218 protein-coding genes, 14 tRNA genes and 1 riboswitch (1 of these 233 running past the window's edge) are annotated in these 230,686 nt (G+C 34.1%); of the genes, 104 read left to right on the plus strand and 128 right to left on the minus strand.

The features are described from left to right. Positions 1-22: 22 nt before the first annotated feature. Genes tssR through tssO (AC3WRL_RS19185) form a run of 4 tightly spaced genes read right to left on the minus strand, consistent with a single transcriptional unit; the run spans position 23 to position 4,478 of the window. Positions 23-2,422, minus strand: a complete 2,400-nt coding sequence (gene tssR / locus AC3WRL_RS19170) for a type VI secretion system protein TssR domain-containing protein (protein ID WP_214829096.1) — start codon at positions 2,420-2,422, stop codon at positions 23-25. A gap of 45 nt (positions 2,423-2,467) precedes the next feature. Then, complete coding sequence (locus tag AC3WRL_RS19175) at positions 2,468-3,379, minus strand: PKD domain-containing protein (RefSeq protein WP_214829094.1); 912 nt, start codon at positions 3,377-3,379, stop codon at positions 2,468-2,470. Positions 3,380-3,420: 41 nt separating this feature from the next. Beyond that, positions 3,421-3,942: a type VI secretion system TssO gene (gene tssO / locus AC3WRL_RS19180; RefSeq protein WP_214829092.1), complete on the minus strand. Its 522-nt coding sequence runs from the start codon at positions 3,940-3,942 to the stop codon at positions 3,421-3,423. A 5-nt stretch (positions 3,943-3,947) separates the two neighbouring features. After that, on the minus strand, positions 3,948-4,478 hold the full coding sequence (tssO, locus tag AC3WRL_RS19185) for a type VI secretion system TssO (RefSeq protein ID WP_214829090.1): 531 nt from the start codon (positions 4,476-4,478) through the stop codon (positions 3,948-3,950). A gap of 210 nt (positions 4,479-4,688) precedes the next feature. Between tssO (AC3WRL_RS19185) and AC3WRL_RS19190 the strand changes: the two genes are divergently transcribed. From AC3WRL_RS19190 to AC3WRL_RS19225, 8 genes are all read left to right on the plus strand, one after another. Further along, entirely contained in the window at positions 4,689-5,336 is a 648-nt protein-coding gene (locus AC3WRL_RS19190; protein ID WP_390882591.1) for a LuxR C-terminal-related transcriptional regulator, read from the plus strand. Between the two features lie 138 nt (positions 5,337-5,474). Beyond that, a complete protein-coding gene (locus AC3WRL_RS19195) occupies positions 5,475-5,765 on the plus strand; it encodes an HU family DNA-binding protein (protein ID WP_002984212.1) in 291 nt (96 codons plus the stop codon). Positions 5,766-6,130: 365 nt separating this feature from the next. After that, on the plus strand, positions 6,131-7,690 hold the full coding sequence (locus AC3WRL_RS19200; protein WP_214829086.1) for an Rne/Rng family ribonuclease: 1,560 nt from the start codon (positions 6,131-6,133) through the stop codon (positions 7,688-7,690). A gap of 73 nt (positions 7,691-7,763) precedes the next feature. Further along, the gene (locus tag AC3WRL_RS19205) at positions 7,764-8,231 is read left to right on the plus strand and encodes an OsmC family protein (protein ID WP_492331053.1); all 468 of its coding nucleotides are present in this window, start codon (positions 7,764-7,766) and stop codon (positions 8,229-8,231) included. Between the two features lie 121 nt (positions 8,232-8,352). Further along, positions 8,353-8,982: an NUDIX hydrolase gene (locus AC3WRL_RS19210; RefSeq protein WP_214829083.1), complete on the plus strand. Its 630-nt coding sequence runs from the start codon at positions 8,353-8,355 to the stop codon at positions 8,980-8,982. 27 nt (positions 8,983-9,009) lie between these two features. After that, the gene (locus AC3WRL_RS19215) at positions 9,010-9,816 is read left to right on the plus strand and encodes a lysophospholipid acyltransferase family protein (protein ID WP_089029229.1); all 807 of its coding nucleotides are present in this window, start codon (positions 9,010-9,012) and stop codon (positions 9,814-9,816) included. Positions 9,817-9,833: 17 nt separating this feature from the next. Further along, positions 9,834-10,271 carry a hypothetical protein gene (locus AC3WRL_RS19220; RefSeq protein ID WP_492331054.1) on the plus strand — a complete coding sequence of 146 codons (438 nt, stop codon included), beginning with the start codon at positions 9,834-9,836 and terminating at the stop codon, positions 10,269-10,271. A 6-nt stretch (positions 10,272-10,277) separates the two neighbouring features. Continuing rightward, on the plus strand, positions 10,278-11,615 hold the full coding sequence (locus tag AC3WRL_RS19225; RefSeq protein ID WP_261513019.1) for a UDP-N-acetylmuramate--L-alanine ligase: 1,338 nt from the start codon (positions 10,278-10,280) through the stop codon (positions 11,613-11,615). 114 nt (positions 11,616-11,729) lie between these two features. Here AC3WRL_RS19225 and AC3WRL_RS19230 read toward each other — a convergent pair whose 3' ends face one another. From AC3WRL_RS19230 to AC3WRL_RS19240, 3 genes are all read right to left on the minus strand, one after another. Next, positions 11,730-12,095, minus strand: coding sequence for a lipocalin family protein (locus tag AC3WRL_RS19230; RefSeq protein ID WP_492331055.1), 366 nt, complete (start codon positions 12,093-12,095; stop codon positions 11,730-11,732). 43 nt (positions 12,096-12,138) lie between these two features. Further along, complete coding sequence (locus AC3WRL_RS19235) at positions 12,139-13,200, minus strand: NAD(P)H-dependent flavin oxidoreductase (protein WP_261513021.1); 1,062 nt, start codon at positions 13,198-13,200, stop codon at positions 12,139-12,141. 192 nt (positions 13,201-13,392) lie between these two features. Continuing rightward, positions 13,393-14,268: an aldo/keto reductase gene (locus AC3WRL_RS19240; protein WP_261513022.1), complete on the minus strand. Its 876-nt coding sequence runs from the start codon at positions 14,266-14,268 to the stop codon at positions 13,393-13,395. Positions 14,269-14,393: 125 nt separating this feature from the next. Here AC3WRL_RS19240 and AC3WRL_RS19245 point away from each other — a divergent pair, with 125 nt between their 5' ends. Beyond that, positions 14,394-14,828, plus strand: a complete 435-nt coding sequence (locus tag AC3WRL_RS19245) for a GNAT family N-acetyltransferase (RefSeq protein ID WP_261513023.1) — start codon at positions 14,394-14,396, stop codon at positions 14,826-14,828. Continuing rightward, positions 14,829-15,305 (plus strand): GNAT family N-acetyltransferase, encoded by a 477-nt coding sequence (locus tag AC3WRL_RS19250; RefSeq protein ID WP_214829059.1) that lies wholly within the window; start codon positions 14,829-14,831, stop codon positions 15,303-15,305. Here the strand turns inward: AC3WRL_RS19250 and AC3WRL_RS19255 are convergent. Next, a complete protein-coding gene (locus tag AC3WRL_RS19255) occupies positions 15,282-16,178 on the minus strand; it encodes a LysR family transcriptional regulator (RefSeq protein ID WP_492331056.1) in 897 nt (298 codons plus the stop codon). The genes AC3WRL_RS19250 and AC3WRL_RS19255 overlap by 24 nt on opposite strands. A 119-nt stretch (positions 16,179-16,297) precedes the next feature. Here AC3WRL_RS19255 and AC3WRL_RS19260 point away from each other — a divergent pair, with 119 nt between their 5' ends. Continuing rightward, complete coding sequence (locus AC3WRL_RS19260; protein ID WP_261513024.1) at positions 16,298-16,882, plus strand: Crp/Fnr family transcriptional regulator; 585 nt, start codon at positions 16,298-16,300, stop codon at positions 16,880-16,882. Positions 16,883-16,897: 15 nt separating this feature from the next. Here AC3WRL_RS19260 and AC3WRL_RS19265 read toward each other — a convergent pair whose 3' ends face one another. Then, on the minus strand, positions 16,898-17,644 hold the full coding sequence (locus tag AC3WRL_RS19265; protein WP_261513025.1) for a metallophosphoesterase family protein: 747 nt from the start codon (positions 17,642-17,644) through the stop codon (positions 16,898-16,900). Positions 17,645-17,836: 192 nt separating this feature from the next. On the opposite strand from AC3WRL_RS19265, the gene AC3WRL_RS19270 reads away from it, so the two are divergent. The 8 genes from AC3WRL_RS19270 (at position 17,837) to AC3WRL_RS19305 (ending at position 23,554) form a co-directional block, all read left to right on the plus strand. Then, the gene (locus tag AC3WRL_RS19270) at positions 17,837-18,451 is read left to right on the plus strand and encodes an NAD(P)H-dependent oxidoreductase (protein ID WP_261513026.1); all 615 of its coding nucleotides are present in this window, start codon (positions 17,837-17,839) and stop codon (positions 18,449-18,451) included. Continuing rightward, positions 18,451-19,335 (plus strand): NAD-dependent epimerase/dehydratase family protein, encoded by an 885-nt coding sequence (locus tag AC3WRL_RS19275; RefSeq protein WP_492331057.1) that lies wholly within the window; start codon positions 18,451-18,453, stop codon positions 19,333-19,335. Before AC3WRL_RS19270 ends, AC3WRL_RS19275 begins: the two co-directional genes overlap by 1 nt. A gap of 10 nt (positions 19,336-19,345) precedes the next feature. Further along, positions 19,346-19,633: a putative quinol monooxygenase gene (locus AC3WRL_RS19280; RefSeq protein WP_261513028.1), complete on the plus strand. Its 288-nt coding sequence runs from the start codon at positions 19,346-19,348 to the stop codon at positions 19,631-19,633. A gap of 80 nt (positions 19,634-19,713) precedes the next feature. Continuing rightward, positions 19,714-20,388 carry a type 1 glutamine amidotransferase domain-containing protein gene (locus tag AC3WRL_RS19285; protein WP_492331058.1) on the plus strand — a complete coding sequence of 225 codons (675 nt, stop codon included), beginning with the start codon at positions 19,714-19,716 and terminating at the stop codon, positions 20,386-20,388. A gap of 24 nt (positions 20,389-20,412) precedes the next feature. Continuing rightward, complete coding sequence (locus tag AC3WRL_RS19290) at positions 20,413-21,396, plus strand: aldo/keto reductase (protein WP_261513032.1); 984 nt, start codon at positions 20,413-20,415, stop codon at positions 21,394-21,396. Between the two features lie 84 nt (positions 21,397-21,480). After that, the gene (locus tag AC3WRL_RS19295) at positions 21,481-22,452 is read left to right on the plus strand and encodes a cyclase family protein (protein WP_214829041.1); all 972 of its coding nucleotides are present in this window, start codon (positions 21,481-21,483) and stop codon (positions 22,450-22,452) included. A gap of 57 nt (positions 22,453-22,509) precedes the next feature. Then, positions 22,510-23,034, plus strand: a complete 525-nt coding sequence (locus AC3WRL_RS19300; protein ID WP_492331059.1) for a PPC domain-containing DNA-binding protein — start codon at positions 22,510-22,512, stop codon at positions 23,032-23,034. A 28-nt stretch (positions 23,035-23,062) separates the two neighbouring features. Further along, positions 23,063-23,554, plus strand: a complete 492-nt coding sequence (locus AC3WRL_RS19305) for a VOC family protein (protein ID WP_214829037.1) — start codon at positions 23,063-23,065, stop codon at positions 23,552-23,554. 78 nt (positions 23,555-23,632) lie between these two features. On the opposite strand, the gene AC3WRL_RS19310 is transcribed toward AC3WRL_RS19305, so the two are convergent. The 5 genes from AC3WRL_RS19310 to AC3WRL_RS19330 form a co-directional block, all read right to left on the minus strand. After that, a complete protein-coding gene (locus AC3WRL_RS19310; RefSeq protein ID WP_261513033.1) occupies positions 23,633-25,177 on the minus strand; it encodes a RagB/SusD family nutrient uptake outer membrane protein in 1,545 nt (514 codons plus the stop codon). Positions 25,178-25,187: 10 nt separating this feature from the next. Continuing rightward, the gene (locus AC3WRL_RS19315) at positions 25,188-28,088 is read right to left on the minus strand and encodes a SusC/RagA family TonB-linked outer membrane protein (protein ID WP_492331060.1); all 2,901 of its coding nucleotides are present in this window, start codon (positions 28,086-28,088) and stop codon (positions 25,188-25,190) included. A gap of 397 nt (positions 28,089-28,485) precedes the next feature. Further along, positions 28,486-28,929, minus strand: coding sequence for a carboxymuconolactone decarboxylase family protein (locus tag AC3WRL_RS19320; protein WP_214829025.1), 444 nt, complete (start codon positions 28,927-28,929; stop codon positions 28,486-28,488). A 4-nt stretch (positions 28,930-28,933) separates the two neighbouring features. Continuing rightward, positions 28,934-29,365 (minus strand): DoxX family membrane protein, encoded by a 432-nt coding sequence (locus tag AC3WRL_RS19325; RefSeq protein WP_261513035.1) that lies wholly within the window; start codon positions 29,363-29,365, stop codon positions 28,934-28,936. A gap of 63 nt (positions 29,366-29,428) precedes the next feature. Beyond that, a complete protein-coding gene (locus AC3WRL_RS19330; RefSeq protein WP_214829021.1) occupies positions 29,429-30,001 on the minus strand; it encodes a Crp/Fnr family transcriptional regulator in 573 nt (190 codons plus the stop codon). Between the two features lie 66 nt (positions 30,002-30,067). On the opposite strand from AC3WRL_RS19330, the gene AC3WRL_RS19335 reads away from it, so the two are divergent. Further along, positions 30,068-30,433 carry a DUF1304 domain-containing protein gene (locus AC3WRL_RS19335; protein ID WP_214829019.1) on the plus strand — a complete coding sequence of 122 codons (366 nt, stop codon included), beginning with the start codon at positions 30,068-30,070 and terminating at the stop codon, positions 30,431-30,433. Positions 30,434-30,592: 159 nt separating this feature from the next. Here AC3WRL_RS19335 and AC3WRL_RS19340 read toward each other — a convergent pair whose 3' ends face one another. Beyond that, positions 30,593-30,973, minus strand: a complete 381-nt coding sequence (locus AC3WRL_RS19340) for a winged helix-turn-helix transcriptional regulator (protein WP_214829017.1) — start codon at positions 30,971-30,973, stop codon at positions 30,593-30,595. 92 nt (positions 30,974-31,065) lie between these two features. On the opposite strand from AC3WRL_RS19340, the gene AC3WRL_RS19345 reads away from it, so the two are divergent. Both AC3WRL_RS19345 and AC3WRL_RS19350 read left to right on the plus strand, forming a co-directional pair. After that, a complete protein-coding gene (locus AC3WRL_RS19345) occupies positions 31,066-32,055 on the plus strand; it encodes an NADP-dependent oxidoreductase (protein WP_261513036.1) in 990 nt (329 codons plus the stop codon). Between the two features lie 4 nt (positions 32,056-32,059). Then, entirely contained in the window at positions 32,060-32,530 is a 471-nt protein-coding gene (locus tag AC3WRL_RS19350; protein ID WP_214829013.1) for a cupin domain-containing protein, read from the plus strand. 150 nt (positions 32,531-32,680) lie between these two features. Here AC3WRL_RS19350 and AC3WRL_RS19355 read toward each other — a convergent pair whose 3' ends face one another. Both AC3WRL_RS19355 and AC3WRL_RS19360 read right to left on the minus strand, forming a co-directional pair. Next, positions 32,681-33,088: a thioredoxin fold domain-containing protein gene (locus AC3WRL_RS19355; protein ID WP_251040540.1), complete on the minus strand. Its 408-nt coding sequence runs from the start codon at positions 33,086-33,088 to the stop codon at positions 32,681-32,683. 56 nt (positions 33,089-33,144) lie between these two features. Next, complete coding sequence (locus AC3WRL_RS19360) at positions 33,145-35,214, minus strand: TonB-dependent receptor plug domain-containing protein (RefSeq protein WP_492331061.1); 2,070 nt, start codon at positions 35,212-35,214, stop codon at positions 33,145-33,147. Between the two features lie 117 nt (positions 35,215-35,331). On the opposite strand from AC3WRL_RS19360, the gene AC3WRL_RS19365 reads away from it, so the two are divergent. The 7 genes from AC3WRL_RS19365 to AC3WRL_RS19395 all read left to right on the plus strand — a co-directional run bounded on the left by AC3WRL_RS19365 (position 35,332) and on the right by AC3WRL_RS19395 (position 42,997). Further along, complete coding sequence (locus AC3WRL_RS19365) at positions 35,332-36,483, plus strand: homogentisate 1,2-dioxygenase (RefSeq protein WP_214829228.1); 1,152 nt, start codon at positions 35,332-35,334, stop codon at positions 36,481-36,483. Positions 36,484-36,548: 65 nt separating this feature from the next. Continuing rightward, a complete protein-coding gene (locus AC3WRL_RS19370) occupies positions 36,549-37,823 on the plus strand; it encodes an acetyl-CoA hydrolase/transferase family protein (RefSeq protein ID WP_261513041.1) in 1,275 nt (424 codons plus the stop codon). 108 nt (positions 37,824-37,931) lie between these two features. Next, positions 37,932-38,711: a hypothetical protein gene (locus AC3WRL_RS19375; protein WP_214829008.1), complete on the plus strand. Its 780-nt coding sequence runs from the start codon at positions 37,932-37,934 to the stop codon at positions 38,709-38,711. 230 nt (positions 38,712-38,941) lie between these two features. Then, positions 38,942-40,072, plus strand: a complete 1,131-nt coding sequence (gene hppD, locus AC3WRL_RS19380) for a 4-hydroxyphenylpyruvate dioxygenase (protein WP_214829006.1) — start codon at positions 38,942-38,944, stop codon at positions 40,070-40,072. A gap of 71 nt (positions 40,073-40,143) precedes the next feature. Beyond that, the gene (locus tag AC3WRL_RS19385) at positions 40,144-40,599 is read left to right on the plus strand and encodes a hypothetical protein (RefSeq protein ID WP_214829004.1); all 456 of its coding nucleotides are present in this window, start codon (positions 40,144-40,146) and stop codon (positions 40,597-40,599) included. A 224-nt stretch (positions 40,600-40,823) separates the two neighbouring features. Further along, positions 40,824-42,071, plus strand: a complete 1,248-nt coding sequence (fahA, locus tag AC3WRL_RS19390) for a fumarylacetoacetase (protein ID WP_492331062.1) — start codon at positions 40,824-40,826, stop codon at positions 42,069-42,071. Positions 42,072-42,175: 104 nt separating this feature from the next. Then, complete coding sequence (locus AC3WRL_RS19395; RefSeq protein WP_214829000.1) at positions 42,176-42,997, plus strand: flavin reductase family protein; 822 nt, start codon at positions 42,176-42,178, stop codon at positions 42,995-42,997. A 69-nt stretch (positions 42,998-43,066) separates the two neighbouring features. On the opposite strand, the gene AC3WRL_RS19400 is transcribed toward AC3WRL_RS19395, so the two are convergent. From AC3WRL_RS19400 to AC3WRL_RS19415, 4 genes are all read right to left on the minus strand, one after another. Beyond that, positions 43,067-43,882, minus strand: coding sequence for an arylamine N-acetyltransferase family protein (locus tag AC3WRL_RS19400; RefSeq protein WP_261513044.1), 816 nt, complete (start codon positions 43,880-43,882; stop codon positions 43,067-43,069). Between the two features lie 24 nt (positions 43,883-43,906). Next, positions 43,907-44,566 (minus strand): hypothetical protein, encoded by a 660-nt coding sequence (locus AC3WRL_RS19405; protein ID WP_492331063.1) that lies wholly within the window; start codon positions 44,564-44,566, stop codon positions 43,907-43,909. Positions 44,567-44,633: 67 nt separating this feature from the next. Further along, positions 44,634-45,530, minus strand: a complete 897-nt coding sequence (locus AC3WRL_RS19410) for a helix-turn-helix domain-containing protein (RefSeq protein WP_492331064.1) — start codon at positions 45,528-45,530, stop codon at positions 44,634-44,636. A 27-nt stretch (positions 45,531-45,557) separates the two neighbouring features. Beyond that, positions 45,558-46,397: an alpha/beta hydrolase family protein gene (locus tag AC3WRL_RS19415; RefSeq protein WP_261513047.1), complete on the minus strand. Its 840-nt coding sequence runs from the start codon at positions 46,395-46,397 to the stop codon at positions 45,558-45,560. Between the two features lie 153 nt (positions 46,398-46,550). Between AC3WRL_RS19415 and AC3WRL_RS19420 the strand changes: the two genes are divergently transcribed. The 9 genes from AC3WRL_RS19420 (at position 46,551) to hxpB (ending at position 54,586) form a co-directional block, all read left to right on the plus strand. Continuing rightward, positions 46,551-47,324 (plus strand): HipA family kinase, encoded by a 774-nt coding sequence (locus AC3WRL_RS19420; protein ID WP_261513049.1) that lies wholly within the window; start codon positions 46,551-46,553, stop codon positions 47,322-47,324. Continuing rightward, positions 47,311-47,694, plus strand: coding sequence for a DUF3037 domain-containing protein (locus AC3WRL_RS19425; RefSeq protein WP_214828991.1), 384 nt, complete (start codon positions 47,311-47,313; stop codon positions 47,692-47,694). Before AC3WRL_RS19420 ends, AC3WRL_RS19425 begins: the two co-directional genes overlap by 14 nt. Before the next feature lie 23 nt (positions 47,695-47,717). After that, positions 47,718-48,737: an alpha/beta hydrolase fold domain-containing protein gene (locus tag AC3WRL_RS19430; RefSeq protein WP_492331065.1), complete on the plus strand. Its 1,020-nt coding sequence runs from the start codon at positions 47,718-47,720 to the stop codon at positions 48,735-48,737. 262 nt (positions 48,738-48,999) lie between these two features. Beyond that, entirely contained in the window at positions 49,000-50,841 is a 1,842-nt protein-coding gene (locus AC3WRL_RS19435; protein ID WP_261513052.1) for a carbon starvation CstA family protein, read from the plus strand. A gap of 49 nt (positions 50,842-50,890) precedes the next feature. Continuing rightward, a riboswitch (TPP riboswitch) is annotated at positions 50,891-50,984 on the plus strand. 61 nt (positions 50,985-51,045) lie between these two features. After that, complete coding sequence (gene thiM / locus AC3WRL_RS19440; RefSeq protein ID WP_492331066.1) at positions 51,046-51,843, plus strand: hydroxyethylthiazole kinase; 798 nt, start codon at positions 51,046-51,048, stop codon at positions 51,841-51,843. Next, a complete protein-coding gene (gene thiE / locus AC3WRL_RS19445; RefSeq protein ID WP_492331067.1) occupies positions 51,840-52,475 on the plus strand; it encodes a thiamine phosphate synthase in 636 nt (211 codons plus the stop codon). The genes thiM and thiE overlap by 4 nt, the downstream gene beginning before the upstream one ends. Continuing rightward, positions 52,472-53,305 (plus strand): bifunctional hydroxymethylpyrimidine kinase/phosphomethylpyrimidine kinase, encoded by an 834-nt coding sequence (gene thiD / locus AC3WRL_RS19450; protein ID WP_492331068.1) that lies wholly within the window; start codon positions 52,472-52,474, stop codon positions 53,303-53,305. Before thiE ends, thiD begins: the two co-directional genes overlap by 4 nt. Next, complete coding sequence (gene tenA / locus AC3WRL_RS19455; protein ID WP_492331069.1) at positions 53,292-53,942, plus strand: thiaminase II; 651 nt, start codon at positions 53,292-53,294, stop codon at positions 53,940-53,942. The genes thiD and tenA overlap by 14 nt, the downstream gene beginning before the upstream one ends. Continuing rightward, the gene (gene hxpB, locus AC3WRL_RS19460) at positions 53,933-54,586 is read left to right on the plus strand and encodes a hexitol phosphatase HxpB (protein ID WP_492331070.1); all 654 of its coding nucleotides are present in this window, start codon (positions 53,933-53,935) and stop codon (positions 54,584-54,586) included. The genes tenA and hxpB overlap by 10 nt, the downstream gene beginning before the upstream one ends. A 13-nt stretch (positions 54,587-54,599) precedes the next feature. Here hxpB and AC3WRL_RS19465 read toward each other — a convergent pair whose 3' ends face one another. Further along, positions 54,600-57,329 carry a TonB-dependent receptor plug domain-containing protein gene (locus tag AC3WRL_RS19465; RefSeq protein ID WP_492331071.1) on the minus strand — a complete coding sequence of 910 codons (2,730 nt, stop codon included), beginning with the start codon at positions 57,327-57,329 and terminating at the stop codon, positions 54,600-54,602. A 123-nt stretch (positions 57,330-57,452) separates the two neighbouring features. Beyond that, a complete protein-coding gene (locus tag AC3WRL_RS19470) occupies positions 57,453-59,783 on the minus strand; it encodes an ATP-dependent helicase (RefSeq protein WP_214828958.1) in 2,331 nt (776 codons plus the stop codon). 258 nt (positions 59,784-60,041) lie between these two features. Between AC3WRL_RS19470 and AC3WRL_RS19475 the strand changes: the two genes are divergently transcribed. The 5 genes from AC3WRL_RS19475 to secG all read left to right on the plus strand — a co-directional run bounded on the left by AC3WRL_RS19475 (position 60,042) and on the right by secG (position 64,444). After that, the gene (locus AC3WRL_RS19475; RefSeq protein ID WP_214828956.1) at positions 60,042-60,203 is read left to right on the plus strand and encodes a bacteriocin-like protein; all 162 of its coding nucleotides are present in this window, start codon (positions 60,042-60,044) and stop codon (positions 60,201-60,203) included. Between the two features lie 54 nt (positions 60,204-60,257). Then, complete coding sequence (locus AC3WRL_RS19480; RefSeq protein WP_449243640.1) at positions 60,258-60,407, plus strand: bacteriocin-like protein; 150 nt, start codon at positions 60,258-60,260, stop codon at positions 60,405-60,407. Positions 60,408-60,572: 165 nt separating this feature from the next. Then, the gene (locus tag AC3WRL_RS19485) at positions 60,573-61,886 is read left to right on the plus strand and encodes a M16 family metallopeptidase (RefSeq protein ID WP_214828955.1); all 1,314 of its coding nucleotides are present in this window, start codon (positions 60,573-60,575) and stop codon (positions 61,884-61,886) included. Positions 61,887-61,937: 51 nt separating this feature from the next. Beyond that, positions 61,938-63,971: a M16 family metallopeptidase gene (locus tag AC3WRL_RS19490; RefSeq protein WP_492331072.1), complete on the plus strand. Its 2,034-nt coding sequence runs from the start codon at positions 61,938-61,940 to the stop codon at positions 63,969-63,971. Positions 63,972-64,093: 122 nt separating this feature from the next. Further along, the gene (gene secG / locus AC3WRL_RS19495; RefSeq protein WP_214828951.1) at positions 64,094-64,444 is read left to right on the plus strand and encodes a preprotein translocase subunit SecG; all 351 of its coding nucleotides are present in this window, start codon (positions 64,094-64,096) and stop codon (positions 64,442-64,444) included. A 50-nt stretch (positions 64,445-64,494) separates the two neighbouring features. Here secG and AC3WRL_RS19500 read toward each other — a convergent pair whose 3' ends face one another. Both AC3WRL_RS19500 and recR read right to left on the minus strand, forming a co-directional pair. Further along, the gene (locus tag AC3WRL_RS19500; RefSeq protein WP_261513060.1) at positions 64,495-65,334 is read right to left on the minus strand and encodes a glycosyltransferase family 2 protein; all 840 of its coding nucleotides are present in this window, start codon (positions 65,332-65,334) and stop codon (positions 64,495-64,497) included. A 1-nt stretch (position 65,335) separates the two neighbouring features. Continuing rightward, positions 65,336-65,947 (minus strand): recombination mediator RecR, encoded by a 612-nt coding sequence (recR, locus tag AC3WRL_RS19505; protein ID WP_214828947.1) that lies wholly within the window; start codon positions 65,945-65,947, stop codon positions 65,336-65,338. Positions 65,948-66,058: 111 nt separating this feature from the next. On the opposite strand from recR, the gene AC3WRL_RS19510 reads away from it, so the two are divergent. The 3 genes from AC3WRL_RS19510 (at position 66,059) to AC3WRL_RS19520 (ending at position 68,804) form a co-directional block, all read left to right on the plus strand. Beyond that, on the plus strand, positions 66,059-66,664 hold the full coding sequence (locus AC3WRL_RS19510; RefSeq protein WP_261513061.1) for an LURP-one-related/scramblase family protein: 606 nt from the start codon (positions 66,059-66,061) through the stop codon (positions 66,662-66,664). A 19-nt stretch (positions 66,665-66,683) separates the two neighbouring features. Further along, positions 66,684-67,172: a hypothetical protein gene (locus AC3WRL_RS19515; RefSeq protein ID WP_492331073.1), complete on the plus strand. Its 489-nt coding sequence runs from the start codon at positions 66,684-66,686 to the stop codon at positions 67,170-67,172. 186 nt (positions 67,173-67,358) lie between these two features. Then, positions 67,359-68,804, plus strand: coding sequence for an aminoacyl-histidine dipeptidase (locus tag AC3WRL_RS19520; protein WP_492331074.1), 1,446 nt, complete (start codon positions 67,359-67,361; stop codon positions 68,802-68,804). 184 nt (positions 68,805-68,988) lie between these two features. Here the strand turns inward: AC3WRL_RS19520 and AC3WRL_RS19525 are convergent, their stop codons facing one another. Both AC3WRL_RS19525 and AC3WRL_RS19530 read right to left on the minus strand, forming a co-directional pair. Beyond that, on the minus strand, positions 68,989-69,318 hold the full coding sequence (locus tag AC3WRL_RS19525) for a 2Fe-2S iron-sulfur cluster-binding family protein (protein ID WP_089029176.1): 330 nt from the start codon (positions 69,316-69,318) through the stop codon (positions 68,989-68,991). Positions 69,319-69,330: 12 nt separating this feature from the next. Continuing rightward, the gene (locus AC3WRL_RS19530) at positions 69,331-70,386 is read right to left on the minus strand and encodes an NAD(P)/FAD-dependent oxidoreductase (protein ID WP_214828939.1); all 1,056 of its coding nucleotides are present in this window, start codon (positions 70,384-70,386) and stop codon (positions 69,331-69,333) included. A gap of 150 nt (positions 70,387-70,536) precedes the next feature. On the opposite strand from AC3WRL_RS19530, the gene AC3WRL_RS19535 reads away from it, so the two are divergent. Continuing rightward, entirely contained in the window at positions 70,537-71,307 is a 771-nt protein-coding gene (locus tag AC3WRL_RS19535) for a DUF3108 domain-containing protein (protein ID WP_214828937.1), read from the plus strand. 86 nt (positions 71,308-71,393) lie between these two features. On the opposite strand, the gene pheS is transcribed toward AC3WRL_RS19535, so the two are convergent. Both pheS and AC3WRL_RS19545 read right to left on the minus strand, forming a co-directional pair. Continuing rightward, on the minus strand, positions 71,394-72,404 hold the full coding sequence (gene pheS, locus AC3WRL_RS19540; protein ID WP_214828936.1) for a phenylalanine--tRNA ligase subunit alpha: 1,011 nt from the start codon (positions 72,402-72,404) through the stop codon (positions 71,394-71,396). Positions 72,405-72,535: 131 nt separating this feature from the next. Next, positions 72,536-73,195: a YceI family protein gene (locus AC3WRL_RS19545; protein ID WP_214828934.1), complete on the minus strand. Its 660-nt coding sequence runs from the start codon at positions 73,193-73,195 to the stop codon at positions 72,536-72,538. Between the two features lie 75 nt (positions 73,196-73,270). Between AC3WRL_RS19545 and AC3WRL_RS19550 the strand changes: the two genes are divergently transcribed. After that, positions 73,271-74,206: a sulfate/molybdate ABC transporter ATP-binding protein gene (locus tag AC3WRL_RS19550; protein ID WP_492331075.1), complete on the plus strand. Its 936-nt coding sequence runs from the start codon at positions 73,271-73,273 to the stop codon at positions 74,204-74,206. Positions 74,207-74,545: 339 nt separating this feature from the next. Here the strand turns inward: AC3WRL_RS19550 and AC3WRL_RS19555 are convergent, their stop codons facing one another. After that, on the minus strand, positions 74,546-74,890 hold the full coding sequence (locus AC3WRL_RS19555) for a zinc ribbon domain-containing protein YjdM (RefSeq protein WP_214828930.1): 345 nt from the start codon (positions 74,888-74,890) through the stop codon (positions 74,546-74,548). A gap of 253 nt (positions 74,891-75,143) precedes the next feature. Between AC3WRL_RS19555 and AC3WRL_RS19560 the strand changes: the two genes are divergently transcribed. The 18 genes from AC3WRL_RS19560 (at position 75,144) to AC3WRL_RS19645 (ending at position 92,627) form a co-directional block, all read left to right on the plus strand. Next, positions 75,144-76,349: an RsmB/NOP family class I SAM-dependent RNA methyltransferase gene (locus AC3WRL_RS19560; protein WP_214829224.1), complete on the plus strand. Its 1,206-nt coding sequence runs from the start codon at positions 75,144-75,146 to the stop codon at positions 76,347-76,349. Positions 76,350-76,584: 235 nt separating this feature from the next. Then, on the plus strand, positions 76,585-78,249 hold the full coding sequence (locus tag AC3WRL_RS19565; RefSeq protein WP_492331076.1) for a GLPGLI family protein: 1,665 nt from the start codon (positions 76,585-76,587) through the stop codon (positions 78,247-78,249). A 319-nt stretch (positions 78,250-78,568) separates the two neighbouring features. Next, positions 78,569-80,239 (plus strand): asparagine synthase B, encoded by a 1,671-nt coding sequence (gene asnB, locus AC3WRL_RS19570; protein WP_214828926.1) that lies wholly within the window; start codon positions 78,569-78,571, stop codon positions 80,237-80,239. A gap of 231 nt (positions 80,240-80,470) precedes the next feature. Then, on the plus strand, positions 80,471-81,280 hold the full coding sequence (locus tag AC3WRL_RS19575; RefSeq protein ID WP_214828924.1) for a hypothetical protein: 810 nt from the start codon (positions 80,471-80,473) through the stop codon (positions 81,278-81,280). 223 nt (positions 81,281-81,503) lie between these two features. Then, on the plus strand, positions 81,504-82,904 hold the full coding sequence (locus AC3WRL_RS19580) for an MFS transporter (RefSeq protein WP_492331077.1): 1,401 nt from the start codon (positions 81,504-81,506) through the stop codon (positions 82,902-82,904). A gap of 120 nt (positions 82,905-83,024) precedes the next feature. Continuing rightward, a complete protein-coding gene (locus tag AC3WRL_RS19585; RefSeq protein WP_214829218.1) occupies positions 83,025-83,900 on the plus strand; it encodes a pirin family protein in 876 nt (291 codons plus the stop codon). A 131-nt stretch (positions 83,901-84,031) separates the two neighbouring features. Then, positions 84,032-84,349, plus strand: coding sequence for a GNAT family N-acetyltransferase (locus AC3WRL_RS19590; protein ID WP_492331078.1), 318 nt, complete (start codon positions 84,032-84,034; stop codon positions 84,347-84,349). Positions 84,350-84,405: 56 nt separating this feature from the next. Further along, the gene (locus AC3WRL_RS19595; RefSeq protein WP_492331079.1) at positions 84,406-85,305 is read left to right on the plus strand and encodes a pirin family protein; all 900 of its coding nucleotides are present in this window, start codon (positions 84,406-84,408) and stop codon (positions 85,303-85,305) included. Positions 85,306-85,337: 32 nt separating this feature from the next. Further along, positions 85,338-85,871 carry an NADPH-dependent FMN reductase gene (locus tag AC3WRL_RS19600; RefSeq protein ID WP_261513073.1) on the plus strand — a complete coding sequence of 178 codons (534 nt, stop codon included), beginning with the start codon at positions 85,338-85,340 and terminating at the stop codon, positions 85,869-85,871. Continuing rightward, positions 85,871-86,449: a TMEM175 family protein gene (locus AC3WRL_RS19605; protein ID WP_214828907.1), complete on the plus strand. Its 579-nt coding sequence runs from the start codon at positions 85,871-85,873 to the stop codon at positions 86,447-86,449. Before AC3WRL_RS19600 ends, AC3WRL_RS19605 begins: the two co-directional genes overlap by 1 nt. Then, positions 86,449-86,667 (plus strand): (4Fe-4S)-binding protein, encoded by a 219-nt coding sequence (locus AC3WRL_RS19610; protein WP_214828905.1) that lies wholly within the window; start codon positions 86,449-86,451, stop codon positions 86,665-86,667. Before AC3WRL_RS19605 ends, AC3WRL_RS19610 begins: the two co-directional genes overlap by 1 nt. Then, positions 86,667-87,065, plus strand: a complete 399-nt coding sequence (locus AC3WRL_RS19615; protein WP_492331080.1) for an OsmC family protein — start codon at positions 86,667-86,669, stop codon at positions 87,063-87,065. The genes AC3WRL_RS19610 and AC3WRL_RS19615 overlap by 1 nt, the downstream gene beginning before the upstream one ends. Before the next feature lies 1 nt (position 87,066). Continuing rightward, positions 87,067-87,351 (plus strand): GNAT family N-acetyltransferase, encoded by a 285-nt coding sequence (locus AC3WRL_RS19620; protein ID WP_214828901.1) that lies wholly within the window; start codon positions 87,067-87,069, stop codon positions 87,349-87,351. A 110-nt stretch (positions 87,352-87,461) separates the two neighbouring features. Then, positions 87,462-88,991, plus strand: coding sequence for a sodium:solute symporter (locus AC3WRL_RS19625; protein WP_214828899.1), 1,530 nt, complete (start codon positions 87,462-87,464; stop codon positions 88,989-88,991). 1 nt (position 88,992) lies between these two features. Beyond that, positions 88,993-89,514 (plus strand): hypothetical protein, encoded by a 522-nt coding sequence (locus AC3WRL_RS19630; protein ID WP_492331081.1) that lies wholly within the window; start codon positions 88,993-88,995, stop codon positions 89,512-89,514. Positions 89,515-89,618: 104 nt separating this feature from the next. Continuing rightward, positions 89,619-90,473 carry a transketolase gene (locus AC3WRL_RS19635; protein ID WP_353050475.1) on the plus strand — a complete coding sequence of 285 codons (855 nt, stop codon included), beginning with the start codon at positions 89,619-89,621 and terminating at the stop codon, positions 90,471-90,473. A 32-nt stretch (positions 90,474-90,505) separates the two neighbouring features. After that, positions 90,506-91,669 carry a hypothetical protein gene (locus tag AC3WRL_RS19640; RefSeq protein WP_492331082.1) on the plus strand — a complete coding sequence of 388 codons (1,164 nt, stop codon included), beginning with the start codon at positions 90,506-90,508 and terminating at the stop codon, positions 91,667-91,669. A 10-nt stretch (positions 91,670-91,679) separates the two neighbouring features. Continuing rightward, positions 91,680-92,627: a transketolase family protein gene (locus AC3WRL_RS19645; protein ID WP_214828891.1), complete on the plus strand. Its 948-nt coding sequence runs from the start codon at positions 91,680-91,682 to the stop codon at positions 92,625-92,627. Between the two features lie 53 nt (positions 92,628-92,680). Here the strand turns inward: AC3WRL_RS19645 and AC3WRL_RS19650 are convergent, their stop codons facing one another. From AC3WRL_RS19650 to AC3WRL_RS19670, 5 genes are all read right to left on the minus strand, one after another. Further along, a complete protein-coding gene (locus AC3WRL_RS19650; RefSeq protein WP_261513077.1) occupies positions 92,681-93,097 on the minus strand; it encodes a nuclear transport factor 2 family protein in 417 nt (138 codons plus the stop codon). A gap of 2 nt (positions 93,098-93,099) precedes the next feature. Then, positions 93,100-93,624 (minus strand): TetR/AcrR family transcriptional regulator, encoded by a 525-nt coding sequence (locus AC3WRL_RS19655; protein ID WP_492331083.1) that lies wholly within the window; start codon positions 93,622-93,624, stop codon positions 93,100-93,102. 165 nt (positions 93,625-93,789) lie between these two features. Continuing rightward, complete coding sequence (locus AC3WRL_RS19660) at positions 93,790-94,167, minus strand: hypothetical protein (protein WP_214828879.1); 378 nt, start codon at positions 94,165-94,167, stop codon at positions 93,790-93,792. Between the two features lie 68 nt (positions 94,168-94,235). Then, positions 94,236-94,706, minus strand: coding sequence for an Lrp/AsnC family transcriptional regulator (locus tag AC3WRL_RS19665; protein ID WP_214828877.1), 471 nt, complete (start codon positions 94,704-94,706; stop codon positions 94,236-94,238). A 134-nt stretch (positions 94,707-94,840) separates the two neighbouring features. Beyond that, a complete protein-coding gene (locus AC3WRL_RS19670; RefSeq protein WP_492331084.1) occupies positions 94,841-99,643 on the minus strand; it encodes a translocation/assembly module TamB domain-containing protein in 4,803 nt (1,600 codons plus the stop codon). A 4-nt stretch (positions 99,644-99,647) separates the two neighbouring features. On the opposite strand from AC3WRL_RS19670, the gene tsaD reads away from it, so the two are divergent. Together tsaD and AC3WRL_RS19680 are read left to right on the plus strand one after the other, a co-directional pair. After that, positions 99,648-100,664 (plus strand): tRNA (adenosine(37)-N6)-threonylcarbamoyltransferase complex transferase subunit TsaD, encoded by a 1,017-nt coding sequence (gene tsaD / locus AC3WRL_RS19675; RefSeq protein ID WP_492331085.1) that lies wholly within the window; start codon positions 99,648-99,650, stop codon positions 100,662-100,664. Between the two features lie 270 nt (positions 100,665-100,934). Beyond that, positions 100,935-101,645: an RsmE family RNA methyltransferase gene (locus AC3WRL_RS19680; RefSeq protein ID WP_492331086.1), complete on the plus strand. Its 711-nt coding sequence runs from the start codon at positions 100,935-100,937 to the stop codon at positions 101,643-101,645. A gap of 10 nt (positions 101,646-101,655) precedes the next feature. Here the strand turns inward: AC3WRL_RS19680 and AC3WRL_RS19685 are convergent, their stop codons facing one another. After that, entirely contained in the window at positions 101,656-102,318 is a 663-nt protein-coding gene (locus tag AC3WRL_RS19685) for a TrmH family RNA methyltransferase (RefSeq protein ID WP_492331087.1), read from the minus strand. Positions 102,319-102,481: 163 nt separating this feature from the next. Between AC3WRL_RS19685 and AC3WRL_RS19690 the strand changes: the two genes are divergently transcribed. Then, positions 102,482-103,498, plus strand: coding sequence for an asparaginase (locus AC3WRL_RS19690; RefSeq protein WP_492331088.1), 1,017 nt, complete (start codon positions 102,482-102,484; stop codon positions 103,496-103,498). A gap of 55 nt (positions 103,499-103,553) precedes the next feature. Further along, positions 103,554-103,640 (plus strand) — tRNA-Ser (locus AC3WRL_RS19695). A 193-nt stretch (positions 103,641-103,833) separates the two neighbouring features. On the opposite strand, the gene AC3WRL_RS19700 is transcribed toward AC3WRL_RS19695, so the two are convergent. Continuing rightward, positions 103,834-104,166: a hypothetical protein gene (locus AC3WRL_RS19700; RefSeq protein WP_261513083.1), complete on the minus strand. Its 333-nt coding sequence runs from the start codon at positions 104,164-104,166 to the stop codon at positions 103,834-103,836. Between the two features lie 349 nt (positions 104,167-104,515). Then, complete coding sequence (locus AC3WRL_RS19705) at positions 104,516-105,247, minus strand: hypothetical protein (protein WP_214828858.1); 732 nt, start codon at positions 105,245-105,247, stop codon at positions 104,516-104,518. A 293-nt stretch (positions 105,248-105,540) separates the two neighbouring features. Here AC3WRL_RS19705 and AC3WRL_RS19710 point away from each other — a divergent pair, with 293 nt between their 5' ends. Further along, complete coding sequence (locus AC3WRL_RS19710; protein WP_492331089.1) at positions 105,541-106,734, plus strand: glycoside hydrolase family 88 protein; 1,194 nt, start codon at positions 105,541-105,543, stop codon at positions 106,732-106,734. Between the two features lie 11 nt (positions 106,735-106,745). Next, positions 106,746-107,852 (plus strand): DUF4861 family protein, encoded by a 1,107-nt coding sequence (locus AC3WRL_RS19715; RefSeq protein WP_492331090.1) that lies wholly within the window; start codon positions 106,746-106,748, stop codon positions 107,850-107,852. A 108-nt stretch (positions 107,853-107,960) separates the two neighbouring features. On the opposite strand, the gene AC3WRL_RS19720 is transcribed toward AC3WRL_RS19715, so the two are convergent. From AC3WRL_RS19720 to AC3WRL_RS19730, 3 genes are all read right to left on the minus strand, one after another. Then, on the minus strand, positions 107,961-108,662 hold the full coding sequence (locus tag AC3WRL_RS19720; protein WP_261513087.1) for a hypothetical protein: 702 nt from the start codon (positions 108,660-108,662) through the stop codon (positions 107,961-107,963). 108 nt (positions 108,663-108,770) lie between these two features. Next, complete coding sequence (locus tag AC3WRL_RS19725; RefSeq protein ID WP_492331091.1) at positions 108,771-110,303, minus strand: M20/M25/M40 family metallo-hydrolase; 1,533 nt, start codon at positions 110,301-110,303, stop codon at positions 108,771-108,773. Between the two features lie 107 nt (positions 110,304-110,410). Then, a complete protein-coding gene (locus AC3WRL_RS19730) occupies positions 110,411-112,057 on the minus strand; it encodes a helix-turn-helix domain-containing protein (RefSeq protein WP_214828843.1) in 1,647 nt (548 codons plus the stop codon). 367 nt (positions 112,058-112,424) lie between these two features. Between AC3WRL_RS19730 and AC3WRL_RS19735 the strand changes: the two genes are divergently transcribed. Then, positions 112,425-112,649, plus strand: a complete 225-nt coding sequence (locus tag AC3WRL_RS19735) for a hypothetical protein (RefSeq protein ID WP_261513090.1) — start codon at positions 112,425-112,427, stop codon at positions 112,647-112,649. A 218-nt stretch (positions 112,650-112,867) separates the two neighbouring features. On the opposite strand, the gene AC3WRL_RS19740 is transcribed toward AC3WRL_RS19735, so the two are convergent. From AC3WRL_RS19740 to AC3WRL_RS19755, 4 genes are all read right to left on the minus strand, one after another. Further along, a complete protein-coding gene (locus AC3WRL_RS19740) occupies positions 112,868-114,325 on the minus strand; it encodes a TolC family protein (RefSeq protein ID WP_492331092.1) in 1,458 nt (485 codons plus the stop codon). Then, positions 114,297-117,488 carry an efflux RND transporter permease subunit gene (locus AC3WRL_RS19745; RefSeq protein ID WP_261513091.1) on the minus strand — a complete coding sequence of 1,064 codons (3,192 nt, stop codon included), beginning with the start codon at positions 117,486-117,488 and terminating at the stop codon, positions 114,297-114,299. The genes AC3WRL_RS19740 and AC3WRL_RS19745 overlap by 29 nt, the downstream gene beginning before the upstream one ends. A gap of 22 nt (positions 117,489-117,510) precedes the next feature. After that, on the minus strand, positions 117,511-118,593 hold the full coding sequence (locus tag AC3WRL_RS19750; protein ID WP_214828835.1) for an efflux RND transporter periplasmic adaptor subunit: 1,083 nt from the start codon (positions 118,591-118,593) through the stop codon (positions 117,511-117,513). Between the two features lie 141 nt (positions 118,594-118,734). After that, positions 118,735-119,124 (minus strand): hypothetical protein, encoded by a 390-nt coding sequence (locus tag AC3WRL_RS19755; RefSeq protein ID WP_492331093.1) that lies wholly within the window; start codon positions 119,122-119,124, stop codon positions 118,735-118,737. Positions 119,125-119,488: 364 nt separating this feature from the next. Between AC3WRL_RS19755 and AC3WRL_RS19760 the strand changes: the two genes are divergently transcribed. Both AC3WRL_RS19760 and AC3WRL_RS19765 read left to right on the plus strand, forming a co-directional pair. Further along, a complete protein-coding gene (locus AC3WRL_RS19760; RefSeq protein ID WP_214828831.1) occupies positions 119,489-119,881 on the plus strand; it encodes a hypothetical protein in 393 nt (130 codons plus the stop codon). A gap of 40 nt (positions 119,882-119,921) precedes the next feature. Continuing rightward, the gene (locus AC3WRL_RS19765; protein WP_492331094.1) at positions 119,922-120,356 is read left to right on the plus strand and encodes an META domain-containing protein; all 435 of its coding nucleotides are present in this window, start codon (positions 119,922-119,924) and stop codon (positions 120,354-120,356) included. A 54-nt stretch (positions 120,357-120,410) separates the two neighbouring features. On the opposite strand, the gene AC3WRL_RS19770 is transcribed toward AC3WRL_RS19765, so the two are convergent. From AC3WRL_RS19770 to AC3WRL_RS19810, 9 genes are all read right to left on the minus strand, one after another. After that, on the minus strand, positions 120,411-120,665 hold the full coding sequence (locus AC3WRL_RS19770; protein WP_214828827.1) for a SemiSWEET transporter: 255 nt from the start codon (positions 120,663-120,665) through the stop codon (positions 120,411-120,413). A gap of 79 nt (positions 120,666-120,744) precedes the next feature. After that, positions 120,745-121,779, minus strand: a complete 1,035-nt coding sequence (locus AC3WRL_RS19775; RefSeq protein ID WP_492331095.1) for an NAD(P)/FAD-dependent oxidoreductase — start codon at positions 121,777-121,779, stop codon at positions 120,745-120,747. A gap of 54 nt (positions 121,780-121,833) precedes the next feature. After that, positions 121,834-122,772 (minus strand): type IX secretion system ring subunit PorN/GldN, encoded by a 939-nt coding sequence (gene porN / locus AC3WRL_RS19780; protein WP_214828818.1) that lies wholly within the window; start codon positions 122,770-122,772, stop codon positions 121,834-121,836. Positions 122,773-122,795: 23 nt separating this feature from the next. Further along, positions 122,796-124,388, minus strand: coding sequence for a type IX secretion system motor protein PorM/GldM (porM, locus tag AC3WRL_RS19785; RefSeq protein ID WP_214828816.1), 1,593 nt, complete (start codon positions 124,386-124,388; stop codon positions 122,796-122,798). Between the two features lie 50 nt (positions 124,389-124,438). Next, complete coding sequence (gene porL, locus AC3WRL_RS19790) at positions 124,439-125,134, minus strand: type IX secretion system motor protein PorL/GldL (protein WP_214828814.1); 696 nt, start codon at positions 125,132-125,134, stop codon at positions 124,439-124,441. Positions 125,135-125,196: 62 nt separating this feature from the next. After that, positions 125,197-126,615 (minus strand): T9SS ring complex lipoprotein PorK/GldK, encoded by a 1,419-nt coding sequence (porK, locus tag AC3WRL_RS19795; protein WP_214828812.1) that lies wholly within the window; start codon positions 126,613-126,615, stop codon positions 125,197-125,199. Positions 126,616-126,722: 107 nt separating this feature from the next. Beyond that, positions 126,723-128,576, minus strand: coding sequence for a glutamine--fructose-6-phosphate transaminase (isomerizing) (gene glmS, locus AC3WRL_RS19800; RefSeq protein WP_214828810.1), 1,854 nt, complete (start codon positions 128,574-128,576; stop codon positions 126,723-126,725). Positions 128,577-128,602: 26 nt separating this feature from the next. Further along, positions 128,603-130,159, minus strand: coding sequence for a DUF4270 family protein (locus tag AC3WRL_RS19805; RefSeq protein ID WP_214828808.1), 1,557 nt, complete (start codon positions 130,157-130,159; stop codon positions 128,603-128,605). 11 nt (positions 130,160-130,170) lie between these two features. Beyond that, complete coding sequence (locus tag AC3WRL_RS19810) at positions 130,171-130,941, minus strand: glycogen/starch synthase (RefSeq protein ID WP_214828806.1); 771 nt, start codon at positions 130,939-130,941, stop codon at positions 130,171-130,173. Between the two features lie 171 nt (positions 130,942-131,112). On the opposite strand from AC3WRL_RS19810, the gene panC reads away from it, so the two are divergent. Next, positions 131,113-131,961, plus strand: a complete 849-nt coding sequence (gene panC / locus AC3WRL_RS19815; protein WP_214828804.1) for a pantoate--beta-alanine ligase — start codon at positions 131,113-131,115, stop codon at positions 131,959-131,961. Positions 131,962-132,058: 97 nt separating this feature from the next. On the opposite strand, the gene AC3WRL_RS19820 is transcribed toward panC, so the two are convergent. The 3 genes from AC3WRL_RS19820 to AC3WRL_RS19830 form a co-directional block, all read right to left on the minus strand. Continuing rightward, a tRNA-Lys gene (locus AC3WRL_RS19820) sits at positions 132,059-132,131 on the minus strand. 67 nt (positions 132,132-132,198) lie between these two features. Then, a tRNA-Leu gene (locus tag AC3WRL_RS19825) sits at positions 132,199-132,281 on the minus strand. A 35-nt stretch (positions 132,282-132,316) separates the two neighbouring features. Next, positions 132,317-132,389 (minus strand) — tRNA-Lys (locus tag AC3WRL_RS19830). A gap of 116 nt (positions 132,390-132,505) precedes the next feature. Here AC3WRL_RS19830 and AC3WRL_RS19835 point away from each other — a divergent pair. Next, positions 132,506-133,021, plus strand: coding sequence for a shikimate kinase (locus AC3WRL_RS19835; protein WP_214828795.1), 516 nt, complete (start codon positions 132,506-132,508; stop codon positions 133,019-133,021). On the opposite strand, the gene AC3WRL_RS19840 is transcribed toward AC3WRL_RS19835, so the two are convergent. Then, on the minus strand, positions 133,016-133,459 hold the full coding sequence (locus AC3WRL_RS19840) for an RNA-binding S4 domain-containing protein (RefSeq protein WP_214828792.1): 444 nt from the start codon (positions 133,457-133,459) through the stop codon (positions 133,016-133,018). The genes AC3WRL_RS19835 and AC3WRL_RS19840 overlap by 6 nt on opposite strands. Positions 133,460-133,513: 54 nt before the next feature. Here AC3WRL_RS19840 and AC3WRL_RS19845 point away from each other — a divergent pair, with 54 nt between their 5' ends. Continuing rightward, a complete protein-coding gene (locus AC3WRL_RS19845; protein ID WP_214828789.1) occupies positions 133,514-134,263 on the plus strand; it encodes a hypothetical protein in 750 nt (249 codons plus the stop codon). A gap of 70 nt (positions 134,264-134,333) precedes the next feature. On the opposite strand, the gene AC3WRL_RS19850 is transcribed toward AC3WRL_RS19845, so the two are convergent. The 5 genes from AC3WRL_RS19850 to AC3WRL_RS19870 all read right to left on the minus strand — a co-directional run bounded on the left by AC3WRL_RS19850 (position 134,334) and on the right by AC3WRL_RS19870 (position 141,027). Continuing rightward, a complete protein-coding gene (locus tag AC3WRL_RS19850) occupies positions 134,334-135,851 on the minus strand; it encodes an FMN-binding glutamate synthase family protein (RefSeq protein WP_214828786.1) in 1,518 nt (505 codons plus the stop codon). A 53-nt stretch (positions 135,852-135,904) separates the two neighbouring features. Next, a complete protein-coding gene (mtaB, locus tag AC3WRL_RS19855) occupies positions 135,905-137,251 on the minus strand; it encodes a tRNA (N(6)-L-threonylcarbamoyladenosine(37)-C(2))-methylthiotransferase MtaB (protein ID WP_214828769.1) in 1,347 nt (448 codons plus the stop codon). Positions 137,252-137,317: 66 nt separating this feature from the next. Next, positions 137,318-137,908 (minus strand): DUF1572 family protein, encoded by a 591-nt coding sequence (locus tag AC3WRL_RS19860; protein WP_492331096.1) that lies wholly within the window; start codon positions 137,906-137,908, stop codon positions 137,318-137,320. A 70-nt stretch (positions 137,909-137,978) separates the two neighbouring features. Further along, a complete protein-coding gene (locus AC3WRL_RS19865) occupies positions 137,979-140,066 on the minus strand; it encodes an FIDD domain-containing protein (protein WP_492331097.1) in 2,088 nt (695 codons plus the stop codon). A 163-nt stretch (positions 140,067-140,229) separates the two neighbouring features. Beyond that, positions 140,230-141,027: a hypothetical protein gene (locus tag AC3WRL_RS19870; RefSeq protein WP_214828760.1), complete on the minus strand. Its 798-nt coding sequence runs from the start codon at positions 141,025-141,027 to the stop codon at positions 140,230-140,232. Positions 141,028-141,227: 200 nt separating this feature from the next. Between AC3WRL_RS19870 and glgP the strand changes: the two genes are divergently transcribed. Beyond that, the gene (gene glgP / locus AC3WRL_RS19875) at positions 141,228-142,889 is read left to right on the plus strand and encodes an alpha-glucan family phosphorylase (protein WP_492331098.1); all 1,662 of its coding nucleotides are present in this window, start codon (positions 141,228-141,230) and stop codon (positions 142,887-142,889) included. A gap of 87 nt (positions 142,890-142,976) precedes the next feature. On the opposite strand, the gene AC3WRL_RS19880 is transcribed toward glgP, so the two are convergent. Continuing rightward, positions 142,977-143,162 (minus strand): DUF6496 domain-containing protein, encoded by a 186-nt coding sequence (locus tag AC3WRL_RS19880; RefSeq protein ID WP_200244190.1) that lies wholly within the window; start codon positions 143,160-143,162, stop codon positions 142,977-142,979. An 11-nt stretch (positions 143,163-143,173) separates the two neighbouring features. After that, positions 143,174-143,647 (minus strand): hypothetical protein, encoded by a 474-nt coding sequence (locus tag AC3WRL_RS19885; protein ID WP_214828755.1) that lies wholly within the window; start codon positions 143,645-143,647, stop codon positions 143,174-143,176. A 119-nt stretch (positions 143,648-143,766) separates the two neighbouring features. On the opposite strand from AC3WRL_RS19885, the gene AC3WRL_RS19890 reads away from it, so the two are divergent. The 6 genes from AC3WRL_RS19890 to recG all read left to right on the plus strand — a co-directional run bounded on the left by AC3WRL_RS19890 (position 143,767) and on the right by recG (position 153,985). Next, the gene (locus AC3WRL_RS19890) at positions 143,767-145,896 is read left to right on the plus strand and encodes a S9 family peptidase (RefSeq protein WP_261509726.1); all 2,130 of its coding nucleotides are present in this window, start codon (positions 143,767-143,769) and stop codon (positions 145,894-145,896) included. Between the two features lie 144 nt (positions 145,897-146,040). After that, positions 146,041-147,696: a peptide MFS transporter gene (locus AC3WRL_RS19895; RefSeq protein ID WP_492331099.1), complete on the plus strand. Its 1,656-nt coding sequence runs from the start codon at positions 146,041-146,043 to the stop codon at positions 147,694-147,696. Between the two features lie 132 nt (positions 147,697-147,828). Further along, positions 147,829-149,580: a peptide MFS transporter gene (locus AC3WRL_RS19900; RefSeq protein ID WP_214828746.1), complete on the plus strand. Its 1,752-nt coding sequence runs from the start codon at positions 147,829-147,831 to the stop codon at positions 149,578-149,580. 109 nt (positions 149,581-149,689) lie between these two features. After that, the gene (locus AC3WRL_RS19905; RefSeq protein ID WP_214828743.1) at positions 149,690-151,162 is read left to right on the plus strand and encodes a peptide MFS transporter; all 1,473 of its coding nucleotides are present in this window, start codon (positions 149,690-149,692) and stop codon (positions 151,160-151,162) included. A gap of 44 nt (positions 151,163-151,206) precedes the next feature. Further along, entirely contained in the window at positions 151,207-151,740 is a 534-nt protein-coding gene (locus AC3WRL_RS19910) for a thioredoxin family protein (protein WP_214828740.1), read from the plus strand. Positions 151,741-151,900: 160 nt separating this feature from the next. Next, the gene (gene recG, locus AC3WRL_RS19915; RefSeq protein WP_492331100.1) at positions 151,901-153,985 is read left to right on the plus strand and encodes an ATP-dependent DNA helicase RecG; all 2,085 of its coding nucleotides are present in this window, start codon (positions 151,901-151,903) and stop codon (positions 153,983-153,985) included. A 599-nt stretch (positions 153,986-154,584) separates the two neighbouring features. Here the strand turns inward: recG and AC3WRL_RS19920 are convergent. From AC3WRL_RS19920 to dapA, 4 genes are all read right to left on the minus strand, one after another. Then, the gene (locus tag AC3WRL_RS19920; RefSeq protein WP_492331101.1) at positions 154,585-155,031 is read right to left on the minus strand and encodes a response regulator; all 447 of its coding nucleotides are present in this window, start codon (positions 155,029-155,031) and stop codon (positions 154,585-154,587) included. Beyond that, a complete protein-coding gene (locus tag AC3WRL_RS19925; RefSeq protein WP_214828731.1) occupies positions 155,024-155,605 on the minus strand; it encodes a helix-turn-helix domain-containing protein in 582 nt (193 codons plus the stop codon). Before AC3WRL_RS19925 ends, AC3WRL_RS19920 begins: the two co-directional genes overlap by 8 nt. Before the next feature lie 294 nt (positions 155,606-155,899). Next, positions 155,900-156,403, minus strand: coding sequence for a GNAT family N-acetyltransferase (locus AC3WRL_RS19930; RefSeq protein ID WP_492331102.1), 504 nt, complete (start codon positions 156,401-156,403; stop codon positions 155,900-155,902). Between the two features lie 118 nt (positions 156,404-156,521). Next, positions 156,522-157,394: a 4-hydroxy-tetrahydrodipicolinate synthase gene (gene dapA, locus AC3WRL_RS19935; RefSeq protein ID WP_492331103.1), complete on the minus strand. Its 873-nt coding sequence runs from the start codon at positions 157,392-157,394 to the stop codon at positions 156,522-156,524. A 107-nt stretch (positions 157,395-157,501) separates the two neighbouring features. Here dapA and AC3WRL_RS19940 point away from each other — a divergent pair, with 107 nt between their 5' ends. The 4 genes from AC3WRL_RS19940 to recO are packed head-to-tail and all read left to right on the plus strand — an operon-like array spanning position 157,502 to position 162,162. Further along, positions 157,502-158,257: a 5'-nucleotidase C-terminal domain-containing protein gene (locus AC3WRL_RS19940; protein WP_492331104.1), complete on the plus strand. Its 756-nt coding sequence runs from the start codon at positions 157,502-157,504 to the stop codon at positions 158,255-158,257. Then, on the plus strand, positions 158,257-159,207 hold the full coding sequence (locus tag AC3WRL_RS19945) for a bifunctional metallophosphatase/5'-nucleotidase (RefSeq protein ID WP_214828719.1): 951 nt from the start codon (positions 158,257-158,259) through the stop codon (positions 159,205-159,207). Before AC3WRL_RS19940 ends, AC3WRL_RS19945 begins: the two co-directional genes overlap by 1 nt. A 1-nt stretch (position 159,208) precedes the next feature. Beyond that, a complete protein-coding gene (gene porZ, locus AC3WRL_RS19950; protein WP_492331105.1) occupies positions 159,209-161,476 on the plus strand; it encodes a type IX secretion system anionic LPS delivery protein PorZ in 2,268 nt (755 codons plus the stop codon). Beyond that, positions 161,476-162,162, plus strand: a complete 687-nt coding sequence (gene recO / locus AC3WRL_RS19955) for a DNA repair protein RecO (protein ID WP_492331106.1) — start codon at positions 161,476-161,478, stop codon at positions 162,160-162,162. The genes porZ and recO overlap by 1 nt, the downstream gene beginning before the upstream one ends. Positions 162,163-162,194: 32 nt before the next feature. On the opposite strand, the gene AC3WRL_RS19960 is transcribed toward recO, so the two are convergent. From AC3WRL_RS19960 to AC3WRL_RS19975, 4 genes are all read right to left on the minus strand, one after another. Continuing rightward, positions 162,195-164,852 carry an MGH1-like glycoside hydrolase domain-containing protein gene (locus tag AC3WRL_RS19960; protein WP_492331107.1) on the minus strand — a complete coding sequence of 886 codons (2,658 nt, stop codon included), beginning with the start codon at positions 164,850-164,852 and terminating at the stop codon, positions 162,195-162,197. A gap of 107 nt (positions 164,853-164,959) precedes the next feature. After that, a complete protein-coding gene (locus AC3WRL_RS19965; RefSeq protein WP_261509735.1) occupies positions 164,960-165,769 on the minus strand; it encodes a glucose 1-dehydrogenase in 810 nt (269 codons plus the stop codon). A gap of 72 nt (positions 165,770-165,841) precedes the next feature. Further along, positions 165,842-166,315, minus strand: a complete 474-nt coding sequence (locus AC3WRL_RS19970; RefSeq protein ID WP_261509736.1) for a GNAT family N-acetyltransferase — start codon at positions 166,313-166,315, stop codon at positions 165,842-165,844. A 3-nt stretch (positions 166,316-166,318) separates the two neighbouring features. After that, positions 166,319-166,936, minus strand: coding sequence for a DUF1684 domain-containing protein (locus AC3WRL_RS19975; protein WP_214828699.1), 618 nt, complete (start codon positions 166,934-166,936; stop codon positions 166,319-166,321). 139 nt (positions 166,937-167,075) lie between these two features. Here AC3WRL_RS19975 and AC3WRL_RS19980 point away from each other — a divergent pair, with 139 nt between their 5' ends. After that, positions 167,076-168,656: a GMC family oxidoreductase N-terminal domain-containing protein gene (locus AC3WRL_RS19980; protein WP_261509738.1), complete on the plus strand. Its 1,581-nt coding sequence runs from the start codon at positions 167,076-167,078 to the stop codon at positions 168,654-168,656. Here the strand turns inward: AC3WRL_RS19980 and AC3WRL_RS19985 are convergent. The 6 genes from AC3WRL_RS19985 to AC3WRL_RS20010 all read right to left on the minus strand — a co-directional run bounded on the left by AC3WRL_RS19985 (position 168,653) and on the right by AC3WRL_RS20010 (position 175,260). Continuing rightward, positions 168,653-169,519 carry an AadS family aminoglycoside 6-adenylyltransferase gene (locus AC3WRL_RS19985; protein ID WP_261509739.1) on the minus strand — a complete coding sequence of 289 codons (867 nt, stop codon included), beginning with the start codon at positions 169,517-169,519 and terminating at the stop codon, positions 168,653-168,655. The two genes, AC3WRL_RS19980 and AC3WRL_RS19985, sit on opposite strands and share 4 nt — an antisense overlap. Further along, positions 169,519-169,920: a hypothetical protein gene (locus tag AC3WRL_RS19990; protein ID WP_214828691.1), complete on the minus strand. Its 402-nt coding sequence runs from the start codon at positions 169,918-169,920 to the stop codon at positions 169,519-169,521. Before AC3WRL_RS19990 ends, AC3WRL_RS19985 begins: the two co-directional genes overlap by 1 nt. Before the next feature lie 243 nt (positions 169,921-170,163). Beyond that, positions 170,164-171,669: a malate dehydrogenase (quinone) gene (mqo, locus tag AC3WRL_RS19995; RefSeq protein WP_492331108.1), complete on the minus strand. Its 1,506-nt coding sequence runs from the start codon at positions 171,667-171,669 to the stop codon at positions 170,164-170,166. A 182-nt stretch (positions 171,670-171,851) separates the two neighbouring features. Beyond that, complete coding sequence (locus AC3WRL_RS20000; protein ID WP_492331109.1) at positions 171,852-172,940, minus strand: NAD(P)-binding domain-containing protein; 1,089 nt, start codon at positions 172,938-172,940, stop codon at positions 171,852-171,854. 10 nt (positions 172,941-172,950) lie between these two features. Beyond that, positions 172,951-173,973 (minus strand): LLM class flavin-dependent oxidoreductase, encoded by a 1,023-nt coding sequence (locus tag AC3WRL_RS20005; protein ID WP_214828682.1) that lies wholly within the window; start codon positions 173,971-173,973, stop codon positions 172,951-172,953. 246 nt (positions 173,974-174,219) lie between these two features. Beyond that, positions 174,220-175,260 (minus strand): NAD(P)H-dependent glycerol-3-phosphate dehydrogenase, encoded by a 1,041-nt coding sequence (locus AC3WRL_RS20010; protein WP_214828679.1) that lies wholly within the window; start codon positions 175,258-175,260, stop codon positions 174,220-174,222. A 224-nt stretch (positions 175,261-175,484) separates the two neighbouring features. On the opposite strand from AC3WRL_RS20010, the gene AC3WRL_RS20015 reads away from it, so the two are divergent. Continuing rightward, positions 175,485-176,525 carry a M23 family metallopeptidase gene (locus tag AC3WRL_RS20015; RefSeq protein WP_261509746.1) on the plus strand — a complete coding sequence of 347 codons (1,041 nt, stop codon included), beginning with the start codon at positions 175,485-175,487 and terminating at the stop codon, positions 176,523-176,525. Positions 176,526-176,581: 56 nt separating this feature from the next. Here the strand turns inward: AC3WRL_RS20015 and AC3WRL_RS20020 are convergent, their stop codons facing one another. From AC3WRL_RS20020 to bamJ, 5 genes are all read right to left on the minus strand, one after another. Then, positions 176,582-177,760, minus strand: coding sequence for a MoaF-related domain-containing protein (locus tag AC3WRL_RS20020; RefSeq protein WP_492331110.1), 1,179 nt, complete (start codon positions 177,758-177,760; stop codon positions 176,582-176,584). 13 nt (positions 177,761-177,773) lie between these two features. Beyond that, positions 177,774-178,427, minus strand: a complete 654-nt coding sequence (locus tag AC3WRL_RS20025; protein ID WP_492331111.1) for an NAD(P)-dependent oxidoreductase — start codon at positions 178,425-178,427, stop codon at positions 177,774-177,776. Positions 178,428-178,485: 58 nt separating this feature from the next. Beyond that, positions 178,486-178,896: an Rrf2 family transcriptional regulator gene (locus AC3WRL_RS20030; RefSeq protein ID WP_214828671.1), complete on the minus strand. Its 411-nt coding sequence runs from the start codon at positions 178,894-178,896 to the stop codon at positions 178,486-178,488. Between the two features lie 67 nt (positions 178,897-178,963). Further along, on the minus strand, positions 178,964-179,914 hold the full coding sequence (locus AC3WRL_RS20035; protein WP_214828668.1) for a hypothetical protein: 951 nt from the start codon (positions 179,912-179,914) through the stop codon (positions 178,964-178,966). Between the two features lie 186 nt (positions 179,915-180,100). After that, the gene (bamJ, locus tag AC3WRL_RS20040) at positions 180,101-180,535 is read right to left on the minus strand and encodes a BamJ family beta-barrel-assembly machinery protein (protein WP_492331112.1); all 435 of its coding nucleotides are present in this window, start codon (positions 180,533-180,535) and stop codon (positions 180,101-180,103) included. 132 nt (positions 180,536-180,667) lie between these two features. Here bamJ and AC3WRL_RS20045 point away from each other — a divergent pair, with 132 nt between their 5' ends. Further along, positions 180,668-181,663: a catalase family protein gene (locus tag AC3WRL_RS20045; RefSeq protein WP_261509751.1), complete on the plus strand. Its 996-nt coding sequence runs from the start codon at positions 180,668-180,670 to the stop codon at positions 181,661-181,663. A 65-nt stretch (positions 181,664-181,728) separates the two neighbouring features. On the opposite strand, the gene AC3WRL_RS20050 is transcribed toward AC3WRL_RS20045, so the two are convergent. From AC3WRL_RS20050 to AC3WRL_RS20085, 8 genes are all read right to left on the minus strand, one after another. Beyond that, positions 181,729-182,766, minus strand: coding sequence for a TerC/Alx family metal homeostasis membrane protein (locus AC3WRL_RS20050; protein WP_214828659.1), 1,038 nt, complete (start codon positions 182,764-182,766; stop codon positions 181,729-181,731). Between the two features lie 178 nt (positions 182,767-182,944). Then, complete coding sequence (locus AC3WRL_RS20055) at positions 182,945-183,556, minus strand: TerD family protein (protein WP_214828644.1); 612 nt, start codon at positions 183,554-183,556, stop codon at positions 182,945-182,947. A gap of 69 nt (positions 183,557-183,625) precedes the next feature. Next, positions 183,626-184,546, minus strand: a complete 921-nt coding sequence (locus AC3WRL_RS20060) for a hypothetical protein (protein WP_261509752.1) — start codon at positions 184,544-184,546, stop codon at positions 183,626-183,628. 39 nt (positions 184,547-184,585) lie between these two features. Then, complete coding sequence (locus AC3WRL_RS20065; RefSeq protein ID WP_492331113.1) at positions 184,586-185,746, minus strand: toxic anion resistance protein; 1,161 nt, start codon at positions 185,744-185,746, stop codon at positions 184,586-184,588. A gap of 6 nt (positions 185,747-185,752) precedes the next feature. Continuing rightward, entirely contained in the window at positions 185,753-186,307 is a 555-nt protein-coding gene (locus tag AC3WRL_RS20070; protein WP_214828635.1) for a TerD family protein, read from the minus strand. Then, complete coding sequence (locus AC3WRL_RS20075) at positions 186,297-187,121, minus strand: phosphoribosyltransferase family protein (RefSeq protein WP_492331114.1); 825 nt, start codon at positions 187,119-187,121, stop codon at positions 186,297-186,299. Before AC3WRL_RS20075 ends, AC3WRL_RS20070 begins: the two co-directional genes overlap by 11 nt. 1 nt (position 187,122) lies before the next feature. Continuing rightward, a complete protein-coding gene (locus tag AC3WRL_RS20080; RefSeq protein WP_214828629.1) occupies positions 187,123-187,797 on the minus strand; it encodes an HAD family hydrolase in 675 nt (224 codons plus the stop codon). Positions 187,798-188,116: 319 nt separating this feature from the next. Then, complete coding sequence (locus AC3WRL_RS20085; RefSeq protein WP_261509756.1) at positions 188,117-189,655, minus strand: SulP family inorganic anion transporter; 1,539 nt, start codon at positions 189,653-189,655, stop codon at positions 188,117-188,119. Between the two features lie 662 nt (positions 189,656-190,317). On the opposite strand from AC3WRL_RS20085, the gene AC3WRL_RS20090 reads away from it, so the two are divergent. The 3 genes from AC3WRL_RS20090 to AC3WRL_RS20100 all read left to right on the plus strand — a co-directional run bounded on the left by AC3WRL_RS20090 (position 190,318) and on the right by AC3WRL_RS20100 (position 191,701). Then, positions 190,318-190,746 (plus strand): helix-turn-helix domain-containing protein, encoded by a 429-nt coding sequence (locus AC3WRL_RS20090; RefSeq protein WP_214828623.1) that lies wholly within the window; start codon positions 190,318-190,320, stop codon positions 190,744-190,746. A 39-nt stretch (positions 190,747-190,785) separates the two neighbouring features. Continuing rightward, entirely contained in the window at positions 190,786-191,079 is a 294-nt protein-coding gene (locus tag AC3WRL_RS20095; RefSeq protein WP_251040536.1) for a helix-turn-helix domain-containing protein, read from the plus strand. Positions 191,080-191,245: 166 nt separating this feature from the next. Next, positions 191,246-191,701, plus strand: coding sequence for a VOC family protein (locus tag AC3WRL_RS20100; RefSeq protein WP_214828618.1), 456 nt, complete (start codon positions 191,246-191,248; stop codon positions 191,699-191,701). Positions 191,702-191,748: 47 nt separating this feature from the next. Here the strand turns inward: AC3WRL_RS20100 and AC3WRL_RS20105 are convergent, their stop codons facing one another. The 21 genes from AC3WRL_RS20105 to AC3WRL_RS20205 form a co-directional block, all read right to left on the minus strand. Further along, positions 191,749-192,846 (minus strand): slipin family protein, encoded by a 1,098-nt coding sequence (locus AC3WRL_RS20105; RefSeq protein WP_492331115.1) that lies wholly within the window; start codon positions 192,844-192,846, stop codon positions 191,749-191,751. 1,000 nt (positions 192,847-193,846) lie between these two features. Continuing rightward, the gene (locus tag AC3WRL_RS20110; protein ID WP_492331116.1) at positions 193,847-194,398 is read right to left on the minus strand and encodes a 3'-5' exonuclease; all 552 of its coding nucleotides are present in this window, start codon (positions 194,396-194,398) and stop codon (positions 193,847-193,849) included. Positions 194,399-194,422: 24 nt separating this feature from the next. Beyond that, the gene (locus AC3WRL_RS20115) at positions 194,423-194,974 is read right to left on the minus strand and encodes a 3'-5' exonuclease (protein WP_492331117.1); all 552 of its coding nucleotides are present in this window, start codon (positions 194,972-194,974) and stop codon (positions 194,423-194,425) included. Between the two features lie 181 nt (positions 194,975-195,155). Then, positions 195,156-195,539, minus strand: coding sequence for a cyclic-phosphate processing receiver domain-containing protein (locus AC3WRL_RS20120; protein ID WP_492331118.1), 384 nt, complete (start codon positions 195,537-195,539; stop codon positions 195,156-195,158). 24 nt (positions 195,540-195,563) lie between these two features. Next, positions 195,564-196,049 carry a ribonuclease H-like YkuK family protein gene (locus AC3WRL_RS20125; RefSeq protein ID WP_492331119.1) on the minus strand — a complete coding sequence of 162 codons (486 nt, stop codon included), beginning with the start codon at positions 196,047-196,049 and terminating at the stop codon, positions 195,564-195,566. 62 nt (positions 196,050-196,111) lie between these two features. Next, positions 196,112-196,183, minus strand: a tRNA-Gln gene (locus AC3WRL_RS20130). A gap of 39 nt (positions 196,184-196,222) precedes the next feature. After that, positions 196,223-196,295 (minus strand) — tRNA-Phe (locus tag AC3WRL_RS20135). 85 nt (positions 196,296-196,380) lie between these two features. Further along, positions 196,381-196,454 (minus strand) — tRNA-Leu (locus tag AC3WRL_RS20140). Between the two features lie 197 nt (positions 196,455-196,651). Then, positions 196,652-196,723: transfer RNA gene (locus AC3WRL_RS20145), tRNA-Glu, on the minus strand. Positions 196,724-196,811: 88 nt separating this feature from the next. Beyond that, positions 196,812-196,895 (minus strand) — tRNA-Tyr (locus AC3WRL_RS20150). A 181-nt stretch (positions 196,896-197,076) separates the two neighbouring features. Next, positions 197,077-197,158 (minus strand) — tRNA-Cys (locus tag AC3WRL_RS20155). An 88-nt stretch (positions 197,159-197,246) separates the two neighbouring features. Beyond that, positions 197,247-197,318, minus strand: a tRNA-Pro gene (locus AC3WRL_RS20160). Between the two features lie 68 nt (positions 197,319-197,386). Then, positions 197,387-197,458: transfer RNA gene (locus tag AC3WRL_RS20165), tRNA-Asp, on the minus strand. Between the two features lie 96 nt (positions 197,459-197,554). After that, positions 197,555-197,628, minus strand: a tRNA-Lys gene (locus AC3WRL_RS20170). A gap of 640 nt (positions 197,629-198,268) precedes the next feature. After that, positions 198,269-198,397: a penicillin-binding protein gene (locus tag AC3WRL_RS20175; RefSeq protein ID WP_261509767.1), complete on the minus strand. Its 129-nt coding sequence runs from the start codon at positions 198,395-198,397 to the stop codon at positions 198,269-198,271. A gap of 185 nt (positions 198,398-198,582) precedes the next feature. Continuing rightward, positions 198,583-199,602 (minus strand): tetratricopeptide repeat protein, encoded by a 1,020-nt coding sequence (locus tag AC3WRL_RS20180; RefSeq protein ID WP_492331120.1) that lies wholly within the window; start codon positions 199,600-199,602, stop codon positions 198,583-198,585. After that, positions 199,595-201,259 (minus strand): APC family permease, encoded by a 1,665-nt coding sequence (locus tag AC3WRL_RS20185; RefSeq protein ID WP_492331121.1) that lies wholly within the window; start codon positions 201,257-201,259, stop codon positions 199,595-199,597. The genes AC3WRL_RS20180 and AC3WRL_RS20185 overlap by 8 nt, the downstream gene beginning before the upstream one ends. Further along, positions 201,249-203,633, minus strand: a complete 2,385-nt coding sequence (locus AC3WRL_RS20190) for a hypothetical protein (RefSeq protein WP_492331122.1) — start codon at positions 203,631-203,633, stop codon at positions 201,249-201,251. Before AC3WRL_RS20190 ends, AC3WRL_RS20185 begins: the two co-directional genes overlap by 11 nt. Beyond that, positions 203,624-204,367: a hypothetical protein gene (locus AC3WRL_RS20195; protein WP_261509771.1), complete on the minus strand. Its 744-nt coding sequence runs from the start codon at positions 204,365-204,367 to the stop codon at positions 203,624-203,626. The genes AC3WRL_RS20190 and AC3WRL_RS20195 overlap by 10 nt, the downstream gene beginning before the upstream one ends. Next, positions 204,340-205,473 (minus strand): AAA family ATPase, encoded by a 1,134-nt coding sequence (locus AC3WRL_RS20200; RefSeq protein ID WP_214828588.1) that lies wholly within the window; start codon positions 205,471-205,473, stop codon positions 204,340-204,342. Before AC3WRL_RS20200 ends, AC3WRL_RS20195 begins: the two co-directional genes overlap by 28 nt. After that, on the minus strand, positions 205,470-206,099 hold the full coding sequence (locus AC3WRL_RS20205) for a hypothetical protein (RefSeq protein ID WP_261509773.1): 630 nt from the start codon (positions 206,097-206,099) through the stop codon (positions 205,470-205,472). Before AC3WRL_RS20205 ends, AC3WRL_RS20200 begins: the two co-directional genes overlap by 4 nt. A 367-nt stretch (positions 206,100-206,466) precedes the next feature. Here AC3WRL_RS20205 and deoD point away from each other — a divergent pair, with 367 nt between their 5' ends. Next, entirely contained in the window at positions 206,467-207,177 is a 711-nt protein-coding gene (deoD, locus tag AC3WRL_RS20210; RefSeq protein WP_214828571.1) for a purine-nucleoside phosphorylase, read from the plus strand. A 67-nt stretch (positions 207,178-207,244) separates the two neighbouring features. On the opposite strand, the gene AC3WRL_RS20215 is transcribed toward deoD, so the two are convergent. From AC3WRL_RS20215 to AC3WRL_RS20240, 6 genes are all read right to left on the minus strand, one after another. Beyond that, positions 207,245-208,033 carry a TatD family hydrolase gene (locus AC3WRL_RS20215; protein WP_214828568.1) on the minus strand — a complete coding sequence of 263 codons (789 nt, stop codon included), beginning with the start codon at positions 208,031-208,033 and terminating at the stop codon, positions 207,245-207,247. After that, the gene (locus tag AC3WRL_RS20220; protein WP_492331123.1) at positions 208,030-208,350 is read right to left on the minus strand and encodes a hypothetical protein; all 321 of its coding nucleotides are present in this window, start codon (positions 208,348-208,350) and stop codon (positions 208,030-208,032) included. The genes AC3WRL_RS20215 and AC3WRL_RS20220 overlap by 4 nt, the downstream gene beginning before the upstream one ends. Before the next feature lie 60 nt (positions 208,351-208,410). Then, complete coding sequence (locus AC3WRL_RS20225; RefSeq protein ID WP_492331124.1) at positions 208,411-209,052, minus strand: tRNase toxin domain-containing protein; 642 nt, start codon at positions 209,050-209,052, stop codon at positions 208,411-208,413. Between the two features lie 148 nt (positions 209,053-209,200). Beyond that, entirely contained in the window at positions 209,201-209,623 is a 423-nt protein-coding gene (locus AC3WRL_RS20230) for an ester cyclase (RefSeq protein WP_214828548.1), read from the minus strand. Between the two features lie 49 nt (positions 209,624-209,672). Further along, a complete protein-coding gene (locus AC3WRL_RS20235) occupies positions 209,673-210,323 on the minus strand; it encodes an HD domain-containing protein (protein ID WP_214828545.1) in 651 nt (216 codons plus the stop codon). Positions 210,324-210,391: 68 nt separating this feature from the next. Next, positions 210,392-211,246: a helix-turn-helix domain-containing protein gene (locus AC3WRL_RS20240; RefSeq protein ID WP_261509779.1), complete on the minus strand. Its 855-nt coding sequence runs from the start codon at positions 211,244-211,246 to the stop codon at positions 210,392-210,394. 220 nt (positions 211,247-211,466) lie between these two features. On the opposite strand from AC3WRL_RS20240, the gene AC3WRL_RS20245 reads away from it, so the two are divergent. Further along, positions 211,467-211,916, plus strand: coding sequence for a DUF4822 domain-containing protein (locus AC3WRL_RS20245; RefSeq protein WP_492331125.1), 450 nt, complete (start codon positions 211,467-211,469; stop codon positions 211,914-211,916). Positions 211,917-212,105: 189 nt separating this feature from the next. After that, positions 212,106-214,265 (plus strand): outer membrane beta-barrel family protein, encoded by a 2,160-nt coding sequence (locus AC3WRL_RS20250; protein WP_261509781.1) that lies wholly within the window; start codon positions 212,106-212,108, stop codon positions 214,263-214,265. A 94-nt stretch (positions 214,266-214,359) separates the two neighbouring features. On the opposite strand, the gene AC3WRL_RS20255 is transcribed toward AC3WRL_RS20250, so the two are convergent. From AC3WRL_RS20255 to AC3WRL_RS20285, 7 genes are all read right to left on the minus strand, one after another. Next, entirely contained in the window at positions 214,360-216,564 is a 2,205-nt protein-coding gene (locus tag AC3WRL_RS20255; RefSeq protein ID WP_492331126.1) for a prolyl oligopeptidase family serine peptidase, read from the minus strand. Positions 216,565-216,731: 167 nt separating this feature from the next. Next, a complete protein-coding gene (gene map, locus AC3WRL_RS20260) occupies positions 216,732-217,496 on the minus strand; it encodes a type I methionyl aminopeptidase (protein ID WP_261509783.1) in 765 nt (254 codons plus the stop codon). Positions 217,497-217,603: 107 nt separating this feature from the next. Next, positions 217,604-218,449, minus strand: coding sequence for a thiopeptide-type bacteriocin biosynthesis protein (locus tag AC3WRL_RS20265; RefSeq protein ID WP_492331127.1), 846 nt, complete (start codon positions 218,447-218,449; stop codon positions 217,604-217,606). A 3-nt stretch (positions 218,450-218,452) separates the two neighbouring features. Continuing rightward, complete coding sequence (locus AC3WRL_RS20270) at positions 218,453-220,594, minus strand: lantibiotic dehydratase family protein (RefSeq protein WP_492331128.1); 2,142 nt, start codon at positions 220,592-220,594, stop codon at positions 218,453-218,455. Between the two features lie 76 nt (positions 220,595-220,670). Next, on the minus strand, positions 220,671-222,926 hold the full coding sequence (locus tag AC3WRL_RS20275; protein ID WP_492331129.1) for a CocE/NonD family hydrolase: 2,256 nt from the start codon (positions 222,924-222,926) through the stop codon (positions 220,671-220,673). A gap of 20 nt (positions 222,927-222,946) precedes the next feature. Continuing rightward, the gene (locus AC3WRL_RS20280; RefSeq protein ID WP_261509787.1) at positions 222,947-223,135 is read right to left on the minus strand and encodes a hypothetical protein; all 189 of its coding nucleotides are present in this window, start codon (positions 223,133-223,135) and stop codon (positions 222,947-222,949) included. Between the two features lie 125 nt (positions 223,136-223,260). Next, positions 223,261-224,997 carry a helix-turn-helix domain-containing protein gene (locus AC3WRL_RS20285; protein WP_492331130.1) on the minus strand — a complete coding sequence of 579 codons (1,737 nt, stop codon included), beginning with the start codon at positions 224,995-224,997 and terminating at the stop codon, positions 223,261-223,263. A 334-nt stretch (positions 224,998-225,331) separates the two neighbouring features. Here AC3WRL_RS20285 and AC3WRL_RS20290 point away from each other — a divergent pair, with 334 nt between their 5' ends. The 4 genes from AC3WRL_RS20290 to AC3WRL_RS20305 all read left to right on the plus strand — a co-directional run bounded on the left by AC3WRL_RS20290 (position 225,332) and on the right by AC3WRL_RS20305 (position 228,477). Continuing rightward, a complete protein-coding gene (locus AC3WRL_RS20290) occupies positions 225,332-225,601 on the plus strand; it encodes a hypothetical protein (RefSeq protein ID WP_261509789.1) in 270 nt (89 codons plus the stop codon). 73 nt (positions 225,602-225,674) lie between these two features. Next, a complete protein-coding gene (locus AC3WRL_RS20295) occupies positions 225,675-226,517 on the plus strand; it encodes a GLPGLI family protein (RefSeq protein ID WP_261509791.1) in 843 nt (280 codons plus the stop codon). 741 nt (positions 226,518-227,258) lie between these two features. Continuing rightward, positions 227,259-227,504 carry a hypothetical protein gene (locus tag AC3WRL_RS20300; protein ID WP_261509793.1) on the plus strand — a complete coding sequence of 82 codons (246 nt, stop codon included), beginning with the start codon at positions 227,259-227,261 and terminating at the stop codon, positions 227,502-227,504. Between the two features lie 142 nt (positions 227,505-227,646). Continuing rightward, on the plus strand, positions 227,647-228,477 hold the full coding sequence (locus tag AC3WRL_RS20305; protein ID WP_261509795.1) for a GLPGLI family protein: 831 nt from the start codon (positions 227,647-227,649) through the stop codon (positions 228,475-228,477). A gap of 570 nt (positions 228,478-229,047) precedes the next feature. Here AC3WRL_RS20305 and AC3WRL_RS20310 read toward each other — a convergent pair. Continuing rightward, positions 229,048-229,121: transfer RNA gene (locus tag AC3WRL_RS20310), tRNA-Ile, on the minus strand. A gap of 65 nt (positions 229,122-229,186) precedes the next feature. Next, the gene (gene mce, locus AC3WRL_RS20315; RefSeq protein ID WP_492331131.1) at positions 229,187-229,582 is read right to left on the minus strand and encodes a methylmalonyl-CoA epimerase; all 396 of its coding nucleotides are present in this window, start codon (positions 229,580-229,582) and stop codon (positions 229,187-229,189) included. A 91-nt stretch (positions 229,583-229,673) separates the two neighbouring features. On the opposite strand from mce, the gene rbfA reads away from it, so the two are divergent. Together rbfA and AC3WRL_RS20325 are read left to right on the plus strand one after the other, a co-directional pair. Further along, complete coding sequence (gene rbfA, locus AC3WRL_RS20320) at positions 229,674-230,033, plus strand: 30S ribosome-binding factor RbfA (RefSeq protein WP_214828523.1); 360 nt, start codon at positions 229,674-229,676, stop codon at positions 230,031-230,033. Between the two features lie 3 nt (positions 230,034-230,036). Next, a protein-coding gene (locus AC3WRL_RS20325; RefSeq protein ID WP_492331132.1) for an ABC transporter permease crosses the window boundary here: on the plus strand, positions 230,037-230,686 show its 5' portion. The gene runs 556 nt beyond the window's last position; 650 of the gene's 1,206 nt are visible here — the first part of the coding sequence; its start codon is at positions 230,037-230,039; its stop codon lies beyond the right edge, outside the window.

The raw sequence follows: 230,686 nt of genomic DNA on the forward strand, positions 1-230,686 counted from the left end.
CCCTTTTACCTATCGTGAGTGATTAATGTTTAGTATATTCCGGTTCTTCCACAGGAAGCATCGTCGGCATGAAATATTCGTTCAGCCAATAGAATGTTTGTCCATTTTGCTGAATCTTAACCGCCGGATTATTTCTATGCGTCAGTAATCTTTCTGACAAATTTTTATAATTCAGAAAATATTTTCTTACCGTCTCATTTAAAACAATCTTAGACTTTTTCCATCCTTTAAGTTTGTATTTAGACATTAACTCTTCATCTGAGTTATCAAAACCTGTAGTCAATCCCACAGCATAAGACATTGGCTGTTCATACAGATCACCTTTATCTAAAAATCTCGTCGTTGGATTATACTTTTTAAGAAGTCGAACATATTCTTTAACTGCTTTAGACTGATTAAAATCTAATCTTTCAGCACCTGTTTTCTCATAAACTTCTTTATAAAAAGACTTAAGATTATCATATTCCGTTTCAGAAATCAAAATACCTTTTTCAAGGCCAGGCTGATAATCTTTTAACTCTTTGGGAATATAACCTTTCACTAAGAACGGACTTCCATAATTGATCAACTGTGCAGCAATTCCTGCAGGAACAGGATTCGTAAGTCCCGTGTATAAGTATTTATATTTTGCATCTACATCTGTTTTTCCAGCTCCTACTGAAGAATGGAAGTATTCATTCAGAGAGTGGTCGATTGTTGAATTGTCAAGCGTTACCTGAGAAATTAAACTGTCAACAGATTTTTTCAAATATCCAGGAGCTGCAATATCACCCTTTTTAGGGAAAATTACAAACCCTTGTGACATACTTTGCTTTGGATAATCCAGAGAGAAGAAACCTTCGTCTCCTTCAATAAGACTAAAGTTATTTTTGGTTAAAACATCACTCTGGTTAATGATCTTTTGTTTTTTAAGTTCAGCAATATTTTTTGCAGTATTCGCAACAATATTTTCTCCGAGCAATACAAAATCATTATAGGTATCAGAAGATCTGGCACTTGTCTGGAACATAATCAACCTTGCCTGCGCTTGCGTAAGAGAGTTAATCACACCAAACATATTTCCACTCTGATTAGCAGATGTACCAACTGTAATTACAAGGTTGGTCTCATCAGGAACTGAAGAAAGAAGATCTCCCGCCGCTATTAAACCTTCACTAACTGGTTGATATCCACTATTAGTCGGACAATTCATTTCATTAGACTTTTGATCTATGAATGTTGTTATTTTACTGTAATCCTGACTTAGATTAGATACAGCTACATTATCACCACATGTATTGTTTTTATATAGAACAACACCATATTTTACTGCATTGAAATAAGAAGGTTTTTCAAATCTCAGCTGTAAATCCTGTAATAAAGACTTCACAATAGGTGCATACGGAGTATTTGGTCCGCTGATATCTAATACAAATACAATATTTATTCGTTTATTTCTCTCGGTAATCTCTCGGTAACGATCAAAATAGATAGGCTCACCAAGTACATTGAAAACATAATTTTTACTGTAATCTAAAATATTAGTGAAATATTTAGTCTTCGAATCTGGAGTCGGAGTATCTTTTAATGCAAGTTTAACAGGGTAAATATTTTCAAGCGGTGTTCTTTTATTAACATCTGTTAAAAGAACTGCTGTTCTGTTTATTCCATCACTCCCACCAGGAGCGCCTTCGTGTAATCCTAAAGCAGTCTCTTTAACTTCTGTTGTATTTTTCATTTTTACCGCAGAACGCTCACCCCACGCTGAAATCACGTTTGAACTTACCCAGCCGTATAAACTTGTGCTGATACTGTCAATATCAATATTTGGCCTTTTTCCGACCAAAAATCTCTTATTATTCTCTGCTTGTTTATAGACATATACGATCTGTCCATTAGGAATTTTCACATTAGCATTTTCAATTAAACTAGGAGAATTGAAAACCATAATGGAATCATTTTTATAGTATCTTTCAGCACTTCTGATTACATCACTATTACTAGGAACTACTGCCACCCTTACCGGATAACCCGTTTTCTCATCTTTTAGTGAGCTGTTCCAAAGCAGAAGTTCGGATTCGGGAATCCAACCGTAGGTTTTAATAGATTTTGATGAGATTTTTTTCATTAAAGCATCAGGAACATATTCCGCTACTTTTACCATTCCATCTCTATGTTTTAGAACCATTAGAGGCTCTAAGAATTTAACTTCTTTATATGATTTTTCATCATTCTTATCAAGATACGCCGTATTTCTTGATCGATCTGAAATGGCAATCCAAGGAGCTGACTTTTTCGGATAGCCATTAATTACTGAGGCATTATCAATTTGCCCGTATTGTGCCGGTTCAGGAGTTTTTTTTGATGGTAATTTTACTTGACAACTTATAAGTAAAACTGAAACTCCAATATAATATGCTGCTAGAGGAAATTTATTTCTCATCCTAATTTTCTTTTATGATTTGGTGTTCCCAATAAAGGGTTATAATTATTTACTTTGGTTGATATCAACTTTGGTTACGCAGTTCTGTGTATCATCAAAATTAACTTTTACAGTTTGAATAATGGTATTCTTGTCAAACTGAAGTCCCGCACAGTACATGTAGAAGTTGTTCGCTTTACTATCATTTACTTTCACTACTGTATTTTCGTTATTACAAAGATATTTCTGAAGTAAATAATTATAGTGTGAATTGAAGTTGCTTCCATTTGCAATTTGCTGCAAATGTCTTTTAAAGTCATCATCGATCTTGGCATAAGCATCTTCTACACTTACTTCTCCATCTTCTAACTCATCGTAATAAGGAAGAATTTTGATATGGTGAATAACAGGTTCCAGACTTTGATTAGTGTACAATGTAACGATATAATCACCCGGTTGTTTATAAGAATAAATTGCCAGTTTATCTCTGGAATCAGTATTTTGAGTCTCACCAAATTTCCAGCTAAACTCCTTTGCATCTGAAATTGCTCTAAACTGCACATTCTCATGCTGCATTGCCTGAGATGGAGCTTCTATTGTTGTTTTAACCATCGCCGTATCTTTTGCTTTCTGAATTGCTCTCGCAGAAACTAATACGGGAAAGGATTTGGAGTATTTATTATCAATAATAAGCGTTACCGGATAATATCCCGGTTTGCTGTAAAAATGGAAACCACTGCTTTTTTCTGAAGTTTGACCATCTCCAAAGTTCCATTTTTTACTTTTGGCAAATTGTGTCGTATCCTCAAATACCAGTGTGTCTCCTACGCTTAAAGTAGATGGATAAACACTTCCTACAATATCATCTGCAGAATGAATGATTTTTTTCTGCAGCCATAATGCAACAAGAGCCGCAATTAGCAATGTCGCGACAACACCGATAATAATGTTCTTTTTGTTCTTTTCAAAATAATTCATAGTTATAATTGTGATGTGATTTGTGAATAATAATTTTTGATTTACTGGCTTCTTGCTTTTAATGCATTTTCCCGTTGAAATACCCGATCTTTTTTGTCTTTAAGACCGATCATGCATTCCTGATATTTTTTTTCAAAGAGTTTAATATCCTCAGATGTAGTGGAAATAATCTTTTTGTCATCAAAGTACATTTTGTAAAACAGAGAAATCTGGGAATAGGATTCTTTCCTGATATCAATAAAATCATTGCCAAAAACGTTATCAATATCCAGAATTCCCGTCTGGATATCGTTTTCAACAAATGGTTCAGTGGTTTCATCCTTAAGTCGGGTTATTTTAACGAATGTACTATCCAGTAATTTTAAGGTAACCTTTTGCTGTTGATCAAACTTTGCTTTTTGTTCAAGCTTTTGAATTGAAATAATATCGTCTTCCGAAAAAGGTGATTTAAACCTCTTCAAAAAGATGATTCCAAGAAATATAAGTGCCGCTAAAAGCATTAAAATCAAATAGAAAAATTGATACTGCTTTTCTTTTTTGGATAATGTAATCTGTCCTTGCATAACTATTATCTTTTTCTTCTACTTCCAGTGAACTTTCTGGTAGGATCTTCTTTCAGTATATTTTCCACATGCCCTACCTTACCTGTACAGCTGTTCAGGTCTCTTATGGCAATCCTTTTATGATTGGAAACATCTACAATGTGGTTTTTCAAAGCAAGCATACTACCTATTTGCTTCATTAGAATAGCATACTGTTTAAAGTTGTCAATGCTATCTTTTTTCATGATGTTTTTAACATCATTTATGTTATCAATAATATTTCTTCTTAGAAGAATATCATTTTCGGCTCTGTTAAGCATACCCATTCTACTGTAGATCGTATCCACCTGAACTCTGAGTATATCACTACGACCCAATAATTCGTTGTAGGCTTCGGCATCTCGACTCACGCCCTCTGTTTGTTCATCGTAACTCTTAAAAAAGAAAAATACGCTGGTGAATGAAACAGCGGCTAGGACAACAAAAGATAGAGCAAATTTCCAAATGCCTACTCTGACGTCCGACTTATTTAATTTTTTCTCTCTATTTGAAGACATAAATTGTGATTTGTTTTGGGTCTGTGAAAGTATAAAAAAAAAAATTCCTGCACAATATCTAACTTTTCCGTGATATACCCACCAATTTCTCATTTAAATTAAGATTAATTTTAACTTTCATAAGTTTTTCTTAATTTAGGCCTCTAAATTTAATTATCATAGGCCAAATCGATATTAAATATTAAAGTGAATAAAATTTTATCTAATACCGTGAGATTTTCAATAGCTGACAGTGATTTTTATTTTAAAAAAATACTTGTCAAAACACTTTTGGAAAATCCGTTTTACATGCTTCTTAATGATTGTAATAACGGGCACGAACTTGTAAACAGAATCTACAGAAGACAAGAAGATGTCTTTATTATTGAGCTTTTCATGCCCATATTGAGTGGAATTGAAGCTATAAAATACATCAGAAAAAGTAATACTGAAACGCCTATCATTACCTATTCCGGGACCTATCAGGAAGATATGGCTGAAATACTTTCTAAAATCCCAAACCTTTATTATTGCGAGAAAAAAAGTAACGTAATAAGGGATATCATTAAAGGACAGGTTACTTCAAATACGTTCAATTACGAAGCGTATTCCAAAGAATGGGAACAGCAACCTCTTGCTGTAATGGAATACATGGACAGACAGAAAAAGAGCCAGGAAGAGCTTTCTCCTACCGAGATACAATTGATGAAATTCTGCTACGAAGGCTTTAGTAATAAGGAAATTGGTGAGAAACTTAATCTAAGTACGAGAACCATTGACACCTATATTAACAGGCTAACAGAGAAGCTTGGATTAAAAACCAAACTGCATCTGATCCGATTTTGTGTAGAAAACGGATATTATAATTCCAGCATGTAAAAACATCTTAACGTAATATTCATATAGAGTAAATACAAAAACCTCAACCGTTTATCGAAATTTTTTTGCCACTAATTTGCTAGTATTCAATTTTTTTAACTAAATTTGCACACCTAAAATTTAAAATTAAAAAAGGAAATGACAAAGGCAGAATTGGTAAACACCATCTCAAATAAGTTGGGAACAGAAAAGAATGAAACACAGAAAGTTGTAGAAGCTTTTATGCAGGAGATCAGGACTTCTATGTATAATGGAGATAACGTTTATCTAAGAGGTTTTGGTTCTTTTATAATTAAAACAAGGGCTGCTAAAACAGGACGAAACATTTCTAAGAACACTGCAATTGAGATCCCTGCTCATAATATTCCTGCTTTCAAACCATCAAAATCTTTTGTTGAGAAAGTAAAGACTAAAGTTGCAGTAAAATAAAAATTAACTGAATATTAACTAGTTACTAAAAAATTTAAAATTATGCCAAGCGGAAAGAAAAGAAAAAGACACAAGGTTGCAACTCACAAAAGAAAGAAAAGAAGAAGAGCGAACAGACATAAGAAAAAATAATCTCTTTTTTCGAGATTCATAATATATTAATATAGTTGGTGTTTTTAATTTTTTAATTTACACCGACTATATTTTTATTTGTAACTATAGGATTCCCAAGGAATCAGGATTGGTTTTATTTATTGAAATAAATAGCATAACTTTAAATACTAATTCTTAAATTTAAAAATGAATTTATTTACAAAACACCATGCCTATTCCCTATAATCTTAACAATTTTATCTTATAACAAAATGAAGAAAGAACTAATAGTTTCGCATGAGGATGAACTTACAAAGATTGCATTACTGGAAGACGGAAGACTATGTGAACTTCATGAGGAAGAGGACAAAAGTGATTTTATAGTTGGAGACTTATTTATAGGAAAAGTAAAAAAACTGGCACCTAATCTTAATGCCGCATTCGTAAATATCGGTTATGATAAAGATGCTTTTTTGCATTATCAGGATTTAGGTCCACAATATCTTACGTATAAAAAGTTTTTAAAAGATACTATTTCTAAAAAGCAAAGCACTTCAAGCTTAAAAAATTTCGAGATACAACCCGAAATAGACAAAAACGGAACGGTAGAGAAAGTCATTGCTAAAGATGACATTGTTCTGCTACAAATTACCAAAGAACCTATCTCCACTAAAGGCCCCAGAATTTCTACCCAGATTTCCCTAACAGGGCGTTTTTTGGTTTTAATACCTTTTGACAATAAAGTTTCCATTTCTAAAAAAATCAGAAGTTTTGAGGAAAAGGAAAGATTGCGGACTCTTATTGAAAGTATCAAACCTGAAGGATTTGGTGTTATTATAAGAACCGTTGCAGAAGGAAAGAAAGTTGCAGACCTTCACAACGATATGAATCAGCTGATTCAGAAATGGGAAGGCACTTTTAAAAATATTCAAAAAAATAAAGTTCCATCTAAGGTCTTAAGCGAAGAAGATAAAGCTTCATCTATTTTAAGGGACAATTTCAATCAGGATTTCGTAAGCATCATTTGTGACGATGAACAGATGGTAGAGGAAATGAAAAACTATGTAGAGGTAATTGCTCCTGAAAGAAAAAATATTGTCCAGTTTTACGATTCTCACATTCCTCTTCTGGAATATTACAATGTTGAAAAACAGCTTAAACAAAGCTTTGGAAAACACGTCAACATTCCAAGTTCTAAGGGAGCTTACCTTGTTATTGAACATACGGAAGCTTTACACGTAGTCGACGTGAATTCCGGAAATAATATTACTACCGGAAATGCAGCCAATAAAGAACACGCTCTCAACGTGAATAAAATGGCAGCAACAGAAATTGCAAGACAATTACGTCTTCGTGATATGGGCGGAATTATCGTAATCGATTTCATCGACATGCCAAACGCCGATCACAGAAGAGATTTGTATGAACATCTGAAAGAAGAAATGAAGCGCGACAAAGCTCGCCACAAAATCTTACCTCCAAGTAAATTTGGATTGATACAGATTACCAGACAGAGAAATCGTCCGGAAAAACAAATCGAAACCAAAGAAGAAAACCCTAATAAAGACGGAGAAATAATAGCTCCTATTGTTATTGTGGAAAGGATGGAAGAAACCATCAGAAATATTATGCAAAAGGATAAAGGGAAACTTTATCTGCATGTACACCCATTCGTAGAAGCTTACCTTACTAAAGGTATTAAAAGCATTCAGATGAAATGGTTTGTAAAATATAAAAAATGGGTAACCATCGTCCCAAGGGATTCTTTTAAGTACTTAGAATACAAAATTTACAATTCTAAAAAAGAAGAAGTATCAGGATATTCTAATTAATACGAAATTATAGCCTCTAGTTTTCTAGGGGCTTTTTTATTTTTAAATTAGCAAAACCACTAAAAAATAGTCTATGAAAGAGCATCACTACACAGCCACCATCCAATGGACAGGAAACAAAGGAACAGGCACGAGCAATTATCGTAGCTATGAAAGAAGTCATACTATTTCAATAGCCAACAAAACAATCATCGAAGGATCTTCTGACCCTGCATTTCGGGGAGATAAGACCAAGCATAACCCTGAGGATATGCTTTTATCGTCTTTATCTTCGTGTCATATGCTCTGGTATCTGCATTTTTGTTCTGAGGCAGGAATCATTGTAACAGATTATATGGATAATGCAACCGGAATTATGGAGGAAACAGCGAACGGCAGTGGTCGTTTTAAAGAAGTTATATTAAATCCTGCAGTGATTATTACGGCGGAATCAATGATAGAAAAAGCAAAACAACTTCACGAAAAGGCACATGAATTTTGTTTTATTGCCAACTCTGTCAACTTCGAAGTAAAACATGTTCCAACTGTGTCGGTTAAATAAAATTTATGATAGCCACAGCTTAAGCAAATCATAAACCTATATGCTAAAATAAGCTTAAAACAATGGTTAATTAATGTTAATGGCTATTCTTTTCTTCAAGATATATTGCTAAATTTGAGCTATGGAAAGTTTTGGAAAAGATTTATTAAGAAAAATTAAAAATGTAGAGCTACCTGGAGAGCATGCTCATGGGGTATTTTCCATACCCTCACGTCCTATTTTCAACCACGATGAAATCTTAAAAAAGAATCCAAAATTTGCCGCAGTAAATATTGTTTTATATTTAAAAGATGATGAATGGTATTTCCCATTAATTCAAAGAACTGTAAACGAACATGACAGACACAGCGGGCAGATATCTTTGCCTGGTGGAAAACGAGAAGAAATGGATAGAGATTTTGCTGAAACAGCAGTTCGTGAAACCTCGGAAGAAATAGGAATTGATAAACATTATGTAAGAGTTATAAGAGAGATATCACCTATTTATATTCCACCAAGCAACTTTTACGTTTACACTTACATCTCATATACCAAAAAGAACCCTGTTTTCATTTTACAGCAAAGTGAAGCTGTAGAAACGATCGAATTTCCCATCACTTCTTTTTTAAATCTTCCGGATCAACCAGAAATTATGGCTTTGGACAGCGCTGGCGGACAAGAAGTTCCGGTGATCAATTTTAATGGATACATTATTTGGGGCGCTACAGCAATGATATTAAGTGAATTCAGTCAGTTACTGAAAAAAATGTAACTTTGCACTACCGTGTTTAATTGAGAGATGGCGAAGAAAAATATTTTCACCGATGCATTCGGAACACCTTACTTTTTGAAAAGGTTAATTATTTTTATTTTAGGATTTGTATCTTATAGAAGATTCAATGGTTTTAATAAACTAAAGATAACAGGTACTGAACACCTTGTGGATCTTCCTGATTCTAATGTGTTATTTGTATCCAACCATCAGACCTATTTTGCAGATGTAGCAGCAATGTATCACGCATTTTGTGCTGTAAACAATGGTTATTTAAACACTATTAAAAATCCGATCTATCTGCTTAATCCGAAGATCGATTTTTACTATGTAGCAGCAGAAGAGACCATGAATAAAGGTATTCTTCCTAAGATTTTTAAAATAGCCGGAGCTGTAACTGTAAAAAGAACATGGAGAGCTGAGGGGAAAAATGTAAACAGAATGGTAGACCTTACAGAGGTTGATAATATAATGAAAGCTTTGGATAATGGTTGGGTAGCTACTTTCCCTCAAGGTACTACATCTGCTTTTGCTCAGGGACGAAGAGGTACTGCCAAGTTGGTAAAAAACCAGCGTCCGATTGTAATTCCTATTAAGATCAATGGCTTTAGAAGAGCATTTGATAAAAAAGGACTACGTGTAAAAGTAACAGGTGTAAAACCAACTATGGAATTTAAAGCACCGCTTGATATCGATTATGATAAAGAAAATGCCCACCAGATTCTTTTAAAAATCATGACAGCTATTGAACAAACGGAGGATTTTAATTTACTGCACCAATATGATGAAGAATTAAAAGCTAAAAAATTGGAACAAAAGGATTCAGATAATTAAAAAAAGGCAAATTAAATATGAAAAGGATAATAGGGATCTTATTCACAATCATAGTATTAGTTTCATGTAACAGTCAAAAAGTATATTCGGATTTCGATATAAGCTATTCTAAAAGCGGAGGATATGCTCCTGTTTATGAAAACTTGCTTATTAAAGATAATACAGCACATTATTCTTTTGAGGGTGAAGGAAAAAAGATCAAACAGGATTTTAAGGTTTCAAATGAGGACTTAAAAAAACTTGATGACGTTCTTTCTCAAAATAATTTCAGAAGAATACAGGAAGATCACAAAAAATTATACGATGCTGTGACAACTTCTATTAATATAAAAAAAGGTCCTAACGAAGGAAGCAGAACAGATGCAAGTCTTATTATGCCAAATTTTAAGACCAATTGGATAAACATTACCAATGCTTTCCAGGAAATCATTAATAACAACGTTAAAAAACAATAAGTAAAGTTGAAGACCCATTTCATTGCTATAGGCGGAAGTGCCATGCATAATCTTGCTATTGCATTAAAAGATAAAGGATATCAGGTGACAGGTTCAGATGATGCTATATTTGAACCCTCAAAATCAAGACTTGAAAATAAAGGAATTCTTCCCCAGGAGATGGGCTGGTTTCCTGAAAAAATCACTTCTGATATTGATGCCGTCATTTTAGGAATGCATGCTCATCAGGATAACCCTGAATTAGCAAAAGCAAAAGAATTGGGTTTAAAAATATATTCATATCCTGAATTCCTTTACGAGCAGTCAAGAAATAAAACCCGCGTCGTTATTGCCGGATCACATGGAAAAACGACAATTACTTCAATGATTCTTCACGTTCTGAATTTCCATCAGAAAGAGGTAGATTTTATGGTAGGAGCACAATTGGAAGGTTTTGACTGTATGGTAAAATTAACTCAAGACAATGACTTTATGGTATTGGAAGGTGACGAATACCTTTCCTCTCCTATTGATCTTCGTTCCAAATTCTTGTTATATCAGCCTAATATTGCTCTATTAAGTGGAATTGCATGGGATCATATCAATGTTTTCAAAACATTCGATGATTATATAGAACAGTTTAGAAAATTCGTAGCAAGCATAACTCCTGGTGGTGTTTTAGTGTACAATGAGGAAGATCCAGAAGTAGTAAAAGTCGTTGAAAATGCAGAGAATTTTTTCAGAAAAATACCTTATAAAACTCCAGAATATGAAATCAGCAATGGTAAAGTTTTACTAAAAACTGAAATGGGTGATATCCCTCTTTCTGTTTTTGGAGCACACAATCTATTGAATATGGAGGGTGCAAGAAACATCTGCCGACAACTGGGTATAATGGATGAGGATTTTTATGAAGCAATTATGAGCTTTAAAGGAGCTTCTAAACGTCTTGAAAAAGTAGAAAGAGCAGATAAAGCTACTCTTTATAAGGATTTTGCACATGCTCCGAGCAAAGTAAAAGCGGCTGTAAAAGCCTTTAATGAACAATTTAGGAAAGATAAGAAATACGGCTTCTTGGAGCTTCATACTTATTCAAGCTTAAACCCTGCTTTTCTGGAGCAATACGACCATGCAATGGATGGTTTGGATGAAGCTATAGTCTTCTATTCTGAAGATGCTTTAAAGATCAAAAGAATGGATCCTATCTCACCGGACCTGATCAAGGAAAAATTTAAAAACGACCATTTAAAGGTCTTTACCAATGCTGAAGAGCTTCACGCCTACTGGGATCTCTTAGATAAGACCCAAGGTGTTTTCCTGATGATGAGCTCAGGTAACTTTGGTGGTTTAGATTTAACGAAATAATAAAAAACTCCTTTCAGATTTGAAAGGAGTTTTTGTTTTAATTTATTCTCTTAAAAAATCTTGTGATAACGTCATTGATTCCATCATTATCAAAATCCTCAAGTCTATCTTCCATCACCATGTCTGTGTCAACTGAGTAATATAGTAAGGATAATCCTGCTCTCCTTCATACCAAAACTTCTTATTAGCCGTATTAAAAGTATAATTTCTGGTTACTACATCAGTTTGGATACAATTATTACCTTGTGGGGCAAAGGTTATAGAGATCATGTTTGTTGACTTAAACTCATGGGTACTTTTTTTCTTACATTCAGTTGAAGTCATGGTTTGTGTTTGTTGATTTTTAGATTTAAACACTTCAACTTTTTCAATATACCATTTTCCGATTATCGATGCATCATTTGAAGTATTAAAATCCTCACTATCACTCCCACAGGCTGCCATTGAAAATAAAGCGAATGGTAAAAATATTTTTTTCATATATACTCTCCTTTAAAGCCTGCAAAAATAAAACAATTTCTTCTTATATTTCCTTGACTTCGAGAATAAGATTTTTTAAGATATCAACTGTTGAAAGTTCACTGTAATTGTGGATTGACTGGCCTAACCAAATGTTTACAAAATCTGTATTGCACATTGTTTTGGCCACTTTACGCAACTCATTGGTCAATTTATTCTGATAAGGATAAGGTAAAACATATTCTGAATTATCTAATGTTTCAATAAATTTATTCTTAATTCCTCTTGCATAGCGACCTGAAAAACTTTTGGTTAAAACAATGTCTCTTTCGTTTACAGCTTTTAGCTTTTCTTTCTCAAATAGCCGCAAGGCACTTTCCTGGGAAGCCAATAAAATACTGCCTACCTGAAATCCCTTTGCACCGAGCTCTTTTGCAGCATATAATGTTCTTGCATTATAAAGACCTCCAGCATAAATGAGTGGAATACCAACATGATCGTATACCTGTGACAATAAAGACAAGCCACCAATTTGTGGAATGTTCTCAACATCAAAGGTCCCTCTATGACCTCCAGCTTCAATTCCCTGTACACAAATAATATCTATTCCTGATTTCTCTAATACCAGTGCCTCTTCTACTGATGTACAGGTTCCAATAAGCAGCACTCCATTTTCTTTTAGCTTTTGAATACTCTCACCATCCAGATTTCCAAAAGTAAAACTTAGGATCTTACAGCCTTCATCAATAATCACATCGATTTGCTCATGATAGCTATTTATTTTAATATTTTCAAGATCCGGAAGATTAACTTCTAAATGGCTTTCTTTTGCCAGCTGCTCGATAAAGAACTTGGTTTTTATAAATTTCTGTTGCAGATCATTCGTTATTTCAGGAATATAGTGGGCAAAAATGTTAACCGCAAAAGGCTGATCTGTTAATTTCTTTGTTTCCTGAATTAGTTTAGCAGATTGATCAGCAGATAAATCTGCCAAAGCAAGAGTTCCCAGACAACCGATATTCATTGAAGCGGCAACCATTTTCGGTGTACTTACTCCAAACATAGGAGCCTGAATAATAGGGTATTTTATACTTAGTTTTTCAGCAATTACAGTAGGCCATTCCATTGAATATTTTTATTTAAAATTACCTAAATATATTTGAATCCTTAAAGGAAGGAGATCATAATTACCTTAACCTGCCAAATTTCATCTTATTTATTCTGGTTAATCCTATCTTATCTCGATAGACAATTTTAAGTCCCATTATTGTAACTGAATCTTCACATTCAATTAAAACCTATACAATAATTTTTAAAATTAAATATCAGCCACAGATTTCAGCATTTTTTGTTCCCATTCAGGATCTTTCGGATCAAAGAACAATCTCTTCCCTGTATCTAAAGATCGTACTACATTCATTTCTTCTTCCGTTAATTCAAAATCGAAAACGTTAAAGTTCTCTTCAATTCTGGATGGAGTTACAGACTTTGGAATGATCACAAATCCTTCCTGTAAATGCCATCTTAAAATCACCTGAGCAACCGTTTTGTGGTATTTTTCAGCAATCGATTTCAATGATGTATTTTGTAAAAGTTCTGCATTTCCATTCCCTAAAGGACTCCAGGGTTGAGTCACAATATTATTTTCGCGATCGTAAACCTGCATTTCTTTTTGCTGGAAAATTGGATGTAATTCAATCTGATTGATCACAGGAAGAACGGTGGAATTTGCTTTTAATTCGTCCAATTTTTCAGCAGTAAAATTACAAACCCCAATAGCTTTGATTTTTCCTTCTTTATATAATTCCTCCAGTGCTTTCCATGCTCCTAAGAAATCTCCATATGGCCAATGAATAAGATACATATCCAGATAATCTAATTGCAGTCTGTCCAATGTTCTTTGAAATGCTGCTTTAGCTTTTTCATATCCGTGATCCTGTACCCAAAGTTTTGAGGTGATAAAGAGATCATCCCTATTTACACCACTATTTTTCACAGCACTTCCTACTGCTTTTTCATTAAGGTAAATAGATGCCGTATCAATCATCCTATATCCTGTATGAATTGCTTTTATCACTGCATCTTCACAAACTTTTAAATCATCAATCTGCCAAACACCAAATCCTAATGCCGGTATATCAACTCCGTTGTTCAAAGTAACAACTGGCTGCCCGATGTACGTTTTTTTCTGCATAATTCTTTATTTTAATTTTAATGTAAAGGTTAAACAAATTTGCAACAAAAAATTGAAATTTTGCTCCATACATCGCGCCTTTATGAAATTTTTAATTTGTTTATTTTTGTGTGAAATTATAAATTATGTCTTATCACATTGTAAAAGCGGGGAAAAAAGATTATCCTAGAATCATGGAAATTTGGACATCTTCAGTGAAGGCGACGCATGATTTTCTTAGTGAAAAGGACTTTGATTATTTTAAAGAAGTAATCCCAAAAGATTATCTTCCCCGATTGGATGTTTATCTGATAACGGAAAATAATGAAACTAAAGGATTTGCATCTGTAGCCGAAGATACCTTAGAAATGCTATTCATTCATGACGATTTTCGTGGAAAAGGTTATGGAAAAAAGCTTTATCAATTTATGAAAGACCAAATAGGATTCTCTAAGCTGGACGTCAATGAACAGAACCCACAAGCGATCGGTTTTTATGAAAAAATGGGGTTTAACAAGGTGGGGAGGTCTGAAAAAGACGGTTCAGGTAAAGACTACCCCATCATTCATATGGGTTTATAAATGAGTGATTTTATATTCTATAAAGTTGATCAGGAATCAGATATTCCTTATGAACTGTTATTGCTTGCTGATGAAACAAGAGAAGCTATTGATCAATATATTTTCAAATCTGATATTTATATCTTACATGATAACCTCAGGGATATCGCTGTTATGGCTTTATATAAAAACAATGATGCTGAATTAGAAATCAAAAATATGGCCGTCATCAGTGACTTTCGCAGTCAGGGTATTGGTACTTTTTTAATTGATAGAGCAAAAGAAATAGCTAAGCAAAACCACTTTTCATCACTCTTGGTGGGCACCTCAGATACGGGTTTCCAACAGATCAGATTTTACGAGAAAAATGATTTTGTTAAAAAAGAAATACGCAAAGATTTCTTTATTGAAAACTACTCTACCCCTATTTTTGAAAATGGAATTCAGATGCGGGATATGATCGTTTTAGAATTTTTAATTCATCACTTCTCTGAATAATTTTTTAATATGACCTATCTCTGACTGGTAGCTGGTTTTTTTACGGCATCCGAAGTATAATGTATTTTCTAACATCTTATCTCCTTCCCAGATCAATTGAATATCACCGTTTTCAATTTCATTTTTACATAAAAAATCAGGAACTACGGCTAATCCTGTTCCTCCTTTCAGACAGCGAATAATAGAATTAAGATTGGGAACGATATAATTAGGGCGAAAATTCGGTTTATGTCCAAAATTTAAGATCCAGAATTGAAACAGATGCTCCATATCACCAGTTGTTCCATACCATTTCTCCTGTTTAAGCCAGTCTTCGATCTTCGTAAAATCCTTCGTCTTTAATACTTTTTTAAAGCTCTCCACATCTACATCTTTGCCCCCTACCAAAATAATCTGCTCCGATGAAAAAGCTTCATGCTCAATATTTATAGAAGATCCTTTTTTAGGGGTAATAATAAGGTCTAAAATCCCTTTATCCAGCTGATCGATCATTTCAGGATATTGCCCAAAGCTGATAATCAAATTAAAAGGCAGTGAAGAAACATACTGCTCTAAAGTGGTTTGAAAAGTCTCAAAACACATTCCTACACTTATTGTTGGGGTATGTTGTTCAGTAGATTTCTGAAAATTCTTCTCTACATTTTCAAGTTTCTGAAGAGGCTCGAAAACCGCATTGTAAAGAACTTTCCCTCTTTCTGTGGGCATCATTTTACGTCCTGTACGGTCAAATAATTTATATCCTACATAGGCTTCCAGAGAACTTAAATGTAAACTTACCCCAGGCTGAGAAATAAATAAACTTTCTGCGGCCCCGGTCAAAGTACCAGTCTTATAGATCTCTTTAAAGGTGCGATACCATTCTAAATTAACCATATTAAAGTATTTAAATTATAATGCAAAATTACAAAATAATTAGAATACTAATAGATAGATGATACCTATGCTTCGAATTAACAATTATAATATCTTTGTATAAAGGCTATTCTTATACAATGAAAGATGACATTCACACATTTCACAAGTTTCTAAATTCCATCAGAGAAATTTCTAAAGAAGACTTTGATCTTATCTATCATTATACTGAGATCAGAGAAATCAAATCAGGAGAGATTCTGCTGCATGAAGGTAAAATTGCAAAGGAACTTTTCTTTGTGGCAGATGGCATTTTAAAAATTGCTTCTACCAATGAAAAAGGAAATGAAGTCATCCAATTTTTTATTAAAGAAAATAAGTTTTGTACAATCTTATATAGTTTCACAGAAGAGGTTATTTCCAGGGAGGAAATTATTGCTGCCACTCCCGTGAGAGTACTTGTTTTTCCAAAGAAAAAATTAAATGAATTGTTTGAAAAGCTTCCTTATTTTAAAAATATGCTGGAAAGCATTACGCAGCAAACCCTACTGGAGAAAATAAAGGTACGAAACCGTTTAATGGGTGAAGAAGCATCCATAAGATATCATAAATTCATTTCTGAGTACCCCGATCTTATGCTTAGACTTCCATTAAGTGATGTTGCATCCTATTTGGGAATCACCCAACAATCTCTTAGCCGGATCAGAAAGAATATCAATTTTTAGATTTTGTTTCCTTTTTTATTGAGATAATAAAACGTTCCCATTTCTTAGAAAAAAAGCATAATAATCTGGAATCTCACTGGCTTCAATTTTTTGAATAACCTCATTTATAGGATATTCCAGCTGAATAATTTCAGGATTTATTTTTTCTTCATCTAAGGTAAGAATCAGATAAGAGGCTAATCGATTCTCTTCTTTCGAGCGACCTACAGAACCGGCATTAATTGCCCATTTACCTTCCATCTGTTTTTTAAAGGATAAGTGGGTATGCCCCATTACAAGAACATCAGACTGAGAAGCATTCAGCATTTCCATAAAAACTTTATCATTTTCAGATTCATACAAGTAGGTATCATTGCTCTGTAAACTCGAGTGCACCAATTGAATGTTCCAATATTTCTTTCCTATTTTGTAGTTTAGTTTTAAATGAAAAGGAAGCTCTGCCAGAAATGATTTATTTTCATCTGTAATGTATTTTTTAGAATGATCAATAGCTGAAAATCTGGCTATGGTTTCTTCTTGAGAATGCTTATTTAACGGAACAACAGGAAGATCAAAAGCAATCCTTTCGTCATGATTTCCCAGTATACATGGAATATTTTTTTCTTTAATGATCTCAATCACTTCATTTCCCCATGGAGCAAAGTCTACCAAATCACCCAAACAGAATTTCTGTGTAATTCCTCTTTCATTAATATCATTCAATACGACTTCCAGAGCGGGAAGATTTCCGTGTACATCACTAAAGATAGCTATCTGTATCATACTTCATTCAATTTGCTAAACAAAATTACTGGAGAAATACCGTAATAAGATTAAAGGACAATATGATATTCACCCATAATTCTTTAAATTTAATATATCATTATTCTGATACTAAACTATAATTTATACTATTTTTATCATAGAACGACAGGAACTAACTTTGCACTATCAATTTTAAACAATCATAAAACAATGAAAAAAGTATTAATAATTAATGGTGGTCAAAACTTTGGACATTCTGGAGGAAAATATAATAAAACAATCGCTGACAACACATTAGAAGCTTTAAAAGATTTTGAAAATGTAGAAGTTAAGGTAACTAATGTTGCAGAAGGTTATGACAATAATGAAGAGGTTCAGAAATTCGTGTGGGCAGATTATATTATTTACCATACTCCGATCTGGTGGTTTCAGCTTCCTAATGGATTTAAAAAATACATCGATGATGTTTTTACTGCAGGTCATGCCAAAGGTATTTATCTGAGTGATGGCAGAACAGCAGAGAATCCTGAGATCAATTATGGAACCGGAGGAATGCTTGGCGGAAGAAAATATATGGTAACAACAAGTTGGAATGCGCCTGAAACTGCATTTACATTACCCGGAGAATTCTTCAGCGAAACAAGTGTAGATGATGGACCATTATTTGGGTTTCATAGAATGAATGCCTTTGTTTCTTTACAAAAAATGGATAGTTTCCACTTCCATGATGTAGAAAAGAACGCTAATATAGAACGTGATATGAAACTTTACCAAAGTCATATTAAAAATGTTTTTGAAAAAGAACTAAAACCACAATACGTGTAATGAAAAAGGTACTGATCACAGGAATTACAGGCTATATTGGTGGAACAATTGCCAAGAAGCTACAAGAAAAAAGCTATCATGTAATTGGCTTAGTTCGTAACAACGCACAAGTAAAAGAACTGGAATCATTAGGAATCGAATCCATTATAGGAAATATACATGATGAATCGGTTTTAAAATCTGCTATTGCGAATGCTGATGCCATTATCCACAACGCAGATTCTGCAGATGATGCTTATGCATTGGACAGTATCATCAATGCTTTGGAAGGAAGTGGTAAGACCTTAATTTTCACCTCAGGTTCGGCAATTCTCGGCGGAAAGGAAAATGGAGAAAAAAGCGATTTTGTCTTCACTGAAGATATTCCTTTAAATCCCAGGCTGGAAATGGCTTCAAGAGTTCTTATTAATGATTATGTTTTACGATCTGCTCAAAAAAACATCCGAAGTATTGTTATCGTACCCACAATGGTATATGGTACAGGCTTAGGTCTAAAAAAAGATAGCATCCAGATTCCGGCCTTAACTCAATTTTCAAAAGAAAAAGGATTTGGCATTTATTTCGGAAAAGGAGAGAATATATGGTCAAACGTACATATTGAAGATCTGTCAGATTTATATGTACTAGCTTTAGAAAATGCAAAGGCGGGTTCTATTTACTATGCAGAGAACGGTTCATCAACCATAAAAAACATTGCTGAGAACATCAGTAGAAAACATAATCTAAACCCGGCACAATCTTTAAACGTACAGGAAGCAGTCAATAAATTTGGTCCTGCAGGAGGATATTTTGGTTTTGCTTCTAACAGTTTATGTAGTGCTGATAAAGCAAAAACAGAATTGGGTTGGAATCCACAATATTCTTCAATAGAAAACTTTATTTAATTAAATTATTATGAAAATATATCTTACAGCAATTATAAAAGCAAAAGAAGAACATCAGGCAGAAGTATTGGAAGTTCTTCAAAATATGGTAAAAGAAACCCGTAAAGAAGAGTCCTGCGAGCTCTACAGTTTACATCAGGGAATAGAGGATAAGAATGAATTTGTATTCTACGAAATATGGAAAGATGCTGCAGGACTTGAACAGCACAATCAGCAACCCTATATCCAGGCTTTTGGAGCTCTGATTGATGAAAAGTTGCAGGAAATTCCTCAAATTTATAAAACCAACATTTTGTAATCATGAAAAAACTTGCGTTTCTGGTACTTAGCCTATTCATGATAGGATTAATCAATTCACAAACAAAAAAATCAATTAAAATGAAAAAGAAAATTTTATTCGTTGTGACAAGTCATGACAAAAAAGGAGATACCGGAGAAAATACCGGATATTATTTAGGAGAAGTTTCTCATCCTTGGGAAGTTCTTCACCATGCAGGATATGATATCGATTTTGTAAGTCCTAAGGGAGGAACTCCTCCAGTTGATGGATTTGATCTTAAAGATCCTGTAAATAAGGAGTTCTGGGAAAATAAAGAATACAAAAACAAAATTGACCATTCTCTTACTCCTTCTCAGGTAAAACCAAACGAATATTCAGCTATTTTTTATGCTGGCGGTCATGGTGCTATGTGGGATTTTGCAGACAATACGGAACTCGCTTCCATTGCTTCGAAAATTTATGAGAACGGCGGAATTGTAGCAGGAGTATGCCACGGTCCTGCTGGTTTGGTAAATATCAAGTTGAATGATGGTAAATACCTCGTTGATGGTAAAAAGATCAACGCTTTTACCAATGAGGAAGAAGCTGAAGTAAAATTAACGAACGTTGTTCCTTTCCTTCTTGAAGAGCAGTTAAAAGCAAGAGGTGCAAAATTCGAAAAATCAGGGCTTTGGCAGACGCATGTTGTAACAGATCAAAGAGTCATTACCGGGCAAAATCCACAATCTGCAAAAGCTATTGGTGAAGCTATTTTAAAAGAATTAAACAAATAAATTTCAAAAATTTTAAGACAACAAATGGAATATAGAAAATTAGGTAATACTGATCTTGAATTATCAGTCATTACTCACGGTGCTTTTGCCATCGGTGGAAATATGTGGGGTGGAAATGAAAAACAAGATTCTATAAACTCTATCCACGCTTCTTTGGATAACGGAGTAACCTCTATTGATACTGCCCCATTTTATGGTTTTGGATTAAGTGAAGAAATGATCGGGGAAGCCATTAAAGGAAAAGACCGCTCAAAAATTCAGTTATTAACTAAATTTGGTTTGGTATGGGATGGAAGTAATAATGGAAAAGGAGAGTTCTTTTTTAATGCCGAAGAAGCTGGTAAAACACTTCCGGTATATAAATTTGCTTCTAAAGAAAACATAATCAAAGAAGTTGAAGAAAGTTTAAAACGTTTGGGAACAGATTATATTGATCTTCTACAATTACACTGGCCAGATAACTCTACGCCTATCAGCGAAACAATGGAAGCTTTAGAGCTTTTGATCCAACAGGGAAAAATCCGTACTGCGGGAGTTAGTAACTACCTTGTGGAACAAATGGAAGAGGCTTCCAAAACAATTCAACTGGCAAGCAATCAGGTTTCATACAGCATGCTGAACAGGGCTATAGAAAAAGATATTGTACCTTATTCTTTGGAAAACAATACTGGAATTATTGTTTACAGCCCAATGGAGAGAGGTTTATTAACCGGTAAATATTTTAAAAAGGCTCAGCTAAAAGCTGATGATCATCGTAATGGGTATTTTGCCCAGTTTGATCTTGAAAAAGTAAAAACCTTCTTAGAAACTCTGGAAGTTATGGCAGAGGAAAAAAATGCCAGCGTTTCTCAATTGGTATTACGTTGGACAAGCTTACAGCCTGCTATAAGTGTTGTATTAGCCGGAGCCCGTAATGCTCAGCAAGCTATTGAAAATGCAAAGGCAATGTCTGTTGATCTTTCTCAGAAAGAATTGAATACCATCAATTCAGCATTAAATAAAATATAATATAGAAACTTCTGTCAACAGGTTCTTTTCTCAGAAAATGTTGGCAGAGTTTTTCTTTCTTCTCAATCACTCAATTTACAGAAAATGAAAAATAATCTGATCACAATGTTCGGGTTGGCAGCTTTATTGGCTTTTAATACAATATCCATTAAAGCTCAAAACCAATATATCAACCCTGAAGATCAATCATGGTATCCATCTTCATATGGTGCTCATGACGAAATAGGAGCAGCTAATCTTTTAACTCCTGATGTGGTAAAAGGAGCTATTACATTGGTAAAACAAGGTAAAACATTACCACTAGCTGTTGCTATTGATAAAAACCTTCCTGCTTTCCGCCATAGAAGTTTTAATTTGTACAATATCCAACCCGGGGAACAGGGTGGCCAAAGTATTGGCACCAATAAATTCACATTCAATGATGAATTGGTCAATGGCTGGACTGGTGTCGGAACACAGCTTAATGGAATTGGACATATCGGAATCAACAATACCTATTACAACGGAAATAAAGCTGCTGATTTTGTAACCGTAGAGGGCGTGAAAAAATTAGGTATTGAAAAAGTCCCTCCATTTGTAACCCGCGGGGTTGTACTGGATATGACCTCTTATTACGGAAAATCCATTGTTCCCGGAGGAACAGAATTTACAGCATCCGATATTAAAGCAGTATTAAAAAAACAGGGAATTAGCCTTAGAAAAGGGGACGTTGTCCTTTTTAATACAGGATGGCTTGAACTCATTGGTAAGGACAGCAAACAGTTTTTAGAAGTTGAACCAGGCATCGGCATGGAAGCCGCAAAATGGCTTGCCGATCAGGGTATTGTTGCTTTTGGAGGTGATACGTGGGCTTCTGAGGTTTATCCAAACCCAAAAAGTAAGGAAGAGTTTCCAATCAATCAATTTATGCTGGCTAAAAAAGGAATTTACAATCTGGAATTAATTGACAGCCGTCCGTTGGTAAAAGAAAAGATATGGGAATTTATGTTTGTTTTAGGACAGCCTCTTTATAAAGGATCTACTCAGGTTAACATCAATCCTGTCGCTATTTATTAAACTTTCAGTAATAATGTGTAATTTAACATAATCATTATTGAGCCTAAATTAATGAAAATGAAGATTTTAATCCAAAAATTTCGCCTTGTAGCATTACTGTTTTTTGTCACCGTACATATATTTGCTCAACAGGTCTCTAAGACAGAGATTCCACGTTACAATAAAACCCAAACCGGATATATCATGGTATTGCGTGAAGGCGATAATGTAATTGCAGAAATTGAAAAACTGACAGTCAATGAAAAAATTCCATTTGCCAATTTCTCAGGCATTGGTTTTGCAAGTGAAGTCACTTTTGGATTCTACGATTTTAATAAGAAAAAATTCAATCCTAAAACTTTTAACCGTGTAGAAATGGGCAACCTAACCGGTTCAGTCGCCTGGAACGAAAAAGGACCTTCCATACATATTCATGGCATCGCAACAGATGAAAAATTTGATGCATATGGCGGTCATATTTTGTCATTAAAAGTAGGAACAGGTTCTATGGAAATTTATATTACATTGAATGACAAAAAATTGCAACGTAAAATTGAACAGCCTTTAAACGCAAATGTTCTACAACTGAATCAAGAGCCATAACACTTATATAATCACAAAATTTCAAACAATGGAAAAATCATCAAATCAAGGTTTTACCCGAGCTAATCACGTTGGTATTACCGTTAAAAATTTAGAGAAATCAATTGCTTTTTATGAAGCCTTAACGGGAACAAAAGTTTCCAATATCGATGAAATAGGAGGTGAAAGAATGGCAAAAACACAAGGATTAAAAGACACCCGTATCAAATATGCCAATCTGCATCTTGACAACCTCAATATAGATATCCTGGAGTATGTCATTCCAGAATCTGAACAAGCTTCCTATAAAAATGATCAGATCAGTGCTATGCATTTATGTTTTGAAGTTGATGATATCGATGCAGCAGTTCAAAGGCTAAAGGAAATAGGTATAGAGCCTCAGGGAGAACCTATTGTATTTCAGGAAGAAGATGGTTTAAAATCCGGATTTGGTACCGCTGTCGCTTATTTTCAGGATCCGGATGGAACCAATCTGGAGATCATTGCACCACAGGGACCTTTTAAAAGAAAAAATCACTGAAAATTTTTACAAACCTTTTACAAGCAAAAGAGCTTCTCAATATTGAGAAGCTCTTTTGTAATGATTACAATTTTCATTTTACCATTCCGGGTTTTGCTGACCGGCAAGAAGTGGATTAACACTTGTGGTCATTAATGGTATAGGCCACAGAAATCTTTTATCCGTATAAGGAATACTGTTTGTTAGATTTCCAGAATATGGAATTCCTATTGTATAACTTGAAGCTGAAGGAAATCCATTTGGCACTTTTGCCGGAATTCCATAGGTAGGTGCAATATCATCATTGATCAATCTATGTATGTCTGCCCAACGAACCCCCTCACAACTCAATTCTATTCTTCTTTCTAACAGAATAGCTTTTATCATACCTTCTTTATTAGAAAAAGATGAGCTGGTGTAGGCTTCTGTATTTGGGGTTTCTAATGCTCTGTTTCTAACTTCATTAAGAAGTAACAACGCACTTGTCATATTATTTAATCTTGCATGAGCCTCGGCTGCTGCTAATTTCATTTCGGAGAATCTAACAATTGGTGATGCATCAGAAAATGTTGTTATATCTTTATATTTCCTGGTAAATCTGGACCCGGAGACAACATCTGTAACCGATCGTCTTTTATCATCTTTCAGCCACAAAGGATTATTCCATAAAATAGGACTGATGGCTATTAAAGAACGACCACTAAATTGCGAAGCTAATGCTCCGTTGACTCCCGGGTTATTATTTGCTGTGTTAATGATAGAAAAAATAGACTCTGTATTGGTCAGGTTGTTATTAAATACTGTAAGAGGGTTGGATTCTAAAGTATACATAGAGGTTAATTTATTATATTCTTCTATTACCTTACTCCAGTTTCTCATATTCAAATAAGCTCTTATTTTAATAGCAATTGCAGCTCCTTTGGTTATTTTGCCTATTTTATTTATTCCCTGTCTTTGAGCATTACCAGGAAGACCATTTTCTGCAAAGTTCAAATCTTCAAAAAGCTTCTCATATCCCTCTGCCACAGTACCTCTACCTACCTGCATTGCCTGCTCTATAGTAGCTTCAGTATCTACCCCAATTGTTCTGTAGGGCACTCCCATGGAAGATCCATTGTCTAAATGATAAGGTCTTGAAAAATGCTTCAGAAGTTCCAAATGAGCCAAAGCTCTAAAAAATAAAACCTCTCCCTTATATATATTTCCCTGATCCTCAGAAATTACTTTATTGTTCACGGCTCTATTAATCCCCTCATTAACAAGATTAGCTCTGTTAATAAGTCGGTAGGCATCACTCCAATAATATGCGTTATTGGCAGTAGTAGGATCATAATTAGACTCATAAGTCAATTGATAGAATGCTTGTGTATTCACTACATCTTCTCCCCGTACCTCATTTTGCTGAAAATAAGCTGCGCCAAAAACATAGCCTCTTGCACTGTTCGATAATGGAGTACTGCTATAATATCCAATTTGTGCTGCATTATAAACTCCATTTACCGCCAACTGAACCAATTCAGGAGAAGTAAATGCCAATTCAGGATTTGGATTATTAAAAGATGTAGTATCTAAAATATCCTGTTGGCATGAGCTGAATACCAATCCTACAAAAACTAATAGTATATATTTTTTTAATTTATTCATCATAATATTTTTAAAGGGTAACATTTAATCCAACTGAAAAAACTCGCTGTCTTGGGATTCCATTAAAATCCAAACCATTAACCTGCATTTCCGGATCTGCACCTGAATATTTAGTAATAATGAATGCATTTTGTGCCTGGATATAAAGTCTCATTTTTTGGATATTAATTTTATTCAAAAATTCTCGTTCTAAACTATAACCTAAAGTGAGGTTATCGAATTTTATAAAGTCTCCCTTTTCTATAAACCTACTATTGGAAACCGATGGCCCGTTTACTCCCGGATCATTACCCGCCATCAGCCTTGGAGTCCATCCATCACCAGGATTTTCCGGGCTCTGCCATCTTCCCATAATTTCTGTAGAATTATTAACAAGATTCTGACTCAGCATTTCTCTTCTTGTAATGTTCATAATATAGTTTCCACCACTAAACCTCATCAGAGTGCCCAAGTCGAAATTATGATACTTCACTGATAAATTGAAAGCTCCAAAATATTTTGGGATTGTATTTCCTAATAATTGATTCTCCGGAGCTTTTCCACTCTGAGAGACATTGCTCGGATCATCCTGATTAAAAACATTATATAATCTTGTATTTAAATTATATTGTACCAAAGAACCATCCAACCTGTAATAAACAGGATTACCATTAGCCGAATTTACCCCCCAGTATTTTATTCCATACAACTGGTTCATAGAATAACCTTCCTTATGTACTCTGTAAAAACGGTCGAAATTTCCCCAATCCACATTTCCAGGGAAAATATCTGCCCCTTTATACAATTGTGTGATTTTATTATTAATCAATGAGATGTTACCGCCAATATTTAATTCAAAATTGTCTTTTTTAATAGGGGTATAGTTCACTGTCAGTTCCCAACCTTTATTCTTCGCTACCCCAATATTTGAGCTGTATTGATTGTCTGGGATTCCTAAAGAAGGATCAACAGGAACCTGCTGAATCATTTCATCAATATTATTTACAAAATAGTCTAAAGTAACTTTAAGCTTATTACCTAAAAAGCTCATATCCACACCATAATCCAACTTCTCACTTCGCTCCCATCTCAATGAGTTAACTCCCATCTGGAAATAGCCTAATCCATTAGAATCTCCATACCTAGCTGGTCCATATAAAGACATATATGGATAATTCCCAATACTACTATTACCTACTCTACCATAAGAAGCACGAACCTTTAGCTCATTGACAATATTTTTGGCTTTTTCAAAAAAGCTCTCATTACTCACATTCCATCCTAACGAAGCTCCTGGGAAATACCCTACTCTACCCTCTTTAGGAAGAGAAGATAAATCATCCCTTCGTATTACTCCCTGGAAAAAATATCTTTTTCCAAAATCATAATTAAATCTTGCCAGATAGGATATCAATGCAAATTCTGTTTTTCCTCCCCCTGAAACCGGGGTTCCATAAGAACCTGAAATTACATTCGTATTAAAATAAGAATCACCCAAATCTATTCCACCTCCAAAAAAGGAGTTCTGATTTTCTTTCTGATATTCATTCACCAATGTAATTCCAATTTTATGCTCTCCAAAACTTTTGTTAAAGTTTAATATATTTTGAATATTATACCTTTCCATAGTTGTATTGCTGTTTTGGATCCGCCCATTGCTACCCCGCCCATCTCCATGAAATGTATTCCAGTACATTAATCCCTCATTCTGAGATCGATCTATGCTCATCTGAAGCTTATAGGTAAGAGATGGTAATATTTTTATTTCTCCATAAACATCTCCCAGCACCCGTAGTACTTTGGACTGCAATCTATTGGTATTAAGAACATACATAATATTTGGAAGATTATTTGCAATATGCTCCGTGTTTTGCCCTCGCCCTGTAATTGTATTGGTGCCTACAACATCAATATTGTATCCAAATGGACCATCTGCTCTATATATAGAAGTATTCGGTAATTGTCTTACAGCATTAGCCATCGCTCCTGAGAGAGAATTGACCCCCGAATTAAGGGATTGATATTCTGTTCTCGTTACTCCCAGATTAGCACCCATTTTCAGCCAGTTGGTCACTTCCTGATTTACATTAAAACGGGCTGTAAACCTTTCCATGCCATTACTCAAAATAATTCCATCCTGTTTAGTATAGCCTACAGATCCAAAATACGAACCCTTACCCAAACCTCCCTGAAGAGATATATTATGGTCTGTTTGAGTTGCTGTTCTTAAAACCGCTTTTTGCCAGTTTGTATTATATTCTGTTCCAAAGGCCCAAGGTGCTCTCCCTGCATTTGTTCTTTTTTCATTAGAAATCGTCAGAAAATCTGGTGTCTGAAGAAGATCAAACTGTTTAACAACCTGGGCAAATCCTGTATAGGTATTGTAATCTAACTGAAATTTACCTTTTTTACCCTTCTTTGTCGTAATGATCATTACTCCATTGGCAGCCCTGGAACCATAAACAGCAGCGGCAGCTCCATCTTTTAAAATTTCTATACTCTCTATGTCCGAAGGGTTAATATCTCCCAAGGCATTGCTTGGAGCATATCCTCCCGTATCACCTGTGAAAATTGGCATCCCGTCTACTACAACCAAAGGATAAGTTCCTGAATTAATGGAATTTATTCCTCTAATATTGATAGCAGGAGGTGCTCCTACCATACCTGAACTGGTTGTTACATTGACCCCTGCTGCTCTTCCAGCCAGCTGAGATTCAAAACTAGCAGTGACCAGGCCTGCCATATCTTCAGCTTTTACCTGTGACATTGCTGCTGTTACCTCGCTTTTCTTCTGTGTTCCATAACCCACCACCACTACCTCTTCTATTTTTTTTTCTTTAGTGACTGTATCTTTCTTTGTACTCTGGGCATAAGCAGACTGTCCGATAAAAAAGAGGACCGCAGTACTTAGCAAATGTTTTTTTATATCCATATTAACAAAAATTTAAAAAGTGAGTTGTTTTCCCAAAAGTATGTTAACAGATATTAATCCTCCATGAACTGAAAGTGATTTATTTACTAGGCAGGAATGTCAATTCATCAATTTTTTTTCACAAAAAATATATTCAATTACTATTTTAATCACAAACATTAAAAAAACGTCTAAATAATAAATATTTTAACAATATGCTTATTTTAATTAATTCTAAATAATTAAATATTTGAAGGATAAAAAAAGATTATTCCATATTTCAAATACTGAGAAAAAAGAGGATAGGATTGACAAGAAGAGTATAAATTATTAAATTATCTGGATGATTTAGGTAATAATAACAAGAAGAGCTTTTCATATGAAAAGCTCTTCTTGTTAAAAAAACAATTTAAAAAAATTATTTCATGATCGGCAAATGTGTGCTTATCGCAATTCTGTTCCATGCATTAATCGTTACTATAGCCATAATGATTTGTGAAATCTGAGTTTCATCAAAAAATGATTTTGCCTTCTGATAAGTCTCTTCTGTTAAACCTTTATGACTAATTAAAGTAATCTCTTCTGTCATCATAAGCAAGACCTGTTCTTCTTCTGTAAATAATTCTAAAGCTTCTCTCCATGCATTTAAAAGATATATTCTTTGTGGAGTTTCTCCATACTTCATGGCATCCTTTGTATGCATATCCAAACAAAATGCACATCCATTGATCTGTGAAGCTCTGATTTTAATTAATTCCTTTTGAATAGGGTTTAAAGAAATAGTCTGAAGATATCCCTCTAATCCCATCATTGCTTTGTAAGCTGCTGCATCTGTTTTTGCGATGTTCACTCTTGTACTCATAATATTATATTTTTTTGGTTAATTGATCTAAACTAAATGAAAACTCTTGTTGGCTTGCCAGTAAAAATGCAGCGGCACTTCCTACCCAAACTGAATAATCTAAAGGTGCTTTTACCCCTAAAGCTATACTCATGGATAATGCAAAAATCAACAACAAAAATCCTGCACCATAAGCTGCTATTTTGGTTTTGTATCCTACAAGCAATAACAGTGGAATAGCAATTTCAAAGAATGTGGCTGTATAAGCTGAAAACTGACTTAAACTTTCGGGTAGAAAAAAGGTTAGTTTTCTGGTGTATTCCTCAAAATTCGCCCAGTTTCCCCAAGCTGAATTTTTACCCCAGAATCCGAATCGATCTGCCACTGCGGAAAGCATTGTTATGGCAATCGCCACTCTTAAAAATAACTGCGAAAATTGAACTTTTTGATTAGTCATTGTATTAACTTTTAATAACATGACAAAATTCGGACTTTTAATTCTAAATAATCTTAAACTGGTTTAAGAACGTAATTTCGCTCTTATTTCGCTTAGATATTCTGGTGTAAAACCTAAAAAAGAAGCAATTAAATATTGTGGAATCCGCTGAATAAACCATGGATACTGTGTACTGAAATGAATATAAAGATCCTCTCTTGTCATTTCATATAAATAACGGATCCTTCTTTCCGAAGCGGCATAAGCTCTCTGATAGATCATCCTGAAATAACGTTCCATAACCGGATGCTTTTGCAATAACAGTTCCTGGGTTTCAAGATCGATAACTAAAATCGTTGACCGCTCTACTGCCTGTATCGTAAACTCAGTTTTGATTTGCCTTTCATAGGCAAAAGTATCTGTCATCCACCAGTTTTCAACAGCAAACTCAGTCGTATGTTCTACTCCTTTTTCATTCACAAAAAACTTTCTGAGACATCCGTTTAAAACAAAGTACATGGATTTACAGACTTCACCCTCAAGAAGTAGATTCTGTTTCTTTTTAACTTCCATTACCTGGAAAAAAGACAATACAGAAACATAATCCGCATCATTGATGGTAATAAATTTATCCAGATGTGTTTTAAAAGTATCCATTTTGAAATTTAGTAATCAAACTTAACTTTATTTTTTTAGTTTTACAATGACAAAAAACAATTAATCATGGAAATCGTTGCAAAAATTTTGATCGGATTAGTAGCATTAGAACATATTTATATTCTCTGGATGGAAATGTTTGCCTGGGAAACAAAAGGTAAAGAAGTTTTCAAAGCTGCGTTACCAGCGGAAATGTTCAAGCCAACTAAAGGGCTGGCAGCCAATCAAGGTCTTTATAATGGTTTTCTGGCTGCAGGATTAACATGGACTTTCTTTATCAAGGACGCAGAATGGCAAACTAATATCGCTTTATTTTTCTTGAGCTGTGTTGCTATAGCCGGAATTTACGGAGCTATTTCTGCAACAAAAAGAATATTCTTTGTTCAGGCTTTACCCGCTATTTTAGCAATCATCGCGGTACTTTTAAAATAACATTTATTTTCCCCGCAGATTTTACAGATGGCGTAGATGCTAACGTTAAAAAATCTGTATGATCTGTTAAAATCTGTGGGACATTATAATCTATCTCATGTAAAGCCCAGAAGGGCTTCAGCTTTTGAATGTTTTAATTTTTAAATCTTTCAATCACCTTTACCCACCCATCGATTCTTTAATCTTTTCCCGATGGTGAATTCCCCAATTAACCAGAGTTTCTGTAACCGGAAGCACCGACTTTCCATACTCGGTTACTGCATAAGTTACCGTAATTGGTTTGGTATCCTGAATCGTACGGGTGATCAGCAAATTGATTTCCAGCTCTTTTAGTTCCTTACTCAACATTTTTGCAGAAATTCCATCAATCCCTCTCTGGAGTTTTTTAAAATGAATCAGCTGATCAGTTCGGTTGGTCAGATAACGTAAGATCATCAGCTTCCACTTTCCTCCTAAAACATCCAGACTATCGCGCATTGCGAATAATTCTTCGGTACATGTGGCTTCACGTTCTACCCCGTTTTCTATAATTTTTGACATAATAGTATCCTTAAAGTTACTAGTTACCAATAGTTAACTAGTAGCAAATATAAACTATTCTGGTTTTACATTTGTCCTATAAAATTGTTATAATGAAAACAGTCATACTTAATAAAGATTTCAAACTAGAAGATGGTTATATAGAAAAACCGTACCCTAAAAATAATGAAGTTTTAATTCAAATAAAAGCCAGTGGATTTAATCCCATTGACTATCAGATGATTGAAAATGAGCTTGAACGCAAGCTTGTCAGTTCTCCTGTTTTAGGCCGTGAACTCTCAGGAATTATCATTGGTAAAGGAAGTGATGTTTCCCAATTTGAAATTGGAGACGAAATATTTTGTGGCAGCGGCTCCATGGGTAGTAATGGTTCTTATGCAGCATATATTACAGTTCCAGCGGCTATTGTTGCATTAAAACCTAAAAACATTTCTTTTGAACAGGCAGCAGCTATTCCATCGGTAGGAATGACTGCATTACAAACTTTTAATCGTATGTCATTAAAGTCTACCGATACTGTTTTGATCACTGGAGCTACCGGAGGAGTCGGATCCTTTTTGATCAAACTATTACTCGCTAACAGTTACAACAATATAGTTGCAACGGTAGGATCAGAGGACAACAGAAAGTTATTGCTTGAAATGGGGTTAAAAAATAATCAGATCATTAATTATAAAGAAGACCGGCTGGTAGAAAATTTAATTAAAGCAAATGATAATCTGTCTTTTGATATCGGAGTTGATCTCGTTGGTAATTACATGTCCGAGGTGACCGCCGAAGTACTGAAAATCCATGGAATGTATATAGATGTGACTGCGCTAATCAGTAAAGATGCCAAAGAATTACTATTTAATAAAGGAAACATAATCATGAACATCTCGAATTATACCTTTAGCATGACGAAGAATTATGATTATTATAAAAATAGTTTAACCAAGATTTCTAACCTTATCGAGGAAGGAATAATCGTTCCGCCAAAATATAAAGTGATTGGAAATCTTTCTTTAGAAACCGTTCTTCAAGCTCATCAAATGCTGAAAAACAACCTTACTCAAGGAAACAAATTAATTATGTCCCATTAGATTTATGAATAAAATACCAAGACGCGTTGTAACAGGGATTCAAAACGGAAAATCAACTATTGTTGAAGACAAGGAAGCAGAAAATGCAGTAGAGCATTTACCCGGACTCCTTATTTCAGATATCTGGAATACTCAGAAAGCTCCTGCAAGCCTGGATTTTGAAGTTCCAATTCCCAATACAGGATTTCCTCAAACTCCCAAAAACGGAACCTACTTCCGATATGTGGTCATTCCGCCTGATAAAGACCTTGGAGTTGAGTTTAAAGCCGGTGAACTTCATCCTATGATGCATCAGACTCAAACCTTAGATTACATTGTTATTCTTTCAGGTGAACTGCATTTAATCATGGAGGAAGGTGAAACACTTCTTAAAGCAGGAGACATTGTGATACAAAGGGGAACGAACCATGCCTGGAGTAACCGTTCTGATCAACCTTGTATTCAGCTGGCAATTTTAATGGATGGAGAAGTGTGATTAAAAGATGGATTTATCTCAGCTTTTTAATCTGCGAGAGATTATTAATCAAATTATTTTAGCAGCATCAAGAACTTTCGCAGGTTAGGCTGATTTTCTATACTATTTAAATCAGTATTATCTGAAAAATAAGTGTAAAAATAGTAATTATTATAAAGCAGAAATTTCTTTAAGTTTCTGTTTCATTATTTCGGGTTTAAATTCTCCTTCATGGTAATAGACCAGATTCTGATCAGCATCCAATATAATCCACAGCGGATAAACTGGTTGACTTTTATTTTTAGATAATGCCAGAGCTAGCTCATGGATCCCGGAATTTCCATTCGGGAGATAGTTAAATTCTTTCCCTTCAAAACGAATCTTTTCTTTAGTTTTCTCCGCTTCGAAATTGATAAAATAAAAATGATCATTAATAAAATTAACAAGATCTTTATCTTTATTCAGGTTAAAAGACTCAATTTTACAAATGGCACACCATCCGGTATACAAATGAATGATAACAGGTCTCTGATGTTTATTATGTAGGGTTTCAAGTTCAGAAAAAGTGCCCTCTCTCATCTTTTGAGAAAGACAAAAGTAGGGCACTAACATTAAAAATAAAATTAAAAATATTTTCATTTCAAAGTATATCTTACTCCAAAAAATCCACGTATTCCCTGCATTGGTGCGTAGCCATAAGCAGTATCAAACTTGTAATTATTGGGGTTATTAATAGGATCATTTACATGCTGATCAAACGGGTCAAACGGCCTCATCAATGGATCTTTAGGTGTAAAATTTAAAAGATTTTTAATCCCACAATACACTTCAAACCCTGATTTAAAAGATTTCGAAACCTGAATATTAGCCAAAGAATAGAATGGCGAATACTCAGGACGGAAGTCATCCGGTAAAACCGGTAATCTCATCGGTCCATAAAACTGACCTGTAAAATCTACTGTAAGAGCATTCTGAAATTTATACGTCAGGCTATACGTTCCACTCCATTTTGGAGCATGAAGCTGTTGAATTTTGCCATTTTCACCATCCAACTTCTGAAATACTTCTAGATAAGTTACACCAAGGTTGACAGTCAGAGGAAAACTGAAGCTGAAATCTACATTCATCGACGCTCCTTTTGAAATGCCATATCCGTGAAGGTTATCATAAATAATTTTTCCGGGATCTGTATCAAAATCACCTACGATCTTATTACTGAAATAGGTATAGAAAGCAGAAGCATCAAGATTAATCAAACGATCTCCTACTGGAATTTTCCAGATGTAATTTAAATTTCCGTTAATTGATTTTTCAGGTTTTAAATCAGATTTGATCACCACTTCCCGGGAACCCGTTAGAGCCGCATGATCTTCAGTAAATAAATTCACCACCCTGAAACCGGTCCCGAAATTAAACCGGAGGGTATGGTATGGATTAGGTGAAAATTTCCATGCAAATCTTGGTGAATGAACAGAATGATGGATCCTGTCGTAATCATATCTGTAACCAAGCAATATTGTGTTTTTAGAATCTATTTCCCATTGGTCCTGTATAAAAGCTCCTAAAATGGGAGACTTCATGGGTTCGTTCATAAGTCCGTCTCCTGATGAGGTTCCCGGAGTATTGTCATCGTAAAATGTCCGCTTATAAGTAGCTCCCAAGATCAAATCATGATTTCCAAATTTTTTATCCCAATACGTCTGAACGAAAGCCACTTTCTGCTTTGCATCATAAGGATTTGTTCCATAAAAGGAATCCTGATTATGATAGTTATAGGAAAATTGGGTAATAACCTGTTCCTTCAAAGGCCATTGATATACTCCTAAAGCTTCCATTCTATTGGTATAAATACTTTCACCATATATTTTATTACCCCCTCTATCAGACCTATTCCATTGCATTTCCCCTCCAAAACGATCCTCATATAAGTAACGTAACGCTAAACTTGCCAGCCTGTTTTCCTTTCTCTGAAAGTTCCATTTATTAAAAACAGATATCCTGTTCTGTAGGGTAGCATCTGTAAAGTTATCTTTGTTCTGATCTATTCTCTTAGTAAAATTGAAATAGTTAAGACTTAATAAAGAAGCCGCCTTTTTTCCAACATTGAATTTCGTTGATAAATCAATATTATCTTCACTCCAGGTACTTGTCATAAAATCTACACTAAGCCTCGGAGCTGTTAAGGCATTTTTTGTAATGATATTAATAACACCACCCATTGCTTCGGAGCCATAGAGAGATGAAGCAGGACCTTTCACTACCTCTATCCTCTCGACCAGGCTATTTGGAATTCCACTCAGTCCATAGACTGTGGATAATGAGCTCACAATCGGCATTCCATCGATCAGAATCATAGTATAAGGTCCCTCGAGACCGTTGATATGAATATCTCCTGTATTACATACAGAACAGTTCAATTGGGGACGTACTCCATTAACCATCGAGATGGCTTCAAAAATACTGGGCGTTGGATTCTTTTGAAAAAACTTCTGACTATAAATTTCTACCGCTACCGGGCTTTTAGATCTGCTCATCGGTTTTAGTGTTCCCGTGATCACTACGTCATCGATCAATTTCGTTTTGATCTCTTTTTTAGGAGTAGCTATAGAATCGGGTCTTGGAGCTTGATTTAAACTTAAACTGTCTGTTTCCTGAGAGAAACAATAGGATGATAAAAGTACAACAGAAAATAATATTCGCTTCATGAAATAATAAATGTTAGGCAAATCTAACAATTATTTTCGAAACAAAAAACTCTATGATAAATATCCTTAAAAATTATTCGTCAAAAATTATTAAATTTGAGAAAATATAAAGGTAAAATGAGATATAATCAATCTGGGAAAATCCCACAGAAAAGACATACGATTTTTAAATCTCCAGAAGATAAATTCTACTATGAGCAACTTTTCGGAACCGAGGGCTTTCATGGTATTTCTTCTTTGCTCTATCATATCCACCGACCTACTCAGATAAAATCAATAGGAAATGCAAAAGATGTAACTCCTAAGATTGCTGTTGATAAAAATGTAACTCCAAGAATGTTCAAAGGAATGCAGGTAACTCCTGAAGATGACTTTTTGGAAAGCAGAAAATTCCTTTTGGTGAACAATGATCTGAAAATGGGGTTATCAAAACCTAGAAAATCAACTGATTATTTCTATAAAAATGCTGAATGTGATGAACTTTTGTTTGTTCATGAAGGCACCGGAGTTTTAAAAACATTTGTTGGTAACCTGGATTTCTCTACCGGTGATTATCTTATTATTCCAAGGGGAACAATCTATCAGGTAGAAGTTCATACTGAAAATACTGTATTTTTTGTACTGGAAAGTCATTCTCCAATTTATACTCCAAAGCGATACAGAAATGAATTTGGACAACTTTTGGAACATTCTCCATTCTGTGAGAGAGACATTATCGCTCCAACTTTTGTTGAACCTAAAGATGAAAAAGGTGAGTTTTTAATTAAAGTAAAAAAAGAAAATCAAATCACTGACTTCATTTATGCAACGCACCCTTTTGATGTCGTAGGCTGGGATGGTTATTTTTATCCTTATAAATTTAACATCAAAAACTTTGAGCCTATAACAGGAAGAATTCATCAACCACCTCCAGTTCACCAAAACTTTGAAGGACATAATTTTGTCGTTTGTTCTTTTTGTGCCAGAATGTATGATTACCATCCATTAGCTATTCCTGCACCATATAATCATTCTAATATTGACTCTGATGAGGTTTTATTCTACACAGAAGGTGACTTTATGAGTCGTAACCATGTTGATCTTATGGACTTCAGTCTTCACCCTGGAGGAGTTGTTCATGGGCCACATCCCGGGGCAATGGAAAGAAGTATCGGTAAAAAATTCACTGAAGAATATGCTGTGATGGTAGATCCATTCCGTCCTTTAAAAATCACTGAAGAAGCTATGAAAGTAGAAGATCCAACCTATAAAACTTCCTGGTTGGAATAAACTGTAAAAACACAAATGACTGTAAACAACAGTCGGTATAAATATTATTTCAAAAAAAATTTAATATGTACAATTATATTAGTGCAGAGGAAGCCGTATATACTGTAAAAAGCGGAAATCGTGTATTTTTTCACGGGAGTGCATGTACACCCAATTACCTGATTGATGAATTAGCCAGACAATCCCACAGATTAGAAAACGTGGAAATGGTTTCCATTACTCAGCAAGGAAATGTTGAAATTGCAAAACCACAATATAAAGACAACTTTTTCGTCAATTCTTTATTTGTTTCAACTCCTGTAAGGGATGCCGTAAACTCTGAAAGAGGTGATTTCGTTCCCGTATTTTTAAGTGAAATTCCCATCTTATTCAGGAATAACATTTTACCTCTTGATGTAGCATTAATTACTGTTTCTCCACCTGACAAACATGGCTTCTGCACATTAGGTACTTCTGTAGATGTTGCAAGAGCTGCTGTAGATACTGCTAAAATAATTGTTGCTATCGTAAATCCTTTAATGCCGAGAACTCACGGAGACGGAATGATACATATTAGCAGAATAAACAAACTGGTATGGCATGAAGAAGAACTTCCTACGGTAGATTACGGATCAAAAGTAGGCCCTGAGGAAATGTTAGTTGGAAAGAACGTTGCCGATCTTATTGATGACAGATCAACCATCCAAATGGGTATTGGAACTATTCCGGATGCTGTATTGAAATGTCTTGGAAATCATAAAGACCTGGGAGTTCATACAGAAATGCTAAGCGATGGAGTAATAGATCTTATTCAAAATGATGTCATTAACAACAAATACAAAGGTTATAACGATAATAAAACAATTACCAGCTTTTGCTTTGGAACAAGAAAATTGTACGACTATGTAGATGACAACACTGTTTTTGCTTTTAAGGATGTAAGTGACGTGAACTTCCCAATCAATATCATGCGAAACAAAAAGATGGTTGCCATTAATTCTGCTATAGAAATCGATTTGACTGGACAGGTTTGTGCAGATTCTATAGGAACTCTACAATACAGTGGAATTGGTGGCCAAATGGATTTTATGAGAGGTGCTGCCTTAAGCGAAGGAGGAAAACCTATTATTGCGATCACGTCAAGGACTAAAAAGGGAATTTCAAGAATTGTTCCTTACCTGAAACAGGGAGCAGGTGTTGTTACCACGAGAGGACATATCCATTATGTCGTTACAGAATATGGAACAGCCTACCTGTATGGAAAAAATCTACGCCAACGGGCTCAGGAATTGATCAGTATTGCTCACCCTGATGACAGAGAGATGTTGGAACAAGCCGCTTTTGAAAGATTTAAACATTAAATAATTTCTTTTGCATTAAACGATCTGTAAACTGACCAAAAAGGGATAGACAAAAGACCTTCTAAGTCTTTGGCAGTATTTTTGATAAACCCTTTTAAAGTTAGGCAATTGAAAACGATATATAATTCGATAAGAGAGGAAATAATAAAACATTCCAAGGTAAAAAATTCGGTTTTAGGTAATGTTAAAGATTGGAAGAGGAGTCATTATATTATTCTCTCCGAAATTATAAAAGATGAACTATCAGGATCTGAAGAACTGAAAGGAGGTAAAAAATTTGAAATAGGAAGTACTATTTCTCATGTTACACTGCAGCGTTTTTTTGAAAATGATTATCAGGATAAAACACATAACGATCTTCGTTTTTTAAAAACACTGGATAAGATATGCATCTTTTTAGGATTTAAAGATCTCAATGCTTATATTCAGTTTATAAGGGAGAATAAACAGGATCATAATTCTGAAGATGAAGAGTTCTTCAGTAATATCATATACAACTATTGTTCTACAGTGTTTGAGTTTTACAAACAGTTTCCTTCTCATAATACTCAACTTTTTAAAGATCTTGTTTTCGATGATTCCCCTTTTTTGGAAAGAGCCACGCAGTTTAGTAAAGAACTATGTGACAGAGAGTTTAAACTTATTACAAAAAATAATCGCTCCAATTTTGAGGTTTTTGATATCCATATGGTTACTGATGAACCTGACAAAAAAATATTGGAATCTCAGGAATTTTGGAATCTCTTATTTAAAGTTGGCGAAACAGGTGAAGAAAATTTTGTTAATCAGTTAAACACCCAAATTTACTTTATCAAGAAAATAGATAACGTCTGGAAAATATGGGATAATTATAACCCTGATGCAGGGAGACTAAATCATAAAAAATGAAAGCCGTAGTGTCCTACGGCTTTCAAATTTTCGAAAATATTTTTTTTTCACTTGTCTTTGTAGATACAAAAATAGATAACCATCCTGTAACATACTAAACTTAAACATACTTAAATGAACTTTTCTTTAAATCTATGTTAAGCCTCACTAAGGATTTCCTATTAATACTTTTGCCATATCTAAGATTTTTGTAATTTGCATACCTATAAAAATAAAAGTAAAAAGAAAATATGTCAACACTTACATTTGCCGAAAAAATTGCTCAAGCAGAGAATTTTTTGCCAATTAATGGCACAGATTACATTGAGTTTTATGTAGGAAATGCTAAACAGTCTGCTCATTTTTATAAAACCGCTTTCGGTTTTCAGTCTGTAGCATACGCTGGTCCTGAAACAGGAGTAAGGGATCGTGCTTCTTATGTTCTTCAACAGGGAAAAATAAGATTAATCTTAACGACAGGACTTACCTCTGAATCTCCAATTAGTGAACATGTAAAAAAACACGGAGATGGAGTAAAAGTTTTAGCACTTTGGGTGGATGACGCTTACAAAGCTTTTGAAGAAACCACAAAAAGAGGTGGTAAACCTTATTTAGAGCCTGTAACTTTAACTGACGAGCATGGAGAAGTAAGAATGTCCGGAATTTATACTTACGGAGAAACAGTTCACATGTTTATTGAGAGAAAAAATTATACAGGTCCATTTATGCCTGGTTATGAAAAGTGGGAAACTACTTATCAACCGGAAGAAGCAGGTCTTTTATACGTTGACCACTGTGTAGGAAATGTAGACTGGAACAGAATGATCCCTACTGTTGAATGGTATGAAAAAGTAATGGGCTTTGTAAATATCCTTTCTTTTGATGACAAACAGATCAATACAGAATATTCTGCGTTGATGTCTAAAGTAATGTCCAACGGAAACGGATTTGCTAAATTCCCTATCAATGAGCCAGCTGAAGGAAAGAAAAAATCTCAGATAGAAGAATATCTTGATTTTTATGAAGGTGAAGGAGTTCAACACATTGCGGTTGCTACCAAAGATATTATCCATACTGTAACAGAACTTAAAAAGAGAGGTGTAGAATTCCTTTCTGCTCCACCAGAAGCATATTACGATATGGTTCCTGAACGAGTAGGTCATATCGATGAGGATCTTAAAAAATTACAAGATCTTGGTATATTAATTGATCATGATGAAGAAGGATACCTTTTACAAATCTTTACTAAGCCTGTAGAAGACCGCCCTACTCTTTTCTTTGAAATCATTGAAAGACATGGTGCACAAAGCTTCGGAGCAGGTAATTTCAAAGCATTGTTTGAAGCATTAGAAAGAGAACAGGATAGAAGAGGTAATCTTTAATTCCCAGATATCAATACTAAGTTTTGTCAGGATGCAAAGTCTTGACAAAACTTTTTTTTAAAACACTTAATATGAAAAAAATTGTATTTGGAATTTTATTTTTCAGTGCACTGGGCTTGAAAGCTCAATACGGAACACTTAATGAAATTCTCAACAGACTTGAAGAAAGAAAAGGCATCAATCAGCATCTGGAAAATGTAAATATTGACGACAAAAAATTTGTCTTTATTAAAGATTCCGATGACCATACAGAAAGGGATTTCATTATTATTAAAGGTAATAATGCAACTTATGTAGAAGTTTTCGATGATAAGGCTACAGGTGAAAGCAGTTCTAATGTTTTTACTGGTGATATCGTCAGAAAAAAGAATATTGTTTCTTTAAGAGCTAATATTCTAGAAGGTAAAAAGGTTCCCATTCCGGTTACCAAAACTTTATTATTAACGAGACAGGATAATATACTTTACCTGATTGACGTTAATACTAAAGACAGATGGATCGATGAAGCATCGTATTCAAAAAAATAATATACATATCTTGAGGGCGCTCGTTATTGCGGGGAGCGTAGTGAGAAAGTAATTTATTTAATATCTCAATATTTGGTCAGTACTTAATGATTTTATCATAATCAAGGATACTGATGAGTTTAAAAATATTTAGTTGGAAACTTTGCTTTTCTACTACGGCCACTTGAGATATTAAAAACCTAAAATTTTAACAGATTTATTAATCTCAATTAAATTACAATCTTATGAAATCATTTGTAGAGTATTCCTCAAATTCAGACTTTTCTATACATAATATTCCTTTTGGAGTAGCGGTTTTCAATAAAGAATATATTGGATGTTGTACAAGAATTGGGGATCAGGTTATTGATCTGGCCAGCTTATTTGATTTAAGTTACTTTGAAAATATTGAAGGACTTGATGACAACGTCTTTGAAGCTTACACCCTAAACGAATTTATCGAATTAGGAAAACCTGTCACTAATGCTGTTAGAGCTAGAATCCAAGAATTATTACAGGAAGGTTCCATTTTATCTAAAGATCAGAAAACCATAGAAGATGCGTTCTATGATCTTGATAAAGTAAGAATGATCATGCCTATTCATATTCCAAATTATACAGATTTTTACAGCAGTATCGAACATGCAACTAATGTTGGAAAAATGTTCCGTGATCCAGCTAATGCTTTACTGCCGAACTGGAAACATTTACCTGTAGGATACCATGGCAGAGCTTCTTCAATCGTTATTTCAGGAACAGATATCAACCGTCCAAAAGGTCAGATGAAACCTGCCGATGCAGATAAACCAATCTTTGGTCCTTCGAAACAGCTGGACTTTGAATTAGAAATGGCTTTTGTTATCAATAAAAACACCGATATGGGTGAAAGTGTTTCTACAAAAGAAGCTGAAGACGCTATTTTTGGAATGGTTATTTTCAATGACTGGTCTGCAAGAGATATTCAATCTTGGGAATATGTGCCACTAGGACCATTTTTAGGCAAAAACTTTGGTTCATCGATTTCTCCTTGGGTGGTTACTTTAGAAGCACTGGCTCCTTTCAGAACATCTTCTCCAAAACAAGATCCTGAAGTTTTAGATTACCTAAAATTTGAGGGTGATAAAAACTACGACATCAACCTTGAAGTATACTTACAGCCTGAGAATGGGGAAGAAAACCTAATCTCAGAAAGCAATTACAAGTTTATGTATTGGAATATGACCCAGCAACTGGCTCATCATACTGTAAACGGTTGTAATCTGGAAGTGGGTGATATGTATGCAAGTGGTACTATTTCAGGAAGTGATCCAAAATCATTCGGTTCTATGCTTGAATTAACATGGAGAGGCCAAAATCCTATTCAATTAAACAATGGCCAGGAAAGAAAGTTCATTGAAGATAATGATACTGTAACGATGAAAGCCTGGGCTGAAAAAGACGGTGTAAGAGTAGGCTTCGGTGAAGTATCTGGAAAAATCATTCCTACATTATAAAAAAAGTTTAAACACTTAAGTTAAAATAATTATGCTAAAATTAAGTTCACTTTAGTTTTTGTAATACTAGATTTTCAAAAGCTAAAGTGGCTTAAGTATAAAATATGAAAACAGTTATCCCATCCGAAATAACCGCTGTACAGCTTCAGATGATCATGCAAACCGCTGTTGCTCCCAGACCAATTGCTTTGGCATCAACAGTTGATAAAAATGGTACAATAAATTTATCGCCTTTCAGCTTTTTTAACATGTTCAGTACAGTTCCGCCAATTTTGATCTTTTCACCATCAAGAAGAGTTCGTGATAATACAACGAAACATACGCTGGAAAATGTTCTGGAAGTTCCGGAAGTGGTCATTGGAACAGTTAATTTCCCCATAGTACAACAAATCTCTTTAGCGTCAACAGAATATGAGGATGGCGTGAATGAATTCATCAAATCCGGGCTTACCATGAAAGATGCTGACATGGTAAAACCAAAGCTTATTGAAGAATGCCCCGTTAATTTTGAGTGCAAGGTTTTAGAAATAAAATCTTTAGGAGAACAGGGAGGCGCTGGTAATTTAGTTATTTGTGAAGTACAAAAAATTCATATCAGAGAAGAATACCTCAATGAACAAGGTAATCTGGATCAGGCAAAACTGGATATGGTTGCTCGTTTAGGAGGAAACTGGTATTCCAGAAATAATGAAAACAATCTCTTTGAAGTACCAAAACCTTTGGTAACAAAAGGAATTGGCTTTGATCTTCTTCCTGATGCTATAAAACTAAGCAAAGTATTTACAGGTAACGATCTGGGAATGCTTGCCAATGTGGAAGTTCTTCCTTCAGAAAGTTGCTACGCAGATGAAGATATTCATAAAAAGGCTCAGGAACTTTTACTGAAAAATAATATTGATGAAGCCTGGAAAATTCTAGTGATTTAATTATATATCTAAAATAAAAAAAGATGGTTTTTTAAACCATCTTTTTTTATTTTACCCACTTTCAATAGATTATGCTACTCCACTAAATTTTTTGATAAGAACGACCTTATCTTTAATATTATTTAAGTTAATATGGAATACATTTTCAAGCAAAATAAACAAATCTTCATGATTAATGACATCAATATTTTCTCTGGTCCCATTGTTATAGCGTATGTTTAGAGATTTATTGTTTAACGTGTAACGAGCTATTACATCCACTTTTGTCACAATAAGATTTTCTCTAAAGATGGAAGATGGATTCGTAGCGATATACCAGTTAGCAACTTCTACATCAGTCTGCTCGGCAGGTTCTAAAGAAAATTCATAGATCGGCATATTTTCTTCACCAATTAAAGATAGAGTGTAAATATGATTATTTGAAGATATTTGAAAAAGACCATTGGGCGTTATTTGTTCATTCTCTGACTGTAAAATTAGCGGAGATGTTAGCGTCACTGTCCCAAATCCCGAATCCACAAGATATTTTTCTCCGCTCAGGGTTACAGTAAGCAACATATGTGTACGAGCAGCTTTCCCTTCCTTCTCTCTTCCCCATAAAACTCTTCCAAGATGAGCGGTAACATCAAAGCCTATTGTTTCTAAAACATTTTTCAGCAAAACATTTTGTTCATAACAATATCCACCCCTGTTTTCTATCACCAATTTATTAAAAACTGATTCTATGTCAACCTTCGGGACATACCCTGTATAAGTATCAATATTTTCAAATGTAATGTATTGAGGATGCAATTCATGGATATTTTTCAAGGTTTCTATATTAACAGCAGCATTCCCTGTAAAATGTATTCGCTCAAAATATTTTTTCAATTCTGTATGTATCATTGTATTTTATTATTAAAATTAATATTATCTGAATAACCTGATGGAAGCAAAAATTCCAAAATTATTTTTCACTATCCTTTCCGGACCATAAGCATCAAAGTTTGCCCCAAATCCAAAACTATAATCATGATGACTGACCCCAGCTCTTATCATTAAATAACTTCTCGCATGATTACCGTTTTTAACAGACTGCGCATATAGTCCTTGAAGTCTTGAATATACCTGCCAATTCCCGTTCAGTTTTGGTTTATATTCCAGCATTCCAAAACCCTCCACATTACTATTATCAGACAGATCTACTCTGGGACCGAAAACGATGGTCATATTTTCTGCTACATAAGAATACAATACCATAACACTTGGCCTTAAACCTGTAGATGGTGTATAATGTATTCCTCCAAGTATGCGAAAGCCTTTCAGAAATTCATACGCCAAGTTGAATTGTGACATGGCATCTTTGGCATTCTGTTCGTTCCATTTTGAAGAAATATTACTGACACTGAAAAAAGAAAGTCCATGGACATCTTTAAAATTTTTATTGATATTCAGTTGAGAAGCAATTCCCACATTGCCTGCAAGTACTTCAAAAGCAACAGGAGCATTTAGCTTTTCTTTCACATCACTCGTCTGAGCCTTAGCCAAAACGAACCCTAAGAAAAACATCAACCCGCTTTTAAAATCCATAATTTCAAACTATTATATTGCAAATTTCAGCAATAAAACAGGCTTACATATAGAACAAACAAAGCAATTAATAGGACAAATCAATCCTCTTCCTATATTGATTGGGAGAAACACCAATGTGTTTTTTAAAGAAACGGGTAAAATAGGACGGGTCTTCAATTCCTAAAGAAAAAGCGATATCCCCGACACTTAACTGAGTATTGGAGAGCAGTGATTTAGCTTCCATCGTCAGAGTTTCACTGATAATTGACGAAGCCGTTTTTCCGGTTGCCATCTTTACGGATTTATTTAAATGATTAGGAGAAACATGCAGCATATCCGCATATTCCTGAATGCTATGAACAGTATTAATATATTGAGTAATTGCTTTTCTAAAGTGGAAAGCGATAGTTTCGTTTGCAGTAAGAACAATAGGTGGAAGATCTTGTATAATAGATTTTATCTCTGCTAAAAATGTCTGCAAGTATGAGATGATCAAATTGACATCATTCTGCTTATACAATTCCTTCATCCTTTTCAGAAGATATAAAAGATTCCCCTTTGTATTGTTTGCTATTGTGATACGATGATCATTTTTTAAATCTAAGTAATTAAGTATTTCCTGAAGGGCCTTAAATCCATTATCCCGTGAAAGAAGATCATCTGGAAAATGGCAGTAATACCCCTCGATATCATCTGAAAACTTCTCCATGGTCCTTATTTTATACGGCGGTAAAATCATTAAGGTAGATTCAGGAATAAAGTAAGAATCCGAGCATACCGTTTTTATGAGCTCGCCTCTGCTCACAAATACAAAATCATTAACGGTCAAACGATGTGGAAGAAATGGAAGCTGAACTTTGTTTTTTTGAATAGCAAGATCAATTATAAAAAAGTCACTTGATTCTTTATGGTTAAAATTTTCAGTACTGTTCTGAAGTACTGTTCTAAAATTTTCAGGATCATATTGCGGAATTAAAGTCATACTTTATTAAACAAATTTACATTTGCCCTACATTTTCAGATTAATAAAATCAATACATTTTTCCGTAACCGTATTTAAATCTTGAGGAAGACCAGCTTCAGTCCAAGGTTCTTTTGCACCAAAAGTATGATTGGCATTTTCAACTAAGAACAATTCGGAATTAGGGTTCAAAATATGTAAATGTTCTGCATTCTTTACCTCTACACTTTCATCATTTGTTCCATGGACAATCAATAAATGAGCCTTTGCCATTTCTGTAGCCATTTCTACATCAAAACGATGAGCATCTTGTTCAAAATTTTCATAGAACTGGTAATAATGAGGCATCTCCTGTTTAGTTCTTCCATTTAAAACATAATAAACTCCTTCGTTTTTCCATTTCTCCAAACTAGCCCCATCTGGAAAACGGTCTAAAGTATCTACACTAGCTAATGTAATCAACCCATTAATTCGTTCATCTTCAAAAGTTTTAACAATGGAAATCCCACCCCCTCTGCTGTGGCCTATCAGTATTATTTTCTGATCATCAACTTTGGGATCCTTAATAAAATAATCAATCACTACTCCCAAATCTGAAAGCTCTTTAGAATAGTTATTCTTACCAAAAGCTTCTAAATCTGCAAAATTATCAGGATCTTCTACAGTTGTTCCATTATGTGAGAAATTAAACTTAACAAAGAAAAATCCGGCTTTTGCAAATTTTTCAGCCATCAGATTCCAGGCTCCCCAATCTTTGTAGCCTTTATAACCGTGAACAAAAATCACTAAAGGTAGTTTGTTATCCGTTTCGGAATAAAACGCATCAGCAAGGAAATCCCTGGTTTCAGGATTTGAGAGGATTATATTTTGTTTTTTTGTGATTTCCATATTTCTTTTTTTAGTTAAAAGTGAAAGTCCTTATGAGATGCAATTAAACTTATCTTATGATAAAATGACTTTATCCTTTTTGCTACTAACTTAATTTCAACTAAAAATATTAAAAATAGAAACAAACACAAAGTAAAATCTTATTTTTGCGATATGTTGGATTTAAGAACGGTAACCGTAATGCGTTATATCCTGCCTTTAAGAGAGGGTGGATCTCTTCCTGCTTTGGCGGAAGCTGATGACGATTTTAAATATGTGTTAAAATTCCGTGGTGCAGGTCATGGAGTAAAAATGTTGATATCAGAACTTTTAGGTGGAAAAATCACAGAAGTTTTAGGATTAAAAATTCCTGAATTGGTTTTTGTAAACCTTGATGTTGATTTTGGGAGAACTGAAGCAGACGAAGAAATTCAGGATTTACTGAAATCTTCAGAAGGATTAAATCTTGGTCTTCATTATCTTTCCGGATCTATTACTTATGATCCTGGTGTTGTTATTGACCCACTTTTAGCCTCAAAAATCGTATGGCTGGATGCATTTATTACCAATATCGACCGTACTTACAAAAACACCAACTTATTAATGTGGCATAAGGAACTCTGGGTAATTGATAATGGAGCTTCTTTTTATTTCCATCATTCATGGGAGAATTTTGATACTGCTGCAAAAACACCTTTTAAATATGTAAAAGATCACGTTTTACTTCCTAAAGCTAAGATGCTGGATGAAGCTGATCAGTGGGCACATGAAGTTTTAAATGATACCGTGTTCAGGGAAATCGTTAATTTAATCCCTGAAGATTGGTTACAGTGGAATGACGCTGATGAAACTCCTGAGGAGATTCGTGAAGTATACTTCCAATTTATGAAAACAAGGCTAGAGAATTCACAAATCTTTCTAAACGAAGCGAAAAATGCAAGAGGATAAAATATACGAATACGCCGTAATACGTTTGGTACCAAAGGTTGAAAGAGAAGAATTTTTCAATGTAGGTCTTGTTATGTTTTCAAAAAAGGAAAAATTTATCCGGGCTGATTTTTATCTGTGTCCCGATAAATTCAATCTTATGCACAGTAAACTGGACTACGAAGATATTATTCAAAATCTGGAAAGTTTTAAAAAAATTGCCAATGGAGATAAAGACGGCGGGCCTATTGCACAATTGGAACTTCCAGAACGTTTCCGTTGGTTAACGGCTGTACGCAGCTCTGTTGTTCAAACCTCAAGACCTCATCCCGGAAAATCCAAAGACCTGGAAAAAACTTTTGGTAAACTTTTTGAGGAGTTAGTAAAGTAACTAATTTCCTCAAAAAAAATCATATGAAATCATTTAACAACCATACTACATTATACAGGTTTTTATTAAACCTGTTTTTTGTTTTATCTTTAAGTGCATTTAATTTAAATTTCTCTCAAAATCAAATTCAAGCACAAACCCCTAAAAGTATACTCTTACAGGAAAAAACAACTGTTTCAGAAAATATTTTTTATAAAACTAATAAAGAAGGCTCTGTAGCTTTAGATATTTACAGCCCTAAAAACAGTTCCGATGAAAAACATACTGTTCTTATTTATGTGCATGGTGGAGGTTGGATAGGAGGTGATAAAGTGATACACGCTGATTCATATATAGAAAATATGATTCTAAAACTTGTAGAAAAAGAATATACCGTAGTGAGTATCAACTACACGCTGGTGAATAAGGATGTACATTTTCCTCTTCCTATTCAGGACACTAAAGATGCCATTAGATGGGTAAGAAAAAATGCCGATAAATATCATTTTGACACCAATAATATTGGTCTTTTCGGAGCATCTGCAGGAGCTCATCTCTCATTATTGGCAGCTTATACTGAGGACAACGAGTTTGTTGGAGCTCCAGAGCTTTCACCCTATTCGGCAAAAGTGAATTATGTTGTAAATAATTTTGGACCAACTGATCTTAATAAATTACTACATACCCGTGTAGGAAACGTGGGTGCTTTTTTTGTCAGCCTGTTTTCAAAAAAAATTGTTGATCTCAGGGATAAGCTGATCTTAGGAATCTCAGGTTATGATATAAAAAAAGACAAAAGAAAAGTGATCGATTATTTTAAAACCTTATCTCCTGTAACCTATATTGACAATGCTACACCTACTCTGATTTTACAGGGTAATAAAGATAAAATTGTTCCCTTGAAACAATCTGAAATATTAAAAAGAAAATTAGATAAAAAGGACATAAAAAATAAACTAACCATTGTTGAAGGAGGAATACACGGTTTTGGAACAACCGATAAATCCTATCTCAATCGGCTTGTTGATGAAATGGTAGACTATATCGTATCTCAAAAAAAATAAACCCAGTAAATGATGATGAACGAGTAGTGATTAATTATTAAAACCGATTAATAAATATAGTTCACAAAATCAACACCACAATATATATACTGGTTTATAGTACTTTAACACATAAAAAAGCTTTCCACTTTATTAATTTGCTAAATTAATATACATATCTATATTTTTTATTCATAAATTAATTAACTTGGCCATTGTTTAAATTATTCAAAGTAAAATAAACAAAAAATTTAATTATTTATTCATAAAAAACTAAGATGATATGGATTTCCTAAATAACATAAACGCCTTAACTTTAGTTTTCACTTCAGTCCTTATTTTCGCAATTGCCTACCGTTTCTACGGGATTTTTCTGGCCAATAAAGTATTGCGTCTCAATGATAAAAATACAACCCCTGCATTGGAATTTGCCGATGGTAAGGATTATGTTGCCACTAACAAAAATGTTCTTTTTGGGCATCATTTTGCGGCCATAGCTGCTGCAGGACCTCTGGTTGGACCTGTACTCGCAGCTCAATTCGGATATCTTCCAGGTGCTTTATGGATCTTGATCGGCTGCGTCCTGGGAGGGGGTGTACATGATATGGTTGTTTTATTTGCCTCTGTGCGCCACAAGGGACAAAGTTTAGCTACCATAGCTTCTAAAGAAATTGGAAAAACAACAGGAACCGTTGCCGGTTTTGCCATTCTATTCATCCTGATTCTCACGTTGGCAGGTTTATCACTTGCCTGCATCAATGCCATGCACGAGGCATCATGGTCTCTCTTTACAGTAGTGATCACTATGCCTATCGCTATTATCATGGGCTTAATTATGCGCTACCGAAAAAATAGTGTGACCTTTGCCAGCATCTTAGGCGGTGTGCTTTTGATCGCAGGTATTATTGGTGGGCATAACCTGATGCAGAATGAAACAATGAATAATCTATTTTCCTGGGATATTACTACTATTTCTATCGCTATTCCTTTATATGGTTTTTTAGCTTCAGTATTACCTGTTTGGTTACTTCTGGTACCAAGAGACTATCTTTCTACCTATTTAAAAATCGGAACCATTGTCATGCTTGCCATAGGCGTAATTGCTATACATCCAACGGTACAAATGCCAGCGATCAGTCAATTTGTAAATGGTGGTGGCCCTGTTATAGGAGGCCCGGTTCTGCCCTTTATTTTTATAGTGATTGCTTGTGGGGCCATTTCAGGATTCCACGCCGTTATTGCAACCGGAACTACACCTAAAATGCTGAATAAAGAAAGAGAAATTCTTTTTGTAGGTTATGGGGCGATGTTGGTAGAAGGATTTGTTGCCCTTATGGCTTTAATTGCCGCCTGTACTTTAATGCCCGGCGACTATTTTGCGATCAATACTCCTAAAGAATCTTACGATGCATTTCTTGCGGCACATCCTTCTCTTCACGGAGTAGATATTGATTACTTTTCTCAAAAAATAGGTATCGACCTACATGGAAGAACTGGTGGAGCTGTTTCTCTGGCCGTAGGAATGGCTCATATTTTTAATAAGATCCCATATATGGATCAGCTGATGGCTTATTGGTACAACTTTGCGATCATGTTTGAAGCTGTATTTATCCTTACTGCCATTGATGCCGGAACAAGAGTAGGACGGTTCTTTTTACAAGAAATGCTGGGCTCTGTCATTCCAAAATTCAATGATAAAAACTGGATACCGGGAATCATTATAAGCAGTCTTATTTTTACTTTTGCCTGGGGCTATCTGGTCTTCACAGGAAATGTAAGCAGTATCTGGCCATTATTCGGAATTAGCAATCAACTTTTAGCAGCCTGTGGACTCATCGTGTGCACTACGATGCTTATCCGGCTGAACAGAGGAAAATATGCACTTTGCTCAGCTATTCCAGGAGTATTTATGGCAATCATCACATTTTGGGCTGGCTATATTCAGGTAACAGTTATCTATCTCCCTAAAGAACAATATCTACTTGCTACACTAGCAGTTGTTGCCATGGCATTAATGCTTATTGTATTTATTGGTGCTTTTAGAAAATGGTATGAACTTTTAAAAATCAATAAATCTGAAACTGATTTTTATGGAGAAACCGTAAAGGAACTGGTAGAAAGATAAAAAGATCCTTTGCTGGTTCTTTGCCTGCTCTGATAATTTTTATACATTTGTCTTGCTTTAGGGGTATTCTGAAAAAGAATTGAGAGAGTCCCTTTGAACCTGATACGGCTTACACCGACGTAGGGAAAAGCAAAAAGACATTCTCTACAATGTACTTTTGTTTTGGATTTTTTCCTGAAGCTATTTTTATTTTAATCAATAACAATGGACAAAAATCTTTGGGAACTGGTACAGTTGGTAAAACAACACTCTCCTCTTGTACATAATATCACGAATTATGTTGTGATGAATAACACAGCTAATGCTCTTTTGGCTGTCGGAGCTTCACCTATCATGGCTCATGCAAAATCTGAAATTCATGAAATGATCAATATTGCCCATTCAGTGGTCATCAATATTGGGACACTCGATGAATACTGGTCTGAATCGATGTTAATCGCTGCTGAAGCCGCACATTCAGTAAAGAAACCCTGGGTTTTGGATCCGGTAGGTGCAGGAGCAACAACTTTTCGGGATGCTACTTTAAATCAGCTCCTGCAATACCAGCCTACAGTGATAAGAGGTAATGCCTCTGAGATTATTGCACTTGCTAAAGCCAATACGAGTATTACTAAAGGGGTCGATAGCACAGCAAAAAGTAGTGAAGCCATTAACGCTGCACATTTTCTCGCGGATCACTACCATACAATCGTATGCATTTCCGGTGAAACAGATATCATTATAGATAGTCAACAAATATTTCTTATCAGCAATGGACATCCGATGATGACTAAAGTAACAGGACTTGGATGTTCTGCTACTGCAATTATCGGAGCATTCATAGGTATTACGGAAAATATAAGTGAAGCTGTGGCAGCTGCAATGGCATTGATAGGTATTGCTGGTGAACTTGCTGTTTTGGAAAGCAAAGGACCAGGAAGTCTCCAGGTCAATCTTATTGATAAATTGTATAACATGACGGAAAAGGAATTTATCAGTTATTTAAAGATAGAAAGAAAATGAGTTTACATCCTTTTACTTATCAACTTTATCTTGTGATCTCTGAGGCAGATTGTATCGGAAGAAGTTTTCTAACAGTTGCCGAAAAGGCTATTCTTGGTGGCGTAGATATTATTCAGCTGAGAGAAAAAAACTGTTCTAATAGCGAGTTTATCAAAAAAGCCAGTCAACTGATTGAAATTACAGACAAGTATAATATTCCACTTATTATTAATGATAATATTGAAGTTACAAAAAATATAAATGTAGCCGGAATTCATGTAGGTAATAATGATGCAAAACCTACTTATCTCAGACAACAGCCATTTCTTCAAAATAAAATCATAGGCTACTCTATAGAATATCTGTCTCAACTTGAAAATGAACAGACCACAGAATCTGATTATCTTGGAATTAGCCCTGTATTCAGAACGAATACAAAATCTGATACGGTGACAGAATGGGGACTTGATGGAATTACAAAGATCAGACAGCTCACAGAAAAACCTTTGGTGGCAATTGGTAATATTCATCTCACTAATGTTAAGGATATTATAAACGCCGGAGCAGATTGTATCGCTGTGGTTTCGGCCATATGCAGTGCTGATGATCCTCAAAAAGCTGCTTATGAATTAAAAAATGAAATTCTAAAATGAAAAAGTATACATATCCATCGGTATTAACGATTGCCGGATTTGACGGAAGTGGTGGTGCAGGTATTCAAGCTGATATTAAAACAGCCTCTGCTTTAGGTTGTTTTTCCACATCGGTCTTAACCGCTTTACCTGTACAGAATACACAAGGCGTAAGAAAAATCTACCCTATTCCTGTAGAAGCTGTAGCAGATCAGATAGAAGCTATTCTGGATGATATTTTCCCTGATGCCATTAAAATCGGAATGGTTCACACCCCGCAACTGGTAGAAGTCATTGTTTCAACATTAAGTAAATACAAAAAAATACCTCTTGTTTTTGATCCTGTAATGGTAGCAACAAGCGGACATAGGCTTATTGAAGAAGACACCATTACCGCTATTATAGAAAGGCTCTTTCCTATTGCTGATGTTATTACTCCAAATATGGATGAAGCAGCCATTTTAGCTCATATGAAAGTAGAAACTCTGGATGATCTTTATACTGCGGGAAAACAGATCAAACAATTGGGCTGTAAAAGCATTCTTCTTAAAGGTGGACATCAGGAAACTTCCATGATCACATCCTTATTCTATGATGAATACGAGAATTACCACTGTTTTGAAACAATAAAATTTAACACCAATAACACCCATGGTTCTGGCTGTACACTTTCCTCTGCTATTGCAGCTTATTTGGCCCTGGGGAAAACTTTATATGACTCCGTTTCTCTTGGTCAACAGTATGTTTATCAAGCTATAGAAAATGGCAAAGATGTAAAAACCGGCCTGGGAAATGGTCCGCTTAATCATTTTTTTAACCCTCAAAAACTCGTCAAAAATGAAATGGTCTGAACAAACCTGGCAAAGTATTGAAGAACGATATCAATCTATTCTGAAAATGCCCTTTATAAAAGAATTATCAGATGGTACCCTACCACAAGAGAAGTTTAAATTTTACATGGCTCAGGATTCCTTATATCTTGAACATTTTGGAAGAACACTTTCAATGATTGCTACAAAAATTCACGATCTTAAGGATGTACTTGCCTATATGCGATTTGCTGAAAATGCCATCGTAGTGGAAAATGCATTACATGAGTTTTATTTTAAAGATTTTGGGGTTACTGATAAAGGAGTATTAGAACCCGCCTGTCATCATTACATCCATTTCCTTAGAAGTACTGCAGCTATAGAATCTGTAGAAATTGGTGTTGCCGCGGTATTGCCCTGTTTCTGGATCTATAGAGAAGTAGGAGATTACATTTACAAAAACCAAAACACAGTTAATAATCCCTATCAGAAATGGATTGAAACTTATGGTGGTAACGAATTTTCTGTTGCGGTAGATCAGGCCATTGCAATCTGTGATAAAATAGCAGAAAATGCGACCATGGAAACAAGAAAAAAAATGACTGAAGCTTTTATCATGTCAACCCGGATGGAATATCATTTCTGGGAAGCAGCATATGACCTAAAGACATGGATATAAAATCTAAAAGAGCCGTAATTTTCGATATGGACGGTGTTCTCATTGATAGTGAGAAATTCTGGAAGCAGGCTGAATATGAAGTTTTCAGCTCTTTAGGAGTTGAGGTCACTGAAGAATTAAGCAAGCACACACAATCGATGACGACTTCCGAAGTAGCTCGATTCTGGCATGAAAAATACCCCTGGGAAAACGCTGCACTAGATGTTATAGAACAGCAAGTCATCTCAAGGGTAATTGAATTGATACAAACAGAAGAATGTTCTGTTGCAGGTATAAAAAAGTTTATAGAAGATCTTAAATTAAAACAATATAAAATAGGCTTAGCCACCAACTCTCCTTACAGAATTATTCAAACTGTTCTGGATAAAATAGGGGTCACCCATTTATTCGATCACATTACCTCAGCAGAATTTGAAAAGCAAGGCAAACCTCATCCTGCGGTATATTTTACTTCAGCAAAAAATCTAGATGTTGATCCACAATATTGTTTCGTAATAGAAGACAGCCATTCCGGTATTATTGCTGCAAAAAATGCGGGAATGACTGTTATTGCTTTTACTAATCAAAATCCTGATATTTATTTTGATCTTGCAGATGATAGGATCATCAGTTTTGAAGGTCCCTTACCCGCAATATTTAACTAGATGAAATAAAGTTTTAGAAATTAAAATTTAATCTCGTGAAGACATACCTACCATTCTGTCCAAACTGTGAAGTGGAACGTGAGTAGATAAACTGGTCATTATTACTGGATGCCGGAAGATTTTTTGTAGGATAAATATCAAAGACATTATTGACTCCTAACGTTAAACCAACATTTTTCGTAAACTGATACGCTACAGAAACATCCGTAATCACTTTATCTGCAATCTTTTGATGTTCATCAAATGCAATAATCCCATCTCCATTAGCATCTAAAACATCCGCTCCGGTAACTTTTCCGAAATACGTATTTCTAAGATAGAAACTTGCCTTTTTCCAGGAAACACTATGTGACAAAGTAGCTTTTACTCTTGGAACAGCTTCTTCAAGGTATATTCTTGATTTCTCAGAAAAATAAGTATTTTCCAGATTAGCAGATTCCAGTAAACCTGATGAATGAACATTTCCTACTTTTTTGGTCTGGTTAAGATTAACAGCAAAGTTATTATCCAATTTTACTTCAGAAAATCTCGCATTGTGCGTAATTACAACATCCAAACCTTTGGTTTCTGTATCTATCGCATTGGCAAAAAATTGTCCCGCATTGACTCCTGCTTTATCAAAGGCCACTTTTGCTGCATCAGGAACCGCAGCTCTTGTAAATTGATCGGTAAGGATAATTCTATTTTTAATTTTAGTAAAATATCCATCAGCTGTAAAGGTTAAGTTAGCCGAAGGAATTCTATAAGTAAATCCGAAGCTTGCTGATTGGGAAGTTTCCTGTTTTAGTTTTGGGATATCTAATAATCCAGCAATTTCTGAATCATTACTAAAAGTTCCAACATCAAGCAGCTGACCATTTGTAAATAATGTTGAAGTCACATTATAATAGATCTGATGGATAGAAGGAGCTCTGAATCCTGTAGATCCGGCAAATCTCAAATTTAAATTTTTATCAAGCTTGACTCTTGAAGCAATTTTATAATTAAAGGTAGAGCCAAAATCTGAATAGTTCTCATATCTCGCTGCCGCATCTACCAATAGCCAATCTGTAAAGTTGAACTCAAAATCAGCATATCCGGCAACAGATTGTCTGTTTTTATTTACAGCATTATCAGGCCTGAAACCACTAAAAACCTGTGATCCACCAGGAAGAAATTGCGTACCATTTCCGAAGAAATCAGTAGGTCTTGGAGTACTCCCGTTCCATACATTTCCATTTACATCATAGGTTGCATAAGAAGCTTCCTCCCCTGCTGTTATTTTAAAATTCTCATAACGGTGTTCTGCCCCAAAAGCAATATTGATCCCCTGCCAAACATCATATTTTTTTGAGAAATCGAGATTTATTGTGTTTTGAGAAAACCTCAATCCTCCAGCACTAAACTCATTTGGTGAAGCAAATCGCAAAGAAGTATTTCCTGTATTCTGGATATTGTAATCAAAAGAATTCTGTCCATAGGTATTACTGAAATCAATATTCCATCCTTCCCAGTTTCCTTTGATTCCTGCAGAAAGAGATAAATCCTGAATATCTGTTGCGATCTGAGGTAGATAACCATCCGGATAAAGACCCGTAAAAGTTCTACTTTGATTAGGTCTTCTGAAAAAACCTCCCGAAGTTCCATGTCTGAAACTATATCCTCCAAATGTATAGACTTTCCAATCATCATTAATAGGAACTTCTATATTGGCAAAAAGCTGATGATTATTCAGTTTTGACTGTCCTACCTGCATATTGAAATCCTTTCTGTCTAATCCTCTATACGCCAGTTCCTGATCACTAACATCACGCCCTAATATCCCCTGTAATGCTCCAATTGTATGAGCCCCCTGGATTTGATTCTGAAAATCCTGAGAAAAATAATTTACATTCTGGGAATACTGATGAATATAATTTACGATCTGCTGAGAGTTGGGCGTATTATTAATGTCTGTGAATAATGTGGAAAGATTTACGCCATCATTCAAAGCTCTTTTTTCAATTGCGTTATAAGCATTATATATTGCTCCACTTTCTGTTCCTGCTCTATAAGTAGGATTTCTGAACTGAGAAGTCCAGGTAATATTATAAAAACCACCTTTCTTTCCTATTTTATTACCATAATTCAGGTCAACCTGAAAATTTTGACCATCAAAATTTCCGGTATGGTCATTGGCTGTTGGAGTAAGATTTCCACCATATGTAAATTGTCCGGTCAGTTTGCCGGTGTCTCTTTTTAACCCTAAGTTGATCACTCCTGCAATGGCGTCTGAACCATATTGGGCAGCTGCCCCATCTCGCAAAACTTCTATTCTATTGATTGCAAAAGAAGGAATTGCGTTCAGATCTGTTCCAACCGTTCCCCTTCCAGGAGTTCCATTAACGTTAACTAATGCTGAAGTATGTCTTCTTTTCCCATTCACCAAAACCAATACCTGATCTGGACCAAGTCCTCTAAGCTGAGCAGGATCCAAATGATCCGTACCATCTGAATTGGTCTGAACTGTAGAGGTAAAAGATGGGGCAATAGCATTTAAGATCTGGGAAATATTGGTTTGAGGTAAAACCAATGAAGATTCTTTTATATTAAAAACATCTACAGGAACCGGGCTGTCTACTTTAGATCTTGCTCCACTTCGAGAACCCAATATAACCACTTCTTCTACATTAGCCGTCTTTACTGTATCTTTTTCCTGTGCATAAGCATACGTTCCCAAGAAAAATAAAACAGAAGCCGAAAAAATTGTCTTTCTATTTTTCATACATTTTATGTTAAGATTTCTTTAACTTTTTTTGAGGAGCAAATGTATGTCATATTTATTAGTCCACAAAACAAGTGGACTAATAATTTATAGAAAATGTTAATAGCTGATATCTATTCTTTTTTAAATCTTGGTTAGTTTCGCGTATTTCAGAATAAGATTTTTTTCTCCTTCATGCATGAAAATAACTTTCGCTTTGATATTCTGAGGATCAGTTCCATCCAGGAAAGTAACTTCGCCAATACCAAAGCGGTCATGCCTTACCCTGTCGCCAATCTCAATGTCCTGAGAAGAAGCTCCGCTTGGGTTGATAATTTTAGCTGTACTTACAGGTTTTAATTTCCTTGGTTCAGCAATAGGTTTCGCATCATCACTCTTTTCAATCGTTTTCTTTTCAACTTTTTTAAAGCTTCTCATTTCAGAAGGATGCTCGTCAAAAATATTAGACTTAAGGCCACTTTGGTTTATGAAACGCTTTTCCATTGCCGGATTAATGAATTCCAGATATTCCTCATCAATTTCACTTAAAAATCTTGAAGGCTCAGCATCTGTAATTTTCCCCCATTGAAAACGGGAAATAGCATAAGAGAAAAAAGCCTGTTTTTCAGCTCTTGTTAAAGCAACGTAGAAGAGACGTCTTTCTTCCTCCAGATCTTCTCTGGTTGCAGAACTCATAAAACTCGGGAAAAGATTTTCTTCCATTCCTACAAGGTGTACCACAGGAAACTCCAAACCTTTTGAAAGGTGAATGGTCATCAGGGAAACCATATCTTCTTCCTCTTCCTTAGCTTGTGTATCTGCAGAAAGGGCAATATTCTCGAGGAAATTAGATAAACTGGGATCTCCATCTTCCAACTGCATCTGTTCTTCAATGAAACCCTGCATCGAGTTCATCAATTCCTGCACGTTTTCCACTCTCGAAATACCTTCCGGAGTTCCATCGTCTTTTAAAAATTTGATCAAACCACTTCGCTTAGCCACTTCCATAGCTACGCTGTAAGCCGTTTCGGTTTTTAATAATACCTGAAAGGCTTTGATCATGGACCAAAAATCGTTCAGTTTATTAAGAACGCCATTATTGAAACCTAACTGTTGCGAATACATTGGTAGATTATCCAATACTTTTGAAACAGATACATTATGAGCATCTGCAAAAACAATCAGTTTATTTTGAGTAGTTTCACCAATTCCTCTTGTAGGATAATTGATAATTCTTGTCAATGCCTCCGAATCATTTTCGTTAATCAAAAGACGCAGGTAAGCAATTAAATCCTTCACCTCTTTTCTCTGATAAAAAGACAAGCCTCCATACACTTTGTACGGAATATTTTTACGTCTCAATGCATCTTCAAAAGCACGCGTCTGAGAGTTTGTTCTATATAAAATAGCGAAGTCATTGTATTTTCTCTGATCTCTGTTACGAAGTTCCCAGATATTTCCGGCTACGAAATTTGCTTCATCAGCATCGGAAAGAGAACGGTAAATTTTTATTTTATCTCCTTCTTCATTTTCACTGAATACGTTCTTCTTGAACTGTTGAAGGTTTTTTGCGATCACTACATTAGCTGCATTTACAATCGTTTGTGTGGAACGGTAATTCTGCTCCAATGAAACTGTTATTGCGTCCGGATAATCTTTTTTAAAGTTTAGTATATTATAAATATTTGCACCACGGAATGAATAAATTGACTGCGCATCGTCCCCTACCACACATATGTTTTCAAATTTTGAAGCTAATGCTTTCACAATAAGATACTGCGAATGATTGGTATCCTGGTACTCATCTACCAGAATATATCTAAACCGGTCCTGATACTTTGCCAAAACTTCAGGGAAACGGGTAAGCAATTCATTGGTCTTTAACAATAAATCATCAAAGTCCATGGCTCCATTTCTAAAACAGGCATCTACATATTTTTCATAGATCTTCCCGATAAATTTCATATTGGCCTTTTCATCAGCTTCCATCAATTCAGGATTATTGAAATAGGCCTTTACTGTAATCAGGTTGTTTTTATAATTTGAAATTCTTGCCTGAACTTTTTTAGGTTTATAAAGGTCAGCATCAATATTCATGTCTTTCAGTACTTTTCTGATCACATTCAAAGCATCTTGCTGATCATAAATCGTAAAGTTTGAAGGATAGCCTAAATAGTGTGCCTCACCTCTTAAAATTCTCGCAAATACAGAGTGGAAAGTTCCCATCCAAAGGCTTCTTGCATTGCCTGGCCCTACCACCTTTGCAATACGCTCCTTCATCTCTTTTGCCGCCTTATTGGTAAAGGTAAGTGCTAAAATATTAAAAGGATCGATTCCATTAGTAATCAAATGGGCAATACGCATGGTTAGTACGCGAGTTTTCCCGGAACCTGCTCCTGCAAGCACCATTAGTGGTCCCTGTAAAGTGGTAACGGCTTCATATTGTGATTCATTTAATCCTTTCAAATAGTCCATGCTGCAAAAAAATTTGGGAATACAAAAATAACGTATTAAAAGGAGAATTCAAACTGTATATAGTCTCCAGTTTTCAAACTTACTTATTACCAACCATCTCTGAAAAAAAACATTTCACGCTTTTAATCTCGGTACATTATCCCTGCTCTATGACTTATTAACACATTGAAACTATAAGTAAATAAGATATTTACCCTTAAAATAATCAACTTTACAATTATTTTTTTATCTTAGTTGATAACTAAAAATTAAAATAATATGAAAAATTTAAAGTCAATTTCAAGAGAAAATTTAAAAACAATTAAAGGAGGACTTAAGTATTGTGGTGATGGTACACCATGTGGTGCAGGCTGGTGCTGTGCAGGAAGTGCTTGCAGACCAATCAATTCTTCTTACTGTTTGATAGTACCGGAAGAATAATGCAATAATTTTTGTAATTATCCAATAATTGAATTTCAAACTAAATTAAATGATATGAAAAATCTAAAAACAATTTCCAGACAAAATTTAAAAACGATTAAAGGAGGACTAATACAATGCGGTGAAGACCTGCCACCATGCGCAACAGGATGGTGCTGTGCTAAAAATAGCTGTAGACCGTTAAGTCATCCTTATTGTCAATAATAAATCACCTTACTGATACCATCATAAATACCCCTGTAAATACAGGGGTATTCTCTTTGCCTGAGATACTCTAATATTTAATTTTCATATTCAATAACAATGAAAAAATCAAATTTGTAACAAGTAAGCTTTTTTAATGACTAATTGACAAACAATTTCGACTTTATGAAAAAACGACTTCTTTCTGTTGCTGCTGTAGCTTTCTTTGGAATGATGCTGAATGCGCAACAAATCAAATTCGAAGAGTATGATTTACCAAATGGTTTACACGTAATTCTTCATCAGGACAATACGGCACCAGTAGTTACAACAGGGGTAATGTATCACGTAGGTGCTAAGGATGAAGTAAAAGGAAGAACCGGTTTCGCTCACTTCTTCGAACATCTTTTATTTGAAGGAACACCTAATATCAAAAGAGGTGAATGGTTTAAAATTGTTTCTTCCAACGGAGGACAAAACAATGCCAATACGACGAATGATAGAACTTATTACTATGAAACCTTCCCTTCGAACAATGAACAATTAGGTCTTTGGATGGAAGCTGAAAGAATGCGTCAGGCAGTGATCAATCAAGTAGGTGTAGACACTCAGAGAGAGGTTGTAAAGGAAGAAAAAAGATTAAGAATGGATAATCAGCCTTATGGAAATCTATTTTCAACTATCCAAAAAAACCTATTTACCAATCACCCATACAACTGGCCAACTATTGGATCAATGGAGGATCTGAACTCTGCAAAATTGGAAGAGTTTCAGGCATTTTATAAAAAATATTATGTTCCTAACAACGCCACTCTTGTTGTAGCAGGAGATATCAAGCCAGAACAGACAAAAAAATGGATCGAGGAATATTACGGTGGAATTCAAAAAGGTACTGTTACTCCAAAAAATTTCCCGAAAGATGCGCCTATCACTCAGGAAAAAGAAGTTACGGCAACCGATCCTAACATTCAGCTTCCAGCTTATGTTTTTGCATACAGAACACCTGCCAATAAGGAGAAGGATGCTTATATCTTAGATATGCTTTCTTCTTATTTAAGTAATGGAAAATCTTCCGTTTTATATAAAAAATTAGTAGATCAGGAGAAAAAAGCGCTTCAGGTAGCTGCTTTCAATCAGGGGCTTGAGGATTATAGTATCTTTGCTTTCTTTGCTATTCCAATGGGACAGACTACAAAGCAAACTTTACAGTCTGATATAGACGCTGAAATAAAAAAACTACAAACAACTTTAATTTCTCAGGAAGATTATCAAAAACTTCAAAATCAATTTGAAAACCAGTTTGTAAATCAAAATTCAAGTATTCAGGGAATTGCTGCTTCACTAGCAACAAACCACGTATTGATGGGTAATACCAACTTAATTAATAAGGAAATTGACATTTACAGATCGATCACAAGAGAAGATCTACAAAATGCTGCTAAAAAGTACCTGAATCCTAACCAAAGAGTAATCATTAATTACGTACCTGAAAAAAAATAATCCTAGATGACTTTAGGTTTAAAAGTGATTATAACAAACAATTATTTACAAATGAAAAAGCAATTAACATATATAGCGGTAGCATTTTTATTTACTGGAATGCTTTCAGCACAAAAAATAGATATTAATGCGATGCCAAAGCCAGGACCCACTCCTGCCATTAACATTGCAAAGCCAAAGACTTTCCAACTAAGCAACGGCCTTACGGTAATGGTTGTAGAAAACAACAAATTACCAAGAGTAAGCGCTAATCTTTCTATGGACAGACCTCCTTATTATGAAGGAAATGTGACAGGTGTAAGCCAGATCATGGCAGAACAGTTCGAAAACGGAACAACAAACATCAGTAAAGACGAATTCAATAAAAAGGTTGACTTTTTAGGTGCTAACTTAAGCTTTTCTTCAGCGGGCGCTTTTGCGAGTTCACTTTCAAAATATTTCCCAGAAGTATTAGGTTTAATGGCTGATGCTATTATAAACCCTAAATTCTCTGCTGAAGAAATTCAGAGCTCCAAAGAAAGAGCAATTGAAGGTTTAAAATCTGAAGAAAAAAACGCTTCATCTATTGCATCAAGAGTTTCTAATGCTTTACAGTATGGAAAAAACACATCCAGAGGAGAATTTGAAACCGTTGAATCCATCAATAAAATTCAGCTTGCAGATGTTCAGAATACGTATAAAAAATACTATTCTCCAGACAACGCATACTTAGTGATCGTTGGAGATGTTAAATATGATCAGGTAAAATCTTTGATTGAAAAGGCATTTAATAGCTGGAAAAAATCAAATACTGCATTTACAGCATTAGAACCCGCTTCAAACGTAGCTAAAACCGAAATTAATGTTGTTGACGTACCTTCAGCTGTACAGTCAGTAGTTTCTGTAGGAAACTTGAATACACTGAAAATGAAGGATACCAATTATTTCCCTGCAACAATTGCTAACTACATTTTAGGTGGTGGTGGTGAGGCCAGACTTTTCATGAACCTTCGTGAGAAAAATGGGTTCACATATGGAGCTTATTCCAGCATGAGTGCCAGTAAGTATTCTCCTGATTTCTCCGCTGAAGCAAGTGTAAGAAATGAAGTTACCGACAAAGCGGTTAAAGAATTTATGAATGAGCTAAATGCAATTTCTACAGTAAAGCCGGAAGAACTTGAAAACGCTAAAGCTAAACTGAAAGGAAACTTCATTATGTCTTTAGAAAAACCTGAGACTATCGCAAGATTTGCTTTAAATCAAAAAGTTCAGGATCTTCCTTCTGATTTCTATACAAATTATCTGAAATCAATTGATAAAGTAACTGCTTCTGATGTTTCAAACGCTGTAAAAGCTACGATCCTTCCTAATCAAAGCAGAATTTTCATTGCTGGTAAAGCTTCTGACATTTCTGAAGGATTGGAAAAATTAGGATACCCTGTAAAATATTTTGATAAAGATGCCAATCCTGTAGCAAAGCCTGCCGCTCAAAAAGTTGATGCAAGCGTTACAATAGGTTCTGTTGCTGACAAATACATCAATGCAATTGGTGGATTAGCTGCTGTTCAGAAAATCACTTCTATTTCTAGCGAAGCTACTACTAAAGTACAGGGAATGGATATGACCATGAAAATGATACAGGCAAAAGAAGGAAAAATGGCTATGAACATCAGCATGATGGGAAATACAGTTCAAAAAATTGTGTTTGACGGGAAAGATGGCTATATGGAAGTTCAAGGAAAAAAAGTTCCTTTAAGTGACAAACAGAAAACAGAAATGTCTCAGGAAAAAGAACTATTTCCGGAATTAAACTTCGCTAAGTCTGCGGAATACAAATTAGCAGGAATCGAAAAATATAACAATGAAGATTCTTATGTAGTGAAAAATGCAAAAGACACTTACTACTACAGCGTAAAAACTGGATTAAAAACCGGAGAAGTAAAAGCTGGAGAACAGGGCTCTACTCCTACAAGCTATGCCGATTATAAAGATGTATCTGGCGTGAAATTGCCTCATACGATTCTTCAAAATATGGGCGGAATGGATATTAACCTTGCGATAAAATCTTATCAGATCAATCAGGCTAAAGATTCTGATTTTAAATAAGGATAATCTCTTTTAAAGAAAAGACGGCAACAAATGTTGTCGTTTTTTCTTTTTACTAAAATCTTATTTTGTCATTCGGTAAAAAAAGATTAAATTTGCCCATTCAAAAAGATATCAAATTAATGGATTCTATATTTATACTATTGATGGTTCTTGTTATGATTGCTAGCATTTTACTAGTAATTATTGTTATGGCTCAAAACCCTAAAGGTGGAGGCCTTTCGAGTACTTTCGGAGGCGCATCATCTGCACAGTTTGGAGTACAAAGAACCAATGACTTCATGGAAAAAGCAACATGGACTTTAGGAGGAACGATCATCGTTCTTATTCTGATAAGCGTTATTGTTACAGGAAAACCTTCACAAACAGCTCCGGTTCAACAACCAGCTAAGAAAGAAGCTCCTGCAAAACAATCTACGCCTGCTTCTCAAACAAGCACACCTGCAAAGACTCCTATTGCACCAGCTAAATAAGCAAATAATATTTTTATATATTTAAAAAGCAACTCTACCGGAGTTGCTTTTTATTTTAATTTAATCTTTTCTATTTTGTGTCGAAGTCTTAATCCGGCTTTTAAAAATGAATACTGAATCGGTTTTGATTCTTTATAGTATTTGCTGATAAAAATTTCCATTGCCCCATAGAACCTTTCCAGGTAAATCTCATCTTTTACTGTACTTTCGCCCTTATGATGCAGTATTGAAGCCTTACCATAATAATAGTTTTTCAAGCCACTTCTGAGCAAGGTATAACAAAGATCAATATCTTCTCCATACATGAAATAAGCCTCATCCAGGCCTCCTACATTTTCATAAATATCTTTTTTAACGAGAAAAAAAGCTCCCGTGATCACTTCTACTTCATTAATTTCATTTTCACCGATATCATTTCGATAATAAGATTTTGAATTGTTATTTTTAAAATTGACAAATAACTTTTCAAAAGAATTGAACATATCAGGAACAGAACGCTTACTTTCAGGCAAAAATACACCATTAGCATCATGCATTCTAACACCCAAACATCCAAAATCAGTTTGTGAATCAGCGAAGCTTAAAATATCATTCATATAAAAGCCTTCGAGTTCCGTATCAGGGTTTAAGATAAGAATATATTCGCCCGTTGCCGTTCTTATAGCTTTATTATTAGCTTTAGCAAAACCTTCATTATTTTCAGAATCAATAAAATGAAATTCCGGAAATTCCGTGATAAGATCTTTCCATGAAACATCTGTAGAAGCGTTATCAATGACAATTACTTCATATGCAATTCCCTCTATATATTTTTGAATAGATAAAAGACAATTTCTAAGTAATCCAGTAACGTTATAATTAACAATTACAATTGATAGTTTTGTGTTCATTTTAGTCCTTTTCGTTATAAGGAAGTCTGTTGATAATCGATCTACCCAAAGAGATCTCATCTGCATATTCAAGCTCATCCCCTACTGATATACCTCTGGCAATACTTGAGAAGCTCACATTGAAATTTTTGAATTTTTTATAAATATAGTAGGCTGTAGTATCACCCTCCATCGTTGCACTAAGAGCAAAAATAAACTCTTTTACTACACCTGCATTTAATTTTCTTTCGATACTTGGAATATTCAGCTGGTTAGGACCTACACCTTCCATTGGAGAAATTTTTCCACCCAAGATCAAATACTTCCCTGTATATTTCCCCGTATTTTCAATCGCAATAACATCACGAACATCCTCTACGATACAGATCACTTCGTCATTTCTTTTAGAACTGCTGCATATCTCACAAATTTCAAAATCAGAGAAATTATGACATTCTTTGCAGTACTTTATTTCATTAACAAGATTGATGAGAGAATTTCCAAGACCTACTGCCCTGGAATTCGGTTGTTTCAATAAGTGAAGTGCCAAACGCAAAGCTGTTTTCCTGCCAATTCCGGGAAGTCCTGAAATCTCATCCACTGCTTTTGCCAAAACTTTACTTGGATAATCCATAATTACAAAAATAATATAAAAAGATGAGTATTTAAGGGTTTACAAAGCTTAAATACTCTCCTTTCCAATAAAAAATCTATCTTTGAGAATTATATGAAAAAAATAAACTAAATGGTACTTAAGAACCTTAATTATCCACTGGATTTTAAATTTAAAATCACAACATTAGCCAGTGATTTCAACATTACGGACAAAAATGGAAATTACGTTGCCTATGTTCGTCAAAAAATGTTTAAACTTAAAGAAGATGTTATTGTTTTTAATGATGAAAGCAAGTCTCAGGAGCTTTTCAGAATACAGGCTAACAAATGGATCGATTTTAATGCTTCTTATTCTTTAAATGATCTGATTGATAAAAAGAACTTTGGAAGATTAGCAAGAAAAGGAATGCGTTCTCTGTGGAAATCCACTTACAATATTCTGGACTCAAATGATCAGCCAAAATTTACGGTAGCAGAAGATAATGCATGGACAAAGTTTTTTGATGGAATGGTAAGTGAAATTCCAATTATCGGAATGTTTACAGGATATTTCCTTAACCCTGCTTATACGGTAAGAGGTGTGGATGGCAAGGAATATTTTAAACTTAAAAAAATGCCTTCTTTCTTTGGCAGAAGATTTCAGCTTGACAGATTGATTGATATTGATGACGAAGACGAAAGCTTAGTTGTACTTTCTTTATTAATGATGGTTCTATTGGAAAGAGCCAGAGGATAAATGCAATAAACCACAAACAATGAAATATCTTATTATTATCTTTTCAGCGCTCTTATTAGTCGCTTGTAAAAAAGACAAAGAACCTGTTTCCAATTCTGCATCTAAAGATTCACTGAATGTTGTTCAGGACTCTTCGAAAGTAGAAGCATCAGGAAAAATTTTAGTTGAAACGATCACATTCCCGAAAGAAATCAAAGAATGCTCATGTTATTTTGCAAAAAGCAAAGCTGATTTTGAAGCGGAAAAATACATCTACGCAGATGATGCCGGAAAAACAGCATATATGAAATTGGACGGAAAAAGATTAGCAATGAATCTTATCTCATCCAGTGATATGGAAGCTGATGAACAATTGACGAAAGAGATTGAAAATGATAACTATAAAATTTCAGTAAAAGGTAAAAAAATAAAAGGTGAAGAAGCCTTATTATTTGAAGGTACGATTACAATAGAAAAACCAGATGGCACTGTAACCACTTTACCAATTTATGGTGAATGTGGATGTTAAAAAGTAAAATCAAATAACTATTAAACTACTAAAATGCAAAATCGTTTATTATTGTACTGGCGTTAATTTATAACCTTCCAATCCAACGATTTATTATTTTAGTGATTTTTGATTTCACAATAAAAAGAATGCTCCTGAATTTACGGGAGCATTTTTTATTTCGTAATTTTGATAAAAATAAATTTTATGGAATTATCCAACATAGAACCACAAATTATCTGGAAAAATTTCTCCAAATTAAATGCGGTTCCAAGACCTTCAAAAAAAGAGGAAAAAGTAATAGCATTCATCAAGGCATTTGGTGAAAATTTAGGATTACATACAACAGTCGATGAAGTAGGGAACGTTATTATCAAAAAGCCAGCTACTGCTGGAATGGAAAACCGAAAATCTATTGTCCTACAGTCGCACCTTGATATGGTTTGTCAAAAAAACAGTGATGTTAATTTTGACTTTGAAACTGAAGGAATTAAAATGGAGATTGATGGGGACTGGGTAAAAGCCAAAGGAACTACATTAGGAGCTGATAATGGTTTAGGGGTAGCTACGATCATGTCAATTTTAGAAAGCTCTGATATTCCTCATCCTGATTTAGAAGCACTTTTCACAATAGATGAAGAAACAGGAATGACGGGAGCTTTAGGATTAAAGCCAGGTCAGCTAACCGGACAAATTTTATTAAACCTAGATACAGAAGAAGACGATGAAATAGATATCGGTTGTGCAGGAGGAATTGACGTTACGATTACTCAGAATTATGGATTAGAAGATTCTAAAGGACAAATTGTAAGAATTGAAATCAAAGGTTTACAAGGTGGACACTCGGGAATGGATATCCACAAAGGGTTTGGAAATTCAAATATTATCCTGGGTAGATTGCTTTATAATGGCTTAGCTAAAGAAAATATACAGCTGATTTCAGTTGATGGTGGAGGCTTAAGAAATGCTATTCCAAGAGAGGCTGTTGCCACAATTTCCGTAAGAAATGCCAATGAGTTCATTGAAGAGCTGGCAAATGGTCTTAAAAAAGAAATTTTAGAGGAATTTGCCACGGTGGAACCAGGCCTTCAAATCAATATTGAAAACTCAACAAGTTCTGACAAAGCAATCTCTGAAGAAGATTCTAAAAAGATCATTTTAGTTTTAAAATCTCTTCATAATGGGGTTTATAGAATGAGCCCAGATGTAAAAGATCTTGTAGAAACATCTAATAATGTAGCAAGAGTAGAATTGAAAGGAGGAAGTTTAAGAATTTTAAACCTTTCAAGATCATCTGTAGATTCAAACAAATATGCGGTTGCAGAGCAATTAAAGTCTGTTTCTGAATTGGCTGGAATGCAGGTAGAATTTAGTGGCTCTTATCCGGGATGGAAGCCTAAACCAGGTTCTGAGATCGTTCAACTAATGGAAAAGATCTATACTGAAAAATTCAAAGAAACGCCTCATGTTGTCGCTTGTCATGCCGGTTTAGAATGTGGGATCATTGGAGCTAATTATCCTGAAATGGAAATGGTAAGCTTTGGACCTACCATCAGAGGAGCTCACTCTCCAGATGAAAAAGCAAATATCCCTTCAGCACAAAAGTTCTGGAGCTTCCTAAAAGAAATTTTAGCGAATATTCCTCAGAAATAAAACAATAAAATTTCTATATTGAATATCCAAAGTCGTTTGATTTTGGATATTTTTTTGCAAAATGAATTATCGATTTTTTATTAGAATGTCTCAATAAAAATAATAATGAAGGTGTTCTTTGAGATAAACAAAAAACTCCTGAAAAATATTTTTCAGGAGTTTATATTTTTAAGTTAAAAATTTTCTAGGGGTATGGAGCAATTTCCACTTCAAGTCCTTCCATTTCTTCTACCATATGCAGCTGGCAACCCAGTCTGCTGTTCTCCTTCACATGGAAAGCCTCCGCTAACATCGCATCTTCTTCATCTCCCATTTCCACTAATCCCGGATCATTGATCACATAGACCTGACATGAAGCACACATGGCCATTCCTCCACAAACACCGATTGTTCCCTCTTCAGCTAATTCATATGAACGGATAATTTCCATTAAGTTCATAGACATATCCGTTGGTGCAACAACGTCATGAGCTACCCCCTCTCTATCGGTAATTTTTATATTGATATCTGACATAATTTTGCAAAATTAGTCAATTTTTTTCACAACTGCTTTCTCTGCTTCTTTACGGCTTCCATCAAATCCGTCTACTCCACTTACTGTTGTATATTTTAAAACGTATTTTTTACCTGGATTTAATCTGTTATAAACACTTTGACACATTAATGTTGCCTCATGGAAACCACACAGAATAAGCTTCAATTTACCAGGATATGTATTGATATCTCCGATCGCGTAAACTCCATCAATGTTGGTCTGATAATCTAGAGCATTGTTTACAACAATGGCATTCTTTTCAATATTAAGTCCCCAACTGGCAATATCTCCAAGTTTTGGAGTTAAACCAAATAAAGGAATGAAATAATCTGTCTCGAGATCATAAGCTTCTTCTCCATCTTTCTGCACAGTGATTGCAGAAACCTTACCCTCTCCTTTTACACCAATAACCTCAGCGGGAGTAATTAATTTTATTTTTCCGGCATTCTTTAGATCCTGAACTTTTTCAACAGAATCCAAAGCACCCCTAAATTCATTTCTTCTGTGAATCAGAGTCACTTCACTTGCTACATTTGACAAGAAAATACTCCAGTCCAAAGCAGAATCTCCACCTCCGGCGATTACTACTTTTTTATTTCTGAAATGCTCAGGCTCTTTTACAAAATACTCAACTCCTTTTTCCTCATAGTCGGCAATATTTTCAATAGTTGGTTTTCTAGGTTCAAAAGTACCCAATCCACCTGCGATAGCAATTGCTTTTGCTCTGTGTACTGTTCCTTTATTTGTAATCACCTCAAACCACTCTTCATCTACTTTAGTCAGCGTTACAGCAGTTTCTCCTAAGGTAAATCCCGGTTGAAACTGTTTGATCTGTTCCATTAAGTTATCAACTAAATCTCCTGCATTTACTGAAGGATAACCTGGAATATCGAAAATAGGTTTTTTAGGATAAAGTTCAGCCAATTGTCCTCCAGGTTGAGGAAGAGCATCTATAATATGGCATTTCATTTTAAGCAAACCAGCTTCAAATACTGCAAAAAGTCCAGTTGGCCCTGCTCCTATAATCAATATATCAGTAGTAATCATAACAAAATTTAATTTTACATATAGCTGCAAATTTACTAATTTTAACGACAAGCTGATTTAATTGAGTCTAAATAAAAACCTGAGATTTATCAAATAACAGGAAAAAGAGAAAAATTTTAATTTTGGCAGCGTTTTTGTAAAAACCATAGTATGAAGAAAATTTTCAATATCCTTGCATTATTCGTATTCTTTTTGGGCTTTGGTCAGATTGAAAATATAGCGGATGGTGAATCTATTACCTTTAGAATCCATTACGGAATTCTAACCGCTGGAAATGCAACCCTCACAACACAAAAGACAACCTACAAAGGTTCTCCGCATTTGTATGTAAAGGGAACAGGACAAACATCTGGTGCTGTAAAAGCATTCTTCAAGGTGGATGATTTGTATGAAAGCTTCATTAATACAGAAACAGGACTTCCCAGTTTTTATGTAAGAAATGTAAAAGAAGGCAGCTATCGCCAACATTTTGAAACGGTCTTCAATCACAACAACAACACACTGATCCTAACTGATAAAAAAACACCTGCTAATGGTTCCAAGGTAATAAAGTCGGTAAAAGGAGTACAGGACATGCTTTCCTGTTTCTATTACCTGAGAAGTCAAAGTCAGACAGATTTAAAAGTAGGAACAGTCATTAACATGAACGTATGGATTGATGATGAAATGTTTCCTTTCCGTTTGAAAGTGATCGGTACCGAAGACCTAAAAACAAAGTTTGGAAAGATCAATTGTTTAAAAATTATTCCTTCAGTAATAAGTGGAAGAGTATTTAAAGAAAAAGAAGGCGTTACCATGTGGGTTTCAAATGATGCTAACCACGTACCTATGCTGTTAAAAGCTGAATTAGCAGTTGGTTCTTTAAAGGCAAGTATTGATGATTATAAAAATGTGAAGTATCCGCTGAAGTTTACAAAATAATAGATGACCTTTTTTAAATTTTACTTTTAAAGTAAACCACAATAAATAAGAAGTAAAAAGCCTCCGAAATATCGGAGGCTTTTCTATTATAAAGTTTTAAATTGCTCTAAAGTTCTGATATCGTTTTCGAAGAACATTCTGATATCACTCATTTGATAAAGAAGCATTACAATTCTTTCGATACCCATTCCAAAAGCATATCCTGAATATTTCTCTGAATCAATATTTACATTTTTCAATACGGCTGGATCTACCATCCCGCAACCCATAATTTCTAACCAACCAGTACCTTTTGTAATTCTGTAATCAGTTTCTGAGTTTAATCCCCAATACACATCAATCTCTGCACTAGGCTCAGTAAAAGGGAAATAAGAAGGTCTCATTCTGATTTTAGATTTTCCAAAAAGCTCAGTAGTAAAAAACTGAATCGTTTGTTTTAAATCGGCAAAACTTACATTCTCATCAATATACAAACCTTCAATCTGATGGAAAATACAGTGAGAACGAGAAGATACCGCTTCATTTCTGAAAACTCTTCCCGGAGATAAAATTCTTATGGGCGGTTGGTTTTCTTCCATATAACGGATCTGTACTGAAGAAGTATGAGTCCTCAACAGAATATCCGGATTTTGCTCTATAAAGAAAGTATCCTGCATATCTCTTGCCGGGTGATATTCGGGAAGATTAAGTGCTGTAAAGTTATGCCAGTCATCTTCAATTTCAGGTCCGTCTGCTACAGCGAATCCAATAGATTTGAAGATCTCAATAATTCTGTTCTTCACCAAGTTGATAGGATGTCTTGATCCAAGCTCTAAGGGAAAAGCAGGTTTCGTAAGATCATCTTTCTCCAGAATAATAGAAGATGCAGAAGCACTTTTCAAGTCTTCTAATTTTATGGCAATAGCCTGCTTCAAAGAATTAACCTTTTGTCCGAATTCTTTCTTCTGATCATTAGGAACTTCTTTTAATGTTTCGTAAAAATCGTTTAGAACTCCTTTCTTACCATTATACTTGATTCGGAAATTTTCGATTTCCTCTTTAGATGTAGTATTGAAGCTGTTTACTTCAACGAGTAGTTCTTCTATCTTTTCTATCATTATTTTACCCTTTCAAAATGTTTTGCAAAAATACGATTTTCAGTTTAAAAACTTTCTTATTTTATCATAAAAAAAATCTGCCCCTTATTCAGAGGCAGACTTCAATCACTTATTTCACTTAAATAAAAAAATTATTTCTTTTCTAAAGCTTTAACGTTGATCTGAAGAGTTACCTCATCTTTAATGACCCCGTTTTCAGCAGGAGCCTGGAATTTCACCCCAAACTCTTCTCTTTTAATATCTTTTGGCTCAGTTGCCACAGTTACCTCTCCTTCTTTCACAGAAACATTAGCTTTAAGCTGAAGTGGTTTTGTAATCCCTTTAATTGTTAAATTACCATCTAACAAGGTATTGTAATCACCTTCAGCAGCCGGTGTAACTTTAGTAATTTCATAAGAAGCAGTTGGGAATTTTTCAACTTCAAAAAAATCACCACTTTTCAAATGTCCATTTAATTTTCCCAGTTGGTCAGCATCATCTTTCAAATCAACTGATGTTAAAGAATTCATATCAGCAACGAATTTTCCACTTTCCAGTTTCCCTTCTTTTACTGTAAGATCTCCACTTTCAAACTTGATCGTTCCAAAATGGCTTGTGCTTTCGGATTTAAATACTTTATATCCTTTCCATTCTATTTTACTATTTAAAGTATCTAATGCATATTGAGTACCATCTTTTGTAGTTGCAACATCATTACTTTCGCTGGTAAGCGGTTTATCTTTTTTACAAGAAACCACTACAGCTGTAGCAAAAACGGCAGGGATAACGAAATAAAACAGTTTTTTTCTCATTTTTGATATTTTTTTATTACGTCCGCTAAGATAATAAAAAAAATAATTCTTTTATAAAAATACTACATTTGTAATATGCTATTAGAGATAAACAATTTATACTTTTCACACCGCGAAGATCAACCGCTTTTCCAAAACCTGAATATACGATTTGAGGAGGGCAAAATCATTGCATTGGCAGGAGAAAGCGGATGTGGAAAATCTACATTATTAAATTTAATTTATGGACTTTTAGACTGGGAAAGTGGAGAAATTATTTTTGATGGAATTCCACTTTTAGGTCCTAAAGGAAATCTTGTTCCGGGAGAAGCTGAAATGAAATTTGTAGCTCAAAATTTTGATCTGATGCCTTATTCAACGGTTGCTGATAATGTGGGGAAATTTATTTCAAATATTAATTTAGCTAAAAAAAGTGAAACTGTAGCGGAGCTTCTTGAGGTGGTAGGACTGGAGGAATATGGTAACGTTTTCCCAAAAAATTTAAGTGGCGGTCAGCAACAAAGAGTTGCCATTGCAAGATCACTCTCGGTGTTACCTAAATTACTTATTCTGGATGAACCTTTTAGTAATATCGATTTTCCACGAAAAATAGAACTTCGTGAAAGACTTTTCAGATATGTAAAACAGCACAATATCTCTTTAATTATTTCTACTCATGAGCTTCAGGATATTATGCCTTGGGTTGATCAGATCGTTATCCTCCAAAATGGCAGATTAATTCAAAACAACAATCCTGAAGAAACTTATAAAGAACCTTATAATTCTTATGTAGCAAAGCTTTTTGGAGAAGTAAATATTTTTAATGAAAATGAAATAAATGATTTTCAGATTTCAAAGTTCTTTTATTACCCACATGAAATTAAAATTTCCGAGAATGGCTTAGATGCTGAAGTTCTGGAAAGCAGATTTGCAGGCAATCATTACTGGAATAAAATCAGTATGAAGAATAGAGACCTCATTGTTTACAGCAACAATAACCTGGAAAATCCGATTAAAATCACATTTGAATAGAAAGCTAAAAAAATAAAATATCGAAATCTAAGCGGTCATCTTTATTTTAATAACCCGTTTGACGATTTCAGTTAATCAACACATTTACTTATAGTTAATGTTAGTTTGTGGATAAATAATAAAAATCTAAGAATTCATTTTTAAAACTTTTTCTTACATTTGTATTTCCACAGCATAAGGAAACTTTTGGTTAATTCTCTTTCTGCCTCCAGGACAAACATTAGCAGAATCCTGCAATCTAGTCTTTGAAAGATTACACTGTCCAATCTTTTCCTTTTTTTGTTTTCTATAGACAAAAAATGCGTCCAAAGACGCACCAATATAGTTAAGAAATTTCTTCTAAGCTTTCTTTACAAACTCCGATTTTAGTGCCATTGATCCAAAACCATCAATTTTACAATCTATATTATGATCACTATCTGGTCGTAAACGGATATTTTTTACTTTAGTCCCTGCCTTTACTGGCTTAGGAGCACCTTTTACCGGTAAGTCTTTAATGACCACTACAGAATCACCATCCTGCAATTCATTTCCATTGGAATCCAGTATTTTTCCTGAATTTGCAGCTTCAGCAGTAACTTCCTCCGCATTCCATTCATAGAAACACTGAGAACATACCGTCATATTATCACTTGGATAAGTAAATTCAGAACCACACTTTGGACAAAGTACAATATCACTCATATCTTTAAATTTCTACAAAGGTAGAGCTTTTTGAATGATAGAGTCAAGAGATGGAAATGGAATTCGAAAACCAAGAGTTAAGAGAAAAGAACAAAGAGAGAAGATAGATTGGTTTATTAGAGGAAGCAACATTTTATACTACTTCTGCCTTTATTTTCAAATCCATTTCTTCTCTTCAGAAGGCTAAATCTCTCAAGTATTAATTCTCAACTATAATTTGTACTTTTGCAGATTGAAAACAGGAGAAGCAATTATGGAACTTATTCACAGAAACTTAGCAATCGGAATTCACGATGCCCTACAAGAAACATTTTTTGAAAAAAATAAATACGCCGATAAAGTAATTGAAAGACTTTTAAAGGCTCATAGAAAATGGGGAAGTCAGGACAGAGCCGTTGTTTCTGAAATTTTTTACAATATCATACGTTGGAAAAAACGTTTGGAATATTATATGGGAGAAGGTGTAAAACCCAATAATGTTTATAAACTGATCATTGCTTATTTGCTTTGGAGTAAAACAAACTATAAAAGATTTGAAGAATTCGAAGGGGTAAAGATCGCTGATATCATTACTAAATTAAAAAAAGGTACAGTTCCTACAAAAGCAATTGAACATTCAATCCCGGAATGGTTAGCTGAAACTTTAGAAAAAGAATTAGGTGCTAACTGGGAAAAGGAAATGAGAGCTTTAAACGAACAGGCTCCGACAGTTTTAAGAGCGAATTCTCTTAAAACAACACCAAAAGAACTGATCTCTGATCTATCCGATGAAGGTGTTACTGCTTTTACTGTAAGAAATTATCAAGACGCGGTACAATTAGAAGAAAAAAAGAATGTCTTTTTAACTACAGCTTTCAAAGAAGGATTATTTGAGGTTCAGGATGCCTCTTCTCAAAAAATCGGATATTTTCTTGATGTAAAAGAAGGACAAAGAGTCGTTGATGCTTGCGCAGGAGCAGGTGGAAAGACGCTTCACCTTGCTGCTCTAATGGAAAACAAAGGACAGATCATCGCTTTAGATATCTACGAATGGAAATTAGCAGAATTAAAACGTCGTGCAAAAAGAGCCGGAGCACACAATATTGAAACCCGCATGATTTCCGACAATAAAGTAATCAAACGCCTTCATGAAAAAGCTGACAGACTTCTTATTGATGCTCCTTGTTCAGGTTTAGGGGTTTTAAAAAGAAATCCGGATAGTAAATGGAAAATTGATCAGGCTTTCATTGACAGGATCAAAACAGAGCAGCAACAAATTCTACAGGATTATTCTAAGATCCTTAAAAAAGGTGGAAAAATGGTTTATGCGACATGTTCTATCCTACCTTCTGAAAACAATGGACAGGTTAAAGAATTCCTTAAAAACAATCCTGATTTTAAACTGATCAAAGATGAAAAGGTAATGCCTAGTGAAGGTTACGATGGGTTCTATATGGCACTGATCGAAAGACTTGCTTAATTAGAATTTCATTATTTAACATACAGCTACTCCACTTTCCTGGAGTAGTTTTTTGTTATATACCAATCCACCTCGAACTTAATATTTTAAACCAAAAGACATCTTATGATAAAAATATTTTTATATTTCCGTAACATTCTTATTATATGTAACACCTATTATATCAAAAACCAATTTTAATTCGCAAAATAGACATGTATTACTAATTCTATCTTTGTGATAAATCCCTATTACTATGTATAAAAGAATTTTATTAAGTCTATCTATTTTCGTATTTTTTGTTACGAACGCACAGACATATGAAATTCAATACATCAGTTCTTATAACGGAAAAGTACAAGCAGACCAATCTCCTACCTTTATATGGGTAAATTCTGAGGAAAATTATATTCTCAATAATTCAATAAGAGAGAAGAAAAGTGAATATCCATTTGAGATTACAAAAGTAGAGAAACCCTCTAACACGATCGTTTCTTATGCTTTTTTAAAACCCTCTGAAACGATTTCTACATCGGATAAGGAATCGGTAAGCAAGCAAACTTTTGAATTAACCAGTGAAACTAAGAAAATATTAGGGTACACCTGTAAAAAAGCGGTTACCAAAATAAATTCCAACACTATTGAAGTTTGGTACACCAATGATCTAAAAATAAACGGCGGGCCATCAACATTAGGTCAAAATATGGGTTTGGTATTAGAAATTGAACGAAATAAAAACTCATTAATTACAGCCAGCTCCATTAAAAAAGTTAAGAAAGCGGATATTGATGACATTATAAAAGGTCAGATCAGAACTACTGATCTGTCAGGATATAAAGATCTTCTCTGGAAAAGCAGGTTTACCACTTTAAATATCTTTGAAAATGAAATTATTAATTTTTCAGATGAGTCAAAATCCGATGAGAAAGTAAAAAGATTAGCCAATGGAACTATCATTTTAAAAAAAGTAAAGTTTCCTAAAATATCTGATGGTGAAAATATTTTTGTTGAACTAAAGCAACAATCTAATGGTGACGCCTATGACAGAACGGGAACCGTATTTTTCATACCCCAAGATAAATCGCAATCTTTTTTTGATGGTTTGGAAAAAGGAGCCAAAACACTTCCTGTTTATGAAAATGGAAATGGAAAACAATATTATGGTATTACTTCAACGGAAAACTATGACCCAGGTATTGAAATGATGCGTTTCTTTACCGCTTTTGGTATTCAGAAATTTAATCATATCCAGTTGAAAGGAAAAGACTGGCAAACAATAAGTCCTTACCGACAGGATATTACAGATCTAAAGCCTTCTTTATCAGAAAAAGAACTTTGGATCGGTACATTTATAGGTAATTATGACAAAGGTGGACATAAGGTAAGCCTTGATATTACGATTCACAAAAGCGATCAGACCATTCATAAAAATAATATGGTACTACCACTGTTCAATACAGTAAATATTATGGAAATGGCTGGTCAGGATTATTCAACAATGTTCAATCAGGATAAAGGACTATTTGTAGAATTCACTTTGAAAAAGGATCTTAAAAATGCACAATTAAGGTACATTACTACTGGTCACGGCGGATGGGAAAATGGTGATGAGTTTGTTCCAAAGGCCAATTCTATATTCTTAGATGGCAAAATGACATTCTCTTTCACACCATGGAGAACAGATTGTGGATCTTATAGACTATATAATCCTGCGTCAGGAAATTTTCCGGACGGCCTTTCTTCCTCAGATCTGAGCAGATCAAACTGGTGTCCCGGAACACTTACCAACCCTAACTTTATTCCATTGGGGGATCTTAAAGCAGGTAAACATAATATCCAGATAAAAATCCCACAGGGACCAACAGAAGGCACAAGTTTCAGCTCATGGAATGTCTCAGGTGTTTTACTAGGAGTCCAATAAAAACAAAACCTTCTTGTGATATTAGTCACAAGAAGGTAAAAACACAAATGATGAAAAAAAATTATTTCGAGCCACAAAGTAAATGTAAAAATTCATATAATTAATTACCATAGATTAATAAATATATCGTTTTAATTTCGTATGAATAGTAGCATTAGTTTGTAGTGAAAAATATCAACCAAAATCATTTATTCTCATTAAATTAATTTATATTTTTAATCAAATTCAATTAATAAGTTAAAAATATTAACTTATATTTAATTTATATTGTCTTTTTTAAATTACAACCCTACTTTTGTTTCTAAATAAATGATAAAAAATGTGTGGAATTGTATGTTTGTTTGATGCGAAACAAAAAACTGAAATATTGAGACCTCAGGTCTTAGAAATGTCAAAAAAAATCCGTCATAGGGGTCCAGACTGGAGTGGTGTTTTTCAAAATGAAAAAGTAGTATTCTCTCATGAAAGATTGGCAATCGTGGATCCTACTTCTGGAAAACAACCGTTATTTTCTAAAGATGGAAATATCGTCTTAGCTGTAAATGGAGAAATATACAACCACAGAGAATTGAAAGAAGAATTCCCTGACTATGAATTTCAAACTCAATCTGACTGTGAAGTTATTTTGGCTCTTTATGAAAGATACGGAAAAGACTTCCTTGAAAAACTAAATGGTATTTTTGCTTTTTCACTTTATGACATAAAAAATGATGTTTATCTTATTGCTCGTGACCATATGGGAATATGCCCTTTATATCAAGGCTGGGACAGAAGTGGAAACTTTTATGTAGCTTCAGAATTAAAGGCACTGGAAGGGGTATGTAAAACAATAGAGACTTTTTTACCGGGACACTATATATATAGTAAGGATGGCAATGAAATCCAACAATGGTATAAAAGAGACTGGGTAAACTTCGATGAAGTAAAAGACAACGAAAGCGATATAAAAAAACTTAGAAAAGGACTTGAAGATGCCGTCCACAGACAATTGATGAGTGATGTTCCTTATGGTGTATTATTATCCGGAGGTTTAGACTCTTCTGTTATTTCTGCAATTACAGCGAAATATGCAAGACAAAGAGTTGAAAGCGGAGATACTCAGGAAGCATGGTATCCAAGATTGCATAGTTTTGCCGTAGGACTGGTTGGATCTCCTGATCTTACAGCCGCTAAAAAAGCCGCAGAACATATAGGATCTGTCCATCATGAAGTCAATTTTACTGTACAAGAAGGGTTGGATGCCATTCGCGATGTTATTTATCATCTTGAAACTTACGATGTAACAACGATAAGAGCTTCAACTCCAATGTATCTTTTAGCAAGAGTTATTAAATCTATGGGAATAAAAATGGTACTCTCTGGTGAAGGTTCTGATGAACTTTTTGGTGGATATTTATATTTTCATAAAGCACCGAATGCAAAAGAATTCCATGATGAGACGGTAAGAAAATTAGGAAAGCTTCACCTGTACGATTGCTTAAGAGCAAATAAAGCTTTAATGAGTTGGGGAATTGAAGGTCGTGTTCCTTTTCTGGATAAGGAATTCATGGATATAGCCATGTCCATTAATCCGAAGGATAAAATGATCAATGTCGCTGAAGGAAAAATAGAAAAATGGATCTTAAGAAAAGCTTTTGAAGACACGCTTCCGGAGTCTATTGTCTGGAGACAAAAAGAACAGTTCTCTGATGGTGTTGGCTATTCATGGATTGATACTTTAAGAGAGGTCGCAGAAAAAGAGGTTACCGATGAAATGATGATTAACGCAAAATTCCGGTTTCCACTGAACACTCCTCAAAATAAAGAAGAATACCGATACCGTACTATTTTTGAAGAGCATTTTCCAAGTGAAACCGCAGCAGCAACTGTACCATCTGTACCGTCAGTTGCTTGTTCAACCCCTATTGCCTTAGAATGGGATGAGGCATTTAAAAAGATGAATGACCCAAGTGGAAGGGCAGTAAAAGTACATGAAACATCGTATGAATAATTAATCTTTGAGAGATAGATTTTTTGGAGTTAGACCATCAGAATAAAAATTATTCCGATCTGATTCTAAAGCCTCACATCCTATCTTCTAAAGTAAAATTTATTAATCCTGTAGCAATACAGGATTTTCTTTTGAATTAACAGCAAGAATATTGACAGATTTTAACCGACAATCAAAAATAGTATCTAATAAATAATTATATTTGGAAAACGAAAAAATCAATTTTATAAAATGAGAAGAACCATTACTATCTTTTTTGCTTTATTATCCATAAATTTTGCTTTTGGCCAAGGTAAATTTGGTAAATATCTTAACTCAAAAAAACTTGCCCTAACTTATAAGACTGTAAAGGATAACGAAAAAGAAAACTACTATCAACAATATTACTGGCTGGCAAAAGCTGAGCAATTAAAAACATATCCTCACCTTAAGGATGTAAAACCAATTGTTTTATATGAGTTTGTAAAAAAAGTAAACCCTCAAAATCTAACTAAAAAATTAGATGCAAGAGGTAAAGAATTAAGAGAAACAGCGGAATTATCTCTAAATCAATATTTTAAAAATAAAAATTTTGAGAACAATGCTGTTTTGATGTACAATCTCGAAACGTATGTGGATCCTTCTCAAGGCGAATATTTCACAAAAGTAGATCCTGAAAAAATTAAGGAACTGGTACCAAAAGAATTATTTGCATTCAACTCTCTAAACAAAAAAACTCAGGAAGAGAAAACATACTACCTTTGGATCGACAAGAAGAAAGATGATTTTAATATTGTAGATATTATTCCTAGTGAAGAAGATAAAAAATTCTATGCTTCTTTAAAGCAATACCTTCCGGGATATAAGTTTTCAAAATATGTTCCTTCTGTGAAAAAAGGAAATAAAACAGATAAAACAGATGTTGATTTTTACTACATCATGCCATTTGAACAGAACACGGATAACATTGAATATAAAACAACAGATTTCAAAACTTTTATTTTAAGCCAGTACAGAAAAGCTGGGGATGAATGGAAAGGAGTAGAAAAAACTAAAAAATAAATTAAAAAGTCTTGTGAAATTTCACAAGACTTTTTAATTTTATAGATATTTCTTTATCTAATAATAAATTCTATTAAGTTTTTTAATGCGTTAATTTGAGCAATTTATAAACAGAGGAAAGAAAATAGGTTCTTCTTTTAATTCCACTACTACATTTTTAATCAACTCAAATTAGCTGAAATTTTACTGATATAAATTATTTAAAGATTCTAGCTGATATAAAATGTCTGAAACCAACTCGTCCACAACATCTATTAAAAAGATCCTCCCATTGATTCTTGCCACTGCCATTTTTATGCAGATGCTGGATTCAACAATTTTAAATACTTCCTTACCTTCTATAGCAAAAGATCTGAAGGAATCGCCTTTGAATATGCAGAACGCTATTATCAGTTATGTTCTGACATTAGCGGTTTTTATGCCTGCAAGTGGTTTTTTAGCAGATCGATTCGGAACGAAAAAGGTCTTTATTTTCTCTCTTGTACTCTTTAGTCTGGGTTCATTATTTTGTGCCTTATCACAGAACCTCACGCACCTTGTTATTTCAAGAGTAATACAGGGAGTTGGTGGCAGTTTGATGACTCCTGTTGGAAAATTAGCTTTAATAAAAACATTTGATAAAAATGAACTATTAAAAGCGATGAATTTCGCCATTATTCCTGCACTTATTGGCCCTGTCCTCGGTCCTCTTGTTGGAGGATATATGGTAGATTACCTATCGTGGCACTGGATCTTTCTTATTAATATCCCTATTGGGATTTTAGGAATTATTTTAGGAATTAGATTCATGCCTAATTATAAATCTGACGATGTTGATTTCGATCTAAAAGGATTCATGATTTTTGCGGCAGCCTCTCTCCTGCTTTCTATCTCACTGGAACTTTTTGGAGATTTACAGAATACGACTCCCGTTCTTCTTGTTTTTATTCTGGGCTTCTTATTTCTATACTATTATTACAGACATGCAAAAAGAGGTGGAAACCCTATATTTCCTTTAAACTTATTTCAGGTGAGAACATTCCGTGTAGGAATTGTGGGAAACATGGCCACTCGGTTAGGAATCAGTGCTGTTCCTTTATTACTCCCCTTAATGATACAGATTGCTTATAAACAATCTGCAGTTACATCAGGCTGGATTATTGCTCCTATGGCATTAACAGCGATATTTGGAAAGTCTTCAGTTATCAAGATCTTAGACAAATTCGGATATCGCCAGACCTTAATGGTCAATACATTCATTATCGGAACATTAATATGCCTGCTTGCCATTCCAAATATCCATACTTCCTTATCCTGGTTTGTTCCTATTATTGCTGTTTTGGGGTTTTTCAATTCCATTCAGTTTACTTCTATGAATACTATTTCCATCGCAGATTTGCGAAACTTCCAGACCAGTAGCGGAAATTCTCTGATATCTGTAAATCAACAGCTCGCTATAGGTTTTGGGATCGCCTTTGGTCTTATTGTATTAAAAATATTTGAAAGCACTGATCTTATTAAAGGAGAAATACACAATGCATTCCGTTACACTTTTCTTACGGTTGGTGTACTTACGATTCTCTCAGGATTGGTCTTTAGAAGGCTTCATATTTCAGATGGTAAAAACATGAAATCCAAAGAATAACACCTTTATTCTCAATCCTTAACAAATCTGTGAAAATCAGATCTGTACGAACTTAACACAGATCAATGCAATTGATCTCCATCTACTCTATTTTTGTTTGTATAAAAAATCAACATTATGATGACAACTAAAAAAGTAGAAATGGTGATATCACCAAAACCTGCACATTTTGTAGGTGATGGTTTTAGAGTTCATAACTTTATACCAGGAGCATCCGGATTGGACATGAAAAGAATGGATCCCTTTATTATGCTCGATTATAATTCAAAATTTCATTTTAACGGATCTGAAAAACCAAGAGGCGTGGGTGTACATCCACACAGAGGTTTTGAAACAGTAACAATAGCTTATAAGGGAAAAGTCGAACATCATGACAGCTCAGGTGGCGGCGGCATAATCGGAGAAGGAGATGTACAATGGATGACTGCAGCAAAAGGAGTTCTGCATAAAGAATACCATGAAAGAGAATGGTCCAAGACCGGAGGAATTTTTCAGATGGTTCAGCTTTGGGTAAACCTTCCTGCTAAGGATAAAATGAGTAAACCAAAGTATCAGGCTATTCAGAATTCAGATATGAAATTGGTCGATCTTGGAGAAAATGGATCAATTGAAATAATAGCTGGAGAATATAATGGAAATAAAGGTCCGGCCTTTACTTTCACTCCTGTACATATGATGAATGCTAAGTTAAAAGCTGGTGGAAAAGCTGACTTTCATTTTCCTGACCATTATAATACCGCAGCTCTTGTGATTGAAGGAAGTATTATGGTGAACGGAAGTGAAAAGGCTGCAAGTGATCAGTTCGTATTATTTGAAAATCAAGGTGAAGATTTTACTATTGAAGCAAGCGAGGATGCAATCGTACTGATCATCAGCGGAGAACCAATCAAAGAGCCTATTTTTCCACACGGCCCTTTTGTAATGAATACAAGAGAGGAAATCATGCAGGCTTTTGAAGATTTCAACACCGGAAAGTTTGGATACCTGGAAGATTAACTAACAAATTAAGGAAATTAAGCAATAATTAAATAATCTTAATCTTAAGCCGATTATTTAATTATTGCTTTTTATTACCTTTAACGAAACACTTTTAAGCATTATAAATATTATAATTAAAAAAATACATAATGAAATCAGAGTTTGAACATATTCCTTTAGTTAAAAATGACTCAAAGAAAAGATTTGAAATAGAAGTAAACGGACATTTTGCTTTTATTGATTATCGCGAAATGGGCAGTCAGATAATTTTAGTACATACAGAAGCTGAACCAGAATTAGCAGGAACAGGAGCCGCGGCAGCTGTTGTTGAGAAAACCCTTTATTATATTGAAGAAAATATCAAAAAATTACTTCCACTCTGTCCTTATGTTTTCGCTTATATTAAAAAGCATCCGGAATGGAAACGTATTGTCGATGACAGATTTGAAGGATACAGTAAACTTTAATATCACAAAAAAGTAACAACACTTTAATTAAATCAATTTTAAAAGAGCACATTATTATGTCAAATATTGGACTTATCATAGAAGAAAAAGCTGCAGATATAGGAAATTTTTTGGTGGGAAGACTTTTACCTTTCCGTGAAAAAAGAGCAGTTGGTCCGTTTGTTTTTATAGACCATATGGGACCATCAGAATTAAAAGATTATCAAAATCTGGATGTGCCGCCACATCCACATATCGGACTATCTACTTTAACTTATTTGCTTGAGGGTTCTATTTTTCACCGTGACAGCATTGGAAGCGCCATGGAGATAAAACCTGGAGCAGTTAACTGGATGACCGCGGGAAAAGGCGTTGTTCATTCTGAAAGAACACCTGAGTATTTAAGAGAAACGGATAAAAAACTTCATGGTTTTCAAATCTGGGTAGGACTTCCAAAACACTTGGAGCGAAGTGAGCCAACTTTTCATCATATCGAAGCAGACGAGCTTCCGGTTTGGGAGGATGGTGAAATTCATTATAAATTAATTGCTGGAGAAGCATTTGAAAAAAAATCTCCGGTTCCTGTACACAGTAAATTATTTTTCATTGAAATAAAAACCAAAACCGCACAGAAAATAAGTATAGGACAGGATCTGTATGGTGAAGCCGCTATGTACGTTTTAGATGGAACAGTAAATATCGAGGGAAATACTTATGGATCAAAACAGCTTCTAATAGCCAAAGACACTAAGCTATGTGAGTTTGAAATGAGTGAAAATGCTACTGTTTATATTTTCGGAGGAGAACCCTTCGATGAAGAACGATTTATATTCTGGAATTTCGTAAATTCGGATAAAGAATTACTTGATCAGGCTAAGGTAAACTGGAATGATCAAAACCATGATGCTTTCCCATTAGTTCCTGGAGATGACCAAGACTTCGTTCCACTTCCAAAATCAATTTTGAACAGAAAATAAATTGGATCAGAGCCAAACAACTTAAATAACCAATGAAAATATTAGCATTTGCAGGAAGCACTTCTTCCACTTCGATTAACAGAGAACTGGTAAAATTTGTGTTAAAAAGTTTTCAAAATGAAGAGATCAATCTCATTGATTTGAATGACTATAACATGCCTGTGTTTTCTGTGGATCTTGAGAAAAAAGGTTTTCCAGATCCTGCTCATAAATTTTTAAAAGTAATTGGAGACTGCGACGTGATCATCTGTTCCCTTGCAGAACATAACAGGTCATATAGTGCTGCATTTAAAAATGTTTTCGATTGGGCTTCTAGAGTTAATGTAAAAGTATTTCAAAATAAACCGATGCTTTTAATGAGTACTTCTCCTGGTGGCTATGGAGGTGGAAATGTGATGAATACTGCAAAAACCTTTTTCCCGCAATTTGCGGCAGAAGTTAAGGATACTTTTTCCTTACCAAAGTTTTATGAAAACTTTGATCTGGAAAGTGGCGTTATCAATCCGGATATGCTCAAAGAACTGAATGATAAAATTGAAAATTTTAAAAACCAGATTACAGGATAATGACCAAGGGAAGACTAGAAGCATTCAGTGATGGTGTCTTAGCCATTATCATTACCATCATGGTCCTTGAACTCAAAGTACCGGAAGGAGATAGCTGGGCGAGCCTTAAACCCATTGTTCCAAAGCTCTTAGCATACATATTCAGTTTTATTTATGTTGGGATCTACTGGAATAATCACCATCATCTTTTTCAGGCTGCAAAAAAAATTAATGGAAGTGTACTTTGGGCAAATCTGCATTTACTCTTCTGGCTTTCATTGATGCCCATTGCAACAGAGTGGATCGGAAATACCCGTTTTGCTAAAAATCCTGTTGCCGCTTATGGTATTGGACTGATTATGTGTGCCATTGCATATACTATCATGGAGAATTTAATTGTACAATGTGAAGGGGAAAATTCAAAATTAAAAGATGCAATACATTCAAAATTTAAAGAATACATTTCAATTGTATTTTACATAACAGGAATCGTAACTTCTTTTTTTTATCCTTATATTGCTATCTGTTTTTATTACATCGTTGCTCTTATATGGCTCATTCCTGACAGAAGAATCGAAAAAATATTAAAAGAAGAATAATGGAAACGCACGAATATAATAATGGAGATCTTGCTGTGATCTGGATGCCAAAAAAATGTATCCATTCCGCAATTTGTGTAAAATTGCTTCCGCAAGTTTATAACCCTAAGGACAGACCCTGGATAAAGGTTGAGAACGCAACAACACAAGAACTTAAAGATCAAATCGAGCAATGTCCTTCAGGGGCATTGAGTTACAAATTCAATACTGAAAAATAATGGGGGTAACCGTAAAAGCAAGTTTAGGAAAAACAAAATATTATACGGAAGTAATAGCCGGTGAAAATAAGATCATTACGGACGAACCCATTGATAAAGGAGGGCAAAATAAAGGTTTCAATCCTTTTGAAATTCTGGCCACTTCTTTGGCGAGCTGTACTGCTGCGACTTTAAGAATGTACATCGACAGGAAAGAATGGGATGTAGAGAAGATTAACGTAGAGGTTGATCTGGAAAACTTTCCGCTTTCCAAAAGAGCTGTTTTCACAAGAAATATCAGCTTTGAGGGAACCAACCTGGATGGTGATCAAATGAAAAGGCTTCACACTATTGCTGATGCCTGCCCTATTCATAAAATTTTAACAAACGATATAGAAATACTAACCAAATTTTCATAATATGACAGAGGTAAAACAAAACAACGACGAAAAACACGGAAGTTTTGAGGCTTTCATAGACGGAAACCGCGCAGGATTAATGACTTATACCTGGGCTGGAGAAGAAAGATTCATTATTGATCATACAGAAGTAGAAGAAGCGTACAACGGAAAAGGCGTTGGTAAAGACATGGTTTTAGCGGCAGTAGATTTCGCAAGAAAACAAGGCAAAAAAATAATTGCGCTTTGTCCTTTTGCGAAAGCTACTTTCCAGAAGAACGAAGACCTACAGGACGTCGTAGTCTAGCTGACGAGAAAAAATACTTTGTAAACCTTTCAGGAATCTACCCTGAAAGGTTTTTCTTTTTTATCAGAACATAAAAAAACTATATTTGTAAAATTTTAATTGCAAAAAATATGTCTCCAGTTATATTATTGTCCATTATCGTTGTATACTTTGCGCTGCTCCTTTGGGTAGCTTATAAAACGGGTAAGGGAAGTGACAATGAGAGTTTCTTTATTGGAAACCGTAAAAGTAACTGGATGCTCGTTGCCTTTGGAATGATCGGCACCTCTCTTTCGGGGGTAACTTTTGTGAGTGTTCCAGGTGCAGTGGGTAAAGACAGTTTTTCTTATTTACAGATTACACTAGGGTACCTTATAGGTTATATTGTCGTTGCTTACGTCCTACTCCCTTTATACTACCGATTAAAACTAACTTCAATTTATGGCTATCTTCAGCAGAGAATGGGACAACTTTCATACAAATCAGGAGCGTGGATATTCATTGTCTCAAGATTGGTAGGTGCTACAGCCAGGTTATATTTGGTTGTCAATATTCTTCAGGTAACTATATTGGATAATTTAGGAGTTCCGTTTATTGTAACCACTTTGATCATTCTTGCGATGATTATTCTTTATACTTATGAAGGTGGCGTAAAAACCATTGTATGGACAGATACGTTACAGACTTCATGTATGCTCCTGGGCTTGATCATTTGTACCGTTTATATGCTTAATCATTTGGATCTAAGTGTTGGACAAAGCTTAACAGCAATGAGTGATAAAGGCTACACTAAAATATTCGAAATGGATTTTAATTCTCCCGGTTTTTTTATAAAGCAGATTCTTGCTGGAGCATTTATTACCATTACCATGACCGGAATAGATCAGGAAATGATGCAGAAAAGTCTTTCTGTAACCAGATTAAAGGATTCTCAGAAGAATATGGTTACGCTTGGGTTTATTTTACTGGGTGTGATTTCATTATTCCTTTATATGGGTGGGCTTCTTTATCTTTTTGGAGAAAGCCAAGGAGGTCATTTTACTGAAATCATAAAAGACGGCATCCCTAAAAAAGAATTCTTATTGGGTGGTAAAGAGATTTTTGGAGATAAAATTTTCCCTGAAGTGGCATTAAATCATATGCCTGGTTTTATTTCAATTATATTCATTATAGCATTAATTTCAGCCTTATTTCCAAGTGCGGATGGCGCTATGACGGCTCTTACGTCTTCATTGTGTATCGATATTTTTGGAATGAAAGAAAAGAAAGACTGGACTGACAAAAAGAAAGAAAAATTCCGTAAAAATGTACATTTGATCGTTGCATTTTCTTTCCTGATAATGGTTGTTATTTTTAAGATGATCAATGATAATTCCATGATTGGATTGATCTTAAAATTAGCCGGATTCACTTACGGTCCGCTTTTGGGTCTTTTTGCATTTGGTATTTTTACAAAATATAAGGTTGAGGATAAACTTGTTCCTTACGTCTGTATTGCGGCACCCATAATTTCTTATTTCATCGATAAATATCAGGTAAGTATTTTCGGTGACTTTAAAATAGGATTGGAATTACTTATCATTAATGGTTTACTGACGTTCTTTGGCCTTTGGCTAATCAGAAAAAATAATTCTAAATCACATTTAAAAAAAACAAAATAATATGAAAAAAATTATTCCACTTTTATTGGTTCTTTTTGCTTCTGGCTTTCTTTCTGCACAGGAAAGTTTTGAGGTTTCAACATTAAGAATCGGACCTTATAAAGTATTTATGAAAAGTGCAGAGATTGAAAAGTATTCCGGAGCAAAATTAAGATTAACGAATGGAGAATTTAAAAATTCGGTAAAGTACAGTGGAGAAATCATTATGATCAGCACCTCCCAGGAATATGATAATGAAGGGAAAGAGACCAATGGTTACAGTATATATGGTGTTTCTACTACCAGTAAGAAATTTAAAACAAAAAGTGGTATTGGTGTTGGAAGTACGAAAGATGATATCATTAATGCTTACAAAAATTATCCAAGCTACAGTACATATCCTGGATGGGATGACCAAGGGAAACAGGTTAAAAATGAAAGTTATTTCATACTGAACGACACTGATGCAGGAACAGTATTATCTTTCAAGATGGTTAATAATATTGTCACTGAAATTTCAGTATCCCTTAACGAAGGCTGCTAAAAAGATAAATTCTTTAAATAATTCAAAATCCGAGTTTTCCGCTCGGATTTTGTATTTCCATAAGCCATTAAAAAATTGTAAATTCGCGTGCAAATAAATCAGATATAATGAGTAAAAGTATCGAAGAGTTAAAATCTCTTACTACGCAAATCAGAAGAGACATTTTAAGAATGGTTCATGCTGTTAATTCAGGACATCCAGGCGGAAGTTTAGGTTGTACAGAGTACTTCACAGCACTTTATGGGAAAGTATTGAACTATCATCTTCCTTTCACTATGGAAGGTAAAAATGAAGATCATTTCTATCTTTCAAATGGTCACATTTCACCGGTTTATTATTCTACTTTAGCTAGATTTGGCTTTTTTCCGGTAGAAGAATTAAAAACTTTCAGAAAGCTAAATTCAAGATTACAGGGTCACCCGACTACTCACGAGGGATTACCTGGAATCCGTATTTCTTCAGGATCTTTAGGACAAGGACTTTCTGTTGCTTTAGGGGTTGCTTTAGGGAAGAAATTAGATGGTGACCAATCATTAGTTTACTCTCTTCATGGAGACGGAGAATTACAAGAAGGTCAGGTTTGGGAAGCTTTAATGTTTGCTGCTGCTAAAAAAGTAGATAATATTATCTCTACTATTGACTATAACGGTCGTCAGATCGATGGTGACACAGATGATGTATTAAGTTTAGGAAATCTACATGCTAAATTGGAAGCATTTGGATGGACTGTTTTAGAAGAGAAAAACGGTAACGACCTTGAGGCAGTGATCGCTATTCTTGAGAGAGCAAAAGCCGAAACGGGGAAAGAAAAGCCTGTTGCTATTATCCTTCATACAGAAATGGGTGCTGGAGTTGATTTTATGATGGGAAGTCACGCTTGGCATGGTAAAGCTCCTAATGATGAGCAGTTGGAAACAGCATTCAAACAACTTTATTTGGAAGCTCCGGCAGATTACTAATATCTTAGATGATCACATTTATTAAGTTTTCCATGAAAAAATTCATCTTAATCTGTCTGCTTACAAGCTTTATTTTGGGAATAGCGCAAGAGAAAAAGATTTCTTTTGCTAAAGAGTTCAATTATCAGATGATTGATAAAAAAGCTCCTATGCTATCTTTAAAAATGTTTGCAAGTAACAACAATGAATTTCTTACCAAATTGAACATTAAGGATGTTCCAATGTATTACTATACAGATGCATTAGGAACAACTTCTGTTTCATTAGAAATGAACAGCCGTCTTACTGGATCAGGGTTGGGTGCATTGATGTATCTTGGTTATAGCAATTACGGTTATGGAGAGAAGGAAGAGTATACTTTGGAAGCCAAGAAGCTGGGTACAAAAGAAACTATTTTAGGAACATCTTGTTCACATTATCTGATCAATTACCGATCAAAGGATGGTACAAAAAAGGAAAATGAAGATTTGAAATTATGTATTGATGATCAGTCATCTATTAATAACATGAGTGTATTTAGTGGACTTTTGAATCAATATCTTCCAGGTATCAAAATGAAAAATTCAGGTTTAAGCGGACTTATTTTAAAAGCGGGTCCTGAAAAAACTTATGACAAAGAGTATTTCGTTTTGGCTTCAATTAAAGATTCTAAAGATCAGGTGTTTTTTGATCATAAAAAAGCAATGACTGATCAGCAAAGAAAGCAGGACTCTATCATGATTGCCTATAAAAAACAGGAAGAAGAATATGCAAAAAATGATTCTGCATATGCAGTAACAGATTCTACAGCAGTTATTGCTGATTCAGCAACGGCGGCTATAGATCCATATTCAGATCAGGCCTATTATTACATTCCTGATTATACTTCAGACTACAAAAAGAATCAGGATGAAGATGGAAGCTTGGCTATTACCAATATTCCAAGTGAAACTCTTTGGAAAGGACTTCCTTTACATTGCAAAAATTTCGAAAAAGATCTTCCTAGCTTTGATTTTAAAGAGCTTAAAGGACATATAAGAAATTATGTAGGTCAAGTCTGTGATATGTACCTTACACAATCTTCCGGACATAATGTAGGAATTAAACTGACTTTAGATGAAATAAGACGTGAAGTTCTTTATCTCAATACTATTCAGGAAACACTTAATCAATCTGATAAGAAGAAATTAAATAATTATTTAAAAAATCTAGATTAAAAAAATAAAAATGAAATATACATATACAGAAAAAAAGGATACACGTTCAGGATTCGGAGCCGGATTAGCTGAACTTGCTGATAAAAATCCAAATGTAGTAGCACTTTGTGCAGACCTTATTGGTTCTTTGAAAATGGAAAAATTCATTGAAAAAGCACCAGAAAGATTTTTCCAGATAGGAATTGCTGAAGCTAACATGATTGGTATAGCTGCGGGTCTTAGTATTACGGGGAAAATTCCTTTCACGGGAACTTTCGCCAATTTCTCTACTTCAAGAGTATATGATCAAATTCGTCAGTCTGTCGCTTATTCAGGGAAAAATGTAAAGATCTGTGCTTCTCACGCTGGTCTTACATTAGGAGAAGATGGAGCTACACACCAGGTATTAGAAGACATCGGTATGATGAAAATGCTTCCTGGAATGACGGTAATCAACCCATGTGACTACAACCAGACAAAAGCAGCTACTATTGCTATCGCCGATTTTGAAGGCCCGGTATATTTAAGATTCGGAAGACCTACAGTTCCTGTATTCATTCCTGAAGATATGCCTTTCGAAATTGGAAAAGGAATTCTTTTACAAGAAGGTACGGATGTAACGATTGTCGCAACAGGACATTTGGTTTGGGAGTCTCTTGTGGCCGCAGATGAGCTTGAAAAAGAAGGGATCTCTTGTGAAGTGATCAATATCCATACTATTAAACCGTTAGACGAGGAAATCATCTTAAAATCAGTTGAAAAAACCGGAAAAATTGTTACTGCTGAAGAGCACAACTATTTAGGAGGTTTAGGAGAGTCTATTGCTGGAATGTTGGCAAGAAAAAGACCTACAAGACAGGAATTCGTTGCAGTACATGATACTTTCGGAGAATCCGCTACTCCTGCTGAACTAATGAAAAAATATAAAATTGATTCTGCTGCCGTAAAAGAAGCAGTAAAAAGAATTTTAGAGAAATAATTTATCTTTAAAATATTCATTAAAAGCATCCCAATGGGATGCTTTTAATCTTTTTAGTTTTTGAATTTCCGATCTTCTTCTTTTATAGCAAGATCATTAATGCTTGCGTATCTTTTTTGCATAAGCCCATTCTCGTCAAACTCCCAATTTTCATTTCCGTAGGCTCTGTACCAATCCCCATTTTTTGTCTGATATTCATATTCAAATCGAACAGCGATGCGATTATCCGTATGTGCCCAATATTCTTTTTTAAGTTTATAATTAAGTTCTCTTTCCCATTTTTGACGAAGAAATTCAACAATTTCTCCTCTTCCGTTTATAAATCGATCTCTGTTTCTCCATTCACTATCTTCTGTATAAGCTTTGGAGACTCTTTCAGGATCCTGACTGTTCCAGGCATCTTCTGCCAATTGAATTTTTTCCTTTGCCGTTTCTAGAGTGAAAGGTGGAAGTGGGTGTTTCTGTTCCATTATTATTGTATTAAATTGGTCACTATTCTTTTAGATTTCTCTACTAATTCATTCGACTTAAATAGCTGGCTCTCTATTATACTGCTTTCAAAAAGAAGATAAATATGATCACATATATCATCCGATAACATTTTTTTAAAATAATTCCGAAGCTCCAGTTTATGGTCCTGAATGGCATTTAATATTTTAGTATTATCTATAGGGATTTCTGATAAGATGTTCAAAAAACTACATCCTCTAAAGTTCTCCTTATTGTTCATATAGATCAGAAAATCAAAAGAAGCAATTATCCTGTCTTTATAGTTTTTTTCTGTTGCAATGAAACTCTCCAGCTCATTAAACCAATAATGATGTCTTGTATTGAGAAATTCAACACATAAATCCTCTTTGGATTTAAAATGCTGATAAAAGCTTGCTTTAGCTACACTCGCTTCCGAAATGATTTGATTGATCCCTGTTGAATTATATCCCTGTGTAGAAAACAATTTCAGTGTAGTTTCTACAATTCTTTCTTTAGGAGATGTCATAGTAATATGTTTGTACAACAAATATACAATAAAGCACCATACGGACAGACAAGTCTGTCTGATTTATTTTAGATAAAACAATTCAAGGATATACTTATTGGATCAGCAAGATTCCCGATCCACTTTATAATACAAAAAAGCCTTCAAAAATGAAGGCCATATATACTATTTAAAGAATTTCCATTTGGGAATTATAGCCAGCATACCAAATCCTGTAAAAAGGAAAAGGTTGGTAACATCTGTATATAAAAATGTAGACAGATAATAGTTGTGCATAAAGAAGTGCAAAACCAATAATACGGGAAAAGTAAAGATCCCAATTTTTTTATAGAAGAACATCAGAACAAGGCTGACCATCATCAATAGATCTAAAGAAAAAATGATATAGAAGTACCATCTTGGAATATTAAGATATTCGTGTTGTAAATACTCATCCACATCTATCCCCAACCCCATGATCGTAAATAGCATTAAAGATGCAAATGCTAAAATAAAACCCCATCCTTTCTTTGGATCTTCATCAAAGTAACTGTATTCTTCCATAGGTACAAAAATAAAGAACTTATGAGTAATTTCATAAGTTCTTCTATAATTATTCGTTTACAATTTGATTAAATAGAAATAGCGTTGATTAATCTATTCTTATCACTTAAGTATTCTTCCATAGAAATCATACTCTCAGTTCTCATTACGTCCTGAATATCATCTATTTGATAGATAATTCTCTTCGCATCTTCAGTATTCTTAGCTCTTACTTTACAGAAAATATTATATTTTCCAGAAATCACGCTCGCTTCGATTACATTAGGAATAGTTGTTAATTCCTTTAAAACCTCTTGCGTACGGTTTGATTTAGTTAAAAGAACTCCGATGAAGGCTGTAAAATGATAGTCCAACTTACCATAATCGATATTAAGGGATGACCCCAAAATAATACCTGCATCTTCCATTTTTTTCACTCTTACGTGAATTGTACCCGCAGACACATCCATCTGTTTAGCAATTTCAGTAAAAGGCATTCTTGTGTTTTCTACTAAGAAATCAAGAATCTTTTTGTCTATTTCGTCCAGTTGATAGTTCATATTAGTTAAATTACAATTTTCTTAAAAAATCTATGTATTTTTTGCAAATCTATAAAAAATAATTTAACTAAAAAAATTATAACAATAATTAACAATAATTAACACAGATGATAAAAATCATTAAAATATTCAAATTATTTACCCTCTGCTTTTAGGGAATCTGTTTTTATTTCCTTTTTCACATCTGGTTGTTTTTTATCTTTTCTTTTCCTTTTAAATAAAGAATTGAAGCTTTTACTCCAAACAACACCGCCTCCATAGGCTTGATTTGCAGATCCGTTAGTGCCGGTTCCACCTGGTCCCATTCCGATATTCGTAGGTTTAGAGTACCCTCTTAAAACTAAACTTCCGTCATTTTTCTTAGAAATATCATATTCAATAGATCCCTCACCGGAGAGATAATTAGCTTCAGTACTCTCAGTTTTCGTTAATGGAATTCCCAAACCGGTCTTCACTTTTATCCTTGGGGAAAGTGCAAAACTTACCCCCGCATTCGCCCGATCTCCAGTGTTTGAATTCTGATCCCCTTTTACGTAATTTAAGTCGATCTGGAATTCATTACTCATTGTATTAAGAACTGAGCCTAATTGCTTTAAAAGCATATTATATCCCGAAGATTCAGCTACTCCGGCAACATCGACACCCACCCCACCGGTATTTGAAATATTAAAACTATTTAACAACAGTATAGAACCAAACTGAAGAACCTTTTCACCCTCCTGACTCATTTTAGCAGCCAGCGTTTCTTTTACCTGACTTGATACATCCAGAGCAGATACATCCAGATCTATTTTAGGATCCACAAGAGATTGCGTAATATTAGCCTGTAGTAATATACTTATAGGCTGAAGATTACCCATATTTAAATATTGCCCTGCATTGGAAACCATTCTCACATAGTTGGCTGTAATATTCAATGCCGGCTTCATAGCATCACCATCCCAACGGATACTGCTGCCCTTTTCTATCTGGAATGTTTTATTAAGAATTGCTTTTGAAACAAAGGTCCCATTATCCACTCTATAGGTTCCAGCCATAGCAATACCCCCTTGTCTGTTCATTTGGAATTTCAGGTTCTTAGCCTCTCCTTTTACCGTAATATTCCCCACATCATCTCCAACCAGAACATTTACTGTCGTTCCCTTATCAACATCAAGAGAGAAGTCAATATGCATATTAGCTCCCGTTTTTTTCTTATCTTCAAGTGTTACCAAGCCATCTTTTCCTTCTTTTAAGAACCTCAGCATTTTAAATTCTTCAACATTGGAAGTGGAACTTGAATTAAACGTAAATGTACTTCCACTAAGTGCTTTCATATTAGGTGTCGTAATACTAAGACCCGACACAGGACCATCAATATACAGATCTCCCTGGCCATATACCCTACCCCAAAATAGATCAAGATCTTTTTGGGTACTATTAAGCACCAATAAATTATCTGCCCTCATTACAAGATTGACCCCCATTGAAGAGAGTGTCTCAAACTGTATAGCTCCTGAAATATTTCCTTTAGAATTGGATCTTCCATCATGAACTTCAATATTATTAAGAATCGCCAGACCTTTTGATAATGGTATAACGGTATCATCAAATGAATAATCAACTCCTGTAAATAGAAGTTTTAATCCAAATTCTTTTAAAGCAATATCACCACTGTAGTCAAGATTTTTCAGAGTCCCGTTTATTTTAAGATCTCCTGTAGCTTTTCCTCTAAGGTTGCCAAAAATTGACCGTACAAACTGCTGCGCAAAGGAAACATTGAACTCACGCATCTCTGCCACAAGATCGATTGTAGGTGAAGAAGTATTATTATTAACAGTTCCTGTCAGATGTAGATTGTTATTTCCGATAACCCCGGCAGAAGTTACTTTTACATCTATATCATACACATTCAGCGAAAAACTGTTTGTAGCAGAAATGGTAAGATCTCCCATATCACTTCCGTTCATCTGGATATCATCAACCGTTAAATCAACCAATGGTTGAAGGGTGCTTTTATCCATTCTTATTTTCACACTCCCATTTGCCAGTCCCTTTAGATTCATAGAGTTTCCACCAGACTGCATTTCCAGAAGTTTTTCAATAGAAAAGTCATTGATATCAGCGTCTACGTAAAAATCTTTAGCTGATTTAAACGTGGATTCTTTAATGAACAATACGCTTTTATCAGAATAGATTTTCAGGTTTCTGATCTCAAAATCGCTCGTTTTTTTCCTGTACGTTATTGAGTGATCAAGTTCCGGACTTGTATCTATAGCCCAGGTTACCTCGTTAAACTTTACTTCAGTGGGATCAAATTTGAATACAAAATCACCAAACTCGTTGGTGGACTGATTTACATTGATGGCATATTCTTTAAGCTTGTCCTCCAGTTCATCTTCAGGACTTCCATGTTTAAATTTAGTGGCAAGATGAAGAGTTGTGTTATTTTCATTCTTTCCACTGAGCGTAATATCTTTGAGTATATTTTTGTTATACTGAACCTTATTTATTTTTGCATACAGTTGCTCATCAAGATTGGCTGTATTTATTCTGACCATTACACTATCAACCAAAGCACTGTCTCTGGTGATATTATCTCTCGCATTTATCTTATATGCAGGATTTGCTTCTGCCAATGCCTTATCTGCTTCTGTAATCTCAACTTCTTTGGTCATCATATACTTTAATGAAGCTGCATCTACATTAAGAATGAGATTATTTGAATTACCATCATACTGTCCCTCAACTAATGCTCCCTGGGGAAGTTTCAAATCAGGTAAAAAATAACTCACTAATCCTTGCTGAACATCAAAATTCATTGCAAAATTCTGCCCTCTATATAGCTTTCTTGGTGGTGGCCCAACTAAGATCTTACCTAATCCATTCTCAACCATCCCCGCAAGATCCGCCAAATTATACTTGCCGGAAATTTTTCCATTTACTGCTCCTGGAGCATCAACGGAAATAACCCTACCTCCAGCTTCAATAAATGTTTTTAATTTAGCATTTGGAACTATATACTTCTGTGTCGCGGTCGCAAAATTGATATTATTGGCCTCTACATCCAATGTCAGATCATTAAGAGATGACATCGCCATTTTTCCAACCACCTTCCCACTTACGATCTGATTTCCAGGTTTATTAGTAAAATAATTCATGTTCAGATAGCTAACATCAGCATTTACATCTGTTGCAATTCTTGATGTACTGAAATCAATAAGTCCTTTTATCGTAGCTTTAGCCTGTTCATCATTTACTGTGATTGTTCCATTATATTTTTTGTGATCCAATAAACCGTCCAGATAAAGATTGTTAATTTCTTTATTCATGATCTCAATACTTGAAATCTGAGATTTTGTAGTCAGCCGCATGGTATTAACATCGAAGCTTTGTCCATCGATATCAAATTTCCCTGATATTAGTCCTACTGATTTATTTTTTGTAATGACTGAAGTATTTAGGTCTGTTGCTTCCACATATCCAGAGTACTTTGGCATTGCCGTACTATATCCTGTAAGAGAAAGTTTAGAAATCTTAGCCTGTCCGATTCCCGTCATTAAATTACCATTGGGAATATAGATCTGATCAGGATTCACTCTTGCTGATCCATTGTATTTTAGTTTTCCAAAATCATCTGCAAAGTTCTTCATCTTTTTAGAGATAAATGAAGGCATCATTGCTTTTAGATCTTTATAGGTAAAGTCTGTAGAAAGGTTATTTGTTTCGATCAGGAATTTACCCTTTAAAAGATTATTTACCTTCATGGTCTGAGTCGCAATATTCACGTCAGGATTTCTGATAAGGAAATTTTCAAGGTAAAATTTGTTTAATGGCCCTGTCATTTTCCCAGAAACATTAAAGGGCTTAAAGTTATCCCAATTGGTAACAAAGTAACTGATATCATAACCACTTAGCTGACTTCCCTGATTAAGATTCATATCCCATCTTACCCTATCTGCAAAATCTGCCCATGAACCATTATTAAGATTAAACTTAATATCTCCCTGTAAAAGAGTATGATCTGTATTTAGGGTTAAATCTTTAAGAGAAAGGGATTTATGAGTCAGTGACAATTCAGTGGAGAAAGTATCTACAAAGTGAGATTTTCCCCATCTTGTAGTTACAAAAGATAAGTTATTAATAAGTGCTGAAATGTCAGCTCCATTAACTTTTAAATTAGGGGCTTTCAGGTTAAATTTAGTGGCAGTCAGCCATTTCCCTGCTTCACCAGGTGAATTTTGATTAACAATCGAAACCTTAGAATCTACGATATGTACTCTGGAGTTTAATTGGAAAGCAGGTTTTTTAGGATCTCTTTTCTTTCCATTATCAAACAATTGTGTAAAACGTATGAAGTTGGAAATGCTATCCCCTTTATAAGTGATTACTTTCACATCTGCATTTACCATGGTAAGGGAATTAAAACTCAGCGAGTTACTTTTCCCTGAAATTGCCCCAGCCGCCAGTGACAACCAATCTGAATTGGCACGAAATTCCCGGGCTTTAATAAACTCTAGCCCTTTATAATCTTTAACTCTTAATCCTTTAATAGTAACATTCCCGAAATAATTCACTTCCACACTTTCTGTGGACATTTTTGCTTTGAAATCTTTATTAACGATTTGCAATGCCTGATCAGCTGCCCATTGCTTAGTAACAGGAAGATTTATAATAACTATAACCGCAACAATAAGGGAAAAACCTAACCAGAATAAAATGAGCAGAAGCCTTGCCCACCAGGAATAGCTGGTAACATCTTTAGCAGCCTGCTTACCAAACTCCTGGGCAGTTTCCACAGGATGATGAACGGCATCTGAAGCCAGTTCAGATGCCTCTTTTACGGTTTCTTTTACCTTCTCCTCTACATTTTCTACAGTCTTTTGTACCTGATCACTTAAGTTTTCAGTTACAGATTTTTTATTCTCATTTTCGTTATTATTCTCTAACTTTGCCATTATTATGAGCGAGTCTATAATTTTAGGTATCGAATCGTCTTGTGACGACACATCAGCAGCTATCATCAAGGGGAATACTATTCTCTCTAATATTGCTGCAAATCAGGCAATTCACAAAGAATATGGTGGTGTTGTTCCTGAATTAGCTTCAAGAGCCCATCAGCAAAACATCATTCCCGTTGTTGAAAAATCTCTCACCAAAGCAAATATACAACAAAATGCGATTTCTGCTATAGGATTTACACGCGGACCAGGACTTTTGGGTTCCCTCCTTGTGGGTACTTCTTTTGCTAAATCTCTGGCTATGAGTTTAGATGTTCCATTAATAGAGGTAAACCATCTCCAGGCACACATTTTAGCGCATTTTATTGACGATGCAAATCCTATGCCGCCAAAATTCCCATTTTTATGCCTTACTGTGAGTGGTGGTCATACCATGATCGTGTTAGTAAAAGATTATTTCGACATGGAAATTATGGGCAAAACAATAGATGATGCAGCTGGTGAAGCTTTTGATAAAATTGGAAAAATATTTGATCTTGACTACCCGGCGGGTCCTATTATTGATAGGTTGGCTAAAGAAGGAAATCCCGATGCTTTTAAATTTAATAAACCTAAACTGGAAGACTACAATTATTCTTTTAGCGGGATAAAAACTTCAGTATTATATTTCATTCAGAAAGAAGTAAAAAAGAATCCTGATTTTATTAGAGAAAACCTCAACGATTTATGTGCTTCGGTTCAAAAGGCCATTATTGAAATTTTAATGAATAAACTTGAAAAAGCAGCAAAAGAGCTGAATGTCGATGAAGTTGCTATCGCAGGCGGTGTTTCTGCCAATTCAGCATTAAGAGAAGCAATGCAGGTAAATCAGGGAAAACTAGGCTGGAATATTTACATCCCAAAATTTGAATACACTACAGATAATGCTGCAATGATCGCGATGGTAGCGCAGTTAAAATTTGAAAGAGGAGAATTTACTGACTTAAGAACAAGTGCTATTTCGAAATATGACCTATAAAAAGGTACATCATTAATTTATCGATTCACATAAAAGAAGAACTGCCATGAAAATTATGGCTCATACTAATAAGGTCCTTCATGGAAATCGAATAATAGCAAATCATATTTTTTTAAATATCGCTTTTGGTTTAACAATAGAGGTAATTGGGTCTTTAATTCTTTAAACCAATCTGGAATTTTAAATAATGAAGATTAAATTAATTGAGGGATCAATCAAAAATCTTAGTTTATTAATTTACAGTTCAACGATTTAACAATTTGGCAAAAAATGAAATTATTTTACGGACATATAGAAGATCATAAAGTAACTATCAATGATGAAGAACAGCAACATATTGTGAAAGTTCTTCGGATGAGAAATGGAGAAGAAATTCATGTAACTGATGGCAAGGGAAATCTGGCTTCCGGAAAATTGGTTTTAGAGGGTAAAAAAGCTATTCTTAATGTTTCTGAAATTAAAAATTATATCCCGGATTTTAATCCTAAACTTCATATTGCAATTGCACCCACCAAAAATATTGATCGAATTGAATTTTTCGTAGAAAAAGCTGTAGAAATGGGTATTTCCGAAATTACATTTTTGATCACAGAAAAAACAGAACGTAAAAACATTAATATTGATAAGATAAGAAAACAAAGTATTGCCGCGTCTAAGCAAAGCCTGAGGTTTCATTTTCCCATTGTAAATGATCCTGTAAAGTTTTCAGATTTTATTAAAAACATAGATCCGAAAAATACTTTTGTTGCTCATTGTCATGAAAACCTGGAAAGAATTGAGCTTAATAATATCCCAAAACTAGATCACTACACCTTCTTTATTGGTCCTGAAGGGGATTTTTCTGAAAAAGAAATTCAAAATTTAGCAGAAAATAAAGTAAAAGCGGTATCTCTAGGAAACCAACGACTTAGAACGGAAACAGCAGGTATATTTGTAACATCCTGGAATTATCTCAATCTGAATCCCAACACAAATAGCTAACCTCTTAAAATCATCGCTTTAAGTATTGCTCTAGAATTTGATGACCACTTCTAATGGAATTAACTGTCCAGCGTATCTTCATCTCCAAAAGCTTTTGTTCATTAAGTTTATAATCTATACCAGATCTAAGGAGTTTCTGTTTCAATTCATACATACAGATTCCCGCAGCAACTGAAACATTAAAACTTTTTGTAAAGCCATACATTGGAATAGCCAGTGTTTCATCCGCAAAGTCCAGTACCTCTTCTGAAACTCCTTCCAGTTCGGTTCCAAAAACCAAGGCAATAGGCCCTGTGATCTGATAATCAGGAAGCATTACGGCATTTTTTTCCGGTGAAACAGCTAAGATTTTATACCCGTTATTTTTGATTTCCTTGAGAGACGAAATATTTTTTGGCATTTTTTGTACCTCAACCCAGGTTTCAGCTCCTTTAGTCACTGTAAGATTGGGATTAAAAACATTCTCCTCTTCCATCGCTACAACTTTATGAAACCCACATGCTTCAACAGATCTTACGATTGCTGCTGCGTTTCTGAATTGATAGATATCTTCCATCACAGGAAGCACAAAATCAGAGCTATCCTGGGAAAAGTGTTCAATCTTCCGTAATCTTTCCTCTGTTAAGAACTGTTTTAAATACTCAAAAGTTTGTGCTAAATCTTTCATCTGCATTAGTCTTTTCTTTTTTTATAGCCTGATGTAACGCTAACAATTATAACCTGATTTTTATAAAATTTTTCCATAAGCCTTTCATTCATTTTCAAATCTTTGCAAATTAACGTAATTTTGAGATTATAAACCTGAGCAAGATTCAACTTCTTAATAAAAAGTATACATGAAACGAAAAGTTCTGTTGATATATACCGGTGGTACGATTGGTATGGAGAAAGATTATGAAACCGGAAGTCTCCGAGCGTTTGATTTTGGCAATATCTTCGAAAAGATGCCTGAAATGAAACTAATGGAATGTGAAGTTTTCGTGCATCCCTTTGCAAAACCACTGGATTCTTCAGATATGGGACCGGAAGAATGGAAAATTATCGCTCATTATATCCATAAGAACTATGATAACTATGACGGCTTTTTAGTTCTTCACGGCACAGACACCATGTCCTATACAGCTTCAGCTTTAAGTTTTATGTTAAAGGGATTGAAAAAACCCGTTATTTTTACGGGATCACAGTTGCCGATAGGGGATCTAAGAACTGATGCTAAGGAAAATCTTTTAACAAGCCTGTATTATGCCAGTTTATATGAAAATGATGAAGCCGTTATTCAGGAGGTTGCTATCTACTTTGAATATAAATTATTAAGAGGAAACAGAACTTTAAAATATTCTGCCGAATATTTTGATGCTTATGCTAGTCCAAATTATCCTATACTTGGACAATCTGGGGTTCATCTTAACATTGTAAAAGACAGCTTATACCGCTGTGATCCCGATGTAGAATTTCATGTTGATGATCATATTTCTGAAGATATCTTATTCTGGAGGATTTTTCCAGGAATGCACTTAAGTCATTTCAAGGAAATCCCTAAAATGAAAGTTTTGATCCTTCAGGTTTTCGGATCAGGAACCATTTTTAGCAGCGAAAAAACACAAGAAACATTACAGGAAATCCGGAACAACGGAACTGAAATCGTTGTGGTAAGTCAATGTATTTCAGGAGGTATTTCATTTGGCAAATATGAAAACAGTAATATTTTCTCAAGAATAGGTGCTATTAGTGGAAAAGATATGACAGCAGAAACTGCCATTACAAAAGCCATGCACCTAGTTGATAACCCAAAATATTCCGGGAACTTTGCTGATAATTTTTCTAAAAGCTTATGTGGAGAAATTACAGACTAATCGCTTTAATTATTTGTTAATTCAAGAAAATACACTACTTTTGCAATCTCGAAATAGAGAGGTGTCCGAGTGGTTGAAGGAGCTACCCTGGAAAGGTAGTATACGGGTAACTGTATCGAGGGTTCGAATCCCTTCCTCTCTGCAAAACAATTGATAATCAATTAAAACATTTACACCCAATAAGTTGGGTGTTTTTTTTTGAATCATTTATGAATATTATTTTTATTTAGATCATGATTCATGAGGTATAATGATCAAGAAAAAGTATTATAATAAAAAAAACGACTTCTACAGTAGAAGTCGTTTTTTTATATTTTTCTGAAAATCCTGAAAGATTATTTTTTCAGATCTGCTTTTACATCTTTATAACCATCTGCTACTGCATCTGCGCCTTTTACAGCGGTCTTTTTAACATTTTTTGCACCTTTGGTTGCCGTTTTGCCAACCCATTTCGTGCTTTTTTTAACACCTTTTTTCGTAGCTTTTGCCCCTTTTTTAGTTTTATCTCCAACCCATTCAGCACCATCTTTCACTCCTTCTCCTGTTGCTTTCGCTCCTTTTTCAATTGCAGTACCAACATTTTTTACTTCTTGTTTTACAGTTTCCTGAGCATTAACAGCTGTGGCAAATAATCCAAAAGCTAATAAGGCAAATAATTTCTTTTTCATATTTTTATTTTTAAAATTAACCTGATAAATATAACATAAAGCAAGCCAAATGTATATAATCCTAAAAAGATTAATGAAAATAATTTAATCAAATTGAAAAAATAACCTACGACAAACAGAGTTTACTCAGATTGGGAATACAGAATTTTATCTGTCGGAACTACTGATAGAAAATATGAAATTGAACTTTTAACTTCAGCCTGCCTGACGCAAATCATATCGGAATTACGAATACAATTGTAATATCCAATTTTCATGTTCCTTTCTTTCTGAAAAAAAATAAAGCAATGAAAACCAATGCTTTATTTTTCTATTTTAATATAATAAATTTATTGATACTTAATCAATCTTACAAACGACTAACAGTCAATTGATATGTTTTTGCTACATTTCCATTATTAGTAATGGTATAAGAGTCAACTGTCGGCTTCATAACCGTAAAGTCAAATTGCGTTCCTATTCCTCCATCAGCACAATTGGTTACGTTGGCAAAAGTTACAGTCCACGTTCCTGAAGTATTTGCTGAAGGTGCAATAGGAGCAATCGCAGGATTTCCTATTTTGTCTCTTGCTACTCCAGAGATGTAACCTAAGGATAAGCCATTATATGCAAAACTGGTTATCATTGCCCTGGCACATCCGTTTGTTGATTTTACAATAAAAAGACCACTTGCAATATTAACTGTAGCGGGTACAGTAACTGTTGCACTTGCACCAGGTGCCACTGTTACACTTTCACTGTAGCTGTACGACGTCGCAACCACATCACTAGTAGTTAAATCTCTTGTCAGTATATCATAGCTCGCAGGAACCTGTCTAACAAGATTTCGAATTCTGAGACTTTGATTTTTGGCGTCTACATCCAATGATCTTTGAGGATTAGCATTTCCGACACCGACATTTCCGGAGGCCGTCACTACAAAATCATTTGCTTCTTGAGCAGCCGTTGGTGCACCGGTAACGGCATTGTCTTTTGCACCATCTACATGTAAAACAGCCTGAGGATTAGTTGTCCCAATTCCAACCTGTGAATAATAAGATACAGATAAACATAGACAGTAAAAAATAATTGATTTTTTCATAATTTGATTGGTATTTAAGATTAATATATATAATAATTTAATTACAAATAATCTTACTCGAGAAAAAACAAATTTTAGTACAACCTAATTCAACCGCTAGATATTCTTAATAAGAATATTATCAATCATATACTCAAAGATATAAAAAAAACATCTCAAATGTATTATTAGAATCGTTAAAAAGTTAATTAACAGGCTAATAGAAATTCCACCAATCTTTCATGGTTTAATAAGATCTTTTTAATCAAATTCATAAAATTTAATTAAATTGTACATAAGAATAATTACAATTCATGATTTTACAAAAATTAACTGTATTAACCTTTATGGTTATTAATATAATTGCGGCGGCACAGAACAATAAGAAAGAGATGTCAAAGCTTATTCGAAATGAATTTGAATTTGCTGAAAAGCAATATAAATATTTGATAAAATCTGTCCCTCCAGATAAAATGCCCCAATCTTATAATGCTTCTTCGAATAAAATTACGACCAGAGATATTACCTGGTGGTGTTCAGGATTTTATCCGGGTTCATTATGGATGATCTATGAACAGACTAATGATCCAGAGATAAAAAAAGAAGCGGAAAGAACTTTAAAAATAATCGAACCTAATAAAACATTTACCCGCGATCATGATTTGGGGTTTATGATGTTCAGTAGTTTTGGCAATGCATACAGAATTACTAAAGATCCTGCTTATAAAGAAGTGATCTTAACATCTGCGGAGTCTTTATCTACAAGGTTTAAACCTGGAATGCAGGCTATCTTGTCTTGGGATAAAATGGCAGATTTCAAAGGACCAGTGATCATTGATAATATGATGAATCTGGAACTGCTGATGTGGGCTGCCAAAAATGGAGGTAATAAAAAAACTGAAGAAATAGCTATTACTCATGCTAATACAACGATAAAAAACCATTTCCGTCCTGATTACAGTTCATATCATGTTATCGATTATGATGTAAATACGGGTAAGGTTTTAGGGAAAAAAACTTTTCAGGGTTATTCAGATTCTTCCGCCTGGGCACGAGGGCAAGGATGGGCTCTATATGGTTATACGATGATGTATCGATTTACAAAAAATGAAAAATATTTAAACCAGGCTCGTCATATTGCAAAATTTATTCTGAACAATCCTACTCTTCCAGAGGATAAAATTCCATATTGGGATTTCAACGATCCAAAAATTCCAGAAGTTCCCCGCGATGCTTCTGCTGGTGCTATCATAGCCTCGGCACTTTTGGAGTTAGGTCAATATGTAGAAAAAGATGAAAGAGCAAACTATGCAGATGCAGCCCGCCAAATGATAGTGAGTTTATCTGGAGATAAGTACCGTTCACAATTAGGCGAGAATGGTGGTTTTCTTCTAAAGCACAGCACAGGAGGCTTACCTCTTAATTCAGAGATTGATGTTCCGCTAATTTATGCAGATTATTATTTTCTGGAAGCTTTGAAAAGATATAAAGACTGGTATCTACAATAAATTCATTTTTAATGAAAGCAATACAATGGGTTATAGTAATGGTAGGCATAGGATCATTGGTTCATGCACAACAATCTACAATACTATTGAAACTACAGCTTAAAAACAGCCTCGATCTTCAGCGTAATACACAGTCAATAGAAATCCCGTTGAAAAAGGTTAAACTTCTTATTGGTAAAACTTTCAGGATCAAAGAAACGTCTACAGGTAAGGAAATACCTTATCAATGGCTCAAGAACGGTGATCTTCTTGTTCAGGGTGATTTTACAGCTAAAGAAACCAAAAAAATAGAATTCTCTCAAACGCCATCACAATCCTTAAGCAATGTGGTGTACGGAAGATTTATACCTGAACGTTTAGGAGATTTCGCCTGGGAAAATGATAAGATCGCCTTCCGTATGTATGGTAAAGAATTGGAAAAAGTTCCTGAACAAAATGGATGGGGAATGGACGCATGGGCTAAAAGAACCGACCGAATGGTAATCAATGAATGGTACAAATTAAATAATTATCATGAGGATAATGGAGATGGTTTAGATTTTTTTCAGGTTGGAAAAACCTTAGGAGCCGGAGACATTTTACCTTACATCAGTGGAGAGTTTGTTTATCTTGGAAATTATACTTCATACAAAATTCTGGAGGAAGGACCTCTACGTTTTACTTTTGAGCTTACCTATCCTCAAGTAGAAAAAGGTGGTTACGAAATTTCTGTTGTCAAAAGAATTAGTCTCGATGCAGGCTCTCAACTTAACAAGTCTGTAGCTACCTACCACTTTTCAGGCAGACAAACGCTTCCTGTTTTCGCTGGAATTGTTCATTGGGATGGCAAAGGTGAAAAGGTAGCAGACCAGAATAATCATTTAGCTGCTTACTGGCCTGAGAATTCAAAAAACGGGATTGTAGGAACAGGGATGCTTTTTCCTTACGCTAACTATTATATTGTAGATAAGAATAAACATTTAGGATCAGAAATTATTTTGAGTAATAAACAATCTGTGACCTTTTACGCAGGAGCCGCATGGGATAAAGCAGGAGAAATTACTTCCGCTAAGGATTGGGAAAAATATCTTCAGGAGTTTTACCTAAAACTTAAATATCCAATACAGGTTTCCAAATAATAAAACAAAATCCTGATCAATTGATCAGGATCTGTCTGTTTGAATAATATGAGATATTGTTCAAACCATAATTGAGTTATAATGAATGTTTTGGTGTCGTTTGTCATACTAATTACACATGGTAAGAAACTGATGGCTCATCTGTACTTTGAATCTGGCATCTGATTTTAACTTACTATAAATCGTAGCTTCTATAGCCTGTACAGCTTTTAGTTTCTGATCAATGAAATTAGCAATCTGTACCACAGAGAAAATAAAATCTCTATATACTGCAATATTAACCGTTTGTCCGTAACAAGGTAAATAAGCCTTTAAAAAGGGAATTGTCTGCTGATGGAGGTTATAATTCACACAATAACCGGCTCCTTCTTTAGAAGTAATAATTTCATAATTATTAATATAATCAAGAACATTTTCTTCTTTTGGAGAAATCGATTTTTTTGTAAAATGACGATTAACTTTATCCAGAATATGTTGGGCATATTCCATCATCGTAATTGTTTTCCATTCAAAAACATGATTGATATTGTTTTTACTGTTCTTCTTTTCTTTTCCATTTTCACAACTGGTACAAAAGGAAAGACCAATCTTTTCATAATATGGAAAAAAACAATCTTTGATCTGAATGGAAGCATCAGTCTGAACTCTGTCATTTCCAAAATTATAATACAAATAAGGACGATACATATCTGTGAAGCTTTTCAGAAAATCAATTTCACTGGTATTGTGATACTCTTCAAACCATTTTTCAAGGTTATCGTAATAATGACTTTCAAACTCTTTATAACTTAAGTAAAACGGCAATTCCATAGCTTTATATTTTGGTGAGACAAAGCTATTTCAGTAATGCGACAAAACTTGACGTGTTATTATTAATTTAAAAAAATTAATTAGTGAAAAATGAGAAGATGAAACTATTTATTTGTCATAGTTTTTCATAATATACTCAAAGTACTGAATCATTTTCATATAATTTTCTATGCTTATATATTCGTTGGTACTGTGAATACTCTGCTTTTCTGCATCAGTGATCTTTATTGGCATGAATCTATAGACATTCTTACTAACGATCTGATATTTATAAGCATCCGTTCCGGCCATTGTGAGATATGGTGTGGTAATAGCATTCGGGTAAATCTGCTTAATACCTTCTTGAATTAGTTGATAGGCTTTAACATTTGTAGGCGACACAGCAGAAGCTTCCCTTGTATTATCAATCTCCTCTACTTCAACATCAAAACCTTTTGTAGCTTTTTTAATATGATCCCTGATGTCTTTAACGGAGTCTCCTGAAAGAAGTCTGAAATTAACAACAAATTCAACTTCCGGAGAAAGTACATTCGTTCCATCACTACCTTTCATCATGGTAAGAGCTGTTGTAGAGCGAATTAAAGCATTCGTAGAATTATTCTTGGCAAGTTGGGAAAGTAATACCGATTTTAAAAGCCATTGATTGGAAATAGCAAGTCTATTTACAAAAGGCATTGTTCCACCAATATTATCAAAAAATTCCTTTATTAAAGGAGTAATCATGGGTTTCATCTGATCTTCTTCCAACCTCTGCATAATAACCGCCGCTTTACCAATAGCACTTTGCATAGTAGGCATGGAAGAATGGCCGCCTAAACCTTTTACCTTTATTTTTGCAGAGAGAAATCCTTTTTCAGCGCATCCCACTACCGCTACATCAGAATCTATTCCTTTAATACTTCCTTTCTGTAATATTAAACCTCCTTCATCATAGACGGCATCAAACTTCAATCCTTTTTCTTTAAAGTGTTTGGCAATCTGCTTTGCTCCCTTTCTTCCTCCAACTTCTTCATCAAATCCCAAAGCCAGATAAATATCCCGTTGTGGAAGTGCCCCGCTTTTAATCATGTTGGTAAGAGATTCCATCAAAGAAAATAACATTCCCTTCATATCTATCGCACCTCTTCCATAGATCCTCCCATCAGCAACTGCTCCCGAAAAAGGTGCATAATCCCAATCTTCCGATACTTTTGTTACCGCAGGTAAAGCCTTATCATTAGGCCTGAAAATATCTTGTGCATTATTTTTGATGTCAGCGTCTCCGGGAGGAACGACATCCATATGTGATAAAAAAAGAATAGGTTCAAGATCTGGTTTACTCCCTTTTAACTTAAAAACCAATCCATATTTATTCACTTCATAGTTTTCTGTATTCTGATATACTAAAGGATAAGATTTTTTCAGATATTCTTTAAACTGATCAAATGGTGCATAATTGAAAACATCCAAATCACCTGCTGATACAGTTGGAACTTTTATTCCGCCTGAAAGCCTTTGGATTGCAGAATCATTTTTCACCCATTTTACTTCAGCAACTGTGGTTGTATTATTTTTCTTAAATGGATAGGTAAAAGTTTTAATCAGAAGTATTGCTACCAAAATAATTACAATACTTAAAATTGCTAAAAAGAATTTTTTCATGATAATTTGGTTTTGTGATGGCTTTCCAATAAATATAACAAAGATATTTCTATTAAAAAAACTTAGAATACAAGACCAACCTTCAATGACGTTCGAATAATAAATATTTAAATAGGATTAAAAGCCGAAAAATTATTCTTGTTATCAAGTTCCTGTCTCCTTTTCCTGATAAAATCTGTTGGACGAATTCCATTAATTTCATAAAACAAATCTGAAAAATTTTGTCTGGAAGCTATACCACATTCTTTAGCTAACGTTTCAATTCTATATTTAAGATATTCTTTATTTTCAAATAGCTGTCTGGTTATATAATTGATCCTAAGCTCACTTAAATACTTATTGAAATTCATCCCCTTGCAATCATTAATCACCTGTGAAAGGTAGTTGGAATTGGTTCCCATTTGGCCGGCAAGTTTATTAATAGTAAGCCCTTTCTGAGTATATTCCTTCTTGTCTTCAAAAATTTTTAATTTTCGAAGTAATTCTTCTACTTTGTTTTCATCTAATCCTGTTTTTTTCTCTTCTGTCTCTATAGGCACAAGAGATTTCTCAAAAATCAAATTCTGTTGTAGGCTAAATTTTTCTTCTAAAATAATATATTTTCGTTGTATATCCTTTTCTCTTCTGTACCTTATAATCAATAAAATTGCAAGCAGAACAGCCAATAAAATCAGGCCAACAATAATAGATCTTCCCCATGAGTTCGCCTTCTCTAATTTACTCTTTTCTTCAAGCAGCGTTTTTGTATCAAACTCTTTATGGATCTTGTTTGATAAGTAAATAAAATCTCTTGAGATAATACTGTCCGCTTTTAAAAGCTGGCTGGTAAAATATAATTGTTGTCCCTGATCTCCTTCTTTTTTATAATGCTTGATCAATATCTCATAATTCTCTCTGAGTTCAGGAAGGATAAACTGATGCTTTTGAAAAATTGAATCTACTTTTTTGAAATATGAAATTGACTCTGCATTATTTTTTAACCCTGCATAACTTTTACCAACGTAAAAATAATCTACAGAAAGTCTGGCAAAATCTCCACTTTTCTTAATCGGAGGAATTGATTCTTTTAAGTATTCTGTTGCGGCTAAATATTCGCTGTCATCATATTCTAAAATCCCCTTAGAAAGTAGGAAGTAGCCTTTTTCCTGTTCATAATCACTATCACTGCCTGCTTCTTCAAGTCCTGTCTCAATTGCTAAGGTTGCCTGATCTGGCTTTTTTAGGTTACGATAACAAATAATCAGCTGATGAAGACTATTAAGATAACCTTTCTTATTGTTATAAACTTCGTTGGGATGTAAACCCGATTTGGATTTAGGATTATAATAATCAATGCATTGCTCAAACAATTTTGAGGCTTCTTCGTAATATCCCAAATAACTTTTTACAACCCCAATATGATATAAATTCTGATATTTTAAAAAATCGTTCTTTGTATTTTTAGAATACTCATAGGCTTTAAGGTATTCATTAAGTGCTGCCTGAAATCTCTTGTAGTGATAATAATATACCACACCCTTTTCCAGATACGCCGTGCTAATCAGATCCCTATCTCCTGATAGCTTCGCTGCCCATATTGTACTATCTGCGTAGATAAGCTTTTTCTCATTGGAAGAAGCATAAAATACACCGTCTTTATATCCCTGAACTAGCTTATCATAATTCTTCTCTCTTTTCGCTTTATTAATATAAGGTTGAATAAATGGAAATGCTTCCGTATTATTTTCTTCGAAATTTTCGTATTTAACTCTCAACTTATAATAATGGCTGTACCCTTCTTGGGAAAAGAAAAGTTTAAAAATTACTAAAAAGATTATAAAAAGTAGCTTTTTGATCACATTGAATGATTAATGGTGCCTATATAGTAATCAAAAATACACAAAATCATTTAAATCTTATCAAACATTCATGAATTAATACCTTCCATTCTAAAATCAAAAAACAAACATACAATAGGCTGTATATCAACTATTTATAATTGTCCTTATTTACGAATTAGGACGTCTTAATTGCCGAATAGAGACAACAAGTACTTTTTTATGTCATTTTATGCATATAATTTCGAACTCAGAATTCTGAATGATAAACCTGGCCGGGATAACCTTTTAACTCTGAAATATTATGAAAAAGATTATCTCATTAAAAACATTTCCACTACTAATCGTAATAGCAATGACATTAGGTGCTTGCAGACAGGATGATGAAAATGATTTTCAAAAGGCAAAAACAAGTGTTATTGACAGTAAAATAACGAACACTAATCAATTAAAAACGACCAATGATGAGAATCTGAAAGAAACAGATCCACCCGTAAAGAATGGAACTCATTGGAAAGCCCAACAGTAATACAAATAAGGTATTCTGGGATTACTAAGAACTAACAACCATGTTTATATATAATTTAGTTGCTATATGCAGGTAAATTGCAAAGGACTCAGTTTAATTACCGAGTCCTTTTTCTATACTTAAAGTTATCAGAAAACTGGCTTATTCAATTGCAGAGCAAAAAAAGAGACTGTCTTTCGACAGTCTCCTTCTATTAAAAAAACATTAAGGATTTATAATCACTTCCAGCCTCCGCCTAAGCTCTTATAAATATCAACAACTGTACTCAGCTGTTTTTCTTTAGCTTCTACCAATTCCATTTTGGCATCCAAAGCGTCTCTTTGATTTAAAAGTACCTCAAGGTAGTCTGCTCTTGAATTTCTGAATAATTGATTGGCAATATCGATTGACTGATCTAAAGCCTGTGTTTCCTCAGATTTCAGCTTATAATATTGGTCTATATTTTTAACCTTCGACATTAAGTTTGCAACATCCAGATAAGCATTTAGAATGGTTTTATCGTACTCATATAATGCCTGGATCTGTTTTGCATCGGCCGTCTGAAAATTAGCTTTAATCGCAGTTTTATTAATCAGAGGTCCCGCTACTTCACCTACTAGATTATAGGCAATAGATTCTGGCATTTTCACGAGATATGATGGCTTGAATGCCTCCAATCCCAATGTTGCAGAAATTTCCAAAGAAGGATAAAATTCCTTTCTTGCTGCCTCTACATCTAATTTCGCAGATTTTAATTCCAGTTCAGCTTGTTTTATATCCGGGCGATTTGCTAATAACTGCGCAGGAATACCTGTATAAACTGTTTGCGGAATTGTTGACATAAAGCTTTCTTTTGTTCTCACAATCGGCTGTGGGAATCTTCCTAAAAGTGCATTGATCCCATTTTCTTTTTCGGTGATCTGTTGACGGATTGTATACTCTGTTGCTTTGGATTTAGCCAGTTCGGCTTCAAATTTCTTTACCGCTAATTCCGTAGCCGCTGCCGCTTGTTTCTGTATTTTAGAGATCTCTAAGGCTTTCTCCTGAAGCTTAATATACTGTTGAATAATATCCAACTGGTTATCAAGAGACAACAACTCGTAATAATTATCAGCTACTTCCTCAATAAGGTTCGAAAGAATAAAATTCTTTCCTTCAACTGTAGATAAATAGTGGGCAACTGCCGATTCTTTCTCAGTTCTCAATTTTTTCCAGATATCAATTTCCCAGTTAGCCATTAATCCACCTTCAAAATTCCCCAATGGATCCGGCATTTCTCGACCTGGTTCAATCTCTGTGGTAGCATCACCAGCTCCTTCACTGGTATAACGACCGGATTTTTTCACTCCAGCTCCTATTGTGGCTGCCACAGTTGGGCTTAGCTTTCCTTTTTTATAAAGGACTCCGCTTTTTGCAATTTCAATTTCCTGTAAAGTAATCAATAGTTCCTGATTATTTTTCAGGGCAGTTTCTATTAAGCTTACTAAGTTTGAATCTGTAAAAAACTGTCTCCAGGGTGTTGTTCCGCTATTGGAATTAGCATCCTGCTGCTCGTTTTCTCCAAAATTCTGAGGTACATTTTCTTTTACCTCGTCTTTTATAACGGTCGCCATTGGAGCTTTACAACTTGCTACAACAAGTGATAATGCAATGGCTGTAAGAATTGATTTAATCTTCAAATTTTCCATCATGTTCATAAGGTTCAGTTTGTTCTGTTAAAGGATTCTCTTCTTCATATCTTGCCAGTCTGGATTTTTCAGCTATCGTTCCGAAGATGTAATACAATCCAGGAATGATCATTAGTCCGAAAATAGTTCCTATAAGCATTCCTCCAGCCGCAGCTGTTCCAATGGTTCTGTTTCCTACAGCTCCAGGACCCGTTGCCATTACCAATGGAATAAGTCCGGCAATAAATGCAAATGAGGTCATTAAAATAGGACGGAAACGGATTGTAGCTCCTTCAATTGCTGCTTTCATTACAGGAATGCCTTCTTCTGCTTTCTTCTGTACGGCAAACTCAACAATCAACACAGCATTCTTTCCTAATAGTCCGATTAACATTACCATTGCCACCTGAGCATAGATGTTGTTTTCTAATCCTAAAAGTTTAAGGCATAAAAATGCGCCAAAAATACCTGTAGGAAGAGAAAGAATTACCGGTAACGGAAGTATAAAACTCTCATATTGTGCGGAAAGGATCAGATAGACAAAGCCTAAACACACCAAAAAGATAAATACAGCTTCATTTCCACGGCTAACTTCATCTTTGGAAATACCAGCCCAGTCGATACCAAATCCTCTAGGGAGCGTCTTATCAGCAACTTCCTGAATTGCTTTGATCGCCTGACCACTACTATAACCAGGAGCAGGAGTTCCACTTACCTCGGAAGAATTATACATATTATGTCTTGTGATCTCTGATAGACCATATACTTTTTCAAGCCTCATGAAATCAGAATAAGGCACCATTTGTTCTTTATCATTTTTAACGTATAATTTCAAAAGATCACTCGGTAAAGCACGATATTGCGGACCTGCCTGAACAATTACTTTATAAGGTCTGTCAAAGCGGATGAAACTCGTTTCATAATTCGAACCAATCAATGTCGACAGGTTGTCCATAGCACTCGCAATAGTTACACCTTTCTGTTCTGCCAGATCGTTATCAACTTTCAGCATATACTGAGGGAAACTTGCAGAGTAAAAAGTAAATGCTGATCCCAGTTCAGGTCGTTTTTTTAATTCCCTTACAAAATCGTTACTTACCTGTTCCATTTTATGATAATCCCCACTTCCAGCTTTATCCAGTAATCGAAGTTCGAAACCACCTGCGGCACCATATCCCGGAATAGACGGTGGCTGGAAAAATTCAATATTAGCACCAGGAATATTTTTAGCCTTTTCTTCAAGCTTTTCAATAATTTCCGCAGCAGATTCTTTACGATCTTCCCAACTTTTTAAATTGATCAAACAAGTTCCTGAATTCGACCCCGTACCCTCCGTAAGGATTTCATAACCTGCCAGAGAAGAAACTGACTGTACGCCATCAATATCCTCTGATTCTTTTAACAGTTCTTTTGCTATCTGATTCGTTCTCTCTAAAGTAGATCCTGGAGGTGTCTGAATAATTGCATAGATCATTCCCTGATCTTCACTTGGAATAAATCCTGAAGGAAGCGAATTACTTAGAAAGAAAGTACATAAACAAAAAGCCAATAACAGAGGTAATGTAAACATCTTTTTAGTCACTGTTTTATTCAGCAGCTTTTCATATTTCCCAGCACCCTTAGTAAATACACCATTGAATTTATCTAAAAATATTGTGATCAGATTTCTCTTTTTAGCTTTCCCGTGATTATTCTTTAATATTAAAGCACATAATGCGGGAGTCAATGTCAAGGCTACAATTCCTGAAAGGATAATTGCTGAAGCCATCGTGATCGAAAACTGACGGTAGAAAACACCAACCGGGCCAGACATAAAGGCAATAGGGATGAAAACGGATGCCATTACTAAAGTAATTGCGATAATTGCACCACTGATCTCATGCATTGCTTCTTCTGTTGCTTTTAGTGGAGAAAGTCCTTTCTCTTCCATTTTAGCATGGACAGCTTCAATTACTACAATTGCATCATCGACGACGACCCCGATCGCCATAACTAAAGCAAAGAGCGAGATCATATTTAATGTAATTCCAAAAGCGGACATTACAGCAAATGTTCCAACCAATGAAACAGGAACTGCTAAAGCTGGAATTAAAGTTGAACGCCAATCTCCTAAAAACAGGAATACCACAATTGCTACCAAAATAAATGCTTCGAATAAAGTATGCACGACCTTTTCAATAGAGGCATCCAGGAATCTTGAAACATCATAACTGATATCATAATGCATCCCTTTTGGAAAAGAGTTTTTCTGAAGGTCAGCCATCAAAGTTTTTACATTCTTAATAACGTCACTTGCATTTGAACCATAAGATTGTTTTACAGTAATCGCCGCAGAAGGTTTCCCATTTAATGTTGAATAAATATCATACATTGAACTACCAAACTCGATATCGGCAACATCTTTTAATCTTACAAATTCTCCAGCTGACTTAGCCTTTAGAATGATATTACCATAATCCTTTTCATTACTAAAACGACCAGGATATTTTAGGATATATTCGAATGATTGAGAACGTTTTCCGGAGCTCTCTCCTGTTTTACCTGGAGAGGCTTCTAAGCTTTGCTCATTTAAAGCTTCCATTACTTCATCTGCCGAAATATTGTAGGCTGTTAATCTGTCTGGTTTTAACCAAACACGCATTGCATATTCACGGGTTCCAAGAATATCTGCAAATCCAACTCCACTTACCCTTCTCAATTCAGACATTACATTAATATCTGCATAGTTGAACAGGAATTTCTGATCGGCCTTTGGATCATCACTGTATAAATTAATATACATCAACATGTTTGGTTCTTCACGGGTAATTTTCACCCCTTCACGAACTACCAGCGGAGGTAATTTATTAACCACCGAAGACACACGGTTTTGAACGTTTACAGCAGCAACATTGGGATCAGTACCCAAGTCAAATACAATTTGAATAGAGGCTTCACCGTCATTTCCGGCATCTGAAGTCATATACTTCATACCTGGAACACCATTTAAACCTCTTTCTAAAGGAATAACTACAGATTTAATTAACAGTTCATTGTTTGCTCCCGGATATTCCGCTGTAATATTTACTTTGGGTGGAGAGATGGAGGGAAACTGTGTCACGGGCAATTTTACCAATGACAGAACCCCCATAAATACGATAATCAATGAGATTACGATAGACAGAACAGGTCTGCGAATGAATTTCTTAAACATACAACTTCATTTTACGAGTAGACTACTCTGCTTTTAATTTCAATGATTGAATTACTTTTCTAGGGTCCTGGAATTTCACTTTTACTTTTTGATCATCTTTTACTTTTTGAACTCCTTCTAAAAGAAATTTATCTCCTTCCGAAAGTCCAGAAGCAACCACATAAAGATCTGGTAATTCGTAAGCTACTTTTATATTTTTAGATTTCAATACGCCATCTTTCCCTACCACAAATACATATTTCTGATCCTGAATTTCGTACGTTGCTTTTTGCGGAATAATTAGAGCATTTCTAAGGGGCAATGTCATTCTTACTTTTCCAGTTTCTCCATTTCTCAACAATTTATCTGGATTTGGAAACTTGGCACGGAAAGCAATATTTCCTGTCTCATTATCGAATTCCCCTTCAATGGTTTGGATCTCTCCTTTCTGAGGAAGCGCATCCCCATTTGCCATAATTAAAGTTACTTCTTTACTTCCCCTATCAGCAGCATGCATCTGATAGTTCAGGTATTCGGGTTCTGAAACATTAAAATAGGTATAGACATTGGTGTTATCAGACAAGCTTGTCAATAGATCACCTTCATCAATCAAGCTCCCTAACTTCAATGGAATTCTGTTGATAATACCAGAGTAAGGTGCTTTAATATCTGTAAATGATAAATGAATCTGAGCTAATTTCATTTCAGCATTGGCAGCATCTAGTTTAGCTTTTGCCATTGCTTTTTCATTCTTTGAAACAATATTATTATTCGCTAATGTACTGGCATTTCTCAGCTCAATATTAGCTTGCTCTACTTCAGCTTTAGATTTCATTAATTCAGCCTGATATAGCTGAGGCATAATTCGAAACAAGGTCTGTCCTGCGTGAACATACTGACCTTCATCTACATAAATCTTTTCAAGAAATCCTTTTTCCTGTGCACGGATCTCAATGTTTTTTACGGATTGAATCTGAGTAACATAATCCTTATTAATTACTGTATCCATCTTTACCGGAGACGTAATTGGATATGTTGTGACTTCTTCTTTTTCTTCCTTCTTATTATTGCAACTAGCAAATAACAAGAGGGTGCTTAGCGCTATGCCTGAGGCAGCTCTTTTCATAATTTTGAAATTATATAAATCGTTAATGTTTAATAGAATAGAATGGTAATAAAGATTAAACGTTATGATGATTACCAGCAAACACAACGCAGGAGTATTCCGCTCTGATAGGAGAGCAGAAAATAAATCGAAAAATGAATTTTATATTCTAATAGAACATATCAGAATGAATTTTTTTACGGAGGAATAGTTAGAAATAAAACCTTGTATAGCAGGTTTTAGCCGTTTGTAATTAAATAATCCGAAGAAGTATACTAAACTACAGACACTTACGAAAAGTACCACATTTTGCACGGTATCCGAAAATTGGAAATCATCTTCAATCAATTCCAAAGAATTATTTCCGACATTATCCGGCGCTTGCTGAATAGATAATTTCTCGTAGGTCTGATTTAAGCGATTTGCCTTTTTTGGTAAGTGGTGAGAAGTATGATCAGGAAAATGATTTTGTAATGTTTTGACATTGATCTTACTTTCCACTATAAAAAGCAGAAATAAGCTTGTCAAAAAGTATACAATATAGGTTCTCATTTTGAAGTGGCAAAGGTAAGCTTAGATTTGAATATTATTATACAGATTAACAAAATTTAACTCACCTTGAAAAATTCTGAATCCAAATTATTACAAAAATATAAAACTAAAGATTTAAGATTTAAAAAGACTTTACACCTTCTTCAGGCCATTTATGAATCAAAAAAACAGCATAAAAAAAATTCTTAAATAAAAAAAATATAGTTAAAAAAACAAAAATAGGTTTTTTGAAACCAACATATTTACCCACAATATATATGAATATTTATTTAATTTATTAAAAATTAACAAATATCCCGTAAAAAAATTGTAATTTTACACATTATAAACATCTAACCAATGAAAAACCAAATCACTTATAATTATGAAAAAAATATTTTATCCCATCATTATTGTTCTGGCTGTTGTATCAGTAACAGCGTGTAAAAGTTCGGCAAAAGATGAACCCGAAATTACAGCAACCCATCCTGTGGAAACGGATGAAATAACCAAAGATGTTTTTACAGACAGCTATGGAGACAAAATAGAAGTTGCTATTAATAATACAGAAAATACGGTAGTTGTTCATTTGAACGGTAAATCTTATGAGCTTAAGAAAAACAAAGATTTACCAGATTATACTGCATCCAATTCAGAATACCAATACTCAAATATCAGAGGCAATATCACTTTCCTGAAAAGAAATGTTGACATGGTTTTATTTCATCATAAGCAAGACAAAAAAGACTCTGGATCCAGCAAAATGGCTTCTTACTAATTAACCTTAAATCTTAGGTGTTTAAATAAAAACAATAACTATGAAAAAATTACATTATTACTTATTGACACTTTTTACATTTGCCCTTATTATAGGTTGTACAAGTAAGACCGTACAACAAAGCAATAGTGACATTACTGGAAAAACATGGAAACTAACGGAAATTAACGGGCAACCCATAAAGCTTAAAAACCCAAAGAACAACCCATATTTCTCATTAAATACAACTGACATGAGATATGAAGGGAATGCCGGATGTAATGGAGTAGGTGGCTCTTTTGAAATCAAACAGGACATAATGCGTATAAAATTCAATCAAGGAATGTCTACTATGATGGCCTGTGAAGATTTAGAAACTGAGCAGCTTTTTACCAAAGCATTACTTGCAACAGATAATTATTCTGTAAATGGAAATACCTTAACACTTAATAAGGCTAAAATGGCTCCACTGGCAAAGTTTGTTCTACAAAAATAAAATTAAGATTTTGAATAATAAAGGCGCTTTACCTGAGGTAAAGCGCCTTTAATTTTATTTTTTATAAATCATATAACATATCAAAAGAGAAATATTCATGAGCACAGCAAAAGCATTGGATAAAATAATTGGAAGCTCATTCTTTAATATGCCATACCATACCCATAAAGAAAGACCAGATATAAGTACCAAAAGCATAATCCAGGAAATATCCTCAACATTTTTCTCTTTCAAAACCTTTAAAAGCTGAGGTACCATTGATATAGAGGTAAGTATACCTGCTACAATTCCAAGAATATTTACATTCATTTTGTTTAGATCTATCAGTTTGAAGATAGGAAATTAGATCAAATTGTTTAGATAAATTTTAAAATATTTAGCATTAGTTTTATTTAAAACGGGACAGGGAAACTTCATCTGGTAAAGAAACCTCCTCTTCAATAAACTGATACAGCCTTTTAGAAAAATAACATCCATTCAAAATTCCTCTCGCACCCAACCCATTGAAAACATACAAATTCTGATGCTCCGAATGTCTTCCTACAATAGGTCTTCTATCCTTTACAGTAGGCCTGAACCCAAAGTTAACTTCACGTACTTCAAAATCATTTGGATACAATTCAGACAGCGCCTTTATCAACTGTTCCACCGCAGAATCATCGATGTGATGATGGAGTTGCTCTCTGTCATAGGTTCCACCATAAAAATGGAGACCATTATTTACTGGAAATAGAAAATGTTTCTTTTTAATCGTAACATCTTTTTGAATAGCTTCAGAAAGTTTGACTTTTATGTGATGTCCTTTATTTGGAATTACAGCAATATCAGAAAAAAAAGGGTTGTCTTTCACTCCCATTCCTTCGCAAAAAATAACATGCTTAAAGGAGATATCTTTATATATGTTATCAGATGTATTTAACTGATTATAATCGAATTTTTCTTTTACCAGTTGTTCATTTCTCTCAAAATATTTGAAAAAATTACTAAAAAATCCATCCACATCTAGTCTTGCAGACTGATTTACTTTCCCCGTGGAGAAAGGATTATTAACCCCATCCAAATGTTGAAATTCTTTATTTAAGAATTCAGAAAGATCTTCATTATCTGATTTCTTTAACCAGAGTCTCTGCTCATTTTCGTCATGGAAAATCCGATGAATAGGATTGGTAATTAAATAGTTCTTTTTGGTATATGATTCAATTTCCAAAAGACTATCCTTCAGAAAGTCTATCTGCTGTTGAGCAAGCCAGAAGGTCGTGAATTTTTTTAGAACTACAGGATTAATAATTCCTGCAGAAACTTGTGAAGCGCTTTTCCTTCCTTCAGAAAAAATAATAAAAGATTTATTATTCTTAATTAGCTGATGGGCAAAAAATAGTCCCGCATATCCATCTCCTACAATAATATAGTCTATATTTTTCATAATAAAAAAACCTGAGTAAAAGTACTCAGGTTTTGTATAAATATCAAGTGAAATCTAATAATTCCACATATCATTTTCCATATCTAGAATCTGACCTTTAATTCTGTCACTTTCTTCTAATTGCTCATCAGCATTCTTAGGAATGTAATCTTTGATTACTCCATCTCCTAAACCTCCAGAAGATTTGTAGATAATTGACGAGAATCTTCTTGCATTGATAATATCATCAAAAGATAAATCAGCTGACGAATTTTTTCTGTTATACACAAAATTATTCGCTAATATCTCTCTTGCACTTGGATAATAGATCCAGAATAGATCAATCAACTCATCATTACTGGCAAGCGGTTTACCATCTGGTCCGATAACACCTTGAACAGCTGGATCTGGTCCCATTGCAGCAATACCAAGAGGTCTGTATTTCATTTGACCATCTCTTTTGTCAATAAACCACATACCCATAATCTTTAATACTTTCACCTTTTCAGTTGTTGTTTTAAAGACATCAGTGTACTCCTTCTTTTCCTGCTCAGTTAATGCTCTTCCAGAATTTAAAATATCAATAGCAGCATCAGCAACTCTTACACTTTCTAATCTCTTTTGAATTCCTTCAGGAGTTAGCTTAGTTACAAAATTCTCATCATCATATACTTCCTGAATTTTACCACTTGTAGCTGCATCCAATAATAACTGATACAAAGATCTTGTTTGAGTAGCAAGTAGACCATCAGGATTATCATAGTATAATGGCTGATTAATCTTATCATTCATATCAATAATCTCCCAAACAAACATACTCTTTAAGATATCTTTATCTTCTACAAAACCATATTCCAAAGGCTTTACAGTTTTATCGACAATCGTATCTCCAACTTTTTGTTTATTTTCAGCTCTCATTTGTCTGAACTCTTCCGGAGAAGATGCATTCAGAATAGTCTGGGAAAAAGCAAACCCCGAAACTACTACTAAAAAAGTGCTTATATATTTTTTCATAATATTATTTTAACTTATTAAAATTACTGAACATTGATTACAACAGGAGAGATATTTCTCAATGTCTGGTTTCCTAAACCTGTAGCAGTTGCTTTAATATCAAAGATATAAACTACATCCCCTGCTCTCACGTTTTTAACTAATCCAGCGGCTTCATCAAGGCTATTACCTTTGATCAATAGTGCCGCTCTACCTGGTACTTTTACCATAAACTGGTTAACAGTAAACGAAACCGGGAAGTCGAAATCAGGTAATGCTGCCTGTACCATTTGATTTGGAATTGAAGTAGCTGGAATATTCAATACCGTTTGGCCTCTCATTTGACCTTGCGGATTAGGAACATTTTTAATTCTATATTCAAATACCTGAGAAACTGTTTTACCATAAGGATCAGTTCCCGACAATGTCAATTTAATAGTATTTCCAGTAGAAGGAGTAATATTCCATTTTCCAGGACCAGTTCCTTTTACAACAGCACCAGGAGCAGATAATGATAATTTAGAATTATCAGCACCTAAGATAGATCCGGATACAGGATTCTCCAATCCTCTATACATTACATTCATCTTATCTGCTGAAAGTAACAATCCTTTTTCTAGTTTTACTTCTCTTGGTCCGGCAATTACATTATAAGTATGCGTCCAAGGGAAACTTTGAGGCTTACCAGAAGCATCTGTTAATGTAATATTACCACTTAAAGTATGTTCGCCAATACCTGATCCAGAAATTGGGATAATCCCTTTTCCATTCTCAAGTTTGCTTACTCCTGTAATATTGATCTTATTACTGGTTGAATAAGTTCCTAACATAACTTTAACTTCTGCCTGCTTACCAGACTGGATATCAACCGGTCCAGAAACAATTGGCTCATAGCTGCTAAATTTAATGCTAGCATCTACTTTTTCTTGAAGTAATAATGCTAATGCATCAGATTGTACGTTTCTAGCATCATTCTGGATAATCTCTAAATTAGAGATCGCAGCAATAAGTGGCTGATGATAAAATTTATTCTGAAACCAAGTCTTCTCATTTGGTGATTTTCCTTTTGGATATTCAGCAATAAGAGATTTGTTAGCTCTTTCAACTAAGTCTTTTAACTGTGCATTGTTTCCAAAAGTAGCATTAATGTAATTTCTTACATCATCTATTTTACTTTTTAGCTCCAATGCTCCTTTCGAAGGTGAATTTTCATCTCCATCAGCAAAGAAATAATGTGTTGTTGCATCATTATTGTTAAGTGCTGCAAAATTTTCGCTTACATCAACATCTTTCTTTGTTTCAGGATCTTTATCATGAAAGTCTGATTCCTTGTTAAGGGTATTTTTAATACCTTGAGCTGCAACAACCAATGCATCAATCTTTCCTTTTAAAACTTTATATTGTTCCCAAGGTTGTTGATAGGTATCTGGTACCTGCTGAGCTTTAGCTTCTAATGTTTTTTCAAAAATTTTCTCATTCTTTTTCTCCGTTAAAGTTCTTGTTTCATTAAGAGCTTTTGTAGAGTCATAATATGATCTGATGATTTCCGCATCAATATTTAGGGCCATCATAGCGATGAACACCAAATACATAAGGTTGATCATCTTCTGACGTGGAGTCTGTTTTCCTTGTGCCATTCTTTTTCTTTGTTTTGGATTAAAATTTAAATTTAAAAATGGTTAGGAAATTATGACTTCATAGCGGTTAGCATACCACCATAAACTCTATTTAAATTATTTAAGTTAGATGTTAAACCTTGTAACTCCTGATTGAATTTTTCTGAATGCTCAGCAGACTTCTGCATATCTGCTACATATTTGTTAGCAAATTCTGATTGTCTTTTACCATTCTCCAACTGCATTGTATATAAAGCATTCATGCTTTCCATGTGTTGAGCTGCTTTATTTAGTTGGTCGTTATATTTGTGAGTAGAAGCAGAAACGTCTACTGTTTGGTTGATTTGATCAACAGAGTTTGAAAATTTATCAATTCCTGTTCTTAATCTATCGAATAATTGAACATCTAATTTAGCATCTTGCAACATCTTATCCAATTTCGAAGAAAGTGAATTTTCTAGTTCTGCAAATTGAGCTGCAGCATTATTTCTAGAAGATACATTAGAGTGAAGCGGATTTGGGTTTGCATGTTTATCTAATAATTCAGGATATACATTTTCCCAAGCATAAGACTCCTCAGACTTTGGAGGGTCAAAAGCGAAAATAATGAAGATGATAGCTTCAGTAATAAGCCCTACAGTAAGAGCAACGTTACCACTGATTGGCCCCAAGTTAATGTGAGTAATCTTAAGCCAAGCTCCAAGAATTACAATTGCAGCACCGAATGAATAAAAGAAATTCATCCAAGCATCTTTAGTCTTAAACATATAAGTTAGTTTTTTTTAATGATTAAAAATAAATTGTATTGAAAAATAATTGTTTGATCTGATTATCTGTTAACTCTTCTTGGTTTAACAGCAGCCTCAGGAATATCCTGTACAGTTCTGAATCCAATATAACTTCTAGCCGAATCTTTTCTTTCCCAATCTCTTGCACCAGTCATAAGCATTGCACCTATATCTTTCCAAGAACCTCCTCTTACAGATTTTTTAGAATCTGTTTTATCTTTAGTTGAAGGATTTAAAGTTGAAGAAAATCCGTATGAAGAATTGTTATAAGAAGATTCTGTCCATTCAGAAACGTTTCCAGCCATATCAAATAACCCAAATCCATTTTTCTTAAATTTCTTTACTGGAGCTGAATATGTATAAGTCCCTTTCTTATCATCTTCCATATAATTACCTCGTTTAGGTTTAAAGTTTGCCAAGTAGCAACCTCTGTCATCCATTAAATATGGACCTCCCCAAGGATATGTAGCATTTTGCATACCGCCTCTTGCTGCATATTCCCATTCGATCTCTGTAGGTAAACGGAATTGTAATGGTCTTTGTTTTCTTCTTTTCAAGCTTTCATTGTAATCTGTTTTCAATTTAGATCTGAAGTTACAATAAGCTCTTGCCTGATCCCAAGTTACCCCAACAACTGGATAATCTTTATAAGCTTTATGCCAGAAATACTGTTCAAATAAGGGCTCGTTATATGCAAAGTGAAAATCTTTTACCCAAACTGTAGTGTCCGGATAGATCGCGATGCTTTTACTTTTAAGGTAGTTTACTCCTCTTTCGTTGTCAGCAAGTGCAGCATCCATGTCTCCCCACTGATAATTATATTTTAATTTACTAACATCTAGGATTCTTTCATTCCCCATTCTAGAAGAAGCTGGCAAATACAAAGATTCTAGAACTTCCGCATATTCAACATCAGGATATTTTGTAGTATTCCAATGTAATGGGATTTTCCAATCTAATTTTTTACTTGCATCGTAACTACCGTCATCTCTTCCTCCCTGTCCTTCTAAATATTCTTGATAAGGAGTTAGGTTCTCTTCTTTTTTAGCAAGGTATGCATAATCTCCTATGCTTGCACCTCTGCCTCCGCCTTCGCCACCTTCTCCAGCAGCTTCAGCAAGTAGAGTTCTAGCAATAGAGTCTCTTACATAATTAATGAATACTCTGTATTCTGCATTAGTAGTTTCTGCTTCATCCATAAAGAAAGACGAAACGGTTACTGTTTTTAATGCTGATTTTTCAGGGGTATGTGTAATATCCTGATCAGCTAAACCTGCAATAAAAGATCCTGCAGGAATCGCAACCATACCGTATGGTCTTTCAGCAACAAATGATTTAGTTTTTTCTCTTGGTATCAACTCTCCTTTTGTTCCTGGCTTCCCTACAGAAGAGCTACCACCACCTGAACAAGATACCGACGCTACTGACGCAGACAATAATAATAGAAATATCCTTTTCATGTTAATTTTTATAATTAAGCCGTAAATATATAATTTTTTTAAGAAACTTTTAAGATTTTTTTTGAAATAACGCTAGAAATCTAAATTTATTTTATTTCCTAGTATTTTTATTCTACAGTTACCGACTTAGCGAGGTTTCTAGGCTGATCTACATTGGCTCCTCTATATACTGCAATGTAATAAGCTAAGAGTTGTAAAGGCACCGATGCAACGATCGGAGAAAAGCATTCAGACGTCTCAGGAATCTCAATAACATAGTCTGCCATTTCACTTACCTGTTTGTCTCCTCTATTAACAACAGCAATCACTTTCCCTTTTCTAGCCTTTATTTCCTGAACATTACTTACAATCTTATCATAGTGCCCCTTTTTAGGAGCAATAATAACGATTGGCATATTTTCATCAATTAAAGCAATTGGGCCATGCTTCATTTCTGCAGCAGGATACCCTTCTGCATGGATATAGGAAATTTCCTTCAATTTTAAAGCACCTTCTAAGGCTGCAGGGTAATTGTACCCTCTACCTAGATATAAGAAATTCTGAACTCCAACGAAATCTTTAGCTATGCTCTGTGTTAATTCATGTGTAGAATTCAAGACATCTTCTATTTTCTTTGGAATGGCATCCAATTCTGAAATAAGGCTCATGAATTCGGCATTTCCAAGGTTACCGTTATGTTTACCTAGTTTAAATGCTATCAACGTTAAAATCGTAAGCTGAGCTGTAAAAGCTTTTGTTGAAGCTACTCCAATCTCAGGTCCAGCATGTGTATATGAGCCGGCATCCGTAATTCTTGCAATAGATGAATCTACTACATTACATATACCATATATAAATGCTCCTTTTTCTTTAGCTAATTTTAAGGCAGCCATTGTATCAGCTGTTTCTCCAGACTGAGAAATTGCAATTACAACATCTTTATCCGTAATAATAGGATTTCTATATCTGAATTCTGAGGCATATTCTACTTCAACTGGTATTCTTGCATATTCTTCTATAAGATATTCACCTATAAGACCAGCATGCCAAGAAGTTCCACAGGCAATTATAATTATTCTGTTGGCATTCTTAAATTTTTCAACATGATCCCAGATCCCTGCCATTTTTATTACGCCCTCATCTACAAGTAACCTTCCTCTCATTGTATCGTGAATGGACTTAGGCTGTTCGAAAATTTCCTTAAGCATGAAGTGCTCATATCCCCCCTTCTCTATCTGCTCTAAGTTCAATTTCAATTGTTGAATTTCAGGTTCTATTTTAGAATTCTCTTTGATCGTTCTAATGTCAACCCCTCCTTCTAAGGAAATTGTTGCCATATGCCCCTCTTCTAGGTAGATCGCTTCTTTCGTAAATTCTACAAAAGGAGATGCATCAGAAGCAATAAAGTACTCTTTATCACCAATTCCAATAGCTAAAGGAGAACCTAATCTACCAACTACTAAAACGCCAGGATAATCTTCATGCATAACCGTAATAGCATAAGCTCCATATACTTCATTCAAAGCATACCTTACAGCCGTTGGAAAATCTATTCCAGCATTTATATCCATAAAATACTGAATAAGATTTACTAATACCTCAGTATCTGTTTCAGACCTGAAGGTAAATCCCTTTTCAGTAAGCATCTTTTTAATGGTATCATAGTTTTCAATGATTCCATTATGGATAATAGCAATTTTGTTATTATTAGATAAATGCGGGTGAGAATTTCTATCACTTGGAACTCCGTGAGTTGCCCAACGGGTGTGCCCCATCCCCATTTTTGCAGTACCTTTTAGTTGACTCGAAATATTGACAAGATCATCAACTTTTCCTTTTGTCTTTTCAACTTCAAATGAATTATTCTCTTTTTCCAGAACAATTCCTGCACTGTCATATCCTCTGTATTCTAGTCTTCTAAGACCATTTATAACTACATCGTAAGCATCTTGAAAGCCTGTGTATCCAACTATTCCGCACATAATTTATTTGGTGTATTTTTAAAATTTTACTTTGTCGCGTATGTAATTTTTAACTGCATTTTTTTAGCATTGCTAATATCAGATCCTACTAATACAGCTCTATCCACTGTGTATGCTCTTGATGTGTATTTAGCTCCTGCTAAACCTGAATTATCTGACTTAGATAGGAAACCACCAATATCAATTCTAAAAGATTTATAGGTATTAACTGATGTTCCTTCAACTAGATCTTTTACTGATTTTGTAACAACAAAGTCATAGTAAGCTGGATTTTTATCTAAATCATAGGCTTTATATATACTAAAATTCGGAGTACCTGCTAGGGTAAGCACATCACTGGTAAAGTCTGTTTTTATTGGATCGGTTGCTTTTTCTTTATCATTTTGTAAGAAAGTAAACAACACTGGTTTCTTATAATTATTACTCCACGTTGAAGCATCAGTGTAGATTCTTATCTTAGCACTAATAATAGCAGCTTTATTTTTTTGATATAATGTTTTAAGATCATTGATTGCCGCATCAGGAATTTTCACTCCAATAGAAGGACCACCCATTCCCTGAGCAAATAATTTTGCATCACCTGTTTCAGTATTTCCAATTACTGCATTACCTAATGCAGATCCTACTCTGTTATATTCATATTGACCAACATGAGTATTACCAGCTCCTAAAGCAAATGCATAAGTCGCGGGTGTCTTAGTGGTTGTCCCATTTTCAGTCTTATCATATTTGTAATACATGATTAACTCCATATCATTAGGAGAAAACTGGAATAAATATCCATCACTCTCCTGAACAGAGATTCTAAGACCTCTGAAATGTCTTATAAAGTTAGAAGCATCTGCCAACTCAGGTTTTCCTTTTTTATCAATAATTTTTTCCTGAAATAATGTCTTCGCATTATCTAATGGAATTCTTATACCTGGTGTTGTTGTAGTAAATATTGAACTGTTATCAGAATCTTTGGTAATGGCAACTGTATTAATGGTTCCTTTAAATTCTTTTGAGCCTAATACAGTGGTATTATAAGCAAATGTCGCATTGGACTTAACTTCATCTGTAGCAGCTTTTAAGAAATCGGTAACTTCATTAACATTAATAGTAAGCGTTTTTTTAGTTCTACCATATTTGTTGATAGGATATGTTTTTACCTCTTTCTTTGCTGGTACATTCCCGTCTGGATAAACATAATTTTCATCTGTAGTCGTCGTAAGGGAATCCGAAGCATATGTAGGTTTCAAAACCAAAACCACTGAATCTACCTTAGCATTGGTCCCAAAGTCGGGATCATAGGTAGATAATCTTAGCTGTGTAACATAAGATGCCCTTTGCATTCCAAACTGTCCCTCATTAAAAGCACCAAGAATAGCCGCTCCTAATTGAGTAGCATCACTTTTAATAGTATCATTATTTTTGATGTTAAAAGCAATAAGGTCATAAGATTTTTCATTTCCATGAGCTGCTCCATCTAAAAATAATTGTTCCCCTAAAGAATCCGGATCCGGTTCACAATTATAAAGTAATACACTGCCGAAAATTGCCAGAGAAAGTATGGCAAAAGTTCTTTTAATAGTACGAGTCATTAAATGTCTTTTTAATAAAGTTTGTTTATAGAGTCTACATCAAGATATTCCGATTTAGAAGTTGATGTTTCGTTGAATGCTTTATCGAGCTCTCCATCTAAAAATTCATCTCCTTTTACAACACCATCAACATAGTTCATGCTTTCAATTACAAAACTTTGAAAGCTTGGCTTATCTAACGCTTTTAAGCCCGAAATATTATCGAATTCTAATTTTTCTCCAATTTTATCATTTAGAGGAGCGTCCTTCTCATTATATAAAGAAAGAACAATTTTAGCGTCTTTAAAGTAAGTATCGGATTTGTAGTAGGTTTTAAGATAAATAGGAACAAAAGAAGCCATCCATCCATTCAAATGAATAATGTCTGGAACCCAATTAAGTTTTTTAATCGTTTCTATTACTCCTCTCGCAAAGAATATTGCTCTCTCATCATTATCTTCAAAAGCAACGCCATCATCTTCAAAGTAATATTGTTTTCTTTTGAAATACTCTTCATTATCTATGAAGTATACCTGAAGTCTTTCTCCAGGAAGAGATGCTACCTTAATTATTAAAGGCTGATCCAGATCATTAATGATAATATTCATTCCTGAAAGACGGATAACCTCATGAAGTTGAAACTTCCTTTCACTTATTTGTCCAAATCTTGGCATAAAAACTCTTACATCATTGCCTTCATTGTGCATTTTAAGTGCCATTTTGTTTACCACAGTAGCCATGTTCGTATCTTCCTGATATGGATACATTTCTGTAGTAATGTACAGTATTTTTTGATTCGGCATAAATTTCTATCTAATTTTTTGTAAAAATGCTTTAATGTGCAAAATTACAAAAAAACATCCAACATTATTTTAATTAACATTATTTTACGATAATTACCTTTTCCAAATTATCAAAAACGCATTTTATTATCTGATATTTTTACTATTTTTGAATTGGTATTAAAATTAACTATGGAAGTTCTAAAAAACAAAAAAACACTTCAGGATTTCATTGAGAGACAGAAAGAAATGGGAAAAAAAATAGGGTTCGCACCAACAATGGGAGCTCTGCATAATGGACATCTTTCACTCTACGAAATGGCCAGAAAAGAAAATGATCTTGTAATTTCTTCAATTTTTGTGAACCCTACTCAGTTCAACAACTCCGACGATTTGGCAAAATATCCCCGTGATATCAATAGAGATATACTTATTTTACAAAATTCCGGATTAGTAGATGCTGTTTACATTCCTGAAATTGTGGATATTTATCCTGAGAAAGCTCAAAGCCAACATTATGATTTTGACGGGTTAGAAAATGAAATGGAAGGCAAATCAAGACCTGGACATTTTGATGGTGTGGGTACTGTAGTAGAAGAGCTTTTCAGACAAATACAACCAGACAATGCTTATTTTGGAGAGAAAGATTTTCAACAATTAGCCATTATTAAAAAAATGGTTGAGAAAAAACAACTTCCAATAAAAATTATGGGAGTTCCTATTTACAGAGCAGAAAATGGACTTGCACTAAGCTCAAGGAATCAACGACTTCATGAAGATCGGAAAGAAGCATCAAAAATTATTTATGCTACATTAAAAAAAGTCAATGATTGGTTCCGTGTAGTCACAGTCCCTGAAATCAAAGACAGAGTTAATGATATTTTTGATCAGCAACATGGTATGAAGCTTGAATATTTTATGATTGCCGATGAGCACACATTAAAGGAAACTGATTTCTTTTATAAAGACAAATCATACAGAGCCTTTATTGTTGTCATAGTAGATGGTGTAAGATTAATAGACAATATGCATTTGGATTAAGAACCAACATAAAAAATCAAAGGCTTCCGGAAGGAAGCCTTTGAACACCAAATCACAAAATATTAATATGAAAAAAATTTACTTTTCAGTAAACTTGTGACCCGGCTGGGATTCGAACCCAGGACCCATACATTAAAAGTGTATTGCTCTACCAGCTGAGCTACCGAGTCGGTCATTAAATTTCTAATTTACAAATTTTAAATTAATAATAATCCAAAATTCACATTTTCTTTGCAGTGCCTGCGACTGGACTCGAACCAGCACATCCTTAGGAAACCACCCCCTCAAGATGGCGTGTCTACCAATTTCACCACGCAGGCAAAAAAATTACAGAATCTAGTAAAATTTTTGCTAGTGACCCGGCTGGGATTCGAACCCAGGACCCATACATTAAAAGTGTATTGCTCTACCAGCTGAGCTACCGAGTCGGCCACTTATTTTAAACAATTTTCATTTAAGTAATGTCCCTTGTTTTAAGTGGTGCAAAGATATAACTTTTTTTAATTTCTCAAAACTTTTTCGCAAATTTGTTTAAAAATATTTCATGATAATTTCACTAGTCGGATACATGGGTTGTGGCAAATCACACATTTCCAAAATTTTAAGCGAAAAAATAAATTTTAAATTAATTGACCTAGATAAAGAGATTTCCAGGCGAAATAAATCAACCATTCCCGAAATCTTCGAAAAAAAGGGAGAAATCTACTTTAGAAAGCTGGAAAGAGAAACTCTGGAAGAAATACTGGCCACCGAGGAAAATCTTATTTTAAGTCTGGGTGGAGGAACTCCTGTTTACTATAATAATATGGAGATCATCAATAACAATTCTAAAAGCATCTTTTTAAAAGCTTCTATTGGCACATTAACAGAAAGGCTTTCAAAACAAAAAGAGAAAAGGCCTATAATAGCCAATATCTCTGATGAAAACCTCCCTGAATTTATTGCCAAGCATTTATTTGAAAGAAATGAATATTATAATAAAGCTTTGATAAGTGTAAATACAGACTCAAGAGAGCCTGACGATATCGTAAATGAAATCATTGAAAAACTTTATCTATGATTTTTCCTCTTTATCTTCTATTTCACTGTTTTCACCAAAAAAGTCGTCCCAGTCTGTAAAATCTGAAGCAATATCATTTTCAACATATCCGTCCATGTCTCTTCTATCTTTTTTAGTAGGTCTTCCTTCGCCTCTATTTCTGTAATAGTCCTGAGACATTTTGCGTAGTTTAAGCAGTTCATATTGTTCTTTGTCTGTGACATCTTTGATATGAAGAGATACTAATTTTGCCCCAATCCGGCTTTTAGGAATCTGAATTACTTTAATTTTATAGTCTACCTGATTTTTACGGATTTTTATTACATCACCTTCTTTTACCTCCTTAGAAGACTTTACAACAGCGTCTCCAATAGAAACTCTGTTCTTTTTAATCTCCTCAGTTGCAACAGTTCTCGTTTTATAAAAACGAATGCTCCATAAAAATTTATCTATTCTCATAATTTTTTATACTTTTGCCGTTATATTATTTGTAAAGTAATTAAAGTTTTTGAAATGAAAAAAATATTTTTATATATCCTTGCAGGATCTTTATGTTTTTCAGCTTGTAAAAAAGATGACGATCCACAAACATTTGTAGAACCCGATGACGTTGCAGTTCGAAACACTTATGATGATCAGGCGATCCAAAAATTCTTAAATGATAACTATTTGGATACCCAAGGAAATGTAAAAGCTTTCAGCGCCACTGATACTATTGATGATCATGAGAAAAAACTAGCTGAGCTAAATCCGGTAAAACTTCCTTCAGGAGTAATCTATATTGTAAGAGCAGGTGCTCAACCTACTCCGGGGAAAGCAATTGGTGCTACTGATAACCTAAAAATGATGGTTAGAGCAGGCAATTACCTTGCTGTAAATACTGATGGCACAGTTTCACTTACAATTTCTCCTACAGTTCCTTATCTGGTTAATACAATTAATGGATCTGGATCTCCCTTGGTAGATCCTATGTGGTATTATGTTAAGAAACAAGTTTTAAAGGATGCAACAACGGATGCTGCTAAAGACAGAAAGTTTTATGAAATTGAAGGTTTTCAAGAAGGATTAAAATACTTTAAAGCTGCTTCTCCAGCTTTAGCAGATGAGGCTCCATATAACCTACAGGGAGTTATCTTAGTTCCTTCAAGAGCTGCTTTTGGAAGGGATGCACACTATAATTACACCGGATATTCTCTTCAAAACAGAACATTTATCTTTAATTTCCAAGTTTACAATACAACAACAAGACCTGTAGACGAGTAAATTAATGCTCTATAAAGCATACAAATAAATAAAAAGCGCTTCAATTAAATTGAAGCGCTTTTTATTTATTTTAAAGTCTTGCTTTTTGTCTTACATTCCCTAAAATATCCGGGAAATAAAGATCAGCCAAATGATCAAATTCATCACCTCTCATAAACATAGAAGCATCAACCTCTTCATAAGAACTTCTGCCCGCAGCTGCAATTAACTCATTACAAGTGTGAAGGGTATTTTTGTGAAAATGATATACTCTCTCACTTTTATCTGTAACATCCAATCCTTTAATCAGCATCTTATCCTGAGTCGCAACACCAGTTGGACAGTTATTAGTATTACATCTTAAAGCCTGAATACAACCTAAAGAAAACATAAACCCTCTGGCATTATTACACATATCAGCTCCCATAGCAACTGCTCTTAAAATATCTAAACTTGTCAAAACTTTACCGCTGGCAATAACTCTTAATTTATTTCTTACGTTATAGTTATTAAGTGTTTTATTTACGAAAATCAATGCGGGCTCTAATGGCATTCCTACTCCATCAGAAAATTCCGGAGGTGCAGCTCCTGTTCCACCCTCAGCTCCATCTATTGTAATAAAATCAGGATAGATCTTCAACACATTCATCTGAACACAGATATCTTCAAATTCCTTTGTATCACCAATACACAATTTAAAACCAACTGGTTTCCCTCCTGAGAGGTTCCTTAATTGTTCCACAAACCTTAAAAGTCCTGCAGCATTAGAAAACGCAGAATGTGACGGTGGAGAAATAATAGTCATTCCTGGAGTAACGTGTCTTATTTTTGCAATTTCAGGTGTATTTTTCACCCCCGGCAAAACACCTCCATGTCCAGGCTTTGCGCCCTGAGATAATTTGATCTCAATCATTTTCACAGTCGGCATCGTTGAATACTTAGCAAATAAGTCAGGATTAAACTTTCCTTCTTCATCTCGACATCCAAAATATCCAGTCCCAATCTGCCAGCAGAGATCCCCGCCTTCTAAATGATGTGGAGAAATTCCTCCTTCACCTGTATTATGATAAAAGCCTCCTTTTTTAGCACCTCTGTTTAACGAAATTTGTGCTCTGTCACTCAATGCTCCAAAACTCATTGCTGAAATATTGAATAAAGAAGCATGGTAAGGCTGTGAACATTGTTCCCCGCCTACCCAGACTCTTGGTAGCTCTTCAGAAGGAGACTTTGCGTAGATCGAATGCTTTATTCCTTCATATTTTCTATGATTAACTTCCAGCTGAGTTCCAAATGGAACGGTATCACTTAAGTTTTTGGCACGTCTGTAAACAGCAGAACGCTGGTTTCTGGGAAATGGCTTCCCATCAGTTTCCCGTTCAATAAAATACTGCTGCATTTCCGGAGAGATATCTTCAAAAAAATACCGGAAATAACCTAGTACCGGAAAATTCCTCAGTATTGCATGTTTTGACTGATAGGTATTATATACACCTAATGCATAGATTGCCGATAGCAGAATTGGGATCCAATAATGCGCTCTGATTAGTAAAGCTATAATCCATGTAGCAATTACTAATACAATTCCCCAAGATAAAAACTTATCTCTCATAGAATGTTGTATTTAAAAGTTAAAATAAATTTAGTAGAAATTTTGCAAAGAGACTATGCTTTTGCTAAAAAACTTTCGTAAGATGACTGCACAGAAACCGTGCCATCTGACAGGATTTTTTCTAAATTTAGAAATTCTATTTGGTTTACAGATGCCTGATCAAAATCTTTCTGCACTCTCACATAATTTTCTGTGAAGCCGAACATCTTGCCGTCTTTATTTTCATGCTCCCAGAGTATAGGAAGCGTTTTCCCAAGCTGAGTCTGATAAAATGACATCTTTTTCTTTTCGGAAAGAATACGCAACATCTTATTGCGTTTTTTCCTTTCAGGAATAGGAACAATATCCTTCATTTCCGCTGCTTCGGTATTTTCTCTTTCAGAATAAGTAAATACATGCAGATAGCTGATAGGAAGTTCATTCAGGAAGTTATATGTTTCCATAAATTTTTCCTCAGTTTCACCTGGAAAACCTACAATTACATCAACACCAATCGCAGCATGAGGCATAACCTCACGAATTTTATTTACTCTGTCCTTATACAACTTGGTTAAATAACGACGTTTCATTTTTTTCAATAAATCATCGCATCCTGACTGTAAAGGAATATGGAAGTGAGGAACAAAACTTCTGCTTTTTGAGACCAATTCAATACTTTCATCTTTCAGAAGATTAGGTTCAATGGAGGAAATACGTATCCTCTCGATACCATCAACCTGATCGAGTTCAGAGATCAGATCCAGAAAAGTATGTTCGTGTCTTTTATTTCCAAATTCACCTTTCCCATAATCACCGATATTAACTCCTGTTAGAACAATTTCTTTAATATCTCTTCCAGCAATTTCCTTAGCATTAGTCAGAACATTTTCTATCGTATCTGATCGTGAGATCCCTCTGGCTAAAGGAATGGTACAGTATGTACATTTATAATCACACCCATCCTGAACTTTTAAGAAAGCTCTGGTTCTATCCCCTATAGAATAGCTTCCAATAAAAAAATCTGTTTCTTCGATTTCACAAGAGTGGACAAGACCGTTACTTTCCGACTTTTCTAAATCGTCCAGATAACTTAAAATATTGAACTTTTCCTTGGCTCCAAGAACCAAATCTACCCCATTTATCTGCGAGATCTCTTCGGGTTTTAACTGCGCATAACATCCAACAATGACTACTAACCCTTCAGGATTAGCCTTCATTGCTCTTTTTACATGAAGTTTACATTCACGGTCTGCATTTTCAGTTACTGAACAAGTATTGATAACATACACATTTGCCTTATCATCAAAACTCACCTTATCATAACCTGCATCTGTTAATTGACGGGCAATAGTAGAAGTTTCTGCAAAATTTAATTTGCAGCCAAGGGTATGAAATGCGGCAGTTTTGTGAAAATTTGACATTGAGTAGTCCTGAATTTTATGGGTGCAAAGATAGTAATTTAAATAAAAACTCTGAATCGATTCAGTCTATTGTTTATATTCTTCTCTTACCTCATGATTATTTTCGAAACAAACAGGTGAAGAATTAGAATTTAGACCTTCGCCCTCAAGTTTATTCTTTATTTCTTCATTAAATTCCTGAGATTTATTTCTTGCAATAGAAAGTGTGTTCCAATCATTATTTTTCATCATTTTTGCAATGTAAACGATCTGTCCTATATGATAAGGATAATGAGCCAGCTGGCGAAAAACAGCATCTATAACCAAATGTCCCTCACCTCTTATATAAATAGTAGTATACAAGTTTTCTTCATTAATTTGGTTCAAAGCATCAAAAAGACATTTCCAACCTGCTTCCCAAAAACCAATTGCTTCTTGTTTTGTTTTAAAGGTATTTACAAATTCTTCATCACGTTTCCGCCCCGGTTTTTCTCCATCTTCCGTAAGGAAATTTGTCCATCTTGAAATCATATTTCCTGCAATATGTTTTACAATAACTGCAATTGAATTACTTTCAACATTATACTGCCAAAACATTTGTTCATCTGATAATTGTTCAAAAGACTTATCTCCAAGAGATTTATAATATTCGAAACGTTTGATAAATAGTTCTTTCATACTTTAAAGTTAATAAAAACTTTAAAGATAAAACCATCTTTTGTTAAGATGGCTTTATCTTGTTTTAGCACTACTCTCTATTTTTCACCATGATCCAACTAGAGAATTTAACAGGAGTATTTTTCTTATCATTCTCACTCCAGGTTACAGAATACCAATAGGTTCCAGTCGGAACTTTTTTACTTCCGTTGGTTGTTCCATCCCATTTATAGCCATTTGTTTTATCTGCCTGATGAACTTTATTGCCATATCTATCGAAAATATTCAATATTAAGTTTTGCTTGTGAGCCAGTGCAGAATAATCGATCATATCATTGATACCATCACTATTAGGTGTAATTACATTCACCAGGTTCGGCACTGTTACTGTAATATCAATAGGTTCACAATCATATATATCTTTTACATAAATATGACAGTCTCCCCTAGGAACATTGTTAAATACATTAGAATCCTGCCAAGTGATATTATCAAGTGAATATTTATAAGCTGGAGTTCCCCCTACAACATTTACAGTAATGGTATTCGTTGAGATATCTACATTTGATATTACAGGCTGCTCGGTAGGATATACTTTCACGGTCTGGGTTGTAATGCATTCACCAGTTTTTAGTTTAACCCAATATGTTCCAACTGATACATTTGTGATTGCTTGAGTTATAGCACCCGTACTCCATAGATAGGAAGCAAAGCCCGGCCCCGCATCCAATGTTGTGGTATCCTCCATACAGATGATCTTATCAACCAGAACACTGGATTTTACTGGTGGCAAAACAATTAAAGTAATTTTTGCAACGGTGAAACAATTGTTTGAATTGGATACTCGCACATAGACAACACCATTTGGGGCAATATATGCTGCGGGAGTCGCAATTTGATTAGTTCCATTTATAGCATCTGTTAGAGAAGGATAATATTTTTTAGTCAACCCTACAGGACCTGTAGGTGTTACAAGAGCGACAGTAAGATTAAATGAAGCTGTCGAAGGATTAGTTTCAATAAAGCATGATCTTAAAGTGGCTTCCTGTACAACAATAGGAGAATAAAAATTTAATGTAATTTTTGCTACTGCAATACATCCAAACTGAGAAGTTATCTTTACATACACAACCCCTGCAGAAGATATATAAGCACTTGGGTTTATAATTTCATTAGTTCCCGCATTAAGATCATTCATCGTCAGATAGTACTTTTTGGTAACATTTGGAAGACCAATAACATTAGCACTCGTCAGGTCGAATACCGCTGTTCCCATGTTGTTGTTATTACAGGCAGTTAATGTTACATCATTGCCTGTAATCGTTCCATCTTTGAATTTAAAATTTCCTGTCTGCCTACATTTATTAATAGGATTGTTTGGATTTGCCGGATCTGTATAGCTGATACTATAGTAATAAGTGGTTGCTGTATTAATAGTAATTGGAGTTAAGATAGCATTATTTCCACTTAATGCATCATTTTGAGTGGTATGATAGGTAATATTAAAGTTTGGATTTCCATTAAGAATACCTGTTGATAAGGTACTGAAATCAAAAACTGCAGGATTTGAACATACAATTATTTCTCTTGGATCTGCTGGATTAGCCGCAGGAATTCCAGGTGGATTAAAGGGATGAGGCTGTATTAAAGGATCAGTAAATGGAGATGCTAAAGTAGCTGTTCCACCCCAAACTAAATTAAAAGTAAAGACCGTTGTTGAAAAATTATCAACATATAAAAAATAGGTCTCCCCTGGTAATACGTCCAAATATTTAACGAAACCATCTCCAAATCCGGGTCCTTCACTTGTATCTGTTGCGGTCATATTCATACCTGTTGGATAACCCGCAATAGTTCCATCGTTTGAAGAACATCTGATAGGTGTTCCTTTTGTAGCACAGGTTTTGTTAGGTCCATAAATAGCCCAGTCGTAATCTACAGGACCTGTTGGGTTAATTTCAAATGTAAGGGTACCACCTGTAGCAATTGTAAATGAATACCAGGTTGAATTATTTTCAACCTGTAAACAACCACCAAGGGTTTCATTTATGGCACCGGGACCTGAAGGAGTGTATGTTATATTTGCATTACCACAAACTGCGATTGCAGTTACACAATCAGCCTGAGAAAAGAAAATTTGTGATATAAGCAAGAAAGCAATAAGTAGATTTTTCTTCATAAAATACATGTTTTTGTTAAAAATTAATCAATAATTAAATCAATACACAACACATATATCAAATATACTTATTATTTAATTAAAAATAATAAAAATGTTAAAATCGTAAATTAACTTCGATTAAATGAAGAATTTATTGAATATTAAAGGGTGTTTGTGGCGATTATTTTATACTCGTCATATTTCCACAAAGATTTTCAAGATGAAAAATTTTATGAAATGGACTTTTTACTTCATTGAGATGTTCCTTATCCTGAATAAAAGTATATCGTGATGCAATAGAGTTCATATCGGAAACGATGACCAACCAACATTCGTCTACAGAAGTGTCATAATAGGGAAATTTTTCATTTTTCTTTTCAATTAATTCCAAGATCTTATCAGAACAAAGCTCATCAAATAAATTCATACTGTATTCGTGAGTAATAAAAACATTTCTACGGTGCGAAGATTTTCTAAGACTTTTCACACAGCCTACCGGCTTATTTTTTTTTATGCTTTTGTAAATGGATAAAATACTTTCCTGTTGCTCCTCCAAGATATCAAATTTAAAATCCGAGTGAAATTCTAAAAAATAAACACCACGATATTTCGTAGTGTCTTCTTGTTCTAATAATATTTCAGCCTGACGGAAAATCTTGTTCAAATTACTTTCAATCTTCTTCATTTCCAAATGATTGATCACCTCTGTTAGCTCGATCCCAATTTTTTTATCATTCAAATTAGCGATAAAATCGGGGCTTTCACAGGTAAGATTTTCAAACTTAACATCAGGGAAATGATGCATAAACGAATTCAGCAGTAAAATTTCTGATTTTTTCTTATATTTTTCCCGATCATGAAGTTGTGATTCATCTATTTTACGATGATACTTCTCTATCGGCTTTTTTTTCAAATGTCGATTCAGGTAATATAAGCTTAGATTCTTGATTAAATCTTCATCTGAAAATACCTTTTTCATCCTCTTCGTTTTTATTATTGTTAATAAAACATGAAACCTATAGTTTTATTCGAGAAGTTTTTGATTATCAAAAAATTACACTTAAAGGTAAGTAAAAAAACTATTCAACAGATACTTTTAAAAATAATTTGTTAAATAATTAATGTAGAGTTTATTTTCATTATCAATACCTTTGGCTATCTAATCTAAAACTCTGGTTCATGGATTTTAAAAATTTTAAAATACCCTTTAACATCAATCCTCAATATACGAAGAAAGTAGCCTATTTTTCTATGGAATTTGCTCTCGAGCAAGTTTTAAAGATCTATTCCGGAGGTCTCGGTTTCCTTGCTGGTTCTCATATGAGAAGTGCTTATAATCTGAAACAGGATTTTATAGGAATAGGTATTCTCTGGAAATTCGGATATTATGATCAAGCTAGAAATCATGATCAGACATTACAGCCCGTATGGACAAAAAAAATGTACAGTTTCCTTGAAGATACGGGAATAAAATTTCAAATAGAAATCCATAGTGCGCCAGTTTGGGTAAAAGTCTGGTATCTGGATCCAGAAACATTTCATACTGCACCCATGTTTTTTTTATCTACAGATGTTCCTGAAAATGATCACGTTTCAAAGACCATCTGCCACAAACTATATGATGCCAACGAATCGACCAAACTGGCACAATACATTTTATTAGGAAAAGGAGGCGCAAAATTACTGGATGAAATGAATCTTGATAGGGATATTTATCATCTTAATGAAGCACATGCTCTTCCTGCAGCATTCTATTTACTAAAAAAATACAAGGGAGACCTAAACAAAGTAAAGGAAAAACTGGTCTTTACAACCCATACACCCGAAGAAGCAGGAAATGAAAAACATAATCTGAAATTATGTTATGACATGTCCTATTTCTCTGATTTCAGCATGGAGGAAGCAAAAAGCATTGAAGGAGCTCAGGATGATCGTTTTAATCATTCACTTTGTGCGCTGCAGATGGCTAAAGTAGCCAATGGAGTTTCTCAGCTGCATGGGGTTGTTTCAAGAGCGATGTGGAGTAAATATCCTGGAATTTGTGAGATTAAGTCAATCACCAATGCACAGGAATTTAAATACTGGGCCGATAAACGACTTTATAACGCTAAAGACGAAAGAGACGAAACGGTATTCGATTATCGTAAAAAATATTTAAAAAAGAGACTTTTCAAGATCGTTGCAGATCAAACCGGAAATTTATTCGATCCAAATATCTTTACAATTGTTTGGGCAAGAAGGTTTGCAGGATATAAACGAGCTGATTTACTTTTACATGATAAAGACAGATTTTACAAATTATTAAACAATCCTAAATATCCGGTTCAAATTATATGGGCAGGAAAGCCTTACCCAATGGATTACACTGCAATTTCCACCTTTAATACCCTTGTTGAAGAAAGCAATAACCATAAGAATATGGCTGTTTTAACTGGCTATGAGCTCTCTTTAAGTAAATCTTTAAAACAAGGTTCAGATCTATGGCTTAACAATCCAAGAGTTCCCAGGGAAGCATCAGGAACTTCAGGCATGACCGCCGCAATGAATGGCTCCGTAAATCTTTCAACAGATGATGGATGGATTCCTGAATTTGCAAAGCATAAAGAAAACTCTTTTGTAGTTCCAAAAGTCGACTACATGAATATGAGCATTTACGAACAGGATACTTATGATCTAAATAAATTATATGAGATTCTGGAGAATGATATTATCCCAACTTATTATAACAATACAAACGCGTGGAGAAAAATTCAATACAATGCAATGGAAGATGTTAAAAATCAATTCAATAGTGATAGAATGGCCGATGAATACTACAAGATCCTTTATAATCACCAGTAGGATTAGGCTACAAATTATAAAGGAGTAAAAAATTAAACGCCAAAAAATTAAACAAAAAACGTGGAAAATTCCACGTTTTTATTTGACTTAATCCTTTTTCTTCTTAGGCACTTTTAAACCTTTTTCTCTGGCCTCTGAAATACCAATGGCAACCGCTTGTTTTTGACTGGTTACTTTCTTTCCAGAAGAGGATTTTAATTTACCCTCTTTGAATTCGTGCATTACTTTTCCTACTTTGTCTTGAGCTTTGTCTGAATATTTTGTCTTGCTCATCATATTATTTTTTAAGATTTTGGCAGGGAAACCCCTAATTCATAAACTTTAGCATGTTTCAAATACTTTGAACGTTCTCTTGAAGTAACCGATTCCAGTCGATCATTTTTGATCACAATAATCGGATCTTCCATATTTTCAATTTCAAAATTGGCGAAATACCTTTCTTCCGGACTCGTTTTATCATTTTTAGCCTTTATTTTTTGCAATTCTTCTGCATATTTCTTAAATCCAGGATCCGAGGAATGAATGAATTTATATTCATCACCAGCATCTACGTAATAATGAAGTTTTTTTTCTATTAAACCTGCTTCTTCTGAAATCTGAGGGTTGTCATTTCCATCTTTAAAACTTACTTCTACTAAAGTTCCTCCTTTTTTCTGAGCACATCCCTCAGCATCTTTAAAGCTAGAAAACCCTGTGTATACGATTTGATCGTTCAAAACATAACGGTTTAATTTCTGATTGAATGCATTCGTTTCCATAATTATTATTTTAGCTTGATTTATATAATACATCCAATTTTTTTGCCAAAGCCTTATCTAAAAAAGCTTTTTTGTGCATTTGATAAAATTATTATCTTTGAATCTCTTTAAAATTAGAAATGAAAAAAATCCTATTAACTCTTAGTATTGCTGCTGTATTTCAAAATCTATCAGCACAAGAAATTACATTAGACAAAATATATTCAGGATATTACCGCGGAAAGGGCATTGCTGGAATTACTTCCATGAAAAATGGAGAAAATTATCTGGTTATTGAACAGGGTGGAATTGCAAAATATTCTTACAAAACTTCCCAAAAAGAAGGAAATATTGTTGATGGACAATACCAGAGTTATGAGTTTTCTGATGATGAGTCGAAGATCCTCTTACTTAAAGATAGTCAGCCAATTTACAGACATTCCTTTTTAGGCAAATTTGATGTTAAAGATTTAAAATCAGGAAAAGTAACCAGCTTAAATGATGGTAAAACAGTGCAGGAGCCAAGATTCTCTCCGGATGCCAGTAAGGTAGCGTTCATTTCTGAAAACAATTTATTTTTCCAGGATCTAACCTCTGGAAAAATTACCCAGATAACTACAGATGGAAAGAAAAATTCTATTCTCAATGGATTGGCAGACTGGGTATATGAGGAAGAATTCGGACACGCGAGATTATTTGAATGGACAAAAAACTCGGATGCACTTGTTTTCGTAAAATCAGATGAGAGTCAGGTTCCGGAAATATACATTCCTATCTACGGTAAATCATTGTATCCGTCGGAAATGCGTTATAAATACCCTAAAGCAGGAGAAAAAAATTCTATTGTTTCAGCACAATTATACCGTCTGGATTCAGGAAAAACAATACCATTGAATTTAGGTTCTTTTAAAAATTATTACATCCCCAATGTTTTTCAAACTGCAAAAGCAGATGAAATGGTGTTAATTACTTCTGAAAGAATACAAAATGCTTCAGATATTTTAAAAGTTAATACAAAGACCGGAGCAGTTCAGAAGTTGTTTACGGAAACTGACGAAAAATGGATTGATACAGATAGCCCTACATTAGAATTTCTTGAAGATGATTCATTTCTTTGGGGTTCAGAAAGAGATGGCAACCGTCATTTATATTGGTATGACAAAGATGGCAAGCTGAAAAAACAAGTTACAAAAGGAAATTGGGAAGTAACAGATTATTACGGTTACAATCCAAAGTCTAAAGAAATTTATGTTCAGACCACTGAGAAAGGAAGTATCAACAAAGTGATTTCCAAGATCAATATAGAAAACGGAAAATCTCAACTGATCTCAAACGCAGAAGGAAATAATTCTGCCAATTTCAGTAAGAACTATAATTATTTTATCGAGACCTCCTCTACAGTTTCAAAGCCATTTACTTTTGTCTTAAAAGACGGAAATGGTAAAACTGTAAAAGAATTACAAAACAACAATGATCAGCTACAAAAACTAAAAGCTGACAATTTTGTTGATAAAGAGTTTATTACTATTCCAAACTCAGTGGGTGATCAAATGAATGCATGGGTGATGAAACCTAAGAACTTTGATCCAAACAAAAAGTATCCTTTATTTATGTTTCAGTATTCAGGACCTGGTTCTCAACAGGTGGCTAACACCTGGGATACCGGAAATACTTTATGGTTTAATCATTTAGTTCAAAAGGGATATATTGTAGCTTGTGTAGATGGACGTGGAACAGGATATAAAGGAGCGAAATTCAAAAAAGTAACCTACATGAATTTAGGGAAATACGAAATTGAAGATCAGATCACTGCTGCAAAATGGTTTGGAAATCAATCCTATATTGATAAAAGCCGAATCGGAATGTTCGGTTGGAGCTTCGGAGGTTATATGACGAGTTTAGCTATGACAAAGGGAGCTGATGTTTTCAAAGCGGGGATTGCTGTTGCACCAGTTACCAACTGGAGGTATTACGATTCTGTTTATACAGAAAGGTTCATGAGGACTCCACAGGAAAACGCGGAAGGATATGATAAAAATTCCCCAACAGAATATGCCAACCTATTAAAAGGAAAACTCTTATTGATTCACGGAACTGCTGATGATAATGTACATTTCCAGAATTCCATGGAATTCTCTGAGGCATTGATTCAAAACAAAAAACAGTTTGATTTCATGGCTTATCCGGATAAAAATCACGGGATTTATGGTGGCCAGACAAGACCACAACTGTATGAGAAAATGACAGATTTTATTTTAGATAATTTATAATCTAGTATCAAATAACCTATTAAACCTTCTAATTTATTTTAGAAGGTTTTTTAATATTAATTTCATTAATCGTTTTGCAAAGAGTAATTTATTTTATCAATTAAAATTAAAAACTTACTTTTGAGAAATTTGAAATTTGAATCGATGAAGACTAAACATCCTAAAGGCCTGCCTTTTCTCTTTTTTACTGAAATGTGGGAACGTTTCGGGTATTATTTAATTCTCGGAATTTTTGTTCTTTACGTTATTGAGCCTACAGGGTTGAAAGGTGGTCTCGGGCTGCCCGACAAAACTGCTGATGATATTTTTGGAACTTATATCGCTTTGACCTATTTAACACCTTTTATTGGTGGATTTCTAGCAGATAGAGTTTTAGGTTATATCAAATCTATCTATTTAGGAGGAATTTTAATGGCTGCGGGTTATATCGGGATGGGAGTTTTCAAAGATCTACCTTTATTTTATGGGTCTTTAGCATTAATTATTATCGGAAACGGTTTCTTTAAACCAACCATTTCTACCCTTTTAGGAAATCTATATTCTGAAGAACCTTATAGAGCAAATAAAGATTCTGGCTACAATATTTTCTATATGGGAATTAATATTGGTGCCTTTATCTGTAATATTATCGCCGCTTTTATGCGTAATAAATTCGGATGGGGTGAAGCCTTTATTACTGCTGGAGTAGGTATGCTAGTTGGTATGATAATTTTTACCATTGGAAGAAAACATTATATCCACGCAGCTCAGATGAAGCCTGTACAAGAAGGAGATACCAAACTTTCTGAAATCTTAATTAAGGTTTTCCTACCAGCGATCATAGCTGGAGCAATTGGATGGTTTGTACCTAATAATATTTTCGGAAGTGACAGTACAGATGCATTTATTTTTGCCTGTATCCCTGTTATTTACTTTTATGCTTCTCTTTATTTTAAGGCAAAACCAGAAGAAAAAACTTCTATTGGAGCCTTGTTATCTGTATTTTTGATCAGTATGTTTTTCTGGGCAGTTTTCAAACAGAATGGAACAGCATTAACGAGATGGGCTAATTATTACACAGACCGAAGTGTCCCTGCAGCTATAGAAAAGCCTTTAGAAGACATCTATATGGTAGATGGGAAAAGCTATAAAGATAAAGAGGTTCCTGTTTATGATGATCAGTATCAATCTCAAAAAGATAAAGACGGAAAAACAATAAAAACAACCGGCAAAGATGTCTATTTTAAAAATATTTCCTCTGAGCAACGTGCAGAACTTGAAAAGAATCCCGAGAAGCAGGTATTTCTGTACAATACGGAATTATTTCAATCCATCAATCCATTTTGGGTTATTGCTTTAACACCTTTAGTGGTTGGATCTTGGGCCTTACTGCGAAGAAAAGGAAAGGAACCATTAACTCCTACAAAGATTGTTTTGGGACTGTTTATTTCTGGATTATCCTGTCTGGTAATGGTTTTAGCAGTAATAGCCGGAGATAATGGAGCGGTTAAGGTTTCTCCATGGTGGCTGGTTGCCGGTTATGGAGTCATTACAGTCGGCGAACTTTGTCTTTCTCCAATGGGATTGTCTTTTGTTTCCAAGCTCTCGCCACCGAGAATCACAGCACTTATGATGGGTGGCTTTTTCCTTGCTAATTCTGTGGGGAACAAACTTTCTGGAATCTTAGCAAGCACCTGGTATAACTATGACAATAAAGTAAATTATTTCTTAGTAAACTTCGCTTTATTAATTTTTGCAACGTTATTAGGCCTTTCTATGTTAAAAAGATTGAACAAAATCATGAAAGAAAAAGGGCATTAATCATCCCTTTTAGATAGATAATAAAGCTGTAGCAGAGTTCTACAGCTTTTTTATTAAATATAAAATTAAAAACTTGCCAAAAACTCAAAAAAAACTATATTTGCTAGTCTTAACAAAAATTAACAATAAAATATGGATAATATTGAAGCATTAAATCCGAAACCGGATGAATTTGTAGAGAATAAAGGTTCCAGACATCCAAAAGGATTATGGGTTCTTTTCGGAACAGAAATGTGGGAACGTTTCAACTTTTATGGGATGAGAGCATTACTTACCTTATTTATGGTAAATTCTCTCTTAATGAAGGAGGCTGATGCATCTATTATTTATGGGGGTTTTCTTGCTTTATGTTATTTAACACCTCTATTAGGAGGTTTTATTGCAGATAAATATCTGGGAAACAGAAACTGTATCATCTTAGGAGGAAGCCTTATGGCAATTGGGCAGTTTTTACTTTTCCTGAGTGCATCTACATTTTCTGAAAGCTTAGGCGGAGCAAAAACCTTTATGTGGTTGGCTTTATTCATTATTATCTTTGGAAATGGTTTCTTCAAACCAAATATTTCCTCAATGGTAGGAAGTCTTTATCCTAAACAAGAAAAATCTAAATTGGATTCGGCGTTTACCATTTTCTATATGGGTATTAATATCGGAGCGTTTTTAGGTCAGTTTATTTGTCCTTATTTAGGAGATGTAAAGGATTCTGCAGGAGTTAGAGATATTTTCGCTTTCAAATGGGGATTCCTGGCTGCATCTATCGCAATGATTATAGGAACAGTAACATTTTTCATCCTTAAAAATAAGTATGTTGTAACTCCTGAAGGAAGACCAATCGGAGGATTACCTAAAAACAGTACCAGCGCAGACTTTGAAGAAGGAGAAACACAAACTGCAAAATTTTCAGGAAAATCTATGGGAATAGCAACTGTATTATTTGTTGCTCTTTTCTTTGTGTTCAGATATGTTCTAGTAGGTGAATTTGGATTTAATTCTGTAGGAATGGGACAGCTTATCAAAGGGCTTATTTATCCATTTATCTACGCTGCAGGGATCTCTCTGGCATTTTTGATCATGAGCTCTGCTGAAAACAAAGTGGAAAGACAAAGAATCTGGGTAATTTATATTGTTTCATTCTTTATTATTTTCTTTTGGGCCGCTTTTGAACAGGCAGGTTCATCTTTAACTTTTATCGCAGATAACCAAACAGACAGAAGTATTTTTGGTTGGAATATGCCGCCATCTATGGTACAAATCTTCAATGGACTATTTGTTGTAGCATTGGCATTGCCATTCAGTATCCTTTGGGATAAATTGAGAGCTAAGGGTAAAGAGCCGGTATCTCCAATGAAACAGGCAATAGGTCTTGCTTTAATAGCTTTAAGTTATTTCATTATCGCTTACAATGTAAAAGATCTGGGAAATACAGGTTTATTAGCCATCAAATGGTTGATGTTATTATATTTGATTCAAACAATGGGAGAGCTTTGTTTATCACCAATCGGATTATCATTGGTAGGTAAGCTTGCTCCAAAAAGATTTGCTTCATTGTTGTATGGGGTTTTCTTTATCTCTAATGCTGCGGGTTATGCCTTAGCAGGTTCTCTAGGGGCTATTATTCCTGCAACAGGAGACAAGTTTGTAAAAGCTGAAAAACTGGGTGTAAATCTACAGGATGTTTTGGATAAAAAAGTAACACTTACTCCTGAGCAATTGGCTTTATTTGAGAAAGAACAATTACCTATTGCCAATACAACTTTTGCGGGTGTAGAAATTCATAATTTATTTGAATTCTTCATGGTATTCGTTGTACTTTGTGGTATCGCATCTGTAATTCTTGCCATACTTTCACCAAGATTAAAGAAAATGATGAACGGCGTAGGCTAGTTTCATTAATAAAATACTATAAAAAACCTCTGCTAAGTCAGAGGTTTTTTTATAAATTAGCGAATCCGTTTCAAAATGAAACATCTTATTTTATTATTGTTCAATTAATATGTATACATTAGAAGAAATACAAAATTTTAAAGGAAAGTATCCTAAACAGCTTTGGACGCTATTCACGGTAGAAATGTGGGAGCGTTTTTGTTTTTATGGGATGCGTGGTGTTCTTACGATTTTCATGGTGGATCAATTAGGTTTATTAGAAGATAAAGCAAACTTACAATATGGCGCCATACAGGCTTTCATTTATGCTTTTACTTTTATTGGCGGAATTTTTGCCGATAAAATTTTAGGATTCAAAAAATCCTTGGTTTTTGGAGGTATTATCATGTCAATTGGTAATCTTATTATTGCCTTTTCCCCACACGATTTCTTTTATTTTGGTATTACCTGCTCTATTATTGGGACTGGGTTCTTTAAACCCAATATTTCTTCCATGGTAGGAGAACTTTATAAAGAGGATGATCCGAGAAGAGATGCCGGATATGGCTTATTCTATGCCGGAATCAATATTGGTGGGCTTTTAGGTGGTGCTCTGTGTGTTTATCTGGGAAAATATTACTCCTGGTCTTGGTGCTTCCTTGCAGCAGCTATTGTGATGATTCTAGGTTTAATTACTTTTTTTGCAACAAAAAAATCGTTAGGTCCTATTGGTGATTCACCGCTGCAAGTACTTCCACAATCAAAAAGAACTTTACGCGAAGTATTGGTCTATATTGGTGCATTATTAAGCATGCCGCTTATTTTCATTATGGTAAAGAATACAAATTATACAGATTACTTTATGTATTTAATAGGTATTGCAGCTGTTGGGTATTTTATAGTTGAAACACTAAAACAAACCTCTCCTTATCAAAAGAAACTTGTTGCAGCATTTATATTTATCTTCATGTACTTTTTGTTCAACTCTATTTATGAGCAAAGTGGTGGATCTTTATCTTTATTCGCGAAAGACAATTTAGTACATAAACTTTTAGGCTTCGGGATGGATCCCAATGTGATAAACAATAGTGCTAACTCTTTTTTCATTATTATTTTTAGTCCGCTGATCGGTTTAGCATGGATTGGTTTAAATAAAAGAAAACTTGAGCCTAATACCATTAACAAGTTCGGAATTGGATTTTTATTTCTGGCTGCAGGATTCTTTTTATTTTATAGCCTGAGATATTTTGCCGGTTCAGATGGTAAGTCTTCACTTAACCTATTTACTTTTACATGGTTGGTCATCACCTTTGGAGAGCTATGCTTAGGACCAATCGGAATGTCCATTATCACTAAATTATCACCAAAGAAAATGTTTGGTATGATGATGGGATTATGGTTTTTGGCAAGTGCATTCGGACAATTTGCAGCAGGGAAAATCGGAGCCAGCTTATCTGAGGCTAATACAGGAAATACTAACATGAGTAAACTTGTTGCTTATACTGATGGATATAAAACATTGGGAATCTATGCATTAATTGCCGGAGTGGTATTAATTTTGATGTCCTCCTTTGTGAGAAAATTAATGCAAGATGTAAAATAAATGTAAGCTTATTATGCTTATTTTTATTAATAATTAAAAATTAAATGAAAAAAATTCTAAGCATAGTAAGTTTGTTTTTAATCACCTTCAGTTTTGCCCAAGTCAAATGGATGACTATTGAGGAGGCGCTAAAGGCTCAAAAACAAAATCCTAAAAAGATCCTTGTTGACTTTTATGCAGATTGGTGTGGCCCATGTAAAATAATGGACAAAAAGACTTATGGACATCCGGTTATAGCTCAAATTTTAAACGACAATTATTATCCGGTAAAATTCAATGCAGAAGAAAAAGGTGATATTGAAATCTTTGGAAGAACATTTTCAAATCACGATAAAGAGTATAAAAAAGGCAAAAATTCTTTGCACGAATTTACCCAATATATGAATGTGGCTGCGGTTCCAAGTACTGTTTTTCTGGATGAAAACGGGGGTCCCATTACGATCCTTCAGGGTGAACTTTCAGCGATTGAGCTTGAACCTTATTTAGAATTCATTTCTAAGGATTTATATAAAAAAATTCGAACCCGTGAACAATGGGAAGATTATCAGAAAAGATTCAAATCTAAAATAAAGAATTAAAAATCAAAGACTTTCAAATTATGAAAGTCTTTTTTCTTAAAAAATTTGAAATTTTATTCTATTTTGCCGAAATTAGGGCTCGCTTACAAAAATGAATAGCTGATATGGAATCTTATTTTTCTCACTAATTCATCTATTATTGTATTGAGTTTTTATCTGAATGACTTTAGAAACTTCCATAGAATATGTCAAGGGAATCGGTCCCGAAAAGGCTAAACTCATTAAAAATGTGTTGGGAATTTCTATTGTAGAAGATTTATTAAACTTCTATCCTATTCGTTATTTGGATAAAAACAAAGTGTATAAGATTGCCAACCTTCAGGAAAGCAATATCGAAATTCAGCTAAAGGGAAAAATTACAAGTGTTCAGGAAATACAGACAGGTAAAACCAAAAGACTTACTGCAAAATTTAATGATGAAACGGGAATGATGGATCTGGTATGGTTCCAATATTCAAAATGGTTAAAGGAGCAGCTACCAATTAATAAGGAAATCTATATTTTCGGAAAGATCAATTTATTTAACAATCAATTTTCAATGCCACACCCGGAGATTGAAATTGAGGAAAAAAAAGAAAATGACAATCGTCTAAGACCTATTTATCCCAGTTCAGAAAAATTAACAAAACGAGGTCTTAATCAGAAATTCTTTCAAACAATTCTTAGAAATATCTGCAAAGAAATTCCTAATCTTATTCAGGAGAATCTACCTGACTATATGATGCAGTCTTTTAAATTTTTATCAAGGCAACAAACTTTTTTGAATGTTCATTTTCCTCAAAATCTAGAATACTTTGAAAAAGCAAATTACAGATTAAAATTTGAAGAATCCTTTTTCTTTCAGTTGGGTTATGGCTTAAAAAAGATCCATCATAAAAGTCAATCATTTGGAAATCCTTTTCCAATTGTTGGTGATTATTTTACCGGTTTCTACGAAAATCATCTTCCCTTTGAGCTTACTAATGCCCAAAAGAAGGTTTTAAAGGAAATTCGACTGGATATGAAGAAACCTATCCAGATGAATAGACTTTTACAAGGCGATGTTGGATCAGGCAAAACCATGGTTGCCCTGCTGACTATGCTTATTGCAATGGATAATGGATTTCAAAGCTGCATAATGGCTCCGACTGAAATTTTGGCGCAACAACACTACAACGGAATAAAGGAATTACTGGAAAAAACAGATATTAATGTTCGCCTATTAACCGGCTCTACAAAAGCTTCTGAAAGAAAAATAATCCATCAGGAACTTGAAAATGGAGAACTCTCGATTTTAGTAGGAACGCATGCAGTATTGGAGGACAAAGTAAAGTTTAAAAACCTTGGTTTAGCTATTATTGATGAGCAGCATAGATTCGGTGTTGCCCAAAGAGCTAAACTATGGGCAAAAAACAAAATTCCACCCCATATTTTAGTAATGACCGCTACTCCTATCCCAAGAACACTTGCTATGAGCTTTTATTCTGACCTGGATGTGTCTGTGATTGATGAAATGCCTGTGGGTAGAAAACCTATTGTAACCGCACACAGAAGAGAAAAAGATCGAATGTATGTTTATAATTTCTGTAGAGATGAAATTAAAAAGGGCAGGCAGGTCTATTTTGTGTATCCCTTAATTGAAGAATCTGAAACCTTAGACTATAAAAATCTGATGGAAGGTTTGGAACACATCATGGAGGCATTTTCAGAATATAATGTCAGTATGCTTCATGGAAGAATGAAACCTGACGAAAAAGATGCAGCCATGAATTATTTTGCCTCGGGAAAAGCTGAGATTATGGTTGCCACCACCGTTATTGAGGTGGGCGTAAATGTACCTAATGCTTCTGTTATGGTTATAGAAAGTGCTGAAAGATTTGGATTATCACAGCTTCATCAATTACGTGGCCGTGTGGGCCGTGGAGCTGAACAAAGTTATTGTATATTAATGACATCTGATAAACTATCTACTGAAAGCAGAACCCGTATCAGAACAATGACGGAAACGAATGATGGTTTTAAAATATCCGAAGTAGATATGCAGCTACGCGGTCCCGGGGATATCCTGGGAACTCAACAAAGTGGTGTTGTTGATTTTAAAAGACTGGATCTGGTAAAAGATTCAGCAATTATAAAAACAACTAAAAAGGTCGTTGAAAAAATTCTGGAAACAGACCCTCTTTTAGGCAGAATCGATCACCAGATCATAAAAAATTATTATTTAAAGTATTATAAAGGAAAAAATAAATGGAGCAAAATTTCATAAAAAAACCGCAAAAAGAAAAAGATCTTTCCGCGGCCCCCTTATAAAACTGTTATTTAGAAGAAATTACTTTCGTTCAGTAAAAAATTTATTTAGTAGAATGCTTACTATCTTGTGATGTAGTGTGGAGTGAAAATATTTATAGCATTTGTATTTTTGCCAAAGCCACTACTAAATAAATTTAAAAAAAACAAAATGAATTATGTTTCCAACTTACTTATTATAAAAACTAACTGTGTTTGTCGAAAGGATTTTAAAAGAAACGAATATAAATATCCCCCCAACGATCGAGTTTTCATGATTGTACCGTTTTGTTTAAAGATCTTCTTCGCTTTTCCATTGGAAATTAATAATCCATTTTGTTTTACTAACATCGTGATTAATATAATTTACTTTCAAGATTTGAAAAAATAATTATTTACATTAATTGTTTTATATGATTAACTTGTGTTAGCACGTTTCTTGTACAAATTTCATCTATTGTTACTAATAACTATTTATATTATTATATTCAATAGTTATAAAATTTTCACCTTTTAGTGAGTATTATGTAATAAATACAAATCGTCTCTAAACTAAAAACCTAAAAAACTCAATATTCATCATACTTTAAGGATAAGATTATCCTTATTCAGTCCAGATGTATGATACTGCCAATTAAGTGTCACAACTTCGGAAATCACTCTTTTTAAATCTTTATAATTATCCGGTTTCTTGATATAAATATTCGATCCTTTTACAAAAATTCTTTCCACATCTTCTTCTGATAAAGCCTCTGCATATACTCCTGTAATGATATTACTTAATCTAAAATCCATTTTTATTTCTTCCAGACATTCTAAAATACTCTTTTGAGGAATATGATAGCTCATCAATAACATCTCAGGAATAAGAGCTTCAGCATTGTTAAGGTATTTCATTAAATCTTTACCATTCTGAAAAGACTGAACTTTTACTGCTATTTTTAGATCTTTAAGTATATTTTTAAATAAAATAACATTTCCTTCATCGTCATCAACGAGGATCGCATTCAGATACTCTTTAGTCATACAGCATTTTATTAGTAACAATGACACTTTGTTCTTTTCGTCTCTTGCCGATTATTTTATGAAACTGAGAGGGAGTAATACCTGTTGTATTCTTAAACTGTGTACTAAGATGTGCTACACTGGAATAGTTAAGCTTATGAGCAATCTCGGTAAGATTAAGCTTATTATTGATAATCAATTCTTTCGCATACTCTATTTTCTGTAGAATAATGAAATTTTCTATGGAAGTATAAGCTACTTCAGAAAACAGATTTGATAAATAACCATAACTATGGTTCAATTTTTCTGAAATATAAATAGATGCTTTAACGGCAACAATATCTTTAGAAAATACCAATTCTACAATAGCATCTTTTATTTTCTGTACCAATGCTATCTTTTGGCTTTCTATAATTTCGATACCATAATCTTCAAGATTTTTCTTAAAAATAGTATGTTGTTCTTGGGTAAATGCTTCGTAAAATTCGACTTCCCCAAAATTTAATAATCTATATTTTAAGCCTTGTTCCTTAAGTTTTTCATCCAACACTTTTTTACAAAGAGCATTGAAATCAAATTTCACGTACATTTTCATCCTAGTATAAGTGTGTTAATTATTTTGTAAATATAATATTTTATTTCATATAAAAGTGAAATAGGTTAAAAAATTTAAAATAAAATTCACAAACGCAAAAAACTCCTGTATTAATGAATACAGGAATTTAAACACTAAGGATGAAAAAAATATACTGATAAAAGCTATAACAGCTTAAAACCAAGTATATGAATGTATTATTTTGAAGTGATTTGGTTCTACTGCAAATATCAAGCTTATATACAGGTCACCCGTTATAGAATTATAAGATAATGTTACAGAATTATAAGTCTATTATTTGTGAATTATAAACTCCATGAGATAGTCGTCCATCACGAAATTATTTCCAATATCAAAAACCCCTTCATCATATATTTTATACCCTTGGGATTCATAGAATTTTCTTGCTGCATTAAATTTATTCACATTCAAGATAATTCTATTATCTCCATTTTCAAGTGTTTTCCCGGCTAGAAATACTAGTACTTCTTTTCCAAACCCTTTTCCTTTACTTTCAGGAACAAGATAAATTCTGTGAAGCTTTGTGGTTTGATTTTCGTAACCGTGTTCATAGCCAACAAATCCTTCAGGCGAATCATTAACTTCATCTAATATTAGATAATAATGATACTTTGGATTCTTCAGATGATTCGAAATTTCATCGGCTGAATACATTGTACTAAGCATATAATCCATCTGTTCTTCTGAAAGAATTTCTGCATAAGCATTTTCCCATGACCTTCTTGCCAAATCCTGTATAAGAGGAATATCTTTTTCAGTTGCTTTAATTAATTTCATGTCTTTTTTATGATTAAAAAAAGTGAAAAGCCGAAGCCTTTCACCTTATGTTATTTATTACTAATAAGAACAAACATTTTATCGACTCATAAATTGATAATCAGTTTATTCAGCTTTCTTAAATATTGATCATTTCTGCTTTTATCTTGGCATACAATCCTTCAGAAGCTGGAACAAGTGGAAGTCGCAAAAAGTTTTTAATAATTCCTTTTTCAGTTAAAATAACTTTAACTCCACATGGGTTTCCTTCAGCAAAAATTAAGCGCGTAATCTCAACGAGTTTGTTATGAATCTCGTAAGCTTCTTTCACTTTTCCTTCAAAAGCTAACTGCACCATTGTTGAAAATTCTTTTGGATAAGCCTGCCCTATTACAGAGATCACTCCATCTCCTCCTGCCAGTGTAACGGGTAATGCATATTCATCATCTCCTGATACCAGTGAAAAACCTTCCGGTTTCTTTCTTAATATATCAAAATACTGAAGAATATTAGGTGCTGCTTCCTTAATCAAGATTAAATTTGGGCACTCCTTTGCTAAACGAAGTGTTGTCTCAGCTTCAATATTCTGTCCCGTTCTGGAAGGCACATTATAAATGATAATTTTTTTTCCTGTAGATGCCAGCACTTTATAATGCTGATAAAGCCCTTCCTGATTAGGCTTATTATAATATGGTGAAACGGATAAAATTGCCTCAAAAGCAGACACATCTGTTTCTTCAATTTGTTTTTTTACTTCCAGGGTATTATTTCCCCCAATTCCTAAAACTAAAGGAAGGCGTTTATTATTTACCTTAATGATATGATCTATAACCTGTTTCTTCTCTTCTTCAGAAAGTGTTGCAGCCTCAGCTGTAGTTCCCAAAACAACTAAATAATTGGTTCCGTTCTCAATATTGTATTCAACAAGTTTTGTTAAACTATCAAAATCAACGGATAAATCTTCATTAAAGGGTGTTACCAAAGCTACACCTACTCCTTTTAAAATGCTCATCTGTTAGAATTATTTTTTCCAAATTTAATAATTTAGACTAAGAATTTATAATAAATAATAATGTTTTATTATACATATAATTATATTTGCATATACTAAAAGAAATTATGAAAAATAAATTCTTATTATTAGGAATTGCTTTGGTTTCCCTTACCTCTTGTAAAACAACTTCTTTACAAGTTGCAAATGTAGAAACTCAGAAAAATATTTCTATTAATAAAGAGCTAAAGAATGATGAAGCTTTTGTAAAGGTTATTGAACCCTATAAACTGAAACTGGATAAAGAGATGAATCAAAAGATCTCTCATACCAACGTAGATCTTACAAAACAGGGAGATAACAGCAATCTTGGAAATCTTTTAGCTGATTACACTTTCAGTGGAGCAGATGAATGGGCAAAGACTCATCTTAAAAAAAATGTTGATGCTGCATTAATTAACATTGGTGGAATCCGTACTTCGATAGGAAAAGGTGATATTTTACTTAAGAATGTCTACGAAGTAATGCCATTTGAAAATGAAGTGGTTATCGTTAAAATGAAAGGATCTGATCTTGAAGGTCTATTTGAATACTACGCAAAAAAACAGGTCAACAATCCTGTTTCCCATTTATACATAGAAACCGACAACGGAAAACCAGCCAAAACTTTAATTAATGGTAAAGCAGTGAATTCTAATCAGGATTACTATATTGCAACCTCAGATTATTTGGCACTGGGTGGAGATAATATGAGCTTCTTTGCAAAAGGAGAATCAATTCCTACTGGAATAAAAATGAGGGAGTTATTTATTGATTATTTCAAAAGAAACTCAGAGGTTGTACCCAACACAGATATTCGTTTAAATTTTATTGATAAGAACTAATGGATAGAAAAAGTTTTTTAAAAGCAATAGGTGGTGGAACTTTAGCAATGGCTTTAGCTCCCAATATGATGATGGCAGAGGAATTAAAATTGAACAGTCTAACCTCGACAAACAAACTTACTATTCTTCATACCAATGATCAGCACAGCAGAATAGAACCTTTTGATGAAAGTTATACAAAGAACCCTAATCAGGGAGGGTTTGCAAGAAGAGCAAGTTTAATTCAACAGATCAGAAGCCAGGAAAGTAATGTATTGTTATTAGATTCCGGAGATATTTTCCAGGGCACTCCTTATTTTAACTTTTTCGGAGGTGAGCTTGAATTTAAATTAATGTCTATGATGAAATATGATGCATCCACAATGGGTAATCATGATTTTGATAATGGACTTCAAGGTTTTTTAAAGGTCTTGCCTAATGCTCAATTTCCGTTTATATGCTCAAATTATGACTTTAAAAATACTGTTTTAGATGGAAAAACTTTACAGTATAAAATTTTTAATAAAGATGGAATTAAAGTAGGAATCTTTGCCGTGGGAATTCAGCTAGAAGGTCTGGTGGGTAAAAAACAATATCAAGAGACCGTTTATTCTGATCCAATTGATGTTGCCCAGCATTATTCCAATTTTCTAAAAAATGAACAAAAGTGTGATCTTGTGATCTGCTTATCTCATATTGGTTATGATTATCATGATGAACCTAATAAAGTGAGTGATAAAATATTGGCTGCCAATACAGAAAATATTGATATCATTTTAGGAGGCCATACCCATACTTTTCTATCAGAACCTCAAAGTTTTAAAAATAGACAGGGCAAAAATGTTTTGGTTAATCAGGTTGGATGGGCCGGACTTTTATTAGGAAGAATAGATTTTTACTTTGACAACAACAAAAACGTACAACATATTTCTTGGAACAATCAGGTTATAGACAGCAGTATAATAGCATAATATGAAAAAACTCTCCATAATTTCCCTTGGTATTTTAGCATCCGTACAATTCGCAAATGCACAGGTTATTTCTTCAAAGAAATGGTCGGATATATTCTCTTACAATAATGTGATCGCTATGAAAGAAGATCACGGAAAAATAATTGCAGCAGCAGAAAACGGACTTTTTTATTATACCATATCAACAGGTGAAATTACAAAGCTGTCTAAAGCAAATGGTCTACACGAGGTTGGTATATCTGCCTTCGACTATAATCCACAAACTAAAATAGGACTGATAGGTTATCAAAATGGTTCTTTAGATGTTGTAACTCCAGACGGGATTACTTATGTGGTTGATATTCCTATTGCTACCGGATACAACGGAAGTAAAAAGATCAATCATATTTCTATTACTGGAGACAAGGCTGTTGTTTCAGTTGGATATGGACTTTCAATTTTTGATCTGAAGAAAAAAGAATTCAATGATTCTACATTTTTTCTTGTTGGTGGAGTTTATCAAGCGAGTAACGAGGCAACAATTGTTGGCAATAAAGTATACTGTGTAACCACTACCGGATTTAAAAGCCATGAAATGAATACTACCTTTCCGATATATTCTACATGGACTACTGAAATGCCCGGTTCATTTACGCAAATCGATTCAGAATCTGTACTAAGTTTTTCTTCTCCGACAACAGCATATCTCTACGACAACGGCGTAGCTACCCCACTTTCACAAACTTTTGGAAAAGTTAGCGATATCGTAGTAAATCCAAATAATATCATTGTAACCGATCAAGCCAGAATTTATTCATTTAATACTAATGGAAATTTCATGGGCGCTGTAAGTCTTGGTGAAGAATGTAACACAGCAACAACAGTGAACGGCAAAATGTATGGTGGATCCATATTATCAGGGATTAAGGACGAAGCCAGTAACTCATTTAAACCAGATGGTCCATATTTCAATAATGCATACAAGCTTAGTTTATATGGTGAAAATCAACTTTTAATATCAACAGGTTCCAGAGATGCAAGATTTAACGGGCCTGTAATCAATCCTAAAAACCCAGGTTTTTATTATTTTAATGGAATGCAATGGATTTATCCATCTTATTTTATAGGAAAATCCCAAACTTTTAATGTTTTGGATGCTACTTCTAATCCTAGTAATCCTGATGAGGTTTTCTTTACCAATTACGTCTTTGGAGGGCAAGGTATTTACAAGATGAAGTATAATGCTGGTAACAAAGATTTCGATTTTACTAAATATTACGATTTAGCTGCACCTAGTGACTTTGTACGTCGTCCAGTTGGTTTAACATATGATGATCAAAATAACCTCATTGCTACTATTGCATTCATGGATACAGGTTCCATCGCAATAGCTCCCTATGATAAAGCAGCAGATAATTTCATTGTAAAAGATCTCGGTCTTTTAAGTAATGGTGTTCAAAAAGCATTATACTATGAAAATTTATTATGGATTCCCATGCCAAGAACAAATAACTTCTTGGTATATGATTATAAAAAAACACCTACAAATGTATCTGATGACACGCCTTATTTGTTAAGTCAGTCCAATGGACTTCCAACCAATTCTAACGGAAGTATTTCTGTCGCTATTGATAAGGCAGGAGATGCATGGATTGGTTCTGATAGTGGACTAAGAGTGTTCTCAAATGCTGTATCAGCAATTAAAGAACCTAATCCCGCTGTAGAACCAATTATTATTGAGCAAAATAATCTTGGAGAAGAGCTTTTTCGTGATTCTCAAATCTTACAAATAGAAGTAGATGCAGGAGATTACAAATGGATCTCTGTAGACGGCGGTGGCGTTTATTATATGTCTTCAGATGGACAGCGTACCATCAAACACTTTACTAAAGAAAACTCGCCATTACCCACCAATAGTATCACAGACATTAAAGTAGACAGGAAGACAGGAAAGGTATATTTTGTTTCCTATAGCGGAATTGTTACTTATCAGGGCGATGTGGCTGATGTAACTTCCAATTTTGGAGATGTTGTGGTTTATCCAAATCCTGTGGTATATTCTAACTTTAAAGGAAAAGTAACCATTAAAGGTTTAGCTGAGAAAACGAATATCAGAATTGCAGATGTAGCTGGAAATGTTGTTCATTCAGCAGTAGCAAGAGGTGGTTATTACGAGTGGGATCTCAATAATCAACGTGGCACGAGGGTAGCATCAGGAATCTATTTTGTATTAATGACCAATGAAGATGGTTCTGATAAGGCTACTGCTAAAATAGCTGTGGTTAATTAATGAATTCACAAAGAGTATTTTTACTTTCATTTATAAAATATGGTGAGAATGATGCGATTCTGCATTGTTTTACGGAGGAAGATGGTTTTCAGACTTATTTCCTAAAGGGGATATACTCTAAAAGAAATAAGAAAAAGGCACTGTTACAGCCATTGAATCAACTGAATATTTCCATTAGTATGGGAAAAAGCAGCGGTATACGATCCATTTCAAAATTTGAATTGGTAAAAAATAATGATATTTATACAGATATCAAGATCAATACGGTCATCTTTTTTGTCTCAGATTTTTTAAATCAGATTCTAAGAAATGAAGATAAAAACCTGATCTTATTTTTTAGTATTGATGAATTTATAGGTAAGCTATCTTCACTAAACTATCAGTCTCATCTTATTTTTTTAATTAAAATATTAAAAATACATGGGATTACACCTCTGGTAAATGTATATGATTTTCTGGATCCAGAAACGGGAACTTTTTCACTCTCTCAGACTCATCAACTATTTAATCATGAAGTATCCTCACTCTGGAAGTCAATTATTTCTTCTGAGAATCCATATGAAATAAAGATCAATTCTTCCTTCCGGAAGGATTTCCTTGATAGCATATTGGTCTACTATCATTATCATATCAGTGATTTTAAAATACCAACTTCTTTGGAAATCATTCAGCAGATTTTTGAATAACCTGTTAAATTGTGAAATTGAAAGATCAATTTTTAAGATTTTACATCTTCAGGCTTCTCTGTTTCAGATTCTGCGATTTCTTTCTTAGGAAACTTCGGTTGAAGAATTTTTGCTATCAAGCCTGTCCATCCTGTTTGATGGGAAGCTCCTACTCCACGCCCGCTATCTCCATGAAAGTATTCATAAAACAGAATATAATCTTTAAAATCAGGGTCTGTCTGAAACTTTGGATATTGTCCATTAACAGGGCGGTTTCCATTTTCATCTTTTAAAAATATCTTGGAAAGCCTTTTACTCAAGGCATCTGAAATTTGATCCAGATTGGAATAGCTTCCACTTCCTGTTGGATATTCTACCATAAAATCTGGGCTATAATAGAAGAAAAAGCTTTGAAGGCTTTCAATAATTAAATAATTAATAGGAAACCAAATAGGCCCCCTCCAATTGCTATTGCCTCCGAATAGTCCGCTATCACTTTCCGCAGGGGTATATTTTACGGAATAGTCAATTCCATTCAGGCTAACTGCATAAGGATTCTGTTCATATACTTTAGATAATGCACGAACTCCATAATCACTTAAAAATTCATTGGCATCAAGCATTCTGCTAAGTAATCTTTTTAAACGATGTCCACGGAGTAGTGAAAGCAAATGTTTGGAATCATGCCCTTTTACTTCCCAATGAGAAACCAGAGCTGCCAGTTCAGGTTTATTTTTCAATACCCAATACATTCTCTTTTTAAAGTTCGGGAGTTTTTCAATTACCTCATCATCAATTACTTCAACAGCAAACATCGGAATAAGCCCCACTATGGTTCGTAGTTTCAGGTACATATGATTTCCATCCTTAGAGGAAATTGCATCGTAAAAGAATTCATCCTCTTCATCCCAAAGTCCAAAGTTTTCATCTCCCATATTATCGAGCGAGTGGGCTATTGAAAGAAAATGCTCAAAAAACTTCATTGCCATTTCCTCATACACATTATTATACAAGGCCAATTCCAGTGCTATCCTCATCATATTGAGAGCAAACATGGCCATCCAGCTTGTTCCATCGGCCTGTTCTAACTGTTCACCATTAGGAAGCATACTGTTTCTATCAAAAACACCTATATTATCAAGTCCTAAAAATCCGCCTTCAAAAATATTATTTCCATTATTGTCTTTTTTGTTTACCCACCATGTGAAATTCATTAATAGTTTCTGAAAAGCACTTTCCAGAAATTGCAAATCAGGCTTATCATTAAGGTATTCATCGATTTTAAAAACCTTGAAAACAGCCCAGGCATGAACAGGAGGATTCACATCACTGAAATCCCACTCGTAGGCAGGAAGCTGACCATTTGGATGCATATACCACTCAAATAGGAAAAGTTTTAACTGATACTTTGCGAAATCGGGATCAATTAATGAAAAGCTAATGGCATGAAATGCCAGATCCCAAGTAGCATACCATGGATATTCCCATTTATCGGGCATCGAAATAATATGTTCATTATTAAGATGTTTCCAATCATAATTTCTTATTTTTTCTCTGGATTTTGGAGGGTTTACTTCTCCAGGATCTCCTTTTAACCATTTTTCTACATTATAATGGTAGTACATTTTGTTCCAAAGCATTCCTGCAAAAGCTTGTCTTTGCACCATTTTTTCGTCATCAGACTGCATTCCTTTCTGAATTTCATTATAAAATTCATCGGATTCTTTTTTCCTTCCATCAAAAATTTCTTCAAAATCTTTAAATGGTTCGGTTAAGTCTTTATCAGAAATCCTGAATTCAAATATTTTTGTTTCTTTAGCTTTAAAATTTTCATCAATAAAAAAACAAGCCTTTGTTCCAATATCATTGGGATTTATTGCTGATGAATTATTATTAATAATGAAATCATTGATTCCGTCCTTACAATATCGGGAGAGATTAGATGACTGATAAAGCCTTTCATTATTAGTCTCATTATCACAAAATAAGGTCTTCAATGACTGCTTTGCATATACATTTTTGACGTTTAGATCTTTATGATGAACCTTGATAGTTGTTGCTTCGTCAGAGCTCAATTGAGGCTTATAATCATCATATCCCCAATTCCAGGTATTTCTAAACCAAACACCAGGCATGATATTAAGAGAAGTTTCATTTTCTGATTTATTGATAATTGTTAGTTTCACTAAAATATCATTCTGACTTTCTTTAGCGTATTCAATAAAAATATCAAAATACTCATTCCGGTCAAAAATTCCTGTATCAATTAATTCATATTCTGCATCACTCTTACTTCTTTCGGCATTTGTTTTTAGCAAATCTTCATAAGGAAAAGTATTTTGAGGATATTTGTATAACATCTTCATATAAGAATGCGTGGGAGTAGAATCCAGATAATAAAAATATTCTTTTACATCTTCACCATGATTTCCCTGTCCATTACTTAGACCAAAGAAACGCTCCTTCACCATCTTGTCTTTTTTATTCCAGAAGCCTACAGAGAAAATCAGTTTCTGCCAATCATCACAGATTCCACAAATTCCTTCTTCTCCCCAACGATAAGTCTTAGCTTCAGCAGTATCATGATTGGTATAGTTCCATGCATCTCCATTCGCACTATAATCTTCACGAACGAGTCCCCACTCCCTATTGCTTACATAAGGACCCCATTTTTTCCAGGTAACATCTGAAAGCCTCTGTTTTTCTGTCATGTTGATATATTATGAATGATAAGTAATTAGATCTTAATTCTACAGTAATCTATCAGAATTAAAAGATGAGATTCTTCAATTTGTTGCTACATTTTGAATGACAAATTCTATCCTCCAGTAGAAAAACTCTCAAAAGTGGTCATTCCACCATCTACAAAAACGCTTGTTCCTGTAATGTAATCGGCCAAATCACTGGCTAAAAATGCAGCTAAGTTTCCGATATCTTCCGGTTGTCCAATTCTGTTATATGGAATGAGATGAAGAAGATTATTTAAAGCCTCAGGAGTGCTCCATGCATCCTTATTAATAGGGGTTTGAATTGCTCCGGGACAAATAGAATTAACCCGTATCTTATCAGCTCCATGCTCCTGAGCTAATGTCTGCATCAGCATTCTTATCGCACCTTTACTGGATGCATAATTAGCGTGACCAGCCCATGGGATAATTTCATGAACAGAACTGATATGAATAATTTTCCCACAAGCTTTGGAACGGGAAAGATCGATACCACGGCGTAGAAATTCTTTTATAGCTTCTCTAGCACAAAGAAATTGCCCGGTTAGATTGACACCAATTACAGCATTCCACTGATCGATGGTCATTTCTGTAAATTTAGAATCTTTTTGAATCCCTGCGTTGTTCACCAGAATATCTACAGTTCCGAATTGCGAGACTACTTCCTGAAACATTTTTACAACCTGATCTTCTTTTGAAACATCACATTGATAGGTTATCCCTTTTCCACCGGCATCAGTAATATCCTTTAAAACTGCTTTAGCCTCATCAGTAGATCTTTCTGAAGAATGATTAACAATAACCGTAGCTCCTGCCAAAGCAAGAGATTTAGCAATTCCGGTACCTATTCCGCTTGATGCACCAGTAACAACTACTACCTGATTACGAAGTGATATTTCCATATTTATTATTTGATGTTACTCAAAGTTAAGGGAAAGATCACGCTGAGAATAAGATTTTACTTTAAAATTTTCTTAAAGTTTTTTATACATGAGAAGTTGTGGCCCACTTCTGCCTATTCTGGTTTTACCATCGTATCGGTATCCTACTTTTAAATAAAGCTCATAGGCTGAGGTATTATTTTGATTCACTGCTAAAACAATTTCATCGCAATTCTTGAAATTTCTTCTGATAAAATCATCCACATGAATCATCGCTGCTTTACCAATTCCCTTTCCCTGAAAGTCGGGGTTTATAGACAGTGATCTCAGTAAAACCGAGTTTGGATTATCAGTAAGATCAAATTTATCATCACCAAAGTCCAGGGCGAAATAACCTGCAGGTTTATCGTCATCAAAAATGGTGATAGAAAAACCTTTCCCATCATTACGCTCTTTGATCCTTTCTATAGCGAATTCTGCGGTTGATGTATACTGTGATTGGATTTCATCCAGAATATAATTAACTTCAGAAAAGTCTTCTGGTTTGTAAAAGTGTAGGTTAACCATTTTTTAATGATGATAAATATCGTTATACATTACTCCTGCACGAATTTCTACAGGAAGCTTATTTTCTTCGGGAACGATCGGACAATTGTAATCATAGGCATTGTAAGCACAATAAGGCTGATATGATTGATTAAAGTCCAGAATAATAGTATTTCCTTTCGGAATTTTCAGATCCATATATTTCCCACCACCATAGGTTTCCTTTTCATTGGTTGCATCACGAAAAGGAAGGAAAAGATAATCTTTGTATTTTTCCTGCTTTAATAAGTCTAGGCTTTGATACAATGTCAGGGTATAAGGCTTTCCGTCCAATTGAAAACTAGCCTTTCCATATTCTTTGTATTGTTTTGTTTTCCCCGATGAAGTGGGAATTTCAAAAGGTTCAGAATTTTCTGTTTTAACGAAATTTGCAGTTACTCTGTATTTTAAATCAAATGGAAAGAAAGGATGTTCTTTGAAGTTGGTAAAATTATCACCGCGTAAAGGAGTTTCTTTAGAATTTAAGTATTCTTCATTAAGCTCTTTCTGAAATTTCTTTACTTCTTTCTCTTCTTTTGAAATCGTCTTTTGAGAAAAGACTAATAATGGAAATAGAAAGAGTATTAAAATATATTTTTTCATGAATATCAAAATTAAAAGAATAAAACTATGAATTTTTTAGAGGATGAACAGTATAAGTGCGGTAAAAATTGGGCAATATTTTAAATATAATTTATGACTTTTTTTGTTTTTCTAGCATGCTTTTTGAGAAATAAGGATCATGGATAGAAAGAAATTCATTACCACCAGTGCCTTAGGAATATCGAGTCTTTACTTCCTGAGTACTCATCTTCTTTTTGCATCACAGCCGAAAATTAAGAAACAAAGGAAAACATTAGAATCTCCTATCATTATTATTGGTTCCGGATATGGCGGAGCTGTCGCTGCTTTACGTCTTTGTGAAGCAGGAAAAAAAGTACTGATGCTGGAGATGGGTCTTAATTGGGAAAAATCGGGACTACCATTCTCCAATTTATTAAAGCCTGGAAAAAGTGCAGCCTGGCTAAAAAAGAAAACGATAGCTCCTTTTATGAACCTCTTTTCTTTAACTCCTTTTACAGGAGCTTTGGACCGATTGGATTTTGAACACATCAACATCTGGGTAGGAAGAGGTGTGGGTGGTGGATCCATCGTTAATGGCGGAATGGCAGTAACACCTAAGGAAAGCTATTTTAAAGAGGTTTTTCCTCAATTAGATGCTGAAAAATTTTATCAGTTTTATTTCCCTTTGGCCCGAAAAGAATTAAAGGTAAACGTTATTGATGAACAGTTTTTAAATGACTGTCCTTATTATAAATTTACAAGAGTAGGTGAAGAAGAAGCTCATAAAGCCGGCTTCAAGACCATCAGAGTTCCGAATGTATATGATTTCAAATACATGGAAAAGGAATTTAAAAATGAAGTTCCACGATCTGCTCTTAACACTGAAGTTATTTACGGAAATAATTATGGTAAGAACAGTCTTGATAAAACCTATCTCAAAAAGGCACTAGACACTGGAAATCTTGAAATCCTAGATTTACATTGTGTTGACTCTATTGAACTAAATGAAGACAAAAGCTATACGCTGCAGGCTCGTCACATCAATACTTCGGGAGATCTTGTGGCAGAAAAAGTCTTTCATTGTAAAAAACTGATATTATCAGCTGGAACCATAGGAACATTAGAGCTTTTAATGAAATCGAATTTCAGGAATCAGTTTCCTCTTGGAAAAAATGTCGGTGAGAATTGGGGCAATAACGGAAACTTTATGACGGGCAGAAACTGGGTGAGACCTTTATCCGGAGGTACCGGAGTTCAACAATCCACAATTCCAGTAGGCGGAGTTGATAATTGGGATGATAGGGAACATCCTTTCTTCACAGAGATTGCCCCACTACCGATGGGAATGGACGTAGCCACTGCGTTGTATTTATTAATCAATCGCGTTGATAAAAAAGGAAAGGTTTCTTATGATCCTATTGCTAAAAAACTTGCTATTGACTGGAATGAAAGTCATACTGAAAAAATGAGAGCCAATGCTGATTATTTTATCAAAAAAATGAATAAAGCAAATGGTGGGACAAGAAGTCATTTTCTTTTTAAAAATGGTTTTGGACCTAATATATGCTACCATCCATTAGGAGGTTGTGTATTAGGCGAAGCAACGAACTCCTATGGAAAATTAAATGATCATGAAAACCTTTTCGTTCTGGATGGTTCTTTAATTCCCGGAACAATCGGAGTAAATCCTTTTGTTACTATTGTGGCTATTACCGAGTATTGTATCGAAAATTTAATCCAACAAAACGAATTTGCTTAGCCTTGTAACCTAATTTCAATCAGGTATTTTCTTACTTTATTTTCAAGCTCTTCAGGATAAACTGTATTGATCTTTGTTGCAATATCAATCCCTATTTCATGAAAGAGATCTGCATACGCAAATATTGCATTCCAGTTTTCCTCGATATTATTTCCTGAAAAAGTTGCTTCAACTTTCTTCCAGAGTTCAGGAGACAAATATCGCTTGAAAAGTCTTCCATGTTTATTGGTAGTCATATTATTCCATCCCTGTTCACTGGCAATATACCATTCCAATAGAGGAACGAAATAGTCTGTTCTTATGACATCCTCGCTCATGAATTTGGCATAGAAGATCTCATCACGCTTTAAACATTTTGCAACATAAGTTGTATCCCACCAGAAATCATTGATCAGCTGCTGAAACCTTTCGGGTGTAGGTTTCTGAATCATGATCGATTGATATGTTGGAGCTTTTAAATCTTTTGTAAGCTGATCCTTATCTACCAATACTTTATATCCCACATCCCAATCTTCAGGAAGTATTTCTTCCTGTACTTCTTTTATAAATTCAGATTTTTGATACAGCTTAAAATCAACTTTTACGTGGTCTTCATACAAAACCATTTTCATCGCATGCCTACCTTCAAAAAAAGTCTCATCTTCCTCCACCATAGAAATAGGCACTCCAAAAAGTTCAACCCATTTTTTATCGGATTCATAAGATGCCATATTTTCAAAAACTAGCTCTACATCCAGATCACTGAAATCATCAACAGGAGCGTAGGGATTCACCAATGAACTGGTTAATAAAACGACCCGGATATCCTTATTCTGTTCAGCCCAGGCTATGATCTGCTGTAGCTTCTCTTCCCTTGTTTTCATTAATAAGATTCTGAAATTTTCACCCGATATACATCCATAGAATTTCTCTTAATAGATTCCACAAAGAATCCTCCTTCTTCAGGAATAACTTCTTTAAGGTCAAAACTTTTACAGCCTTTAGGTAAACCAGAAAATATCAAAGTAAACCAAAAATCCCGCATAAAAGGAACCGGGGTCCAATCCGGAAATATAGAAATATTTTCAGCATGGATCAATTTGCTCTGATGTTCTGAACTATTATCCAGAAGATACGTTGTATTCCAAATCCTGATCAGATTACCTAAAAAAGGTGATGCCGGAAAACAACAATGCACAATGACCTGTTTCTCCTCCTCTATCTTCGTTTTAAGAGATTCCAGAAGTTCTTTAGCAATAATAGGTTTTACAATGATTTCTTCCACAGCTTTTATAGTAATTGGTAATCAGTAATGAATAGTCTGATACAAATTTATTTAAATTTAAGTTGATATGGATATTTTGAATGGATTATGATTGTGTTAAGAATTTTATTTAATGGAAAACAAAAAGCCAGCTTATATAAGTTGGCTTTTTAAATGATTATCAACTCAAAGTGATAAGCAGCGCGCACCTAAGAATTCTAAAGACAAAGACAAGATTTTTATCATCAATATCTTTTATCTAAACTAATACTCCAGCTCCAGCTTCTCCTTCGTATAATTTCTCACTTTCTCTGTAAGTTCTGGATTGCCTGCCAGCTTTTGTCCATAGGAAGGAATCATCTCCAACAATTTATCTTTCCATTCTCCATGAAGTTTTTCTCCAAAACATTTTTCAAGAACGCTGAGCATTGCATATGCTGCTGTGGAGGCTCCCGGTGAGGCGCCTAATAGAGAGGCAATCGTTCCACTTTCATTCACTACCACTTCGGTTCCGAATTCCAATTTCCCACCTTCTTTTTCATCTTTTTTAATCACCTGAACTCTTTGTCCTGCTATTTTTAATTCCCAATCTGCTTCATTTGCATCTTTTACAAATTCTCTTAAATGCTGCATCCTCTGAGCTTTGGTCATGGCAACCTGCTGAATAAGATATTTAGTTAAAGGAATATTATGCCACCATGCTCCGAATAGAGATCTGATATTTTTAGTATTGACGCTTTCAGGAAGGTCAAGATAACTGCCCTCTTTTAAAAACTTAGTTGAGAAACCTGCAAAAGGTCCGAAAAGAAGTGCCTTCTTTCCATCAATGATTCTTAGATCCAGGTGTGGAACAGACATCGGTGGTGCATCTACAGTAGCTTGGGTATATACTTTAGCCTGATGTTTTTCTACCAACTCCGGATTATGAGTGACCAACCATTCTCCTGAAACTGGAAAACCTCCATAACCTGCGCTTTCTTTAATATCCGAACTATCCAGTAATGGAAGTGCGTAGCCACCTGCTCCGATAAAAACAAAATCTGCTACCACTTCCTGTTTATGACTGTGGATCCTGTCTTTCACTTTCATTTCCCATTCTCCATTTTCTCTAGGATCGATATCTTTTACTTCATGGTATAAGAATACCTCAACATTAGAATCTTCCAATAAATGTCTTCCCATTTTTCTGGTAAGGCTTCCAAAATTCACATCGGTTCCTAAATCCATTTTTGTTGCTGCCATTACTTCAGAAGCATTCCTTTTGCTCATTACCAAAGGAATCCATTCTTTCAGTTTTTCATGATCTGTCGAAAACTTCATTTCGGAAAATAAAACAGAACCGATCATTGCATCGTGACGTTTTCTCAGGTATTCAGCGTCTTTATCACCAAATACCAAGCTCATGTGTGGGCAGGAATTGATAAAATCTTTAGGTTCCTGGATGTAGCCTTTCTGAAGCAGGTATGACCAAAACTGTTTTGAGATCTCAAACTGTTCCGCGATACTTTCCGCTTTCGAGATATCAATGGTCCCGTCTTCTTTTTCTGGGGTATAATTCAATTCGCAAAAAGCTGAATGTCCGGTTCCTGCATTATTCCAGGCTGCGGTACTTTCCTTGGCAAACCTGCCTAACCTTTCGAAAATTGCGATCTCAAGATTGGGATCAAATTCGTGGAGTAATGTAGCTAAAGTGGCACTCATGATACCACCACCTATGAGTACAACATCATATTTTGGTTTCGGTGTTCTGCTTGTAAGCAAATGTGACATAACATTAAATTTAATACTAATTTCGGGAAAAGTTTTAACAACAGGAACGTGTTTAACGATTTTAACATGTTAATTTTTAGATTGAAAAAAGTTTCAGATTTGACAAGAAAATGCAATCGAAAGTATCAATCTAAATCAATTAGCTTTAACCATTAAAGTGATATTTCATATGTAGATGTAAATCATTTTATAATCCCCAGAGTTGTAGCCAATTCTCTTGCTGCAGCACTTCCAGCTCTGTTTGCTCCAATAGTGGATGCAGAGGGTCCATAGCCTACCAAATGAATCCTCGGTTCTTTTGCAACTTCGGTTGCCAATCTTCCAGACATGATGACACCACCGCCCTCTTCCTTAGGTAAAATAGCATCCAAATGTGACAGTGACGATCGGAAACCCGTATTCCAAAGAATAACATCAGCTTTTTCTTGCCTTCCATCTTCCCATTTAACGCCTTCTTCAGTGATTTCACTAAACATTGGAAATCGTTTAAGAACACCTCTTTTTTCCATATCTTTAATTTCATCAGTAACAGGCAATCCTGTTACCGAAACAACCGACATTGGTAATAATCCATTTCTCACTCGTTTGTCAACCATCGCAACCGCCAAACTCCCTGCCATATCATCAAACGGTCCTTCCCGGAATTCCGGAGGTCTTCGTGTAACCCAAGTAGTAGTGGTTATTCTTGAAATCTGATCAAGCAATTGAATCGCAGAAATACCGCCACCAACAATGATTACATGTTTTCCTTTGAAATATTCGGCATTTTTAAAGTTTCGGGTATGCAGTTGTTCACCCTTAAAAAGCTCAGCACCCGGATATTCCGGAATATAAGGATTTTCCCAAGTTCCTGTAGCATTGATGATACCTAATGCAGAAAATGCAACAGACGATGTATCAATGTAGAACCTTTCTCCATTCAAGCTCACTTTCTCAACTTTCACCGGTCGATAGACCTGTATTCCGAATTTTTTCTCGTACAAATCATAATAATGTGGTACGGCAATATTGGCTCGGACTTCAGTTTCATCTCCCTGAATAGTTTCTTCGAAAGACATTCCCGGCAAATCATGAATGCGATTTACTGTACTCAAGGTCAATGAATCCCATCGGGATTGCCAGGCACCACCGGCAAAAGGAGCAGCATCTAAAATAATAAAATCCTGACCGATTTCCAATCCCATTTTTTTGAGATGATATGCGGTAGAAAGTCCGGCTTGCCCAGCTCCAATAATTGCAATTTTTGTTTTATACCAAATTTTTCCTGCCATTTTCCCTTTTTTAACGCCAGCCCAGTTCAGGAGCAACATATTTCAAAATGGATTCAAGTACATGTACATTGTAATCAACACCCAATGTATTGGGAATTGTCAACAACAAAGTATCTGCCTCCTGAATAGCTTCATCCTGTGCCAATTCTTGAATTAGCTGTTCTGGTTCAGCAGCATAACTTCTTCCGAAAATAGCACGTTGACTTCCTTCTAAAACACCTATTTTATCAGTTCTATCTGCTTCCTGTCCAAAATAGTATCTGTCCTGATCATTGACTATGGCGAAAATGGATCGGCTCACAGAAACTCTTGGTTCCCTTGTATGTCCAGCTTTTTTATAAGCTTCTTTATATAAACGAATCTGTTCGGCTTGCTGAATATGAAAAGGTTTTCCACTTTCATCAAATTTTAAGGTGGAACTTTGCAAATTCATACCAACTTCCCCTGCCCAGACTGCAGTAGCATCTGAAGCAGACCCCCACCAAATACGGTCACGTAATCCTTCAGAATGGGGTTCTATCCGCAATAATCCGGGTGGATTAGGAAACATCGGATTAGGGTTGGGCCGCGCGAAACCTTCTCCTTTTAACAAATCGAAAAACTCCAAACCCTTAAGACGTCCCATATCTGTATCAGTTTGACCTTCTTCCAAATCATATCCGAAATATCGCCAACCATCAATAACCTGCTCAGGTGAACCTCTACTAATTCCTAATTGTAACCGACCTTCGGAAATCAAATCTGCAGCGCCAGCATTTTCTACCATATAAAACGGGTTTTCATAACGCATATCAATGACGCCTGTTCCGATTTCAATTTTTTTAGTTTTAGCACCAATAGCCGCCAACAAAGGAAACGGCGAAGCTAACTGATTAGCGAAATGATGCACCCGAAAGTACGCGCCGTCAATTCCTATTTCTTCTGCAGCCACCGCCAAATCTATGGATTGTAACAGAGTATCACCTGCTGTTTTGTTGTCATATGAAGGATGGTTTCCCCAATGTCCAAACGATAAAAATCCTATCTTTTTCATTTACCTAATTTACGAAATGTAATCTCTTGGAATATTATCATATGGTAAGTTCGAAGTGAAGCTACTTGTTGCTCATTGCAAATAAGTATCAAATATAAAGCAGACAATGTTTTCATGTGATGAAGACAGAAATTGTTTGAATGTCTGAACTAAAGATCAACAAAGTTGTATTTTAACTAAATATCCAACAAAAAACATCAGCAAATTTGCTGATGTTTTTTGTTGGTTTATAACTTTCAAGTTGTTTTAGTTCAATTTTGCAGTCAGCTTTTTAAATTGCTTTTCAGCATTTTTCCCTTCATACAAAATCCCATAGATTGTGTCTACGATTGGCAGCTTAAGCTTTTTTTGTTTTGCTGTTTTATAAATAGAATCAGCTGCGTAATATCCTTCTGCAACCATATTCATTGATTGAATCGCAGATTTTACGGTATATCCTTTTCCGATCAGGTTTCCTAAACTTCTGTTTCTTGAGAATAATGAATATGCTGTTACCAGTAAATCACCTAAGTAAGCACTTTCATTTACATCTCTAGGTGCTTCATAGATGGCTTCCAGGAATATTTCCATTTCACGGATCGCATTTGATACAAACACAGCAGTAAAATTATCTCCATAACCCAATCCACTTGCAATACCAGCTCCGATGGCAAAAATATTTTTAAGGATCGCACTGTATTCATTTCCTAAGATATCTTTGCTGGAATGCATTTTAATAAAATCTGAATTGAAAATGCCCAAGAGCTTTTCAGATACCTCCTCTTCTACTGTGGCAACTGTAAGATAAGAAAGTCTTTCCATTGCCACTTCCTCAGCATGACAGGGTCCCGCAATAACTGCCTGATTTCTAAAACCGATCTGAAACTCATCTCTCAGATAATGTGCTACCACATCATTCACTTTAGGAATGATCCCTTTAATCGCAGAAACGAAAATTTTATCTTTATACTCACAGGTCATTTTTTCCAGTGTATCTGAAAGATAAATGGAAGGTGTTGCTAATACGACAACGTCGCATGCAGAAACCAATTCATTGATATCTGTGGTCAGTTTTAAATTTTTAAGATTGAAATTAACTGCCGTTAAATAGGTAGGATTATGTCCACGAAGCTCAATAGCTCCTTTTACAAACTCACTTCGTACACACCAATGTACTATTTTACAGTTTTCAACAAGCATTTTTACGATCGCAGTTGCAAAACTTCCACTCCCAACAACCCCTACCGAGACCTCATTATTATTCTTTTTCGGATTTGAAGATTCTGAAATTGTTTTCTTTTTCGCCATAATTGAAATGTGAACTGCAAATATATTAAAACAAAAAATTAGGATCTCTTTCGCAGGCATGATAAAACCCAATTTTCTGAAAAAATTAACACTTTCATACAATTAAATAGGTAAATCGCCGTTAAATATTGAAATAAGTAAATTTTAATTAAAAATAATTCACAAAACCAATTTTTAATTAAATTTGCACTCTTAATACCGTTTTAATACTAAGTGAAAGAAATATGAAGAAATTTCTAAACAGTAAAAAGAACGTAAATATCCTCTTAGGTGGACTTTTACTAGTAGTTTTTGCTCAAGGCATTTTTATAGCTAAACTATCTTCCGAAAGGGATGATAAAAAATATGAAGTGAACCTTGTAAAAATAAACACTGAAAAAGATAGTGTAGATTACTTAAAAATGAAAACTGATCTCACTTTAGTAGATCAAACCGTTGCACAGCTTAATTCATTTCTAAAATCAAAGGATGTTCCAAGTGAAAAGCTGATGTTCTTAAGTAAAGACAGTATTTCAAATTCTGTCTATCTGGCTAAACAAGCCAACCGATACAGCCAATATTTAATGGATTTACAAAAAAAACTAATGCAGGTTCCGTTAGGAATGCCTACAGATGGTTATATTTCATCCAATTTTGGAATCAGAAAAAATCCTATCCCTTTTAAAACCGTATATGCATCGGTAAAAACAAGCATGGCATCCAATTCTAAACCAACTGTTGCCGCTGCACCAAAACCGGAAGTAAAGGCAGAACCTGTTGAAAAAATCATTGAACTTACAGACAGCTACGGAAATAAAAGAGAAGTAAAAGTAATGGTTACTCCAAAAACAACCAGTAGTGCTCCTGCTCCTTCAGCAACCAGTTCTACAAAATCTGTTGCAACAACCTCTTCCTCCTCCTCATCTAAAACAGCTCCTATGGAAAGAAATAACCCACCAGCTGAAGCTGACCAGATGCAGTTTCATAAAGGACTCGATATTGCCGTTGCATATGGATCTGATGTTAGGGCTTCCGCTGCTGGAACAATTATTTTTTCAGGACAAAAAGGAGGTTATGGAAACTGCGTGATCGTTTCTCATGGAAATGGTTTAGCAACCTTATATGGACATTTATCCGAATTGATCGCTAAAGTAAATGATAAGGTAAAAGTGGGTCAGGTGATTGCCAAATCCGGAAACTCTGGACGTTCTACAGGGCCTCACCTTCATTATGAAGTACACAAAAACAATACGCCGGTAAATCCGAAATTGTTTATGAATTTATAAAAAAATAACGGCTGTCATCTGACAGCCGTTATTTTTTATTTTATATCAATTTGAATTTATTTCAGAATAGTAAGCTTTCCTTTAAAATGATTGAATGATCCATCTTTTAATGCAATATTAGTGTAGACTACATTTTTATTATAATCCTGAACGTGAGTTACGTTATCTCCTGTTTTAGGCTCATGCCAATATACCATAAATACATTGCTTGCCACTTCGGTAACAGTGTATTGAATAGTATCTGCAGCTCCTTTAAAAGCACCATTCATACCTGTAAAAGACATGGTCTTATTATCTTTATAATCCAGAACAAACTTTCCAGTACTGAAATCAACTTCAACTTTTCGTCCTATGGCTGGATAAGGAGATCTTAAATCCCAGTTCATTTCGCCTAAAAATACCTTCACTCCCATTTCCAGTTCATCTTTTCCCGGAAGATCAGGATATTGAGTCACCATAAATTTTACGATCGTATCTGGTGTTTTATTCTCATTAACCGCTTTCTTATAATTCTCCAAATATCCTTTAACAAAATCCAGTGACTGAGAAGCTAAATTTAATTTTGCAAAATGTGATGGAACAACTTGCTGTGGTTGTAAAGCCTTCATAGCGTCAATTTGTCCGATCCATTTATCAATAGCTTCTTTGTTTTGTGTATCAGCCATCCAGATATGAGAATCTACTGAAACTGAAATTCCGCCCACTATTGTTTTTATTGAAGGGATCCAAATAAAGCTATGGGCAGGATCATCAGGATTTTGTTTGATCTCTATCTTATTCCCTTCTAAATCGGGAATTGAAGTCACAGCTTCTGGCACGAAAACCTCTGATGGAGCATCTCCTTTCAATTGAGGATTCCAGACTGTCAGTTTATCATCCTTCGATGCTGAAATCAGATAAGCAGTCTGAGCTGTTGAAATGATCTTTACATTCGGAAAGGCTTTTTTAATAACATCCAATCCAAAGTAAAAGTCGGGATCGCTATGTGAAATGAAAACAATTTTAAGGTTTTTTCCTGTTGCTTTTATTTCCTTAACCAATTGCTCAGCATATTGTTTCTGAAATTGAGCATCTATCAATATGGCATCTTTATCTCCATAAATAATTGTTGAAGTGATTGGGAAAATAGCCTTCGTTCCAGGATTATATACTTTGATCTTAAGATTGCCCGCTAACATTGAGCCTGTAAAACCTAACAAAATGAATAGTGATAATAATTTCTTTTTTAACATCATTATGTATTTTTAATTAATAAGCCGCTGTAAAACGTTCACGAATATGATTATTTTGCTCTAATTCATCTACTAAAGCGACAGCAACATCTTCTACTGAGAGAATACTTCTTCCATTATCATCAAAAACCGGAGTTTCCAAAGAAGTTCTGTATTTTCCTGTTCTGGCTCCTACATTTGCCTGATTCATTTCAATCGCTGGGCTAAAGAAAGTCCAGTCAAGGGTGTTATTTTCTTTGATCTTATTCAAATAATCCCTTGCTGCCGTTGCTCCCGGTTTATACGCTTCCGGGAAATCCGGTGTATCGACGATCTGAACATTATCCGGTGTGTAAAGACTTCCGGCACCACCTACAACGATTAATCTTTTAACACCTGATTTCTCAACTGCTTTTTCAATGTTCTCAGAACCTGTAAGGAAATCATTATAAAGGTTTGGATTTGTCCAACCTGCGTTATAGGTACTGATTACAGCATCACTTCCCTGTAGTCCTTGAGCCAGTTCATCAATGTTATTCACATCAATACTTTTTGCTTTTACATTGTCATTCTGTTCAACTTTAGAAGCATCTCTTACAATTGCTTCAACTTCATAACCTCTGTTTGCTAATTCTTTCACAATATGTGAACCTACAAATCCTGTCGCACCGATTACTGCTACTTTTTTCATAATATTTATTTTTAATTAAACTGTAATAACTTTTGTTACATTTATGGTTAAAAAATTTTTATGCGAATTGGTCACAGAACTCCTGTAATGATTTATCGCCCAAAAACTGAATAACCAATTTTTCTGTTTCACTGAATAATGTATTCAAATGATTATTGATCTCTTTGCCAACGGTACACGCCGGATTTGGATTTTGATTTTTCTTTCCAAGAACTTCGGTATTTTTTACCGCTGAGTAAATTTCGGAAATATTAATTGATTCGGCACTTCTTGCCAATTGGCTTCCACCTTCTTTTCCTTGTCTGCTTGTCACTAAACCAGCAGCTCTTAAAACACCTAATTCTTTACGAACAACTACAGGATTTATATTAATACTACCCGCCATCCATTCAGAAGTTAACCATTCCTGTGGACTTTCCGCCAATAAGGTCATAATATGTACTGCCGTAGCAAATCTTGTATTGTTCATTATAATTACATGACAAAGATAAAACAAATTTTTAACTGTAACAAAATTTATTACAGTTAAATTTTTCTTAAAGTACTAATTTATCGAGATCCAACAGTAAATAATTGATATTCTGATTGATCGTTCTGGTTGCAGATTGCATCTGATTAAGCATTGCCGCACGATTTTGTAAATCATCAGCACGATAAAAACCACCATCACTGAAAATAACTGATGTATCAGCCTCGTTCTGGTTATCATCAAACTGATAATGCAGCCATCTTTCCTTCATGTTCTGAATAATGGAATGCGATTCTTTATTGGAAAACTTTTTCTCAGTATACATATACCAGATAAAAGGTGGAAAATTGGGTGATTCCAGCTTCTCATGCCAGACATCCCGTAGGAGATTTCTCTGATGGATAAACTCTACTTTTTTTCCTTTGGGGTTAAGTGTCGCCAAACCGAAACCTGCACCTAAAGCACCTCCGCTAATATCTATTGCACTACTCCATCCTTCATCTTTTACAATCCCGCCGGCAATTGATGCTGCTGCTCCTGCAACAATAGAGTATAAAATCAATTTGTTATTTCTGGAAGCATTAAGATTGTCTACATAGCTTCCGATCTGAGCTACACGTTCACCTTCACAGTCGAATTCCGCAGCCACAGCATCCAATTCTGTCAAAGCAATGGTTATTTTACTATTTATTCTCGTTTTTAGTTGTAGAACTTTAACCTGGGAACTCAATGAGGTATCTTTTTTCAGTTCCATAATTTCATGTACCTCATCCAGATTATCTAAGGCATTTAAAATAAGAATACTCTGATCGGAAAACATTCCTTTCAGTTCTTTATTTGCAGCCAAAACAGAATCAGAATTATATGATGGAAGCTTCTTGCTGTAATTATATTGAAATGGAGCTTTGCAGTAGCTATCTTTTAATGTCAGAATGTTTTGTTTAATCGCTTGATTTTTCTTAGAAACACACGAAGTCAGTAAACTAAAAAAAGCAAAAAGGTAAAGTAGTTTTTTCATCCAGTATATTTTTATGCAATGAGTCAATCGCAAAAAGGCTTCCTATTTTATTCATGATAAAATATGATAACTGCTGAATTTGCAGAAAATTATTCCGCCTTATGATCAATCTAAAGTACTAATTTAAGACAAATAAAAAAATTTACCTGACATGCAGGTAAATTTTAATTCATATTTAAGGTTATCCTATTTTATACCCAATAATTCAACTTCAAAAATAAGCGTACTGTTTGGACCTATTTCTTTGCTGATCTGCTCTTCACCATATGCCAAATTAGGCGGAAGGAATAATCTCCATTTACTTCCTACAGGCATTAATTGTAAAGCTTCTGTCCATCCCGAAATCACACGATTCAAAGGAAAAGATGCCGGAGTTCCTCTTTTCACTGAACTGTCAAATACATCACCTTTGATCGTTGTTCCATGATAGTGACATTTTACGGTATCTTTTGCTTTTGGCTGAGCCCCGCTTCCCTCTGTTATGATCTCATATTGCAGACCACTTGGCAACGTTACCACACCTTCTTTTTTGGCATTTTCTTCCATGAAGGCTTTTCCATCATTAAGGTTCTTTTCAGCCAATTCTTTTTTGCGTTTAAATAACATATCTGCTACTCCCATTATTTAATTTTTTTACAAAGATAAACTTTCTGAAAAACACTGAAAATCTAATGTTAAGGAGATAAAACACTAAAATAACATTATCTTAACATGCAATCCAAAACTTGGTGTTATAATTGAATTTAAAAATTAATGCCAATCCCAATACTATATAATAAGAAATTCAATGAACTGACGGAGGATGAAAAAGAACTCCTTAAAATCAATAAAAAAAGTATTTCCGATTTTGTTGAACAGTCATCTATCATAAGTGATGTAAATTATGCCACACGAAATGCGCACGCAAAAACGTATGCCGTTTTAAAAGGAGAATTTATAATAAATCGTGATCTGCCGGATCAACTACAGCCTTTCTTTGATAAAGAAAGATATGAGTTGGTTATACGGTTTTCCAATGCTCACTTGAAAATTAAGCAATCTAAAAAAGATATTCCTGCGTATGGCTTTTCAGTAAAAATAAAAGATGACAATGGCGAGGTATTAGCGAATTATCCATTGGTTAATTTTCCTCTTTTTCCGGTAAACTCTGTAAGTACATTTCTGAAACTATTTACTTCAATCAACCATTTCTTCATCAAAAAGTGGAATAATTTATTCCCACTCCTTATTCAGATTGTAAAAGCAACACCTTCTTTATTTACCTTTTCATTTTTAAAAAATATAGTCAGATTGATTGGGCAGCGGAATCATTTCTTCCTGTCATTTGACTACCATTCTATTGGAGCCTACCGATTAGGGGAATATGTGATGAAAATACAGCTCAGTCCAAAATCCGTGGAAAAGAATTTTGGCAGGAAAATGAACACCCGTGAGGCTATTGAAAGCTATTTTACAACCAATGATTATACTGCGGATGTATTCATTCAGCTCTGCTATGATTTAAAGGATCAGCCGATCAATAAGTTGAACCGGGAATGGAAAAACTCACCATTAATCAAAGTAGGAGAAGTTAAAATCGAAAAAAATTCTATACTAGAGCGTACCTGCGAAAATGAATTATTATCCTTTAATCCTTTTGAAAGCAAAACCATCTTTCAGCCTGTAGGTAAAATACAGAAACTCCGGGATGAAACATATAAGGTTTCTGTGCAAACCCGGCGTAAGATCAACAAGTTGTTGCATGGATAACCTAAGTGGAAATCCTTTCTATGATAAAAATAAAAAAGCCTTACTTTTCAGTAAGGCTTTAATCGTTATTTTTCTTCTAATTTCTCTTTTTCATCTTCCTTTTTCTCCGGGAACATGATTGATAAAAGAACCGAGATCACCAATACTCCACCTACTATTCCCAATGAAATAGGAGAAGAAATATGGATCCATGGTGCAATTAACATTTTAACTCCAATAAAGGATAATATAATCGCCAGACCATATGGCAATTTGCTGAACATATGAATAAAATTCGCTAATAGGAAATAAAGTGATCTTAGTCCTAAAATGGCAAAAATATTTGATGTATAAAGAATGAAAGGATCATCTGAAATGGCAAAAATCGCAGGGATTGAGTCTACCGCAAAAAGAACATCGGTAAATTCGATAACTCCTACCACCACTAAAAGGGGCGTTGCCATTTTTATTCCATTCTGGATTGTGAAGAATTTATCACCATCATAATTATCTGAAACTTTCCAAAAGCTTTTAATTAATCTTGCTCCTGCTGTATTGCTATAGTCTTCATCATCATCGTCATCTCCGTCACCCCATGATTTAATACCTGCATAAACAAGGAATAAACCGAACAGCATCATAACAATATTAATTTTAACAGCCTCACCGAAAATATTCATTTCAGGCAAATACGTTAAGTTGATAAGACCAACTCCTGCAAAAATAAATATAGCCCTGAACAGTAATGCTCCGATAATCCCCCAGAATAAAACTTTGTGATGTAAATATTTTGGAACTTTAAAGAATCCGAAAACAAGAATAAATACAAATAAATTATCTACAGAAAGAGCTTTTTCAATCCAATATGCTGCCTGATATTGTGTAAACTTTTCTACGGCTAGAGCATGGCCATCGGATTGGTTGAAAACCCAATATACTACTCCTGAAAAAATCATGGATAATGAAATCCATACGACTGACCAGATCGTAGCTTCTTTAGATGAAACCTCGTGACTTTTTTTATTGAAAACTCCTAAATCCAGAAGTAACATGACAACAACTGTTATCGCGAATCCCCACACCAAACCTGGATGCAGTTCTAAAATACTTTGATGTTTTTCCACTTTTATTATGTGTTATTATACGATAAAAGCAATAGCTGTACAAAGTACAATTATTGCTGTTTTTTTTCTGAATGCATAGATACAATTAATTTCAATAGCAATCTTTCGAGTAATTTATTTATAAAAATAAAAACCCGACTTGTACCGAATATCAATTACTTCTAAAACAATTTCTATTTTACAGATATTTCTGCTGTACTGTCTGAATCGTTTGCTCCAATTTTTTATCCGCAGTAGGATCTCCAATCGCATTGAATTTCCATTCTCCGTTTCTCTTATAGAAAACTCCCATTACCATGGCAACGTGTCCACTAAATGATGCATCATTAGCAATATCATATTTAGCAAAAACCTCTCTTACATTGGTAGGTGTTCCTTCATAAATACGGATTGAAGCAAAAGGAATAGTTCCGAAATCCTGTCCTCTGTAGCTATTTAATACCATAGCAACATGTTCAACACTTGCATCCAACTGACTGAAATCTACAGTGATTACCTCATTATCAAGACCATCATCCCCATCTACATCTCCTGTAAGATCATCCCCACTGTGTTTTACGGATCCGTTTTTAGATTTTAAATTTCCGAAGTAGATCACTTCAGTAGCATTTTTGTTTGAGTCGTATAAGATACAGCTCCCATCTAAGTCTACTGCTTCTTTTTTACTTCCGCCAAAAAAACTTTTTTTCTCTATTGCACCCCAGTTGATACCAACACAAGCTTGCGTAAGAGCCGTTCCGTTTTCTTTAGTAAGGTTAATTCTTTGACCTTTTTGTAAGTTAATAGCCATCTTTTTATGTTTAGTTATTTTTTATTGTTTGGTTAAAAGATGAATTTATTTTTCACCTATTTACCTTCTTTAATTATTCAAATTCAAATTGAGCATTGCCCTAAGAATATTGGTTTCTTCGTTAACATCAAATATTTTGCTCATAATATCAACACTTTCCAGGTTTCGCAGATAGTCTTTTAAAACGGATTCCACATCATCCGGCAACGCTCGTTTCCTTTCGTCTATGGATTCTTCCAATTCTTCATTTTTATTTTTCAGCTGATTGATAATCAAAATCTGATTGGATTCGTTTTCAGAAGTATTTAAATATGCAAGTTCATCATCGATCAGATAAAGTCTTTTCTCTTCAACATTGAAAATAAAATGTTCATCGGATTGAAAGATCTTAAACAACTCATATTCGTTCCTATCGATGCGATATCCACACATAAAGCGAACTTTAAAATTCTGTATATTAAGCTTACCCAATAGCTTTCTTTCTATCGAATAATCCTGATACTGATAAGAAGGAACCTGATGAAACTTAAGTTTCGATTCATCTGCTTCCGTTCTATAAAATTCTGCTCCATATTTTTTTTGAAAATATAAAACATCATTCCAGTTCAGGGTAAATTTGTCTTCTGTAAGATCTTTATACAAATTCTTCAGATGCTTGGAAAATATACCACTGTACATCTTCCTGTCTATTTCAAAACTATCAACTTTCTTTTCCTCAAAAGCTGAAATATATTGGTTATTGATATTGATCTCGTTAATAACAGCCAATAAATTGTTTTCCTTTTTCTTTTTAATTTTGGTCAGCAATTCTATCAGACTGTCGGTATACTGCAGATGAAAAAGCTCCAGTTTACTATAATCTAATGCTTTATTTTCATTGAATAAGTTATGTATAATATCTGTTTTAATGTAAATCGATATTATATCAACATTTTCAAAGAAGTTAGAAAGAAGCTTAAGCTTTGTTAATCTTCTTTTACTTTGAGACATTATGATTACTGCTTCATCATCCACCGGTATATCGTATTATTAACCTCTAATATTTGCTTTCAATTCGCTTTCTAATGTCTGTAGATCCTGATCCAGTTTTCTTCTGTTTTCGGTACCTTGTTTTTGGATCTGCTTCACTTCATTCAATGTATTGATCAACATTGCTGTTGTTTCTTTCAGTGTTTCAGCAGAAACAATGGTCTGCTCATTAGCTTTAGCAACATTTCTTGAATTCTGACCCAGGCGCTCTGCATTTTTTCTAAGTATCTCTTCTGTCGTAGAAGATACTTTCTGCTGAATTTCAATATTCTGCTGTTGTCTGTGCATTGCAACAGCTAAGGAAAGTTGGTTTTTCCATACTGGCAAAGTCGTTGTAAGGATAGTCTGTGCTTTCTCAGCAATAGAAACGTTATTGTTTTGAACCAGTCTGATCTGTGGAAGAGACTGCATCATGATCAAACGTACTACTTTAAGATCAGCTAATCTTCTGTCTAATCTGTTGATAAAATCTCTTTTATCAGCAATTTGATAATCGGCATAATTCTGAACATTAGCCTCCATTTCTGCAAGTTCTCCCGATGCTCTTTCCATTCTTAAATTCCCAGCAATCACAAGATCTTCAATTTGCTTGATAGAATTTACGTTACTGTCAAAAATAGTCTGTAATACAGCATTATCTTTTGTAGAAGTAATGATTCCAGCATTTACTTTATACGAGATCTGGTCGATATTATTAACGATCTTATCATACTTCGCAAATAAGTTTTCTACCTGGGTGATCATCTTTTTCATGAATGGCAAACGACTGAAAAAGCCTTTCACTTTATTGCCACCGTTGATTTCATCAACATCCACATAATTAAGTTCGACCAATAAATTATTGATCAGCTCTCCTACTTCGCCAGAATTTGATCTTCTTACATTATTTAAAAAACTATCACTTTGATTAGCTAAAGTTTTTTGAAGTTCAGAACCAAAATTCACGATAGAACCAGGATTGGTCTCATCTATAGCATTAGCTGCAGTTTCATATTTCTGAAGATCTACACCTTGTATCTGGGTTAGATTTACATTTCCGTCTCTATCAACTAGAACCGGAGGTACTCCCTGAGCTGGTTGACTCTGCTGATTGGGCTCAAAGGTTTTAAGAGGTTCAATCGGCTGAATTGGGTCATTGGATTGATTTGATTGGTTATCCATAATAGATTATTGATAGATTGATACAAATTTTTCAAGACCATCTCTTTGTCCACTTCCTACAGCTTCAAATTTCCACTCTCCATTTCTGTTGTATATTCTTCCGAATTCAACAGCTGTTTCGATAGAGAAATCTTCATCTAATTCATATTTTAAGATTTCTTCATTCGTATCTGTATTGAAAATTCTAATGAAAGAATTTCTTACCTGTCCGAAGTTTTGTTTTCTGGATTCTGCTTCATGTATCGTAACAACTACTGTAATTTCTTTTACAGCATCATCAATTTTAGTTAAATCAATCTTGATTTGCTCATCATCTCCTGCTCCATCTCCTGTTAAATTATCACCTGTGTGAATAACTGCTTTATCCGGAGACTCAAGATTGTTATAAAAAATGAAGTGATTATCTGAAACTAATTTTTTGTTTTCTCCCAATAAAAATAAAGAAGCATCTAAATCGAAAGCACCTCCCGTAGATGTATTATTGATATCCCATCCTAAACCTACTGTGAATTTAGGTGCATTTATATTTTCTCTTTGTCCTTTCTGTAAGTTAATAGCCATAATATAATTCGGTTTGTGTTAAAGTGTTTATGTTATTTTCGTATTCTTTTATTAAATGATAATTGTTGCTGATAGCTAATTCCAGCAGATCATCCATATGTTCCTTTTTTACTTTAGACATAAGATATTCAAAATTACTTGATTCTAACCCTAAAATATATTTTACAATTCTTGTATTGAACTGAAAGCTTGGCTTTATCATGACCTCTACAATGTGCTCTACATTTTTTACAGCGTAGTAATTGAAGTAATTTTCGATAGTCGGATCAATATCAAAGTTCATCAACTCAGCATAATATAAGAATATAAAATCCGCCTGTACAGCATATTCATCTAATATTTTGTTCACTGTATGTTCGTGACTTCCTGTAATTTTTATATCATCTATAAAAATACAAAGTTTTCCGCGTAAAAAATCCTTATCGATATAATAAGTATCATTGGCAATCAAATTTTTACGATCTTCAAAACTAAGATTTCCATAATCTGTGGTATAGGTATGATTACGGTTTATCTTTGAGAGAATACTTGATTTCTTTCCTCTCTGAAACAGATAAAAATCCAAGCACTTTTTAAAGTAGAAGCACAAAAAATTAGAAGCTGTAGGAATTGCCATATAAGGACTTGGTAAAATCACAATCTCTTTATCGACATTGAAAAGTCCTTCGTTATGAGAAATAAACCCATCGAATAGTTCCTTAGCAAACTTTTCGGCATAAGATTTATCTCCATACTTAAAATAACTGTATTCTGCAGGGGAAAAAGTAAACTCTTTTGCAGAATGGATATGGTGTAAACTGTACCTCTTGTTCATGTTATATTGAGTATTTAAGTAAGTGTGCATTGAAACCAAAATTTTTTGCTCCATTAAAATCAGCGATCAGATTATCACCTATGTGTAGAATCTGATGCAGTTCTAAATCTTGATTTTTAATTTTATTTTTCACTTCCTGAAAAACGATCGGATTAGGTTTTGAACAATTAATTTCATCGGAATAAATATGGAAATCGATAAATTCATCAAGGTTCTCTTCAATCAAAAATTTCCGGAGTGTTTTTCCTTTAATAAATCCCGTATTACTTAATATATTAATGGTCTTTCCCTGACTTTTAATTTCGTTAAAAAATTGATGTACATTTTCGAAGATAATAACTGGTTTATATTCGAGAAATAATTCTTCACTTTCAGTGTAAAATCTATTTAAATCATCCCTGTTTAATTCTTTTATATCAACATTTAAAGCATTTAAAATCAGCAAATAGATTTCAAAAGTATCCACATTCCCACCTATAACCTCATTGATGGTATTGCATAAATCATCATAGTATTTTACAGTTTTTGCAACCTCTTCTATGGGTCTGTTGATATTGAAAAATGAGGAGAACAGCTCAACTCTTTTTGCTTTAAATTCGGGATGAGATTTTATTAAAGTGAGCCACAGATCAAAAGAAAAATGATAGTGGTTATGGATGTCGATATCTGCTTTCAAAATGGTACCAATTATAATTTACATTAAGCTCCTCTTGAAAAAGATTGCTTATATAATTTCATGTTTTTGTCGTTAGTTTTAAGCTGAATTATTCAATTCCTTCCAAAGATAATTTTTTTAAAATTAATGTCTGTTTTTTTATAACTTTTTAAGATTTAACACTAATAATTAAGAAAAAATTGAGAAAACTAAACCACAAAAAATTGAATTGACATGAAATACTGTCCATATATATTAGTACAATATGTTCATCGTTAACCTATTGATAACCTAAAAAGACAAGGACTGTAAATATTTTACAGTCCTTGTTTGGTTATTTTTATCTTTCAGGCATCACTTTATAAGTAGGATCATCCTCAATATTAACATCAATGACTGCTTCTGCATTTTTCAATACCTTTCTACAATCCTCACTTAAATGACGCAGATGCAGTGTTTTATTAAGATCATGGTAACGTTTCGATAATTTATCCAGAGCATCAATGGCGCTCATATCAACAATTCTGCTTTCTTTAAAATCAACAATTACATCATTAGGATCACCAGCAGGATCAAATTTATCTGTGAAGGCCGTTACAGAACCAAAAAATAAGGGTCCAAATATTTCATAGTGCTTTGCTCCATCTTCGTCAATATATTTTCTAGCTCTGATTCTTTTTGCATTATCCCAAGCAAACACGAGAGCAGCAATTACAACCCCTACTAAAACTGCAAGAGCCAGATTATGCAATACAATTGTTATTAAAGCAACTACCACCCCAACAAATATATCGGACTTTGGCATTTTATTGACAATCCTTATAGAAACCCATTGGAAAGTACTTATTGCCACCATCATCATTACCCCAACCAATGCTGCCATTGGTATCTTTTCAATAAATGGAGCTCCAAATAAGATAATAATTAAAATAGTAAGGGATGCAATGATCCCCGATAGCCTCGCCCTTGATCCGGCATTAAGATTGACTAAGGTCTGTGCCACCATTGCACAGCCACCCATCCCGCCAAAGAAGCCGTTGGTAATATTTGCTATTCCCTGAGCCACAGATTCACGATTGGCATTTCCTTTAGAATTGGTAATTTCATCCACCATAGACAATGTAAGGAGAGATTCTATAAGGCCAACGCCTGCCATGATCAAAGCATATGGGAAAATAACATTCAGTGTTTCCAGGGAAAATGGGATATGGGGAATATGAAAAGAAGGAAGGCTTCCGCTAATATGAGCAATATCGGCAACTGTTTTTGTGTTAATATTAAACCCTAAAACAATTCCGAAGACCATTAAAATAGCGACTAATGAAGCTGGAACAACTTTAGTGATTTTTGGTAAAAAATAAACAATAGCTATGGTAAAAATGGTAAGCCCTGCCATAATATATAAAGAAGTCCCCTGTAGCCACTGAACGACACCATTGCTGTCCACAAATTTAAATTGCTCGACTTGAGCCATAAAAATAATAACAGCCAAACCATTCAAAAAACCATACATGACAGGCTGTGGGATCAACCGAACGAACTTTCCTAATTTAAAGATACCCACAAGCATTTGAAAAACCCCGGCCAGTATAACAGTAGCAAACAGATATTCAACACCATGAGATTTAGCTAATGCGATCAAGACAACAACAGTAGCACCCGCTCCACCAGAAACCATTCCTGGTCTACCACCGAAAACAGCCGTTATCAACCCCATTAAAAAGGCTGCATACAAACCCGTTAACGGAGAAAGTCCCGCTAAAATAGCAAATGAAAGAGATTCAGGAATCATAGTCATTGCAACTGTAAACCCTGCAAGTAATTCATTTTTATAGTTTACCTTTTTAGAAAAATCGAAGATCTTTATATATGTACTCATAACTGTGGACAAAGGTAAATACTTGAAACATTATATACAATAATCGAATTTTCAAAATAGCATAAACGAATAAGCATTATTCGTAATAATTCATATATAAATTTATATTGTTAAAAATATAAAAATTTAACACCCTAATTTTTTCGTTAAAACCATTTTTTAACATTATTTATTACTATATCTTTTGCTTCAATTTCTATTTTCTCTATATTTGGGAACCAATAAGTTGATTATTTCTTATATATCTTTAAATTAAAATAAGATTTTACTAATTTAACTTTAATATAAAAAAGTAATCTATCAGTAGAACAAAATAAAGAGAAATTACATGAAAGCGCTTTAGATAATGTATTATTACTACTACAGTCGTAAAATCTGATATTTATAGTATTTTATTAGACGAAATGAAAAATAAATAATCGCTAAAAGCATCGATGGAAGTTGGAAGGATACTCAATTAATTCTTTAAATACTCAAAAGCCAGCAAATAGTAATGTAAAAGATTTTACAAATTTTGCATTTTACCATCATTATAGCTCAACAGCATCTGATTACATATTTCATATCATATTCTATTATCATTATCTATTTCAGAATACCAATAAAAATTGTAACACACTATTTACTTACACATATTATTAATATAAATATTTATCTTATAAATGTTATACAAAGAAATACATATAGGACAATTCATAAAAGAGCGAGTTGAAGACAAAGGAATTACAATAGAAAGGATTTGTAACTTCCTAAACAAAGATGAAGAGTTTGTTGAAAACATGCTAAATAGCAGATCGATCGACACAGAAGTTCTGTTAAGATGCAGTAAATTATTAGAGTATGACTTTTTCAGACTGTATAGTTCTCACCTTATTCTATACGCTCCACCAGCAGCAGTAAATAAGAACACCGAAAAATCCGAAAAAATACCTTATTTCAGAAAGAATATCTACACTCAGGAAATCAAAGAATTTATTATCAAAAGAATTCAGTCCGGAGAGATGAGCTTGAATGACGTAATAAAAGAATATTCCATTCCAAAAAGTACGCTTCATCGTTGGCTCCAGAAAATAGACACCCCAAATAAATAAGATATAATGCGACCAAATTACAGCAAAATTTATCATGACATGCTCAGACTTGAACATCCTGATAAATTAGAAGAACCGAAAATTAAAGAATTACTCAAAAGACTTAATACTTCAGATGATGTTCTAAAACTTAATGAAAGGCTTTTTGAACAATCAAAAGAAAGTGCAAAAAACAACCAGAAACTAAAAACATACGATAAGAAAACAATGCTGAAGCTATTGCAATATCAGAGAAAGCATGGTTTTTCTACAAGTTATATGTCAAAGAAGTATAAGATCAGCAGAACCACTATTGCGAAGTGGAAAAAGAATTTTGAAGAAGAACTCAATTAAAGTATAAGCCGGTAAATAAATATTTATCGGCTTTTTTATTCGACATTCTAAATTTTTTAAGTTATAATATCTATCACTCTTTTTTTATAAAGGAATTGGTGAAATATCATTTTTGAGGAATTGATTTATACTTTTGTTATTACTTATAACATTTAATACGACAATTATGATCAAAGGATTATATGAAACACATATTCAGGTAAGTAATTTAGAAAATGCTATTCAATTTTATACTGAAGTTTTAGGACTAAAACTAGCACATAGAGATGAAACCCGACCGATTGTATTTTTATGGGTTGGTGAAGGAAAAGAGTTTATGCTCGGCCTATGGGAACAAAAAGAAAATTTACAACCCAGGCATTTTGCTTTTTCGAGCGATAAAGAAGATATTCTGAATTATTCGGTTGATTATTTAAAAACAAGAAACCTAAAACCTTACAACTTTCTGAAAAATGGGATGGATAAGCCGATGGTCTTTGCATGGATGCCAGCTTTAGCCATTTATTTTAATGATCCGGATGGAAATAGTTTGGAATTCATCTCTATTCTCGATGGTGAAGGCCGACCTGAATTGGGTGTAATATCTTATGAAGACTGGTTAAATTATATGAATGCGAAATGAGCTTCTGTTTTCACAGAAGCCCATTTCTATAGTAATAGTTATTAGTTTTATTTTGCAAAAATCTCTTTTAGCTGAGAAACAATATTACTGTTTCCGGAAACGGTAATATCTCCAATCTTATCTGCAATCTTCTCCATAAATTCCATTTCTTTCAACTTCCACAAGACTTCATTTTCCTCCATTAGTTTCGCTGTGTTCAGCAAACTTCTTGTAGAAGCTGTTTCTTCACGACGCATGATGCTGTTGGCCTGAGCTTTTTTCTCTGCAATCAAAACCTGATTCATGATTTCCTTCATTTCTCCTGTTAGGATCACATCCCGGATTCCAGCATCTGTAGCCTTCAATCCAAGATCGTTGGCTTTATGTCCAAGATTCTCCAGAATTTCTTTTCCTACAGAATCCTTTTTCAACAGCAATTCATCTAGTGTCAAAGCACCCACAAACTCGCGAAGAGCCAACTGCATCAGTATATACAATTGTTTATCATACTCTTTATTATCCATCAATGCTTTCACGATATTTTCCACTTGATAACGAACATAAAAATTGATACGAAGCATCGCTTTATCTTTCGTTAAAAGCTCCTGGCCGGCAATTTCCATTTGCTGCATACGAGTATCTACACTTTTTACTTCAACGGAAATTTCATTCACCCAAAAATAATAAGTTCCTGCATCCAGCACTTTCGTTAGCTTACCATCGATGATTAACAAACCTTTATGCTGATTAGTCACCACAAATTTTCTGGTAAGGTTTTTCAATTTTGCATTTTCCAGAATGGTTTTGGAAATCTTTTCTGTAATATCAACTTTCGTCAAGTCAGCTTTTAGAAATTCTCTGTTCATCACACCCTTCCAAATGACATATTGACCAACATGAAGTACCTCTTTAAAGATTCTGTTCTCATAAACCAATACAAGTTCACCATCTTTCACCTCCACGATTTCCAACATCGCATTTAACTCTTCATTTTTCAATAAAAGAATCAAATCGTCATTAGCTTTCAACAACGTCTTCATTTCATAGATTTCCACAAATTTACCACCAAAAACCCAGTGATTACCTTCTTTCAGGATTTCAATCAGGTTTCGGTTTTTAAATACCAAACCTACTTGGTATGCTTCAATTTGTACATTTTTTATCATCTTATTTATATTTTAAAGGTTATTAATTTTTAACAAAAGGAAAAAACTGAGGATCTCTCTTCCAAAAATGGCGGAAGCAAAGTATTTCGAAAAATTTCATCCGTTTAAGAACAGGCGTTTCAAAATTATTTTCCAATCATTCAGATCTTGGGCGTGCCCCTTGCCATTGCAAAGACAACAGCTTGGGTCGCTACGTTCACTTCTATCTTTTTTGTAAAACAAAAAAGGATATCCACTACCATCGCTCACGCAAAAACTTCCTTTTTAGAAAATGCATTCAATCGTCGTTATTCCTCAACTGAATTTTATTCTCAGAAAATATCTTTTCTTACAAGCTTTTTCAAACTGCTGATTAAACAACTGAAAAACCTCAGACTTTTCCATGGCAAATGTTTTTTAAGAGAACATCCAAAACTCGATCAAAAATAGATTTTAAGTCTATTCAAATGATACTACAGTGATCGTGTAGCGCGTCAACCATTCCGCCTTACCAATCGAGTTGGCAGTGGGATTCGAACCCACACATCATAAAGCTATTACTCTAACCTAACTGAGTTATATTCCCCAATGGAAATAGAAGGATTCGAACCTCCGACCCATAGCACATGGTAGAAGTTTTTTGGAAAACTCCTCAAACCTTCAAGTCAAGTTGAACAGAACGAAATCATGTTTCTCAACAAATTCTTCTGCAATGGCGCTATACCGAAACACACAACAAGACTTCCCTGATATTTTAATTAAAGTTTATTTCTCAAAACTGTAATATTGTTTCATTTTGATAATGCAAAGTAACTGCACAAGTGCGCAGTCTATTTGCGTTATGAAATTATTTTAAAAAAAAGTGACTATTTTTTAATTAAAGAGAATACGCAAATGATCACATACTGCACTATTAACTAGAATAAAACTCAAAATAACTCCGTGTATGAAGTATCATAAAAACTATCTAAAAAATAAAAGCTCCATTTATAAGAGAGCTCATTCTGAAACATTGAGAATTTTAATAATTCTGAAGGCACCAATACAAAATCTTGGCAATATTTTTGGCATCATCAACTCCTCTGTGATGAGTCCCTTCGAGCTTGAAATTCAATTCCCCTAAAGCTCTACTCATCCCTACACTTTTCCTGATAATCGGATGCACTTCCCCAAATAATGTTTTCACATTGATATGGTCATCACCTAATGGATAATCCACATTAAACCTTCTTGCCTGGCTTTGAAGCATGTTCAGGTCATAATTGCCATAACTCGCCCACGTCAGCTCCTCAGAATCATACTCTGCTCTTAGAATATCTAATGCATCGTCAAAGAAAATACCTTCCTCATCCAACATTTTTTGAGTAATTGTAGTAAGTTCCGTACAAAAAGGGCTTACTTGGGAATATTGGGGTTTTACTAAAATTCCTTCATTCTTTGAGATCTTACCGGTTTTCGCATCCATGATGCAAACGCCGATTTCGATGATCTCACTTTCCTGACCTCTCGGGGGTCGGTCATCCCAACACGTGGCTTCAAGGTCTATAATTAGTATATTGTCTGTTGTTTTCAATTTTTTAATATTTATTGTTAATAATTATTCCAAAATCTTTCTCAGAATTTTGGCAGCGTTATAAGCATCGTCAGCTCCACTGTGATGATTTCCTTCAAATTCCATTTTCAAATAATCCAGGGCTCTTTTTAGACCCATCATTCTTGGAAGACTAAAATGGTCTTTAAATTCATCCATCACATTAAGATAATCGTAAGAAAAAGGAATTTCTATTCCAAGCCAATCACATTGTTCAAAGATTTGCTCCTTATCAAAATTTCCAAAGCCAGCCCAGGTTAATAAGGCTGGATTGTACTCGTCAATGATTTTTTCACAGGCTTCTTCAAAATAGATTCCTTTTTCTTCTATCAGTTGTGGCGTAATTCCTGTTAGTTTTGTGCAAAATCCATTGATTTCAGACCTCTCGGGAATTACATATATACTTTGCTTTTTAGAAATCTCTTTTGATGTTAAGTTCAATAAGCAGATTCCTATTTCTATAATATCGACTTTTTGCCCGATGGGAATCCTTTCGTTTTCCCAACACGTCGCTTCCAGGTCGATAATTAATATTTCATTTGTTGTTTTATTTTTCATACTACATAGTTTTTCTAATATCATATACATTTTGTTACTCAATTGATAAGTGGGATGGATTTGGAAAAGAAATATCCAGGAAAGAAATACTTTTAAAAGTCTATGCAAAGAAAAACCACAAGTACGCAATCTTTTTACGTGATATAAAAAAGTTTCGGTAAAAAATTACCGAAACTAAACTTTAAGATTTTTTATTAGCTTTTTTAAAATTTTCTAATAGGTTAAGAATATTCTCCTTCCCAACCGGGTTCATGGAATGGCTGTAAAACTCCGGTAGGTTCAGCCCGTTATCCATACAATATTCAATCAGCCACTTGGCACAATCATAACCTGTCTTTTCAGTAAAATCTAAAGAATTCTGCTCCAGATAATGGATATCTGCAAGGTCATGATCAAAAGAGATCATCTCTGGAAGTCCTTTCTCCATAATTCTGTTGATAAACTGTTCGTAATTCCGAACTATATCCCAATCTTTCTCTAAGAAAATATCCTGTTTTGTATAATAATAGGCTTCGATCGGATATCTGATATCATCCAGAAACAAAAGCTTTTTTATCATGTTCATAAAATTTGTATTTGAGATGTACTATTAAACCATCATATCAGCACAGTTGGAACTTGCAAAAGCATAAGGTTTTGCTTTAAAAACATATCCCATTCCCAGAATATATCCCATAGCATCCTTCAATGCCACATTGGATTTAAATTCAGGATCCGTATTGATATCTGCGTGCACCTCCATTTCCACCCCGTAAGTATCCAAAATAGAACAGATAGCATACGCAATTTCTACAGATTTGTTCACTTCATTCAGCATTCGTTCTTTGATACTGATGGTTTGTACTTCTCTTTGTTTTCTAATAAAAGTAAACGCTCCTTTTCCTTCACGAATAAATACCACTGCTGTAGCGTAGCTGATATCATCACCATAAACGTGGGAATCTGAACCCACACAAACTTTCAGTCGGTATCCATTAGCCTGTTCACGGATGATGGCTTCTTCTACCAATTGTATGATAGGTTTGTGGAAAAATTTTCCAGTCATATTCTGCCATGTTTCTTGTTGCGTTTCCATTTTTTTACATTTTTTAAAATTCTACATACTTGTTTTATAAATGATGATTGATAAATAATTTGTTGATTAATCAGGGTTCGAACCTGAACAACAAGAGTCAAAGTCTTGTGTGCTACCCATTACACTATGAATCACTGTCCTGAGTCATCAGTTTTGAGTTTACTCATATTTTGTGGAACAGACAGGAATTGAACCTATACCTCTAGTTTTTCAGACTAACGTGCACACCTTGTACACCACTGATCCGAATGTTGATTATAAATGATCATAGATAAGCGATAATTGATTTTGAATACTATATTTTCATTTATCTTTTTGTTAATTAACATTGTACAGGAAAAGGGAGTCGAACCCTCAATACCTTGATTCTAAATCAAGTGCGTCTGCCAGTTCCGCCATTCCTGCAGGATTATAAGTAATAAACAATGTGTAATTAGTAATGTTGAAAATTAATTTTCACAATAAACGTTCATCGCTCATTACTTATTATTTATTACTTATGTTTAAGGTTGGAGAAAGCTTGTCTATATAAACTTTTGCTTGTTAGTGTTTGTAAAGATCTTCTGCGCTTGACAAACCTTTCTCTTTCCTTGTTAACTTTGTACTCCATAAGGGAATCGAACCCTTATCAACTGCTCGAAAGGCAGGCGTCCTAACCGTTAGACGAATGGAGCATTAATAAAATCAACTGACTAGGAATCGAACCTAAGCGACAAGAGTATAGTTCCTGCATGCTGCCATTACATTATCGGTTGATTTTTGTGGAAGTGGTAGGATTCGAACCTACTTAGCTCTAAAGCAACAGAGTTACAGTCTGCCCCGACTCTCCAACTCCGGCGCACTTCCTTTTTATAAATGATGATTGATAAAAGATGAATGATATCAAGATTGCATTCTAAATTCTCGTACCTAACCTCTATTTTGGAGTCAGAAAAAGCTTGTCTTTATTTTTTTGTTTGATATAAGAACTTCTACGCTCGACAAACTTTTACTTTTTCTCCGGAACTAATCTCATTTTAGTTATTTGAGATGGTTATGGGATTCAAACCCACTCAGCTAATGCAACGGTTTTGCAGACCGCCCCGACTCTTCCACTTCGGCGAACCATCAGATATATTCATTGTAATTGATCAATGATTATTGATAATTGATCAGAAACTTTCAAAATTCATATTCAATTTTTCATTTAATAAATTGTCTGGAAAATAGGATTCGAACCTACGACCTCCCGCGTCCAAGACGGGTAAACAACCACCGTTATCTTTCCAGTTTTTCGGTTCAGTTTCCAATTTCTTTTCCGAGAGACAGTCGGAGCTGAAATTTTCCGTGAACCATTGCGGTCTATGCGAGAATCGAACTCGCAGTGCCCAAGAGACAGTCGGGCAGGTTAGCCATTACCTCAATAGACCTTTTTGCGGAGAGCAAAGGAATTGAACTCTCACTACTGTTGTAGAACTCATTGGCAGTAAGCCACAACAAACCAATATTTGCCTACTCTCCTTTTGTAACCCCAGAAGGAATTGAACCTTCAACCCCCGGTTTAAAAGACCGGTGCTCTAACCAATTGAGCTATGAGATTATATTTTGGGTATCTTCGGGGATCGAACCCTGTTCTCCGGAGCCACAGACCGACGCTTTACCAAATAAGCTAAAGAAACCATAAAAAAAGCACCTCTTTTCGGGAGGTGCTGTATATATTTTGACGTATCAGATCATTAGCTGACCCACGTATATAAGCACCTTTCATCTATAAATTCACTATCAAGAAGACATACACATCCCTTCGGCTCTTGTGCCTGTAGTCCCGGATACTGATTAAATATGTAATGTAATTGTTTCATTATATTTTTTGTTTTAAACATTTTTGGAAATCCTGAAAACCTGTTGCTTTCAATTTTCGGTTGCAAAGTAAATATGATTTTTTTTAATTCGCAAATAAATTTTAATTACAACTAACTGATAAACAGAAAGTTACACCAAAATAAAAGAAACAGGAATTCCTGTCCACAATATATTGCAGATGCCTTAACTACCTAAATGACTGTCTCTCACCGGTTTGCTTATCACTCTATTTTGTTATATTAAAATTCCATTGTTAATTAAAAATTTTCACTTTTCTGGTTATTTTTTTTCATTCTAAATAATTTCTGCCTTAAAAACACAAAAAACGCCTCGACAATCGAGGCGTTTTGCAGTATTTTGATTAAATCTTTACGAGTTTACAGTAAATAATTTCCAAAGTCAGCACATTTTGCCCCATTCCATATCATACATTCATATCCAAACGATCCCTTTAGTATCGGGCTATCGCATAGATTTACATTGATATGTGCTCTTTGTTTTGTCATAATTTTGTTGTCGCAAAGATAATATTTTTCTTAATAAAATGGTGAGTTCGAGGGTTTGAGTCCTTCTTGATGGTGGCTTCGAGAGCCTCAGTCACCCTTGCAAACGCACAAAAATTGACCAAGTAAACAATATTGAAACATTTACAAATCTTTCAATTCTTAAATCATTCAATCTTTTAATAATATTAATTCCTAAACATCTTATTCCTACCCGTTTTATACCTCGAAATATCTTTTAAAATAACCTGATCATCAGGATTGAAATGTTTTAATTCATTTACAATTTCAGAATGTGTTTCCACTTTTTCCGAAATAATCTGGTACGCAATATTTCTCGCTACAGACTGTAGTTTTGGATCTTTTTTAAATTCATACTTCATCGCTTCCAGGTACATGATCTTTTTATCTGTGGGAGTATCTTTATATAAAACCTGAATTTGATTTTCCAATTGTTTAACATCAAAAATATTAGCAAAATAATTATTCAGACAGTTGAATGCATCTTTATTTTCTTCCCAGCCTTTTAACAAAACCTTCTGGGCTTCATCTGGCGATTCCATTTTTTTGCGATAGATCAATGACGCTTTTACCATCTGGTTGTTTCCAACAAAATCATTCGCCACCATTTGATAATAGATATGAGCATTTTTCACATCATTCATCTCTTTATAAAGATCGCCTACTTTTTCTTTCTGCTCCAATTCTTTATAAAGATCAATCGCTTTTCTGTATTGTTTTGCTTTTTCATAGCAGATTGCAGCATCAGATTTATTATTTAATTTTTTAAGATAAATAACTGCTGCTTCATTATATAATCCCCCGTTTTCCAATGTTTTGGCTGCCCTGTAATTATCCTGTAAGAGATTCATATATACTTTTGCAGCTTTTTTATAATCTCCTTCACTAACGTATTTTTCAGCAAGTTCTTCATATTTACTTCGGATTCTGTCAAAAAGTGAATTTTCAAGATAAAAGCTTCCACCTGAACCCCCTCTTTTCCCCAGGCCTTTATCCCCTCTTTCTTTATCCTTCAAACTAACCATGACCAAAAGGATAATTATAGCAACGATGATAAAAATACCTAAAGTTCCTAAAACACTCCAAAAGCTTTGATGAAAAAGCTGAGCAATAAGACCTAATATTTTAAGAAATATCAGAATAAAAAATGCTCTGATAAATTTGTCTATAAACTTCTGCTTATTCATCTTCGTCGGATTTTAAAATGGTTTTATCTTCACTGAACAAACGATAGATCAGTAAGATTACACAAATAACCAGAAGCCATACGAACCAGTTGTAGCCATACATCTCAATCAGCGGATAGAAAAGATAGATCAGCATGCCAACCAAGACAATGACTAAAAATATTTTGATTCCTCCCGGAACGTTATTACCGCCAATGTTTAAGGATTTTTTCCTGAAGAAATAGGAATAAAGGCCTACACTTCCTATAATTAGAATTACTAACCAGACAATTTCAGAGAATGAAATCTTTTTGGCCGAAGAATCTCCTGAACCTGAGGTTTTCTTTGTATTGGCATTTTGATCAGATGAAAAATGAGGTTCAATATTTCCAAGTGTTCCGTAAAGACGTCCCAGAGAGTCCTCCATTAAAACCTGTTTTTTCCTCCAGACACTTTTTACAACCCCTTGGTTGACTGGCTTATTTGGATTTACCTTTTTAATGGAATCGGAGATCTTCCGCTGATAATCTTTGGACTTGCTTTCAATATGCTGAGCTATTTTCTTATTGTATATTTTCTTAAGAAAGTCTCTTGTTTTATTTTCTTTCGTTCTGTATTTCTCGACTTTCTTTTCAACCTCTGCAACCTCTTTTGCGTTTGGGCCTTTAGAAGCTGCCGTTGCATATTCTTTCATTAGATCTCTTCTCTCATCGTTGTATAGAGAATCAATTTTCATATCAATCTCAGTAAGACCGGATTCAAAAGCTAATTTACCGGGATCCTGATTTTTTAAAGCATCTTTAGAAATTACATTTCCTGAAGAAACAGGGGGTTCAGTCTCAGGTGTATCTTTACTAAAACCGATAATAATCCTTCCAACGATAATTACAATCCACAATGCAAGCAATACCCATCGGTAATCCCTGGGTTTACCATTTCCACGACCGCCACCCAACAACCTGCTCAACCAACCATTATCGAATTTAAATTTTCCAAAACCATCACCTCTGGAAGTTCCCAGAATATCCAAAGGAACTCCAAGATCTATCGCACGGTCAGGGTATTTTTCGATGTACTTTAAATATTTTTCAATTTCTCTTTTATTTCCCGCCATCACTTTCTTCATATCAAAAGGAAGATTTTTCATCCACTCTTCTTCAGTCTGTGATTTTTGGAGTGATTCCATCATTTTTTCATCATCGATCTCTACGGTATAGCTTTTAATTTCCTGCGGAATATAGACTCCGTTTGAAGGTTTCCTGATAGAAAGTTTAGCCTTTTCCGGTTCTTCAAGCACTAAGATCCAGTCGATCTCCTCTGATAATTTAACCAAACCAAATTCAGGATGCATTACCAGAAATCTAGAATCTATATTATGCCAGTCTTCGGGATTGATCTTGGGATAAAAAGTGGTATTCTCAGGAATAAAAAGAATCTCGTCGATACATTGAAAGTAAGAATTCTTTCCAATTTCCAGTGGAGCATGATCCGTAAAAATAATGAAACATCCGTATAGAATATTAGGTTCATTAGAAGGAATAGCAAAAGTCTTTACCAGATTAAGATCTATCTTCAACTTATCCATTTCTTCAAACCATACCAATGGTGAAGAACCTTTAATCAGAACTCCTTTCTTGGGATAGTTATTTTTTGGAAAAGGTTTTATTCTAAGCTCCATATTCCAAAATTTGATTAATAAAAGGTTCCAGATAATCAGAACACATATCTTCTATCGTTTTCATTTTAAGCAAAGTAGTTTCTGGCAGATAGTATTCTGCTCCGCCAAATTCTGTATTTGTTGCTAGAGACAGGAAGCCATGCTCTGTGGAGGGGATATAAAATACCGGAATATTTTTATTACTGCTTTTAAATGTTAATATTCCACGGGTATCAGTTATAACCTCACTTCCATCTGAAAAAGTAAATTTATTTTTATATTGATTGGCTGCAATCTTTATCTCGTGATTATTTTTAAATAAAGTCAGTGAGTTATCATATACTTTAGTCAGTCGGTTGTTTGAAATCACAAGGCTATCTTCCGCATTAATCCCAATATTATTAAAGTTGTTTAAAATTTTTATTCCACTATTCGATAATTTCCTGATCTCTACTTCTACTTTTGAATCATTCTTAGCGATCTCTTTGTCATTTTTTACTGATTCAAAAGAGATGTTTCCATCGATATTGATATGATAGATCCAGATAGATTCTGCATTGTAGAGGTAAAAACTTTTATTGAAATAAACCAATTTATAATCATCGGGAATATTTTTCCCAGTGAGATTTAGCTCTGAATATTCTTTTGTAACAAGATTAAGTTTAGAAATCAACTTTTTATCAGCCTGATACTGACATAAAATAAAATGCTGCTGTTTATTTTTCGCCAAAGCAAACTGTCCCCTGGGCTTAACAGAGATATCTTCAATTAAAACCTCACATCCTCTATGTATTCTATAACGATCATAATAATCTTTATTATAATAATTATCGGACAAATAGGTTCTTAGCAATTGTTTCTTATTACTTAAAATAAAAAATTCCCCTTCATATAAAAAGGTAGCTATTTTATTGACCGGAGTTGGAAACAGAATAGGATAATTTTTTGGAACATCCGTTTTCTTGCCACTTGATAAATGACTATCCCCTTTTTGTTTTCTTTGTGGTGGATTAGCCCATAATTCCTGTAACGGAAGTATAATTTTTTGAATATGCTTACGGGCACCCTTATGGTGTTTAAAAAAATTCAATTCGCCATCAGTAGAGGTTGTTACCAAAAATTTCAATCGATCCCTGTTTTCATGAATTACCTTTTGTAAGTTTTCATTACTGAGGTTTTCCTGGTTGGTGATAAAAAATACTTCAATATCCTTTTCTGTATGTTCTTCCTGAAAAAATTTATCTAATGCCTGGGAAACTTCCAAAACCGGACTTACCTGGTTTAAGTGATCTATTACATTCTCCACTTTATCCAGAGAAATAGGAATATTAGTCTGTCCGACTGTGAAAACTTTGCATTGTGAATTGGCTTTTGGATGCTTGATCACAGCAATCGCAGATGCATAAGCTAAAACTTTTGGGGTTCCCCAGTTTTTCAAAGAAGTATCTATTAAAATAATTCTCTCGAAAACATTTTCTTCAGGAGGTATTTCCCTTTGAATATAAAGGGTCTCGCTATTAGCTACCCTGCTCATGAAAATCTCATCCTCATTGGCAAATTCTGATAAAAGCATTCTGTGGAGTTCTCCTTTATTCGTCATATCGGATATCCCCCCAATTGGCTGCTCCCCCGGAGAAAGATGACGCATGGGAATTTTAAGTCCACTCCAGATCCTTTTAATTAAACTTCCTACCTGAAATGTTTTAGGATCCTCTATTAATTCCTGAATAAAATCTTTATTCGATTCTACTGTTGTTTCTTCCTCTACAATTTCATCTTCCAATTCAGGCTCATCAATAAAGCCTTTCATGGCACCGATAATAGATTCTGAAGTCGGAAATTTTTCATTGAGCCAGACTAAAATCCGGGTATCTTTTAGTATAAATAATGGTGTTACCGCTATTTTTTCGGCACTTTTTGAAAGAGTATAAGGACTTTTTGCAAACTTTTTTAAGAGGAACTCACTGGAAACGGCTGATAGCCTGTTGTGACAATTATTAAACAGTGTCTGTAGCAGCAATATCTTATTTTGTCCTTTTTTAAAAGACACTCCCAATCGATTTAAATTTTCCAGGAAATTCATGATCGAAGCAATTTCCAGATCTGTTTTTGCCTCCTCTTCCAGCTTTTTTAGGTAATAAGAAATACCGTCAAAATTAACATATCCTTCCTGTGTAGCATACAATACCAATAGCAAAGCTCCAAAAGGAGGAATTCCTTGCGGTTGCAATTCTTTTAAAACTTCAATAATATAAGGTCTGTATGCAATGGCTCCAACATTTGGAATCGAAACAAGATTATTCTCATGATATCCTGTGTCATCACGTACATCTTCATCTGTCATCCATTCCCAAAAATATCCTTCATAGGATTGGAAATATACATTTAGATCCATTCTTTCGCTTTTTCAGTAAGACGGTATGAGCTTGCAGATAATCTCCGGAAGTCTTTTTTATTAATAGATAGATAACTTCCATCTTCCTGCCATAAAAGCCATTGATCCTGAAGTTCATTATATTTTCTCTGTAACAATAAACTCAAATTTTTAAATTTAAAATCAAAACCTGTTGGCAAAAGATGTCCATTTTTTTCCCAATAGGTCTTTCCCGGAAAACTTAATAATGGCGTTCCCAGAAATAATGCTTTATCTTCAATAATGATCCATTCATTTTTTTTAAGCTTAAAATTAGGTAATGCAGTAACCATTCCTTTAATTTCTGACATTGAACATAACAAAGCTGTTGCGGGTTGTTCTTCGGCACTCGATTTTAGCTTCACCTCAACTTTTTCACTGATTCCAAAAAAATTCTGATTGGATGGTGGTAAAACCAGACGTAAAGCTTTATCAATTGGAGACCATAATAGTGCAGTTCTCATTTTCTTAGCAGGTACTAAAGCATCCATTCTGAATAGCAAACCATCTCTCAACTCATACAAAAGGAAATTGGGCAATTGCTGAATCTCAGGAGAAACAACCTGTTCTTCTGTAAAACCTTTCAGCCAAATAACCTCATCCTCTAAAGCAATCTGAACATTTTTCCAGTCTCTGACAGACCCTAAAAAATCTTCATCACCACGAGGCAGTTCTGCCCAAAAGTCTTTTATACGCTTTGAAGGATCTTCTGCCATAAACTTTCTATTTCCTGTTGAATGTATTGTTTTTGTTCAGGATTTTTGATCCAGTCACAACGTGTCTGCAGGTATCTTAATTTATCTTTGATCACGTTCTGCTCTTCAAAAGTAACTTCTCCGCTATTCCATTTTTCAGTAAGAATTTTTACATCTTTCATTACTTCCTCCGGATTCGGGGTTTTATTGTGTAACGCCTGAGGATGGGTTTGCGGATTTTCATCTTTTTCTATTGTTCTGTTGATGATCCCTTCCAGGATTTCAATCTGTTCTTCCGTATCCCAGATGTGCTTCAGTACCCAAAGATCAGAAAGAATAGCTTCATTTCTTCCGCAGATCAACGCACTTGCAGCAATAAGATTCTGAAGTTTTACCGCCCTACGGTCAGAAATAGCAATTCCTGTATTCCGAAGATTAATAATAGTATTTAAATACACTTCATAAATAGGTTTCAGATCTACTGTTTTACATAGGTTCTGAAGCTCCCTTATTTCATCAGCCTGAATTCCGGGAATATCTGTTTCAACAATATTTTCCAATTTCCGTCCTGCCAAAAGTACTTGCTGAAGAAGCTCAGGATTTACATAATCTACATTAATCCTGATCAGAAAACGGTCAAATAAGGCATTCAGTGCTTCATCTTCCGGCAAAACATTACTTGCACCTACAAACATTAGAGCAGGCAGGTGCTTTGTTTCCTTTCCACGTTTGAAAATCTTTTCGTTCAACGCCATCAAAAGGGAATTCAAAATCGCGGAATTGGCATTAAAGATTTCATCTAAAAAAACCATAGATGCTTCCGGCATCATTCCCTCGGTATTGGTAAGAAGCTCGCCTTCTTTTAATTTTCTGATATCAAAAGGTCCGAAAATTTCATTCGGTTCGGTAAAACGGGTTAATAAATACTCAAAATTTTTACCGTCTTTCACAGTTTGTGACAATGTTCTTACGATTGCCGATTTTGCAGTTCCCGGAGGTCCATATAAAAATGCATTTTCTCTTGCCAAAAGACATATTCCAAGCAGGTCAACTACATCGTTTTTACCTACGAAAGTATCTTTTACATAATTGAGTACTGTATTAAGTTTTGTAATATTTGGAATCATTTATTTTCTTCTTCGTTAATAATTTTTAATTCTCGCCACAATTCGTCCTTATGTAAGCCAAATTCAGCAATCAGTAATTGATTAATATAGGGAATTTCAGCCAGTCGGTAGGCTCTCTTTTCTACAATTCTTTCGAGATATAATTTCCGGAAGCTTGGATCTTCCAGCTCCTCTTCCCAATTGATTTTTCCAAGATCAAGATCATATTCTACACCCGAATAATGAAACTGCGAAAGAATATTCTCCAGTCGCCCAATTAAAGGATCGTTTGGATCTAAAGTTTGAAGAGCGGTAATTATCTGTGGTAAAAATCTCAATGACAGGTCAGCAGATAGTAAGGCTGATACGTTCTTCTCTCCTCTAAATTCAGGAATTAACTGATCCAGGTCTTTTGCTGTATTTTCTCTCACCAGATACAGTTGTGCAGCATGATAAAACACTTTTGCTGCCCAAACGGCTGTTTCCTTATCACAAATCAGGTAGTCTGATAAAAACTCCAATCTTTCTTTTTCAAATTCGGATTCAAAATAATCTGCTGCATCCTGTTCTTCTTTTTTTGATATGGTTTGAATATTTGAAAAAATGGTGATACACTCCTCTTTACGAAGGAGAAAGAGCGTATCCAAAAATGGAGATGTATTTTCGACCATCTAACAAAAATAAAATTATTTCTTTGAGAATAAAATTTTTATGTAAATGATTATGAATTAAATAACATTTACTCCTAAAGTCAGTCGTAAAGACACAAAAGAATAAAAAAAGAATGTTTTTAAGACACAAGGATTTTGTCTGCGATAAAAATTGATTGTGTAAATTCTTTCACTTTGTTCAGAATAACAAATATTGTGTTGTAATGTAGAAAACAGCTATATTATTCAAATTATTGTTCTATTTACTATCCTTTTTCTATTGAGATTGCTTTGTCGCTTTGCTCCTCGCAATGACATTGTCAATGTAAAAGTTATTATCTTTGCCGTCATTCAAAATAATATTATGAGTATTCACATTAGTGCAAAAAAAGGAGAAATTGCTAAAGTAATATTACAGCCGGGGGATCCGCTTCGTGCACAATATATTGCCGAAAACTTTTTGGAAAATGCAAAACTGGTAAGTAAAACAAGAGGAATCTTATATTATACCGGTCTCTATAAAGGGAAAGAAATTAGTGTAGGAGCAAGTGGAATGGGATTCCCAAGCATCGGAATTTATTCTTATGAATTGTATACAGAATATGATGTAGAGACTATTATCAGAATCGGAACTTGTGGTGCCTACACTACAGATCTGAAAGTATTTGATATACTTAATGTTGAAAATGCTGCAAGTGAGAGTACCTATGCAAAATTTGCCTGGGAAATTGAAGACGATATTCTTTCGCACCAGGGAAATATTTTTGATACCATTAATGCAACTTCCGAAGAACTATCTTTGAAAACCAAGGCTATTAATATTCACAGCAGTGATATTTTCTACAGAAAGGATTTAACTATTCCCGCAATTGCTACAAAATATAATTGTCCGGCTGTGGAAATGGAAGCTTTTGGATTATTTGCCAACGCTAAACATTTAGGAAAAAATGCAGCGACCATTCTTACGGTAACTGATATTATTCCGACTCATGAAAATATTTCAGCTGACCAAAGAGAAACAGCATTGAAGCCAATGATTGAGCTGGCTTTGGAATCAGCATTAAAAGCTATCTAAAAGCTGAAAACAAATCCACGGTTTAACAAAAATAAAAAGAGCTTTACTTAATCAGTAGAGCTCTTTTTTATAATTTGAAAAATTTCCTGGTGACTTCTGTTGTTTCTTCTGCCACTTCAGCAATGCTTATTTTCTTCAAATGGGCAATGGTCTGTGCAATATAAAGAAGAAATGCAGGTTCATTACGACGATTTTGATTTCGTGCTGAAATATTTTTAGGCAACATGAAAGGTGCATCTGTTTCAATCATCATTCTATCCAAGGGAACATATCTGATCACTTCTTCGAGATGTTTAAATCTTCTTTCATCGCTGATCGCTCCTGTAAATCCAAGATAAAATCCCTTATCCAAATAGGCTTTTGCTTCTTCTGGTGTACCAGTAAAACAATGTACAACAGCTTTAGGAAGATGGGAAAGATAGCCATCCGTAATTTCATTAAATCTTTTAAAAGCAGATCTTTCATGAAGGAAAAGTGGTTTATTAATTTCTATAGCCAATTCAAGTTGTGCCTGATAACACTTTTCCTGTATCGGCCTTGGAGAAAAATCACGGTCAAAATCAAGTCCGCATTCTCCTACTGAAACCACATGAGAAAGCGCTAATAGTTTACGGAGTTCATTCATACTCTCACCATTAAAAGATTTTGCATCATGAGGATGGATTCCAGCTGTAGAAAATAAGACCTCCGGATATTCCCCTGCAATTTCAGCAGATTCTTTACTTCCACGTACACTTGTTCCGGTAAGGATCATCTGTTCTACTCCATTATCCAGAGCACGGTTAATTATTTCGTCGTGTTCATTATTGAACTGTTTATTGGTCAGGTTAATGCCAATATCGATGTATGTATTCATTTTTCTTTTTTTGTTTTAGTCATATAAAAACACCTTATAACATGAGGACTGTTTACAGCACTTCTAAAAGATCTTTCGCTGTAAAATTTTTTGTGGTTAGAGCGTATTCTTCCATTGACTTCTTTAGTGATCTTTACCCAGATCGATCTTTGCTTTTTCCTTCTGAGCTTTCGGAATCTAATAGATTCACACAATTGATCTTCTATTTCAGCTTGTATAGTTCTACGCCACTTCTTGTTTCCATACTTTTTCAGATAAGGTCCAATCTTACCATATTCATACGATCGGAATGTTCCCTTATTATAGATATTTTTCATTTCTAAAAAATTTCAGCAAAATAAAGAACCTAGTACGCAATCTTTTTACGTTGTATGAAATTATTCATTGATAAAAGGTTCCAGAAAGCCAATTAATTGGGTTTCTCCATGGCTCCAGCGAATACCATGACCGTTTTTCTCTCTTATTTCATAAACAAGCTCATGCTTGTAATGAAAGAATACATTCCACCATGTTTTATTTTCAATGACATCATTGATCTTCGCCATTACTTTTTCCTGTTTCTGTAGATTATTCCCTGATATTTCGCCCCAAAACATATCTTCCGTCCTTCCAAGGTGCTTTTCCCATGCTCTCTGAGCAATTGTTATTTCTTCATTAAAAGGTTTTTGACAGCTATCGATCAGGATATGTTTAAGAGGTGGAATAGCTCTTTCATCACGAATACTTGCAGAGGTAAGTCTTTGTCCCAGAATATCCAACCAATACTCAAATGGAATTGCCTCCAACTTCCGAACTTTTCTTTCTTCTGAATCGTTTTCTTCAAAAATATTGATGAAACTACTAAAGCTCTGATCACGATCTGCTTTTATCTCTTCATTAAAATAAGGTACATCCCAATTTAAAGTCTCGTTCTTATATGCCAGAATATTTTTCTCTAAACTTTGCAGATGTTCATCCGATAAAATAGCACCATATTTTTCTTTCCATGAATTTGAAAACAAAGAACACAGTTCGAACATAATTATATAATTTTTTATAAAAATAACAGATTCTCTAATAATGCTAAAGACAAGCTATTATGTTTTTTTGAAGGTTTGGAATATTTGAATTTGAACAAAAAAAATCCTCATCAATGATAAGGATTTTTGTTTTATTCTTTCTCAATTTCTAATCATTATTCCTCAACTGTGCTAAAACAACAGACAAATTATTAATCCCCCAGTGTTCAGCGTATTTACCGTTTTTAAGGCGCACAATATCAATAACATCAATACTTATTCTTCTTCCAGACGGAGCAATTCCCATGAAATTTCCGGTATGAGTTCCAGAAATATTTTTCCGGGTGGTAACCAGATCTCCCTCTGCAATCTGTTGAAGAATCGTAACCTGAATATCGGGCATTGCAGGTCTCAAAACAGAGTTAAATGTATTAATCATTCCCTGTTTTCTATTGTCAGCCCCTTGTGGGGCAGAATGATTAATAAAATGATCATCCATTAATTCTTCGAAGACCTCAACATTACCGTTTTCAATTACTTCTTTATTAAAACGCTTAACGACTTCTTTGTTTTTTTCAAGTTGTAAATCCATACCTTATGATTGATAATTTTCATCAATATGTAAATTTACGATAAAACATCTACTCGCTCCATGGAGAATGTAAGATACAATTGCAGAAATTTTTTCTTTCGAAATTAGGAATCATAAAGGCACAGACATCGGCTTTAATATTTCCGAAAGTTGTCTCTGTTTTATGTTTAAATCCATCGAAGAATGTTGGGATAATTTTATTTTTGAAATCATTTCTTGGGAATGCCTCTATAATTGCATTTCTATTGGTCTCACTAAGATGTTCATAACCTTCTCCCATCACGTCCAGTCCTACTCCGGAATACATCAGAGCAACTTCATTTTCTTTATGTTCCGCAATTCCAATTGTGGTATGAAATGCTATTGTATCCCAAACCAATTGCAGCTGATCTTTTGGAAGACCATGACTTTTTAGAAAATCTCTGGCTGCATTGGCTCCATCAACTTCAAATCTCAGATCCGCGCTGCTGTAATGTGAAACCAAACCCAGGTCATGAAAGACTGAACTTACATAAAGGAGCTCTTGGTCATATTCCATATTTCTCCTCTTCCCATTTAATGAAGAAAAAAGAAAAACCCTTAATGAATGATTATAGATAAATTCTGTTCCGTGTTCTAATAACAATTCGGTAGCTTCTGTAGCGATTTTACTGTCGGGAATACTAATTCCGGCCACACTTTTTAATCTTTGAACTGACATATTTTTATATTTTATTGAATACAAAAATAGGTTTAGACATCCTTGTATGGAATGTCAGAATCTTCGTATTACCTGCCAATATTTACAAAGATCTTTCGATAATCCAAAGGCGAAGTATTGGTTTGCTTTTTGAAAAAATGGCTAAACTGCTCTGGTGTACTGAATGAAAGCTGATAAGCAATTTCCTTGATTGTTTTAGCTGAAAACTGCAGCTGCCGTTTCGATTCGGCGATCACTTGTCCGGCTATGATTTCCTTAGCACCTTTTCCACTTTTCTTTTTAGATATTTCAGAAAGTTTACGAGGAGTAACCATTAACTGGTCTGCATAGTATGAAACATCATGCATTTGATTATACTGTTTATTAACCAATTCCAGGAAACGACGATAGATCTGGTTATCAAAATCGTCAAGGCTTTCCTGAAAAGCTGGAGCAGCATTAGCAAGCTTAATCATAAGAATTTTTAAATAAGCCGCCATCGCATCAAGCTTATTGGGATAATCATTGCTTATACTTTCTTTTAAGAGAATTTCACAAATAGCATTCAGTTCATAAAAATCTTTTTCTTTTAAAGATAATCTCTGATGAAGAGCAGCATCATTGAACAGTAATAATTTACAATTAGAAGCACTTGAAGGTGCCCTTTCCCAGAAACAGTCACCGAAGCTTATTTCAAATCCCGACCATTTCGTTTGGTAAGAAAAAGAAAACACCTGTCCTTTTGATATAACAAATACTTCTGATCCTTCTATATCAAATTCATTATCATCAATAATAAGTGTGCCTTTTCCTTCATGGATGATCAGTACCCGATTATAGGTAACACTTATTACATCAGCTTCCCCGAAAACCGATTGGGTAAGTTTTTTTACCTGAAAAGAATCCTTTATCTCTTTATCAAGGATAAGTGTTTCATCATACATACTCTATGTCATCTTGAATATTCAAATTTACAAATATCAAATGTATTAGTGATTATAAGTTATAGCTTTTGACGTATCAAAAAATAGCAACAATCAATGATACTTTTTACAACAAATGAGATATTTCATACAATTTTTTGATTTTTATATAGAATAAGTTTGCTCTGTTTAAAACCTATCCATTATGAATGCATAAAAAAAATTATGTTATCTCTTAGCAATGTTTGCTTTAACAATTACCGCTGCATCATGTTCAGATAATGATGAAGAGATCGTAGTTGTAGAACCTGAGCTTACTCCTTCACAAGTACTGGCTTCTACCCCCTGGGAAACGACAAACGCTAAAAATCAGAACGGACAGTCTGTTCCCTTAACAGATTCAAACGTAGCTAATTTTGTGGGATTTGCCTATTTCAAGGCAGATGGAACATTTACGATGTACAACCTGGATAACTCTCCAAAGATGCATGGCGATTGGTCTATTTCTGCAGATGGAACTACAAGAACCATTGTTGCAAAAGACAATAATGGGAATGTTCTTTTCACGAGAGTCGTAAAAATTACGGTATTAACGAAACAGGAATTTACCTATAGAGTGTTTCCTGACGCAAACAATCAGTCAGTGTATTATGATATTATCCATACACCGACAACTCATCCAGAGCCATAATGGTTCTATTTTTTTATAATAAGCGAAAGGCTGTCTCAAAAGACAGTCTTTTTTACTTTATTCTTCAAACCAATTATCTTCAAGATCGTCACTATCCAAATAAGCATTATTTTTTTTTCATTTTTTCACAAACTGATGTAACATATATCACAGGTCGGTTGTCTTATCAATTGAAACGCCCCCTTGAAAATGAAAATAATTATATCTACAATCGCGATATTAACCGCTTCTTTATCTTTAGCTCAGGTAAAAAAAGATTCGGTTAAACAAAAAGACATAGAAGCTGTTACCCTTGTTGTCAGAAAACCAACAGTAGAATCTAAAGTTGACAGAACTGTTTTTAATGTAGCCAATAGTTCTATCCTTGCAGGAAATACTACCTGGGATGTTCTTAGAATGACTCCTTTGGTTAGTATTGATAATAACGATGTTATAAAAGCTGAAGGTGAAAAGGTTACTGTTTATATCAATGACAGAAAATCAGTTTTTACAGGAAAAGAGCTGAAAGAATATCTGGCTACGATCCCAGCAGACAACCTGATGAAAATAGAAGTGATCACCAGTCCTTCTTCGCGTTATGAAAGTGCCGGATCGGTAATCAACATCGTATTGAAAAAACGTGATGATGAAGGGATGAAAGGAAGTGTTACCCTGAACAACAGACAAAATAGAAAAAACTCACAATACACCAATTTTAATCTTAATTATCATAAGAAAAAATTTACGCAGACCCTTATTGGAAGCTACAGTGATAATACGTGGTCACAAAAAAATTCCAACACCCAGTCTTTATACAAGGATAATGATGTTACCTCCATCAATATCATAAATACGGACCGAAACAAAAGCCCTTCTTTATCTTCTACTTCAGAATATGAACTGAATGATAAAAATAATGTTGGGGTTATTCTGGAATACTATCAGAGCAAAAGATCTACTTTTTCAGATGCAGAAGGAATACATTACGCAAATGATGTTTTTAAGGACTCATATAACCGAAATCAGGATTTAACCGGCATGAGCCGTACCCTGGGAACCAATGTTTTCTATAAATATTATGATAAAGAAAAAAATAAAATTTTAGATATTAATATCGGTACAAATTATGATTCTCAAAAAGACACTAATGATCTAATAACAAATTACAGTAATAAATCCACGTTGGATCAAATAGGAATTAATTCTCATAATCAAACCCGTAACTATTATCTAAAAGTAGACTATACGCAACCTTTAGGGAAATCAGGAGCAACATTTGAAGTGGGTGGAAAAATGGACTTCAATAACAATGTAGCTCCATATGATCTGTCTGGAAATATGATAGACAGCAGTTTAAGAACAAATGATAATTTCCATTATCAGGATAATATTAATTCCGTTTATGCCAACTATAGCAAAACCTTTTTCAAAAAGCTGGAAACCAGAATCGGAATCCGCTATGAATATATTAGTTTCAAACTGCGACAGGATATAGCAGGTACTTCAAGAAAAGATTCTTATGGTACTTTTCTTCCCAACATATTGCTGAAATACAATTTTTCAGATAAATATGATTTGAGTTTGACCTATAACCGTAATATCTGGCGTCCGTGGTATACGGAATTCAATCCTTTTCTTATCCCTAATTATGATGGATTCTATTCCAGAGGAAATATGGATTTACAACCCAATCCTAGTGACAGACTTTATATGAAATTCGGAATTCTGAAAAAATATTTTATTTCTGCAAGGTATATGTATACCAATCAGGACTATTGGACAACTTATACTACTGAAGAAAATACACCGCCACAAAAAGACAAGACAATTACCTACCCAGGAAATTTTAGCGGCCGGGTTCAAAAGTATTATCTTTTTGCCAATACCAATCAGACCTTTCTGAAAAACAAACTAAGTGTGAATGTCGGATTTGGATGGTACTATATTGACAACAGCGATTTTAATACAAAAAATGATTTGAAGGGAGCTAAGTATATCAGTTATTGGGGTGGATCCACTAATATCTCTTACACCAATCTTTTTAATAAGAACATCAATCTGAGTGCATGGGTAGAAGTATCCAATCAAAACAACGGAAATTCTTATGCGAACAACACGAATGTTTTTCATAATATTTCTGTAACTAAAATATTTCCTAAAACACAGATGGAAGTCAGCCTACAGCTGATGAATATTTTCCAGAGACCTAATTTTGATTCAACTACCTTCAGTCCGGTCGGAGCCTTTAGAAATTCTACACAGTCGGATTGGTATGGTTTCTCACTTTCATTCGTAAAAAGATTTGGAAATCAAAAAGTAAAGACAAACACCAAAACCGATGTTGAGAAAAACGGTGGCGGCGGAAAATAAATAAAATTTTAATTGTTAATAACAGAAACGGACTTTTTGAGAATTCAAAAAAGTCCGTTTCTTATTTAATAAAATCAAAGAATTGTCTTAAAATTTATTTCTTTTTATTTTCTTTTGGTTGATAACCGGGAAGTCCTAATTGCCAGGCAACAAAAGCAAAAATTTCTCCTACATTGGCATATGCACGCGCAAGATCAGCACCACCCATATGTCCACCTTCATAATCTACTTTAAAAAGTATAGGGTTATCAGAAGCGTCATTTGCCATTAGTTTCGCGGCAAATTTAGCGGGCATCCATGAAACAACCCTGCTGTCATTAATCCCGGTTGTAATCAAAGTAGCAGGATATTTTTCTCCTTTTTTTATGTGGTGGAAAGCATCCATTTCCAATAAAGCTTTAAATTCATCAGGCTTAGTTACTGTTCCAAACTCAGGAATATTTCCAGGGCCATTAGGTGTAATTTCACTTCTGATCGTATTAGTAGAGCCTACATCAACAATCACTGCTTTAAATAGATCTGGTCTCTCTGTAACAGCTCTTCCAACAGTAATTCCACCTGCACTACCTCCCCAGATGGCTACCTTTTCCTTTGAAGTGTAGCCTTCTTTAATCAGATATTCAGTACAATCTATTAGATCTCTCCAGGTATTGGGCTTCGTTTGTTTGTAGCCTGCTTTATGCCAGATTTCCCCTTTTTCACCACCGCCTCTTACGTGGGCAATAGCAACCATACCGCCTTTTTTAGCCCACATACCAAAGCTTCTTGCAAAGAATGGACTATACGACATTCCGTAGCTTCCGTAAGACTCTATCAAAACAGGAATATTTCCGGTTTTTTTAATATTTTTATCATAAACCAATGTCAAAGGAACTTCTACCCCGTCTCTTGCTTTTATACTTGTTTCTTCAACAACTACACCTTCAAATTCAGGATAAGCAATCAATGGTGCCAGATTTTCTTCTTCAAACTGATTCGTTTTCAAATCATATTTTAATCTTCTTGTTTCATTGGCCCAGCCGGAACAATAAATCCAGACATCAGAATACTCTTTACCTTTTATCTCAATAGAAACACTTCCTGCGACAAAAGGTAGTTTTATTGGAATATCTTTTCCATTTCTATACAGATAGAATCTTGCATCAACACCATTTTTGGTTGTTGTATAATACATTCCATCTTTTGTAATTTCAAAACTTTTAATGGTTTCATCCTTTTTTTCAGGAACCAGAATTTCAGGATTTTTAAAATCCGGTTTTTCAAGATCGGTTTTACAAAGTTTAAAGTTTGGTGAGTTATATCCCGACATAAAATAGACTTCTTTTCCTACCGGTTTTTTCTCATATACCTTATCTGCCTTATAGTAGAGGGGTTTCCAGCTTTTAATTCCTTTTTCAAAATCTTTCCTGCTGATGATAAATGTATCGGTAAAATCATCTACATCACCCAGATTCCCAATAAAATAAGGATCATTCTGATTGAACTGAACAATCCCCGGGAATCGGCCTTCATCAATATTTAATTCTGGATTATTTACTCTTGAAAAAACATTTTTACGTTTTTTCGGATCTTCACCCAATCTGTAAAAAGTTACTTCTGTATTTTTTGTGTACTCCGGAGAGTTTGAATCTGTCACTGGAAAATAAGTGTAAAAGAAGCTGTTATTATCTTCCAGCCATTTTACCTGACCAACAGTTGTAGGCTCAAGATTGGTAATTACCTCCGGATAGATCTGTTTTGTCTTTACATCCATGATAATGACTTCAGAAATTTCCTTTCCATTCTCGGACATCGAGATTGCAATCTTACTCCCATCCCAGCTTGGACTCAGAAAATTAATTGTGAAATTATGTTTCTGTGTTGAACCCGGATCGAAGGTGGAAATAAAAGTTGCAGGATCATATAAAAACTCTTCTTTTCCCTTAAATCCTTTTCTGTAGTATAATTTTTGATATTTGTCGTCTGCTGCTTTTTTTAAATAAAAGTATAAGTCACCGCCCGTTATTTTTAAAGTTGATACTGAATATCCAGTCCTCTTGTCAAATTTCAATCTCTCATCCACAAAATATTTTTTGTACGGGAGTTCACCAAGTACAGAATCGGTATAATCAGCCTGAGATTTCATCCAGTTAATTGTAGCCGGATCTTTTAAATCTTCTAAATTTCTGTATTCATCTACTATTTTAGTTCCGAAATATTCATCAGTAACTGGTGCTGAAGGTGCTAAATTTGTTTTTTGAGCATTAATCAGTGTACAGGAAACCAAATTAACGGCTATAATAAAATATGTTCTTTTCATTGATCTTTTAATTCACCATACAAAGAAAGCAAATATGATTTATATTCCAAAAACAATCTAACAATGGGATTTGATGATCTATATTTTCAGCATACGATCGATACATAAGTACAAAAAAACGCTCACATTTCTGTAAGCGGTTTTATGTATTTATTTCAATTAAATCCTTAGTTTAATATTCCATTCATTTCTGTTAAAATGATCGGCTTCCCATCAGTAACCACAATAGTGTGTTCATGTTGTGCCATATAGCCTCCGTTATTACCTACCATGGTCCATCCGTCATTTAATTCTACGGCGAGATTTGAAGAGGTCGAAATAAATGTCTCTATCGCAACCACGGAATTTTTTTTGAACCTCCGGGAATCAAAACGGTTTTTATAATTAAATAATTCGTCAGGCTGCTCATGCAAACTTCTTCCGATACCATGTCCTGCTAAATTCTTAATCACTCTAAAGCCTCTTTTTTTAGCTTCAGTTTCCATAAGAAATCCAATATCTGCTATTTTGACTCCACCTTTTATATTACTGATTGCTTTTTCTAAAATAGCTTTAGAAGCATCCACTAATTTCTGATGCTGGTTGATATCCTTTCCAATAATAAAAGATCCTCCATTATCCGCCCAGAATCCATTGAGTTCCGCTGAAACATCAATATTTATTAAATCACCTTCTTTTAGAATCCTTTCTTCGGTCGGAATACCATGACAGAATTCATTATCTACACTGATGCATGTCCACCCCGGAAATCCATACGTCAGATAAGGTGCAGATTTCGCTCCAAAGTCGGATAAAATTTTTGCTCCGTATTCATCAAGATCCTTTGTTGTCATACCTGGCTGAGCATAATTGATCATTTCCTTTAAAGTATAGGCAACAGCTTCACTTGCCTTTTGCATTCCTATTAATTCAGATTCGTTTGTTATGGACATTGCTTTATTTTTTGTTCTTATAAATTCCCACTTGTGCTATCAATAACAAAATATTACTTCTACGATAACCCTTGGAGATTACAAAGTTAGCAATTTAAAATCTTTCTTTACAGAGAACGGTAAGCGATAGTTTTATAATATCTTACTAAATAATCATAAATCACCATCTCAAATACTCTTTGATTGGAAACAAAAAGTCGATTGATATTCATGTGAAAAATACTTTGAAAGAAAGTATGCAAAGGTATTTCTAAAGACTTATTATCATTGTGAAATTTAATGTTCTGTAAAACGGCTGCACTTTCTTCAACATTAGAAATAAGAAAATGTCTTTCCTCCGAAAATTCTTCTGATTTAAGAAAATCAATAAATTTTGGCTTAAATTCCCGGTATTTCCTATCTAATTGGCTGTTAAGCTTTTTATCTGCATTAAATTCCTTTTTAAATGCATCATTAAAAACTTTTATCCACTTAAGTTTCTCCTGAATATTAAGATTAATTCTATTTAGTACTTCATCAATGTAAAAAAGGCTGACAATTATTTTCTCTTCGTCATCAAAATGCAAACATTGTAATGTGTATTCACTATTGATACAGAATAAAGCTTCCGCATCTTCAATAGTATTCTGTCCATATCTTTCAACTTCCCTATTGTAGACATCAACTGAAATATTTGAAATTTCTCCGCTATCAATAAATTTTTTAAAAACATTACTGGCCTTATTTAAGACTTCATTGTAACTCTTAGTATTTTTTAATTTAATTCTAAGTCTTATATGTGGTTTTGGATCATTGTATCGAATAAAAAAAAATTGAGAAATATAATTTCTTTCCTTACACCATTCGATGACTGGTATAATAGCAACTTCCAAAAGAATATCCGAAGTCTTTATACCTGCATAAATTTTCAGATACAGCCATTCATCTTCTAGAAAAAATTGTCTTTTTACCATAATCTACAGTTTCATGTTTTTATATATTGAAAAAACAAACTCGTGCTTATAATCATCATTTTCATTGTATAAAAATTCACTAATGATGATTGATTTTTCTTTTCTTATAGTTTGGATAAAAATTCTTACCATATCATAATTCTCTAAATTTATAGGTAAGGTGTTATCATATTTTACCCATTGAATCCATTGAGGAATATTTCTTTTATTTCTCCAGATTTTTAATTTTGACAATACTTGTTCTTTATCTTCTATTAACACTTCCAAAGAGTCAATATCCTTATCAATAATATTCCACTGAGCTTTTGACAGAATGACATTGTTATATTCTATTCTAGGTAAAAATTTATAAATCTTATTCAATCCGCCCCAATTGAAATATAATTCTGTACGGCTATTTTGGGAATGGAGATCTGATAAGAAATGATAAATAGGTAAAGTATCCGTATAGTAATTATGAGCATTAGTTAAACAAGGTATAATTTCTTTATTTAATTTCTTGGAACGCAAAATGATTCTATCATTTCTCAAAGATATATATAGATCGTTAATAGATATCTGGTTCTCTGATGGTAAAATAGATTGTGCCAGATAAGGGATTTCATAGCTTCTTAATGTTGGTCGTCTTATCACATTGCCTAATCTCGCTTGTGGTAAGTGAATTATTTCTGCTAAAAGAGAATCAGTATGAAAATCTTCTTCTTTTTCAGTTATTTTTTTTGTTAAACCCTTTACCTCCGATTTTTCGGAACAGAATCTTCCAAGAAGATTTGCGGCACTACTTCCCCCTCCACTTCCTATATATAATTTTTCATAACTATTTTCAGATATTACTTCTGCCATAAAAGACATGGTATTGGGTAAATCATCCCAATTCTCCTCAAAGCCTTTAAAATCCTCATCATATAACTCAATTGTAAATTTTTTATCCAGTAAAGCTTCTTGTAATTTTTCATTAAGAATTTTTTGGATAGGAGTAAGCTCTATCTTAAGATTTTGTTTATCCGGAAGAACAGGAAACACCAAATCATCTAAATAGGAATGAATACCTTTTGCCGAAATATCCTGCCTGTACCCAATTCCTATTTCTGTATCTAAAACATAAGATAAGGGCATTTCCCGAGTTTCAAATCTCTCATAAAATGCTTTTTTAAATTTATTGAGGTGAGTGTCTTTATAAGGTTGTGTAATTTTATTTAGAAAACTAATCCCTTTTTTAATCTCTTTTGTCCAATAAACAGGAAGCTCTACTGTATTCTTAAAATACAGATCTGTCTGGAAAAGATATTTCTGTTCATATTTAGCATGAAAAGATTGAATCAATTTTTCAATTTCCAAATATTGAGAAATAGGATTTCCTATGTTTAAATCCAACGCATCCAGTTTATTTTTTATAGAAATCAAAATATCTTCTTCCTCCCTAGCCTCTATTCTGTTTAAAACACATAATATAACTTCTAAAAAATCTTCTCCTGAAACGTTCGGTTCCAGCTCACTTATCAAAACTTGGTTATCAATTAACTCATTTATAAATACCTGAGCTTCTTCTTCTGTTATTTCATTATTAACAAGACTTTTAACAATTTCCCCAATAGTTTTTCCTTGTTGAGAAAAATCCATCACATGTTCAAGTTCGTGTGAAAACGGAGCAGAAGAAATGATATAGTCTCTTTTTCCATTGGTATACTGATATTCAACATAGCGAATATTATCTCCTACTCTATAAATACTGTTATTGGGAGAATAAAAAAGTTGATTTTTATAGGAAGGAATGTCTGTCAGATACTTCGCTAAAGAAACCAGAAAATGCATATCAAGTTTTGTGTCTCGGATTTTCGCTGAATCAGAGAGCTTTTGATTATTTTTTTTATTACTTTCCGTTATTTCCTTATTAAATATACCTAACCCAATCCCTGAAAAAAGCCCGAATGGTGTACATCGTGTACTCATTCGGCTATAATATTTAATTATGGTATTTTTAACTTTTAGATGTTGGTCTGGTGATAATTCCCCATTTGAATTCAACCATTGCCTGAGTTCCTGATAAAAGTAAGGGGATGCTAAATAAATAGCCTCTTGAAAGATTGGATCATTACAAATTCCTTTCAATTCATTACTTGATAATTCATCTTTTTCTAATTTCATTCGAAATTCTCTAGATGAAAATAAAGGAGTTCGAACTATATACTCATTAAAAAAATAATAAGGAAAATGAGACATCTTAATTTTTTGTAATGGGAAGTTCTATATAACTATCATTGTACCACTTTATTTCTAATGGCTCTTTAGCATCTTTAATAGTTTCACTACTTACATCTTTTCCTGTTCCATAATTTATTTGATAATCTGGACTTTTATTAATGCCAAGTACTAAAACCAGCCTGCTCCCTTTTTCTATTTTTCTACTCATAAAAAAAGTATTTTTTATTGGAATAGTTTCTATGGTATTTGGCTTTAACAATTTTCTTTTGTTGCTATCAACTGAATAACTTGCCCTTGCAAAATATTCATGTGATAGTTTCAAATATTGACCTGTTGATAATTTTTCGTAAATATTTATATTGACGTCTATATCTTTTTTATTAATAAGTACCTTTAATTGTCCAGCAATACTTCCGCTTATTTCAAAGGGAGAATCAAAAACATCACTTTCATAAATAAGTTTATCTTTTAAATTTCCTCCAAGTATTAAACTGTCAAGTATTCTTTCATTATCAAAGCCTTTTAAAGTATCTTTTCTATCTAAAAAATCTATTTTTTGCGAAATATAATCTACTTTAGATTTTGATTCCTGTAACTTTGTCTTGTTTAAAAACAATTTTAATTTTCCATTACTTACTTTGTCAATACTAGGAGAGCTTTTCCACTGGTTAGAACCCATAACCTGATAGTTCACTTTATCCTTTAGAAATTCGGGCTTCTTACCTCCTTTCAAAATATAATCAAACCATTGATAGGAAATATCTTCTGTACTAATTTTAGCAATAGGATCAATTTTATAGCCTTGATATTCTCCTGATATGCCAGAAATCACATCACTGTGACCATAAGGACCTATTACTAAATAATGATCTGCATTTTTATTATACTTACTATGTTCATTATAATAGTACATCGCTCCTCTTTGATCAGCATCATAATAACCTGTAAATGTTAAAACCGGAATATTAATTTTAGTAAAGTCTTTTTTAGACGAAGCTTTAGATTGCCAAAACTTATCAAAAGAAGGGTGTGTTAACCATTTTTGGAAAATAGGATTAGTTTTTCCATATATGCTATCTAACTTATTAAACGCTATTCCATTTTTATAATAAGAATTATAAACTGAAAGCCATTTTTTGTCATCATTAAAAAGTTTATAGTCTGTTTCTTTCTTTACATAGCTCAGCCATCTCAACATATAAGGGCTAAAGCAATTATTATACATTGGGAAATCTGTTCCAAAACCTACAGAAGCAGAAGGAATTATGGTTTTTAAAGCAGGATGAAGATTTTTAGCAGCCGCCCATTGACTAAACCCATCATAACTTCCACCGATCATCCCTACCTTTCCATCACTCCAAGGTTGTTTTATTATCCAGCTAATTACCTCATTTACATCTTCGACTTCAAACTCAAAAGGTTCAACTTTATCATTACTTAAATAAATACCTCTACTATAAGCGTAAACAATTGTAAACCCTTTCATAGCATTAAGCTTTTCAATATGGCTAAAACTTCCTCTATTATAAATACTAAAATTTAATATTGTTGGTACTTGTTTTTCTCCCTTCCTGTATCCAATAACTCTTAATGAAACCTCATTTCCTTTTTTTGTTTTAATAACAATACTATCATTTACATTATACTGTTGGAAATCTACTTTCTTTATTAGAGGTACTGCAATATCATTTGTTTCTTTTACAATAACGTAAGATGTGTAATAACGGCATAATGTAACCGCGTCTGCTAAAGAAATACTATCATTTTTGATATTAGTCTTTAAAAATGATAGTATATTATCTTTTAATTTATCTTCCGTAGATGTGAAAAAACTAGCCAAATAAACTTTTGTCTGATCTGGTATAGTAGATAATTTTAAATTGAAAGTTTTTTCATATTTATCTTTATTAGAAATCCTCTCACTATTTAATTTGTATAATGAATAAAGTTCAAAAGGAATCCCTATTATTTCTTTATACTTAATATCTTTATAGATTGGAGAACCTCTTAGTTCATTTAAATAATAAAGCCCTTTTTCATAATCTCCATTAAGAATATAAAAACGAAACATATTATCATAAAACTTATTCTTGTCATCATTTTTATATACCTGCAAAATTTCTTTATTTAACATCCTTATCTTACTATCAAAAGAAGGATTCTCAATATTACCGTTAACTTTAAATAAAAAATTTTGTGCGTAAATATTTAACGAAAGCAATCCAATTACAAGTAGGATTGCTTTTGTTAAATATTTATTGGTATTTACTGTCATTCTGATATTATTAAACTATCTTATAATCTGGTATCTAAACCTGCCTGGCAATTTTTACTCCCGGTTGTATCACCGTTTGTTCCGCCATCATTTCCACCAACTTCTCCAATTAAATTCAAATTTCCAGCACCTCCTCTAATTAAATTCAATTTAACAATTTGTAATTTTTTCAAAGATAATTTTTTCTCGATTTCGTTCTCTTTTTTCATGCTTTAAAGTATTAATATAATTTACTTTTACAAAGTAACTCACTTTATTAAGTTTTTCAAAAATATTGCCCTCGAAATTTACCAATTTCGTATCATAAACCCCCGTAATACAATCATTATCAACATCATAATTTCTCATTTTCTTCTCGCAGCAATTTGATGTAGTAGGAAGGTAAAGTTCCAGTTATTTTTCTAAATGCATTAGAAAAAGATTCTGAATTATTGTAACCGATATCGTCAGCAATAGCTGAAATTGTATACTTTCTTAACTTGTCATTCTTATTTAATTCCTCCACAATATAATTAATCCTTAATTCATTCAGATACTGTGAAAAATTCTTTTCTTTTAGTTCATTTACTGATTTTGACAGATAATCACGATTTGAATCAAAATCCTTAGCCAAACTATCAACTGTAATATTCTTTCGCAAAAACTCTTTATTTTTTTCAAACAATTCCAGTTTCATTTTTATATCCTGTAATCTTTTATCGGACAACGGACTTTTCCCTTTTTGTTCTATGATATTACTTTCTTCTTTCCGTCTCTTATAATCAACAGCTAAGGATACGGTTATCCGTGATTTTTCTAATAATTTATTGGCCTGTTTTTTATATTCTGCTATTTTTTTCACATTTTGAATATATAACAACAGTAAAACAAATATTATTAATGTACCTATTGCTAAATATATATACAGCAATGAATTTTTACTATTTAAATCAGCAATTAGTTGTTCTTTTTTCTCTATAAGAATTGGGGTATCATATTTTTTATATATTTCCTTTGACAAATATTGTTTACTATTGTTGATAATACTATCTGCAAAAAATAGTTTATCAATAAATTTCAGTTGACTTTTTTTATCTCCCTTTTTTTTATAATAGTCAATTAAAATTTCATAACTATCCCTGGTAATAGGATCAAAATTTCTGGAAATCGATAAAACAGAATCTGTCTTAATAAAATATTTTACAGCAGCCTCTTCATGATGAGTATCGTAATTATTTTTTCCTAAAAAATAATAAGTAATTGCTAAATTCCAATAATCATTATTCTTAACAAAACTTTTTTCTGCCTCCAAATGACTATCAATAGACTTCTTGTAATTTTTCAAATAATAATTGACAATTCCAGTACCAGAGATAAAATAAGGATAGTGAGTATAGTCCTTATATTTGTTACATTCATGAATTCCTATATTGATATAATCTTGAGCCTTGATATATTGCTTTGCTTTATTATAGCAATTTGCTACTGAAAAAATCGAACCGATATAACTTTTGATATCTTGATCTTTTGTATTTATTTTTTGTTTTTGATAGTTGTAATACTCTAAGAAAAGAGGAAGTGCATCTTCATTTTCACCCGTTGCTGTTTTGAGAATTCCTATTAGTTTTTTGATATAAAAAAATTGGTCTAAGTTCTTATCCTTGGACAGTTGTTGAGCTTTAATATAATAATTTAATGCTTCTTTGTATTCAAATTCATAATTCAGTAAGATCCCTTTGAGAATATATGCCTTCGCTGGATATTCTTTATTATTAACATTTTTTGTTATTTCTATTAAGCTATCGGCATAAGGATGACCGTTTTCAGATGTTAATCCTTTTATATGTGCTATTTTGTAATAACCGTCATAAATAAAGTTTTCATTTTTTTCTTTCTTTCCTTTTGCTAGAATAACATTTGCATATAATCCTGCTTTCTTATTATTTATCCGAAAAACTTTATTATAATTCTCTTCTAACTGATTAAAACTCTTAGTCTTTAAAGAATCCGGTATGTGAAACCCTCTTATACTTTGTGAAAAACACAAACTCTGAATAAGAAAAAACAGGATAACGAAGGGAATTTTTTTCATATTTATTTTCAAAATACAATATTACATATTTTAAGATTCTTTTCATATTATTTATCCAAAATGCCAATCAAACATTTAAATACCAGGCAATTAAAATACAATTCATTGGGTCTATATTTATCAATCTTGGGTGATATCAATCTGAAATTGATAAATTCCGACATGCTTCATTTGTAAGAAAAAAAAGACAGACGCATATTTGTCTTAGCAAAAACAAAGATATTTTGTTTTGTATGTGTACAGTACAAAATGTAAGTATAAAAGCTGATCAGCTAAAAAACCATGTCAGGGTTTGTATGACAAAGAAAATTATTAAATTTAAATAATCAAAAAAATGAAAAAAGTAATTTTAGTTGCTGGTATTTTAACAGCAGGCGTTATAAGTGCTAATACAACTTCATCAAATAATGAAAAATTAAGTACTTTTAAAAGTGAAAAAGTAATCACATCAAAAAGTTTGAAGAAAAATTCTCAATTAAAGAAATTTTATCCAATCTACTATACTACAAGTTGTGGTATACCTGCAACAACAAATCAAACAAATTGGACTGGAGCGCAAATCATGGCTTGGGCAGAAGCACTTGAAACAAATTATTGTAATTAATTTTTAAATTATCTATTGCACTTATAGTAAATTTAGCTATAAGTGCAGTTTTTACTACTTTATAACAAATCTTATGAAGAAAATATCAATATTTTTAACATTCTTTTTATTTGCTTTATTTTATTCTCAAGCAGATAAAAAAGACTCAATTAATGCTGATTTTACATATTTATTAAAGGCAAAAATATATAAATCGACTCCCAACTATATACACCAAGAATTTTTTTCATTACAAGTTTTAAACGATCGAGCATTTTTTGTTAGTGAGAAAGCTTTAAAATTCGACTCTATATTTCAAAGTGAATTTCAAAAAGCTGCCGTGAGTGGTTCTACAAATATAAATTTTAGCGGAAAATCTTTTCCAAAGACAAAATTCCCATACACAATAATACAAACCAATAAAAATATTCAATATTTTGAAAAAGTTGGTATGGCATTACTATCTTATAAAGAATCTACAATAAATAATTGGAATCTTATTAATGAATCAAAAATAATAAATTCATTTAACTGCAAAAAAGCTGAAGTCAGTTATAAAGGAAGAAACTGGATAGCGTGGTACTCTACGGATATTCCTCTTACCTATGGTCCATATAAATTTACTGGATTACCGGGATTAATCATCAAAATATCAGATCAAAATGGAGATTATGATTTTGAACTTGTAAAATCTGTATCAAGTGGAAAATTAAAAGGCAGAGTTACAACAATTAGTAAGCGTAGATATGAGAATGCTAAGGAAACCTCTATAGTGGACTTACAGGAAGCAAAAAAGAATTTCACTAATAACATGATTGGAACACTTGAAAGTATGGAAACAACTATAGCACCTGAACAAAGAGAAAACTTACGACAAATACAAAAACAAAAGCAACAAAATATGAATGATGAAAATTCTATTGAACAAGTTAAATAGTTGAAAAGACATAATGTAATATTGCAAAAGTGATATTTAATTAGAAACATTCGCAAAAAAACGAAACAGACAAACATATACTACACTTTCAGACCCACGCTAAAATACCAATTCATTAGTTTTGGCACAGTGGGATGTAAAGCGCTTTGATAAAACATTGAACCTGTTTATATGTTACTATAAATCACAAATTTGATTATTATGTTATATGCTATTCTTAGAATATTCTTTGAGATCATCAATTTCTTATAGAGATATTGCAAAGGATCTAACTTACATTTGAAAGAAGTTTGACAGTCTTCAACTTCTCTTATTTTAAACCTAATTTCAGTAAAAAATTAAGACTAAGGAGACCTTTCCATCAATAAGAGAAAATTTGCATATAATCCAGCACTCTTTTTATTTATCCGAAAGACTTTATTAAAAAACCTCTTCTAACTGATTAAAGATCCTGGTCTTTAAAGAATCCGGTATGTGAGCCCTCTTATATTTTGTAAAAACAGAAACTCTACTTGATCTATATTTATTAATTCTGAGTGATATTAATCCAAAATTGATAAATTTCGACATACTTCACTTGTAAGAAAAAAAAGGCAGATGCATATTTGTCTCAGGTAAAAACACAGATATTTTATTTTTGTATGTGTACAGTACAAAATGTAAGTATAAAAGCTGATCAGCAAAAAACCATGTCAGGTTTTGTATGACAAAAGAAAATTATTAAATTTAAATAATCAAAAAATGAAAAAAGTGTTATTTATTGCTGCCATTGGTGTAGCAGGCTTAGTGAGTGCTAAAGGAAATGTAGAAAAAGTAAGTTCTAAAGCAAAAAAAATTACAGATGTAAAGAAGTCGAAGAAAAAACGTGAAGTGCAATGTGCAACTTTTCAAGCAAGCTGTACATCTGCCTATACTTGTCAGGATTGGACTGCTGATCAATGGATACACTGGGGACAACAAATTCAAAATAATTATTGTCAGTTATAACTTACTGAGTATTGTAAATTAATTAGAGCCTGCAACTGAACTAAGGAGCAAGCCTTAATTAATTTTATTAATCAAAAATAATAAAGAAATCGTCCAAAGAATAATTTTGTTTGGACGATTTATCGTTTTTAAAGAAACCACTATGAATTTTACAAAAAAGCAAATTTTAACAATTATATTGTTATTCTTTTTCTCTGTATCATTTTCTCAAACGGCTACGGGTGATTCGTTACGAGGCGAATTTACTTATTTACTTCAATACAAGCCGAATACCCTAAACAATGATTATAAACAGAAGGAAATTTTTTCATTGCAGATAAGTGATAAACGTTCTTTCTTTATTAGTGAAAATAGATTGAAATTTGATTCCATTTTTATGGAGCAATACAACAATAGAAAGGGTGACAGTTTTAATATTGATATGAGAGGTTTGCCATCATCAAAATTTAATTTTTTAATTATCCAAACAAGTGATAACTCACAATTTTATGAATCAGTTGGTATGACTCTTCTATCGTATAATAGTCCTGTAATTAATAATTGGAAACTGATTAATGAAACAAAAGTAATTAACTCAATTGCTTGTAAAAAAGCAGAGGTACATTATAAAGGAAGAGAATGGACAGCCTGGTACTCAACTGATATTCCTTTTCCCTATGGCCCCTATAAATTTAGTGGTCTTCCTGGGTTAATTGTGAAAATAACTGATAAAACAGGAGATTATGATTTTGAATTGGTAAAATCAATATCAAGTTCTAATTTGAGAGGAAAAGTAGTAACAGTAAATAAGGCGCGATACCGCAATCCTAAGTTAGTTACAAAAAATGAATTGACCCAGGCTGCAATAAGTTCTAGACAAAATGCTAAATATGAATTAGAAAAAATGGGCACCGTATTTTCACAAGAACCCAAAAGGCAAACCACAAATGTAACAGAAAAAAAAGGATATAATCCTATTGAATTAGAGGATTAGATATATTGAAAAAAATTAAAGGATAGTAAAATACAACGACTATTTTCAATTTTTTTTTTGTAAGATAAAATACTTCATAAACAAATCCGTCCAAAAAATGAGACGGATTTGTTTTTATTGTAGTCTAAGAGCAAATTAATCAATCACAAGAATTTATAATTTGGAAATGAATTTCTTAATATAACAACAATTTCTCCAGTTAAAAATGATTAACAAAGATGAATTTTAAAGATGCTTAAAATATATTAAAGCACATATGGCCGCTTGCCATCGATTAACATCCATAACCTAGGATAACATAGATTGCTTTTTTCTTTTTTTGGCATATCTTTTAAAATCAAAATCATCCTTCCTAAATCTAAAATCTAACATCACATACATATAAAGGAAAATGATGATTAAGAAGATACTATTCTGAATTATATAATTACACATCATTTAACTCAATCATTTTTATAGATTTTTGTTTGTTATAAAGCAGATAATTTTAACCTGCCCTTCAGTAGTGTTCGAATATTTCACCCAATAAAACAAAAAACCACTCACATTACTGTAAGTGGCTTTTATATGTGGTCCCACCTGGGCTCGAACCAGGGACCACCTGATTATGAGTCAGGTGCTCTAACCAACTGAGCTATAGGACCTCAAAACTTGGTTAAATTTTGTGCTTGCAAAAATAGTAAAATTTCTTTCACTACAAAACTTTTTATTACTTTTCTTGACAAAGTTCTACCAATACTCCATTGGTGGATTTGGGATGAAGGAATACAACTAATTTGTTATCAGCACCTTCTTTCGGCTCTTCGGAGATAAATTGGAAACCTTCTTTTTTTAACCTTTTTACTTCCTCAAGGATATTTTCAACGCCAAAAGCCAGATGATGGATGCCTTCGCCCTTTTTATCAATGAATTTTGAGATCGGACTTTCAGGATTACTGGCTTCAAGAAGCTCTATTTTGCTTTCTCCGGTTTCATAAAAAGAAGTAACCACGCCTTCCCTTTCTACACTTTCCTTTTTATAAGAAGGCTTTCCTAAAAGTTTTTCAAAAAGGTCATCGGAAATACCGAGAGATTTTACGGCAATGCCGATATGTTCTAACTTCATAAGTAAAATACTATAATTAAATCGTAAATTTGATATACCCATTAAATTTCAAATGAGCAATTCAAACAAAAGTAGTAAATTTGCATAAATTATGGAAAGTAACAGACAAAGAAAAGTAGCACAGATTATACAGGAAGATTTCGCAGAATTGTTCCGCAAACAGGCTGCAGATAGCAAACAGAACTTTTTAGTTTCTGTTTCTGATGTTAAAGTAACTGCAGATTTAGGAATCGCAAAAATTTACTTAAGCATCTTTCCTCAGGAATACCGTCCTAATATTATGAAGGAGATCGAGGAAAACAAAACCCAATACAGAAATTTCATTGGCCAGAAAATGGCTAAGCAGGTTCGTATTATCCCACAGCTTAATTTTTACCTTGACACATCTCTTGATGATGTTGAAAAACTGGAAAAAGAGTTAAGAGGTGAAGGTGACAATCCTGTATTATAGATTTTGAAAAACATTGCATTTTATATCGCTTCCCGATACCTTTTATCAAAAAAAGGGAGCACTGCCGTTACCTTTATTACATGGTTATCTGTAGGAGCTATGATGGTGGCTGTGACTGCAATGTTTGTCATTATTTCTGTTTTCTCAGGGCTGGAAGATCTTAATAAAGATCTTATCTCTAATCTTCATGCCGATCTTACAATAAAAAGTTCGTCAGGAAAAACATTAAAGAATTTAAATAAAATTGAAGGGGTTCTTAAAAACAATAAAGAAATTCTCAGTTTTTCAAGAGTTATTGAAGAGAAAGTATATATCAATTACAATGGCAAAGGCGATATTGCCTATCTGAGAGGTGTTGATTCTGCCTATACCATCGTAAATCCAATTAATAAAGATGTTTTTTACGGAAGCTATCCAAGTTTCGACTACTCAAACGAGGTCTTAATGGAAAATTCCTTAGATAACAGATTATCGATTCCGGTTGCTTCTTCAAAAGATTATGCCACTATCTTTATGCCTAAACCCGGCTTGGGGATCATTAATAAAGAAGAAGATATTTATAATAAAAGAGATATTCTTGTCACCGGTATTTTTCCTGGAAAAGATCAGTTAGACAGTTATATCATCTCTCCTATTGAACTTACAGAACAGCT

Source organism: Chryseobacterium sp. FW101-FHT12H09 (assembly GCF_058790395.1).

Bases quoted from the DNA above. Each gene is read 5' to 3' on its own strand.
- AC3WRL_RS19535 (WP_214828937.1), top strand. From the start codon at position 70,537: ATGAAGAAAATTTTCAATATCCTTGCATTATTCGTATTCTTTTTGGGC.
- dapA (WP_492331103.1), bottom strand. From the start codon at position 157,394: ATGAGCATTTTAAAAGGAGTAGGTGTAGCTTTGGTAACACCCTTTAAT.
- AC3WRL_RS19960 (WP_492331107.1), bottom strand. From the start codon at position 164,852: ATGACAGAAAAACAGAGGCTTTCAGATGTTACCTGGAAAAAATGGGGT.
- AC3WRL_RS20295 (WP_261509791.1), top strand. From the start codon at position 225,675: ATGAAGAAAATATCAATATTTTTAACATTCTTTTTATTTGCTTTATTT.
- AC3WRL_RS19725 (WP_492331091.1), bottom strand. From the start codon at position 110,303: ATGAAAAAATTCTTTTTAGCAATTTTAAGTATTGTAATTATTTTGGTA.
- AC3WRL_RS19265 (WP_261513025.1), bottom strand. From the start codon at position 17,644: ATGATACAGATAGCTATCTTTAGTGATGTACACGGAAATCTTCCCGCT.
- AC3WRL_RS19945 (WP_214828719.1), top strand. From the start codon at position 158,257: ATGGATAGAAAAAGTTTTTTAAAAGCAATAGGTGGTGGAACTTTAGCA.
- AC3WRL_RS20255 (WP_492331126.1), bottom strand. From the start codon at position 216,564: ATGAAAAGAACATATTTTATTATAGCCGTTAATTTGGTTTCCTGTACA.
- AC3WRL_RS19275 (WP_492331057.1), top strand. From the start codon at position 18,451: ATGAAAAAGGTACTGATCACAGGAATTACAGGCTATATTGGTGGAACA.
- AC3WRL_RS19905 (WP_214828743.1), top strand. From the start codon at position 149,690: ATGTATACATTAGAAGAAATACAAAATTTTAAAGGAAAGTATCCTAAA.
- AC3WRL_RS19745 (WP_261513091.1), bottom strand. From the start codon at position 117,488: ATGTTTAAGAAATTCATTCGCAGACCTGTTCTGTCTATCGTAATCTCA.
- AC3WRL_RS20185 (WP_492331121.1), bottom strand. From the start codon at position 201,259: ATGGAGCTTAGAATAAAACCTTTTCCAAAAAATAACTATCCCAAGAAA.
- AC3WRL_RS19205 (WP_492331053.1), top strand. From the start codon at position 7,764: ATGAAAGAGCATCACTACACAGCCACCATCCAATGGACAGGAAACAAA.
- AC3WRL_RS19325 (WP_261513035.1), bottom strand. From the start codon at position 29,365: ATGACTAATCAAAAAGTTCAATTTTCGCAGTTATTTTTAAGAGTGGCG.
- AC3WRL_RS19710 (WP_492331089.1), top strand. From the start codon at position 105,541: ATGATTTTACAAAAATTAACTGTATTAACCTTTATGGTTATTAATATA.
- AC3WRL_RS19435 (WP_261513052.1), top strand. From the start codon at position 49,000: ATGGATTTCCTAAATAACATAAACGCCTTAACTTTAGTTTTCACTTCA.
- AC3WRL_RS19685 (WP_492331087.1), bottom strand. From the start codon at position 102,318: ATGCAGATGAAAGATTTAGCACAAACTTTTGAGTATTTAAAACAGTTC.
- AC3WRL_RS19910 (WP_214828740.1), top strand. From the start codon at position 151,207: ATGAAAAAAATTCTAAGCATAGTAAGTTTGTTTTTAATCACCTTCAGT.
- AC3WRL_RS20005 (WP_214828682.1), bottom strand. From the start codon at position 173,973: ATGAAAAAGATAGGATTTTTATCGTTTGGACATTGGGGAAACCATCCT.
- AC3WRL_RS19340 (WP_214829017.1), bottom strand. From the start codon at position 30,973: ATGTCAAAAATTATAGAAAACGGGGTAGAACGTGAAGCCACATGTACC.
- recR (WP_214828947.1), bottom strand. From the start codon at position 65,947: ATGGATTATCCAAGTAAAGTTTTGGCAAAAGCAGTGGATGAGATTTCA.
- AC3WRL_RS19845 (WP_214828789.1), top strand. From the start codon at position 133,514: ATGAAAAAAATATTTTTATATATCCTTGCAGGATCTTTATGTTTTTCA.
- AC3WRL_RS19260 (WP_261513024.1), top strand. From the start codon at position 16,298: ATGAAAGATGACATTCACACATTTCACAAGTTTCTAAATTCCATCAGA.
- porN (WP_214828818.1), bottom strand. From the start codon at position 122,772: ATGAAAAAATATATAAGCACTTTTTTAGTAGTAGTTTCGGGGTTTGCT.
- AC3WRL_RS19365 (WP_214829228.1), top strand. From the start codon at position 35,332: ATGAGATATAATCAATCTGGGAAAATCCCACAGAAAAGACATACGATT.
- AC3WRL_RS19715 (WP_492331090.1), top strand. From the start codon at position 106,746: ATGAAAGCAATACAATGGGTTATAGTAATGGTAGGCATAGGATCATTG.
- AC3WRL_RS19660 (WP_214828879.1), bottom strand. From the start codon at position 94,167: ATGGAAGAATACAGTTACTTTGATGAAGATCCAAAGAAAGGATGGGGT.
- AC3WRL_RS20100 (WP_214828618.1), top strand. From the start codon at position 191,246: ATGATCAAAGGATTATATGAAACACATATTCAGGTAAGTAATTTAGAA.
- AC3WRL_RS20180 (WP_492331120.1), bottom strand. From the start codon at position 199,602: ATGAATAAGCAGAAGTTTATAGACAAATTTATCAGAGCATTTTTTATT.
- AC3WRL_RS20030 (WP_214828671.1), bottom strand. From the start codon at position 178,896: ATGAACAATACAAGATTTGCTACGGCAGTACATATTATGACCTTATTG.
- AC3WRL_RS19395 (WP_214829000.1), top strand. From the start codon at position 42,176: ATGAAAACAGTTATCCCATCCGAAATAACCGCTGTACAGCTTCAGATG.
- AC3WRL_RS19805 (WP_214828808.1), bottom strand. From the start codon at position 130,159: ATGACTCGTACTATTAAAAGAACTTTTGCCATACTTTCTCTGGCAATT.
- AC3WRL_RS19290 (WP_261513032.1), top strand. From the start codon at position 20,413: ATGGAATATAGAAAATTAGGTAATACTGATCTTGAATTATCAGTCATT.
- AC3WRL_RS19270 (WP_261513026.1), top strand. From the start codon at position 17,837: ATGAAAAAAGTATTAATAATTAATGGTGGTCAAAACTTTGGACATTCT.
- AC3WRL_RS20095 (WP_251040536.1), top strand. From the start codon at position 190,786: ATGCTCAGACTTGAACATCCTGATAAATTAGAAGAACCGAAAATTAAA.
- AC3WRL_RS20190 (WP_492331122.1), bottom strand. From the start codon at position 203,633: ATGGATCTAAATGTATATTTCCAATCCTATGAAGGATATTTTTGGGAA.
- AC3WRL_RS19430 (WP_492331065.1), top strand. From the start codon at position 47,718: ATGAAATCATTTAACAACCATACTACATTATACAGGTTTTTATTAAAC.
- tssO (WP_214829092.1), bottom strand. From the start codon at position 3,942: ATGCAAGGACAGATTACATTATCCAAAAAAGAAAAGCAGTATCAATTT.
- AC3WRL_RS20060 (WP_261509752.1), bottom strand. From the start codon at position 184,546: ATGTCTCAAAGTAAAAGAAGATTAACAAAGCTTAAGCTTCTTTCTAAC.
- AC3WRL_RS20290 (WP_261509789.1), top strand. From the start codon at position 225,332: ATGAAAAAAGTAATTTTAGTTGCTGGTATTTTAACAGCAGGCGTTATA.
- mqo (WP_492331108.1), bottom strand. From the start codon at position 171,669: ATGTCACATTTGCTTACAAGCAGAACACCGAAACCAAAATATGATGTT.
- AC3WRL_RS19305 (WP_214829037.1), top strand. From the start codon at position 23,063: ATGGAAAAATCATCAAATCAAGGTTTTACCCGAGCTAATCACGTTGGT.
- AC3WRL_RS20230 (WP_214828548.1), bottom strand. From the start codon at position 209,623: ATGGATTTACAACTTGAAAAAAACAAAGAAGTCGTTAAGCGTTTTAAT.
- AC3WRL_RS20285 (WP_492331130.1), bottom strand. From the start codon at position 224,997: ATGAAAAAAATTCCCTTCGTTATCCTGTTTTTTCTTATTCAGAGTTTG.
- thiE (WP_492331067.1), top strand. From the start codon at position 51,840: ATGAGTTTACATCCTTTTACTTATCAACTTTATCTTGTGATCTCTGAG.
- AC3WRL_RS20085 (WP_261509756.1), bottom strand. From the start codon at position 189,655: ATGAGTACATATATAAAGATCTTCGATTTTTCTAAAAAGGTAAACTAT.
- AC3WRL_RS19415 (WP_261513047.1), bottom strand. From the start codon at position 46,397: ATGGAAATCACAAAAAAACAAAATATAATCCTCTCAAATCCTGAAACC.
- AC3WRL_RS19925 (WP_214828731.1), bottom strand. From the start codon at position 155,605: ATGAAAATGTACGTGAAATTTGATTTCAATGCTCTTTGTAAAAAAGTG.
- AC3WRL_RS19640 (WP_492331082.1), top strand. From the start codon at position 90,506: ATGAAAAAATTCATCTTAATCTGTCTGCTTACAAGCTTTATTTTGGGA.
- thiD (WP_492331068.1), top strand. From the start codon at position 52,472: ATGAAAAAGTATACATATCCATCGGTATTAACGATTGCCGGATTTGAC.
- panC (WP_214828804.1), top strand. From the start codon at position 131,113: ATGGAAGTTCTAAAAAACAAAAAAACACTTCAGGATTTCATTGAGAGA.
- AC3WRL_RS19930 (WP_492331102.1), bottom strand. From the start codon at position 156,403: ATGAAATTAATTAAAGCAACTGAAAAAGATATTCCTCTTATACAGGAT.
- AC3WRL_RS19975 (WP_214828699.1), bottom strand. From the start codon at position 166,936: ATGAAAAAATATATTTTAATACTCTTTCTATTTCCATTATTAGTCTTT.
- AC3WRL_RS20065 (WP_492331113.1), bottom strand. From the start codon at position 185,746: ATGGATAACCAATCAAATCAATCCAATGACCCAATTCAGCCGATTGAA.
- AC3WRL_RS19230 (WP_492331055.1), bottom strand. From the start codon at position 12,095: ATGAAAAAAATATTTTTACCATTCGCTTTATTTTCAATGGCAGCCTGT.
- AC3WRL_RS19425 (WP_214828991.1), top strand. From the start codon at position 47,311: ATGCAAGAGGATAAAATATACGAATACGCCGTAATACGTTTGGTACCA.
- AC3WRL_RS19410 (WP_492331064.1), bottom strand. From the start codon at position 45,530: ATGACTTTAATTCCGCAATATGATCCTGAAAATTTTAGAACAGTACTT.
- AC3WRL_RS19625 (WP_214828899.1), top strand. From the start codon at position 87,462: ATGTCTCCAGTTATATTATTGTCCATTATCGTTGTATACTTTGCGCTG.
- AC3WRL_RS20105 (WP_492331115.1), bottom strand. From the start codon at position 192,846: ATGATAAAAAATGTACAAATTGAAGCATACCAAGTAGGTTTGGTATTT.
- deoD (WP_214828571.1), top strand. From the start codon at position 206,467: ATGAGTATTCACATTAGTGCAAAAAAAGGAGAAATTGCTAAAGTAATA.
- AC3WRL_RS20175 (WP_261509767.1), bottom strand. From the start codon at position 198,397: ATGACAAAACAAAGAGCACATATCAATGTAAATCTATGCGATAGCCCG.
- AC3WRL_RS19355 (WP_251040540.1), bottom strand. From the start codon at position 33,088: ATGAGAGAGGGCACTTTTTCTGAACTTGAAACCCTACATAATAAACAT.
- AC3WRL_RS19920 (WP_492331101.1), bottom strand. From the start codon at position 155,031: ATGACTAAAGAGTATCTGAATGCGATCCTCGTTGATGACGATGAAGGA.
- AC3WRL_RS19705 (WP_214828858.1), bottom strand. From the start codon at position 105,247: ATGAAAAAATCAATTATTTTTTACTGTCTATGTTTATCTGTATCTTAT.
- AC3WRL_RS19490 (WP_492331072.1), top strand. From the start codon at position 61,938: ATGAAAAAGCAATTAACATATATAGCGGTAGCATTTTTATTTACTGGA.
- AC3WRL_RS19865 (WP_492331097.1), bottom strand. From the start codon at position 140,066: ATGAAGAAAAATCTACTTATTGCTTTCTTGCTTATATCACAAATTTTC.
- AC3WRL_RS19210 (WP_214829083.1), top strand. From the start codon at position 8,353: ATGGAAAGTTTTGGAAAAGATTTATTAAGAAAAATTAAAAATGTAGAG.
- AC3WRL_RS19485 (WP_214828955.1), top strand. From the start codon at position 60,573: ATGAAAAAACGACTTCTTTCTGTTGCTGCTGTAGCTTTCTTTGGAATG.
- AC3WRL_RS20090 (WP_214828623.1), top strand. From the start codon at position 190,318: ATGTTATACAAAGAAATACATATAGGACAATTCATAAAAGAGCGAGTT.
- AC3WRL_RS19940 (WP_492331104.1), top strand. From the start codon at position 157,502: ATGAAAAATAAATTCTTATTATTAGGAATTGCTTTGGTTTCCCTTACC.
- AC3WRL_RS20265 (WP_492331127.1), bottom strand. From the start codon at position 218,449: ATGGTAAAAAGACAATTTTTTCTAGAAGATGAATGGCTGTATCTGAAA.
- AC3WRL_RS20070 (WP_214828635.1), bottom strand. From the start codon at position 186,307: ATGGCTATTAACTTACAGAAAGGACAAAGAGAAAATATAAATGCACCT.
- AC3WRL_RS19985 (WP_261509739.1), bottom strand. From the start codon at position 169,519: ATGAAAACAAGGGAAGAGAAGCTACAGCAGATCATAGCCTGGGCTGAA.
- porZ (WP_492331105.1), top strand. From the start codon at position 159,209: ATGAAAAAACTCTCCATAATTTCCCTTGGTATTTTAGCATCCGTACAA.
- AC3WRL_RS19200 (WP_214829086.1), top strand. From the start codon at position 6,131: ATGAAGAAAGAACTAATAGTTTCGCATGAGGATGAACTTACAAAGATT.
- AC3WRL_RS19670 (WP_492331084.1), bottom strand. From the start codon at position 99,643: ATGGCAAAGTTAGAGAATAATAACGAAAATGAGAATAAAAAATCTGTA.
- AC3WRL_RS19765 (WP_492331094.1), top strand. From the start codon at position 119,922: ATGAAAAAATTACATTATTACTTATTGACACTTTTTACATTTGCCCTT.
- AC3WRL_RS19405 (WP_492331063.1), bottom strand. From the start codon at position 44,566: ATGGATTTTAAAAGCGGGTTGATGTTTTTCTTAGGGTTCGTTTTGGCT.
- AC3WRL_RS19295 (WP_214829041.1), top strand. From the start codon at position 21,481: ATGAAAAATAATCTGATCACAATGTTCGGGTTGGCAGCTTTATTGGCT.
- AC3WRL_RS20115 (WP_492331117.1), bottom strand. From the start codon at position 194,974: ATGAAAAATAAAACAACAAATGAAATATTAATTATCGACCTGGAAGCG.
- AC3WRL_RS19545 (WP_214828934.1), bottom strand. From the start codon at position 73,195: ATGAGAAAAAAACTGTTTTATTTCGTTATCCCTGCCGTTTTTGCTACA.
- AC3WRL_RS19885 (WP_214828755.1), bottom strand. From the start codon at position 143,647: ATGGAAACGAATGCATTCAATCAGAAATTAAACCGTTATGTTTTGAAC.
- tssO (WP_214829090.1), bottom strand. From the start codon at position 4,478: ATGTCTTCAAATAGAGAGAAAAAATTAAATAAGTCGGACGTCAGAGTA.
- AC3WRL_RS19470 (WP_214828958.1), bottom strand. From the start codon at position 59,783: ATGGACTATTTGAAAGGATTAAATGAATCACAATATGAAGCCGTTACC.
- AC3WRL_RS20045 (WP_261509751.1), top strand. From the start codon at position 180,668: ATGCCAATCCCAATACTATATAATAAGAAATTCAATGAACTGACGGAG.
- AC3WRL_RS19310 (WP_261513033.1), bottom strand. From the start codon at position 25,177: ATGAATAAATTAAAAAAATATATACTATTAGTTTTTGTAGGATTGGTA.
- AC3WRL_RS19195 (WP_002984212.1), top strand. From the start codon at position 5,475: ATGACAAAGGCAGAATTGGTAAACACCATCTCAAATAAGTTGGGAACA.
- AC3WRL_RS19350 (WP_214829013.1), top strand. From the start codon at position 32,060: ATGAATAAAATACCAAGACGCGTTGTAACAGGGATTCAAAACGGAAAA.
- AC3WRL_RS19810 (WP_214828806.1), bottom strand. From the start codon at position 130,941: ATGCCGAATCAAAAAATACTGTACATTACTACAGAAATGTATCCATAT.
- AC3WRL_RS20020 (WP_492331110.1), bottom strand. From the start codon at position 177,760: ATGATGTTAAAAAAGAAATTATTATCACTATTCATTTTGTTAGGTTTT.
- AC3WRL_RS19840 (WP_214828792.1), bottom strand. From the start codon at position 133,459: ATGAGAATAGATAAATTTTTATGGAGCATTCGTTTTTATAAAACGAGA.
- AC3WRL_RS19620 (WP_214828901.1), top strand. From the start codon at position 87,067: ATGACAGAGGTAAAACAAAACAACGACGAAAAACACGGAAGTTTTGAG.
- AC3WRL_RS19315 (WP_492331060.1), bottom strand. From the start codon at position 28,088: ATGGATATAAAAAAACATTTGCTAAGTACTGCGGTCCTCTTTTTTATC.
- AC3WRL_RS20225 (WP_492331124.1), bottom strand. From the start codon at position 209,052: ATGTTCGAACTGTGTTCTTTGTTTTCAAATTCATGGAAAGAAAAATAT.
- AC3WRL_RS19700 (WP_261513083.1), bottom strand. From the start codon at position 104,166: ATGAAAAAGAAATTATTTGCCTTATTAGCTTTTGGATTATTTGCCACA.
- tenA (WP_492331069.1), top strand. From the start codon at position 53,292: ATGAAATGGTCTGAACAAACCTGGCAAAGTATTGAAGAACGATATCAA.
- AC3WRL_RS19280 (WP_261513028.1), top strand. From the start codon at position 19,346: ATGAAAATATATCTTACAGCAATTATAAAAGCAAAAGAAGAACATCAG.
- AC3WRL_RS19335 (WP_214829019.1), top strand. From the start codon at position 30,068: ATGGAAATCGTTGCAAAAATTTTGATCGGATTAGTAGCATTAGAACAT.
- AC3WRL_RS19240 (WP_261513022.1), bottom strand. From the start codon at position 14,268: ATGCAGAAAAAAACGTACATCGGGCAGCCAGTTGTTACTTTGAACAAC.
- AC3WRL_RS20250 (WP_261509781.1), top strand. From the start codon at position 212,106: ATGAAAATAATTATATCTACAATCGCGATATTAACCGCTTCTTTATCT.
- AC3WRL_RS19370 (WP_261513041.1), top strand. From the start codon at position 36,549: ATGTACAATTATATTAGTGCAGAGGAAGCCGTATATACTGTAAAAAGC.
- AC3WRL_RS19980 (WP_261509738.1), top strand. From the start codon at position 167,076: ATGGATAGAAAGAAATTCATTACCACCAGTGCCTTAGGAATATCGAGT.
- AC3WRL_RS20010 (WP_214828679.1), bottom strand. From the start codon at position 175,260: ATGGCGAAAAAGAAAACAATTTCAGAATCTTCAAATCCGAAAAAGAAT.
- porM (WP_214828816.1), bottom strand. From the start codon at position 124,388: ATGGCACAAGGAAAACAGACTCCACGTCAGAAGATGATCAACCTTATG.
- AC3WRL_RS19360 (WP_492331061.1), bottom strand. From the start codon at position 35,214: ATGAAGCGAATATTATTTTCTGTTGTACTTTTATCATCCTATTGTTTC.
- AC3WRL_RS20075 (WP_492331114.1), bottom strand. From the start codon at position 187,121: ATGAACAAGAGGTACAGTTTACACCATATCCATTCTGCAAAAGAGTTT.
- AC3WRL_RS19500 (WP_261513060.1), bottom strand. From the start codon at position 65,334: ATGAACACAAAACTATCAATTGTAATTGTTAATTATAACGTTACTGGA.
- glmS (WP_214828810.1), bottom strand. From the start codon at position 128,576: ATGTGCGGAATAGTTGGATACACAGGCTTTCAAGATGCTTACGATGTA.
- AC3WRL_RS19740 (WP_492331092.1), bottom strand. From the start codon at position 114,325: ATGAACATGATGGAAAATTTGAAGATTAAATCAATTCTTACAGCCATT.
- AC3WRL_RS19650 (WP_261513077.1), bottom strand. From the start codon at position 93,097: ATGGAACAGAAACACCCACTTCCACCTTTCACTCTAGAAACGGCAAAG.
- AC3WRL_RS19220 (WP_492331054.1), top strand. From the start codon at position 9,834: ATGAAAAGGATAATAGGGATCTTATTCACAATCATAGTATTAGTTTCA.
- AC3WRL_RS19520 (WP_492331074.1), top strand. From the start codon at position 67,359: ATGGAATTATCCAACATAGAACCACAAATTATCTGGAAAAATTTCTCC.
- AC3WRL_RS19250 (WP_214829059.1), top strand. From the start codon at position 14,829: ATGAGTGATTTTATATTCTATAAAGTTGATCAGGAATCAGATATTCCT.
- AC3WRL_RS19585 (WP_214829218.1), top strand. From the start codon at position 83,025: ATGACAACTAAAAAAGTAGAAATGGTGATATCACCAAAACCTGCACAT.
- AC3WRL_RS19385 (WP_214829004.1), top strand. From the start codon at position 40,144: ATGAAAAAAATTGTATTTGGAATTTTATTTTTCAGTGCACTGGGCTTG.
- AC3WRL_RS19965 (WP_261509735.1), bottom strand. From the start codon at position 165,769: ATGGAAATATCACTTCGTAATCAGGTAGTAGTTGTTACTGGTGCATCA.
- AC3WRL_RS20015 (WP_261509746.1), top strand. From the start codon at position 175,485: ATGAAGAAATTTCTAAACAGTAAAAAGAACGTAAATATCCTCTTAGGT.
- AC3WRL_RS19890 (WP_261509726.1), top strand. From the start codon at position 143,767: ATGAAAAAAATCCTATTAACTCTTAGTATTGCTGCTGTATTTCAAAAT.
- AC3WRL_RS19655 (WP_492331083.1), bottom strand. From the start codon at position 93,624: ATGACATCTCCTAAAGAAAGAATTGTAGAAACTACACTGAAATTGTTT.
- AC3WRL_RS19835 (WP_214828795.1), top strand. From the start codon at position 132,506: ATGATAATTTCACTAGTCGGATACATGGGTTGTGGCAAATCACACATT.
- AC3WRL_RS19550 (WP_492331075.1), top strand. From the start codon at position 73,271: ATGCTATTAGAGATAAACAATTTATACTTTTCACACCGCGAAGATCAA.
- AC3WRL_RS19770 (WP_214828827.1), bottom strand. From the start codon at position 120,665: ATGAATGTAAATATTCTTGGAATTGTAGCAGGTATACTTACCTCTATA.
- AC3WRL_RS19590 (WP_492331078.1), top strand. From the start codon at position 84,032: ATGAAATCAGAGTTTGAACATATTCCTTTAGTTAAAAATGACTCAAAG.
- AC3WRL_RS19475 (WP_214828956.1), top strand. From the start codon at position 60,042: ATGAAAAATTTAAAGTCAATTTCAAGAGAAAATTTAAAAACAATTAAA.
- AC3WRL_RS19400 (WP_261513044.1), bottom strand. From the start codon at position 43,882: ATGATACATACAGAATTGAAAAAATATTTTGAGCGAATACATTTTACA.
- recG (WP_492331100.1), top strand. From the start codon at position 151,901: ATGACTTTAGAAACTTCCATAGAATATGTCAAGGGAATCGGTCCCGAA.
- AC3WRL_RS20035 (WP_214828668.1), bottom strand. From the start codon at position 179,914: ATGAAAAAACTACTTTACCTTTTTGCTTTTTTTAGTTTACTGACTTCG.
- AC3WRL_RS19345 (WP_261513036.1), top strand. From the start codon at position 31,066: ATGAAAACAGTCATACTTAATAAAGATTTCAAACTAGAAGATGGTTAT.
- AC3WRL_RS20025 (WP_492331111.1), bottom strand. From the start codon at position 178,427: ATGAAAAAAGTAGCAGTAATCGGTGCGACAGGATTTGTAGGTTCACAT.
- asnB (WP_214828926.1), top strand. From the start codon at position 78,569: ATGTGTGGAATTGTATGTTTGTTTGATGCGAAACAAAAAACTGAAATA.
- AC3WRL_RS19465 (WP_492331071.1), bottom strand. From the start codon at position 57,329: ATGAAAAATAGAAAGACAATTTTTTCGGCTTCTGTTTTATTTTTCTTG.
- AC3WRL_RS19175 (WP_214829094.1), bottom strand. From the start codon at position 3,379: ATGAATTATTTTGAAAAGAACAAAAAGAACATTATTATCGGTGTTGTC.
- AC3WRL_RS19515 (WP_492331073.1), top strand. From the start codon at position 66,684: ATGAAATATCTTATTATTATCTTTTCAGCGCTCTTATTAGTCGCTTGT.
- AC3WRL_RS20305 (WP_261509795.1), top strand. From the start codon at position 227,647: ATGAATTTTACAAAAAAGCAAATTTTAACAATTATATTGTTATTCTTT.
- secG (WP_214828951.1), top strand. From the start codon at position 64,094: ATGGATTCTATATTTATACTATTGATGGTTCTTGTTATGATTGCTAGC.
- glgP (WP_492331098.1), top strand. From the start codon at position 141,228: ATGGATTTTAAAAATTTTAAAATACCCTTTAACATCAATCCTCAATAT.
- AC3WRL_RS19850 (WP_214828786.1), bottom strand. From the start codon at position 135,851: ATGAGAGATAAGTTTTTATCTTGGGGAATTGTATTAGTAATTGCTACA.
- AC3WRL_RS19680 (WP_492331086.1), top strand. From the start codon at position 100,935: ATGAAATTATTTTACGGACATATAGAAGATCATAAAGTAACTATCAAT.
- AC3WRL_RS19235 (WP_261513021.1), bottom strand. From the start codon at position 13,200: ATGGAATGGCCTACTGTAATTGCTGAAAAACTAAGTATAAAATACCCT.
- AC3WRL_RS19630 (WP_492331081.1), top strand. From the start codon at position 88,993: ATGAAAAAAATTATTCCACTTTTATTGGTTCTTTTTGCTTCTGGCTTT.
- AC3WRL_RS20195 (WP_261509771.1), bottom strand. From the start codon at position 204,367: ATGGCAGAAGATCCTTCAAAGCGTATAAAAGACTTTTGGGCAGAACTG.
- AC3WRL_RS19970 (WP_261509736.1), bottom strand. From the start codon at position 166,315: ATGGTTAACCTACACTTTTACAAACCAGAAGACTTTTCTGAAGTTAAT.
- AC3WRL_RS19215 (WP_089029229.1), top strand. From the start codon at position 9,010: ATGGCGAAGAAAAATATTTTCACCGATGCATTCGGAACACCTTACTTT.
- map (WP_261509783.1), bottom strand. From the start codon at position 217,496: ATGTCCATAACAAACGAATCTGAATTAATAGGAATGCAAAAGGCAAGT.
- AC3WRL_RS20120 (WP_492331118.1), bottom strand. From the start codon at position 195,539: ATGAACATGATAAAAAAGCTTTTGTTTCTGGATGATATCAGATATCCG.
- AC3WRL_RS19645 (WP_214828891.1), top strand. From the start codon at position 91,680: ATGAAATATACATATACAGAAAAAAAGGATACACGTTCAGGATTCGGA.
- AC3WRL_RS20270 (WP_492331128.1), bottom strand. From the start codon at position 220,594: ATGAAATTAGAAAAAGATGAATTATCAAGTAATGAATTGAAAGGAATT.
- hxpB (WP_492331070.1), top strand. From the start codon at position 53,933: ATGGATATAAAATCTAAAAGAGCCGTAATTTTCGATATGGACGGTGTT.
- AC3WRL_RS19575 (WP_214828924.1), top strand. From the start codon at position 80,471: ATGAGAAGAACCATTACTATCTTTTTTGCTTTATTATCCATAAATTTT.
- AC3WRL_RS19720 (WP_261513087.1), bottom strand. From the start codon at position 108,662: ATGGAATTGCCGTTTTACTTAAGTTATAAAGAGTTTGAAAGTCATTAT.
- AC3WRL_RS20215 (WP_214828568.1), bottom strand. From the start codon at position 208,033: ATGAATACATACATCGATATTGGCATTAACCTGACCAATAAACAGTTC.
- AC3WRL_RS19880 (WP_200244190.1), bottom strand. From the start codon at position 143,162: ATGAGCAAGACAAAATATTCAGACAAAGCTCAAGACAAAGTAGGAAAA.
- AC3WRL_RS19895 (WP_492331099.1), top strand. From the start codon at position 146,041: ATGAAGACTAAACATCCTAAAGGCCTGCCTTTTCTCTTTTTTACTGAA.
- AC3WRL_RS19600 (WP_261513073.1), top strand. From the start codon at position 85,338: ATGAAAATATTAGCATTTGCAGGAAGCACTTCTTCCACTTCGATTAAC.
- recO (WP_492331106.1), top strand. From the start codon at position 161,476: ATGAATTCACAAAGAGTATTTTTACTTTCATTTATAAAATATGGTGAG.
- AC3WRL_RS20275 (WP_492331129.1), bottom strand. From the start codon at position 222,926: ATGACAGTAAATACCAATAAATATTTAACAAAAGCAATCCTACTTGTA.
- AC3WRL_RS19755 (WP_492331093.1), bottom strand. From the start codon at position 119,124: ATGAGAACCTATATTGTATACTTTTTGACAAGCTTATTTCTGCTTTTT.
- AC3WRL_RS19245 (WP_261513023.1), top strand. From the start codon at position 14,394: ATGTCTTATCACATTGTAAAAGCGGGGAAAAAAGATTATCCTAGAATC.
- porK (WP_214828812.1), bottom strand. From the start codon at position 126,615: ATGAAAAGGATATTTCTATTATTATTGTCTGCGTCAGTAGCGTCGGTA.
- AC3WRL_RS19775 (WP_492331095.1), bottom strand. From the start codon at position 121,779: ATGAAAAATATAGACTATATTATTGTAGGAGATGGATATGCGGGACTA.
- AC3WRL_RS20235 (WP_214828545.1), bottom strand. From the start codon at position 210,323: ATGTCAGTTCAAAGATTAAAAAGTGTGGCCGGAATTAGTATTCCCGAC.
- AC3WRL_RS19735 (WP_261513090.1), top strand. From the start codon at position 112,425: ATGAAAAAGATTATCTCATTAAAAACATTTCCACTACTAATCGTAATA.
- AC3WRL_RS19860 (WP_492331096.1), bottom strand. From the start codon at position 137,908: ATGAAAGAACTATTTATCAAACGTTTCGAATATTATAAATCTCTTGGA.
- AC3WRL_RS19760 (WP_214828831.1), top strand. From the start codon at position 119,489: ATGAAAAAAATATTTTATCCCATCATTATTGTTCTGGCTGTTGTATCA.
- pheS (WP_214828936.1), bottom strand. From the start codon at position 72,404: ATGATAGAAAAGATAGAAGAACTACTCGTTGAAGTAAACAGCTTCAAT.
- AC3WRL_RS20055 (WP_214828644.1), bottom strand. From the start codon at position 183,556: ATGGCTATTAACTTACAAAAAGGTCAAAGAATTAACCTTACTAAAGAA.
- AC3WRL_RS20125 (WP_492331119.1), bottom strand. From the start codon at position 196,049: ATGGAAACGCAACAAGAAACATGGCAGAATATGACTGGAAAATTTTTC.
- AC3WRL_RS19330 (WP_214829021.1), bottom strand. From the start codon at position 30,001: ATGGATACTTTTAAAACACATCTGGATAAATTTATTACCATCAATGAT.
- AC3WRL_RS19560 (WP_214829224.1), top strand. From the start codon at position 75,144: ATGGAACTTATTCACAGAAACTTAGCAATCGGAATTCACGATGCCCTA.
- bamJ (WP_492331112.1), bottom strand. From the start codon at position 180,535: ATGGGAGTAGCAGATATGTTATTTAAACGCAAAAAAGAATTGGCTGAA.
- AC3WRL_RS20000 (WP_492331109.1), bottom strand. From the start codon at position 172,940: ATGGCAGGAAAAATTTGGTATAAAACAAAAATTGCAATTATTGGAGCT.
- AC3WRL_RS20220 (WP_492331123.1), bottom strand. From the start codon at position 208,350: ATGAAAAATATCTATAATAAGGGAACATTCCGATCGTATGAATATGGT.
- mtaB (WP_214828769.1), bottom strand. From the start codon at position 137,251: ATGTCAAATTTTCACAAAACTGCCGCATTTCATACCCTTGGCTGCAAA.
- fahA (WP_492331062.1), top strand. From the start codon at position 40,824: ATGAAATCATTTGTAGAGTATTCCTCAAATTCAGACTTTTCTATACAT.
- AC3WRL_RS20245 (WP_492331125.1), top strand. From the start codon at position 211,467: ATGTTTGCTTTAACAATTACCGCTGCATCATGTTCAGATAATGATGAA.
- AC3WRL_RS19580 (WP_492331077.1), top strand. From the start codon at position 81,504: ATGTCTGAAACCAACTCGTCCACAACATCTATTAAAAAGATCCTCCCA.
- AC3WRL_RS19300 (WP_492331059.1), top strand. From the start codon at position 22,510: ATGAAGATTTTAATCCAAAAATTTCGCCTTGTAGCATTACTGTTTTTT.
- AC3WRL_RS19525 (WP_089029176.1), bottom strand. From the start codon at position 69,318: ATGTCAGATATCAATATAAAAATTACCGATAGAGAGGGGGTAGCTCAT.
- AC3WRL_RS19690 (WP_492331088.1), top strand. From the start codon at position 102,482: ATGAAACGAAAAGTTCTGTTGATATATACCGGTGGTACGATTGGTATG.
- hppD (WP_214829006.1), top strand. From the start codon at position 38,942: ATGTCAACACTTACATTTGCCGAAAAAATTGCTCAAGCAGAGAATTTT.
- AC3WRL_RS19610 (WP_214828905.1), top strand. From the start codon at position 86,449: ATGGAAACGCACGAATATAATAATGGAGATCTTGCTGTGATCTGGATG.
- tsaD (WP_492331085.1), top strand. From the start codon at position 99,648: ATGAGCGAGTCTATAATTTTAGGTATCGAATCGTCTTGTGACGACACA.
- mce (WP_492331131.1), bottom strand. From the start codon at position 229,582: ATGAAGTTAGAACATATCGGCATTGCCGTAAAATCTCTCGGTATTTCC.
- AC3WRL_RS20280 (WP_261509787.1), bottom strand. From the start codon at position 223,135: ATGAAAAAAGAGAACGAAATCGAGAAAAAATTATCTTTGAAAAAATTA.
- AC3WRL_RS19480 (WP_449243640.1), top strand. From the start codon at position 60,258: ATGAAAAATCTAAAAACAATTTCCAGACAAAATTTAAAAACGATTAAA.
- AC3WRL_RS20240 (WP_261509779.1), bottom strand. From the start codon at position 211,246: ATGTATGATGAAACACTTATCCTTGATAAAGAGATAAAGGATTCTTTT.
- rbfA (WP_214828523.1), top strand. From the start codon at position 229,674: ATGGAAAGTAACAGACAAAGAAAAGTAGCACAGATTATACAGGAAGAT.
- AC3WRL_RS19900 (WP_214828746.1), top strand. From the start codon at position 147,829: ATGGATAATATTGAAGCATTAAATCCGAAACCGGATGAATTTGTAGAG.
- AC3WRL_RS19320 (WP_214829025.1), bottom strand. From the start codon at position 28,929: ATGAGTACAAGAGTGAACATCGCAAAAACAGATGCAGCAGCTTACAAA.
- AC3WRL_RS19510 (WP_261513061.1), top strand. From the start codon at position 66,059: ATGGTACTTAAGAACCTTAATTATCCACTGGATTTTAAATTTAAAATC.
- AC3WRL_RS19605 (WP_214828907.1), top strand. From the start codon at position 85,871: ATGACCAAGGGAAGACTAGAAGCATTCAGTGATGGTGTCTTAGCCATT.
- AC3WRL_RS19555 (WP_214828930.1), bottom strand. From the start codon at position 74,890: ATGAGTGATATTGTACTTTGTCCAAAGTGTGGTTCTGAATTTACTTAT.
- tssR (WP_214829096.1), bottom strand. From the start codon at position 2,422: ATGAGAAATAAATTTCCTCTAGCAGCATATTATATTGGAGTTTCAGTT.
- AC3WRL_RS19615 (WP_492331080.1), top strand. From the start codon at position 86,667: ATGGGGGTAACCGTAAAAGCAAGTTTAGGAAAAACAAAATATTATACG.
- porL (WP_214828814.1), bottom strand. From the start codon at position 125,134: ATGTTTAAGACTAAAGATGCTTGGATGAATTTCTTTTATTCATTCGGT.
- AC3WRL_RS19595 (WP_492331079.1), top strand. From the start codon at position 84,406: ATGTCAAATATTGGACTTATCATAGAAGAAAAAGCTGCAGATATAGGA.
- AC3WRL_RS20300 (WP_261509793.1), top strand. From the start codon at position 227,259: ATGAAAAAAGTGTTATTTATTGCTGCCATTGGTGTAGCAGGCTTAGTG.
- AC3WRL_RS19665 (WP_214828877.1), bottom strand. From the start codon at position 94,706: ATGAACTATCAACTGGACGAAATAGACAAAAAGATTCTTGATTTCTTA.
- AC3WRL_RS19870 (WP_214828760.1), bottom strand. From the start codon at position 141,027: ATGAAAAAGGTATTTTCAGATGAAGATTTAATCAAGAATCTAAGCTTA.
- AC3WRL_RS19255 (WP_492331056.1), bottom strand. From the start codon at position 16,178: ATGGTTAATTTAGAATGGTATCGCACCTTTAAAGAGATCTATAAGACT.
- thiM (WP_492331066.1), top strand. From the start codon at position 51,046: ATGGACAAAAATCTTTGGGAACTGGTACAGTTGGTAAAACAACACTCT.
- AC3WRL_RS19420 (WP_261513049.1), top strand. From the start codon at position 46,551: ATGTTGGATTTAAGAACGGTAACCGTAATGCGTTATATCCTGCCTTTA.
- AC3WRL_RS19285 (WP_492331058.1), top strand. From the start codon at position 19,714: ATGAAAAAGAAAATTTTATTCGTTGTGACAAGTCATGACAAAAAAGGA.
- AC3WRL_RS19530 (WP_214828939.1), bottom strand. From the start codon at position 70,386: ATGATTACTACTGATATATTGATTATAGGAGCAGGGCCAACTGGACTT.
- AC3WRL_RS20200 (WP_214828588.1), bottom strand. From the start codon at position 205,473: ATGATTCCAAATATTACAAAACTTAATACAGTACTCAATTATGTAAAA.
- AC3WRL_RS19750 (WP_214828835.1), bottom strand. From the start codon at position 118,593: ATGAAAAGAGCTGCCTCAGGCATAGCGCTAAGCACCCTCTTGTTATTT.
- AC3WRL_RS19565 (WP_492331076.1), top strand. From the start codon at position 76,585: ATGTATAAAAGAATTTTATTAAGTCTATCTATTTTCGTATTTTTTGTT.